This window comes from Bradyrhizobium sp. S3.12.5, assembly GCF_040548225.1.
Classification (GTDB): Bacteria; Pseudomonadota; Alphaproteobacteria; order Rhizobiales; family Xanthobacteraceae; genus Bradyrhizobium; species Bradyrhizobium cytisi.
Map to the genome: position 1 here is coordinate 115344 of NZ_JBEPRF010000002.1, position 230686 is coordinate 346029.

Annotated in this window: 209 protein-coding genes and 2 pseudogenes (2 of these 211 only partly in view); 104 read left to right on the top strand and 107 right to left on the bottom strand. The window is 64.2% G+C overall.

What is annotated here, in order from left to right:
• The 4 genes from ABIC09_RS02645 to ABIC09_RS02660 all read right to left on the bottom strand — a co-directional run.
• Window positions 1–629, bottom strand: the 5' portion of a protein-coding gene (locus ABIC09_RS02645; RefSeq protein WP_354108318.1) for a HEAT repeat domain-containing protein. The gene continues 349 nt to the left of window position 1, outside the view; the window shows 629 of its 978 coding nt (coding positions 1–629); its start codon is at window positions 627–629; its stop codon lies beyond the left edge, outside the window.
• Window positions 630–631: 2 nt separating this feature from the next.
• Window positions 632–865: a 4Fe-4S dicluster domain-containing protein gene (locus ABIC09_RS02650; RefSeq protein ID WP_008141081.1), complete on the bottom strand. Its 234-nt coding sequence runs from the start codon at window positions 863–865 to the stop codon at window positions 632–634.
• A 31-nt stretch (window positions 866–896) separates the two neighbouring features.
• On the bottom strand, window positions 897–2639 hold the full coding sequence (locus tag ABIC09_RS02655) for a fumarate reductase/succinate dehydrogenase flavoprotein subunit (RefSeq protein ID WP_148754689.1): 1743 nt from the start codon (window positions 2637–2639) through the stop codon (window positions 897–899).
• A 101-nt stretch (window positions 2640–2740) separates the two neighbouring features.
• Window positions 2741–3514, bottom strand: a complete 774-nt coding sequence (locus ABIC09_RS02660; RefSeq protein WP_354031965.1) for a ferredoxin--NADP reductase — start codon at window positions 3512–3514, stop codon at window positions 2741–2743.
• A 199-nt stretch (window positions 3515–3713) separates the two neighbouring features.
• On the opposite strand from ABIC09_RS02660, the gene ABIC09_RS02665 reads away from it, so the two are divergent.
• The 5 genes from ABIC09_RS02665 to ABIC09_RS02685 all read left to right on the top strand — a co-directional run bounded on the left by ABIC09_RS02665 (window position 3714) and on the right by ABIC09_RS02685 (window position 8344).
• The gene (locus ABIC09_RS02665) at window positions 3714–4016 is read left to right on the top strand and encodes a gamma-butyrobetaine hydroxylase-like domain-containing protein (protein WP_354084550.1); all 303 of its coding nucleotides are present in this window, start codon (window positions 3714–3716) and stop codon (window positions 4014–4016) included.
• 190 nt (window positions 4017–4206) lie between these two features.
• Window positions 4207–4980, top strand: a complete 774-nt coding sequence (locus ABIC09_RS02670) for a Crp/Fnr family transcriptional regulator (protein ID WP_354084549.1) — start codon at window positions 4207–4209, stop codon at window positions 4978–4980.
• A 165-nt stretch (window positions 4981–5145) separates the two neighbouring features.
• Window positions 5146–6567: an ABC transporter substrate-binding protein gene (locus ABIC09_RS02675; protein WP_354108319.1), complete on the top strand. Its 1422-nt coding sequence runs from the start codon at window positions 5146–5148 to the stop codon at window positions 6565–6567.
• The gene (locus ABIC09_RS02680; RefSeq protein ID WP_354108320.1) at window positions 6564–7475 is read left to right on the top strand and encodes an ABC transporter permease; all 912 of its coding nucleotides are present in this window, start codon (window positions 6564–6566) and stop codon (window positions 7473–7475) included. The genes ABIC09_RS02675 and ABIC09_RS02680 overlap by 4 nt, the downstream gene beginning before the upstream one ends.
• Window positions 7472–8344: an ABC transporter ATP-binding protein gene (locus ABIC09_RS02685; RefSeq protein ID WP_354108321.1), complete on the top strand. Its 873-nt coding sequence runs from the start codon at window positions 7472–7474 to the stop codon at window positions 8342–8344. Before ABIC09_RS02680 ends, ABIC09_RS02685 begins: the two co-directional genes overlap by 4 nt.
• 143 nt (window positions 8345–8487) lie before the next feature.
• On the opposite strand, the gene ABIC09_RS02690 is transcribed toward ABIC09_RS02685, so the two are convergent.
• The 3 genes from ABIC09_RS02690 to ald all read right to left on the bottom strand — a co-directional run bounded on the left by ABIC09_RS02690 (window position 8488) and on the right by ald (window position 11313).
• Entirely contained in the window at window positions 8488–9546 is a 1059-nt protein-coding gene (locus tag ABIC09_RS02690) for a YeiH family protein (protein WP_354031961.1), read from the bottom strand.
• 110 nt (window positions 9547–9656) lie between these two features.
• On the bottom strand, window positions 9657–9875 hold the full coding sequence (locus tag ABIC09_RS02695; RefSeq protein ID WP_148754682.1) for a hypothetical protein: 219 nt from the start codon (window positions 9873–9875) through the stop codon (window positions 9657–9659).
• 322 nt (window positions 9876–10197) lie between these two features.
• Window positions 10198–11313 (bottom strand): alanine dehydrogenase, encoded by a 1116-nt coding sequence (ald, locus tag ABIC09_RS02700; RefSeq protein ID WP_354108322.1) that lies wholly within the window; start codon window positions 11311–11313, stop codon window positions 10198–10200.
• A 133-nt stretch (window positions 11314–11446) separates the two neighbouring features.
• Here ald and ABIC09_RS02705 point away from each other — a divergent pair, with 133 nt between their 5' ends.
• From ABIC09_RS02705 to ABIC09_RS02715, 3 genes are all read left to right on the top strand, one after another.
• Window positions 11447–11926: an Lrp/AsnC family transcriptional regulator gene (locus ABIC09_RS02705; RefSeq protein ID WP_187435253.1), complete on the top strand. Its 480-nt coding sequence runs from the start codon at window positions 11447–11449 to the stop codon at window positions 11924–11926.
• A gap of 107 nt (window positions 11927–12033) precedes the next feature.
• The gene (locus ABIC09_RS02710; protein WP_354108323.1) at window positions 12034–14391 is read left to right on the top strand and encodes an Orn/Lys/Arg family decarboxylase; all 2358 of its coding nucleotides are present in this window, start codon (window positions 12034–12036) and stop codon (window positions 14389–14391) included.
• 6 nt (window positions 14392–14397) lie between these two features.
• A complete protein-coding gene (locus tag ABIC09_RS02715) occupies window positions 14398–14988 on the top strand; it encodes a GNAT family N-acetyltransferase (RefSeq protein ID WP_354108324.1) in 591 nt (196 codons plus the stop codon).
• Here the strand turns inward: ABIC09_RS02715 and ABIC09_RS02720 are convergent.
• The 3 genes from ABIC09_RS02720 to ABIC09_RS02730 form a co-directional block, all read right to left on the bottom strand.
• Window positions 14978–15190 carry a hypothetical protein gene (locus ABIC09_RS02720; RefSeq protein ID WP_187435252.1) on the bottom strand — a complete coding sequence of 71 codons (213 nt, stop codon included), beginning with the start codon at window positions 15188–15190 and terminating at the stop codon, window positions 14978–14980. The genes ABIC09_RS02715 and ABIC09_RS02720 overlap by 11 nt on opposite strands.
• 129 nt (window positions 15191–15319) lie before the next feature.
• Window positions 15320–15769 carry a flagellar basal body rod protein FlgC gene (locus ABIC09_RS02725; protein ID WP_354108469.1) on the bottom strand — a complete coding sequence of 150 codons (450 nt, stop codon included), beginning with the start codon at window positions 15767–15769 and terminating at the stop codon, window positions 15320–15322.
• 118 nt (window positions 15770–15887) lie between these two features.
• Window positions 15888–16937, bottom strand: coding sequence for a hydroxyacid dehydrogenase (locus tag ABIC09_RS02730; protein ID WP_354108325.1), 1050 nt, complete (start codon window positions 16935–16937; stop codon window positions 15888–15890).
• A gap of 243 nt (window positions 16938–17180) precedes the next feature.
• Here ABIC09_RS02730 and ABIC09_RS02735 point away from each other — a divergent pair, with 243 nt between their 5' ends.
• Window positions 17181–17738, top strand: a complete 558-nt coding sequence (locus tag ABIC09_RS02735; RefSeq protein ID WP_354108326.1) for a decarboxylase — start codon at window positions 17181–17183, stop codon at window positions 17736–17738.
• A 10-nt stretch (window positions 17739–17748) separates the two neighbouring features.
• Complete coding sequence (locus ABIC09_RS02740; RefSeq protein WP_354108327.1) at window positions 17749–18357, top strand: thiamine pyrophosphate-dependent enzyme; 609 nt, start codon at window positions 17749–17751, stop codon at window positions 18355–18357.
• Between the two features lie 74 nt (window positions 18358–18431).
• Here the strand turns inward: ABIC09_RS02740 and ABIC09_RS02745 are convergent, their stop codons facing one another.
• From ABIC09_RS02745 to ABIC09_RS02780, 8 genes are all read right to left on the bottom strand, one after another.
• A complete protein-coding gene (locus tag ABIC09_RS02745) occupies window positions 18432–18815 on the bottom strand; it encodes a DUF1236 domain-containing protein (protein WP_148754673.1) in 384 nt (127 codons plus the stop codon).
• A 114-nt stretch (window positions 18816–18929) separates the two neighbouring features.
• Window positions 18930–19817: a 2-hydroxy-3-oxopropionate reductase gene (locus ABIC09_RS02750; protein WP_354108328.1), complete on the bottom strand. Its 888-nt coding sequence runs from the start codon at window positions 19815–19817 to the stop codon at window positions 18930–18932.
• A gap of 12 nt (window positions 19818–19829) precedes the next feature.
• Window positions 19830–20615: a hydroxypyruvate isomerase gene (gene hyi / locus ABIC09_RS02755; RefSeq protein ID WP_354108329.1), complete on the bottom strand. Its 786-nt coding sequence runs from the start codon at window positions 20613–20615 to the stop codon at window positions 19830–19832.
• A gap of 11 nt (window positions 20616–20626) precedes the next feature.
• A complete protein-coding gene (gcl, locus tag ABIC09_RS02760; protein ID WP_148754670.1) occupies window positions 20627–22417 on the bottom strand; it encodes a glyoxylate carboligase in 1791 nt (596 codons plus the stop codon).
• Window positions 22418–22569: 152 nt separating this feature from the next.
• Entirely contained in the window at window positions 22570–24372 is a 1803-nt protein-coding gene (locus ABIC09_RS02765; RefSeq protein WP_354108330.1) for an adenine deaminase, read from the bottom strand.
• Between the two features lie 85 nt (window positions 24373–24457).
• Window positions 24458–25258: an NYN domain-containing protein gene (locus ABIC09_RS02770; RefSeq protein ID WP_354108470.1), complete on the bottom strand. Its 801-nt coding sequence runs from the start codon at window positions 25256–25258 to the stop codon at window positions 24458–24460.
• A gap of 105 nt (window positions 25259–25363) precedes the next feature.
• A complete protein-coding gene (locus ABIC09_RS02775; protein ID WP_354108331.1) occupies window positions 25364–26203 on the bottom strand; it encodes an IclR family transcriptional regulator in 840 nt (279 codons plus the stop codon).
• Window positions 26204–26400: 197 nt separating this feature from the next.
• A complete protein-coding gene (locus ABIC09_RS02780; RefSeq protein WP_354031949.1) occupies window positions 26401–28530 on the bottom strand; it encodes an acetate--CoA ligase family protein in 2130 nt (709 codons plus the stop codon).
• A 346-nt stretch (window positions 28531–28876) separates the two neighbouring features.
• Between ABIC09_RS02780 and ABIC09_RS02785 the strand changes: the two genes are divergently transcribed.
• The 4 genes from ABIC09_RS02785 to ABIC09_RS02800 all read left to right on the top strand — a co-directional run bounded on the left by ABIC09_RS02785 (window position 28877) and on the right by ABIC09_RS02800 (window position 33416).
• Complete coding sequence (locus ABIC09_RS02785; protein WP_354032183.1) at window positions 28877–29572, top strand: GntR family transcriptional regulator; 696 nt, start codon at window positions 28877–28879, stop codon at window positions 29570–29572.
• A gap of 74 nt (window positions 29573–29646) precedes the next feature.
• The gene (gene oxc / locus ABIC09_RS02790) at window positions 29647–31380 is read left to right on the top strand and encodes an oxalyl-CoA decarboxylase (RefSeq protein ID WP_354108332.1); all 1734 of its coding nucleotides are present in this window, start codon (window positions 29647–29649) and stop codon (window positions 31378–31380) included.
• A 154-nt stretch (window positions 31381–31534) separates the two neighbouring features.
• Complete coding sequence (frc, locus tag ABIC09_RS02795; protein ID WP_148754665.1) at window positions 31535–32812, top strand: formyl-CoA transferase; 1278 nt, start codon at window positions 31535–31537, stop codon at window positions 32810–32812.
• A 421-nt stretch (window positions 32813–33233) separates the two neighbouring features.
• On the top strand, window positions 33234–33416 hold the full coding sequence (locus tag ABIC09_RS02800; RefSeq protein ID WP_148754664.1) for a hypothetical protein: 183 nt from the start codon (window positions 33234–33236) through the stop codon (window positions 33414–33416).
• A gap of 167 nt (window positions 33417–33583) precedes the next feature.
• Here the strand turns inward: ABIC09_RS02800 and ABIC09_RS02805 are convergent, their stop codons facing one another.
• Complete coding sequence (locus tag ABIC09_RS02805; protein WP_354108333.1) at window positions 33584–34618, bottom strand: methyltransferase; 1035 nt, start codon at window positions 34616–34618, stop codon at window positions 33584–33586.
• Between the two features lie 177 nt (window positions 34619–34795).
• On the opposite strand from ABIC09_RS02805, the gene ABIC09_RS02810 reads away from it, so the two are divergent.
• The gene (locus ABIC09_RS02810) at window positions 34796–36376 is read left to right on the top strand and encodes a winged helix-turn-helix domain-containing tetratricopeptide repeat protein (protein ID WP_354108334.1); all 1581 of its coding nucleotides are present in this window, start codon (window positions 34796–34798) and stop codon (window positions 36374–36376) included.
• Between the two features lie 108 nt (window positions 36377–36484).
• On the opposite strand, the gene ABIC09_RS02815 is transcribed toward ABIC09_RS02810, so the two are convergent.
• From ABIC09_RS02815 to ABIC09_RS02830, 4 genes are all read right to left on the bottom strand, one after another.
• Entirely contained in the window at window positions 36485–36709 is a 225-nt protein-coding gene (locus tag ABIC09_RS02815; protein WP_354108335.1) for a hypothetical protein, read from the bottom strand.
• Between the two features lie 54 nt (window positions 36710–36763).
• Window positions 36764–37006 carry a transcriptional regulator gene (locus ABIC09_RS02820; protein WP_148754660.1) on the bottom strand — a complete coding sequence of 81 codons (243 nt, stop codon included), beginning with the start codon at window positions 37004–37006 and terminating at the stop codon, window positions 36764–36766.
• A 97-nt stretch (window positions 37007–37103) separates the two neighbouring features.
• Window positions 37104–37313, bottom strand: a complete 210-nt coding sequence (locus ABIC09_RS02825; RefSeq protein ID WP_148754659.1) for a cold-shock protein — start codon at window positions 37311–37313, stop codon at window positions 37104–37106.
• A gap of 279 nt (window positions 37314–37592) precedes the next feature.
• Window positions 37593–38723 (bottom strand): alpha/beta hydrolase family protein, encoded by a 1131-nt coding sequence (locus tag ABIC09_RS02830; protein ID WP_354108336.1) that lies wholly within the window; start codon window positions 38721–38723, stop codon window positions 37593–37595.
• Between the two features lie 341 nt (window positions 38724–39064).
• On the opposite strand from ABIC09_RS02830, the gene ABIC09_RS02835 reads away from it, so the two are divergent.
• Complete coding sequence (locus tag ABIC09_RS02835) at window positions 39065–39508, top strand: SRPBCC family protein (RefSeq protein WP_354108337.1); 444 nt, start codon at window positions 39065–39067, stop codon at window positions 39506–39508.
• 278 nt (window positions 39509–39786) lie between these two features.
• On the opposite strand, the gene ABIC09_RS02840 is transcribed toward ABIC09_RS02835, so the two are convergent.
• The gene (locus ABIC09_RS02840) at window positions 39787–41115 is read right to left on the bottom strand and encodes an Hsp70 family protein (RefSeq protein WP_354031943.1); all 1329 of its coding nucleotides are present in this window, start codon (window positions 41113–41115) and stop codon (window positions 39787–39789) included.
• A gap of 309 nt (window positions 41116–41424) precedes the next feature.
• On the opposite strand from ABIC09_RS02840, the gene ABIC09_RS02845 reads away from it, so the two are divergent.
• The 14 genes from ABIC09_RS02845 (at window position 41425) to ABIC09_RS02910 (ending at window position 57005) form a co-directional block, all read left to right on the top strand.
• Window positions 41425–41562 carry a hypothetical protein gene (locus ABIC09_RS02845; protein ID WP_187435250.1) on the top strand — a complete coding sequence of 46 codons (138 nt, stop codon included), beginning with the start codon at window positions 41425–41427 and terminating at the stop codon, window positions 41560–41562.
• A 247-nt stretch (window positions 41563–41809) separates the two neighbouring features.
• Window positions 41810–43099 carry an oxalate/formate MFS antiporter gene (gene oxlT, locus ABIC09_RS02850; protein ID WP_354084531.1) on the top strand — a complete coding sequence of 430 codons (1290 nt, stop codon included), beginning with the start codon at window positions 41810–41812 and terminating at the stop codon, window positions 43097–43099.
• Between the two features lie 260 nt (window positions 43100–43359).
• Complete coding sequence (gene oxlT / locus ABIC09_RS02855) at window positions 43360–44682, top strand: oxalate/formate MFS antiporter (protein WP_354084530.1); 1323 nt, start codon at window positions 43360–43362, stop codon at window positions 44680–44682.
• Window positions 44683–44879: 197 nt separating this feature from the next.
• Window positions 44880–45305, top strand: a complete 426-nt coding sequence (locus ABIC09_RS02860; RefSeq protein WP_148754653.1) for a CBS domain-containing protein — start codon at window positions 44880–44882, stop codon at window positions 45303–45305.
• 100 nt (window positions 45306–45405) lie between these two features.
• Window positions 45406–46425, top strand: a complete 1020-nt coding sequence (locus ABIC09_RS02865) for a 2-dehydropantoate 2-reductase (RefSeq protein ID WP_354108338.1) — start codon at window positions 45406–45408, stop codon at window positions 46423–46425.
• An 11-nt stretch (window positions 46426–46436) separates the two neighbouring features.
• Window positions 46437–47210: a fumarylacetoacetate hydrolase family protein gene (locus ABIC09_RS02870; protein ID WP_354108339.1), complete on the top strand. Its 774-nt coding sequence runs from the start codon at window positions 46437–46439 to the stop codon at window positions 47208–47210.
• A 141-nt stretch (window positions 47211–47351) separates the two neighbouring features.
• Window positions 47352–48758 carry a coiled-coil domain-containing protein gene (locus tag ABIC09_RS02875; protein ID WP_354108340.1) on the top strand — a complete coding sequence of 469 codons (1407 nt, stop codon included), beginning with the start codon at window positions 47352–47354 and terminating at the stop codon, window positions 48756–48758.
• 56 nt (window positions 48759–48814) lie between these two features.
• Complete coding sequence (locus tag ABIC09_RS02880; RefSeq protein WP_354031936.1) at window positions 48815–49531, top strand: hypothetical protein; 717 nt, start codon at window positions 48815–48817, stop codon at window positions 49529–49531.
• A 170-nt stretch (window positions 49532–49701) separates the two neighbouring features.
• Window positions 49702–49905 carry a hypothetical protein gene (locus tag ABIC09_RS02885; RefSeq protein ID WP_148754708.1) on the top strand — a complete coding sequence of 68 codons (204 nt, stop codon included), beginning with the start codon at window positions 49702–49704 and terminating at the stop codon, window positions 49903–49905.
• Window positions 49906–49949: 44 nt separating this feature from the next.
• Window positions 49950–50600, top strand: a complete 651-nt coding sequence (locus ABIC09_RS02890) for a hypothetical protein (RefSeq protein WP_354031935.1) — start codon at window positions 49950–49952, stop codon at window positions 50598–50600.
• A gap of 264 nt (window positions 50601–50864) precedes the next feature.
• Window positions 50865–51860, top strand: coding sequence for an NAD(P)H-dependent flavin oxidoreductase (locus ABIC09_RS02895; RefSeq protein WP_148754647.1), 996 nt, complete (start codon window positions 50865–50867; stop codon window positions 51858–51860).
• Between the two features lie 25 nt (window positions 51861–51885).
• Window positions 51886–52854 (top strand): zinc-binding dehydrogenase, encoded by a 969-nt coding sequence (locus tag ABIC09_RS02900; RefSeq protein ID WP_354108341.1) that lies wholly within the window; start codon window positions 51886–51888, stop codon window positions 52852–52854.
• A gap of 221 nt (window positions 52855–53075) precedes the next feature.
• A complete protein-coding gene (locus ABIC09_RS02905; protein WP_354108342.1) occupies window positions 53076–54449 on the top strand; it encodes a cation-efflux pump in 1374 nt (457 codons plus the stop codon).
• Between the two features lie 225 nt (window positions 54450–54674).
• The gene (locus tag ABIC09_RS02910) at window positions 54675–57005 is read left to right on the top strand and encodes a PAS domain-containing sensor histidine kinase (protein WP_148754644.1); all 2331 of its coding nucleotides are present in this window, start codon (window positions 54675–54677) and stop codon (window positions 57003–57005) included.
• Window positions 57006–57193: 188 nt separating this feature from the next.
• On the opposite strand, the gene ABIC09_RS02915 is transcribed toward ABIC09_RS02910, so the two are convergent.
• Window positions 57194–58087, bottom strand: a complete 894-nt coding sequence (locus ABIC09_RS02915; RefSeq protein ID WP_354084522.1) for a LysR family transcriptional regulator — start codon at window positions 58085–58087, stop codon at window positions 57194–57196.
• A 224-nt stretch (window positions 58088–58311) separates the two neighbouring features.
• On the opposite strand from ABIC09_RS02915, the gene ABIC09_RS02920 reads away from it, so the two are divergent.
• Genes ABIC09_RS02920 through ABIC09_RS02940 form a run of 5 tightly spaced genes read left to right on the top strand, consistent with a single transcriptional unit; the run spans window position 58312 to window position 64304 of the window.
• Window positions 58312–58812, top strand: a complete 501-nt coding sequence (locus ABIC09_RS02920; protein WP_354108343.1) for a formate dehydrogenase subunit gamma — start codon at window positions 58312–58314, stop codon at window positions 58810–58812.
• Window positions 58809–60365 carry a formate dehydrogenase beta subunit gene (locus tag ABIC09_RS02925; RefSeq protein WP_354108344.1) on the top strand — a complete coding sequence of 519 codons (1557 nt, stop codon included), beginning with the start codon at window positions 58809–58811 and terminating at the stop codon, window positions 60363–60365. Before ABIC09_RS02920 ends, ABIC09_RS02925 begins: the two co-directional genes overlap by 4 nt.
• A gap of 10 nt (window positions 60366–60375) precedes the next feature.
• Window positions 60376–63249: a formate dehydrogenase subunit alpha gene (fdhF, locus tag ABIC09_RS02930; RefSeq protein ID WP_354108345.1), complete on the top strand. Its 2874-nt coding sequence runs from the start codon at window positions 60376–60378 to the stop codon at window positions 63247–63249.
• Between the two features lie 4 nt (window positions 63250–63253).
• Window positions 63254–64084, top strand: a complete 831-nt coding sequence (gene fdhD, locus ABIC09_RS02935) for a formate dehydrogenase accessory sulfurtransferase FdhD (protein ID WP_354108346.1) — start codon at window positions 63254–63256, stop codon at window positions 64082–64084.
• Entirely contained in the window at window positions 64071–64304 is a 234-nt protein-coding gene (locus tag ABIC09_RS02940) for a formate dehydrogenase subunit delta (protein ID WP_354108347.1), read from the top strand. The genes fdhD and ABIC09_RS02940 overlap by 14 nt, the downstream gene beginning before the upstream one ends.
• Window positions 64305–64360: 56 nt before the next feature.
• Here ABIC09_RS02940 and ABIC09_RS02945 read toward each other — a convergent pair whose 3' ends face one another.
• Window positions 64361–64924, bottom strand: coding sequence for a TetR/AcrR family transcriptional regulator (locus ABIC09_RS02945; RefSeq protein WP_354108471.1), 564 nt, complete (start codon window positions 64922–64924; stop codon window positions 64361–64363).
• 107 nt (window positions 64925–65031) lie between these two features.
• On the opposite strand from ABIC09_RS02945, the gene ABIC09_RS02950 reads away from it, so the two are divergent.
• The 3 genes from ABIC09_RS02950 to ABIC09_RS02960 all read left to right on the top strand — a co-directional run bounded on the left by ABIC09_RS02950 (window position 65032) and on the right by ABIC09_RS02960 (window position 68077).
• Window positions 65032–65820, top strand: a complete 789-nt coding sequence (locus tag ABIC09_RS02950) for an SDR family NAD(P)-dependent oxidoreductase (RefSeq protein WP_354108348.1) — start codon at window positions 65032–65034, stop codon at window positions 65818–65820.
• A 58-nt stretch (window positions 65821–65878) separates the two neighbouring features.
• On the top strand, window positions 65879–66973 hold the full coding sequence (locus ABIC09_RS02955) for an alkene reductase (RefSeq protein WP_354108349.1): 1095 nt from the start codon (window positions 65879–65881) through the stop codon (window positions 66971–66973).
• 102 nt (window positions 66974–67075) lie between these two features.
• Window positions 67076–68077, top strand: coding sequence for an NADP-dependent oxidoreductase (locus ABIC09_RS02960; RefSeq protein WP_354108350.1), 1002 nt, complete (start codon window positions 67076–67078; stop codon window positions 68075–68077).
• A gap of 28 nt (window positions 68078–68105) precedes the next feature.
• Here the strand turns inward: ABIC09_RS02960 and ABIC09_RS02965 are convergent, their stop codons facing one another.
• The 15 genes from ABIC09_RS02965 to ABIC09_RS03035 form a co-directional block, all read right to left on the bottom strand.
• Window positions 68106–71081 (bottom strand): bifunctional [glutamine synthetase] adenylyltransferase/[glutamine synthetase]-adenylyl-L-tyrosine phosphorylase, encoded by a 2976-nt coding sequence (locus ABIC09_RS02965; RefSeq protein ID WP_354108351.1) that lies wholly within the window; start codon window positions 71079–71081, stop codon window positions 68106–68108.
• Window positions 71078–72538 carry a sensor histidine kinase gene (locus tag ABIC09_RS02970; protein ID WP_354108352.1) on the bottom strand — a complete coding sequence of 487 codons (1461 nt, stop codon included), beginning with the start codon at window positions 72536–72538 and terminating at the stop codon, window positions 71078–71080. Before ABIC09_RS02970 ends, ABIC09_RS02965 begins: the two co-directional genes overlap by 4 nt.
• A gap of 338 nt (window positions 72539–72876) precedes the next feature.
• The gene (locus ABIC09_RS02975; protein ID WP_354108353.1) at window positions 72877–75105 is read right to left on the bottom strand and encodes a carboxypeptidase-like regulatory domain-containing protein; all 2229 of its coding nucleotides are present in this window, start codon (window positions 75103–75105) and stop codon (window positions 72877–72879) included.
• Between the two features lie 8 nt (window positions 75106–75113).
• Complete coding sequence (locus ABIC09_RS02980; protein WP_354108354.1) at window positions 75114–75476, bottom strand: c-type cytochrome; 363 nt, start codon at window positions 75474–75476, stop codon at window positions 75114–75116.
• Window positions 75477–75833: 357 nt separating this feature from the next.
• On the bottom strand, window positions 75834–76514 hold the full coding sequence (locus tag ABIC09_RS02985; RefSeq protein ID WP_354031918.1) for a response regulator transcription factor: 681 nt from the start codon (window positions 76512–76514) through the stop codon (window positions 75834–75836).
• Between the two features lie 301 nt (window positions 76515–76815).
• Complete coding sequence (locus ABIC09_RS02990) at window positions 76816–78393, bottom strand: DegQ family serine endoprotease (RefSeq protein ID WP_354108355.1); 1578 nt, start codon at window positions 78391–78393, stop codon at window positions 76816–76818.
• Window positions 78394–78598: 205 nt separating this feature from the next.
• Window positions 78599–79078, bottom strand: a complete 480-nt coding sequence (locus ABIC09_RS02995) for a cytochrome c-type biogenesis protein (protein WP_354108356.1) — start codon at window positions 79076–79078, stop codon at window positions 78599–78601.
• A gap of 4 nt (window positions 79079–79082) precedes the next feature.
• Window positions 79083–81065 carry a heme lyase CcmF/NrfE family subunit gene (locus ABIC09_RS03000; protein WP_148751992.1) on the bottom strand — a complete coding sequence of 661 codons (1983 nt, stop codon included), beginning with the start codon at window positions 81063–81065 and terminating at the stop codon, window positions 79083–79085.
• Window positions 81062–81571 carry a cytochrome c maturation protein CcmE gene (ccmE, locus tag ABIC09_RS03005; protein ID WP_148751993.1) on the bottom strand — a complete coding sequence of 170 codons (510 nt, stop codon included), beginning with the start codon at window positions 81569–81571 and terminating at the stop codon, window positions 81062–81064. Before ccmE ends, ABIC09_RS03000 begins: the two co-directional genes overlap by 4 nt.
• Before the next feature lie 37 nt (window positions 81572–81608).
• Window positions 81609–82721 carry a c-type cytochrome biogenesis protein CcmI gene (gene ccmI, locus ABIC09_RS03010; RefSeq protein WP_148751994.1) on the bottom strand — a complete coding sequence of 371 codons (1113 nt, stop codon included), beginning with the start codon at window positions 82719–82721 and terminating at the stop codon, window positions 81609–81611.
• A 131-nt stretch (window positions 82722–82852) separates the two neighbouring features.
• Entirely contained in the window at window positions 82853–83122 is a 270-nt protein-coding gene (locus ABIC09_RS03015; RefSeq protein ID WP_148751995.1) for a hypothetical protein, read from the bottom strand.
• Window positions 83123–83222: 100 nt separating this feature from the next.
• Complete coding sequence (locus ABIC09_RS03020; protein WP_148751996.1) at window positions 83223–84626, bottom strand: hypothetical protein; 1404 nt, start codon at window positions 84624–84626, stop codon at window positions 83223–83225.
• Window positions 84627–84772: 146 nt separating this feature from the next.
• On the bottom strand, window positions 84773–86149 hold the full coding sequence (locus ABIC09_RS03025; RefSeq protein ID WP_148751997.1) for an ATP-binding protein: 1377 nt from the start codon (window positions 86147–86149) through the stop codon (window positions 84773–84775).
• Between the two features lie 106 nt (window positions 86150–86255).
• Window positions 86256–86930, bottom strand: a complete 675-nt coding sequence (locus ABIC09_RS03030) for a response regulator transcription factor (protein WP_011085905.1) — start codon at window positions 86928–86930, stop codon at window positions 86256–86258.
• A 241-nt stretch (window positions 86931–87171) separates the two neighbouring features.
• Window positions 87172–87327: a hypothetical protein gene (locus ABIC09_RS03035; protein WP_187434935.1), complete on the bottom strand. Its 156-nt coding sequence runs from the start codon at window positions 87325–87327 to the stop codon at window positions 87172–87174.
• A 235-nt stretch (window positions 87328–87562) separates the two neighbouring features.
• Between ABIC09_RS03035 and ku the strand changes: the two genes are divergently transcribed.
• From ku to ABIC09_RS03075, 8 genes and pseudogenes are all read left to right on the top strand, one after another.
• On the top strand, window positions 87563–88561 hold the full coding sequence (gene ku / locus ABIC09_RS03040; RefSeq protein WP_354108357.1) for a non-homologous end joining protein Ku: 999 nt from the start codon (window positions 87563–87565) through the stop codon (window positions 88559–88561).
• 58 nt (window positions 88562–88619) lie between these two features.
• Window positions 88620–88856 (top strand): hypothetical protein, encoded by a 237-nt coding sequence (locus ABIC09_RS03045; protein WP_354108358.1) that lies wholly within the window; start codon window positions 88620–88622, stop codon window positions 88854–88856.
• Window positions 88857–89044: 188 nt separating this feature from the next.
• On the top strand, window positions 89045–89227 hold the full coding sequence (locus tag ABIC09_RS03050) for a hypothetical protein (RefSeq protein WP_148752000.1): 183 nt from the start codon (window positions 89045–89047) through the stop codon (window positions 89225–89227).
• A gap of 202 nt (window positions 89228–89429) precedes the next feature.
• Complete coding sequence (locus tag ABIC09_RS03055; protein WP_148752128.1) at window positions 89430–89594, top strand: Flp family type IVb pilin; 165 nt, start codon at window positions 89430–89432, stop codon at window positions 89592–89594.
• Window positions 89595–89975: 381 nt separating this feature from the next.
• Window positions 89976–90386 carry a hypothetical protein gene (locus ABIC09_RS03060; RefSeq protein ID WP_354108359.1) on the top strand — a complete coding sequence of 137 codons (411 nt, stop codon included), beginning with the start codon at window positions 89976–89978 and terminating at the stop codon, window positions 90384–90386.
• Between the two features lie 514 nt (window positions 90387–90900).
• A pseudogene (locus ABIC09_RS03065) lies at window positions 90901–92538 on the top strand (thiamine pyrophosphate-requiring protein); the annotation flags it as partial.
• A 95-nt stretch (window positions 92539–92633) separates the two neighbouring features.
• On the top strand, window positions 92634–95120 hold the full coding sequence (locus ABIC09_RS03070) for a GAF domain-containing sensor histidine kinase (protein WP_354108360.1): 2487 nt from the start codon (window positions 92634–92636) through the stop codon (window positions 95118–95120).
• A 78-nt stretch (window positions 95121–95198) separates the two neighbouring features.
• Entirely contained in the window at window positions 95199–96842 is a 1644-nt protein-coding gene (locus tag ABIC09_RS03075; RefSeq protein WP_354108472.1) for an alpha/beta hydrolase, read from the top strand.
• A 6-nt stretch (window positions 96843–96848) separates the two neighbouring features.
• Here the strand turns inward: ABIC09_RS03075 and ABIC09_RS03080 are convergent, their stop codons facing one another.
• Window positions 96849–98438 carry an MDR family MFS transporter gene (locus ABIC09_RS03080; protein ID WP_148752004.1) on the bottom strand — a complete coding sequence of 530 codons (1590 nt, stop codon included), beginning with the start codon at window positions 98436–98438 and terminating at the stop codon, window positions 96849–96851.
• 172 nt (window positions 98439–98610) lie between these two features.
• A complete protein-coding gene (locus tag ABIC09_RS03085; protein WP_354108361.1) occupies window positions 98611–99126 on the bottom strand; it encodes a YcgN family cysteine cluster protein in 516 nt (171 codons plus the stop codon).
• A 291-nt stretch (window positions 99127–99417) separates the two neighbouring features.
• Here ABIC09_RS03085 and ABIC09_RS03090 point away from each other — a divergent pair, with 291 nt between their 5' ends.
• From ABIC09_RS03090 to ABIC09_RS03100, 3 genes are read left to right on the top strand one after another with little or no spacing between them, the layout of a single operon-like run.
• A complete protein-coding gene (locus ABIC09_RS03090; protein WP_148752006.1) occupies window positions 99418–101712 on the top strand; it encodes a transglycosylase domain-containing protein in 2295 nt (764 codons plus the stop codon).
• A 9-nt stretch (window positions 101713–101721) separates the two neighbouring features.
• Window positions 101722–102300 carry a DUF1214 domain-containing protein gene (locus ABIC09_RS03095; RefSeq protein ID WP_148752007.1) on the top strand — a complete coding sequence of 193 codons (579 nt, stop codon included), beginning with the start codon at window positions 101722–101724 and terminating at the stop codon, window positions 102298–102300.
• Window positions 102297–102881, top strand: coding sequence for a DUF1254 domain-containing protein (locus ABIC09_RS03100; RefSeq protein WP_148752008.1), 585 nt, complete (start codon window positions 102297–102299; stop codon window positions 102879–102881). Before ABIC09_RS03095 ends, ABIC09_RS03100 begins: the two co-directional genes overlap by 4 nt.
• Before the next feature lie 596 nt (window positions 102882–103477).
• Here the strand turns inward: ABIC09_RS03100 and ABIC09_RS03105 are convergent.
• Window positions 103478–103987: a GNAT family N-acetyltransferase gene (locus ABIC09_RS03105; RefSeq protein ID WP_354108362.1), complete on the bottom strand. Its 510-nt coding sequence runs from the start codon at window positions 103985–103987 to the stop codon at window positions 103478–103480.
• Between the two features lie 302 nt (window positions 103988–104289).
• On the opposite strand from ABIC09_RS03105, the gene ABIC09_RS03110 reads away from it, so the two are divergent.
• Window positions 104290–104931: a glutathione S-transferase family protein gene (locus ABIC09_RS03110; RefSeq protein WP_354108363.1), complete on the top strand. Its 642-nt coding sequence runs from the start codon at window positions 104290–104292 to the stop codon at window positions 104929–104931.
• Between the two features lie 336 nt (window positions 104932–105267).
• On the opposite strand, the gene ABIC09_RS03115 is transcribed toward ABIC09_RS03110, so the two are convergent.
• The 4 genes from ABIC09_RS03115 to ABIC09_RS03130 form a co-directional block, all read right to left on the bottom strand.
• Window positions 105268–108453, bottom strand: a complete 3186-nt coding sequence (locus ABIC09_RS03115; RefSeq protein WP_354108364.1) for an efflux RND transporter permease subunit — start codon at window positions 108451–108453, stop codon at window positions 105268–105270.
• A complete protein-coding gene (locus tag ABIC09_RS03120; RefSeq protein WP_354108365.1) occupies window positions 108450–109856 on the bottom strand; it encodes an efflux RND transporter periplasmic adaptor subunit in 1407 nt (468 codons plus the stop codon). The genes ABIC09_RS03115 and ABIC09_RS03120 overlap by 4 nt, the downstream gene beginning before the upstream one ends.
• Window positions 109853–110260 (bottom strand): FixH family protein, encoded by a 408-nt coding sequence (locus tag ABIC09_RS03125; RefSeq protein WP_354108366.1) that lies wholly within the window; start codon window positions 110258–110260, stop codon window positions 109853–109855. Before ABIC09_RS03125 ends, ABIC09_RS03120 begins: the two co-directional genes overlap by 4 nt.
• Window positions 110261–110354: 94 nt before the next feature.
• Complete coding sequence (locus tag ABIC09_RS03130; protein ID WP_354108367.1) at window positions 110355–110711, bottom strand: hypothetical protein; 357 nt, start codon at window positions 110709–110711, stop codon at window positions 110355–110357.
• Between the two features lie 222 nt (window positions 110712–110933).
• Between ABIC09_RS03130 and ABIC09_RS03135 the strand changes: the two genes are divergently transcribed.
• From ABIC09_RS03135 to arsC, 3 genes are read left to right on the top strand one after another with little or no spacing between them, the layout of a single operon-like run.
• Window positions 110934–111296 (top strand): ArsR/SmtB family transcription factor, encoded by a 363-nt coding sequence (locus ABIC09_RS03135; protein WP_148752014.1) that lies wholly within the window; start codon window positions 110934–110936, stop codon window positions 111294–111296.
• A 57-nt stretch (window positions 111297–111353) separates the two neighbouring features.
• Window positions 111354–112055, top strand: a complete 702-nt coding sequence (locus ABIC09_RS03140) for an aquaporin (protein WP_354108368.1) — start codon at window positions 111354–111356, stop codon at window positions 112053–112055.
• Window positions 112052–112453, top strand: a complete 402-nt coding sequence (gene arsC, locus ABIC09_RS03145) for an arsenate reductase (glutaredoxin) (protein WP_354108369.1) — start codon at window positions 112052–112054, stop codon at window positions 112451–112453. Before ABIC09_RS03140 ends, arsC begins: the two co-directional genes overlap by 4 nt.
• 88 nt (window positions 112454–112541) lie before the next feature.
• Here arsC and ABIC09_RS03150 read toward each other — a convergent pair whose 3' ends face one another.
• The gene (locus ABIC09_RS03150) at window positions 112542–113369 is read right to left on the bottom strand and encodes an MBL fold metallo-hydrolase (RefSeq protein WP_354108370.1); all 828 of its coding nucleotides are present in this window, start codon (window positions 113367–113369) and stop codon (window positions 112542–112544) included.
• A gap of 94 nt (window positions 113370–113463) precedes the next feature.
• On the opposite strand from ABIC09_RS03150, the gene ABIC09_RS03155 reads away from it, so the two are divergent.
• Window positions 113464–114339 carry a LysR family transcriptional regulator gene (locus tag ABIC09_RS03155; protein WP_354108371.1) on the top strand — a complete coding sequence of 292 codons (876 nt, stop codon included), beginning with the start codon at window positions 113464–113466 and terminating at the stop codon, window positions 114337–114339.
• A 37-nt stretch (window positions 114340–114376) separates the two neighbouring features.
• Here ABIC09_RS03155 and ABIC09_RS03160 read toward each other — a convergent pair whose 3' ends face one another.
• From ABIC09_RS03160 to ABIC09_RS03185, 6 genes are all read right to left on the bottom strand, one after another.
• Window positions 114377–115141, bottom strand: coding sequence for a hypothetical protein (locus tag ABIC09_RS03160; RefSeq protein ID WP_148752019.1), 765 nt, complete (start codon window positions 115139–115141; stop codon window positions 114377–114379).
• Window positions 115142–115143: 2 nt separating this feature from the next.
• Window positions 115144–115341, bottom strand: a complete 198-nt coding sequence (locus ABIC09_RS03165; protein ID WP_148752020.1) for a hypothetical protein — start codon at window positions 115339–115341, stop codon at window positions 115144–115146.
• Window positions 115342–115353: 12 nt separating this feature from the next.
• On the bottom strand, window positions 115354–115800 hold the full coding sequence (locus tag ABIC09_RS03170) for a hypothetical protein (protein WP_148752021.1): 447 nt from the start codon (window positions 115798–115800) through the stop codon (window positions 115354–115356).
• A gap of 27 nt (window positions 115801–115827) precedes the next feature.
• Complete coding sequence (locus ABIC09_RS03175) at window positions 115828–119241, bottom strand: CHAT domain-containing tetratricopeptide repeat protein (RefSeq protein ID WP_354108372.1); 3414 nt, start codon at window positions 119239–119241, stop codon at window positions 115828–115830.
• A 270-nt stretch (window positions 119242–119511) separates the two neighbouring features.
• Entirely contained in the window at window positions 119512–120273 is a 762-nt protein-coding gene (locus ABIC09_RS03180; protein WP_354108373.1) for a hypothetical protein, read from the bottom strand.
• A gap of 14 nt (window positions 120274–120287) precedes the next feature.
• Window positions 120288–120476 (bottom strand): hypothetical protein, encoded by a 189-nt coding sequence (locus tag ABIC09_RS03185; protein ID WP_148752024.1) that lies wholly within the window; start codon window positions 120474–120476, stop codon window positions 120288–120290.
• Between the two features lie 251 nt (window positions 120477–120727).
• Between ABIC09_RS03185 and ABIC09_RS03190 the strand changes: the two genes are divergently transcribed.
• Window positions 120728–121705, top strand: coding sequence for a DUF2336 domain-containing protein (locus ABIC09_RS03190; RefSeq protein WP_354031892.1), 978 nt, complete (start codon window positions 120728–120730; stop codon window positions 121703–121705).
• A gap of 107 nt (window positions 121706–121812) precedes the next feature.
• Here the strand turns inward: ABIC09_RS03190 and ABIC09_RS03195 are convergent, their stop codons facing one another.
• From ABIC09_RS03195 to ABIC09_RS03205, 3 genes are all read right to left on the bottom strand, one after another.
• Window positions 121813–122157: a DUF1491 family protein gene (locus ABIC09_RS03195; protein WP_148752026.1), complete on the bottom strand. Its 345-nt coding sequence runs from the start codon at window positions 122155–122157 to the stop codon at window positions 121813–121815.
• A 63-nt stretch (window positions 122158–122220) separates the two neighbouring features.
• Window positions 122221–122934, bottom strand: a complete 714-nt coding sequence (locus ABIC09_RS03200; protein ID WP_354108374.1) for a peptidoglycan-binding domain-containing protein — start codon at window positions 122932–122934, stop codon at window positions 122221–122223.
• Complete coding sequence (locus tag ABIC09_RS03205) at window positions 122927–124783, bottom strand: PAS domain-containing sensor histidine kinase (protein WP_354108375.1); 1857 nt, start codon at window positions 124781–124783, stop codon at window positions 122927–122929. The genes ABIC09_RS03200 and ABIC09_RS03205 overlap by 8 nt, the downstream gene beginning before the upstream one ends.
• 411 nt (window positions 124784–125194) lie before the next feature.
• Here ABIC09_RS03205 and ABIC09_RS03210 point away from each other — a divergent pair, with 411 nt between their 5' ends.
• Together ABIC09_RS03210 and ABIC09_RS03215 are read left to right on the top strand one after the other, a co-directional pair.
• On the top strand, window positions 125195–125629 hold the full coding sequence (locus tag ABIC09_RS03210) for a DUF5330 domain-containing protein (protein WP_148752029.1): 435 nt from the start codon (window positions 125195–125197) through the stop codon (window positions 125627–125629).
• Between the two features lie 70 nt (window positions 125630–125699).
• Window positions 125700–126128: a SufE family protein gene (locus ABIC09_RS03215; RefSeq protein ID WP_354084479.1), complete on the top strand. Its 429-nt coding sequence runs from the start codon at window positions 125700–125702 to the stop codon at window positions 126126–126128.
• A 22-nt stretch (window positions 126129–126150) separates the two neighbouring features.
• Here the strand turns inward: ABIC09_RS03215 and ABIC09_RS03220 are convergent, their stop codons facing one another.
• A complete protein-coding gene (locus tag ABIC09_RS03220) occupies window positions 126151–126567 on the bottom strand; it encodes a Ros/MucR family transcriptional regulator (RefSeq protein WP_148752031.1) in 417 nt (138 codons plus the stop codon).
• 162 nt (window positions 126568–126729) lie between these two features.
• Window positions 126730–127605 (bottom strand): DUF308 domain-containing protein, encoded by an 876-nt coding sequence (locus ABIC09_RS03225; RefSeq protein ID WP_354108376.1) that lies wholly within the window; start codon window positions 127603–127605, stop codon window positions 126730–126732.
• A 314-nt stretch (window positions 127606–127919) separates the two neighbouring features.
• Between ABIC09_RS03225 and ABIC09_RS03230 the strand changes: the two genes are divergently transcribed.
• Together ABIC09_RS03230 and ABIC09_RS03235 are read left to right on the top strand one after the other, a co-directional pair.
• On the top strand, window positions 127920–129569 hold the full coding sequence (locus ABIC09_RS03230) for a glycosyltransferase family 39 protein (RefSeq protein ID WP_354108377.1): 1650 nt from the start codon (window positions 127920–127922) through the stop codon (window positions 129567–129569).
• A gap of 133 nt (window positions 129570–129702) precedes the next feature.
• Window positions 129703–130482 carry a class II aldolase/adducin family protein gene (locus ABIC09_RS03235; protein WP_148752034.1) on the top strand — a complete coding sequence of 260 codons (780 nt, stop codon included), beginning with the start codon at window positions 129703–129705 and terminating at the stop codon, window positions 130480–130482.
• 202 nt (window positions 130483–130684) lie between these two features.
• Here ABIC09_RS03235 and ABIC09_RS03240 read toward each other — a convergent pair whose 3' ends face one another.
• From ABIC09_RS03240 to ABIC09_RS03250, 3 genes are all read right to left on the bottom strand, one after another.
• Window positions 130685–132091, bottom strand: coding sequence for a M20/M25/M40 family metallo-hydrolase (locus tag ABIC09_RS03240; protein ID WP_354108378.1), 1407 nt, complete (start codon window positions 132089–132091; stop codon window positions 130685–130687).
• Between the two features lie 25 nt (window positions 132092–132116).
• On the bottom strand, window positions 132117–133466 hold the full coding sequence (locus ABIC09_RS03245) for a glycosyltransferase family 87 protein (protein ID WP_502917635.1): 1350 nt from the start codon (window positions 133464–133466) through the stop codon (window positions 132117–132119).
• Between the two features lie 129 nt (window positions 133467–133595).
• Window positions 133596–135218, bottom strand: a complete 1623-nt coding sequence (locus ABIC09_RS03250; protein ID WP_354084474.1) for a helicase HerA-like domain-containing protein — start codon at window positions 135216–135218, stop codon at window positions 133596–133598.
• Between the two features lie 343 nt (window positions 135219–135561).
• Between ABIC09_RS03250 and ABIC09_RS03255 the strand changes: the two genes are divergently transcribed.
• From ABIC09_RS03255 to meaB, 13 genes are all read left to right on the top strand, one after another.
• The gene (locus ABIC09_RS03255) at window positions 135562–135927 is read left to right on the top strand and encodes a DUF2267 domain-containing protein (protein ID WP_148752038.1); all 366 of its coding nucleotides are present in this window, start codon (window positions 135562–135564) and stop codon (window positions 135925–135927) included.
• Between the two features lie 26 nt (window positions 135928–135953).
• On the top strand, window positions 135954–136361 hold the full coding sequence (locus tag ABIC09_RS03260; RefSeq protein WP_354031882.1) for a DUF4332 domain-containing protein: 408 nt from the start codon (window positions 135954–135956) through the stop codon (window positions 136359–136361).
• Window positions 136362–136572: 211 nt separating this feature from the next.
• Window positions 136573–137433: a dihydropteroate synthase gene (gene folP / locus ABIC09_RS03265; RefSeq protein WP_354108380.1), complete on the top strand. Its 861-nt coding sequence runs from the start codon at window positions 136573–136575 to the stop codon at window positions 137431–137433.
• Window positions 137430–137798: a dihydroneopterin aldolase gene (folB, locus tag ABIC09_RS03270; protein WP_027533885.1), complete on the top strand. Its 369-nt coding sequence runs from the start codon at window positions 137430–137432 to the stop codon at window positions 137796–137798. The genes folP and folB overlap by 4 nt, the downstream gene beginning before the upstream one ends.
• A 1-nt stretch (window position 137799) precedes the next feature.
• On the top strand, window positions 137800–138291 hold the full coding sequence (gene folK, locus ABIC09_RS03275) for a 2-amino-4-hydroxy-6-hydroxymethyldihydropteridine diphosphokinase (protein ID WP_354108381.1): 492 nt from the start codon (window positions 137800–137802) through the stop codon (window positions 138289–138291).
• A gap of 81 nt (window positions 138292–138372) precedes the next feature.
• The gene (locus tag ABIC09_RS03280; RefSeq protein ID WP_354108382.1) at window positions 138373–140244 is read left to right on the top strand and encodes a methylmalonyl-CoA mutase family protein; all 1872 of its coding nucleotides are present in this window, start codon (window positions 138373–138375) and stop codon (window positions 140242–140244) included.
• Window positions 140241–140705 carry a GFA family protein gene (locus tag ABIC09_RS03285; RefSeq protein WP_354084471.1) on the top strand — a complete coding sequence of 155 codons (465 nt, stop codon included), beginning with the start codon at window positions 140241–140243 and terminating at the stop codon, window positions 140703–140705. Before ABIC09_RS03280 ends, ABIC09_RS03285 begins: the two co-directional genes overlap by 4 nt.
• A 32-nt stretch (window positions 140706–140737) precedes the next feature.
• Window positions 140738–142894, top strand: coding sequence for a methylmalonyl-CoA mutase (gene scpA / locus ABIC09_RS03290; protein WP_354108383.1), 2157 nt, complete (start codon window positions 140738–140740; stop codon window positions 142892–142894).
• A gap of 157 nt (window positions 142895–143051) precedes the next feature.
• Window positions 143052–143855 carry an RsiV family protein gene (locus ABIC09_RS03295; RefSeq protein ID WP_502917636.1) on the top strand — a complete coding sequence of 268 codons (804 nt, stop codon included), beginning with the start codon at window positions 143052–143054 and terminating at the stop codon, window positions 143853–143855.
• 120 nt (window positions 143856–143975) lie between these two features.
• Window positions 143976–144965 carry a tripartite tricarboxylate transporter substrate binding protein gene (locus tag ABIC09_RS03300; protein ID WP_354084469.1) on the top strand — a complete coding sequence of 330 codons (990 nt, stop codon included), beginning with the start codon at window positions 143976–143978 and terminating at the stop codon, window positions 144963–144965.
• Window positions 144966–145089: 124 nt separating this feature from the next.
• Window positions 145090–145404, top strand: coding sequence for a nucleotidyltransferase family protein (locus ABIC09_RS03305; RefSeq protein ID WP_148752047.1), 315 nt, complete (start codon window positions 145090–145092; stop codon window positions 145402–145404).
• Window positions 145405–145749 carry a HepT-like ribonuclease domain-containing protein gene (locus ABIC09_RS03310; RefSeq protein ID WP_354108384.1) on the top strand — a complete coding sequence of 115 codons (345 nt, stop codon included), beginning with the start codon at window positions 145405–145407 and terminating at the stop codon, window positions 145747–145749.
• A 21-nt stretch (window positions 145750–145770) separates the two neighbouring features.
• On the top strand, window positions 145771–146757 hold the full coding sequence (gene meaB, locus ABIC09_RS03315) for a methylmalonyl Co-A mutase-associated GTPase MeaB (protein ID WP_354108474.1): 987 nt from the start codon (window positions 145771–145773) through the stop codon (window positions 146755–146757).
• Window positions 146758–146833: 76 nt separating this feature from the next.
• On the opposite strand, the gene ABIC09_RS03320 is transcribed toward meaB, so the two are convergent.
• Window positions 146834–147736 (bottom strand): haloalkane dehalogenase, encoded by a 903-nt coding sequence (locus tag ABIC09_RS03320; protein WP_354108385.1) that lies wholly within the window; start codon window positions 147734–147736, stop codon window positions 146834–146836.
• A gap of 88 nt (window positions 147737–147824) precedes the next feature.
• Here ABIC09_RS03320 and ABIC09_RS03325 point away from each other — a divergent pair, with 88 nt between their 5' ends.
• The 3 genes from ABIC09_RS03325 (at window position 147825) to ABIC09_RS03335 (ending at window position 150733) form a co-directional block, all read left to right on the top strand.
• Window positions 147825–148430, top strand: a complete 606-nt coding sequence (locus ABIC09_RS03325) for a CGNR zinc finger domain-containing protein (protein ID WP_148752050.1) — start codon at window positions 147825–147827, stop codon at window positions 148428–148430.
• An 82-nt stretch (window positions 148431–148512) separates the two neighbouring features.
• Window positions 148513–149160 carry a pyroglutamyl-peptidase I gene (locus ABIC09_RS03330; protein WP_148752051.1) on the top strand — a complete coding sequence of 216 codons (648 nt, stop codon included), beginning with the start codon at window positions 148513–148515 and terminating at the stop codon, window positions 149158–149160.
• 202 nt (window positions 149161–149362) lie between these two features.
• A complete protein-coding gene (locus ABIC09_RS03335; RefSeq protein WP_354108386.1) occupies window positions 149363–150733 on the top strand; it encodes a TIGR03808 family TAT-translocated repetitive protein in 1371 nt (456 codons plus the stop codon).
• Window positions 150734–150744: 11 nt separating this feature from the next.
• On the opposite strand, the gene ABIC09_RS03340 is transcribed toward ABIC09_RS03335, so the two are convergent.
• The 4 genes from ABIC09_RS03340 to ABIC09_RS03355 form a co-directional block, all read right to left on the bottom strand.
• On the bottom strand, window positions 150745–151407 hold the full coding sequence (locus tag ABIC09_RS03340) for a TIGR03809 family protein (RefSeq protein WP_354108387.1): 663 nt from the start codon (window positions 151405–151407) through the stop codon (window positions 150745–150747).
• Window positions 151408–151887: 480 nt separating this feature from the next.
• On the bottom strand, window positions 151888–153576 hold the full coding sequence (locus ABIC09_RS03345; RefSeq protein ID WP_354108388.1) for a S8 family serine peptidase: 1689 nt from the start codon (window positions 153574–153576) through the stop codon (window positions 151888–151890).
• A 16-nt stretch (window positions 153577–153592) separates the two neighbouring features.
• On the bottom strand, window positions 153593–154285 hold the full coding sequence (locus ABIC09_RS03350) for a hypothetical protein (RefSeq protein ID WP_148752055.1): 693 nt from the start codon (window positions 154283–154285) through the stop codon (window positions 153593–153595).
• A complete protein-coding gene (locus tag ABIC09_RS03355) occupies window positions 154282–154851 on the bottom strand; it encodes a sigma-70 family RNA polymerase sigma factor (RefSeq protein WP_354031869.1) in 570 nt (189 codons plus the stop codon). Before ABIC09_RS03355 ends, ABIC09_RS03350 begins: the two co-directional genes overlap by 4 nt.
• A gap of 437 nt (window positions 154852–155288) precedes the next feature.
• On the opposite strand from ABIC09_RS03355, the gene ABIC09_RS03360 reads away from it, so the two are divergent.
• Window positions 155289–156446: a GGDEF domain-containing protein gene (locus ABIC09_RS03360; RefSeq protein WP_148752056.1), complete on the top strand. Its 1158-nt coding sequence runs from the start codon at window positions 155289–155291 to the stop codon at window positions 156444–156446.
• A gap of 60 nt (window positions 156447–156506) precedes the next feature.
• Complete coding sequence (locus ABIC09_RS03365; RefSeq protein WP_354108389.1) at window positions 156507–157619, top strand: DUF2336 domain-containing protein; 1113 nt, start codon at window positions 156507–156509, stop codon at window positions 157617–157619.
• 178 nt (window positions 157620–157797) lie between these two features.
• On the opposite strand, the gene ABIC09_RS03370 is transcribed toward ABIC09_RS03365, so the two are convergent.
• The 3 genes from ABIC09_RS03370 to ABIC09_RS03380 all read right to left on the bottom strand — a co-directional run bounded on the left by ABIC09_RS03370 (window position 157798) and on the right by ABIC09_RS03380 (window position 159757).
• The gene (locus ABIC09_RS03370) at window positions 157798–158448 is read right to left on the bottom strand and encodes a response regulator (RefSeq protein WP_354108390.1); all 651 of its coding nucleotides are present in this window, start codon (window positions 158446–158448) and stop codon (window positions 157798–157800) included.
• A gap of 122 nt (window positions 158449–158570) precedes the next feature.
• Entirely contained in the window at window positions 158571–159209 is a 639-nt protein-coding gene (locus ABIC09_RS03375; protein WP_148752058.1) for an NrsF family protein, read from the bottom strand.
• Window positions 159210–159211: 2 nt separating this feature from the next.
• Window positions 159212–159757 (bottom strand): sigma-70 family RNA polymerase sigma factor, encoded by a 546-nt coding sequence (locus tag ABIC09_RS03380; RefSeq protein ID WP_187434940.1) that lies wholly within the window; start codon window positions 159755–159757, stop codon window positions 159212–159214.
• Window positions 159758–160047: 290 nt separating this feature from the next.
• On the opposite strand from ABIC09_RS03380, the gene ABIC09_RS03385 reads away from it, so the two are divergent.
• Both ABIC09_RS03385 and ABIC09_RS03390 read left to right on the top strand, forming a co-directional pair.
• Window positions 160048–160713: a hypothetical protein gene (locus tag ABIC09_RS03385; RefSeq protein WP_148752060.1), complete on the top strand. Its 666-nt coding sequence runs from the start codon at window positions 160048–160050 to the stop codon at window positions 160711–160713.
• A gap of 151 nt (window positions 160714–160864) precedes the next feature.
• A complete protein-coding gene (locus tag ABIC09_RS03390; RefSeq protein WP_354084456.1) occupies window positions 160865–161644 on the top strand; it encodes an enoyl-CoA hydratase in 780 nt (259 codons plus the stop codon).
• A gap of 3 nt (window positions 161645–161647) precedes the next feature.
• Here ABIC09_RS03390 and ABIC09_RS03395 read toward each other — a convergent pair whose 3' ends face one another.
• Entirely contained in the window at window positions 161648–163507 is a 1860-nt protein-coding gene (locus ABIC09_RS03395) for an acetyl-CoA hydrolase/transferase C-terminal domain-containing protein (protein WP_354108475.1), read from the bottom strand.
• A 259-nt stretch (window positions 163508–163766) separates the two neighbouring features.
• On the opposite strand from ABIC09_RS03395, the gene ABIC09_RS03400 reads away from it, so the two are divergent.
• The 4 genes from ABIC09_RS03400 to ABIC09_RS03415 all read left to right on the top strand — a co-directional run bounded on the left by ABIC09_RS03400 (window position 163767) and on the right by ABIC09_RS03415 (window position 167852).
• Complete coding sequence (locus ABIC09_RS03400) at window positions 163767–165164, top strand: TolC family outer membrane protein (protein ID WP_354108391.1); 1398 nt, start codon at window positions 163767–163769, stop codon at window positions 165162–165164.
• 346 nt (window positions 165165–165510) lie between these two features.
• Window positions 165511–166068, top strand: coding sequence for a P-loop NTPase family protein (locus ABIC09_RS03405; RefSeq protein ID WP_354108392.1), 558 nt, complete (start codon window positions 165511–165513; stop codon window positions 166066–166068).
• Between the two features lie 42 nt (window positions 166069–166110).
• Window positions 166111–167022 (top strand): amidohydrolase family protein, encoded by a 912-nt coding sequence (locus ABIC09_RS03410; protein WP_354108393.1) that lies wholly within the window; start codon window positions 166111–166113, stop codon window positions 167020–167022.
• A 200-nt stretch (window positions 167023–167222) separates the two neighbouring features.
• Window positions 167223–167852: a LysE family translocator gene (locus tag ABIC09_RS03415; protein ID WP_354031862.1), complete on the top strand. Its 630-nt coding sequence runs from the start codon at window positions 167223–167225 to the stop codon at window positions 167850–167852.
• An 8-nt stretch (window positions 167853–167860) separates the two neighbouring features.
• Here the strand turns inward: ABIC09_RS03415 and ABIC09_RS03420 are convergent, their stop codons facing one another.
• The 3 genes from ABIC09_RS03420 to ABIC09_RS03430 form a co-directional block, all read right to left on the bottom strand.
• Window positions 167861–170977 carry an efflux RND transporter permease subunit gene (locus ABIC09_RS03420; protein WP_148752066.1) on the bottom strand — a complete coding sequence of 1039 codons (3117 nt, stop codon included), beginning with the start codon at window positions 170975–170977 and terminating at the stop codon, window positions 167861–167863.
• A 33-nt stretch (window positions 170978–171010) separates the two neighbouring features.
• On the bottom strand, window positions 171011–172255 hold the full coding sequence (locus ABIC09_RS03425) for an efflux RND transporter periplasmic adaptor subunit (protein ID WP_354108394.1): 1245 nt from the start codon (window positions 172253–172255) through the stop codon (window positions 171011–171013).
• Window positions 172256–172400: 145 nt separating this feature from the next.
• A complete protein-coding gene (locus ABIC09_RS03430) occupies window positions 172401–173816 on the bottom strand; it encodes a CoA transferase (protein ID WP_354108395.1) in 1416 nt (471 codons plus the stop codon).
• A 53-nt stretch (window positions 173817–173869) separates the two neighbouring features.
• Here ABIC09_RS03430 and ABIC09_RS03435 point away from each other — a divergent pair, with 53 nt between their 5' ends.
• The gene (locus ABIC09_RS03435) at window positions 173870–174157 is read left to right on the top strand and encodes a hypothetical protein (protein ID WP_148752069.1); all 288 of its coding nucleotides are present in this window, start codon (window positions 173870–173872) and stop codon (window positions 174155–174157) included.
• Between the two features lie 155 nt (window positions 174158–174312).
• Here ABIC09_RS03435 and ABIC09_RS03440 read toward each other — a convergent pair whose 3' ends face one another.
• Genes ABIC09_RS03440 through ABIC09_RS03450 form a run of 3 tightly spaced genes read right to left on the bottom strand, consistent with a single transcriptional unit; the run spans window position 174313 to window position 179982 of the window.
• Window positions 174313–177693, bottom strand: a complete 3381-nt coding sequence (locus tag ABIC09_RS03440; protein ID WP_354108396.1) for an error-prone DNA polymerase — start codon at window positions 177691–177693, stop codon at window positions 174313–174315.
• The gene (locus ABIC09_RS03445) at window positions 177690–179279 is read right to left on the bottom strand and encodes a Y-family DNA polymerase (protein WP_354031858.1); all 1590 of its coding nucleotides are present in this window, start codon (window positions 179277–179279) and stop codon (window positions 177690–177692) included. Before ABIC09_RS03445 ends, ABIC09_RS03440 begins: the two co-directional genes overlap by 4 nt.
• The gene (locus ABIC09_RS03450) at window positions 179179–179982 is read right to left on the bottom strand and encodes an ImuA family protein (RefSeq protein ID WP_354031857.1); all 804 of its coding nucleotides are present in this window, start codon (window positions 179980–179982) and stop codon (window positions 179179–179181) included. The genes ABIC09_RS03445 and ABIC09_RS03450 overlap by 101 nt, the downstream gene beginning before the upstream one ends.
• 162 nt (window positions 179983–180144) lie before the next feature.
• Here ABIC09_RS03450 and ABIC09_RS03455 point away from each other — a divergent pair, with 162 nt between their 5' ends.
• From ABIC09_RS03455 to ABIC09_RS03465, 3 genes are all read left to right on the top strand, one after another.
• Window positions 180145–181380: a putative DNA modification/repair radical SAM protein gene (locus tag ABIC09_RS03455; protein ID WP_354108397.1), complete on the top strand. Its 1236-nt coding sequence runs from the start codon at window positions 180145–180147 to the stop codon at window positions 181378–181380.
• Complete coding sequence (locus tag ABIC09_RS03460) at window positions 181380–182822, top strand: UdgX family uracil-DNA binding protein (protein ID WP_354108398.1); 1443 nt, start codon at window positions 181380–181382, stop codon at window positions 182820–182822. The genes ABIC09_RS03455 and ABIC09_RS03460 overlap by 1 nt, the downstream gene beginning before the upstream one ends.
• A 99-nt stretch (window positions 182823–182921) precedes the next feature.
• On the top strand, window positions 182922–184544 hold the full coding sequence (locus ABIC09_RS03465) for an inorganic phosphate transporter (RefSeq protein WP_354108399.1): 1623 nt from the start codon (window positions 182922–182924) through the stop codon (window positions 184542–184544).
• 73 nt (window positions 184545–184617) lie between these two features.
• Here the strand turns inward: ABIC09_RS03465 and ABIC09_RS03470 are convergent, their stop codons facing one another.
• Window positions 184618–185790: a M20 aminoacylase family protein gene (locus tag ABIC09_RS03470; protein ID WP_354031854.1), complete on the bottom strand. Its 1173-nt coding sequence runs from the start codon at window positions 185788–185790 to the stop codon at window positions 184618–184620.
• A gap of 174 nt (window positions 185791–185964) precedes the next feature.
• Here ABIC09_RS03470 and ABIC09_RS03475 point away from each other — a divergent pair, with 174 nt between their 5' ends.
• From ABIC09_RS03475 to ABIC09_RS03495, 5 genes are all read left to right on the top strand, one after another.
• Window positions 185965–187584 (top strand): GMC family oxidoreductase, encoded by a 1620-nt coding sequence (locus ABIC09_RS03475; RefSeq protein ID WP_354108400.1) that lies wholly within the window; start codon window positions 185965–185967, stop codon window positions 187582–187584.
• 316 nt (window positions 187585–187900) lie between these two features.
• Window positions 187901–188845 (top strand): metallophosphoesterase family protein, encoded by a 945-nt coding sequence (locus ABIC09_RS03480; protein ID WP_354108401.1) that lies wholly within the window; start codon window positions 187901–187903, stop codon window positions 188843–188845.
• 24 nt (window positions 188846–188869) lie between these two features.
• Entirely contained in the window at window positions 188870–189208 is a 339-nt protein-coding gene (locus ABIC09_RS03485; RefSeq protein WP_148752078.1) for a cupredoxin domain-containing protein, read from the top strand.
• Between the two features lie 139 nt (window positions 189209–189347).
• Window positions 189348–189896: a sigma-70 family RNA polymerase sigma factor gene (locus tag ABIC09_RS03490; protein WP_187434942.1), complete on the top strand. Its 549-nt coding sequence runs from the start codon at window positions 189348–189350 to the stop codon at window positions 189894–189896.
• Window positions 189893–190657 (top strand): anti-sigma factor family protein, encoded by a 765-nt coding sequence (locus ABIC09_RS03495; RefSeq protein WP_148752080.1) that lies wholly within the window; start codon window positions 189893–189895, stop codon window positions 190655–190657. The genes ABIC09_RS03490 and ABIC09_RS03495 overlap by 4 nt, the downstream gene beginning before the upstream one ends.
• A gap of 93 nt (window positions 190658–190750) precedes the next feature.
• On the opposite strand, the gene hpnO is transcribed toward ABIC09_RS03495, so the two are convergent.
• The gene (gene hpnO, locus ABIC09_RS03500; protein WP_354108402.1) at window positions 190751–192142 is read right to left on the bottom strand and encodes an aminobacteriohopanetriol synthase HpnO; all 1392 of its coding nucleotides are present in this window, start codon (window positions 192140–192142) and stop codon (window positions 190751–190753) included.
• A gap of 142 nt (window positions 192143–192284) precedes the next feature.
• Here hpnO and ABIC09_RS03505 point away from each other — a divergent pair, with 142 nt between their 5' ends.
• Window positions 192285–192914 carry a DUF2147 domain-containing protein gene (locus ABIC09_RS03505; RefSeq protein WP_187434943.1) on the top strand — a complete coding sequence of 210 codons (630 nt, stop codon included), beginning with the start codon at window positions 192285–192287 and terminating at the stop codon, window positions 192912–192914.
• Here ABIC09_RS03505 and hpnN read toward each other — a convergent pair.
• Window positions 192882–195470, bottom strand: coding sequence for a hopanoid transporter HpnN (hpnN, locus tag ABIC09_RS03510; protein WP_354108403.1), 2589 nt, complete (start codon window positions 195468–195470; stop codon window positions 192882–192884). The two genes, ABIC09_RS03505 and hpnN, sit on opposite strands and share 33 nt — an antisense overlap.
• A gap of 460 nt (window positions 195471–195930) precedes the next feature.
• Here hpnN and ispH point away from each other — a divergent pair, with 460 nt between their 5' ends.
• From ispH to ABIC09_RS03530, 4 genes are all read left to right on the top strand, one after another.
• A complete protein-coding gene (gene ispH / locus ABIC09_RS03515; RefSeq protein WP_148752136.1) occupies window positions 195931–196857 on the top strand; it encodes a 4-hydroxy-3-methylbut-2-enyl diphosphate reductase in 927 nt (308 codons plus the stop codon).
• 35 nt (window positions 196858–196892) lie between these two features.
• The gene (gene hpnH / locus ABIC09_RS03520) at window positions 196893–198053 is read left to right on the top strand and encodes an adenosyl-hopene transferase HpnH (RefSeq protein ID WP_354031849.1); all 1161 of its coding nucleotides are present in this window, start codon (window positions 196893–196895) and stop codon (window positions 198051–198053) included.
• Window positions 198054–198412: 359 nt separating this feature from the next.
• Complete coding sequence (locus ABIC09_RS03525) at window positions 198413–199018, top strand: protoglobin domain-containing protein (RefSeq protein ID WP_354108404.1); 606 nt, start codon at window positions 198413–198415, stop codon at window positions 199016–199018.
• A 64-nt stretch (window positions 199019–199082) separates the two neighbouring features.
• Window positions 199083–199541 (top strand): nuclear transport factor 2 family protein, encoded by a 459-nt coding sequence (locus ABIC09_RS03530; RefSeq protein WP_354108405.1) that lies wholly within the window; start codon window positions 199083–199085, stop codon window positions 199539–199541.
• Window positions 199542–199643: 102 nt separating this feature from the next.
• On the opposite strand, the gene ABIC09_RS03535 is transcribed toward ABIC09_RS03530, so the two are convergent.
• The 8 genes from ABIC09_RS03535 to ABIC09_RS03570 form a co-directional block, all read right to left on the bottom strand.
• Window positions 199644–200045 carry a type II toxin-antitoxin system VapC family toxin gene (locus tag ABIC09_RS03535; protein ID WP_354031846.1) on the bottom strand — a complete coding sequence of 134 codons (402 nt, stop codon included), beginning with the start codon at window positions 200043–200045 and terminating at the stop codon, window positions 199644–199646.
• Window positions 200032–200307: an AbrB/MazE/SpoVT family DNA-binding domain-containing protein gene (locus ABIC09_RS03540; protein WP_148752088.1), complete on the bottom strand. Its 276-nt coding sequence runs from the start codon at window positions 200305–200307 to the stop codon at window positions 200032–200034. The genes ABIC09_RS03535 and ABIC09_RS03540 overlap by 14 nt, the downstream gene beginning before the upstream one ends.
• 198 nt (window positions 200308–200505) lie before the next feature.
• Window positions 200506–201255 (bottom strand): phosphorylase, encoded by a 750-nt coding sequence (locus ABIC09_RS03545; protein WP_354031845.1) that lies wholly within the window; start codon window positions 201253–201255, stop codon window positions 200506–200508.
• Window positions 201252–203219 carry a squalene--hopene cyclase gene (shc, locus tag ABIC09_RS03550; RefSeq protein ID WP_354108406.1) on the bottom strand — a complete coding sequence of 656 codons (1968 nt, stop codon included), beginning with the start codon at window positions 203217–203219 and terminating at the stop codon, window positions 201252–201254. The genes ABIC09_RS03545 and shc overlap by 4 nt, the downstream gene beginning before the upstream one ends.
• A 63-nt stretch (window positions 203220–203282) precedes the next feature.
• Complete coding sequence (gene hpnE, locus ABIC09_RS03555) at window positions 203283–204539, bottom strand: hydroxysqualene dehydroxylase HpnE (RefSeq protein ID WP_354108407.1); 1257 nt, start codon at window positions 204537–204539, stop codon at window positions 203283–203285.
• A complete protein-coding gene (hpnD, locus tag ABIC09_RS03560; protein WP_148752092.1) occupies window positions 204539–205378 on the bottom strand; it encodes a presqualene diphosphate synthase HpnD in 840 nt (279 codons plus the stop codon). The genes hpnE and hpnD overlap by 1 nt, the downstream gene beginning before the upstream one ends.
• Window positions 205368–206264 carry a squalene synthase HpnC gene (hpnC, locus tag ABIC09_RS03565; protein ID WP_354108408.1) on the bottom strand — a complete coding sequence of 299 codons (897 nt, stop codon included), beginning with the start codon at window positions 206262–206264 and terminating at the stop codon, window positions 205368–205370. The genes hpnD and hpnC overlap by 11 nt, the downstream gene beginning before the upstream one ends.
• A gap of 191 nt (window positions 206265–206455) precedes the next feature.
• Complete coding sequence (locus ABIC09_RS03570; RefSeq protein ID WP_027533949.1) at window positions 206456–206689, bottom strand: hypothetical protein; 234 nt, start codon at window positions 206687–206689, stop codon at window positions 206456–206458.
• A 457-nt stretch (window positions 206690–207146) separates the two neighbouring features.
• On the opposite strand from ABIC09_RS03570, the gene ABIC09_RS03575 reads away from it, so the two are divergent.
• On the top strand, window positions 207147–207644 hold the full coding sequence (locus ABIC09_RS03575) for a hypothetical protein (RefSeq protein WP_148752094.1): 498 nt from the start codon (window positions 207147–207149) through the stop codon (window positions 207642–207644).
• A gap of 65 nt (window positions 207645–207709) precedes the next feature.
• A complete protein-coding gene (locus tag ABIC09_RS03580; RefSeq protein ID WP_502916811.1) occupies window positions 207710–208567 on the top strand; it encodes a hypothetical protein in 858 nt (285 codons plus the stop codon).
• Between the two features lie 10 nt (window positions 208568–208577).
• Here the strand turns inward: ABIC09_RS03580 and ABIC09_RS03585 are convergent, their stop codons facing one another.
• The 5 genes from ABIC09_RS03585 to ABIC09_RS03605 all read right to left on the bottom strand — a co-directional run bounded on the left by ABIC09_RS03585 (window position 208578) and on the right by ABIC09_RS03605 (window position 215922).
• Window positions 208578–209369 carry a class I SAM-dependent methyltransferase gene (locus tag ABIC09_RS03585; protein ID WP_354084433.1) on the bottom strand — a complete coding sequence of 264 codons (792 nt, stop codon included), beginning with the start codon at window positions 209367–209369 and terminating at the stop codon, window positions 208578–208580.
• Between the two features lie 58 nt (window positions 209370–209427).
• Window positions 209428–211794 (bottom strand): efflux RND transporter permease subunit, encoded by a 2367-nt coding sequence (locus ABIC09_RS03590; RefSeq protein WP_354108409.1) that lies wholly within the window; start codon window positions 211792–211794, stop codon window positions 209428–209430.
• Window positions 211795–211999: 205 nt separating this feature from the next.
• On the bottom strand, window positions 212000–212785 hold the full coding sequence (eutC, locus tag ABIC09_RS03595) for an ethanolamine ammonia-lyase subunit EutC (RefSeq protein WP_354108410.1): 786 nt from the start codon (window positions 212783–212785) through the stop codon (window positions 212000–212002).
• Window positions 212782–214368 (bottom strand): B12-binding domain-containing radical SAM protein, encoded by a 1587-nt coding sequence (locus tag ABIC09_RS03600; protein ID WP_354108411.1) that lies wholly within the window; start codon window positions 214366–214368, stop codon window positions 212782–212784. Before ABIC09_RS03600 ends, eutC begins: the two co-directional genes overlap by 4 nt.
• Before the next feature lie 171 nt (window positions 214369–214539).
• Window positions 214540–215922, bottom strand: a complete 1383-nt coding sequence (locus ABIC09_RS03605; RefSeq protein ID WP_354108412.1) for an ethanolamine ammonia-lyase subunit EutB — start codon at window positions 215920–215922, stop codon at window positions 214540–214542.
• A 220-nt stretch (window positions 215923–216142) separates the two neighbouring features.
• Here ABIC09_RS03605 and ABIC09_RS03610 point away from each other — a divergent pair, with 220 nt between their 5' ends.
• The 3 genes from ABIC09_RS03610 (at window position 216143) to ABIC09_RS03620 (ending at window position 219310) form a co-directional block, all read left to right on the top strand.
• Window positions 216143–217873, top strand: a complete 1731-nt coding sequence (locus ABIC09_RS03610; protein ID WP_354108413.1) for a methyl-accepting chemotaxis protein — start codon at window positions 216143–216145, stop codon at window positions 217871–217873.
• A 378-nt stretch (window positions 217874–218251) separates the two neighbouring features.
• Window positions 218252–218749 carry a YkgB family protein gene (locus ABIC09_RS03615; protein WP_354108414.1) on the top strand — a complete coding sequence of 166 codons (498 nt, stop codon included), beginning with the start codon at window positions 218252–218254 and terminating at the stop codon, window positions 218747–218749.
• A 105-nt stretch (window positions 218750–218854) separates the two neighbouring features.
• On the top strand, window positions 218855–219310 hold the full coding sequence (locus ABIC09_RS03620) for an arsenate-mycothiol transferase ArsC (RefSeq protein WP_354032173.1): 456 nt from the start codon (window positions 218855–218857) through the stop codon (window positions 219308–219310).
• A 104-nt stretch (window positions 219311–219414) separates the two neighbouring features.
• Here ABIC09_RS03620 and ABIC09_RS03625 read toward each other — a convergent pair whose 3' ends face one another.
• From ABIC09_RS03625 to ABIC09_RS03655, 7 genes and pseudogenes are all read right to left on the bottom strand, one after another.
• A complete protein-coding gene (locus ABIC09_RS03625; protein ID WP_187434946.1) occupies window positions 219415–219591 on the bottom strand; it encodes a hypothetical protein in 177 nt (58 codons plus the stop codon).
• Window positions 219592–219877: 286 nt separating this feature from the next.
• Entirely contained in the window at window positions 219878–221197 is a 1320-nt protein-coding gene (locus ABIC09_RS03630) for a TAXI family TRAP transporter solute-binding subunit (protein ID WP_148752103.1), read from the bottom strand.
• 217 nt (window positions 221198–221414) lie between these two features.
• Window positions 221415–221687, bottom strand: a pseudogene (locus ABIC09_RS03635) (SUMF1/EgtB/PvdO family nonheme iron enzyme); the annotation flags it as partial.
• Between the two features lie 378 nt (window positions 221688–222065).
• Complete coding sequence (locus tag ABIC09_RS03640) at window positions 222066–222413, bottom strand: hypothetical protein (RefSeq protein WP_148752104.1); 348 nt, start codon at window positions 222411–222413, stop codon at window positions 222066–222068.
• 238 nt (window positions 222414–222651) lie between these two features.
• Window positions 222652–223668, bottom strand: a complete 1017-nt coding sequence (locus ABIC09_RS03645) for a zinc-dependent alcohol dehydrogenase family protein (RefSeq protein ID WP_354108415.1) — start codon at window positions 223666–223668, stop codon at window positions 222652–222654.
• Window positions 223665–224084 (bottom strand): (R)-mandelonitrile lyase, encoded by a 420-nt coding sequence (locus ABIC09_RS03650; RefSeq protein WP_354108416.1) that lies wholly within the window; start codon window positions 224082–224084, stop codon window positions 223665–223667. Before ABIC09_RS03650 ends, ABIC09_RS03645 begins: the two co-directional genes overlap by 4 nt.
• A gap of 50 nt (window positions 224085–224134) precedes the next feature.
• On the bottom strand, window positions 224135–225349 hold the full coding sequence (locus tag ABIC09_RS03655) for an MFS transporter (protein ID WP_354108417.1): 1215 nt from the start codon (window positions 225347–225349) through the stop codon (window positions 224135–224137).
• Window positions 225350–225480: 131 nt separating this feature from the next.
• On the opposite strand from ABIC09_RS03655, the gene ABIC09_RS03660 reads away from it, so the two are divergent.
• On the top strand, window positions 225481–226389 hold the full coding sequence (locus ABIC09_RS03660) for a LysR family transcriptional regulator (protein ID WP_354031831.1): 909 nt from the start codon (window positions 225481–225483) through the stop codon (window positions 226387–226389).
• 165 nt (window positions 226390–226554) lie between these two features.
• On the opposite strand, the gene ABIC09_RS03665 is transcribed toward ABIC09_RS03660, so the two are convergent.
• From ABIC09_RS03665 to ABIC09_RS03675, 3 genes are all read right to left on the bottom strand, one after another.
• Window positions 226555–227073: a P-loop nucleotide/nucleoside kinase family protein gene (locus tag ABIC09_RS03665; RefSeq protein ID WP_354108418.1), complete on the bottom strand. Its 519-nt coding sequence runs from the start codon at window positions 227071–227073 to the stop codon at window positions 226555–226557.
• A gap of 125 nt (window positions 227074–227198) precedes the next feature.
• Window positions 227199–227690: a septal ring lytic transglycosylase RlpA family protein gene (locus tag ABIC09_RS03670; RefSeq protein ID WP_354108419.1), complete on the bottom strand. Its 492-nt coding sequence runs from the start codon at window positions 227688–227690 to the stop codon at window positions 227199–227201.
• A gap of 408 nt (window positions 227691–228098) precedes the next feature.
• Window positions 228099–228539: a GNAT family N-acetyltransferase gene (locus ABIC09_RS03675; protein WP_354084423.1), complete on the bottom strand. Its 441-nt coding sequence runs from the start codon at window positions 228537–228539 to the stop codon at window positions 228099–228101.
• Between the two features lie 270 nt (window positions 228540–228809).
• Here ABIC09_RS03675 and ABIC09_RS03680 point away from each other — a divergent pair, with 270 nt between their 5' ends.
• Entirely contained in the window at window positions 228810–229574 is a 765-nt protein-coding gene (locus tag ABIC09_RS03680; RefSeq protein WP_354108420.1) for an outer membrane protein, read from the top strand.
• A 197-nt stretch (window positions 229575–229771) separates the two neighbouring features.
• Here ABIC09_RS03680 and ABIC09_RS03685 read toward each other — a convergent pair whose 3' ends face one another.
• The 3 genes from ABIC09_RS03685 to ABIC09_RS03695 all read right to left on the bottom strand — a co-directional run.
• Window positions 229772–229951, bottom strand: a complete 180-nt coding sequence (locus ABIC09_RS03685; RefSeq protein ID WP_502917637.1) for a hypothetical protein — start codon at window positions 229949–229951, stop codon at window positions 229772–229774.
• 28 nt (window positions 229952–229979) lie between these two features.
• The gene (locus tag ABIC09_RS03690; RefSeq protein ID WP_354108421.1) at window positions 229980–230555 is read right to left on the bottom strand and encodes an HdeD family acid-resistance protein; all 576 of its coding nucleotides are present in this window, start codon (window positions 230553–230555) and stop codon (window positions 229980–229982) included.
• 129 nt (window positions 230556–230684) lie between these two features.
• Window positions 230685–230686, bottom strand: partial view of an FAD-dependent oxidoreductase gene (locus ABIC09_RS03695; protein WP_354108422.1) — a 2-nt sliver only. 1522 nt of this gene lie beyond the right edge of the window; only 2 of the gene's 1524 nt are visible here; its start codon lies off the right edge, out of view; only part of the stop codon is in view: it crosses the right edge, with 2 bases visible at window positions 230685–230686.

Genomic DNA, 230686 nt, shown 5'->3' on the forward strand with positions numbered 1-230686 from the left:
ATCCAGTTGGCGTCCTTCAAGGCTCGCGTAATCGTCTCAGCCGCGGGCTTCATCTGCGAAAAGGCGAGCGCGCTCACGGCGGCGCGGCGGACATGCGCATCGGGATCGTTGATCAGCGCGGTCAGCGCGGGGATGGATTCCTCCAGCTTCAGGAAGCCGATCACGCCGATCGCCTGCACCCGCACGGCGGCATCGGAATCCTGCAGCGCTTCCAGCGCGGGCTTGAGCGTATCCTTGCACCGTAACTCCTTGAGCGCGCGCAGCGCGCCCATGCGGACGAAGGCGTGGGCGTGCTTGACCAGCGGCAGAATGATTTCAGCACAAGCCGGATCCTTGAACTCGGCCATGCTGTCGGCCGCGGCCGATGCCACGATCCTTTCCGGATCGACCAGCAGCTTCACAAGCGCGCGCGCGGCTTCCGGCCCGTCGAACTCGCCCAGCGCCATCGCGACCTGCTGGCGCACGCCGGCATCGGGATCGGTTACGATACTGGCGAGATGACCGACCGCGGCGGGGTCGCCGGAATGACCGAGCGCGATGATCGCGACGCGGCGCTCGGCGGGATCGGCGGCCTGAAGCCGCTCGTCGGCGTCTTCGAGATCGTCGTAGGATTCGAACGGGCTCGACATGCTCACCTCAACAGATAGGGAATGTTGACCGTGACGGCGCCGGTCGGGCAATCGGCCTCGCAGGGCATGCAGTACCAGCACTCGTCATAGGCCATGTAGGCCTTGCCGGTCATGTCGCTGATGCGCAGCACGTCGAGCGGGCAGACGTCGACGCATACGGTGCAGCCCTTATCGGCAATGCATTTGGCGTCGTCGACGACCACCGGAACCGATGTTTGATAGGACGCGAGAGGCATTTTATGTCTCCTGTTGCTAGGGTGCGGTGGATCAGGCAGTGGCGCGGATGCGCTGCTTGTCGTAGAGGTCCTTCTCGTCGTCGGCGATCGGCACGACATAGGGCTCTACCGCGCGCTTCTCGCTGGTCATCTTGCCGTTCTGCTTGGACAGCAGCGTGTGGCAGAACCAGTTCTCGTTGTCCTTCTCCGGAAAATCCGTGCGCCAGTGATAGAGGCCCCAGCGGCTTTCCTCGCGATACAGCGAGGCATGCACCGCCATGTCGGCGCAATCCATGATCGACTGCACTTCGAGGGCGCGGAGCAGCTCGTGCGCGTTGCGTGCGATCATATGCTCCTGCATGTCCTGCCGCGTCTCGGCGAGACGGCGCATGCCGAGCTCGTATTTGCGCGTGACCTTTGGCGGCTGGAGATAGTCGTTGACAAGGCGGCGGGTCTTGTACTCGACTTGGTTCGGCGGAATGCCGTCCTCGCGCCTGGTCGGCGCCAGCACACGGTCACGCTCCTTTGCGACGTCCTGCGCATCGAACTCCGCAAAGTCGTGATTGTCGGCAAACTCCATCGCATCGATGCCGGCGACCGAACCGTTGGTGAAGGCGCCGAGCATGTAATTGTGCGGCACGCTCGCCATGTCGCCGGCGGCGTAGAGGCCGGGCACGGTGGTGCGGGCATTGTCGTCGACGAACACGCCCGAGGCGCTGTGGCCGGAGCAGAAGCCGATCTCGGAGATATGCATCTCGATCGAGTCATTGCGGTAGTCGACCCCACGCCCTTGCTGGAACAGGCCGCGCGTCGGCCGCTCCACCTTGTGCAGCGTGGACTCGATCTCGGAGATCGTGTCAGGATGCAGATGCTTGAGCTGGAGGAACACCGGGCCCTTGCCGGACAACAGCTCGTTGTAGAACTCCAGCATCATCTGGCCGGACCAGTAGTCGCATTCAATGAAGCGCGAGCCCTCGTTATTGGCTGTAAATGCGCCGAACGGACCGGCGACATAGGCGCAGGCCGGGCCGTTATAATCCTTGATCAGCGGATTGATCTGGTAGCATTCGAGGTTCGCGAGCGCCGCACCCGCGTGATACGCCATCGCATAGCCGTCGCCGGAATTGGCGGCGTTCTCATAGGTGCCGAACATGTAGCCCGAGGTCGGCAGACCGAGCCGGCCGGCGGCGCCCATGCAGAGGATCACGGCCTTGGCCTTGATCACCAGGATCTCGGCCGTGCGGGTGTTGACGGAGATCGCACCGGCAATGCGACCGTCGGACGATTTGAGCAGCCGCGTCGCCATGTAGCGATTCGAGATCAGGATGCGGGCGCGGCGGAGCTGGCGGTAGAGCGCCTTCTTCACGGTCTCGCCGTTCGGCATCGGCAGAACATAGGTGCCGATATGGTGCACCTTCTTGACGGCGTAATCGCCGTTCTCGTTCTTCAGGAAGCGGATGCCGAAACTGTCGAGCTCTTCGATGATCTCAAAGCAGTTCTGGGCATATTTATAGACCGCCTTCTGATCGACGATGCCGTCATTGGCGATGGTGATTTCCTTGGTGTACTGCTCCGGCGTCGCATAGCCGGGGATGACGGCGTTGTTGAGCCCATCCATGCCCATCGAGATCGCGCCGGAGCGCTTGACGTTGGCCTTTTCGAGCAGGACGACATTGGCCTTCGGGTTCTTCAGCTTCGCCTTCAGCGCCGCCATCGGACCGGCTGTGCCGCCGCCGATCACGAGCACGTCGCAGGAAACCTCTGAAAGTCCGTCGACGATCTGATCTAGTGCCATCGCTTGCTCCTGGTCCGCCGATCCGGCGCCTTTTGCATCAGATTTGTTCAGGTGACGTGCCGGCGATAGCAATTAGTTGTCGCCGGGCTGCGATTTGCGCCTCAGCGCTCGACAAAAGCCTTCTCGATCACGAAATGGCCGGGCTGGCTGTGATTGCCCTCGACGAAGCCGCGCGCGGCAAACATCGCGGGGAGTTCCTCCAGCATTGCCGGGCTGCCGCAGAGCATGATGCGGTCGGTCTCGATATCAAGGCCGGACTGCCCGATGTCGTCGAACATCTGGTTGGAGGCGATCAGGTCGGTGATGCGGCCCCGATTCCGGAACGGCTCGCGGGTCACGGTCGGGTAGTAGACCAGCTTGTCGCGGATCAGAGGGCCGAAGAATTCGTGATCTCGCAGACCGCAGACAAGGTGCTCGCCATAGGCGAGCTCCGAGACCTGCCGGCAGCCATGGGCGAGCACGATGGTCTCGTAATTCTCATAGACGTCAGGATCCTTGATCAGGCTGGCGAACGGCGCGAGGCCGGTACCGGTCGAGAGCAGCAGGAGGCGCTTGCCGGGAATGAGATTCCCGGTGATCAGCGTGCCGGTCGCCTTGCGGCCGACCAGGATGATGTCGCCTTCCCTGATCTTCTGCAGACGCGAGGTCAGCGGACCGTCCTGCACCTTGATCGAGAAGAACTCGAGCTCTTCCTCATGATTGGCGCTCGCCATGCTGTAAGCGCGCATCAGCGGCTTGCCCTCGACTTCGAGCCCGATCATGGCGAACTGGCCATTCTGGAAACGGAAGCCGGGATCGCGCGTCGCGGTGAAGCTGAACAGGGAGTCGGTCCAGTGCCTGACCGACAAAATCGTTTCCTTCTGAAATGCGCTCATGGTCTCTCCTTGCCGTCGATGGCGCACAAAGTTTCGGAGAGACGGGATTCCGGCAACGCGGAATTGAAAATCCCGGTCGATTAGTTTCACAATTCGCGAGCGGTGATTGAAGAGATGGCACGTGGGCCACGTCCGCGCCGGCAATTAGTTGCTATTCGCGCTCGTCGGCATCGACGTAAAAGAGAGCCGGAGATACCTCATGACCATAGCCCTGGTGGCACCGACCGTGGCCGACTATGAAGCCAGCGCCGATCTCGCGACGCTCCTTGTCCACACCACCGAGGGCGATGCGCTGAGCGTCCCTGCCGAAAAACTCCGCCTCTCCTGCAAATGCGCCCACTGCACCCGCGCCCGCTTCGACGGCCGCTTCCCCGAAGCTTTTCCTGGGATTGCGATTACCGAGATCGGCGATCTCGGCTACGGTCTGAACATCTCGTTTTCAGACGGACACAATCGGGGGATTTACCCCAAGCCGTATTTGCTGAGCTTGGCGGGGCGTTAAGGGCTCGATCTCCCCCGCACTCCGCTGTCATTCCCCGCGAAGGCGGGGAATCCAGTACGCCGCGGCCTCTCCGTATCCCTTTAACGTCTCTGGAATACTGGATCGCCTGCCTTCGCGGGCGATGACAGCCGAGTGATTGGCACGGACATTGCTCCTCTTTAGAACGATTTGAACGTTCCGGAGGCAGACGATGTTGCAGGCAGCGAATGCGGTTCGCGGGACTGTTTCCCCGACAATCCGGCCTGCGGGCAGTTCCTCGCTGCTGCTGACCGAGAACCAGCAATGGATCGGCGGGCCGCCGCCGCTGATGGACAAGCTCAGCCAGCGCGAGCGGGAGCTCGTGCTGAAGCAGGGGCGCCGCAAGGTGCTCAACCGCGGTCAGACGCTGTTCAGCCAGGGCGGCAAGCACGACGGCATCTGGCTGATCGAGAGCGGCCGCATTCGCGTATTCTATACCTCTCCGCTCGGACGCGAGATTACCCTCGCCTACTGGCATGTCGGCAATTTCGTCGGCGGGCCCGAAGTGTTCGAAGGCACCGTGCATCAATGGTCCGGCGTCGCATCCAGCAATTGCAGCGTGGTGCACCTGCCCGGAAAGGAGCTGCGGTCGCTTGCCGTCGAGATCCCGAACCTCGCGATTGGTCTGATCGAGGGCCTCACTTTCAAGGGCAAATGCTATTCCGCGCTGGCCCAGATGCTCGGAACACGCTCGATCACGCAGCGCCTTGCGCATCTGTTGCTGCATCTGGTCGATCTCTACGGTGTCGAGGATGCCGACGGCCGGGTGATCGCCGCCGCCTTCACCCATGCCGACATCGCCCACATGGTCGGCGCCACCAGGCAATGGGTCACGATCAGCCTGAAACGCATGCAGGAGAAGGGAATCGTGGTGACGAAGCGATCGCAGATCGTGGTCTGCCGGCCCGACGTGCTGGAAGAGATGCGCGGCCAAGGCGCCGAATGACGCCGGTGCACAGGCAAGCGGCTTTATAGTGCAGGACTGCCCAAGGAGTATGCAATCAGCTTTTCCCGGCAACTAATCGACTGCGGCGTTCATTCCGGATTTGCCCTGTCCACGCCCTCACCCAATCATGGCAACCACAGCACATCCAACCGAATGAGGATGAGAATGGTCCGCCATCTTCCCACGCTCTCGATCGCGATGTCGGTGACGTCGCTGGCGTTACTCCTCGCGCAGCCGGCTTCGGCGGAAACCGTTACCCTCGGCATCGGAACACAGGACACCACGACCAACACCGTGACCGCGGGCGTCGTCATCCGCCAGCTGCATCTCGTCGAAAAATACCTGCCGAAGGACGGCAAATACGCCAACATCAAGTTCGAGCTGGAGTGGCAGAATTTCACTTCCGGGCCGCCCGTCACCAACGCGATGATGGCGAACAAGCTGCAGATCGGCATGATGGGCGACTACCCGCTGATCGTGAACGGCTTCACCTTCGACAGCAATCCCGAGAGCAAGAGCCGCCTGATCGGCATCGCCGCCTACAGTCTCTCCGGTTCCGGCAACGGCATCGTCGTTCACAAAGACTCGCCCTATTACGATCTGGCCGATCTCAAGGGCAAGCTTGTCAGCGTGCCCTTCGGCTCCGCCGCGCACGGCATGGTACTGAAGGCGATGCAGGACCGCGGCTATTCGTCCGATTTCTTCCAGCTCGTCAGCCAGAGTCCCGAGGTCGGCTCGACCAACCTGCAAGAGAAGAAGATCGACGCGCATGCCGACTTCGTCCCCTTTGCCGAGCTGTTGCCGTTCCGCGGTTTTGCACGAAAGATCTTTGACGGCGTCGAGACCAATCTGCCGACCTTCCACGGCATCGTGGTTCGCACGGACTTTGCCGAAAAATATCCGGAAGTCGTCATCGCCTACATGAAGGCGCTAATTGCCGCCAACCAGTGGCTGCACGACGATCCCAAGCTTGCCGCCGAGAAGATCCAGGAGTGGACCGGCATCAACAAGGAGGTCGTCTACATCTTCCTGGGTCCGAGCGGCAACATGACCACCGACCCCACGGTCAAGCCGGCGCTGGTCGATGCGGCCGCCACCGACGTCAAGGTGCTGCAGAATCTCGGTCGCATGAAAGAGTTCGATCCGAAAAAATGGGTCGACGACAGCTACATCCGCAAGGCCTATGCCGAGATGAAGCTCGACTACGACGCGCAGCTTGCGAGCACCAAGAACTACGAAATTTCCGGTGAGGACAGCTTCTGCAAGAAGCCGATCACCGATCCGCGCAAGGCCGGCGAGGTCTGGGTCGACGACGCCGGCATCCTGCCGTTCTCGTCGGCGAGCTGCACGTTAGGGGCCTATGCCGACTTCAAGGCCAAGGGCAAGAAGATCAACGTCGCCTACGTCTTCGACACCACGCGCGGCATCAAGCTGTTCGCCGACCAGGCCTTCTTCGCGGTCGGCAATGGCGATGTCGCGCCTTTCCTGCTGAAGAAGGATGCGGAAGCCTATGCCGCCAACATCAGCGGCAAGGTGCTCGGCTTCGAGGACGCGGTCAAGGCGGCGGTCAGCGGAGGCAAGACGTGAGCAGTCCCGCCATCCTCAGACATTCAGAGGACAGCAGCATGCCAACAGCCGTTGCCGAGGCGGCCCCAACGCCCGCCGTCACGCCCCCCGCAACACCGCCCTCCTTCGGTACACTGGCACTGCGCTGGTACCGGCTGAACCAGGGCCGTCTGCGCGCCACCGCGGTCGGCATCATCTCGCTGCTCGCTTTCCTGCTGGTCTGGCACCTGCTCACGACCTATCGCGTCGTGTTCTTCGTGCGCTTCACCAACGTGCCCTCGCCGCTCGCGGTCTATGCGAGCTTCACCAAGGCGATCCACGATCCCAAATTCCTGCTGCACATCGCGCTGAGCTGCCGGCGCATCTTCATCGGCTTTTCGCTGGCAGCGATCGCCGGCGTGCCGCTCGGCCTCGTCATGGGCCGCTTCAAGCTGGTGCATGAGATCATCTTCCCGGTCGCGGAGGTGCTGCGGCCGATCCCGGCGATCGCCTGGGTGCCGATGGCGATCATGCTGTGGCCGACCAACGAGCAGAGCATCGTCTTCATCACGTTCCTCGGCTCGTTCTTCCCGATCCTGGTCAACACGCTGCACGGGATGTCCTTGGTCGATCCCGTGCTGGTGCGCGCCGCGCAATGTCTCGGCGCGCGCGAGCGCTCGATCTTCCGCGAGGTGTACTTTCCGGCCTCGCTGCCACACATCTTCACCGGCCTCACCGTCGGCATGGGCGTCGCCTGGGTATCGTTGATCGCGGCCGAGATGATCTCGGGCCAGTACGGCATCGGCTATTTCACATGGGAGGCCTATTCGCTGGTCCAGTATCCCGACATCGCGCTCGGCATGATCGCGATCGGCGTGCTCGGGCTGGGATCGAGCCTGCTCATCAGAGGCGCGGGACACCTGGTAATGCCGTGGAGGTCAACGAGGTGAGCGAGATTCGGACGAGCGAACCGAAAGGTCATATCGAGGTCAGAAACTTCTCCCTCAGCTATGACAGCATCGAGGGGCCGGTTCAGGCCGTCACGGACACGCAGATTCATGTGAAGCCGGGCGAGTTTGTCTCCATCGTCGGCCCCTCCGGCTGCGGAAAGTCGACGCTGCTCAATGCGGTCGCGGGATTCCTTAAACCCACCACCGGCATCGTCACCGTCGATGGCGAACGCGTGAACGGCCCCGGTGCCGAGCGCGGCATGGTGTTTCAGCAATATTCGCTGTTTCCATGGAAGACTGTGCGGGAGAATGTCGAGTTCGGCCTGAAGATGCGCGGCATGGCGCGTTCGCAGCGCGAACGCGCCGCGCGCACCCTGCTCGGACTCGCCGGCCTCGAGGCCTTCGAGAAGCATTATCCGGAAAAGCTCTCGGGCGGCATGAAGCAGCGCGTCGGTATCGTCCGCGCACTCGCGACGGGACCGAAGGTGCTGCTGCTCGACGAACCCTTCGGCGCGCTGGACGCGCAGACCCGGGTCATCATGCAGCAGATCCTCACCAATATGTGGCAGCGGCTAAAGATCTCGGTGCTGTTCGTCACCCACGATATCGACGAGGCCATCTTCCTCTCCGACCGCGTCTACTGCATGACCGCACGTCCGGGCTCGATCAAGGCCGAGATCCCGATTCCCTTAGAGCGGCCGCGGCAGCAATCGATGATGATGTCGTCGGAGTTTTTGGCGCTACGCCGCGGGCTGATGTCGCTGATCCGCGAGGAAAGCCTGAAAGCCATGGGCGGCGAGATCAACGACATGGGCATGCAGGGGCTGAATATCGAGCTGCACGGCCATTCGCTGGCGGATGTGATCTGATTTAACCTCGCCCCGCTTGCGGGATGACAGGTTTCGTAGGGTAGGCAAAGCGAAGCGTGCCCACCATTTCTTTTCCGATCGCGGTGAGAACGGTGGGCACAGCGCTACGCGCTTTTGCCTACCCTACGGCAGCTTCGCTCGCCTCACTTAAACCAGTGCACCAGCACGATACTGATCCCTAGCAGCAACATCAGCGACAGCGTCACCGCGGCCGTCACCCTGCCGCCGACATTGGCGAGCACGCGCACGTCGACGCCGAGGCCGAGCGCAGCCATTGAGACCACCGTGAGGAAGCTCGTGATCTTCGTCACGGGCCCTACGACTGTCGCCGGCACGATCTCGAGCGAGCGCAGCGTCGCAAGCACAAGGAAGCCGAGGATGAACCACGGCACCAGACGGAAGAAGCCGACATTGGTCTTCTTGGCGCCGGTCTGCCAGCGCGAGGCGACCAATGAGAGACCGACGACCACGGGCCCCAGCATCAACACGCGCATCAGCTTGACCAGCGTGCCGATCTGCGTCGAGACGAGTCCGGCCGGCACCGTCGCCGCGAGCACCTGCGGCACTGCATAGACGGTCAAACCTGCGAGGATGCCGTATTGCGTGGCGGTGAGCTGCAATAGCGGGATCAGCAGCGGCAGGCCCAGCACCATCATCACGCCGAGGATGGCGGTGAAGGAGATCGAGGATGCGATCTCGTCGCTGGTGGCGCCGATGATCGGCGCCACCGCCGCGATGGCAGAATTGCCGCAGATGGAATTGCCGCAGGCAATCAGGATCGAGAGCCGCGTCGACAGACCAAGCAGGCGGCTGAGGCCGAAGGAGACGGAGAGCGCCACGACGACGACAGCGGCGATCGATGCCAAAAGGGCGATGCCCGAAGCTGCGATAGCGGCGAAGCTGATGGAGGCGCCCAGCAGCATGACGGCGACCTCGAGCAGCTGCTTGGCGCTGAAAGCGATGCCGGCCTGCCAGCGCGTCGCCGGCTTCCAGAAGCTGCGCAGCGCCATGCCGAGCAGGATCGCCATCACCAGCGCTTCGACATAGGGGTGCTCGAAGACGCCCAGTTCGGCCCGCTCAAGAGAGGCCGAAACGCCGGCCACGGCGATGCAGAGGAGAATGCCGGGAATCAGCGCCGCAATACGGCTCGCGACGGTCGCCGGCTTGGCATCGGCCGGGCTGGATGCTTGATTCTGCGGCACAAATCTCTCCCTAGGGAGAAGGATTTATACGCAGGGTCGCTGGACTGGGAAATAAGTTTTCGACATATCAGGGCCGAGAGAAGTTATATCCTCAGCCCGGAATAACCGGCTTAGAACAGCAGGTTCTTGGCGATCGAAGCCACGTGGCTGAAGCTGTCGTAGACGCCGGGCTCGAAGAAGGCCGCACGCGCCAGGACGATGGCGGCGACCAGCGACCAGAACAGGCCGGTGCCGGCCCGCAACACGAGCTTTGCGGCGCGCGACTTCGGCTGGGTGTCCGTCGCGGACACCAGCTGCTCGCCGAACGGCTCAAATCCAGTGCGTTCCATAATGGGCCAATCCATCAATCTGTGACCGAAATGTCGTCGTTTCGGCCTCAAACAGCAATGGAAGCGATTGGCGTTTTTGCCCCCCGGCGGGGAAACTCCTTCCGCCGGACTAGCTTGAGGCAATAGTTTTCTTCTTTTTCCGGGTTGGAGGGCCCATGGCGTCCACCCGGACCTGCTCGACGACTACCATGAGCACTTACTACCGCAACTCGAGCGGCCGCGCGTTTTCGGCGATGCCGTGGCGTTTGGCGGACTAATCGCGCATGACGCACGATCCGGACCTCGGGCCGCACAGGTCGACGAAGGCGTAGGTCTGGCGACTCTATGCCGCCAGCCCGCTTCCCAGCGGCGCAAAATCCATCCCGAGACTTTCCGCCACCGCTTTGTTGGTGATGCGGCCGCGATGGACGTTGAGCCCATTGCGCAGATGCTGATTCTCCAGCACGGCAGCAAAGCCCTTGTTGGCGAGCATCAGACCGAACGGCAGCGTCGCATTGTTCAGCGCCTGGCTCGACGTCACCGGCACCGCGCCCGGCATGTTCGCTACACAATAATGCACGACGCCGTCGACCTCGTAGGTCGGCTCCGCATGCGTCGTCGCGTGCGAGGTCTCGAAGCAGCCGCCCTGGTCGATCGCGACGTCGACCAGCACAGCACCCGGCCGCATCGATTTGAGCATCGCACGCGTCACGAGCTTTGGCGCGCTCGCGCCCGGCACCAGCACCGCACCGATCACGACGTCGGCGGCGAACACCTCCTCCTCGACGGCCTCGATGGTCGAAAAGCGGGTGCGCACCCGCCCGAGGAAGACATCATCTAGCTCGCGCAGACGAGGAATTGAGCGGTCGATCACGGTGACTTCAGCACCGAGGCCTGCGGCCATGCGCGCGGCCTGCGTTCCTACCACACCGCCGCCGAGCACGACGACGCGCGCCGGCTGCACGCCGGGCACGCCGCCGAGCAGCAGCCCGCGACCGCCGCCCGATCGCCTGAGCGCGGCGCCAGCGGCCTCGATGGCGAGGCGGCCGGCGACTTCGCTCATCGGCGCGAGCAGGGGGAGGTGACCGGCCGCGTCGGTGACGGTTTCATAGGCGATCGCTGTGCAGCCGGACGCGACCAAGCCCTTGGCCTGTTCGGGATCGGGCGCGAGATGGAGATAGGTAAACAGGATCTGGCCTTCGCGGAGCTGGGCCCATTCGCTTTTCTGCGGCTCCTTCACCTTCACGATCATGTCGGACTTGGCGAAGATGTCGCGCGCACCGGCGGCAATGGAGGCCCCCGCCCGCTGATAGACCTCGTCGGACGCACCGATGCCGCTGCCGGCTCCAGTCTCAACCGTGACCTGATGCCCAGCCGCGATATATTCACGGACAGCGCCCGGGGTGAGCCCGACGCGATATTCCTGCACCTTGATCTCCTTGGGCACACCGACACGCATCCTGGGCTCCTTTTGATTCACCCCATGATCGTAGCGGCGCAGGCAGTTTGGTTTCGTGCAAATATCCGGTAGTTTTGGCCGTCCCGCGCCGGTTTCGGTCGCGGAAGTGTCCTTTCACGCTGGAAACAAAACCTTGGCCCTCGACCGGAAAGATCTCGCGATTCTCGCGGAACTTACGACCAATGCGCGCGCCAGCCACACCGAGCTCGCCAACAAGGTCGGCCTCTCCAGCACCGCGCTGGCACGGCGGCAGAAGACGCTGGAGGATGACGGCTACATCCAGGCCTACCAGGCCGCGCTCGATCTGGCGCAGTTCGGCCTGACCACGACGGTGCTGGTGCGCATTGCGCTTGAGAGCCAGAGCGACGAGGCGCTGAAGGCGTTCGAGGCGGAGGTGGTAAAGTGCCCCTCCGTCGTGCGCTGCTTCCTGATGTCGGGGACCGACGACTACATCCTGATCGTGCTCGCCCGCGACATCCAGGATTTCGAGCGCATCCACCGCACCGAACTGTCGCGCCTGCCGCGCGTGGCGCGGGTACAATCGAGCTTTGCGCTGCGCGAGGTCGTCAATCGCGCGGTGCCGACGGTGGTGTTCGGCGAGGCGAAGCGGTAGCGTTTCCCTCGCCCCGCAAGCGCGGGCTGCGGCCATCCCGCGCACCGTCATAGAACTGTCATCGAATGTGCCGAGACCTGTCAGTCTCTGCACATTCGGGACACGTCATGGACTATTTCAAGCGCTTCAACTTCCTGTTCGCCGCACCTGTATTCGACGCCGACGACCTCGAAGGCGTCCGTTTCAACCAGATCATCGAGGAGATCCAGCGCTCCGGCTTCGAGGTGGTCCGGGCCCGCAAGCTGGAGGACGCCGAGATGGCGGTGCAGACCGACGCCGCGATCGGCTGCATGGTGGTGGATTGGGGCAAGAAAGGCCTGGAGGGCAAGACCTCGGCGCTGATCAATCTGATGCGGCGCCGCGGCCTCGACTTCCCGATCATCCTCCTGATCCGGCGCAAGCGGTTCGAGGATCTCCCGGTCGAGGTGCTCGACTTCATCGATGGCTATGTCTTCCTGTCGGAGGAGACGCCGACCTTCATCGCCAAGAACCTGATCAGCCGGCTCAAGCAATATGCCGAGACGCTGAAGACGCCGTTCTTCGGCGCGCTGGTCGATTATGCCGAGGAAGGCAACCAGCTCTGGACCTGTCCGGGCCACAATGGCGGCGTGTTCTACAACCGAAGCCCGATCGGCCGGGTCTTCGTCGAGCATCTCGGCGAGTCCGTCTTCCGCGACGACCTCGACAATTCCGTGCTCGATCTCGGCGACCTCCTCACCCATGAGGGTCCGGCGCTGAAGGCGCAGAAGGAGGCGGCGCAGATCTTCGGTGCGGAGAAGACCTATTTCGTGCTCAACGGCACCTCGACCTCGAACAAGGTCGCGCTCGGCGCGCTCGTCACAGACGGCGACCTCGTGCTGTTCGACCGCAACAACCACAAGGCCGCCCATCACGGCGCGTTGATGATCAATGGCGGAATTCCGGTCTATGTCCCGACCATCCGCAATGCCTGGGGCCTGATCGGTCCGATGCGCTGGGACGCGCTCGACGAACGGGCCCTGCGCGAGACGATCCGCAACCATCCGCTGGTCACGGACAAGGACGCCTGGCGCAAGGAACGGCCGTTCCGCGTCGCCGTGGTCGAGCAATGCACCTATGACGGCACGATTCACAATGCCGAAATGATCCTGAAGCGCATCGGCCACCTCTGCGAATACATCCTGTTCGACGAGGCCTGGGCCGGCTTCATGAAGTTCCACCCGCTCTACGTCGGCCGCTTCGCGATGGGGCTTGCCAATCTCCCGCCGGAGGCACCGGGCATCATCGCGACGCAGTCGACCCACAAGCAGCTTGCCAGCTTCTCGCAGGCCTCGCAGATCCATATCAAGGACCGCCACATCCGCGGCCAGAAGCGGCGCGTCGAGCACCGCCGCTTCAACGAAAGTTTCATGCAGCACGCCTCGACCTCGCCGTTTTATCCGCTGTTCGCCTCGCTCGACGTTGGCGCGCAGATGATGAAGGGCCGCTCCGGCGAAGTGCTATGGGACGACACCATCCGCCTCGGCATCGAGCTGCGCAAGAAGATCCGCGCCATGCGCCGGGAGTTCGAGGAGAAGGAACAGAACCCGGACCGGCGCTGGTTCTTCGAGCCGTTCGTACCCGATCGCGTTGCCATCCCCGACGTCAGCCGCCCCGGCGCCGCGCATAACGTTGCCTGGGAGACGCTGTCGACCGACGAGCTCGCGACCAATCCCGCGCTGTGGCAGCTCGGCCCTGACAGCAACTGGCACGGCTTCCCCGGCATGGCCGAGGGCTTTGCCATGACCGATCCGAACAAGCTGACGTTACTCACGCCCGGCTTCGACCGCACCACCGGCGCCTATGCCGAGCACGGCATCCCCGCCCCGGTCGTCGCGCAGTACTTGCGCGAAAACCGCATCGTGCCTGAAAAGAACGACCTCAACTCCCTGCTCTTTCTGCTCACCCCCGGCGTCGAGGCCAGCAAGGCCGGCACGCTGATCTCCGGCCTCGTTGCCTTCAAGAGACTGCACGACGACAATGCGCTGCTGGCCGACGCGATCCCGGAATTCCATCAGCGGCGGCAGGCGCGCTATGCTGGCGTGCGACTGCGCGACCTCTGCGGCGAGATGCACCGCTTCTTCCGTACCGCCGATGTCAGCGCGCTTCAGGCGCGACAGTTCATGCCGGAACACATGCCTGAGATTGCCATGTCGCCGCGCGATGCCGCGCGCTTCCTGTTCAAGAACGACGTCGACTATCTGCCGATCGAGGCGATCGCCGGCCGCATCGCGACCACGCCCTTTGTGGTCTATCCGCCCGGCATCGCCACCATCGTCCCCGGCGAGCGGCTGACGGAACGAGCCAAGCCCATGGTGGATTATCTCAGGATGTTCGAGACCTGCTTCAATACGTTTCCGGGCTTCGATGTGGAAATCCAGGGCGTCTACAAGGAGGTCGATGCGCGCGGCCGGATCGGGCTCTATACTTACGTCGTTGCCGAGTAGGGGCCGATGAACGAAACAGCGATTGCACGCGCCGATGACGAGCCGGTTCTGGTCCGGCCGTCACGCGAGAGCGATATCGAGGCGATGCTGCGGATCTACCGCCATCACGTCCGCAATGGCGTGCCGCGCGATGTCGAGGGAACCGGCGCGCCAGAACCGGACGACCTGCGCGACCGGCGCAAGAACCTGAAACAGACCCGCCTGCCGCATCTCGTCGCGACCTATCGCGGCGAAGTGGTCGGCTACGCCTATGCGGTGCTGTTCCGCAAGCGTCCGGCCTATCGCTACACGGCCAAGCACTCGATCTATGTCCACCACGGGCATCTCGGCCGCGGCGTCGGACGGCTGCTGCTCCAGGAGCTGATCGATGCCTGTGCGGCGGCCGGCTTCCGCCAGATGATCGGCTATATCGATGCCGACAACGCCCCTTCGCTGGCGCTGCACGAAAAATTCGCCTTCGCCCGCGTCGGCCTGTTGTGCGGCGTCGCTTACCGCCACGGCGGCTGGTCCGATACCGTCATGGTGCAGCGTTCGCTCGGCGCCGGCGTCACCGCGCCGCCGCCGATCGCGGCGCCCGGGCTGGGCCCTACGAGGTAAAGTCAGCCGGTCTGACCTGGATGCGATCGGCATGCAGCGACCAGTGACGCAACGCCTGGTCCTTGCAAAACCTCGCCTTCGCCCGCTCCTTGGCTTCGTCCTCGTCTGCGGCGTCGATCTCGAGTGCGCCCTGACAGACCTCGATCTGCCGGCCGTACTCGCCGAGCACGTCCTTCATGAACCTGACGACATAAGTTGACATGGGACCTCCCTGCTGCCCCGGCGGCAATCTAATCCCATTTACCGGGTTTCGGGGAGACAGATTTTGACGGAGATCAAGCCGGCGCCGGTTCCTGCCGCCAATTCAGGCATCGGTACGATCGGTCAGCCATCAAGTCTTGATATCGAGGAGTGATTCCGTCGTTTCGGAGTAGGCTTGAATGACCTTCGCATTGGCGATGAAGCTGTATTTTGCAGCCGCCATTTGAACGAGCTCATTAGCGAGATCGACATTCGGCGCGGCGACCAGGCCGTCCCGGTCGGCGAAGGGAGCGCTCGGGTCGGATTGTGCGGTATAACTCGGCGACACTGTCGACACCGTTGCGATAGTGCCGCCGGGCGTCGAGCCGCTCGACTGGTCGACCTGATCGACTCGCAACGGCACATAAGCCGCGGGATAAGTCGAGCTCGTGCTCACACTGCCGGCACCGGCCGATGTGCTCGATCCGCCCGACGCGGGTAGCGGGCCGGTGGTGCGGACATTGGCGATGTTGCTCGCGGCCACGCTCACACGCAAGCTCGCCGCAGAAAGTCCGGATGTCGCAATCGAAAGTATGCTCATGGAACCTGATCTACAGGACAAGTCATACGCGTTCATTCACGCCAACGATAAGATGCGCCGCATTGTATTTTTACCGTGGTAACCAATGATCAGCGCGCGCAACAGTCCCTCGCGCGCGCTACCCAGGCGCAACGCCAAAGGTCTGCTTGAAGCGCGCGGCATAAACAGGCCAGACATCGGGATTGATGATGCGCGGCGGCCGCTTGCCATCGAGCGTCTCCAGCACCTGCTCGGCCGCGATACGGCCCATGTTCTCGCGCGCCTCGATCGTGACGCCGGCCGTGTGCGGGCTCGCCAGCACATTGTCGAACTGCAGCAGCGGATGCTCCGGCGGCGGCGGCTCCTTGGACCAGACGTCGAGGCCGGCACCAGCGATACGCTTGTCGCGCAACGCCCCAAGCAAGGCGTCCTCGTCATGGATGAAGCCGCGCGCGGTGGTGATGAAATAGGCGTGCGGCTGCATCAGGCCGAACTCGCGTACGCTGATCATGTTGCGGCTGCCCTTGTTGAGCGGACAGGAGATCGAGACGAAATCGGCGCGGCGCAGCAACTCGTCGAGCTCGACCTTCTCGCCGCCCCGCTCGGCCATCACTTCGGGCGAAAGGTACGGGTCGTAAGCCAGCACCTTCATGCCGAGCAGGCCCTTGCACAATGCGGCGATGCGGCGGCCGACATTGCCGAGGCCAATGATGCCGACGGTCTTGTGTTCGACCTCATTGCCGACGAGCTCGTTGCGGTTGACATTGGGCTCACGGCGCAAGCGACGATCGGACTGAATGATGCGCTTGGACAAGGTCAGCATCATCGCCAGCGCGTGCTCGGCCACCGAATGCGCGTTGCCGCCGGACTGGTTGACGACCAGCACGCCTGCATTCGTGCACGCCTCGACGTCGACGGGATCAAAGCCCGCGCCATTGCTGGAGACCAGCAGCAGGTTCGGCGTGCGCTTGAGGAAGGTGGCATCGACATGGAAGTGCGGCGCCAGCTCGTCGCGGGCGGCGCCGATCTGGTAAACATGGGCCGCGCTCAGGATCGGAGCGTAAAAGTCCGCGGGGCTCTCGTTCTCGATGCGGTCGAGCCGGACGTCGGGCCGCGCCTTCAGGATGTCGATGTAGATCGGGTTGGCCAGGTATTTGACGTAGAAGACGCGCTTGCTGTTGACCGACATCAGGACCTTCCGGCTCTCTCGTGGAGACCCGCAGGGTCAGCGCAATACGCGTCCCGTCCATGCGTCCTCCCGTTTCTCGTTATCCCGCTTATGACATGGCGGTGCCGGCCATGGCAGTCCGTCTGGCGCAGATCACGGTGCCGGCCCGGGCATGTTGACAATCCCGCCCGCTCCGTCAAGTTCGGTAGAACGCCGCGACATTGGCCAAGACCAAGAAACATGCGCGGCTCAAGGGAGAACGCAATGGCGATTGCGGAGCAGCAGACTTCGACGCAGGCGTCCAGCGACAAGAGCTGGCACGGGATAGTCCTGCAAACCCTGAAGCGGAACGAGATCAGCCTCATCCCCTACGTGCCCGACCGCGTGCTGACCCCGCTGATCAAGAACCTCCACGCCGATCCATTCTTCACGTCCTTCGCCACCGCCCGCGAGGAAGAGGCCGTCGGCATCGTCTCCGGCGCCTGGATGGGCGGGCGGCGCGGCGCGGTGCTGATGCAGACCTCGGGCTTTGCCACGCTCGCCAACACGCTCGCCTCGCTCGCGGTGCCCTACCAGATCCCGCTGATCATGTTCGTCTCCGAGCGCGGCACGCTCGGCGAGTTCAATTACGGCCAGTCGCTGGTCTGCCGCACCATGCGCCCGGTGCTGGATTCGCTGGCGCTCGAGCACCACACCATCACCCGGCTCGACGAGCTCGAATTCATCGCCGACCGCTCGATCAAGCAGGCCGTCACGACGCAGGCGCCGGTAGCGCTGATCCTCAACCCGCTGCTCACCGGCGGCAAGGTCTTCGACAAGTGAGTGCCGCCAAATGAGTTCAAAAACGAACACGCGCAATACCAAGGTGATGAACCGGTTCGATCTGACCTCGCGCCTGATCGTAAAGCTCAAGCACGAGGAAGCGGTAATCGGCGGCATCGGCAACACCAATTTCGACCTCTGGGCCGCCGGCCACCGCCCACAGAATTTCTACATGCTCGGCAGCATGGGTCTCGCCTTCCCGATCGCGCTCGGCGTGGCGCTGGCGCAGCCCGACCGCCGCGTCTTCGCGCTCGAAGGTGACGGCTCGCTGCTGATGCAGCTCGGCGCGCTCTCGACCATCGCGGCCTTGAAGCCGAAGAACCTGATCATGATCGTGATGGATAACGGCATCTACCAGATCACCGGCGCGCAGCCGACGCCGGCCGCCGGTGTCGCCGATCTCGTCGCCATCGCCCTAGGCTCGGGGCTCACCAACAGCGCCTGGGCCGCGGACGAGGAGGATTTCGAACGCCTCGTCGACGAGGCCATGTCGGCTGACGAGCCGAGCCTGATCGCGCTGCGCATCGACGACAAGCCCGGTGTCGGCACCACCCGCAGGGATCCCGTGCAGATCCGAGAGCGCTTCATGCACGGCCTCGGCGTGCGCGACCCGCTTTAGGGTTTCGTCACTGACGATAGCGCCCCGCGGATCGTCGCTCCGCGGGGCGCTATGTTCCAACTCTTACGCGTCGATCAATCGATGATCTTGACGACGCGGCGCGTGCGCGGCTCGACGATCACGCGGCGATCGTTCACGACCGCATAGCGGTACTCGGTGTAGTTCGGCACGGGGCGCAGCACCACGGTCGGGGGCAGCGGCTCGCCGACCACGACGCGCTCGTGAACCACGACGGAATCATCGCGCGGGAGTCCGCCGAGGATCGCATTCGGAATTTCCAGTCCAGCGCCAACGGCCGCACCGACGGTGCCGCCGACCATCGCGCCGACCGGGCCGCCGACGTCTCCGCCCGCACGTGCGCCATTCCTGGCGCCCTCTTCGGTTGTCGACTGGGCGAAGGCTGCACTCGACGCCAGCAGCGACGCGGCAACCAACGAAATCGCAAGACGGGTTTTCATGTCCACACCCTCCAGTGCTTGTTGATGCGCCTTCAACCGCCGGGCCGGGACAATTGTTCCGGTTCCCCCGCGGCGAAAGACGCGCCAAATCTGGAGAGTGTCACTGCGTAACACTTACGCCGCGGCGATCTCGTGCCCGGCCATCAGTTCCAGCGCCCGCACCATCGCCGAATGATCCCAGCCCTTGCCGCCATGCGCGGTGCAGGACGAGAACAATTGCTGCGCCACCGCCGTGCTCGGCAGTGAAAGGCCCAGAGCCCGCGCGCCTTCGAGCGCAAGATTGAGATCCTTCTGGTGCAGCTCGATACGGAAGCCCGGATCGAAATTGCGCTTCACCATGCGTTCGCCATGCACTTCGAGAATCCGCGACGAGGCAAAGCCGCCCATCAGCGCCTTGCGCACCAGCGCGGGATCGGCACCGGCCTTGGAGGCGAACAGCAGCGCTTCGCTCACCGCCTCGATCGTCAGCGCGACGATGATCTGGTTGGCGACCTTCGTCGTCTGGCCGTCACCATTGGCCCCGACATGCGTGACGTTCTTGCCCATCTTGTCGAAGACCGGCTTCATGGTAGTGAAGGCGCGCTCGGGACCGCCGACCATGATGGTGAGGCTCGCCGCCTTGGCGCCGACCTCGCCACCCGACACCGGCGCGTCGAGATAGTCCGCGCCAAGCGCCTCGATCTTCTTTGCGAACTCCTTGGTTGCCAGCGGCGAGATCGAGCTCATATCGACCACGATCTTGCCCTTGGAGATGCCGCCCGCCACGCCGTCCTTGCCGAACAGCACGGCCTCTACATGCGGCGTATCCGGCACCATGATGATGACGGCATCCGCCTCCTCCGCCACTTCCTTGGCCGATTTGCAGGCGACGCCGCCTGCCGCGATCAGCTCCGGCGCGACCGGCACGACGTCATGCAGGAGAACGCGATGGCCCGCAGCCAGAAGGTGGCCGGCCATCGGCCGTCCCATGGTGCCAAGTCCGATGAAGCCGATGTCAATCATGTCTGCGTTTCCTCAGGTCTCGAATGTCCGCGCCGCGTGCCACGAGAGGCCTTCCAGCGTCGTGGTGCGCGGCTTGTATTCGCAGCCGATCCAGCCGCGATAGCCGATCGCGTCGAGATGGCGGAACAGGAAAGGATAGTTGATCTCGCCGGTGCCGGGCTCGTGACGGCCCGGATTGTCGGCGAGCTGGATGTGCGCGATCTGCGGCAGATATTCCTGCATGGTGCGGGCGAGATCGCCCTCCATGATCTGCATGTGATAGATGTCGTACTGGATGAACAGATTGCTCGACCGCACCTCGGCAATCAGCTGCACCGCCCGCTCGGTGCCGTTGAGAAAGAAGCCGGGAATGTCGAGCGTGTTGATCGGCTCGACCAGCAGCTTGATGTTCTCGCGCGCCAGCGTCGACGCCGCGAAGCGCAGGTTTCCGACCAGCGTCTCTTGCAGCTCGCGCGGATCGGCATCGACGGGCGCAATCCCGACGAGGCAGTTGAGTTGCTCGCAATCGAGCGCCTTGGCATAGTCGATGGCGCGGAACACGCCGTCGCGGAATTCGGCGGTGCGCTCAGGCAAAATTGCGATGCCGCGCTCGCCGGCAGCCCAGTTGCCAGCGGGCAGATTGTGCAGAACTTGCGTCAGCCCGTGGGCCTCGAGCTGCTCGCGCAGGAGCGCCTTATCGAGATCATAGGGGAAGAGATACTCGACCCCGGCAAAGCCTGCCGCCTTCGCCGCGGCGAAGCGGTCGATGAACGGCATCTCGTTGAAGAGCATGGTGAGGTTGGCGGCGAATTTCGGCATGGCGCTCTCCCCTATTCCGCCGGCTGAAGCACGCCGGGGCGCGTGGTCCCGACCTCGTCGAGGGCTAAGTCCAGCACCTCCTCGAACTCGACGATATTGTCGATCTCGGTCCCCATCGCGATATTGGTGACGCGCTCGAGGATGAATTCGACCACCACGGGCACGCGGTGCTTCTTCATCAATTCGCGCGCCGTGGCGAAGGCCGCTTGCGTGTCCCTGGGATCGGTGACGCGGATCGCCTTGCAGCCAAGGCCTTCGGCAACGGCAACATGGTCGACACCGTAGCCGCCCAGCTCAGGCGCGTTGATGTTCTCGAAGGAGAGCTGGACGTGATAGTCCATGTCAAATCCGCGCTGGGCCTGGCGGATCAGGCCGAGATAGGAATTGTTCACGACGACGTGGATGTAGGGCAGATTGAACTGCGCCCCGACCGCGAGCTCCTCGATCAGGAACTGAAAGTCGTAGTCACCGGACAGCGCCACGATGTCTCGATCCGGGCACGCCGCGCGCACGCCGAGCGCGGCGGGAAGCGTCCAGCCCAGCGGGCCCGCCTGCCCCGCATTGATCCAGTTGCGCGGCTTGTAGACGCCCAGGAACTGCGCGCCGGCGATCTGCGACAGGCCGATCACGGTGACATAGGTGGTGTCGCGGCCGAACGCCTTGTTCATCTCCTCATAGACGCGTTGCGGCTTGATCGGGACGTTGTCGAAATGGCTCTTGCGCAGCATGGTCTTCTTGCGATCGCGGCAGGAAGCGGGCCACGCCTGGCGCTCGCGGAGCCTGCCGGAACGTCGCCACTCCCTGGCGACGGTGACGAAGAGCTCGAGCGCGGCCTTCGCGTCCGAGACGATACCGAGATCGGGATTGAACACCCGCCCGATCTGGGTCGGCTCGATGTCGACATGCACGAAGGTGCGGCCCTTGGTGTAGGTCTCGACCGAGCCGGTGTGACGGTTGGCCCAGCGATTGCCGATACCGAGCACGAAATCGGATTCCAGCAGCGTGGCGTTGCCGTAGCGGTGGCTGGTCTGGAGGCCAACCATGCCGGCCATCAGGACGTGATCGTCGGGGATCGCGCCCCATCCCATCAGCGTCGGCACCACAGGCACGTTGGCGATTTCGGCGAATTCCACTAGCAGATCCGAGGCATCGGCATTGATGATGCCGCCGCCCGCCACGATCAGGGGACGTTCGGATGCATTGAGCATCTCCAGCGCCTTCTCGACCTGCTTTCGCGAGGCGGTCGGCTTGTAGACCGGCAGCGGCTCATAGGTCTCGTCGTCGAACTCGATTTCGGCGAGCTGCACGTCGAGTGGCATGTCGATCAGCACAGGCCCGGGCCGGCCCGAGCGCATCACATGAAACGCCTGGCTGAACACGCGCGGCACCAGCGCCGGCTCGCGCACGGTGACCGCCCATTTGGTCACCGGCTTTGCGATCGATTCGATGTCGACCGCCTGGAAATCCTCCTTGTAGAGTCGCGCGCGCGGCGCCTGTCCGGTGATGCAAAGGATCGGGATGGAATCGGCAATCGCCGAATAGAGCCCGGTGATCATGTCGGTGCCGGCCGGCCCCGAAGTGCCGATGCAAACGCCGATATTGCCGGCCGTGGCCCGGGTGTAGCCTTCGGCCATATGCGAAGCGCCCTCGACATGGCGCGCGAGGATATGGCGGATCGAGCCGCGCTTCTTCAGCGCCGAATAAAGCGGATTGATCGCAGCCCCGGGAACGCCGAAGGCGGTCGAGATGCCTTCCTTCTCCAGGATACGCACGGCTGCATCGACAGCTCGCATCTTCGCCATATCGGACCTCGCTTGGTTTAAGTCAGCGAGCGAGATCATCGGGTGCGCGAGATGCGATCTCAACGCAGCAGATTTTATTTTCCACGATGCGGCAGCCCGCGGAAAATCGCGGTCGTCTCAATTGGTTAGGGCAAGATATCCGTGGAAGCGTTTCACTCGAACAGCGGCGCCAGCTCCATCTGCGGCACGAGCACGAGGCCCTTGTCGGTGATGCGAATTTCCGGAATGACCGATAGCGGAATCAAATTGAAGCCCATGTAGGGGATGGTACAGCCGGCCTCCGCCCATTCCGTCTTCAGCACTTTGACTTCTTCAGCGACTTCGGTGACGCGCTTGTCAGAGAGCAGGCCAGCGATCGGCAGCGGCACCAGCGCCCTCACCTTGCCATCGGCGACGACGCAGACGCCGCCCTGCTGCGCCTTGATGGCTGCGATCGCGACCTGCATGTCCCCCTCGTTGGTGCCGGCGACAATGATGTTGTGGCTGTCGTGGCCGACGCTGGAGGCGACCGCGCCGCGCTTCAAACCAAAGTCCTTCAGCAAGCCGTATGCGACGTTGCCGGCCGATTTGCCGTGACGCTCGACCACGGTGACGAAGCACAGGCTGTAGCGCGCGAACAGCGACGGCCAGTCATTGGCCGGCTCGATCGCGACCTTTTCATGGATCAGCGTGATGCCGGGCAGCGCAGTCTTGATCGCGTTGACGGTGCAGGCCTTCGCCGGCAATTCCGGCGTCAGCTTCAGGTTCTCTGGTAGCTTCACGGTGACATAGGCCGCCTTCGGATATTGATAGCGCTGCGACAGCGCCTGATCGAGCCGCGGCGTGATCTTGCGGTTTTCGACGACCAGCTCGCCGCCATACCAGGTCGATTGCGGCTTGAGATTGTCGTCCATCAGCACGAGATCGGCGCGGCGGCCACCGCCGAGGCCGCCGATGTCGCCGTCCGTGCCGAAGCGAGTGGCGCCATGCAGCGAGCCCATCGACCAGGCCTGCTCCGGCGACATCCCCGCCTTGACGGCTTCGCGCACCACCCAGTCGAGACCGAACAGCAGGATATCATCGGCGTCGCGGTCGTCGGTGCACACCGCGGTCCGCTTGTGCGAAGCCCCTAACTCGGTGACGGTGCGGATCGCCTGCGGCAGCGAATGCCAGGGCGTGGTCGGCGGTCCGCCGCGAAGAAAAACCCAAACGCCGGCATCGAGCAGATCATCGGCGATGTCGCGGTCGATCGCTTCATGGGTGTCGGTCACGCCGCTTGCCGCATAGGCGGCGACGAATTCGCGGCCATAGACATGGCCGGAGACCGGCCGTCCGCGCTTCAAGGCCGCCGCGAGGATGGCGTGGCTTCGCTCGTCGCCCATCGTTACAGGCACGAAATCCATCTTTTCGCCGAGCGCCACCGCTTCGGGCCAGCGGTCGAACAGGCCGGCGATCTTGTCGGGCGTGAGGTCGCCGCCGGCCGTCTCCAGTGCAGCCGAGGTCGCCGGCACGGTCGACGGCACCGTCAAGAAGATCGAGAGCGGCGCTTCGCGGGCGTCCTCAAGCATCGCCTCGACGCCGGCGACATCCATGACATTGCCGATCTCGTGGCTGTCGCAGAAGATCGTTGTGGTACCGTTGAGGAGCGCGGCCTCGGCATAGGCGCAGGCCGTCACCATCGAGGATTCGATATGGATGTGCGGATCGACCAGCCCCGGCGCGATGATGCCGCCGGCGGCATCATACACCGCAACGTCGCTCCAAGCTTTCCTGGCCGTGCCGGCGGCCTTCACCGCGGCGATGCGGCCGCCGGTGATCCACAGTTCCCGACCGGGATGGATCCGCTCGGAATAGGTCGAGAGCACCCGCGCGCCCGTGATGACGAGATCGGGCGCGAGGCGCGCCGAAGCGACGTCGGCAAGGCGCCGGGTCATTGCATGCAGCGGAGCGACTGCGAAGCGGGTAAGTTTGGTCATCTGGACCCTCGCGTGGCGTTACGGCCGCACGATGGTTACGCCCTGCTCCAAACCGGGCAAGCTCAAATATAACGGCACACCCTGCTTACGCCTTAGGCGCCGACCCGCCTGCCGCCCCCGAGCTTGCTGGTCTGCGCGGGTTCCGCCTTCTCGGCGGTCGTGCAGCAGTGGGCTTGATCCGAATCCGCATCGACCGGCCCTTTGGCTCATCAATTTCGAACGAATTCGTCTTTCGCACAAGATCGCTCAGCTTGCGGGAGCCGTAGGTTCTCGAATCGAAATCGGGGGCAAGGTTGGTAAGCCCTTTTCCGACTTCCCCGAGAGAAACCCATCCGTCTTCGCTTTCCATCTGGGCGATGACTTTCTTGATCATGGGGACGGCCGCGTCAGGCGGCTGAAGCGAGGCCGACCTCGAGGCGGCATCCTGGGTGTTCGCCGGGGCGGCAAGCAGGTTCTCGGTGTAGACGAACTTTCGGCAGGCCTGCCGAAAACTTTCCGGCGTCTTCTGCTCGCCGAACCCGAAGACATCGACGCCCTGCTCCCGGATGCGGGCGGCGAGACGGGTAAAGTCGCTGTCGGACGAGACCAGGCAAAAGCCGTCGAACCGGCCGCTGTGAAGCAGGTCCATGGCGTCGATGACCAGCGTGATGTCGGAGGCATTCTTTCCCGTCGTATAGGCGAACTGCTGCTGCGGGATGATGGCGTGCTTCGACAGGATGTCGGCCCAGGCCCTGGACCGGGCGTTGGAGAAGTCGCCATAGATGCGGCGAACGCTCGCTTCGCCGATCTTGGCAATCTCCTCGAACAGTCCATCCGCGATCTTTGCGGAAGCGTTGTCAGCGTCGATCAGGACGGCGAGACGGGGCGAACGAAGCTCGGAAGGCATGATATTCCCCACGAATGACGCGACAACGGTGGACGGATATACCGATGTCGGGGCTCTTAGCGCCAGGGCTGATTTCGCAGGGGGCACGGCCGACCGAATCTGGACTCAGGCTGTTTTCGGCTCCGGCACGACGCCGCCGAGCGCAGCCGTGAGCTCTGCGGCCACTTCGCGCACCATCCGGCCGACCTCAGGCAATCGATCGTCCGTGATTCGGCTGGTCATGCCGGACACCGAGATCGCGGCGAGCGGCTCGGCGAGCGCGTTGTAGACCACGGCGGCGACGCAGCGCAGGCCCATCTGCGCCTCCTCGTCATCGATCGCAAACCCCTGCTTGCGGACCGCCGCCAGCTCCTTGAACAGGTCGCTTGGCCGCACGATGGATTTTTCCGTCAACCTGGGCATGCCGTGATGGCGGATGACAGCGCCGACATCCTCGTCGGAATAGGTCGCAAGCACGGCCTTGCCGACGCCTGAGGTGACCATCGGGACGCGGCCGCCGACCTTGGTCAGCGAGCGCATGATCTCGCGGCTCTCCATGCGGGTCAGCACGATGATGAATTCGTCGTCAACCACGGCGAGATTTGCGGTCTCGCGGGTGAGATCGCGCAGCTTGCGCAAATAGGGAATCGCCTGCGCGGTGAAATTGCGCCGCCGCGCGAAGCTCGCGCCCACGGTAAAGCTGCGCACGCCGACATGCCATTTGGATTCGGCGCGGTCGAACTGTACGAAGCGGCGGCTCTCCAGCGTCGCCAGTAGGCGGTGCACGGTCGAGGCCGACAGCCCGGTGCGAACGGCGAGATCGCTGAGGCGATAGCCTTCGTCGTCCTCGGCCAAAGTCTCGAGGATCGACAGCGCCCGGTCGACGGACTGCACGCCGCCGTCGCGATCGGCCTCCGATGCCGATCGTGTTTCGAGCGATTTGCGCTGGATCACGTTCCTGCTCATCGCGACCTGCACGTTCTCCCTCGCCCCGTTCTTACGGGGAGAGGGTTGGGGTGAGGGGCTGCTTCCACGATCACGGTGACAAAGAGACTCGCGGAGAGTCCCCCTCACCCGGATTTCTTCGCAATCCGACCTCTCCCCGCACGCGGGGAGAGGTGAACAACCACCCGCTTCGGATCATGCCGAAGCGGCGTCTCTTCTCAGAGCAGGCCCGCGCCGCGCGCCCACTTGTACTTGGCGCCGAGCACCTCGACCGGCAGTTCGGTCGAATAGGCATAGGCCGGGATGCCGTTCTGGTAGAGGTATTCGGCGGCTTCCTCGACCTCGACGTCGCCGGCGAGCGAGGCCACGATCGGCTTCACAAAGCCCTTGGCCTCCATCTCCTTCTTCACCTCGACCATGTTACGGGCGAACACCATCGGCGGCGTGACGATGGTGTGCCAGTAGCCGAGGATCAGCGAGTGGATGCGCTCGTCCGACAGGCCGAGCTTCACCGTGTTGACGTAGGTGATCGGCGGCTCGCCACCGGTGATATCCACAGGATTTCCGGCCGCGCCGAACGGCGGGATGAACTTGCGGAAGGCCGCATCGAGATCCGGCGGCATCGACATCAGCGACAGGCCGTTGTCGACGCAGGAGTCCGACAGCAGCACGCCCGAGCCGCCAGCACCGGTGATGATCAGCACGTTCTCGCCCTTCGGCGTCGGCAGCACCGGCACGCCGCGGGCGAATTCGAGCAGCTGCCGCAAGCTGCGGGCGCGGATCACGCCGGACTGCGCCAGCACGTCCTCATAGATCTTGTCGTTACCGGCGAGCGCGCCGGTGTGCGACGAGGCCGCCTTCGCGCCGGCCGAGGTGCGGCCGGCCTTGAGCACGACGACCGGCTTCTTCTTGGAGACGCGCTTGGCGGCTTCCGCGAAGGCGCGGCCGTCCTTGAGGTCTTCGCAGTGCTGGGCAATGATCGAGGTGTTCGGATCCTGCTCGAAGAAGGCGAGCAAATCGTCCTCGTCGATATCAGACTTGTTGCCGAGGCCGACGATCGCGGAGACGCCCATCTTGGCCGAGCGCGAGAAGCCGATAATCGCCATGCCGATGCCGCCCGACTGCGACGACAGCGCCGCGTGGCCCTTCACGTCGTAAGCCGTGCAGAAGGTGGCGCAGAGGTTCGCCGGCGTATAATAAAAGCCGTAGATATTCGGCCCCATCAGGCGAATGTCGTACTTCTTGCCGACCTCGACGATCTCGGCCTGCAGCTCCGGCGCGCCGGCTTCAGCGAAGCCCGACGGGATCAGCACCGCGCCCGGGATCTTCTTCTCACCGCATTCGATCAGCGCCGCAGCCACGAACTTCGCGGGGATCGCGAACACGGCGGTGTCGATCACACCCGGTACGTCCTTGACGCTCTTGTAGGCCTTGTAGCCGAGGATCTCGGCGGCCTTGGGATGGATCGGATAGATGTCGCCCTTGTAGCCGCCGTTGATGAGGTTCTTCATCACGGAGTTGCCGATCTTGCCGTCTTCGGCTGAGGCGCCGACCACGGCGACCGCCTTCGGCTGCATGATGCGGCTCATGGCCGCGACGATCTCTTCGGTCGGGCGCGGCTTCGGCTTCGGCTTGTAGGCGAAGTCGACGACGATGCGCACGTCGGCCGCGATCGCGTCCTTCGCCGTCGCAAACACCGGATTGAGGTCGAGCTCGACGATCTCAGGGAAATCGGTGACGAGCTGCGAGACCTTGACGATGACGTCGGCCAGCGCCGTGCGGTTAACGGGCTCGCCGCCGCGCACACCCTTCAGAATCTCATGCGCCTGGATGCCGTCGAGCATCGAAAGCGCGTCTTCCTTGGTCGCGGGCGCGAGGCGGAAGGTGATGTCCTTCAAGACTTCGACCAGCACGCCGCCGAGGCCGAAGGCGACCAGCTTGCCGAACGAACCGTCGGTGATCGAGCCGACGATCACTTCGGTGCCGCCGGCCAGCATCTGCTGGACCTGGATGCCCTCGATCTTGGCATCGGCCTTGTACTTCCTGGCGTTCCCGAGAATGGTCTCGTAGGCCTTCTCGGCATCCTGCGCCGTCTTGACACCGACGATGACGCCGCCGGCCTCGGTCTTGTGGAGAATGTCCGGCGAGACGATCTTCATCACCACCGGGAAGCCCATCGAGGACGCCATCTTGCCGGCCTCGCCCGCCGACTTCGCCACGCCCTCCTTCGGCACCGGAATGCCGTAGGCGTCGCAGACCAGCTTGCCTTCCGGGGCGGTCAGGCTGGCGCGGTTGTCGGCCTTGACCTGGTCAAGGACCTTGCGGACGACGTCTTTCGAATTGGACATATGGCTTCTCCCTTGACCTTCAGTTCTTGCTTTGCAAGGCGCGCGTGATGCGGCTGCCCGTGATACTCGCCATCGCCGCGCTCTGTTCCGCGCGGCGGAATGCAGCGGCAGAAATGCCTGGACTACACTGCCGGTTTGGATCAAAAATGGCTAGCGATGGCATTTGGTATGCCAGAAGCCAACTTGTCAAGTCAGAGACCACCTTAGAACGCCGCAAAAAATAGGCAGCTTGACATTCTGGCATATGGTATGCCAAAAACTTTCCGGTAATATTCCTGTAAAAGACGACTCCCACTGGAGGAGAATCGTCGTGTCACTGCGGAAACCAACCAAGGCGTTGCCGAACATGGCCGAGGCAGACATCGCAATCGTTCGTATTGCCCCGGAGAGCAGCTTCAAGAACAAGGCGTATGATGCCTTGAAGGAAGCCATCCTCAAGATGGACATCTACTCGACACCCGAGCCGGTGATGCTGGACGAGCGCGCATTGTCCGAACGCCTGGGTGTCAGCCGCACGCCGATCCGCGAAGCCATCGCGATGCTCGAGCAGGACGGTTTCGTGAAGACCGTTCCGCGCCGCGGCATCATGGTGGTGCGCCGGACCAAGAGCGAGATCGTCGACATGATCCGCGCCTGGGCGGCGCTGGAGAGCATGGCCGCGCGCCTCATCACCACGACCGCGCGCAAGAAGGACATCACTGCGCTGCGCGACTACTTCAAGGACTTTGGCAAAGACCGCCTGCCCCAGGATCACGTCGAGGAATATTCGCGCGCCAACATCGCCTTCCACCAGGCGCTGATCTCGTTGTCGGAATCTCCGGTGCTGGTCGATCTCACCAACGATCTTCTGTTGCACGTGCGCGGCTATCGCCAGCTCACGATCGGCCGCAAGGACCGCACCGCGACGTCGCTGCCCGAGCATCTCGGCATGATCGAAGCGCTCGAGGCACGTGACACCGAGCTCGCCGAGAAGCGCGCCCGCGATCACACCCTTGGTCTAGCCGCTTACGTCGAAGCGCACGGCCAGGAACTATTCACGTAGCTCTTCACCTGACAACATTCACCAGAAGGGCGAAAAATTCGCCCCGTTATCTTGAGACCAGGGAGACAAGGCCCATGCTGAACACCGCGACCAAGTCCGAAGCACCGGGCACCGAGCAGGAACTGACGGATGGCTTCCATCTCGTCATCGACGCGCTCAAGCTGAACGGCATCAACACCATCTATAATGTGCCGGGCATCCCGATCACGGATTTGGGCCGCATGGCGCAGGCCGCCGGCCTTCGCGTGATCTCCTTCCGCCACGAGCAGAACGCCGGCTACGCCGCAGGCATCGCCGGCTACCTCACCAAGAAGCCCGGCGTCTGCCTGACGGTGTCCGCGCCCGGCTTCCTCAACGGCCTCACCGCGCTCGCGCACGCCACCACCAACTGCTACCCGATGATCCTGGTCTCGGGCTCCTCCGAGCGCGAGATCGTCGACCTCCAGCAGGGCGACTACGAAGAGATGGACCAGCTCGCGATCGCAAAACCGCTGTGCAAGGCGGCCTATCGCGTGCTGCACGCTCAGGATATCGGCATCGGTTTTGCCCGCGCCATCCGCGCGGCGGTCTCGGGCCGTCCGGGCGGCGTCTATCTCGACCTGCCGGCAAAGCTGTTCGGCCAGGTGATGAACGCCGAGGCCGGTCAGAAGTCGCTGGTCAAGGTGATCGACGCTGCGCCCGCGCAGATCCCCTCGCCTGCTTCGGTCAAGCGCGCGCTCGACGTGCTGAAGGCCGCAAAGCGTCCCCTCATCATCCTCGGCAAGGGCGCGGCCTACGCGCAGGCCGATGAGGAGATCAAGAACTTCGTCGAGAAGAGCGGCGTGCCGTTCCTGCCGATGAGCATGGCCAAGGGCCTGCTCCCCGACACGCATCCGCAATGCGCCGGTGCCGCGCGTTCGACGGTGCTGAAGGACTCCGACGTCGTCATGCTGATCGGCGCGCGGCTGAACTGGCTGCTGTCGCACGGCAAGGGCAAGAGCTGGGGCGAATCCCCGAAGAAGTTCATCCAGGTCGACATCGAGCCGAGGGAAATGGATTCCAACGTCGAGATCGTCGCGCCCGTCGTCGGCGACATCGGCTCGGTCGTGTCCGCCTTCAACCAGGCGCTTGCGTCGGGCTGGACCGCTCCTCCGGCCGAATGGACCAAGGCCATCGCATCCAAGCGCGACGAGAACGTCGCCAAGATGGCGCCGAAGCTGATGAACAACAAGTCGCCGATGGACTATCACGGCGCGCTCAGCGTGCTGAAGAACGTCATCAAGGATCACCCCGAGGCGATCCTGGTCAACGAAGGCGCGAACACGCTCGACCTCGCCCGCGGCGTCATCGACATGTACCGCCCACGCAAGCGTCTCGACGTCGGCACCTGGGGCGTGATGGGCATCGGCATGGGCCAGGCGATCGCGGCTGCGCTGGAGACCGGCCACCCCGTGCTGGCGGTTGAAGGCGACAGCGCCTTCGGCTTCTCCGGCATGGAGGTCGAGACCATCTGCCGCTACGACCTTCCGATCTGCGTCGTCATCTTCAACAATGACGGCATCTATCGCGGCACCGACGTCAACAGCGTCAACGCCGATCCGGCGACAACCGTGTTCGTCAAGGGCGCGCGCTACGACAAGATGATGGAAGCCTTCGGCGGCGTCGGCGTGAATGCGACCTCGCCCGACGAGCTCAAGCGCGCCGTCAACGAGGCGATGGCTTCACGCAAGCCGACGCTCATCAACGCGGTGATCGATCCGGCCGCGGGCTCGGAGAGCGGCCGCATCGGCAACCTCAATCCGCAGAGCGTTCTGCAGAAGAAGAAGTAATGGACCGCCGGGTCATTCCCCGCGCAGGCGGGGAATCCAGTAATCGCCGAACCATCCTTCAGGCGAGCACTGAGGCCCAATTGAACCTTCAGCGAATACTGGATGCCCGCCTTCGCGGGCATGACGGAAACAGAATGGTAACAGGAGCAACACGATGACCAAAGCGCTCGAGGGCGTTCGCATTCTCGACTTCACCCACGTCCAGTCCGGACCGACCTGCACGCAGCTGCTCGCATGGTTTGGCGCCGACGTGATCAAGGTGGAGCGCCCGGGCGTGGGTGACATCACCCGCGGCCAGCTGCAGGACATCCCGAACGTGGACAGTCTGTATTTCACCATGCTCAACCACAACAAGCGCTCGATCACGCTCGACACCAAGAACCCCAAGGGCAAGGAAGTCCTCACCGAGCTGATCAAGAAATGCGACGTGCTGGTCGAGAACTTCGGCCCCGGCGTGCTCGACCGCATGGGCTTCCCCTGGGAGAAGATCCAGGCGATCAACCCGAAGATGATCGTCGCCTCGATCAAGGGTTTTGGTCCCGGGCCGTACGAGGACTGCAAGGTCTATGAGAACGTCGCGCAGTGCACCGGCGGCGCCGCCTCCACCACCGGCTTCCGCGACGGCCTGCCGCTCGTCACCGGCGCGCAGATCGGCGACAGCGGCACCGGCCTGCATCTGGCGCTCGGCATCGTCACCGCGCTCTATCAGCGCACGCATTCGGGCAAGGGCCAGAAGGTCACTGCCGCGATGCAGGACGGCGTGTTGAACCTCGCGCGCGTAAAACTGCGCGACCAGCAGCGCCTCGAGCGCGGCCCGCTCAGGGAATACAGCCAGTTCGGCGAAGGCATTCCGTTCGGCGATGCCGTGCCGCGCGCCGGCAACGATTCCGGCGGCGGCCAGCCCGGCCGCATCCTGAAGTGCAAGGGCTTTGAGACCGATCCCAACGCCTACATCTACTTCATCACCCAGGCGCCGGTCTGGGAGAAGATCTGCGACGTGATCGGCGAGCCGACCTGGAAGACCGATCCGAACTACGCCAAGCCGGCTGCCCGCCTGCCGCGCCTGAACGAGATCTTCGGCCGCATCGAGCAGTGGACGATGACCAAGACCAAGTTCGAGGCGATGGAGATCCTCAACAAGGATGACATCCCCTGCGGCCCGATCCTGTCGATGAAGGAGATCGCGGAAGACCAGTCGCTGCGCGCGACCGGCACCGTGGTCGAGGTCGACCACCCGACCCGCGGCAAGTACATCTCGGTCGGCAACCCGATCAAGCTGTCGGACTCCCCGAGCGACGTGCAGCGCTCGCCGCTGCTCGGCGAGCACACCGACGAGATCCTGCGCAGCGTGCTCGGCTTCAGCGATCACCAGGTCGCCGATATCCACAAGTCCGGCGCGCTCGATCCGCCGCAGAAGCAGGCCGCCGAGTAAGCGGCACCACAACGCTTCAGACGAAAGGGCCGCCCTTCTAGGCGGCCTTTTTGCGTCAGACGCGCCGTACGGCCGCAAGCCCAAAGTAAAAACAAAAAACAACCCCATGCACAGTAGCGAACCCCTTGGCGGGTATAGGGAACTTCGTATTTTACGAATTTCCTTTGACGCGTCGGGCAAAACAGGCGTAGGATGTCATCATGCGAAAAGTGAGGGTCGGCCCATCGAAGGGCGTCTCGACGCAGAGGCTCGCCACTGCGGCGCGCCGACTTTTCGAGGAACCAACGCGGTGGCCGTCAGTTGCTTATCCAGACCCGACTTCTCCGCTCCAAGGACAACGCACCGTTCACCAGCCCGCGAACGCGGACAGGACGTCGGCGCGTTCGCGGATCATACACGTCCAGACAAAATCGAGATCGACATGCTGAAAGATCAAACCTCCGATCGCGCCAAGCGTGAGGCCAACAAGGCGTTCAAGCCTGCCACAACGCAGAAGCCGATGAATGACTACGCGAAGGACCAGCACTCCCTGCACGAGAACCGTGAGCGGCTGAAAGCGGAACGATTGGCCCGTGAGGCTCAGCCGAAAACACGCGAAGACTAGGACGCGGACAGGAGTTTTCCGGCAAATCGGATGTCCTGTGCCTCACCGGGCCTTAGCGCCAACCGTACCGGCAGACTCTTCCATCGACCACCGCATGAATTTTGGGCCTGAGCGGATATCAACCTGCGCCGCGCCCTCCCGGTGAGTCCCAGCGGACCTTGCGGCACTTAGGCCAGAACGGCTTCTACGACGCTGACCGGTGATTGTGTTGCCACGACGCGACTGAGGTGGAAACCAGCCTTGTCCAGTAGACTGGCGTACTCGGTTTCCGTGCGCTCCTGCCCACCGATCAACGCCAGCATCACCATATCCAGTATCTTCCCCGGATGTGGAGCGTCACCGGGAGGCAGGACCATCTCGACAATGAGCAGTCGTCCATCCGGCTTCACGGCTCTGCGACAATGACCCAGAATTGTCAGGCACTGGTCATCGGTCCAATCGTGCAAGATATGCGACAAGATGTAAGCGTCGCCGCCCGAAGGCACGGACAGAAAAAAATCTCCAGCCTCGACGGTCACACGACCCGTAACGCCGTTCGCTTTGAGCGTTTTTTCAACATCGATCACAACGTGCGGCTGATCGAACAACAAGCCTCGAGGCTCTGGGTATCGTCCAAGTATAGCACCGAGCATATTGCCAGATGCCCCTCCAACATCGACGACGGTCTGGAACATAGAGAAATCGTAGGCCGCCGCGACCGCTGGCGGTTCTCCTCCATGAAGCCCAACCATTGCTTCACTAAACACTGAAGCGTCTTCGGGATGTTGAGCAAGATAGTCGAAGAACGGCACCCCGTGTGCTTTTTCGAAGCCTGTACGGCCTGTTTCCAAGGAATGAAGTAGATTGGCGAAGCCACTTCCGACCCAACTACTTCCCGTCATGAGCAACGTCGATCTTGCCGAGCCCGGAGCATCCGACCTTAATGCCTCGCCGAGCTTCGTTAACGAAAATCGCAGTCGTTCACCTTCAGTGAGAAGCCCCAGACTGGCCATCGTTCTCATCAATCTGTGCAAGGAGGGGGCATGCAGAGCTGACGGGCCGGCCAGCTCCACAGCACTCTTCGGTCCATCAGCAAGTTTATCAGCCAACCCAAGCTTCGCCGCGATGTGCACGACATTAGCGACCGCGCCGCCTGTCCCCATCTGTATCAGCTGAGCATGCGGCGGGAGGCACGGAGTAGCCGCCTGAATCGATTCCGACATAACCTGCTCCAAGTTCGAGCGTCTCTTCCGGGGGTATTTTCACTCAGACGAGAGTGCCAAGGCATGCGCGGGTACGCCTGACCTACGGCTTACTTTTTCCTTACCACCGGCTTATTCTTGCGGGTGCGATCGGTGCTGGTGTCTCGACGATCGGCGGCCACCTGGGGGAACGGCAAGTTGCGCTATTTGTTCGAGAATTACGTATTCGACACGGACCGCCGCGAGTTGCATCGCGACGCGGGAGTCGTCGCCATCGCGCCCAAGGTTTTCGACCTGCTCGATTATCTGATCCGCAACCGGGAGCGCGTCGTCAGCAAGGACGATCTCATCAATGCCGTTTGGAACGGGCGCAGCGTGTCCGACGAAGCGCTGACAACTCGCCTTAATGCCGCGCGAAATGCGATCGGCGATTCCGGTCAGGAACAGCGCCTGATCAAGACACTGCCGCGAAAGGGCTTCCGTTTCGTCGGACCCATTCTGCAAGCGCAAGGACCCGCCGGCGCGCCGATCTCCAACGACCGTCCGATGGAACACCCAAGACCCGTCCTTGCGCTTCCCGACAAACCTTCCATCGCGGTGCTTCCGTTCCAGAATCTAAGCGACGATCCGGAGCAGGAATATTTCGCCGACGGCATGGTCGAGGATATCATCACGGGACTGTCGCGATCGAAATTGCTGTTCGTCATCTCGCGCAATTCGAGTTTCACCTACAAGGGCGAAGCCGTCGACATCAAGCGGATCAGTCGTGAGCTTGGTGTTCGCTACGTCCTGGAAGGCAGCGTGCGCAAGGCCGGACGACGGGTTCGGGTGACCGGGCAATTGATCGATGCGTCCACGGACACGCACATCTGGGCGGACAGGTTCGATGGCGAGCTCGAAGACATCTTCGATCTGCAGGACCGCCTGACGAGCGGCGTGATAGGCGCGATGTCTCCGCAGCTTGAGCGGGCCGAGATAGAGCGCGCACGGCGCAAACCGACCGAAAGCCTCCAGGCCTATGACTATTATCTGCGCTCTAAATTCAGCATCTACCAGTGGACGCGGGAGGGCAGCGTTGAAGCTCTCAGGATGACTAAACTTGCCATTTCGCTCGATCCTGCATTTGCCGTCGCCTACGCCTCCGGAGCAAACATTTTCGGTCAGAAGAAAGGGTTCGGATGGATCGAGGACGCGGCAAAGGAGCGGGCCCAAAGCCGACAACTGGTCGAACGAGCGGTGCAGCTCGACCAGGACGATCCTCTGGTGCTTGCGCACGCAGCACATGTCTATTCCTACATGCTCGGAGAGCCGGAGACCGGCTCGGCTCTTGCAGCAAGAGCCATTGCACTCGACCCCAATCTGGCTATGGCGCGTCTTTGGGCAGGCTGGGCTCAGGTTTTTCTCGGCAATCACGATGCAGCGATCGAGCAATTCTCGGCAGCAATTCGCTTGAGTCCGGTCGATCCCCACCTGTTCATTCCGCAAACCGGGATGGCCTTCGCTCATTTCTTTGCCGAGCGATATGAGGAAGCTCTGTCCTGCGCCACGAGCGCCATCCAGCGCCAGCCGAATTTTCTGGGCGCGCAGCGAATACTGATGTCGAGCCTTGCGATGGCCGGGCGCACCGCCGAAGCCCGTCGCGCCTGCGACGCAGTCCTGCAAAGCGACCCCGCTCTGCGGATTTCCGGCATCAAAAGTTCGCCGTTTCGCCGGCTCGAAGATGTCGAGAAATTGGGACAAGCCTGGCGAATAGCTGGCGTGCCGGATGACTGCTTTTGACGCATACTGCGCTGCGCACGAATTTGGTCGCTATAGCGGCAAAGCCGGCGCAGGCATCTTCGCATCACGCCGTCGGGTTTATGGGTAAACGGCCTAGGGTAGAGTCACCTAGAGCATCGACAGCACAACGACGCCGTCTTCGAGCTCTCCCGAATCCAGCCGCGTCCGTGCGATGCGCTCGAACTCCGTGCGGTATTTTTGAAGGTAGCTGAAAGCCTGCTTCTGGGTCGCAAAGGTGGTCGCAAGCTGGCAGAGCTGCCGCCCGGCGCCGTGCGCGAGAAAGAAGGTGATGGTGCCACCGCCGTCCGGCTTGATCCTAGGCACGATCCGCACTCCCTGGCATGTGACCGGCCCTGTCGCATCGTTCGGCAGCGATATTGACGTCGGCTATTGCGGCGGCTTTCTCTTGCGCTTCGTCGGGGTCGGGGCCGGCAACGATGCCTGAAGGGTGGCATCGGCTGCTTCCCTGGCCTCACGCAACTGGCGAAGCCGCGCCATGTTCTTGCGCAGGTCGACAGCCTGCTTTTCGGCGTCCAGCATCGCTTGCGCGCCTTCTTGAGCAGCCAAGCGTTGGCGGTTGGAGCGCGCGATGCTTTCGGGTGACGGTTCGGCCGATTTCCTGGCGCTCATCTTTCACCCTTTCGGCAACAGACAAAACCCGCTCAATCCAGGGATCGAGCGGGTCGCATGGCCGTTTCAGTACATCCGTGAAACGGCACTGATGGACTTAAGCCAGCGAGAGATTCTCAGCGCTGACCTTGCCTCGCATCTTGTCGGTCTTGGCCTCGAAGTTGACCTTTTGGCCCTCGGCGAGACCACCAAGACCAGCCCGCTCGACCGCGCTGATGTGAACGAACACATCGTTGCCGCCGTCGTCGGGCTGAATGAATCCAAAACCCTTCTGGCCGTTAAACCACTTCACAGTACCTGTTGCCATTTTTCTTCTCCAAAGAGCACAAATGTGCGTTCCGCGTGATACTCACGCAGAACCGTTTCAATTCGTCGATGTCGATGGAAAAGGAGCCCGCGGGCGCATTCAACAAGGCACAGCGGCTGAACGAACAACCCTAAGGTATACCTTGCCGTCGAAATTAGCAAGGCTTTGGCCGGATTTAATCGCGCCCCCCGGTATGGGGGCGCGTAATATCGCCAACGCTCCCAACCGAGTAACGCGGAACTGCACCAGACAGCGTTGGGATATGGTGACGCCAAGACTCTAACCGGGCGCCAGCGCCTGCCCAACCGCATAGAGCGAGCATTCCTTCCAGGCGGCCGCGCATTGGTGCATCGCCTCGCTCTTCGCATCTTCGATCGTCCGCTGCGTGGAGGTCACTGATGAACAATGGCCTTCGCGATTCCAGGCATAGGCTTTGAGGTCGGTCCACGCCTTTACATAAGAATCGAAATAGCCCGCGCACGCCGCGTTGAGCGGCATCGGCGCCGGGATAGCCGCAGGCGGCGGCAATTCGACCAGTACTGACGTCGGCAGGCGCAGTTGATTCAGGAAACTCTCGACAGCCGGCCACCAAAAGTCGGCGGGCCCCATCGGCACCATGGCATGCCCGTCGACACCGAAGGGCGGCAGCACTCGCAATTGCGCAGGCGCGCCGGAAGCGACGTAAGCATCGAACATGCGACGGCCCAATGCCGGCGGCGCACTGCGATCGTTCTCCGAATAAGCCCACAGCGCTGGAATTCGCGCCGTGCGGCCAAAGATGCCGGCGTCCGCCACAAGATGATCCGGACTGCACGTGCGTCCCGGGACAGAACCGTGAGCCCCCTCGAAGTTGAGAATACCGATGACGCCCGCAGGATTGTCCGCCGCCGCGGCGATCACCGCAATGCCTCCGGTCGAATGCCCCATCAGCACGACCTGACCGGGCTCGACCCAGGGCTCGCTGCGGAGCGCGGCAAGTGCGCCGGTCACATCCTCAGCTGCGATCCGCGCAACAGCGAGATAGTCCCTGTTATCGCATGGTCCGGACAGCGTCTCGGCAAACGGTCCGTCTGAATGACCAAAGCCCCGCCGCATGATCGATGCAACGGCATAACCGCGCCGAGCAAACGCGACGGCCGGATTGAGCAGACTGGCCGGCGTATCGCGCGCCAGTGCGGCGCGAAGGGCTTCCCCGGTCCCTGGAATTGTCCCGTGAACCAGCAGAACCAGCGGAAAGCGCCCGGGGCGGTCCGGCCGGAGGATCATGGTCTCGAGCCTGACCTGGCTGCCATCGGCAAGCGTGATCGGCAGCATCCGATCCTGCCGAACAAGGCCCGGCAGCGCGGGATCGGCCGCGGCTGGCGACAGCAGAAGCACAAGCAAGCCGATCACGCAGCCCAGTCGCCTCATCCTCGCCTCCTCTCGAACGCGATGCTCACTGATCGCCGCCAGCGAGCTGCTCGCGAAAAAACTTCACCACCGCCGCGTCGAACTCGCGGTGAAAGCCGCGCAAGGATACCAGATCGCGCCCGACAGTGCCGGATCGGATTGGAGAAGTTGAATGCCTGCGGCCTCGGCAAATGAGCCAAGGCAGCAGAGTGCGACACGTGCCGCTCGCAGAAGAATGGGCGAAGCGGCGAGCGAAAAAATCTGACGCCGTCATGTCGGATCGGCGCAACTGCGTTCGTCCTCAGGCCATGATTGGGCAATAGACCTCACCGTCGAGCCCAGCATTCAAAGGGAACAACACCATGCCCAGCACCGTACGCCTGCACCGCGTTCTCACGACCAGCCCGGACAAAGTCTATCGCGCCTTCCTGGAGGCCGATGCGCTGGCAAAATGGCTTCCGCCCAACGGATTTGCCTGCACCGTGCATCATCTGGAGCCGAAGGCCGGAGGCACCTTCAGAATGTCGTTCCGGAATTTCACGACGGGCAACGGCCACGCCTTCGGCGGCGAATTCCTGGAGCTCGTCCCCGGCGAACGTCTGCGCTACACCGACAAGTTCGAGGATCCGAACCTGCCCGGCGAGATCGAGGTGACGGTGACGCTGAAGAAAGTCCTTGTCGGCACCGAGCTCGATATCACGCAGGCCGGCATTCCCGACGCGATCCCGCCGGAGGCCTGCTATCTCGGCTGGCAGGAATCGCTGCGCAACCTCGCGCGTCTCGTCGAGCCCGAGATCAAGCAGTAGCTTAAAGCCGGATCGCACCCGCAGAGGCGATCCGGATGAAAGCGGTTATCCGCGGGTCAATCCGTTCGATCGGATGCGCGGATCCACCCACGTCATTGCGAGCGTAGCGAAGCAATCCAGAGTCCCTCCGCAGAACGATTCTGGATTGCTTCGCTGCGCTCGCAATGACGGAGAATGAGGGACTTTCCGAGTGAACAACTCACATCGAGTCTGTGGAATTCTGCAGAGCCCATTGAACTGCTGCCAGCGAAGCAGGTCCGGCTGATTGCGAAGGATTGTTACGTGCCCTTCGGCTTGAGCCCGCCGTCCGCGGTCCAGCGATCCGGCTCGGGGCTGTGTCCGATCAGCGCGAGGCCGTAGGCGATCGACTCGAACTGATCGCCCGACATCAGCCGCTCGTTGCCGAACCGGTCGGCGAACAGTTTTCGCACCGCCGGCACGAACGAGGTGCCGCCGGTCAGGAACACCTTCTCGACCTCGCGCGCGGTGATGCCGGCTTCGCCCAGCACCTTGTCGACCGTGGCACCCAGCCGGGCGATGTCGTCGGCAATCCAGGCATCGAAGTTTTTCCGCGTGATGGTCGAGCCGATCTCGACACCGCCGCCCCTGAAGCGAAAGTCGACCTCGTCCTTGGCCGAGAGCGCGATCTTGGCGTCCGACACCGCCCGGTACAGCGAGAAGCCGAGATCGAGATCGACGATGGTGATGAAATCCTCGAGCAGCGCCGGCTTCAGCGCGGTGCGCGACAATTCCCTGAGCTCGCGCAGATCGCCGTTGCTCTTCATCAGCGCGAGCTGATGCCAGCGCGCGAGGTTGGTGTAGTGGCCGCTCGGGATCGGCAGCACCTTGTCGAACGAGCGAAAGCTCGAGCCTTTGCCGAGCCGCGGCGAGACGACGTGATCGACGATGCGATAATCGAACGTGTCGCCCGCAATGCCGATACCGGCATGGCCAAGCGGCTCGGCGCGCAAGACGCCGCCCGCGCGCGAGAAGCGCATCACCGAAAAATCGCTGGTGCCGCCGCCGAAATCCGCAACCAGCACGGTGGCATCGCGCTCCAGCCGGCGGGCGAAGGAGAACGCCGCGCCCACGGGCTCGTAGACATAGCGCGCGTGGCCGGCGCCGAGGCGTTCGAACGCGGCGCGATAGCGCTGCATGGCCAGATCGTCGTCGGGATTGCCGCCGGCAAAGCGCACGGGCCGGCCGACCGTGATGTTGGCCACCTCGAAGCCGAACCTGTCGCCGCCATGGCGCGCCAGCGTCCGCAGGAACGCCGCCAAAATATCCTCGAACTTGAAGCGCTGCCGGAACACCTGCGTGGTGTTGAAGCTGGAGCTCGCCGCAAAGGTCTTGAACGACTGCAGGAAGCGGTGGACGTGGCGGCCTTCGAGAAACTGCTCGATCGCCCACGGACCGCCTTCGGCCTGGGCACCGGCGCCCGGCCGGTCCTCCCAGAAGCACAGCGCCGAGACGTAGGTGCTGTGCCGTTGTCCGCCGTGATCGAAGCGGATGGCCTCGACCCGGCGATCGTCCACCGCGAGCGCTACGACCGTGTTGCTGGTTCCAAAATCGATGCCGATCGAGACGGCGGGCGAGGCGCTCGACATGAACCACTCTGCGGGATGATTGGAAAAGGGGGCGAACCACTAACCGTTTTGCACTGCGGTGCCAAGAGTCGAGCAAGGGCCGGGTTCAAGGACCGATTCGCAGTGACCCGGAGCCGCTTTCCTAGTCGTTTTGAGCCCCAAATCGCGCGTTTTGAGCCCAGACCGGCCCGCTTGACGAAGCATTATGCTGCAATGCGGCAGTTCGAATGCTGCTATGCAATGGCATGCATAGACAGTGGCATCTGGTATACATAGATTGCCTCCGAAAATGAGACAGTGATACTGACCGTCTCGAGAAAGGAAATTCAGATGTCCAAGACCGCTTCCGTCGCCCTCGCCCCGACCTCCTCGCTGTTCGCTCGCTTCATGGCCGCCGTCGACCGCTTCCTGATGGCGAGCGCCGAGATCTCCAACCACAACGGCGATCTGCCCCGCTTCGGCCTGTAAGGCCAAGACGAGGCCCGGCGCGTCGAATTGTCGCGGCGGTTGTAAAACCGGCAAACTCCTACTTTTGAAGAATGGCCCTGCTCTGCGGGGCCATTTCTATTTGGGAATCGGCACATTGCGCAGCCTCGCAAACGGGGTTGCGTCATAAGCGCACAATGGGCCGTGGCGCGCTTGAAGGCTTGGCATAATGAATACAAGAATGGCGCCAACGCTCGTTCAGAAAAACAGAAGCGCTATTGGAGGATTCATGACGGACATGGTGCAGACAACAACGGCTCCTACCGCCGCACGCGTCAGTGACACATATCGCTGGGCGCAATTGGCGATCGGCGTAGCGGCCATGGTGATGATCGCCAATTACCAATATGGCTGGACCTTCTTCGTCCCCGACATCCAGAAGAAATTCGGCTGGGATCGCGCCTCGATCCAGTGGGCCTTTACTTTGTTTGTTTTGTTCGAGACCTGGCTGGTGCCGGTCGAAGGATGGTTTGTCGATAAATACGGTCCGCGCCTCGTCGTGCTCATCGGCGGCGTCCTCTGCGCGATCGGCTGGGCGATCAACGCGGAGGCCACCACACTCAACGGCTACTATCTCGGCATGATCATCGCGGGCATCGGCGCCGGCGGCGTCTACGGCACCTGCGTCGGCAATGCGCTGAAATGGTTTCCCGACAAGCGCGGTCTCGCCGCAGGCATCACGGCTGCCGGCTTCGGTGCAGGCTCCGCGCTCACCGTCGCGCCGATCCAGGCCATGATCAAGGATTCCGGCTTCCAGACCACGTTCCTCTATTTCGGCCTCGGACAAGGCATCATCATCTGCATTCTCGCCTTTTTCCTGCTGGCGCCGAAGCCGGGCCAGGTGCCAAACGTGGTGGCGAATGCCGCGCTGGTTCAAACGCGTCGCAACTACCAGCCGACCGAAGTTTTGCGTCAGCCGATCTTCTGGCTGATGTACTTCATGTTCGTGATCGTCGGCGCCGGCGGCCTGATGGTGACGGCAAACTTGAAGCCGATCGCGGTCGACTGGAAGGTCGACGCCGTGCCGGTCACGCTGATCGGCATGACCATGACCGCGGTGACGTTCGCAGCGACCATCGACCGCGTGCTCAACGGCCTGACGCGCCCATTCTTCGGCTGGATCTCCGACATGATCGGCCGCGAGAACACGATGTTCATCGCCTTCGGCATGGAAGGCGTCGGGATCTGGATGCTCTATCTCTGGGGTCAGGATCCGATCTGGTTCGTGATCCTGTCGGGCTTCGTGTTCTTCGCCTGGGGCGAGATCTACTCGCTGTTCCCCTCGACCTGCACCGACACGTTCGGCGCGAAGTTCGCGACCACCAATGCCGGCCTGCTCTACACCGCCAAGGGCACCGCCGCGCTGCTGGTGCCGCTCGCAAACTATGTGCAGCAGACCTCCGGCCATTGGGACAACGTGTTCATGCTCGCGGCCGGCGCCAACATCCTGGCCTCGCTGCTGGCGATCCTGGTGCTCAAACCCTGGCGCAAGGTCGTGGTCGCGCAATCGACCGTCTGAGCTCGTTCGCACAACAGCGTCTCGCGGACCACGCCCGGCCTCACGGCCGGGCGTTTTCGCTTTGACCGAATATATCCAAATACCGGAAACCCGAAGGGAACCCGGCGCTTTCTTGAGCGCAATCGCACAATAGGACTTGCATTCTGGAATATGGTATACCAAGCTGCCGCCCGCGCTTGCGACGATAAGCCACAATATTTGCGACACTCCGTCATATAGGCGGCAGTGTCGCGACCAGACAGGCGCTTGGGAGGTTGTTGATGATGTCCAGCATGGACGGCGCCGTGACCGCTGCGCCCCTACGAACCGGTTTCCGTTGGCTCCAGCTCGCCATGGGCATCGTCTGCATGGCGATGATCGCGAACCTGCAATACGGCTGGACGCTGTTCGTCGATCCGATCGATCACGAACACCATTGGGGTCGCGCCGCGATCCAGCTCGCCTTCACCATCTTCGTCGTCACCGAAACATGGCTGGTGCCGATCGAGGCGTGGTTCGTCGACAAATACGGCCCGCGTATCGTCATCATGTTCGGCGGCGTGATGATCGCGCTGTCCTGGGTGCTCAACTCCTACGCCGATAGCCTTCCCCTGCTCTATACCGCAGCCGTCATCGGCGGCATGGGCGCGGGCGCGGTGTACGGCACCTGCGTCGGCAATGCGCTGAAATGGTTTCCCGATCGCCGCGGCCTCGCCGCCGGCGCGACGGCGGCCGGCTTCGGCGCGGGCGCAGCGCTCACCGTGGTGCCGATCGCGAGCATGATCGTCACGAGCGGCTATCAGCACGCGTTCCTCACCTTCGGCATCGGCCAGGGCGTGATCGTGTTCGTGCTCGCCTTCTTCATCCAGCCGCCGCGGATCTCGATCCCGCCGAAGAAGAAGCAGCTCAATCTGCCGCAGACCAAGATCGACTTCACCCCGCCGCAGGTGCTGCGTGCCCCTATTTTCTGGGTGATGTATCTCGTCTTCGTCATGGTCGCTTCCGGCGGCCTGATGACCGCGGCGCAGATCGCGCCGATCGCGCACGACTTCAAGATCGCCGACACGCCGGTCTCGCTCGCCGGCTTCCAGATGGCGGCGTTGACCTTCGCGATCTCGCTCGACCGCATCTTCGACGGCTTCGGCCGCCCGTTCTTCGGCTTTGTGTCCGACACGATCGGCCGCGAGCACACCATGTTCATCGCCTTCGGCACGGCGGCGCTCATGCTGTTGACTCTGTCGGCCTACGGTCACGTTCCGATCGTGTTCGTGCTCGCCACTGCAGTTTATTTCGGCGTGTTCGGCGAGATCTACTCGCTGTTCCCCGCCACCTGCGGCGACACCTTCGGCTCGAAATATGCGACCACCAACAACGGCATGCTCTACACCGCGAAGGGCACCGCCTCCCTGCTGGTCCCGCTCGCAAGCGTGATCTCGACCGCCTATGGCTGGAAGGCCGTGTTCGTGGTGGCGGTGGCGCTGAACGCGACGGCCGCGCTGATGGCGCTGTTCGTGATCAAGCCGCTGCGTCGCTCCTTCATCCTGGGCAAGGAAGCCGAGAGCGCCAACACCGCAACGGCAAGCGCAAAGACCGAGACGGCGTAGCCGACCACACGCCTGTCAGATCGGCAGAAGGGGCGCAGCGATGCGCCCCTTTTTCTTTGGCCCTCCCCTATCTTCTTTGGCGACGACAAACGTCAACAATGCTGCCGCAAGAATTTTCGGATGAGCCAAATCCAGTGCTTGACGATTGGCATTATGTATACCACACTTCGCTCATCATTTCACCCGAGGAGGTCGCAATGCTGGTCGGAGACATTCTGCGCAAGAAGACACCGCGCGTCGTCACGGTGCGAATGAACGAAACGGTGGGTATCGCTGCCAAGCTGATGCGAGCCAACAACATCAGCGCGCTGGTGGTGAAGGACGTGGTCCGCTCGGAAGGAAACACCGCGGTCGGCATGTTCACCGAGCGCGACGTGGTGCGCGCGGTCGCCGAGCACGGCGCCAATGCCGTCAACGTCAAGGTCTCGCAGCTGGTCTCGGTGCAGCAGCTGGTCTCCTGCACCTCCTTGGACACAATCGAGCACGTCAGGCATCTGATGAACCGGAATCACATCCGGCACCTGCCCGTGATCGACGACTACAGCCTCGTCTCCGTCATCAGCATGCGCGACATCGCGGCTGCCGTTGACGAGGCGACCAACAGCACATCGCAAGCAGCCTAAAGCGCGACCACTCCCCCCGCGACGACCGGCCCCGGCTCGGACAACTCCGAGCCGGACCGGATCTTTCGTCCCAAAATTCCGCTACCCCCGCGAGGATTTCATGAAGATCTGCATCTACGGCGCCGGCGCGATCGGCGGATATCTCGGCGTGCAGCTGGCGCGCGCAGGCGCCGATGTCAGCCTGGTCGCGCGCGGCGCGCACCTCGCCGCGATGCGCGAGCACGGCCTGACGCTGCTCGCCGGCGAGGAGAAGCACACCGTCCATCCCCGCTGCACCGACAACGCGGCCGAGCTCGGCGTGCAGGACTATGTCATCGTCACGCTGAAGGCGCATTCGATCACCGGCGTGATCGAGAAGATGCAGCCGCTGCTCGGGCCCCACACCCGCATCGTCACCGCTGTCAACGGCATCCCCTATTGGTACTTCCACAAGCACGGCGGCGAGCACGAGAATTCGACGCTGGAGAGCATCGATCCCGGCGGGCGGCAATGGCGCGAGCTTGGGGCCGAACGCGCGATCGGCTGCATCGTCTATCCCGCCACCGAGATCGAGGAGCCCGGCGTGATCCGCCACGTCTACGGCAACAATTTTCCGCTCGGCGAGCCTTCCGGCGAGGTCACGTCAGACGTGCAGCGCCTCGCCGACCTCTTCGTTGCCGCCGGCCTGAAGGCGCCGGTGCTCGACCGCATCCGCGACGAGATCTGGCTCAAGCTTTGGGGCAATGTCTGCTTCAACCCGATCAGCGCGCTGACCCATGCCACGCTCGACGTGATCTGCACCGATCCGTCGACGCGGGCGCTGTCGCGCGCGATCATGGTGGAGACGCAAGCGATCGCCGAAACCTTCGGCGTCAAATTCCGCGTCGATGTCGAGCGCCGCATCGAGGGCGCCCGCAAGGTCGGCGCGCACAAGACCTCGATGCTGCAGGATCTCGAGCGCGGCCGCCCGATGGAGATCGACCCGCTCGTCACCGTGGTACAGGAGATGGGCCGCCTGACCAGGATCCCGACGCCGGCACTCGACTCGGTGCTGGCGATGGTGACCCAGCGCGCCCGCGTCGCCGGCCTCTATGACAGCGTCTCCGCGCCATCGGATCCGCGCGCACTGGCGGTGGCGTGATGGCTGGCGAGATGAAGCAGTGGCTCCGCTTCCGCCACGCCGGCACCACCGGCTTCGGCACGCTGACCGCATCTGATATCAACGTGCATGACGGGGAGATGTTCGGCCGCAACACGGCTACCTGCAAGATGCTGGCGCTGTCGGAGGTCGAGTTGCTCGCGCCCTGCGCGCCCAGCAAGATCGTCGCGCTCTGGAACAACTTTCACGCGCTCGCGGCCAAGCTCAATCAGCCCGAGCCGCCGGAGCCGCTCTATCTGCTCAAGGCCACCACCACGATCACGGCGCCGGGCGCCGTGATCCGGCGTCCCTCTTATTACGACGGCAAGACCACCTATGAAGGCGAACTCGGCATCGTCATCGGCAAGACCTGCGCCCGCGTCTCGCCCAATGAGGCGGATGGTTTCATCTTCGGCTACACCTGCGTCAACGACATCACCGCCAATGACATCCTGACCAGCGATCCCACATTTCCCCAGTGGGCCCGCGCCAAGGGCATCGACGATTACGGCCCGTTCGGCCCTGTGATCGCGACCGGCCTCGATCCGGCAAAGCTCACGGTGCGCACCATCCTCAACGGCGCGGAGCGGCAGAACTATCCGATCGCGGACATGATCTTCAGTGCGCAAGCCCTCGTCAGCAAGATCTCCCACGACATGACCCTGCTCCCCGGCGACCTCATCGCCGTCGGCACCTCGGTCGGCGTCGGCGTCATGAAGGAGCAGGTCAATACGGTGACGGTGGCGATCGACGGCATCGGCGAGCTGACCAACGAGTTTCGGCTGTAGCCCCGCTTCCCCCGAGCGGCAGACGCAACCAGCCGTGGATTGCGCCCCTCGAAAAGGTCCGACAGCCCGCCCGGCCCTTGATCTCGGTTCCGCTCTCCAATAGCAATCATGGCGAGATTGTGCCGGCGTGGGGACGTCGCGATGTGGCTGTTTTTCCTGATTGCCTGGTCTGTCCTGCTCGCCGCCATCGCGTTCCTCGCTCCGCAGGCGTTCGGCTACGACGTCACCCATCTGCCCGCCGCGTTTGCCGCCCTGCCGATGCCGCAGCGGATCGCAGCCGGTGCGATCCTTGTGGTTGGGCTGGCGCTGATTGGCGCCTCGGCCTGGCGGCTGTCACGCCAGGACCGGCGCCTCGACAAGCTCCGCGACCGCCTCAAGAACACCCGGGAAGACGTCGTCGTCGCCCACGCCCTGCAAAATCATCTCGATACCACCGTCCAGCACCTGATCGAGAGCGATCCCAGGGAAGCCGTCTCCGCCCTTCACGACAAGCTCGGCGAGACCGAGCAGCGCGCGCTGCTCCAGCAGGGCCGCAACCAGTCCACCGACATGCACGATCAGCTCGCCGAGATCCGCCGCCGCCAGCAGGGGCTGCGCGAGATGGTCGGCAGGGTCGCCGACCAGCGCCGCGCGGTCGAGCCCGTCTTCACGGAGATCCGCGACCGCCAGAACCAGCTCGAACGCTCGCTGCTCGACCTCGAGACCGACGACCGCAAGAACAATCTTGCCGACCGGCTGAAGGACATCGCCCGCGACGTATCGACGCTGCTCGGCCGGGTCAACGGGGTGCAGGACACGTTTGCGACGCTCAACCAGTACAACGAAGATCTGGCGAAATCCCATGCCGAGCTGGTGCCGCTGCGATCGTCCGACGCCGGCATCAACGCCCTGATCGGCGAGCTCAGCCTCAGCCATGACCGCCTCGCCAAGAGCGTCGACGAGATCGAGACCGGCGGCGAGGCGCCGCTCAGCGCACGCGTCGAGACGCTGTCGAAGAACAAGATCGAGATCGAGCAGCGCCTGGCCCGCATCGACGACAGCGCCAACATCCTGAAAGCGATCCGGCTCGATTTCGAGGAGCTCGGCCAGCGCCGGGGCCAGCTCGAACGCTCGCTCGCCGAGGTCGAGACCGATCCCGACGGCAAGACGCTCGTCGACCGCCAGAACGCGCTGAACGATTTTGTCCTCCAGTCGCGCCAGCGCCTCGGCGCCTTGCAGGAGACGCTGGCCACGCTCAACGCCTTCAAGGCGGAGCTGTCGAAGTCGCAGGCCGATCTCGTTCCGCTGAAAGCGCCGGTGTTCGGCATCGAGGCCATGATCGCCGATGTCGGCACCACCCGCGATCTCCTCGCCAAAACCGTCAGCGAGATCGAGGCCAGCGGCAATGTCAGCCTCACCTCGCGCGTCGATGCGCTGACGAAGAGCAAGCGCGAGGTCGAAGACCGTCTCGCCCGCATCTTCGAGAATTTCAACGCGCTCGATGCGCTGCGCAAGGATATCGGCGGCATCTTCTCGACCATCCGCAACAGCCTGAACCGGATCGGGTGAAGGCCGAACGACGGACCGGTTCGAACCGCGATTGATCTTCGCGCGACCAATCGGACATGCGCTTCATCCTCGGTCTCCTGTCTGCCCTGCTCGGCGCGCTCGCCGGCTGGTCCGGCCTTGCCGCGCTGGTCGTCATGCTGGCAGGGCCGGACCGCGATGGCGGCATCGCCATGGGCGCCTTCTTCGACATCGGCCCGATCGGCGGCGTGGTCGGCCTGATCGCCGGCATCTGGCTGTTCGTGCGTTTCGGCCTGGTCCGGGACGCAACGCCACAGCCGTCTGCAGACACCTCCGATGCCACGCCTCCCCGCACCACGCGGCTCTCCTTCCCCTTTGCCGTCACCGTTCTGCTCATCGCAGCCATCCTTGGCTATTGGGGATGGTACGAATTCATTCGCTCGCCCAATCTCAGCCACGGCTTCATGACGCTGCAGGTCGAGTTTCGGCTTCCCTCCGGCATGACCTTGCCGGACAAGGAGGAGGACGTGCACATCGAGGTCGAGGAAGCGACGGGCTATGCCAATGCCATGTTGCCGGCGAACTGGCGCGCGCATGACGGTGACCGCAAGGCGATCATTTCCTCCGCATCCCTGATGTACAAGACACGCCACCGCGCCGTCAGCCTGACCCTTCCGGGCGTGCCTGCGCAGCACTGGCCGATCGATCTTCCCTCGGACCCGGATCCCACGCCGGGCTTTTCGCCCTGGCGCGTTGCAAGCGAACCATCGCCAGCAAAGATCGAGATGCATTTCCGTCTCACCGCCGACCGCTGAAAAGCGCGCGGCGCGCCGAAACATTCCGACACACATCACATCTCGGCGCGCCCGATAGATGCCGCCAACAAGTCGCGGGGGTGCCGCACTGTGGACGCATTCCGCCGCCCTTCTGTAAGGCGTGTCTGGGGGCACGGCTCAGCCGTGTTTGGACCAAACCTGCTAGGGGTATCACTGTGAAGAAGATTGTTTTTGTTCTGGGCGCGACGCTTGCTCTGGTGACGGCTGCGAACGCTGCGGATCTGCCGCGCCGCCAGCCCGTACCGGTCTATCCGGCCGAGCAGGCCCCGATCGGCAAGATGCCGATTGGCAAGAGCCCGATTGGCAAGGCCCCGATCGGCAAGGCCCCCGGCCCGGTCGCCGCGCGCTACTGAGGCGCAGAAATCTGCGTAGGCGGCCGACAGTCGAGGGGCACAGCGTGACGAACAAACCTGATCGATCGGGATTCTGCATCATTGCAGGTCTCGCGCTTGCGGCCATGGTCGCATGCATGGTGCCATCGGCCTTGGCCCACGAAGCGAACAAGCGCGTTGCCGATGCAGATGCGCTTGCGACGACCGACTCCACATCGCGACAGGCGCCGCAATCGACGCGGCGCCCCGTCGCGCGTGCGGAGAAAGGTCCGTACTACGTCGACTTCCGCGCGCGGACGGCAGCGAGCTGGGGCCACGCCTTCGTCTGGTACGGCAAGACCAGTGAGCGCGCCGTCGAGGTCGCGGGCCTGACGCCTTCGGGCGATACCTGGGCTTACGTGCTCGGCCACCTCACCTGGGTGCCATCCGAGACCGGGGCGAGTTACGGCGATCTCGATCCCGAATATCTGACCGCGAGCTATCGCGTCTATCTGAACGAGGCCGACGCCAAGCGCGTCTTCGCCTACATCAAGAAGCTGCAGGCGAGCTCGCCGGTCTGGAATGCCGAGACCACCAACTGCACCGGCTTCATCGGCGACATCGCCGAGTACATGGGACTGAAGGTCCCCTATCGCTGGCAGCGCCCGGAAAACTTCGTCAACAACCTGAAAGACATCAACGGCGGCCGCCAGATGGTGCGGCTGTCGGCGGAGTAGCCCACTGCCGTCATTGCGAGCGCAGCGAAGCAATCCAGACTGTTCCCGCGGAGGGATTCTGGATTGCTTCGCTGCGCTCGCAATGACGAGTTTGGTGAAGCAGCGGCGCGCCCCCAATTATCCGCCTCACGGAATCACCCTCACGCCCTGCATGACGCCCCGCCCTCACCGCACGGCGGCGCAATAGACTTTTGCCGACCCCGGCGGCATCCTCCCGCCATCAACTGATAACAGAGCCTGCCACGCGGGCGGGGGAAACAGGTCATGCTGCAGACACGGTTCACCAGGCTCGTCGGCGTCGAGCACCCGATCGTGCAGGGCGGCATGCAATGGGTCGGGCGGGCCGAGCTGGTCGCAGCGGTCGCCAACGCCGGGGCGCTCGGCTTCATCACGGCGCTGACGCAGCCGACGCCGGAGGACCTGACCAGGGAGATCGCGCGCTGCCGCGACCTCACCGACAAGCCGTTTGGCGTCAACCTCACCATCCTGCCCGCGATCAAGCCGCCGCCCTACGCCGAATACCGCGCCGCCATCATCGAAGCCGGCATCACCGTGGTCGAGACCGCCGGCAACAAGCCGCAGGAGCATGTCGACGAGTTCAGGAAGCACGGCGTCAAGATCGTGCACAAATGCACCAGCGTCCGCCATGCGCTGTCGGCCGAACGGATGGGCGTCGACGCCATCTCGATCGACGGGTTCGAATGCGCCGGCCATCCCGGCGAGGACGACACCCCCGGCCTGATCCTGATCCCGGCCGCCGCCAACAAGGTCAAGATCCCGATGATCGCCTCCGGCGGCTTTGCCGACGCCCGCGGCCTCGTCGCCGCGCTGGCGCTGGGCGCCGAGGGCATCAACATGGGCACCCGCTTCATGGCGACCAAGGAGAGCCCGATCCATCAGCTCATCAAGGAGAAGATCGTCGCCAATGACGAGCGCGAGACCGAGCTGATCTTCCGCACCATGCGCAACACCTCGCGCGTCGCCAGGAACGAGATCTCGACCAAGGTCGTCGCCATGGAAAAGGAAGGCGCCAGGTTCGAGGACATCCGCGAGCTCGTCGCCGGCGCCCGCGGCAAGATGGTGTATGCGACAGGCAATTCGGACGAAGGCATCTGGTCGGCGGGCCAGGTGCAGGGCCTGATCCAGGACATCCCAAGCTGCGGCGAGCTGATCTCGCGCATCGTGCGCGAGGCCGAGGCGATCATTCGCAGCCGGCTCGAAGGCATGATCGCTCGTCCTAGCGCGCAAGCCGCTGAATAATCACTGCAACAAGCGAGAGTCATTCATGAAGGCTTATGTCTATGGTCCTGATGGCGCTCGGATTTCCGACGTCGCTCAACCAAAGCCTGAAGGCACGCAGGTGCTGGTGCGCGTGCGCGCCTGTGGCCTCAATCGTGCCGACACCGGCATGCGCAGGGGTCACGTCCATGGCGCGGCCGGCGGCGCCGGTACCGTGCTCGGGATGGAATGGGCAGGTGAAGTCGCCGAGCTCGGACCGGATGCGAAGGGCGTGAAGGTCGGCGATCGCGTCATGGGCTCGGGCGGCGCGGCCTTCGCCGAGTACACGCTCGCCGACCACGGCCGGCTGTTCCGCGCGCCCTCGAACATGAACTTCGAGGAGGCCGCCACCCTCCCCGTCGCGCTCGCGACCATGCACAACGCCGTCGTCACCGTCGGCGGCGTGCAGCCGGGGCAGGCCGTCCTGATCCAGGGCGCGAGCTCCGGCGTCGGCCTGATGGCGATGCAGATCGCCAGGCTCAAGGGCGCCAGGATGGTGATCGGCTCCTCGACTGATGCCTATCGCCGCGGCCGGCTGACCGAATACGGCGCCGACCTCGCGGTCGATTCCTCCGATCCCAAATGGGTCGACGAGGTGCTGAAGGCGACGAACGGCGAAGGCGTCGACCTCATCGTCGACCAGGTCTCCGGCAAGGTCGCCAACCAGAACCTTGCCGCGACGAAGATCCTGGGCCGCATCGTCAATGTCGGCCGGCTCGGCGGCACCCACGCCGACTTCAACTTCGACCTGCATGCCGCCCGCCGCATCAGCTATATCGGCGTCACCTTCCGCACCCGCACCATCGAGGAGGTCCGCGCGATCTTCGACGAGGTCCGGAAGGACATCTGGGGCGCGGTGGAGTCGCGCAAGCTGCAATTGCCGATCGATAAGGTCTATGGGTTCGACGACATCGACAAGGCGTTCGAGCACATGGAGGCGAACAAGCACCTCGGGAAGATCGTGGTGACGGTGTGAGCGGCTGCGGCGGCGGAAGAAGGGTGACACGCCCTCTCCACTCGTCATGGCCGGGCTTGACCCGGCCATCCACGTCTTTGCCGCTCGGCACGAAGAACGTGGATGCCCGGGACAAGCCCGGGCATGACGGAGCTAGTGATAAAACCGCTCCTGCAACTCACTAGCGACTACAGTTGTGGATCGTCGCTTGATGTTCGCGGCCGCCCTGCTAAATCCCGGCGATGAGCGGACAACACGACAAGACATCGGTCGCGGCAATCTCGATCCTGGCCAGCGGCGGCATGGCGGCGGCCAAATTCGTGGTCGGGATCGCGATCGGCTCGCTGGCGCTGGTGTCCGAAGCGCTGCACTCCTCGATCGACCTGGTTGCGACCATCATCACCTGGGCGGTGGTGCGGGTCTCGGACAAGCCGGCCGACGACGAGCACCATTACGGCCACGGCAAGCTCGAGAGCATCTCCGCGCTCGGCGTCACCGCGCTGCTCTACGTGCTCGCCGGCGGCATCCTGGTCCAATCCTATAGCCACCTTCGCGAGGGAACCCCGCCACCGACGATTTCGGCTGTGCCGTTCGTCGTGCTGGTGATCGATATCGCCGTCAATCTCTGGCGCGCCCGCGCGCTGCACCGCGCCGCCCGCGAAACCCGGAGCGAGGCGCTCGCCGCCGACGCGCTGCACTTTGCATCGGATGTCATGGGCTCGTGCGCCGTGATCGCGGGCCTTGGTCTCGCGGCCTTCGGCTTCTGGTGGGGTGACGCTGCGGCCGCCGCGGCCGTGGCCGTGATGATCGCCCTGCTCGGCCTGCGGATGGCAAGCTCCACGGTGCAGACGCTGGTCGACCGCGCCCCGGAAGGCGCTCAGGAGAAGGCCACCACGGCGATCCGCAGCGTGCCCGGCGTGATCGACGTCGAGCGCCTGCGGGTGCGCATGGTCGGGGCGACCACGTTCATCGACAGCATCGTCAAGGTGCCCAGGACCTACCCGATCGACCGCGTCGAGGAGATCAAGCGCAACGCGCAAGCCGCCGTCACCAAGGCGTTCGGCGATGCCGACCTCACCTTCACCGCCGTGCCGGTCGCCCGCGACAACGAGACCGTGCGCGACCGCATCATGGTGATCGCGCGCAATTCGGGCCTCGCCATCCACCACGTCACGGTATACGACCTCGGCGCCAAGCTGATCGTCGGCATCGATCTCGAGGTCGACGCCGAGATGCCGCTCGAGGCCGCCCACGACGTCGCCAACACGCTGGAGCGGAACATCCAGGAGGAGTTCGGCGCGGACGTCGAGGTCGACGTCCATATCGAGCCGCTGGAACCGGAGCTGCCGTTTGGCATGGACGCCGCGCCGGATAGGGTACAGACCATCGCGGCCGCGCTCGCCGAATATGCCGCCGGCGGCGAGATCCACGACATCCATAATGTGCGTGTCCGCAACACCGATGCCGGCGAGATCGTCAACTTCCATTGCCGCGCCACGCCGTCGATGAGCGTGATCAAGGTGCACGAGCAAGTCGACGCGATCGAGCGCCGCTTGCGTCGCGCGTTCCCGAGCGTGAAGCGCGTCATCAGCCACGCCGAACCGCCGCGCGCGTGATGAGCAACGTGCGACGAGTCACACGTTCTCGTTTCGGACTCATCACGCACGTGAGTTTGCGGACTCGAAACGCGCAAACTCTCCATTGGATAAGAATTATTTCGCGTTAACGTTTCGTTGACTCTCGACAGCCTGCGCAAACTGGATTCAAATCGCTGTGATTCGAAAGCGACGTGGGGCTGCTTTCGAAATTCGTCGTAAGCAGGTTTTCAGGGGGCCGAAGGCATGGCGCGTGCAGACGCCGCGAACGCGTGCGTCCAATCCGATTCGATCAAAGGATTGGCGCAATCGATCGCGAAACCTGCCTATCATCGGCTGTTGATCGCCGAGCCGGCGCTGCGACGCGCCGTGCCGACGCTGATCATCGCCTTTCTTGTCACGATCTGCCTCGGCGCATTCGTTCAGGTCGTCGACCAGACGCGCCAGAAGCGCATGGTGATCCGCCGCGACATCTCGGCGCTTGCCGACCTGCTCGCCGAGCGCATCGACCGCGTCACCTCCATGCGCGCCGAGCGACTGAAGAATATCGAGAACCTGCCGACGCTGCTGCCCGACATGATCCCGTCCTGGGGCACGGCTTCGGGCCGCCACGTCATCGTCACCTCGGCCGGAATCGACCGCCGCATCCTCGCCCGCATTCCCATCGACAGCGACCCCTCAGGCAACGACCGCCTGCTCGATGCCATCACCACCGCGCAGCTGCTCGCAGCACCACCGCGCGACAATGACGTCTCCAGCATGACGCTGCCGAACGGCAACGCCGCGATGACGACCTCGCGGCCGATCAAGTCGCTGCCGGGACTCGTCACCGTGATCCAGGAGCGCAACGAGCCGATCTGGGGCTCGGATGCGGCCCTTTCGGTGACGCTGTCGGCCACCACCGGCTTCGTCGTGCTGATCCTCGGCTTCGCCTTCCACTGGCAGTCGACCCGCGCCCGCGAAGGCGACCTCATCAACGACGCCGTGCGCGGCCGGATCGACACCGCGCTCAACCGCGGCCGCTGCGGCCTGTGGGACTGGGACCTGTCGCGCGGCCGGATCTTCTGGTCGCAGTCGATGTTTTCGATGCTGGGTCTCGACGGCCGCAACGAGCTCCTCACCTTCGGCGAGGTCAACGCGCTGGTGAAGTCGGACGACATCGACCTGTTCGCGATCGCAGACCAGCTCATCTCCGAGAAGATCGACCACATCGACCAGACCTTCCGCATGCAGCATGTCGATGGCCACTGGATCTGGCTCCGCGTCCGCTGCGAGCGGACCCGAGGGTCCGGCGATTCCGGCATGCACCTGATCGGGATCGCGGTCGACATCACCGAGCAGAAGAGCCTCGCCGAACGCTCCGTGGAAGCCGACCTTCGCCTGCGCGACGCGATCGAGACCATTCCGGAAGCCTTCGTGCTGTGGGACGCCAGCGACCGCCTGGTGCTCTGCAATTCGCACTTCCAGCGGCTGCACAAGCTGCCCGACACGGCCGTGATCCCCGGCACGTCCTACGAGACCGTGCTGGAGGTCGGCCGCATGCCGGAAGTCCGCACCCGCCACAACGAGACCGTCAGCCAGGGCCCGGGGGCGCGCACCTTCGAAGCCCAGCTCGACGACGGCAGCTGGCTGCACATCAGCGAGCGCCGCACCAAGGACGGCGGCTACGTCTCGGTCGGCACCGACATTACGCGCATCAAGGAGCACGAGCAGAAGCTCGTCGACAACGATCTGCGCCTGCGCGCCACCGTCATCGACCTCAAGCGCTCGCAAGCGGCGCTGGAGCGCCAGACCATCGAGCTCGCCGATCTCGCCGAGAAATATCAACGCGAGAAGACCCGGGCCGAGGAAGCCAACCAGACCAAGTCGAAATTCCTCGCCAACATGAGCCACGAGCTGCGCACGCCGCTGAACGCGATCATCGGCTTCTCCGAGATCATGGGCTCGGGCATGTTCGGTGAGCTGGGCAGCGAGAAATACCAGGAGTACTGCCACGACATCCTGACCAGCGGCCATTATCTGCTCGAGGTCATCAACGACATCCTCGACATGTCCAAGATCGAGGCCGGCCGGATGAAGCTCGACATGGAAGAGCTCGATTTGGCGCAGACGCTCGCGGAATCGCTGCGCGTCGTCTCCGGCCGGGCCCAGGACAAGCATCTGACGCTCGATGCCGACATCGAGACATCGATTTCGGTCGTCGCCGACCGCCGCGCGACCAAGCAGATCATCGTCAATCTCTTGTCCAACGCGGTGAAGTTCACGCCCGACGGCGGCCGGATCGTGGTGCGCAGCCGGCAGCTCGAGGACAGGATCGTGCTGATGATCGCCGACACCGGCATCGGCATCGCGCAGCACTCGCTGGCGCGGCTGGGACGGCCGTTCGAGCAGGTCGAGAGCCAGCTCACCAAGACCTATCACGGCTCCGGCCTCGGCCTTGCGATTGCCCGCTCGCTGGCGCAGCTCCATGGCGGCTCGATGCGGCTGCGCTCCCGGCTCGAAGTCGGCACTGTCGTCCGCGTGACGCTGCCGCGCGACGCCATCAAGGCGGCAGCCGGAATTTCCGCCGCGGCCTAGAGCATGGCGGGAAGCTCGCCTGCGGCTATCCTTCGAGACGCCCGCCTTTGGCGGGCCCTCAGGATGAGGGCAGAGTACGCGGCAGCAGCTTGAACGAATACCGATACAACGGAGCCTCATCCTGAGGAGACCGCGAAGCGGTCGTCTCGAAGGACGAGGCGCTTGCTCAGCCCCGTCCGCTTTTGTCCCTACAATTGCAGCGTCGGCGCCACCTCGCGCGCGACATTGACCAGCGCCGCGATCAGCGGCGTCATCGGATCGCGCTGCGGGATCACGAGACCGATGCTGTAATTGACCTCGGGATCGGTGATCGGGATCGAGCGGACCTTGTCGGAGAGGCCGAGCGTCTCGGCGAGCTTGGCCGGCATCACGCTCGCCCAGCGCCCGGTCTTGACGTGCGTGTACAGCACCAGCAGCGAGTTCGATGTCAGTGTCGGCGTCGCCTCCGCGCCGACCGAGCGCAGCGCGCGGTCGATGATGCGGCGGTTCTGCATGTCGGGCGTCAGCAGGCACAGCGGCACCTGGCCGACCTCGGTCCAGGTCACCGACTCCCGGTCGCCGAACATCGCATCCGGCGCGGTCAGGAGCCGATAGCTCTCGTTAAACAGCGGAATGGTGCGCACCTTTCCGATCGGCTCGTTCTCGATATAGGTCAGCCCCGCATCGACCTCGAGATTTTCGAGCAATCCCAGCACCTCGGACGAGGTGGTGGACTGAATGCGGAAGCGCACCTCGGGATGCTTGGCGCGGAACGGCGTGGTCAGCGCGGCGACCATGCCAAGCACGGTCGGGATCGCCGCGATGCGGATCTCACCGGAGAGCTTGTCCTTCAGCGAGTTGATCTCCTGGCGCATCGCACGGGCATCGCCCACGATCCGCCGCGCCCAGTCCAGCGCCCGCTCGCCTTCGGGAGTGAAGCCCTGGAACCGGGAGCCGCGCTGGACCAGCATGACGCCGAGAATCTCCTCCAGCTGCTTCAGCCCGGTCGACATGGTCGGCTGGGTCACGCCGCAGGCCTCCGCGGCGCGTCCGAAATGCCGCTCCTTCGCCAGCGCCAGCAGCAGTTCAAGCTTGTCGAGCAACCGGTCGCCCCCTCGGATTCTGTCGTGGCATACAAGCTAGCACGCCCCACCCTTGCCAACACGTAAAAACCGGCCGGCGGAGCAGCCGCAATCGCATTTTCATATCGGTCGATTGGGCTCGTCAATCGATCTGAATTCGCAATCGCAGCATGAGACAGCTTTATTGATCTTCGAACGATTCCAAATAGTTTGCGACCCAGGGACGCTCTGGTTGAGAACGAAAAATGACAGCGGTTTTTGAGCCTTCTTACGAGCCTTCTTACGAGCCTTGGGACGAGACGCGCGGCGCCGAGATCATCGCCGAACACGCCGGGCAGGAAGGCGCGACGCTCGTGATTCTGCATGCGCTTCAGGGGGCGTTCGGCTATGTGCCGGAGGCGGCGATTCCCATGGTGGCGCAGGCGCTGAACCTCTCGCGCGCCGAAGTGCATGGCGTCTTCACCTTCTACCATGACTTCCGCCACAAGCCGGCCGGCCGCCATGTGCTGAAGCTGTGCCGCGCCGAGGCCTGCCAGGCCGCCGGCGGCGATGCGCTGGCTGCGCACGCCGAAGCAAAGCTTGGCGTCTCGCTCGGCAGCACGACTGCGGATGATCGCGTCACGCTGGAGCCGATCTATTGCCTCGGATTGTGCGCGACCGCGCCGTCCGCGATGCTCGATGGCCGCCTCGTCGGCCGGCTCGACGAGAAACGCATCGACGCGCTGGTCGCGGAGGCGCAGCGATGAACATGCGGATCTTCATTCCTCGCGATGCCGCCGCGGTTGCCGTCGGCGCCGATGAAATTGCGGTCGCCTTCGAGCAGGTCGCGGCCAAGCACGGCCTGCCGGTCGAGATCACCAGGACCGGCTCCCGCGGGCTCTGCTGGCTGGAGCCGCTGGTCGAGGTGGCAACTCCCAAAGGCAGGGTCGCATATGGCCCGGTCAACGCGGAGGACGTCGCCTCCGTGCTCGAGTCGATGGCGAGCAACGGACCGCACGCGCTGCGGCTCGGCGTCGCCGACGAAATTCCCTGGCTGAAGCGCCAGACCCGCCTCACCTTCGCCCGCTGCGGCGTGATCGATCCGCGCTCGCTCGAAGACTATCGCGCCCATGGCGGTTACAAGGGGCTGGAGCGCGCGCTCTCGCTCGGCTCGGATGCGATCCTGGCCGAAGTCACCGCATCCGGCCTGCGCGGCCGCGGCGGCGCCGGCTTCCCCACCGGCATCAAGTGGAAGACGGTCGCGCAAGCCAGCGCGAACCGCAAATTCATCGTCTGCAACGCCGACGAAGGCGACAGCGGCACTTTCGCCGACCGCATGATCATGGAAGGCGATCCTTTCCTCGTCATCGAGGGCATGACTACCGCCGGCATCACCGTCGGCGCGACCAAGGGCTACATCTACATCCGCAGCGAATATCCGCACGCGGTCGAGGCAATGAATGCTGCCATCGTCGCGGCGAGGCGCGGCGGCTATCTCGGCGAAAGGATTGGCGGCTCGACCCACAGCTTCGATATGGAAGTGCGCGTCGGCGCTGGCGCTTACGTGTGCGGCGAGGAAACCTCGCTGCTTGAGAGCCTCGAAGGCCGCCGCGGCCTGGTGCGCGCAAAACCGCCGCTGCCGGCGCATCACGGCCTGTTCGGCAAGCCGACCGTCATCAACAACGTGCTGTCGTTCGCGGCCATCCCCTTCATCCTCGCCGAGGGCGCCAAAGCTTACGCCGATTTCGGCATGGGGCGCTCGCGCGGCACGATGCCGATACAGCTTGCCGGCAACATCCGCCAGGGCGGGCTGTTCGAGACGGCGTTCGGCGTGACGCTTGGCGAGCTCGTCGACGACATCGGCGGCGGCACGTTCACCGGCCGCCCAGTTCGCGCCGTGCAGGTCGGCGGTCCACTCGGCGCCTATTTCCCCCGCGCCCTGTTCGACACCCCGTTCGACTACGAAGCCTTCGCCGCGCGCGACGGCCTGATCGGCCATGGCGGCATCGTCGTGTTCGACGACAGCGTCGACATGCGCAAGCAGGCCCGTTTCGCCATGGAGTTCTGCGCCATTGAATCCTGTGGCAAGTGCACACCATGCCGGATCGGCTCGACCCGCGGCGTCGAGACCATCGAGAAGATCATCAACGGCGAGCGGGTCACCGAAAACCTCGCGCTCGTCGAAGACCTCTGCAACACCATGAAATTCGGCTCGCTCTGCGCACTCGGCGGGTTCACGCCCTACCCCGTGCTCAGTGCATTGAAGCATTTCCGGGAGGATTTCATCCCGGCCCCGACCACGCTTCAGGCCGCGGAATAGGAGAACGACGATGTCTCTGATCGAAGAAATCGACTACGGCACACCGCGCTCCAAATCGGAAACGATGGTCACGCTGACCATCGACGGCAACCAGGTCACGGTGCCCGAGGGCACCTCGATCATGCGGGCCGCGATGGATGCCGGCCACCAGATCCCAAAACTTTGCGCGACCGACATGGTCGACGCCTTCGGCTCCTGCCGTCTCTGCGTCGTCGAGATCGAGGGCCGCGCCGGCACGCCGGCGTCCTGCACCACGCCTGTCATGAACGGCCTGGTCGTCCACACCCAAAGCGAGCGGCTGAAGAAGCTGCGCAAGGGCGTGATGGAGCTGTACATCTCCGACCATCCGCTCGACTGTCTCACCTGCGGCGCTAATGGCGATTGCGAATTGCAGGACATGGCCGGCGCCGTCGGCTTGCGCGACGTCCGCTACGGCTATGAGGGCGAGAACCACGTCTTCGCCAAATCCCATGGTGAGATCAACGCCGCCTGGATGCCGAAGGACGAGTCCAACCCCTACTTCACCTACGATCCCTCCAAGTGCATCGTCTGCTCGCGCTGCGTCCGCGCCTGCGAGGAAGTGCAAGGCACCTTCGCGCTCACGATCTCCGGCCGCGGCTTCGACAGCCGCGTCTCGCCCGGCATGAGCGAGAGTTTTCTCGGCTCCGAATGCGTCTCCTGCGGCGCCTGCGTGCAGGCCTGCCCGACCGCGACGCTCACCGAAAAGTCCGTGATCGAGATCGGCCAGCCCGAGCACTCCGTCGTCACCACCTGCGCCTATTGCGGCGTCGGCTGCACCTTCAAGGCCGAGATGCGCGGCGAGGAAGTCGTGCGCATGGTGCCCTACAAGGACGGCAAGGCCAATCGTGGCCATTCCTGCGTCAAGGGCCGCTTCGCCTGGGGCTATACCAATCACAAGGAGCGCATCCTCAATCCGATGATCCGCGAGCGGATCGAGGATCCCTGGCGCGAAGTGTCCTGGGATGAAGCGTTCTCGTTCGCCGCAGCCAGGATGCGCGGCATCCAGAAGAAATACGGCCGTGACGCCATCGGCGGCATCACCTCGTCCCGCTGCACCAACGAAGAAACCTATCTGGTGCAGAAGCTGATCCGCGCCGGCTTCGGCAACAACAATGTCGACACCTGCGCGCGCGTCTGTCACTCCCCGACCGGCTATGGTCTGTCGGTCACGTTCGGCACCTCCGCCGGCACGCAGGATTTCGACTCGGTCGAGAATACCGACGTCGCCATGATCATCGGCGCCAACCCGGCCTCGGCTCACCCCGTCTTCGCCTCCCGCCTGAAGAAGCGGCTGCGCCAGGGCGCGAAGCTGATCGTGATCGATCCGCGCCGCACCGAGATGGTGGAATCGCCGCATGTGAAGGCGCTGCATCTGCCGCTGATGCCCGGCACCAACGTCGCCGTCGTGACGGCGCTGGCGCATGTCATCGTCACCGAGGGCCTCGCCAACGAAGCCTTCGTGCGCGAGCGCTGCGACTGGACCGAGTTCGAGGAATGGGCCGCCTTCGTCGCCCAGCCCAAGCACAGCCCGGAAGCGACCGCCATTCTCACCGGCGTCGATCCGAAGACCTTGCGCGAAGCAGCTCGCATCTACGCCACCGGCGGCAATGGCGCGATCTATTACGGGCTCGGCGTCACCGAGCACAGCCAGGGTTCGACCACGGTGATCGCGATCGCCAATCTGGCGATGGCAACCGGCAATATCGGCCGTCCCGGTGTCGGGGTGAACCCGTTGCGCGGCCAGAACAACGTGCAGGGCTCCTGCGACATGGGCTCGTTCCCGCACGAGCTGCCCGGCTACCGTCACATCTCCGGTGATGCCGTGCGCGACCAGTTCGAGGCGCTCTGGAACGTCAAGCTCAATCCGGAGCCGGGCCTGCGCATCCCGAACATGTTCGACGCCGCCATCGAAGGCACGTTCATGGGGCTCTACGTGCAGGGCGAAGACATCCTGCAATCCGATCCCAACACCAAGCATGTGGTGGCGGCGCTGTCCGCGATGGAATGCGTCATCGTCCACGACCTCTTCCTCAACGAGACCGCGAACTACGCCCACGTCTTCCTCCCCGGCTCGAGCTTCCTCGAGAAGGACGGCACCTTCACCAATGCCGAACGCCGCATCCAGCGCGTTCGCAAGGTGATGTCGCCGAAGAACGGCATGGCCGACTGGGAGGTCACCATCGCGCTCGCCAAGGCGATGGGATTCGAGATGAACTATAGCCATCCCTCGGAGATCATGGATGAGATCGCCGCGCTGACACCGACCTTTGCCGGCGTCTCCTACGCCAAGCTGGACGAGCTCGGCTCGGTGCAGTGGCCCTGCAACGAGAAGGCGCCGGAGGGCACGCCGGTGATGCATATCGGCGGCTTCGTCCGCGGCAAGGGCAAGTTCGTCGTGACCGAGTATGTCGCGACCGACGAGCGCACCGGTCCGCGGTTCCCGCTGCTGCTCACGACGGGCCGCATCCTCAGCCAGTACAATGTCGGCGCGCAGACAAGGCGCACCGAGAACGTGGTCTGGCATGCCGAAGACCGGCTGGAGATCCATCCGCACGACGCCGAGCAGCGCGGCGTGCGCGACGGCGACTGGGTGCGGTTGCAGAGCCGCGCCGGCGAGACCACGCTGCGCGCGGAGCTCACCGACCGCGTCGCGCCCGGCGTCGTCTACACCACGTTCCACCACCCGGACACGCAGGCCAACGTGATCACGACCGAGTATTCGGACTGGGCCACCAACTGCCCCGAATACAAGGTCACGGCGGTGCAGATCTCGCCGTCGAACGGCCCGTCCGACTGGCAGAAGTCCTACGACGAGCAGGCGCGGCATTCCCGCCGCATCGCGCCGGCCGAGGCCGCGGAGTAACCGCGTGCACGTGCCGGTCCAGGCCATTGACCGCGAGATCTGGCGCGATGGCACCGCGTCCGAAGGGGCGCGGCTGATCCCCGAGGAGACGCCGCTGGCGCTGAGCTATAATGGCGGCACCTATGCCGTCATGATGGGGACGCCGCAGAACCTCGAGGATTTTGCCGTCGGCTTCAGCCTGGACGAAGGCATCATCAAATCGGTCGACGACATCAAGTCGCTCGATGTAGTCCGCCTCGACGACGGTATCGAGCTGCGCATGTGGCTCGAGCAGGACAACGCCGCGCGCATCAGCGAGCGCCGGCGACACATCGCAGGTCCGACCGGCTGCGGCATCTGCGGCATCGATTCGATCGCCGAGGCCGTGCGCCCGGCCGCTGTGGTGCCGCAGGGACAGACCTTTACGCCGCAGCAGATCATGACGGCGATGCAGGCGATCGCCCCCCTTCAATCGATCAACATGCAGACCCGGGCGGTCCACGCCGCGGCCTTCTGGTCGCCATCGAACGGCATCGTGGCGCTGCGCGAAGACGTCGGCCGGCACAACGCCCTCGACAAGCTCGCCGGTTCGCTGGCGCGCAGCCGCACGGGCGCAAGCGCCGGCATGGTGCTGCTGACGAGCCGCGTATCGGTCGAGATGGTGCAGAAGACAGCCGCCATCGGCGCGCCGGTGATGGTCGCGGTCTCCGCACCGACCGCGCTTGCGGTGCGCACCGCCGCAGCCGCCGGCATCACGCTGATTGCAATTGCCCGCAACGACGGGTTTGAAGTGTTTACGCACCAGTGCCGCGTCACGGCTCATCGTGCTCCGGAGATTATCGATGTCGTCGCCTGATCGTCTCGTCTACATGGCCAACCAGATCGGCACGTTCTTCCGCAGCCAGGGCCACGACAAGGCCGTGCCGGGAATCGCCGACCACATCAGGAAGTTCTGGGATCCCCGGATGAAGCGCGCGATCTTCGCGCATCTCGACGCCGGCGGCACAGGCCTCGAGCCGAACGTGCTCGAGGCCCTGACCTCGCTGAAGCAGGCCAGGCCGACCGAGATCGGGTGAACAGCGGCCGGCCCGGTTTGCGATCGGAAGGGACGAGTCGCTCGGCGCCATAGCAATCATGTAGCGGACGCCTGGTCGATCCCGGCATCAACCCAGGCACGTGTCTGCTCCAGCACCTCATCCGAAAGCGCGGGATCGTCGATCGCCCGAGCGAGGATCACCGCGCCCACCATCGCCGCCCAGCTTCCGATCGCCACGCGGCGTCTGTCTGCCGTATCCACCTTCGGGAGCGCCTCGCCGATACGGTCGACCTGTGACCGAAGGGCTTGCGTCATGGCCGCGCGTGCAGCCGGACTCTGATGGCGAATGGCGGCAGCAAGGCCCGCGGTCGGGCAACCACCGGCGGCGTTGTCGCGATGACTGGGCGCAAGATAATCGTCCACATAAGCGCGAAAATCGCCCCCTCCGTCCGCGTCGAGAGCGAGGACATGGGCAAGAGTCTGCGCGATCAGGTCGTCCTTTGAGGCGAAATGGCCGTAGAAGCCGCCGTGGGTGAGCCCGGCGGCCTTCATCACCTCCGCCACGCTGACCGCGTCGAAGCCCTTATCGCGAAATAGTCGGCTGGCAACCTCCAGAATCCGGCGACGATTCTCCGACATCTGTTCTCGACTGACCTTCATTTCAAAATTCTCCGACGCCCCGTTGACATTTACATGATGATTATCATATTTAGCTGTAATCATGACGGTCGTCATGAATATATTCCATTCGAGAAAAGAGCAATGCCATGACCGTCGTTCCGTCCGTTCTCGTCACCGGCGCCTCCACCGGCATCGGAGCTGCCTATGCCGAACGCTTCGCGCGCCGCGGGCACGACCTCGTGCTGGTTGCCCGTGACAGGGCACGAATGGAGGCTCTGGCGGCCCGTCTGCGTCAGGAAAATGGCGTGGCGATCGACATCATCCAGGCCGATCTGACACAGCCTGCCGAGCTCGCCACGGTCGAGGCGAGGCTGCGCAATGACGCCCGCATCGGGATCCTCATCAACAATGCCGGAACGGCGATCGGCGGAAGCTTTATCGAGCAGAGCACGGATGACGTGGCGCGGCTCGTTGCGCTCAACACGACCGCACTTCTGCGGCTTGCCAGCGCCATGGCCCCGCGTCTTGCGAAGGCCGGCGAAGGAGCGATCGTCAACATCGGCTCTGTGGTCGGCCTGGCACCGGAGTTCGGCATGACGGTCTACGGCGCAACCAAAGCCTTCGTGCTGTTTCTCTCGCAGGGGCTGAGCCTCGAGCTCGCGCCGAAGGGTGTGTACGTCCAAGCCGTGCTTCCCGCCACGACGCGGACCGAGATCTGGGGCCACGTCGGCGCCGACGTCAACACGCTTTCCAACGTAATGGAGGTGAACGATCTGGTTGATGCGGCGCTGGTCGGGTTCGACCGCCGCGAACCGGTGACGATCCCGCCGCTTCCGGATGCCGGGCAGTGGGACGCGCTTCAGGCCGCGCGCCAGGCAATGCTCCCGAACTATCGGAGCGAACGTCCCGCCGAGCGGTACCGCGCGCTCGCCTGAGCACAGCGAAACATTTCGATAACAACCCCGCCGCGGCGGCGACAAACGAAAGTGATCGATGACGAGCAAAACGCTATTTGAGCCTTATCTTCTCGGCTCGCTGACCCTTTCCAATCGGATCGTCATGGCGCCGCTGACGCGCAATCGCGCTGGGCCGGGCTTCGTTCCGGGCAATCTCGCCGCCGAGTATTACGGCCAGCGCGCGTCGGCGGGCCTGCTGATTTCCGAGGCCACGCAGGTCTCGCAGCAGGGACAGGGCTACCAGGACACGCCCGGCATCTACTCCCAGGCTCAGATCGACGGCTGGCGCAAGGTCACGACCGCCGTTCACGCCAAGGGAGGGCGGATTTTCCTCCAGCTCTGGCATGTCGGCCGCGTATCGCACGTCGACCTGCAAGACAACGGTGCCGCGCCCGTGGCCCCCTCGCCGATCCGCGCGCGCACCAAGACGTTCGTCCACAACGCCTTCGTTGACGTCTCAGAGCCTCGTGCGCTGACGCTCGATGAGCTTCCGGGGATCGTGAGCGATTTCCGGCAAGCGGCAGCGAACGCCATTGCGGCCGGCTTCGACGGCGTCGAAATTCACGGCGCCAATGGCTATTTGCTCGACCAGTTCGCCAAGGACGGTGCCAATGTCCGCACCGATGCCTATGGCGGATCGGTTGAGAACCGCGCCCGGCTGACGCTGGAGGTTACGGCTGCGGTCGTCGAGGAGATCGGCGCCGGACGCACCGGAATCCGGATCTCGCCCGTATCGCCCGCCAATGGCGTTTCGAGCAGTGATCCTCAGGCCCAGTTCGACTACATCGTCGATCAACTCAACGCCTTGGGCATCGTCTACATCCATGTCGTCGAGGGCGCCACAGGCGGATCGCGCGATGTCGCACCGTTCGACTTCGGATCGCTGCGTCGGCGGTTCAAGAATACATATGTTGCAAACAACGGTTACAACCTCGAACTCGCAGCTTCGCGCCTCTCCGAGAGCAAGGCGGACCTGTTCGCCTTCGGCCGACCCTTCATAGCCAATCCCGACCTCGTGGACAGACTGAAGACCAGCGCGACGCTGGCGGAGTTCAATCCGGCGACGCTCTATGGCGGTGGCTCGGCCGGCTATACCGACTATCCCACCATCGCAGCCGCAAGCCGCCCCTGACCCCTGAGGGGCCGCGCGCGGCAGCGGCCCGATCCTGTTATGTGCGACAATGGTTCTCCCGCCAACGCATGGCGGTCGTGAGAGCTCGGAGAACGGACCATCATGAAGGCCTTCATCCTCGATAAATACAAGAAGCGCGGTGCCCTGCGCTTCGGCGACATGCCAGAGCCGACGTTGCAGGACGACGACGTTCTGATCGAGATCCACGCGGCCGGGCTCAACGTTCTGGACTCCAAGATCCGGGATGGGGAATTCAAGCTCATCCTGCCCTATCGCCCGCCCTTCGCCCTGGGACACGACGTGGCCGGAACCGTGGTTCGGGTCGGATCGAAAGTTCGGCGCTTCAAGCCAGGCGACGAGGTCTACGCCCGGCCGCGTGATGGCCGGATCGGGACCTTCGCGGAGTACATCGCCGTCAATGAAATCGATGCGGCTCTGAAACCGAAAAACCTCAGCATGGAGGAAGCGGCTTCCATCCCCCTTGTAGGTCTGACCGCCTGGCAGGCGCTGGTCGAGCGGGCCGCACTGAAGAAGGGGCACAAGGTTCTGATCCATGCCGGCTCGGGCGGCGTGGGCACCCTCGCCATCCAGCTGGCGAAGCATCTCGGCGCAACCGTCGCGACGACGACGAGCACGGCGAACCTCGAACTGGTCAGGAGCCTCGGCGCCGACGTCGCCATCGATTACACGAAGCAGGAGTTCGAGAAGGTCCTGTCCGGCTACGACGTGGCACTGAACAGCCTGGGCGGCGACACGCTGCAAAAGTCGCTGAGCGTGTTGGGGCCGGGCGGCAAATTGATTTCCATCTCCGGCCCCCCGGACCCCGATTTCGCCAGGGAACAAGGACTGAACTGGTTCCTGCAACAGGTCACGCGCCTTCTGAGCTTCGGCATCCGAAGCAAGGCCAAGCGCCGTGGCGTCAGCTATTCGTTCCTGTTCATGCGCGCGAGCGGCGATCAGCTGGGCCAGATCGCTTCGCTGATCGAAGCCGGGATCATTCGCCCGGTCGTTGACCGGATCTTCCCGTTCGAAGCGACCAGCGAGGCCTTGGCTTACGTCGAGACGGGACGCTCCAAAGGCAAGGTCGTCGTCAAGATCCGGTAGGCGAGGAGCGTGACCATGCCCTACGAGTCTACGGCCTGGTTGCTTCCAACAGCGCGCTGAACACCCGCCGCACCTCGCCCTGCGTCTCCTTGACGCGCGCCTCCAGCGACGAGAAATCCGGCGCATCGCCGGCGCGCGCCATTACGCGCTGCAGGTCGGTGCCCGCCGTTTCCGGCCTGAAGCGGTCGCTGACGCAGAGCCGAAGGATCTGCGTCAGATCGTGATAGAGCCGCGCCGCGGCGCGCAGGATCTCAGCTTCCGATTGCGGCAGCACGCCGAGCCTGGCGGCGTTCTCCAGCACCTGTACCGTGCTGACGTCGAGAATGTCCGGCTTGTCGTGGGCATGAACGAGCTGGAGATATTGCGCGATGAAGTCGATATCGACCATGCCGCCGGCGGCATATTTCAGGTCCCAATAATCGGTCTCGCCCTTTTCTTGCGCGATCGCGCGGCGCATGTCGGCGACGTCGTTGGCGATGATTGCGGAATCGCGGCGGCGGGTCAGGACGTCGCGAATGATGCTCTCGATCCGCACGGTGAATTCGGGCGATGCCGAGACCACGCGCGCACGCGTCAACGCCATGTGCTCCCAGGTCCAGGCCTCGTTGGCCTGATAGTCCGCGAAGGAGACGAGACTTGATGCGACCGGGCCGGCGCGTCCCGAGGGCCGCAGCCGCATGTCGATCTCGTAGAGCACGCCGTAATTGGTGCGGGTGGTGAAGGCGCTGATCAGGCGCTGGGTGAAGCGGGCGAAGTAATGCGCGCCCTGCAGCGACTTCCGGCCGTCGGAGTCCGGATTGTCGCTGTCGAAATCGTAGAGCAGGATCAGGTCGAGATCCGAGGACGCCGTCATCTCGCGGCTGCCGAGCCGGCCCATTGCGATGATCGCGGTCTCCTGCCCTTCGATCCGCCCATGCTGGTCGGCGAAGCGCTCGGCGACAAGGCCATGCACGGTGTCGACGATGCCCTCGGCAACGTCGGCGAAGGCAGTGCTCGCCTGCTGTGCCGAGACGGTCCCGGAGAGGATGCGCGTGCCGATCAGGAACAGGCTCTCCTGCCCGAACAGGCGCAGGCGGTCCAGAAACTCCTCGTAGGAGCCCGCGTCCTGCACCGTGGTCGCAAGCCGCGCCGATAATTCCTGCTTGTCCGGCATCGCGCCGAAGAAACGCGGATCGATCAGGCCGTCCATCAGCTGCGGCTGCCGCGCCAGCATCTCGCCAAGCCGGGGCGCCGCGCCAAGCACGAGTGCCACGAGCGCAACGAGATCGCGGTTCTGGCCGAGCAGCGTGATCAGACGGCCGCCGCGCTGGAGCGCCTGGAGGAACTGGTCGAACGCGACGACGGCGCGATCCGGCCCCTCGGCATGCGCGAGGCCATCGATCAGAGCCGGCACGAACTCGACGAAGGCGTTTCGCGTCTGCTCGTTACGGAAGACGCGGTAGTCGCCGGTGAGCCAGTCGCAGACGGTCTGCGCCACGGCAGCGGGCTTCTTGAATCCGAGCGTCGTCAGGTGCTGAAGCAGGCGCGGATCGTCGGGACCGGCGCGATAATCGATCGCGGGCAGGCTTGCCGTGCCGGTCGGGTCGTCGCCCTCGAACAGTTTTTCGTAATGTCCCTGGACGATCTCGAGCTGGCGCAGCAGGTCGCGCGCGAAGGTCTCGCGGCTGTCATAGCCGAAGAACCAGGCGAAGCGTTGCATTGCCTCCTTTTCCTCGGGCAGTGCATGGGTCTGCTCGTCCGCGATCATCTGGAGACGATGCTCGACCCGGCGCAGGAATTCGTAGGCCGTGGTCAGCTCGTCGCGTGCATCGAAGGTGATCCAATTTCTATCAGCGAGCACATTGAGCGCGGCGAGCGTCGGCCGCACCCGCAATTCCGGATGGCGGCCGCCTGCGATCAGCTGCTGGGTCTGCGCGAAGAATTCGATCTCGCGGATGCCGCCACGGCCCACCTTGACGTTGTGCCCCTCGACCGCGATCTCGCTCTGGCCGCGATAGGTCTGCATCTGCCGCTTCATGTCGTGCACGTCGGCAAGTGCTGCGAAATCGAGATGCTTGCGCCACACAAAGGGGGAGATCTCGGCGAGCAGCGCTTCGCCCGCCCTCGCATCGCCGGCGCAGGCATGCGCCTTGATCATTGCGGCGCGCTCCCAGGTGCGCCCTTCCCGCTCATAGTAGTGCAACGCGGCGTCGCGTGAGATCGCCACCTGCGTCGAGGACGGATCGGGCCGCAGCCGCAGATCGACACGGAAGACGTAGCCGTCATAGGTGCGCTGCTGGAGAATGCGCGCCATGCCCTGCGTCACCCGGACGAAGAACGGCTGTGGCTCGATATCCGGCGCAAGTGTCGTCGCATCCGGATCGAAGAACACGATGAGATCGATGTCGCTGGAATAGTTCAGTTCGCCCGCGCCCATCTTGCCCATCGCGAGCACGATCAGGCCGCAGCCGACCTCCGGCGCCTCGGGATCGGACGGCACGAGCTTGCCGCGTGCGGCTTCCTGTCGCAGCAAATACTGCAGCGCCGCCTGCACCGAGTACACCGCGACTTCGGTCAGCGCGGCCGTCACCCGCATCACCGGCCAGACTCCGCCGATGTCGCACAACGCGATCAGGAGCGCTGCCTCCGCCTTCATGCGACGAAGCAGCCGCATCACCTCGGCTTCGTCCGGGGCGGCGAGCACCGCGCCTCTCGCCTCGGCGATCAGCGCAGCGAAATGCGCATCCGGTTCGCATTCGAGCAGCCGGATCAGGCGGAGCGGATCGGCGCGGACCAGATCGAACAGATAAGGCGAGAATTCCGCGACACCGGCGAGGATAGTCCGGGCAAAGGGATGGACCAGCAGCGCTTCAACACGGGTCGATTGCGCCGGCTCGAGCGCGGCCAGCCAATCTTCAAAACGACGTTCGTCGGTTGTGGAAGCGGCAATATGGGGAGCCTCCGCGAAGCGCGCGGCCAGGCTCTCACCATGCTTGTCCGCGTTTCCCGGCGCGGAGTGGTTCATGCCACCTTCTGTGGCACATCCGGTATTGGAGGGGCAACCCTGTCGCTGGCGCCCGCACGCGCCGGAAGCACCAGCGTGGCAATGAGGCCAGGCTGGGCATCGCCCAGCCGCAATTCGCCGCCATGCAATGTGGCAACGGCGGACGCGAGGCTGAGGCCGAGGCCGGAGCCCGGCATGGTGCGGCTCGCCTCCAGCCGCACGAATCGCTCGACGACGTGCTTGCGGTCGGCCTCGGGAATTCCCGGGCCGCGGTCGGTGACGCTGAGCAGCACCTGGTCGCCCTCGCGCTTCGCCTCGATCGTGATCTGACGGGCGTCCATGCTGACCACGGGTCCGGCCGCCTGCGCCGCCGGCTTGCCGTATTTGATCGCGTTCTCGACGAGATTGGCGAGCGCCTGGCTGATCAATTCGCGATTGCCGTGAATGGTCGCGGCCTGCGCCTTGACCTTCAAGGTCATGCCGTCGTCCTCGGCCAGCGGCTCGTACAGCTCGTGGATACCGTTAGCCACATCGGCGGCGTCGAAATCATCCATATTGCCGCGTGCCTGACCGGACTCGGCGCGCGCGATCATCAGCAGCGCGTTGAAGGTGCGGATCAGGCCGTCGGATTCCTCGATGGTCCGTTCGAGCGCGGCACGATAGTCGGCCTCGCTCCCCGATTTCGCCAGCGCCTCCTCGGCGCGGTTGCGCAGGCGCGTCAGTGGCGTCTTGAGGTCATGGGCGATGTTGTCGGAGACTTCCTTCAGTCCCGCCATCAGCGCCTCGATCCGCTCCAGCATGGCGTTGAGGTTTTCGGCAAGGCGGTCGAGCTCATCGCCACTGCGCCCGACGGGCAGGCGCTCGCTGAGATCGCCGATCATGATGCGATGGGCCGTGCCGGACATCGCGTCGATGCGCGTCAGCACCCTGCGCGCGACGAATACGCCGCCGCCGAGGCCAAGCACCACGACGATCAGCACCGACCATTGCGCCGCCTTGGCAACGATGCTGAACAAGCGCCGCCGCTCGGCGAGGTCGCGGCCGATCAGGAGGCGGAAACCGTTCTCCAACTCAGTAACACGCACCAGCGCGCGATGGTCGCGGTCGTTGGCGTCCTCGATCCGCCGGTAGGCCGTCTCCGACCAGCCGCGCGTGGCCATCACGCCCGGTGCCAGCGAGCCGACATTGCCGGCAACCGCCTGCCCGGTCGGCGTGGTCACGAGGTAGAGATTGGCGCCAGGCCGCAGCGCGCGATATTCGATCGCGCGCACGAGGCCGAACAGGCCGCGGCGCCCGTAGATCTCGTTGATCTCCGAGGTCTCGGCATTCACCGTCTGCGTGATTTCTTCAGTGATCAAACGCCGCGTGTTCCAGGCAAAATAGCCGAGCAGCGAGGCCGCAAAAACTGCAAACAGGAACAGGTAGACCAGCGTCAGCCGGAATGCCGTGGTGCGGATAAGTTTACCGAATGCCGTCACGGATCATGTACCGATTTCGAGGTGGGTGTGGGATGTCACGGCCTATCGTCCGCTATCGAGACCATCGAGCACACCCAATGCCTTCTCTCCATTCTGCATCGTCCTTTATCACCGCCTATCGTCGCGGCGCGAGCTCACATTCTGGACAATCGCCCGGGCTGGCAGATGGGTACGCTGACATGAAAGCCTAAGGCTTTGTTAAATCCCGCAAAACTTAAATCTTGGCCATGTGTCGGGCACGGCGGCACCCGTCCAGCGGCGGCCGCGCCACAACCTCGCGGTCGAGCGCCTACGCACCACAGCTACCGCTATCAAGGTGGGTTTCGCCGGGGCCGATCCTAGTGAGCTACGGGATCCGGACGCAGCTGAAACTGGACGACCAACGGACTGGATCGCGTGGCCTCCGTCGCGCCTGGCGCGCCGGGATGGGGTGCGTCAGTCCCCTCAATATGAACTGGGGTGCGGTTGCCGGACGTCACCCACAACCCACGGCCTTTCCAGCCCGCGGTAGGATCATCGATCCGCCCGTCGATCTGCTTGGCGAAGAACCCCATCGGATAGGGAACGCGCAGCTCGACGAAGCGGCCATTCACCAGCGCATGCAGTGAATCGGACTGGTTGCCCGTTGCGATCGGGGTGTTAGCACCTAGCCCGAGGATGTCATGCTGATCGACCCAAAGATAATACGGGTTCTCTGCCGCAGCCGTATCGCCCTGTAGCGGCGGTCCCGGTAACGGATAGAAGCTCCAGCCTTCGGGGCATCTGTCGCCCTGCTCCGCTCCGGGACCGTTCAGCGGGCCTTTGCATTTGCGGCGATCGAAGCTGCCGATATGGCCGCTGTCGAGCGGGACCCACACGACGCCGTCACGATCAACATCCATGCCGCGGATGCCATAGCCGGGTAGTGGCACTCTGTAGACCTCGGATAATGCGGTGTCGGGCGGATTTGACCCAGGATCGACGCGAATGATGTAGCCAGGATGCGGGAGGCTCGAGCCCCAGATCGAACCGTCCAGCGGGCTTGCCGAGATGCCGTACAGACCGAGCGGAATGCGCGTATCCTTGCTTGCATCGACCGGCTGGCCGGGCTCGTTGTAGCCTTCGTCGCGCCTCCCATTGCCGTTGGTGTCGACCACGAGCGCCGTCCAGCCCTGCGCGGCCGCCGCGTCGCCATCCGACCAAAACCTCCTGGTATTCACCCATCCGACGACTGCGTTCGTTCCTTGCGTGTTGTTGCTGAACCAAAGCGTATTCGCTTCATCCTCGGCAAAATTCAGATGCTGGGTGCCGAAACAGGTATCGATGAATGTGAACTTCCCGGTGCGAGGATCGTAGACCGTCACTTGCCGCGAGTTCTGGCTGAATCCCTCCGGCCTCGCCGTGAGCGGATAGAGCTGGGCTGAACGAAGCGGCGAGTCTTTGCCGCAATAGACGGGCACTTCCGCCGGCGATCGCGTTTGGGCCGTGAAATAGATCCGGCCATCCCGGTCCATCGCTGGCGAATGGGCATTGACCTGGCTGTCCCACACTTGCTCGCGCCCGAAGTAGGGCGAAGATGCAAATACCGGGTTGGCCAATGCCGAGCTCGGAGTGCTCTCGGGCTCGCGGACCGGCACGTCGACGACGCTCTTGACGTCGTGCACGGGATCGAGCACCGGCATCGTATTGCTGCTGAGCTCGGTCGCACCATAAAGCGGGCCGTTCGCATTCACGGTCGGCTGCCGCTTGTCCGTTGCCGCGAGGTCATGCAGGTAGTGCTTCGGATCGAGCCAGTCGCGTATCGTGACGACGAGATTGCGCTCGATGCCCATCGGCCGCGACGGTGCAGTTCTTGGAAGCTCGCCGGCCTTGATGCGATCGGTCCAGTCCGCAAGCGCGGCGAGGTGACCGCCATCCGGCGTCAACAGGCGGCCCATCGTGCGCACCATGGTTGTCCCGCCGGGCCCCGATTGCAGTCGTCGCGCCCACGCCGCAACACTCGACTGAAGATGATCGAACTCGGGCGGGACGGTGCGTGTGGCATAATTCCCGATCTGATGACAATTGCCGCAACCGTTGGTCTTGATGACGTCGAGCCATTGATCGCGAGTCTTGAATTCACTGGGAATGCCGTTGCCATTGGCGCCGGTGCCGGGAAATTTGTCCGGGCCGGGCGGCTTGAGCAGCGAGAACCAATAGATCGCGGGATAGTATTGTGCCGCCGCTGCACGATCCGGCGCAATCACCGCATCCAGCTTCAACCGTTGGCCTCGCTCGCCGCCGACCTTCGGCGAGTCGACAAGACCATAGCCGCGGCTCCAGACCTGGTAGTGCGCGGCCGGAAGATCGGGAATGACGAAGCGTCCCGCATCATCTGTCACAACGACCTTCGCGAAACGCGTGCCGAGATCCTGGGTCTCGGCGATCACCCAGACCCCGCCTTCCGGTCCGTCCGCGCTTCGGACAGTGCCGCCGATGTCGTGAGCACCGATATCGACCGACAACGTCTGCTGCGCAGATGCAATTGGCAGGCGCGCAAACGCAAATACCAGCGCCAATGCCGCGATCGGGCCAATCCGTGGTGCCATGGACGCCTCTATTTCTGACTCGCCACGTAGGCAATGAGATCGTCCAGCTGCGAGTCCGCGATCCCCTGAAACACCGACATCCTGTTGCCGGGAATCATGAGGTTCGGCGCAACGACGAAGGAGGCAATCTCATCGGCCCCCCAGGTCCAGCTCGCCGCAGCGAGAAATTCCGGCGAATATTTGTATCCTGGTGCGGTCCCGGCCTTGCGCCCCGCGATCCCAAACAGATTCGGTCCAAAACGATTTGGCTCGCCTTTGCCGATGGTGTGACACAGCGCGCATTCGCGACTGAAGATCACGGCGCCTTTCACCGGGTCGCCGGCCGCGCAAGCAGGATCGATAGCAATGCCGACCGCCGCCGCTGCCAGCACAAGACGGCGCGCAACCGCGAGCAACTGCACGGAGCGGCTCCCTGTTCGAATTCCGGCGACAACACGCCTCGATAGCCTCGGTTCCTACTGACCACATCAGCCTCGAAACCTTCAACATCCGGTGATGCGAGACGTGGTGGATGAAACCGGCCGGCCCGGCCAGCCGTTTCTGGGCAGCGGCGAGGTCGGCCAGGGACCAGCAGCGGCCTCGATCGCGAATGCGATTGCAAATGCCACCGGCAAGCGCCTGCGGGATCTGCCGCTGACGCGAGAACGGGTCAGAAGGGCAATCCGGCCTAGCCGGAGTCCGGTCCTGCTCCGTCTGGAGCCGGCACAAATGAATTCCTTACGGAAACTTCAGCGTATCCCGTCGCGGATCATGTACCCGGCGCCGCGGATCGTGTGCAGCAGCGGCCGGTCGAAGCCCTTATCGATCTTGGAGCGCAGCCGCGAAATGTGCACGTCGATCACATTGGTCTGGGGATCGAAATGATAGTCCCAGACGTTCTCCAGCAGCATGGTGCGCGTCACCACCTGGCCGGCATGCTTCATCAAATACTCGAGCAGGCGGAATTCGCGCGGCTGCAGCGTCAGCTCGTCCTTGCCGCGGGCGACGCGGTGAGAGAGCCGGTCGAGCTCGAGGTCGCCGACACGGTAGAGCGTGTCCTCGGCGGGACCGCCGCGGCGGCGCGACAGCACCTCGACGCGGGCCAGCAGCTCGGCAAAGGAATACGGCTTTGGCAGATAGTCGTCGCCGCCGGCGCGCAGGCCCTTGATGCGATCGTCGACCTGCCCGAGCGCAGAGAGAATCAGCACCGGCGTCGTATCGCCCTTGTCACGCAGCGAGCCGATCAGCGACAGCCCGTCGCGCTTGGGCAGCATGCGGTCGATCACCAGCACGTCGTAATCGCCGTTCTCGGCCATGACCAGGCCCTCCTCGCCGTCACCGGCGTGGTCGGCAATGTGTCCGACCTCGCGGAACGCCTTCACGAGATAGTCGGCGGATTCGCGGTCGTCTTCGATGATGAGGAGGCGCATTGTGCGTTCGGCGGCGGTCAAGGAGATCAACCTTCTCTGAACATGGCGCGAGCGGCAATCGCATGCAAGCCAAGCGAACGGGACTTCTTAGGCAAACAGGACTTGGGTAGGCAAAAAGGCGGGCGGTGAAGCTGGGGGGACCTCACCGCCCTATGCCTTCCGACGGAGGGGGGCGTAATTCCACCGGAAGGTAGGCATGGGGAGCAGGCGTTGCGCTGCTCCCCGGAAGAGTGCCGGCGGCGGGGGCGACTGATGCCGGCGACACTCTTCATCTCGCAAGCCTCCTGAGGCTCAGCCCTTGTCAGCCCTTGGCAATGGGCACCGCGACGAAGCGCGACTGGCCGCCGCTCTTCACGCGCATCAGGACGCTGTTCTTGTTGTCGGTCCGCGCCGTGTTGATGGCGTCGCGGACCTCGCCGGCGGTGCTCACGCTCTTGCCGCCGACTTCGAGAATCACGTCGCCTTCCTTGAAGCCGCGCTCGGCGGCCGCACTCTTCGGATCGACTTCGGTAACCACGACGCCGTCCTTGCCGGCGCCAGCCACGGAGTTGGCGGGTGCAACCGTCATGCCGAGCTTCGGCACGTCAGTGCCCTTGCTCGCGCCCTTGCCGCTGTCGTTGTCGATGTCGGCCTTGGCCTCGACCGTGTTCGGCAGCTGGCCGAGGGTGAGGTTCACGACCTTGTCCTGGCCCTTGTGCAGCACGTTGAGCTTCACGGACGCGCCGGGCGCCATGCCGCCGATGGTGCGGGCGAGCTCGCGGGCGTCCTTGACGGGTTCGCCGTTGACCGTCGTGATCACGTCGCCGGACTCGATGCCGGCCTTGGCCGCCGGGCCATCCTTCTGGGGCTCCGCCACCAACGCGCCTTCGGCCTTCTTCATGCCGAGGCTGTCGGCGATGTCCGAGGTGACAGGCTGGATCTGCACGCCGATCCAGCCGCGGCTGACCGAGCCCTTGTCCTTGAGCTGGGCGACCACGCTCTTCACGGTGTTGGCGGGGATCGAGAACGCGATACCGACGCTGCCGCCGGAGGGCGAATAGATCGCGGTGTTGACGCCCATCACTTCGCCCTCAGTGTTGAAGGCCGGACCGCCGGAATTGCCCTTGTTCACGGGCGCATCGATCTGGATGAAATCGTCATACGGGCCGTTGCCGATGTCGCGGCCGCTGGCCGAGACGATGCCCGCGGTCACGGTGCCGCCGAGACCGAAGGGGTTGCCGACCGCCAGCACCCAGTCGCCGATCCGCGGCTTGCCGTCGGCAAGCTTGGCGAACGGGAAGTTAGAGCTACCCTCGACCTTGATCAGGGCGATGTCGGTGCGCTGGTCGGTGCCGATCACCTTGGCGCTGAAGGTCTTGCCGTCGTCGGTGGTGACCTCGACCTTGTCGGCGCCGTCGACCACGTGGTTGTTGGTCACGGCGTAGCCGTCAGCCGAGATGAAGAAGCCGGAGCCCTGGCCCTGCACGACGCGGCCACGGCCACCCTTCTGGCCCGGGAAACCATCGGGACCGCCGAAGCGGCGGAAGAAGCGCTCCATCGGCGAGCCCGGCTGGAACGGCGAGGCGGAATCATCGCCGTCGTCGTTGCTCGCGGTCTTCTCCTTGATGTTGACCTTCACCGAGATCACCGAGGGCTTCACGCGCTCGACGATGTCGGCGAAGCCGATCGGACGCTCGACCTTCTTGACCTCGTTGTTGACCTGCGCGTGCGCCGGGCTGGAGAACAGGTCGGCGGGCGACGTCGTCGGGCTGAAGCCGTGGACGGCGACACCGAGACCGGCGACGACCGAGGCCATCAGGGCGATCCTGCGGGCGGAAAACACGGAACGGCGACGCTGCCGGTAGGACGGAAGGTTGGTGAGGTCGGGACGATCGGTCATGCAGGTCTCCAGGGCCTTGAAATCCATCTGGTGCCCGGTAGCGGCACCTTACGGACCTGAACATGGGGATTTGCGCCTTACCGCGCGCTGGCTGCCGGGTTAAACTTTTGTAATGAAGACCGTGCTGGCGTGCGGCAGTTTAGCACAGACCAAAAGTCGCGATCTTGCAGGAACTTAACGGGTTCCGGCGACGGCGCCGCGCGACCTAGCGCGATGTCGCATCGTCCGACATCAGGGCGGCAAGCCGCGCCTCTTCCTCGGGCGTCAGCGGCGCCATGACGTCTGTGCCGTTCCGCGAGCGACGCCTAATTTGCTGCCACAATGCAAAACCACCGCCGGCCAGCAGCAGCGGCGCGAGCAGCCACAACAGCAGGGTCTGCCGTTCGAAGCGCGGCTTGAGCAGCACGAACTCGCCATAGCGGGCGACCAGGAAGTCGAGCACCTGAGGGTTACTGTCGCCGGCCGCGATGCGCTCGCGCACGAGAAGACGCAGATCGCGCGCGAGCGGCGCATCGGAATCGTCGATCGACTGGTTCTGGCAGACCATGCAGCGCAGCTCGCGCGACAAGTCGCGCGCCCGGGCCTCCTTGACGGGATCAGACATGATCTCGTCGGGCTGCACCGCATGCACCGCCGGCATAGCCAGCAGCATGAGCGCGACGATCGCGGACATCATCCGGCGCATCGCGTCACTCCGCGGGTTGCAGGCGCTGCTTGGCCCGCGCCGGCTTCGGCGCGCCGACCCGCAGGCGTCGGTCGGATAGCGACAGCACGCCGCCGAACGCCATCAGCACCGGCCCCCACCAGATCATGAGCACCAGCGGCTTGTGATAGATGCGCACCGCGATTGCGCCCTCGGCGGTGACGTCGCCGAGCGAGATGTAGAGCTGGCTCGCGCCACGAGTCAAAAGCGCAGCTTCCGTGGTGGAGGAGCCACGCGTGGTGAAGCTGCGCTTCGACGGCGTCATGACGCTGAGCGCTTCGCCATCCCGACTGACGTTGAACTGGGCAATCATCTCGCGGTAGTTCGGCCCTTGGCGCTCGAGCAGACCGTCGAGCTTCAGGTCATATCCGGCGACCTGCGCGACGTCGTTCGGCTTCATGGTCGCGATATATTCTGTGTTCCAGGTGGTCTCGCAGACGATCCCGATCAGCGCGACGCCGAGACCGGCATGCGCGAACACAGTTCCCCAGGCCGAGCGCGGCAGGCCGCGAGCCCGGCGCAACGTCGTCGCGAACGGCAGACGAAACAGGCCGGTTCGTTCAGCCAGATCCGTCGCGGCCCCGGCGATGACGAAAACCCCGAGCCCGATGGCCAATGGCGCCAGTGCGCTGCCGCCACGCGTCCAGGCCCAGACGATCGCGATCACCACAAGACCCGCCACGCCGGCCGCAAGCAGCCGCTGGGTGACGCCGAGCAGATCGCCGCGCTTCCACGCCAGCATGGGCCCGAACGGCACGGCCAGCAGCAACAGAACGAACAGCGGCACGAAGCTGAGATTGTAGAACGGTGCGCCCACGGACATCTTGAAGTCGGCGAGCACTTCCATCGCCAAGGGATAGAGCGTGCCGAACAGCACGACCGCGCAGGCCACCGTCAGCAGCAGATTGTTCAGCACCAGCGCGCCCTCGCGCGAGATCGGCGCGAACAGGCCGCCCTGCTTCAACGAGGTCGCGCGTCCCGCGAACAGCGACAGGCTGCCGCCGATGAACAGGCAGAGGATCAGCAGGATGAACACGCCGCGGGTCGGATCATTGGCGAAGGCGTGGACGGAGGTGATGACGCCCGAGCGCACCAGGAAGGTGCCGAGCAGCGACAGCGAGAAGGTCAGGATCGAAAGCAGGATGGTCCAGACCTTCAGCGCGTTGCGCTTCTCCATCACCAGCGCCGAGTGCAGCAGCGCCGTGCCGGCGAGCCAAGGCATCAGCGAGGCGTTCTCGACCGGGTCCCAGAACCACCAGCCACCCCAGCCGAGCTCGTAATAGGCCCAGTAGGAGCCCATCGCGATACCGAGCGTCAGGAAGATCCAGGCGACCAGCGTCCACGGCCGCACCCAGCGCGCCCAGGCCGCATCGATTCGCCCCTCGATCAGCGCCGCGATCGCAAACGAGAACGAGATCGAGAAGCCGACATAGCCGAGATAGAGCATCGGCGGATGCACGGCGAGACCGATGTCCTGAAGCACCGGATTGAGATCGCGCCCCTCGATCGGCGGATTGACGATGCGCAGGAACGGATTCGAGGTGATCAGGATAAAGAGATAGAAGGCGCTCGCGATCCAGGCCTGGACCGCCAGCACATGGGCGCGCAGCGACAGCGGCAGATTGTTGCCGAACGCCGCGACCAGCCCGCCGAACAGCGCCAGGATCGACACCCACAACAGCATCGAGCCTTCATGGTTTCCCCACACGCCGGTGATCTTGTAGATCAGCGGCTTCATGGAGTGGGAATTCTCGTAGACGTTGGCGACGGAGAAATCCGAATTCACGTGCAACGTCACGAGCGCGATGAACGAGGCGCCGACGAACACGAGCTGCGCCAGCGCGGTGGAACGCGCCACGTTCATCAGCGCGGAATCGCGCAAGCGGGCGCCGATCATCGGCACGAAGGACTGGATCAGCGCCAGCGCGAGCGCCAGCACCAGCGCGTAATGCCCGGCTTCCGCGATCACCGCACCGCTCCTTGCGAATTGCCCTGCGCCGTCGTGGCGGCAGGCTTGGCACCACCAGCAGCCTGGGCGCCGTAATCGTCCTTCCAGTGCCCTTGCTTCTTCAGGGCATCGGCCACGTCCTTGGGCATGTAGGTCTCGTCGTGCTTGGCCAGCACGGTGTCGGCCTTGAACACGCCGTTGGCATCAAGCGCGCCTTCGGCAACGACGCCCTGCCCTTCGCGGAACAGATCGGGCAGGATGCCCTTGTAGGCGACGGGCAGCTTGGCACCGCCGTCGGCCACTTCAAACGTCACCGCGAGATTGTCGCCACGCTGCAGCGAGCCCGGCTGCACCAGGCCGCCGAGGCGAAAACGCTTGCCGGGCTGGACGTGGTTTTCGGCCACCATAGTCGGGGTCGAGAAGAACACGATGGAGTCGCGAAGTGCGTTGAGCACCAGCGCGGCTGCGAGCGCGAGCACGGCGAGGGAGCCGCCGATGATGGTCATACGTCGCTGCTTGCGCGTCATGGCGTATCCGTTCTCCGCTCGTCTGGTGCTGCGCCTGTCATCCGTCGAGCCCGAGAGTCTTGAGGCCTTCGTTGAGCCGGCGCAACCGCTCGGAATCTTTGGCGATCGCCTGGCGGGCGTCGGTCGAGGCGGCCTGCGCCTTGTCGCGATCGCCCATCACCAGATAGGCGCGCACCAGACGCAGCCAACCCTCGACATCGTCGCCGTTCTGCTTGAGGCGCGTGGCGAGACGCTCGACCATGCCGCGGACCATCGCGTTGCGATCGCCGTCGTTCATCTCCTTGGACGCTGCGATCGTCTCGTCGGACAGCGCCGGCATCGTCACGCCGCCGCCGACCCGCGCGAGCGAAGTCTGAACCAGCGGCCGCCACGGCGCATCCGCAGGCGCTTTCGCCAGCAGCGCGCGCCAGATATTGGCCGCGTCATCCTTGCGGCCGTCCTGCTCGGCTGCGAGCCCGAGGAAGTAATTCGCCTTGGGATCGTCGGCGTTGAGCGCATGCGCACGCTCGAACTCGGTCTTGGCCTCCGCCGTCACCACGCCGCTGGCAGCGGCCGTAATCGCCTCGCCGAGATCGGAGCGGCGCTCCGCGCTCTCGCCGTTATAGGTGATCGAGCTGCGATAGGCGCGCACGGCCTCGTCGAAGCGGCCAAGCCGCTCCAGCACCGGCGCGAGCACGTTCCAGCCGCGGCCATCGGTCGGATTTTTTTCCAGATGTTGCTGGACCTGCACGACGAGGTTCTCGAGCGACTGCGCCATGCCGGACCCCGCCCCACGCTCCCGCTGCGCTAGCGGGAAGTCGCGAAGCGCGGGCGAGCCGAGCGGAACGTAAATTGCGGCCGCCACCAGAGGCAGGCCGACCAGCGCCAGCACGGCGGCCGCGCGGCGCCATTTCAGACTGGATGTCAGCACGAGCCCAGACTCGCTGCCGGCGGCGGCGAGCAGCCTGCGGCTGATCTCGACGCGCGCTGCCTCGGCTTCAGGTAGCGCGATCAGTCCTGCCGCGAGATCACGCTCGATCTCGGCCAGCTGATCCTTGTAGACCGCGACCTCGCTGCCTTGATTGTCAGGACGCGCGCCGCGGCCGAGCGGCCAGAGCACGGCGAATATCGCCGCGACCGTCATCAGCGCGAACACGAACCATAGCGTCATCTGGCAAGCTTCCGGCAGCGCGCGAGCCGCGCCTGTAGGTGGCTTTACACCACGGCCGGACGATGCGGCAATTGACAATTGTCAATTTGGTGCGAGCGCACATAGTCCCGAAATGGTGAAAATCCAACGGCTTAGCTGATCTCGAAGTCCACGCTTCGAGCGGCGTCCTCGCCATGCCCGTTGAAGGCCCTCAGGAAATATGTTCCCGGCTCGATTGCCTCAGGCAATCTGATGCGCAACGCCCCGACCGGAACGGGCGATGCAACCCTGGTGACGGTTTCTGACAGTTGCCGACCGCTTGTCTTCTCGACCAGCACCACCTTCGCGCCGACCATCAGCCTTTGATATTTGGCAACAATGACGCGGTTTTCGATTTCGATGGAGCTGATAACGGGTTTCATGCGCCCACAGATAGAAATTCCAGAAGCTTGCACGGGGACCGTAGGGCCCGCGACTGGCACCGTCAACTACAAATTGTGATTACGGAAAAATGCGCTTGGATCAGCTTGCGCGGGTCGATTTGCGCTCGCCCGTCGCCGCGTTCTCTGCCGCGCGGCTCATCAGCGAGGCGTAATCGTTGCCAAACAGCACCTGGCAGAAGCGGATCGCGGCCTGCACCTGCTGCTGCCGGTAGGTACGGACCTTGTGATCGGCAGCGCGCAGCGACTGCACCAGCTGCTCGGTCGACCGTTCCACATATTGCTGCAGGTCGGAATAGGTGCGCAGCGTCACCTCGTTGATCGCGAGCTCACTGGCATAATTGCGGCAGGTTGCGACGAAATCGATCAGCGCCACGGTTTCCTCGACCTCGGTGCTGTCGATCCGCGCGCCCGGCGGAATGTCCTTCTCGGGGCGCTGGCGCAGGATGCGGCGGACGCGGCCGGGAACGTTGTCGATCTCCGACTGCAGCGCGTTGGAGATGTCGGCCCGAATCGAGGTCAGCTGCTTGCCCCAGGCGGAATCGTTGCGCAGGTCGAGCTCGGTGCGCAGGCCGCGGACGCCGTCGTGCAGCGCTTTCAGATTGTCGGCCACCGTCTCGAAATGGCCGCGCTTGATGTCCATGCGCAAATTGGCGGCGACCCGGGCCAGATCGTGCAGGGCTATCGTGACGGCCACGCCGTACGGCGTCGCCGCGACGCGGATCTCGTCGTCGGACGCGGCGATCTTGATGGCGAGGCGAATGATCTGCCACGGCGCGGTCATGCGCTGGACCACCACCGACAGCGCAAATGGCAGCATCTGCGGGGTCTGGAGCACGGGAACGTTGAGCGCAGCGGTCACCGAGGCGATCTGTGGATCGCCGAATGTCCGCAGGAAGCGCGGCAGCTTTTCATTGAGCGTGCCAATGGCCTCGCGAACGGCGAGCACCGCGCCGATCGAATAGAGGTCCTCGATCACGCTGGGCGGACCGACACGGGCGAGCGCGCGCGACTTGTCGCCGCCGCCGGGCCCCGTCAGCTCGAAGATGGCGTGCGCAGCCACGGCCTGGAGCTTGAGCGCCAGCGCCTCGACCTGCCCCGCACTGTCCGACGCCGGCATGCGCGCCAGCGCCGCCTCGAATTCGTTGATCTTGTCCGGGGCGCCGTCGCGGCCGAGCCATTGCCAGATCGGATGGAGTGCGGAGCGGCGGATCTGTCCGACCCGGGTCGGGGCGCCAGCCTCGACCAGGAACGGTTCCAGGATCTGGAACAGCAGCCGCGACAGATCGTCGGCGCGCGGCGGCGCAACTTCGTCGGCCTCGGTCTTGCGCACGATCTTGCGCAGCTGCTCGAGCACGAGGGTTGCGACCGCGGTGTCCTGGCCGCGCTCAAGCGCGCGCTCGAACTCCCGCATCAGCAGCGCCTGCGCTTGCGGCGGGAGCTGCGCGAGATATTCCCTCAGCCGCTCGATCGATGTCTGGCTCATGCGCCCGGGTAATGCACGGTAAGTGGCGGACGCGGATGCGTCCTCTCCGATCATAGCCGGGTGCGCCTTAAGAAGCCGTTGAGGAAGTCGCTCCGAATACCTCCGGTTTCGTTCGGAAGCCAAAATAATCGTTTGAGATCAGAGGATTATACTCCCGGCAGCACCAGCTCGGCCCGTAGACCCCCGATCGGGGCGCTGCCGAGCGACAGGCTGCCGCCATAGAGCGCGGCAAGATCGGTCACGATCGACAGCCCCAGCCCGGAGCCCGGCTTGGACTCGTCGAGCCGCTGGCCGCGCCGGGAGACCTGGGCACGCTCGGCCTCCGAGAGGCCACGCCCGTCGTCATCGACAATGAGCCGCAGCCTGGGGCCTGCGCCGGCCTGCTGCGAGGCCTCCACCAGCACCTCGATGAAGACCCGCGAGGCCGCCCATTTGCAGGCATTGTCGACGAGATTGCCGACCATCTCCTCCAGATCCTGCCGCTCGCCGCGGAATTTCGCCGATGGATCGGCCTCGGCCTCGATGGCAATGCCGCGGCCGCGGTGGATCTTCTCCATGGTCCGCCGCAACGCCTCGATAGCGGGGGCAACCTCGGTCACGGTGCCGACGATCGAGACGCGGGCCGCGATGCGGGCGCGCTCCAGATGATGGGCGAGCTGGTTGCGCATCACATCCGCCTGCTCCATCACCTTGGCCGCGAACGGATCGGCCGCATGCGTTCCGGCCTCGTTGACGATCACCGACAGCGGCGTCTTGATCGCATGGGCGAGATTACCGACATGGGTTCGCGCTCGCTCCACGATCTCGCGATTGGCGTCGATCAGCGCGTTGGTCTCGCGCGCGAGCGGCGCGATCTCGACCGGGAATTCGCCCTCGAGCCGCTCCGCCCGTCCGGAGCGGATGTCGGCAATGGATTCCGAGATGCGCTTGAGCGGGGCAAGGCCGAAGCGAACCTGGAACACGGTGGTCAGCAGCAGCACGATGCCGAGCGCCGTGAAGGTGCCGCCGAGATAGTAGTCGAAGCTGCGCGTCTCGTCGAAGATCTCGGTATCGTCGCCGGCGACGCTGACCAGGTATTTGCCGTCGGCGCCGAGATCGACGGGACGCTCGACCATGCGCAGATTCTGCCCTTCCGGCCCGTCGACATAAGCGAGGCGAATGCCGGCCGCGGTGAGCTCGGTGCCCTGCTCTTCCAGCTTCGGCAGCTTCTTGTCCCAGAGCGAGCGCGAGGACCGCACCTCCGGCTTCTCGGTGTCGGTGCGCGTGATCTGCCAGTACCAGCCGGACAGCGGCAGCTCGAACAGGGGCTCGCCAAGCGATTGGAACTGGCGATCCGGCGGCTCGTCCGGCGTCGCGACCTCGGCGATCAGGGTACGGAGATAGAGGTTGAGCCGGCGGTCGAAGGCGCGCTCGGTCGCGTTCTTGTAGACCGACGACAGCACAACACCCGTGATGGCCAGGATCACCACGAGCCAGGCGGTCGCCGAGAGGAACAGGCGGTTCGCAAGCGAGCTGGCGGGCATCGGAATGATCCCGGAGGCGCGAGGTGGCGGCATGGCGTCGGCGGTCATGACCGGACCAAGGCCCGTGTCGGCGCGGCCGTCAAGCCAAGATCCTTCGAAAGCCCCCTTAAGCGCCCGGCGCCGGCGGCGGGGTCAGGAGATAGCCGAGGCCGCGGACCGTCTGGATGATGTCGACGTCGAGCTTCTTGCGGATGCGGCCGACGAAGACTTCAATCGTGTTGGAGTCGCGGTCAAAATCCTGGTCGTAGAGATGCTCGACCAGCTCGGTGCGCGACACCACCCGCCCCGAATGGTGCATCAGGTAGGCCAGAAGCCGATATTCGTGCGAGGTCATCTTGACGGGATTTCCGGAGACGCTGACCCGGCCGGTGCGGGTGTCGAGCGTGACCGGGCCGCAGCTGAGCTCGCTCTGGGCATGGCCGGTGGAACGGCGCAGCAGCGCGCGGATCCGCGCCAGCACCTCCTCCAGGTGGAACGGTTTTGCGACGTAGTCGTCGGCGCCGGCATCAAAACCCTGGACCTTGTCGCTCCAGCGGTCGCGCGCGGTGAGGATCAGGACCGGCATGGTGCGGCCGTTGCGGCGCCAGGCTTCCAGCACCGAGATGCCGTCCTTCTTCGGCAGGCCGATATCGAGCACCACGGCGTCATACGGCTCGTTGTCGCCGAGATAATGCCCCTCCTCTCCGTCAAAGGCGCGGTCGACGACGTAGCCGGCGTCCGTCAGCGCCTTGGTGAGCTGACGATTGAGATCGGGGTCGTCCTCAACAACGAGCAGGCGCACGCTTCTCTCCGAAATGACTGCATCAACTACGCCACAGATGATCAATCCCGGCGTGAACTGAATATGAACGCGGGGAACCGGCCGCGTTATTTTTTGGTCATATACTTGGTCATATACGATGTGATCGCACCAGACGCGACTGCGCCCGCCAGGCCACCGGGCGAGACCTGTGGCATGGCGGGCGCAGTGTGCCGCGTTAGCGGCTGAGTCGGAAGGTCCGCCCTTCCCGCTGAATTGTCCGTCAGGTCCGGAAGAACACGAACCAGATGACGGCGAGGATCAGGATCGCAAGCCCGGTTGAGATGGCGAGCAGCGCCGCCACCGACGGCCCCGGCTCGCCCTGGCGCGCCTCGGTTGCAGTTTCAACGATCTGACGGTCCTCGCGCGTGCGTGCCATGGTGGCCTCAATCTCTGAACGTCGCCTCCGCTGACCGCGAACTCATCACGGCCCTGTGTCCGGGGCCAACGCCCGATCCGATACGATGTTCCGGTCTTTTGCCAGTCGATCGGACCGAACCGCACGGTCAGCGGCTGGTTAACGCAGTTGCAAGATTCCGCACTGACCCATGTAGGATTCGGTGTTCCCCGATGGTATCGTCTTAAGGCTGTCCCTGTTGCGTTTGGAGTAACCCATGGCCCCCCGTGCCAACTGGAAGGGTTTTTTGCGCCTCTCGCTCGTGACCTGCCCGGTCGCGCTGTATCCGGCCACGTCGGATACCGAGAAGGTCTCGTTCAACCAGATCAACCGCAAGACCGGCCACCGGATCAAATATCTCAAGGTCGACGCCGAGACCGGTGACGAGGTGACCTCCGAGGACATCGTCAAGGGCTACAAGGTCGACACCGACACCTACATCGAGGTCACCAAGGACGAGCTCGACGACATCGCACTGGACTCGACACACACGATCGACATCGACGAGTTCGTGCCGAAGACCGATATCGACAACCGCTATCTGATCCGCCCCTATTATCTCGTGCCGGACGGCAAGGTCGGCCACGATGCCTATGCGGTGATCCGCGAGACCATCCGCAGCATGGACAAGGTCGCGATCGGCCGCGTGGTGCTGACCAACCGCGAGCACATCATCGCGCTCGAGCCGCTCGAGGCCGGCCTGATGGGCACGCTGCTGCGCTATCCCTACGAGGTGCGCAGCGAGAGCGAATATTTCGACGACATCCAGGACGTGAAGCTGACGAAGGACATGCTCGACCTCGCCAAGCACATCGTCGAGAAGAAGTCCGGCGCGTTCGAACCCGAGCTGTTCGAAGACCACTACGAGAGCGCGCTGATCGATCTCATCAACAAGAAGCGCGCGGGCGCGCCGATCGCGGCCAAGTCCACACCGAAGAGCGGCGGCAACGTCATCAACCTGATGGACGCGCTGAAGAAGAGTCTCGCCAGCGAGAAGGATGTAGCCCCCGCAGCGAAAGTCGCCAGGGAGACGGTCAAGGAAACCGCCAAGGATACCGCCAAGGCCAGGAAGCCGAAGAAGCGCGTCGAAGGCCAGCGCGAGATGCTGCTGCCGATCTCGGGCAAGGGCGGCAAGGAGGCCGCGGCCAAGGAAGCTATATCGAAGAAGGCCGACAAGCCGGTGCGCGCGACCACACGGACGAAGAAGGCCGGCTGACGACCTCGCATCACCGATCGCGCCGTGACGTCTCCCCTCACCGACCGGGCTGCCTGACATGCCCTGGTCGACGCCGTTCGACGATCCGATCAACTTGCGCGGCGGACGCCGGCTCCGCACGCTGCAAGAGGCCGCCGACTTCATCATGCAGCTGCCCGCAGCCGAGCAGCAGGAGCCGCGCTGGCAGACTGCGGTCGAGATGCTGATCAACGCGGCGGAAACCGGCGGCGGCTGGCTGATGTTCGCGCGCGTTGGGATGCTGCGGGCGTTGAACACGGACGGCCGCCGTGGATAAGCCGCGACCGGCATGCTTGACGATCGGTTGACGAACAGCCTCAACAATCCGTTAAGCGGCGCGCTTCCCTTTCGCACGATCATGTCATCGTGTCGCACCGAGTATTCCTACGGGAACCAAAATTAACCTCCGATTCCCCTTGCTCGCCCCATGGTCCGACCTTCGATTGAGCCAGGGTTCGCACCTTCGTGCCGCAGCAGGACGCCAGAAAGAACTACATCGGCATCGTGAGTGACACGACCGAGGAAGAGCGCATCGCCGACACTGCCGCGCGCTTGCAGCCGCATGTGGTGGGCTATCTGGTCGGTCGTCTCGCGGCTGCGCTGGGACGCGCTCGCAAGGGCGCGCTGGAACGCACCACCACGAGTTGAGGCGGGCCGGCTTCCCCTCATTTGAATTGGATAATGAAACCTTCGTTTAACGGCTGTTACGTTAAGACACAGCAGGCAAGGTTCGGCCGAGCCTTGCCTATTTCGAGCCCGGCCTATTTGACGCGCGCAAATGCCCGCCGACCACTTTACCGGTTTGATAACGCCGCGCGCCTACATTGGATCGGATCAAGAGGAGTTGGCGATGGTTTTGCTTAGGTCTTTTCTTGCCGATGAAAATGGCGCCACCGCGATCGAGTATGGCCTGATCGCCGCCGGCGTCGCGCTTGCGATCGTGACCATCGTCACCAACACGGGCAGCGTCCTCCTCAGCAACAAGTTCAACTCGATCAGCGCAGCCACGAAGTAGTTTCGTGATTGCGAGCGCAGCGTGGAGTGGGGACGGCGTAATCGCCGTTGACAGCCACCTGCGTGGAGCGACATGTCTCTCCACCGCCATTGCGAGAAGCTCGCGACAAAATTGCGCAGCAATTTTGCGCTGATGCGACGAAGCAATCCAGAATCTTTCCGCGGAAAGATACTGGATTGCTTCGCTCCGCTCGCAATGACGGCGTGCGGAGAGGCGGCGCAGCTCTGACAACCCGACACACCTCCGCATCCTCGCGTCGACTTTTAAGGGCGCAGGGAAGGTTTCGCTTCCGCTCTACCCGTCCTACGGGCATATTTTCAACACGGCGTGGCTCCGAGTCATGCTATCAATCGCTGCACCAAAGCCACTTGAAGGATACGGATGAAAAGCGCGACGCTGCTGGTTCTCGGCTTCGTGTTTGTTGGCGTCTGGTCGCAGGACAGCGCGACAGGGCAGACGTCAGTCGCGCCGCCGGTTTCGCTTGCTCCGCCCAAAGCATCGCCGCCGCGGGCAAGCGCCGGGATTTCGCCGGCAGCGTCTGACAATCGGTCCTCGACACCGGCGACGAACGGACCTTCATTGTCGCCAAATCCAGCCGTCGACTATGACGGCTTCAGCGCCGGCACCGACGACAATGACACCCCGCATCAGGCGACGCGCCCCACGAAGCCACGCGCAGCAAGGGACTCCAAGACCAATCCGGATACAAAAGGCGTCGCGGGACAGGACCCGATCGACCGGGAAGATGCGGCGTTGAAACGCAAGCTGATGATCTGCCAAAGCTGCAAATAGGCGGTTCCCTCGGAATTTTCCGCTCGCGAAACCGTGAAGAGACTTCGTCAGCCGCGCGGAACGAAATAATCCACCTCCGGATTGAAGTCGCTTTCGAGCGATCACGAAGTCACGGCAAAACGTCGCCGAGCTACTCTCTCAACTGTTCTAGTCGGGAGAGACAGCAATGCGGTCACATCAGGCTTTCGTCGCTCCGGCAATCATCCTCTGTTGCTCGCTGTTGAGCATCGCCACTCTGGTGATGGTCGGAGCGTGGTGAAGTCAGGTTAAAAGTCCATGCGCGAAGAATTCACATCGCTCGCTTTTCTGGCCGTAACCGTGGCCGGGGTCGCGTTACTGGGATCAGGTCTGCTCGCACTGGCCTTGGTAGGATAGGCCACTCGCGCCCTGTCCGGCCGCACGTTTGCGCTGCATAGCAGCCTTCTGCGTGCGAAGCGCCGCTTTACCCTCCCGGCATTTCCTGATCCTCTCTCCCTAATCGGCCGGACCAACCGGCCTCGCCAGGGAGAGAGACGCCATGAAGCTCGGCACCGCCATTGCGGAAATCATGCGGCGCGAGGGGATCGAGATCCTCTGCGGTTATCCCGTCAATCATCTGATCGAGCATGCGGCGAAGGCCGAGATCCGCCCCGTGATGGTGCGGCAGGAACGTGTCGGCATCCACATGGCGGATGCGATCTCGCGGGTGACGTCGGGACGCACGATCGGCGCGTTCTGCATGCAGCACGGGCCCGGCGCGGAGAATGCGATGGGCGGCGTCGCGCAGTGTTTTGGCGAATCCGTTCCGGTGCTGGTGCTGCCGATGGGCTATCAGCGCAGGCTTGCGCATATCGAGCCGAACTTCAATTCCAGCGAGGCGATGAAGCCGTTCTCGAAATCATCCGAGCCGATCATCCTCGCCGCCGAGGTCGCCAATATTTTCCGGCGTGCCTTCACCAGACTGAAGAACGGGCGCGGCGGGCCTGTCATCGTCGAGATCCCCGCCGACATGTGGAACGAGGATGTGCCGGAGCCCCTGAACTACATGCCGGTGCTGCGCACCCGCTATGGCGCCGACCCCGTGCATGTCAGGGAAGCGGCCGGCCTGCTCGTCAACGCCAGGCGGCCGGTGATCTATGCCGGCCAGGGCGTGCATTACGCGCAGGCCTGGCCGCAACTGAAACGCCTTGCCGAGCGGCTCGCCATTCCCGTCACCACCAGTCTCGGCGGCAAATCCTCATTCCCGGAGACCCATCCGCTGTCGCTCGGCTCGGGCGGCCTCGCGGTGCCGCGCGCGGTGCCAAAATTCCTCGCTGAAGCCGACGTCGTCTTCGGCATCGGCTGCTCCTTCACCGAGACCAGTTTTGGCATCGCGATGCCGAAGGGCAAGACCATCATCCATTCGACGCTCGATCCGAACCATCTCAACAAGGATGTGGAGGCGAAGATCGGCCTCGTCGGCGACGCGGGTCTCGTGCTCGATGCGCTGCTGGAGGAGATCGGTAAGTCCGTCACGTCGAATCGCGATGCCTCGGCAGTCGCCGCAGAGATCGCGGCTTCGCACAAGGAGTGGCTCGCAAAATGGATGCCGAAACTCACCAGCAACGATGCGCCGCTCAACCCCTATCGCGTGCTGTGGGACCTGCAACACACCGTCGACGTCAAGAACACCATCATCACCCATGACGCCGGCAGCCCGCGCGACCAGCTCTCGCCGTTCTGGAAGGCGGTCACGCCCCTGTCCTATCTCGGCTGGGGCAAGACGACGCAGCTCGGCTACGGCCTTGGCCTGGCAATGGGTACCAAGCTCGCGAAGCCCGACAAGCTCTGCATCAATGTCTGGGGCGATGCGGCCATTGGCTTCACGGGCATGGATTTCGAGACCGCGGTGCGCGAGCGGATCCCGATCATGTCGATCCTGCTCAACAACTTCTCGATGGCGATCGAACTGAAGGTGATGCCGATCTCGACCGAGAAATATCGCTCGACCGACATTTCCGGCGACTATGCCGCGATGGCGCGCGCCTTTGGCGGCTATGGCGAACGGGTGACGAGGCCGGAGGATATCATCCCCGCGATCAGGCGCGGCATCCAGAAGACGCAGGAAGGCATCCCTGTGCTGCTGGAGTTCATCACCAGCAAGGAGACCGAGGTGTCGCGACCGGGCACGTAAGGCAACCGCAGCGCCGCGGGCGCTGGCTCCGGCCGCAGAAGATGTGATAATCCGGCCTGGTGCCGCGCATGTCGCGGCATTCAGCCGGAATGCGAATGACCAGCCTTTCCAACGATGCTGCCGGGATCGACGAGCTCAAGCGGCAATTGCAGTCCGCCGCGGCCGAGACCACGCGGCTGCGCGATCGGCAAAACGCCAGCGCCGAGATCTTGCGCACCATCGCCGCCTCTCCCTCCGATGCCCGCCCCGTCTTTGCGGCGATCGCGTCCAGCTCAAAGCGCCTGCTCGGCGGCTTCTCCGCCACCGTGCTCCAGTTCATCGGCGATGAGCTGCACCTCGTGGCGTTTACGCCGACCAGCCCAGAAGGCGACGAAGGGCTGAAGGCGTCGTTCCCGCGGCGGATCGAGGATTTTCCGACCTTTGCGCTGGTTCGCGGCGGAGAGACGATCCAGTTTCCCGACAGCGAAGCCGACGAGGTCCCGGAGCTCAACCGCGATCTCGCGCGGCTGCGTGGCTTCCGCAGCGTGCTGTTCATGCCGCTGATGAACCGCGGCGAAGCCGTCGGCATGATCAGCGTCACGCGGACCGAGACCGGTGCATTCGCGCCCGATCTCGTGGAGCTGCTCCAGACCTTCGCCGACCAGGCGGTGATCGCGATCGAGAATGCGCGGCTGTTCAACGCCACGCGCGAGACGCTGGAACGCCAGACCGCCACGGCCGACATCTTGAGGGTGATGGCGGCTTCGCCCTCCGACGTGCAGCCGGTGTTCGACGCCATCGCCACCAACGCCAACCGGCTGATCGGCGGCTTCTCCACCGCCGTGCTGCGCTACATCGACGGCGCCGCGCACCTTGCCGCCTTCACGCCGGGCGATCCGGCCGGCGATCGCGTGCTGCAGGAATCGTTCCCGGTGCCGTTGGCGCAGTTTCCGGCCCACCAGCTCACGGCCAGTGGCGAATCGACTCAGCTGCCCGACACCGAGCTCGAGCCGGCCGCACGCGACATCGCCCGCGCCCGCGGCTTTCGCAGCATGCTGTTCACGCCTTTGATGAGCGAGGGTGAAGCCAAAGGCGTCATCATCGCGACGCGGCGGACGACCGGCGCGTTCGCCGAGCATCATGTGCGGCTGTTGCAAACCTTCGCCGACCAGGCCGTGATCGCGGTCAAGAATGTCAGCCTGTTCAACGCCACCAGGGAAGCGCTGGAACGGCAGACTGCAACAGCCGATATCCTCAAGGTGATCGCGGCCTCGCCCGCCGACGTCACGCCGGTGTTCCAGGCGATCTCCGACAGCGCCAAGGCGCTGGTCGGCGGGCATTCCTCCACCGTCACCCGTGTCATCGACGGCATGCTGCATCTGGCGGCCTTCACCACCGACAACGAGGCCGGCAACGCCGAGCTGCTCAGCACGTTCCCGGCGCCGCTGTCGTCGTCAGGCATTCACAGCCGGGTGGCGACCAACGGTGCGTACGCATTCCGCAGCGACATGCAGAACGAGGCGGACCTGACGGAGGCGATGCGGGAGCTGGCGCGGACGCGCGGCTATCGCAGCATCCTCGTGATCCCGATGCTGCGCGACGGCGTTGCGATCGGCACCATCGGCGTGACGCGCCCCGAAGCCGGCCCCTTCCCCGACAAGGCCATCAGCCTGCTCAAGACCTTCGCCGACCAGGCCGTGATTGCAATCGAGAACACGCGGCTGTTCAACGAGGTGCAGGACCGCACGCGCGACCTTGCGAAATCGCTCGACGATTTGCGCGCCGCGCAGGACCGGCTGATCCAGACCGAGAAGCTCGCCTCGCTCGGCCAGCTCACCGCCGGCATCGCGCACGAGATCAAGAACCCGCTCAACTTCGTCAACAATTTCGCCGCGCTCTCGGCCGAACTGACGGACGAGCTGAACGAGGTGCTCGCGCCCGCGCCGCTCGGCGACGATGTCCGCAACGACGTCGACGAGCTGACCGGGATGCTGAAGGACAATCTGCAAAAGGTCGTGCAGCACGGCAAGCGCGCCGATTCCATCGTCAAGAACATGCTGCTGCATTCGCGCGAAGGCGGCGGCGAGTACGGCTTGAGCGACATCAATGCGCTGGTCGAGGAGAGCCTCAACCTTGCCTATCATGGCGCGCGTGCCGAGAAGCCGCAGTTCGACGTGACGCTGAAGCGCGAGCTCGATCCGGCCGCAGGCTCCGCAAATTTGTTTCCGCAGGAGATCTCGCGGGTGCTGCTGAACCTGATCTCGAACGGGTTTTATGCGGTGATAAAGCGTCAGGCGGAGAGCGGCGCCGGCACTTTCGAGCCGGTCGTGACCGCCACCACCCGCGACCGCGGCGACAGCATCGAGATCCGCATCCGCGACAACGGCACCGGCATTCCCGACGACGTGAAGGCGAAAATGTTCAATCCGTTCTTCACGACCAAGCCGGCCGGCGAAGGCACCGGCCTCGGATTGTCGATGAGCCACGACATCGTGGTCAAGCAGCACGGCGGCACGATCGACGTCGCGACGGAGCCGGGTCGGTTCACGGAGTTCACGATTGTGCTGCCGCGGAAGGGCGGTTTTGCGGACAACAAGGGATAGCGTCACCAGGGGGATGGCTTGACTGGTCTCGCGCGGTTCTTTCGGCGGCAATTGCTCTCGCTGTCCGGCGTCGGCCTGATGCTGGGCGCGCTGTTCTTCGCAGCCGCGCTGACGCCGACGCTGATCCCGCGCACCTATCTCACGCAAGGGGCGCTGGCCGGCGGCTGCTTTGCGATCGGCTACCTCAGTGGCGTCCTGTGGCGCCGGCTGTGGCACTATCTCGAACTGCCCGAGCCGTCAGCGCGCGCGAGATCTGTTGCGAATGCGCTGGTCGCAATCGGCTGCCTGCTCGTCGTCATCGCCGCTCTGTGGCGCACAACCGCGTGGCAGAACGCGATCCGCAGTGTCATGAAGATGGCGCCGGTCGAGACCACGCATCCGGTGAAGGTCTGCATCATCGCCCTGATCACGTTCGTGGTGCTGCTGGTGCTGGGGCGCCTATTCGCGCTTGTCGCCCGCTTCCTCGCTGCACGGACCCGGCGCGTCATTCCGCGAAAAGTTGCGAACGTCATTGGTGCGCTGGTGGCAGCACTGCTGTTCTGGTCAATCGCCAGCAATGTCCTGATCCGCACGGCGTTCAACGCGCTCGATTCTTCGTTCCGCGAGCTCGATGTCCTGTTCGAGCCCGAACGCCCGCAGCCGACCGCCTCGAATCGGACCGGAAGCCCGGCATCCCTCGTGAAGTGGAAGGAGCTCGGGCGCATGGGGCGCCGCTTCATTGCCTCGGGCCCGACCGCAGGCGGGATCAGTGCCGTGACGGAACGGCCCGCGCAGGAACCTGTGCGCGTCTATGTGGGGCTCGCTGCCGGCGACACGGCGCAGGCGCGGGCCAGGCTCGCGCTTGACGAGCTCAAACGCCAGCACGGTTTCGAGCGAAAGGTTCTGATCGTCATCACGCCGACCGGCACCGGCTGGATCGATCCGTCCGCGATGGATACGGTCGAATATCTCCACCACGGCGACGTCGCCAGCGTCGCGATGCAGTATTCCTATCTCAACAGCCCGCTGTCGCTGCTGTTTCAGCCCGAATACGGCGCGGAAGCCGCGCGGGCGCTGTTCGCGGAGATCTACGGCTACTGGACGACGCTGCCGAAGGACAAGCGGCCGAAGCTGTATCTGCACGGGCTCAGCCTCGGTGCCCTCAACTCGGAAAAGTCGGCCGAGCTGTTCGAGACGATCGGCGATCCCATTGCTGGCGCGCTGTGGAGCGGTGCGCCGTTCGAAAGCCGCATCTGGCGCTCGATCACCGACAACCGCAATCCGGGCTCGCCGGCGTGGCTGCCTGAATTCCGCGACGGCCGCGTCGTGCGCTTCATGAACCAGAACGGACCGACGGTGCCCGCAGATGCGCCATGGGGCCCGATGCGCGTCGTCTATCTGCAATATGCCAGCGACGCGATCACGTTCTTCGCCTACCGCGACGCCTACCACCCCCCGGCCTGGATGAATGCGCCGCGCGGCCCCGACGTGTCACCGGAGCTTAGGTGGTATCCGATCGTCACCATGCTTCAGCTCGCCCTCGACATGGCGGTCGCAACCAACACGCCGATGGGCTTTGGCCATGTCTACGCGCCCGAGCATTATGTCGATGCCTGGGTCGCGGTCACCGATGTCAATGATTGGTCGGCTGATGCGCTGGCGAAGCTCAAGGAGCAGCTTGCGGCAAAAGCGCGGAAGACGAGCGTCGGCAATCTCGACGACGATCCTGATCGCGGCGGATAGAGATCGCTACTCCGCCATCTCGACGGGCTGCGTGGTGGTGGGACCAGCCAGCGGCCGCTCCTCCATCATGATCAGGCAGAGCGAGGCGGTGGTCATCAGCGCGGTCGCGGCCGCAAAGACGTAGCGGAAGGCGTGCCGCATGTCCTCGGTGGGGATCGCCGGGATGGAGCCTGCGGCGTGATGCTCGCCGGCCAGCGGAATGTCGGCGCCGAGCGCGATCAGCAGGATGGCGGCGAACGCAGCGACCGTGAACGAGGACATCAGCGAGCGGAAGAAGTTCATCGCGCCGGTGATGGTGCCGACCTGCGGGCGGGCGACCGAATTCTGCAGCGAGACCACGCAGACCGGGAAGGTCGTGCCGAGGCCGAGCGCGAACGCGGCCATCAGCGTCAGCAGGCCCCATAGCGGCAGTGTGGTAACCGTGAGGCCGAGCGCGCAGATCGCAGCCCAGGACGTGCCAATGATGGCGACGCGCTTGTAATGCTTGGCGCGCGCCATGGTGCGGCCCGCGATCGCCGCACCACAGGTCGAGACCGCCGCAAGCGGAATCAGTGCAAGGCCCGCCTCGCTGGCACTGAGGTGGTAGACCGACTCGTAATAGAGCGGCAGCTGCACGGTGAGGCCGGTGATGGCCCCTAAGCCGCAGCCGCCGGCGGTCAGCGCGAACGGCGCGACCGATCCCGAGAGCAACGGCAACGGCAGGAACGGCTCGTCGGCGCGACGCGCGTGCCATACGAAGGTGACCGCAAGCGCGACGGCGCCGCCCACCATCGACAGCACGGTCGGCGAGAGCCAGGGATAGCGCGTGCCGCCCCAGGTCAGCACCAGCATGAAGACGACGGCAGAGGCCATCAGCAGCACGCCGCCGAGCCAGTCGACCTTGCGCTTGCGGTGGAACACCGGGATCTTCTTCATCTTCGGCAGCAGCAGCGCGAGCGCTGCGGCTGCGAGCGGCAGGTTGATCCAGAAGATCATCGACCAGTGCAGATGCTCGGCGAACACGCCGCCGATGACGGGGCCGAGAATGCCGCCGACCATCCAGACGCTGGAGAAATAAGCCTGGTACTGGCCGCGCTCGCGCGGGGACACCACGTCGGAGATCACGGTCTGCACGACAGGCATGATGCCGCCGCCGCCCAGCCCCTGCAGGCCGCGCGCCAAAATCAGCATCGGCATGTTCGGCGCGATCGCGCACAACACCGATCCCGCGATGAACAGGCTCAGCGACACGATGATCATGGCCTTGCGGCCGTAGATGTCGCTCAGCGTCCCGAACACCGGCGCGACCGCGGTCGAGGCGAGCAGATAGGCGGTGATGACCCAGGAGAGATTCGAGACATCCTGGAACTGACGGCCGATGGTCGGCAGCGCAGTGGCGACGATGGTCTGGTCGAGGGCAGCCAGGAACATCGTCAGCATCAGGCTGAGTACGATGGTCCGGACCTCGTCCTGCGACAGCGGGACCGGCGGCGCGAGGGAAGGAGCGTCACTCACGCTGATGACCTCGCCCGGAAGGCGGGTCAGTTCCTCGGCGATCTCGTCGGGCAATGTCTGGATGTCGGCAGATTGGCTGCTCTGCCGTGCGAACTTGTTCATTCGGGCGTATCAGATCGAGCGTGTTGCGGTGCAAAGCCGCGAAGGATTCGTTCTATGAACCCAATCTAGACAGCAAAGTTCTTCTCAGGCAGGCACCGCGGCGCATGGGTGCATCCCGCACCACGGTCATCCCGAACAATTGACTGAGATGGCAGACCGGACCGGTCCGTGATCAGGCCTTGGGGCGTCGCTTCAGGCGTGCTCGTTTCGGGATCTGCCCCGGCCATTGCACGATATAGTTTTCGAGCTTGTCGTCCGGGACCCCTTCCTCGGTGCCCGAGACCCGGCCGCGCACGGAGACGCCGGCCTCGTGCACCGTATTGGGATCCCCTGATATCAGCGGGTGCCACCAATAGAGATCGCGACCCTGGGCGACGAGCCTGTAGCCGCAGGTCGGCGGCAGCCAAGGCAGCGTGCGGACCTTCTCGGGGGTCATGACAACGCAGTCCGGGACGAAGTCGAAGCGATTCGCGTAGTCCTTGCAGCCGCTGGTGCAGGAATCGAGCATCTTGCAACTAACGTCGGTGAAATAGATCTCGCCGGTATCCTCATCTTCGAGCTTGCTCAGGCAGCAGCGGCCGCAGCCGTCGCACAGGCTCTCCCATTCGGCCGACGACATGTCCTCCATCTTCTTGGTTTTCCAGAAGAATCCATCCTGGTCTGAAGGTCGTTTGCGAGCTGCGGTCATGCGTCTGATACGATTCCAAAAAGCTGCGGCCAGCGTCATCTAGGGCGTGCGGCCCCAAAGCCGCAAGCAACGCCCCCGCAAGGCCCGTAATGAACCGGGGTCCAATTAGGCCTGTTGTTCAAAATTGCGAGCCTGACCATTGGTTTATAAGCCCCGCTCGGCTAGAAGAACAGCAAGTCCCCTCGGACGCAAACGGGCGCCTTGGGTTTGCCGCAACAATCCCGCAAGACGTCTCGATGCCGCCCCGGCCGGGTGCTTGAACGCTTTCGAAGCGAGCCTCAAGGGTTCTAGGTGGTCCAGAACACACCATCCAACTGGAAGAGCCGTATCAGGAACTTCTTCCTGGACCTCGATGCGCGCATCGACTCCTCGCTGTTCTCCTCGGCCAAGGGCATCCGCGAGCTCTACGAGCGCTACTCCACCTTCATGGACCGCTTCTATGTCGGGCGGTGGAAGCGCTGGGTGTTCGTCGAGCCGCTATCGGAGGCCGCAACGCTCGGCCTCGGCGGCATGGTGCTGATGCTGATCCTCGCCATCCCCGCCTTCCGCGAGACCGCGGATGAGGACTGGCTGAAGAAGTCCGATCTGGCGGTGACGTTCCTCGACCGCTACGGCAATCCGATCGGCAGCCGCGGCATCAAGCACAACGACTCGATTCCGCTGGAAGATTTTCCTGACGTCCTGATCAAGGCGACGCTGGCGACCGAAGACCGCCGCTTCTACGAGCATTTCGGCATCGACATCGCCGGCACCGCGCGCGCGCTGGTCACCAACGCCCAGGCCGGCGGCGTCCGCCAGGGCGGCTCCTCGATCACGCAGCAGCTCGCCAAGAACCTGTTCCTGAGCAACGAGCGCACCATCGAGCGCAAGATCAACGAGGCCTTCCTCGCGGTCTGGCTGGAATGGCGCCTGAGCAAGAACGAGATCCTCAAGCTCTATCTCGATCGCGCCTATATGGGCGGCGGCACCTTTGGCGTCGACGGTGCGGCGCATTTCTACTTCAACAAGTCGGCGCGCGACGTGACGCTGGCGGAAGCTGCGATGCTCGCCGGCCTGTTCAAGGCGCCGACGAAATACGCGCCGCACATCAACCTGCCCGCAGCGCGTGCCCGCGCCAACGTCGTGCTCGACAATCTCGTCGATGCCGGCTTCATGACCGAGGGCCAGGTGTTCGGCGCCCGCCGCAATCCGGCCTTCGCGGTCGACCGCCGCGACGAGGCGTCGCCGAACTACTATCTCGACTACGCCTTCGACGAGATGCGCAAGCTGGTCGACACCTTCCCGAAGTCCTACACCGAGCGCGTATTCGTCGTTCGCCTCGCGATCGACGCCAACGTGCAGAAGGCCGCCGAGGACGCGATCGAGAACCAGCTGCGCCAGTTCGGCCGCGACTATCACGCGACGCAAGCCGCGACCGTGGTGTCCGATCTCGACGGCGGCATCCGCGCCATGGTCGGCGGCCGCGATTACGGCGCGAGCCAGTTCAACCGCGCCGTCGATGCCTATCGCCAGCCCGGCTCCTCGTTCAAGCCTTACGTCTACACCACGGCGCTCTTGAACGGCTTCACGCCGAACTCGATCGTGGTCGACGGCCCGGTCTGCATCGGTAATTGGTGTCCGCAGAACTATGGCCATTCCTATTCCGGCGCGGTGACGCTGACGCAGGCGATCACGCGCTCGATCAACGTCGTGCCCGTAAAACTGTCGATCGCGATCGGCCAGAAGGAGCAGCCGAAGGCGCCGAACCCGGCCAAGATCGGCCGCGCCAAGATCGTCGAGGTCGCGCGCCGGTTCGGCCTCAAGGCGCCGCTGCCCGACACGCCGTCGCTGCCGATCGGCTCGGACGAGGTCACCGTGCTCGAGCATGCCGTGGCCTATGCGACCTTCCCGAACCGCGGCAAGTCGGTGACGCCGCATTCGGTGCTCGAAGTGCGCACCGGCGCTGGCGATCTGGTCTGGCGCTGGGACCGCGACGGCCCGAAGCCGAAGCAGGCCATTCCGCCGAACATCGCCGCCGACATGGCCGGCATGATGAGCCACGTCGTCAGTGAAGGCACCGCACGCCGCGCAGCGCTCGACGGCATTCCAACCGCCGGCAAGACCGGCACCACGAACGCTTATCGCGACGCCTGGTTCGTCGGCTATACCGGTAATTTCACCTGCGCGGTCTGGTACGGCAATGACGACTATTCACCGACCAACCGCATGACCGGCGGCTCGCTGCCGGCGCAAACCTGGCACGACATCATGGTCGCAGCGCATCAGGGCGTCGAGGTCCGGGAAATTCCCGGCATCGGCATGGGCCAGAAGCTGCCGCCGGAACGAGTTGCCAATGCGCAGGCCAATGCGGCGCCAAAGGTGCTGGAGACCAAGCCCGGTCCGCCGCCGGTGCTGACCAAGCGCGGCGCCGACGTCCTGGTGCGCGTCGAGAAGCTGCTCGACGACGCCGCCAGGACCGCGACCAAATCGACGGCCAACGACAGCCAGCAGGCCAAGCCGGCATCGTCGAACAGCGCGCTCGCCTTCCCGCAGAACTATGCGGCGGAGGAGAACGCGAACGCATCCACCACCCCGCGCAAGAACTGATCTGATCCCGTGCGGCTGATCCTGAGCACATTGACGGCCCTCCTGCTCGCGACCGTGGTCGGCCTGGGCGCGACCTGGATGACGACGACGCGCGGCACCGAGATCGGCGCGCTGACGATCGGCCCCTGGACCGCCCGCCCCCGCACCGGCACCGCCGACGTCGATCCCTATTCGCGCGCCACGATCGTGCGCAACGGCGAGCTGCCGATCGGCACCGGTGACGGCGTCGCCTTTACCGCGACCGCCGACGACAAGAAGAAGGCGCTCGACGGCCGCTGCGACGTCGTCGTCTCCGGCGTAACACCGCCGGCGCGGTTCTGGACGCTGACGCTGTACGACCGCAAGGGCCATCTCGTCGCCAACTCGCTGCAGCGCTACGGCTTCACCAGCCAGGAGATCGTGCGCCAGTCCGACGGCTCGTTCGAGATCCACATCGCCTCGCGTTCGCGCGCCGGCAACTGGCTGCCGACCGGCGGCATCGAGCGCTACGCGCTGATGTTCCGCCTCTACGACACCCCTGTCGGGGTTGCGACGCGCACCCAGCGCGATGCGCCGATGCCGACGATCTCGACGGTGGGCTGCTCATGATCCGGCTGCTGTTCACCATCGTTGCCGGCGTGGTGCTGGGCCTCGTGGTCCATCTCGTCAGCGTGCTGGCCCTGCCGCGCATTGCGACCCAGGACGCCTATTCGCGGCTGACGCCGATGACCAGGCTCAACAGCGTCACGCAGCTTCCGCTCGCGGATCCCAACACCTCGCCGATGCCGTTCATGGACCCGGCCTTCGCGCTGGCGATCTGCCGCTATGATCTCTCGGGCGGGCCGCTCAAGCTCACCGTGCCAGTGAGCCAGTCCTACACGTCGGTGTCGTTCTACACCCGCAACGAGATCGCCTATTACGCCATCAACGACCGCTCGGCCGGCAAGAAGGTGATCGAGCTCGACCTGATGACGGAGGCGCAGCACGACGCCCTGCCCGAGGACGAGGAGATCACCGCGGCCGACCGCCTGATCATCGATTCCCCTGCGACCACCGGCCTGATCGTGATGAAGGCGCTGGCCGCCGAGCCCGGCCTGATGCCGCAGGCGCAGGCGACGCTTAACGCCGCCACCTGCGCACCGCAGACCGAAGCGCCCGCCAAGGCCGAGGCGCCGCGCGGCCGGCGCTGACGCGCGGGCGTTGAGACGCCTTCCAAGCCAAACGCGCGAAAACAACCCCATGCACAGTAGCGGGGGCATTGGAATCATTGGGCCTTGTTGTTTGGAGCATGATCTTTCTGGAAGACCGCTTCGCACTTTTCCGGATCATGCCTTAGCGCTCATCAGTGGATGGGCCGAACGTGTCAGCTAAAACTTCGCTTTGACACGTCGGGCAAAACACTGGCAGAATGGCATCATCGAAAATTCGTAGAAACCCGCGCGGAGAAATCCACCGCGGGTTTTTTCATGCGGGAACGGAGACTGCCATGATGAGAGGATGCCTACCGTTGCCCAGCAGGCTATCGCATATGGTTTTCACGGAATAGTCCGCGAGCTTGCTCCGCCTCCCCCGCTTGTGGGAGAGGCCGACGCGCCCTGGGCGATGCGAAGCATCGTCCCGAGCGCGGCGGGTGAGGGTTCTCACCACGCTGGGACGTTCACCGCAATCCTCACCAATCCCGACGCGGAGACACCCCCACCCCGCCCTCCCCCGCAAGCGGGAGAGGGAGCCCACTGCCGATGCCGCCGCATCGTGCACACCATATGCGATTGCCCCACAAAATAACTCAGGGCCGCGAGAGATCCTTCGCCATAAGAACTGATTCGTAGTAGCGGCCAGCTTGCTTCAACGCGTTCTCCTCCACGCCGTACTCGAGGAAGCCCAATCTCGCGTAAAGACTCCGCGCATGTTGATTGTCCACCACAACGCTGAGCTGGATCAGCTCAACCTGCTGACGGGCAAGATTGCATATCGCCTCGACCAAACGTCGACCGACTTTGGCATTCCTTGCGGATGGTCGAACGTACATTCCCCAAAGCGTGCCTTTGTGAGCTTCCTTCTGGCCCTGTTGGACAGCAAAGCCGACAATGCCGAGGAGTTCTGCATCGCGGAACGCGCCGAGCACTATAGAGCTGCCGAGCCGGTCCGAGAACAAGCTCAGCGGCTGGGCATCTTCAACCTCGAAGGTGCTACCGAACGCTTCCGGGTTGGCTTGGAGAGCCTCCAGTCGAATGTCTCGATAGAGGACAGCATCCTCCCGGGCGAGGCGACGTATCTCAATGTCGTCGTCGGTCATCCTTCGTCTTCACCGCCAGGCAGGGAACTTGTGAGTTGCACAGCATAACTTCTGCGACCTCGCAAATCCATAGAAGCTCTTTTGATTTTGGCGCATCGCTTCCGTAGATGCGGTGCAGCTACATGTCAGTTGATGGGGCACCGCGGGCCGCGTCCCGCGGTCGCGTCGGTTGATCGTCTCAGAGTGAAATGGCGGATTACGCTGACGCTAATCCGCCCTACGCACTGTCCGAGCGATAGCAGCATGTAGTAATCTCGCTCCTGCGAATGAAAGCGTTTGAGCCAACGTAAGGACACTCAATTATGCTCACTGTCTATGGTGAAGGTCGTGGGTTCCGTGTCGTTTGGCTGCTCGAGGAAATGGGATTGGCTTATCGGCTGCGCCCGGTCGATCTGCTCGCCGTCGAGAACGATCCCGATTTTCTTGCGATCAATCCCGCCGGCTTTATCCCGGCGCTAAAGGACGGCGAGACGATCATGGTCGAATCGATCGCGATCCTCGAATACCTGCTCGCCCGCAACGGGCCGAGCCCGCTCGCCGTCGCCCCGGATGATCCGGCTTTCGCCGCCTATCTGCAATTCCTCCATTTGGGAGAGGCTGGGCTCGCCGGGCCAATGAACGCCGTCTTCGTCGGTCGCGCACTCGCGCCGGAAGCAGAGCGAAACGCCCGGGTTACAGGCTGGGCACTTGAGACCTTTCAGAGCCGGCTGGGATTGGTCATCCAGCGTCTCTCCAATCGTCCATTTCTCGCCGGAGACCGGTTCACTGCTGCCGACATTTCAGTGAGCTACGCTCTCCTGCTTGGTCTGCGAACCGGCAACTATACCCCGGGCCCGGTCGAGCGGGCCTATCTCGCCCGCACGACGACACGGCCCGCCTACGCACGAGCGATGGAAATCTGCCAAGCCACCAAGGCCTGGGCGGAGAGATCGCCGACGTTGTAGAGCCAAGTCGTGAATCAATAGAAGGAATTCCCACAAGCGAACGATTTCGGTGACAGTGCATTCTATTCATCCATGCAATTAGTGCACTGTCACCGCAATCGGCGGGCTGAGACCAAAACGCCGGCATATCCGAGCGTCGAGATCGGGCCAGCCCGCACCGGCGACGCGCGCGTCCGAAAGCTAACCCGCGTGCCGTTGCGTCACACCGGCACGTTCAGGAACGGAGATACTTGATCAGCGCAGCGGCTGCGAGGACCAGGACGACGATCGCAAGCAGCCACAGAAGTCCCATTGCCCACATCATCCCCGGCATCATGTCTTGCATCATGGTTCACCTCATTCAGCTGGCTCCGGAACAGGTTTGAGACGTTTGATCGGGTTGCGGACCGGCGGTGGAGCCCGGCCGTCGTCGCGCGGCAGTCCGAAGCCCTTCACCAGGCCGAAGATCGCCGGAATCACGATCAATGTCAGCAGCGTGGAGGAGATCATGCCGCCGATCATCGGCACCGCGATGCGCTGCATGATCTCCGAGCCTGTCCCGGTGCTCCACATGATCGGCAGCAGCCCCGCCATGATCGCGACCACCGTCATCATCTTGGGACGTACGCGCTCCACCGCGCCTTCCATGACGGCATCGTAGAGGTCGCCGCGGGTGAGCGCACGGCCTTCCATGCCGCGCTTGAACCTGATCTCCGCCAGCGCCTGATTGAGATAGATCAGCATGACCACGCCGGTCTCGGCGGCGACGCCGGCGAGTGCGATGAAGCCTACGGCAACCGCCACTGACAAGTTGAATCCCAGCCACCACATCAGCCACAGCCCGCCGACCAGCGCGAACGGGAGCGAGAGCATGACGATCATCGTCTCGGTCATAGATCGGAAGTTCAGGTACAGCAGCAGGAAGATGATGAGCAGCGTGACTGGAACAACGATCTTCAGCCGCGCGGTGGCCCGCTCCAGATATTCGTACTGGCCGCTCCACATGACGTAGTATCCGGCTGGGAAGCGGATGCTGGCTTGCACGGCAGCTTTCGCATCGGCGACGTAGCCGCCGAGGTCGCGGTCACGGATGTCGACGTAGATGTAGGTCGCGAGCTGGCCGTTCTCGGTCCGGATCGAGGTCGGCCCGCGCGCCGGCGCGACCTTCGCGACCTCGCCTAGCGGCACAGCACCGCCGGCGGGCATCGGCACCAGCACGTCGTTGGCGATGGCCTGTGGGTTGTCGCGCAGATCGCGCGGATAGCGCATGTTGACCGTGAAGCGCTGCCGGCCTTCGACCGTCGTCGTCACTGTCTGTCCGCCGAGCGCGGTGGCGATCGTATCCTGCACGTCTTGAATCATGATGCCGTAGCGAGCCATCGCGGTCCGGTCCGGCGTGACCTCCAGATAGTAGCCACCGATGCCGCGCTCGGCATACGCCGAAGAGGTGCCCGGCACCGCCTTGAGGACCTGCTCGATCTGCTTTGCGAGCTTGTCGATCTCGACCAGGTCGGTGCCGATGACCTTGACGCCGATCGGAGTCCTGATGCCGGTCGACAACATGTCGATGCGCGCCTTGATAGGCATGGTCCAGGCGTTCGAGACACCAGGAAACTGCAGCGCCTTGTCCATCTCGGCGATGAGACCGTCGACGGTCATGCCGGGGCGCCACTCTTGCTTCGGCTTGAGGTTGACGATTGTCTCGAACATCTCGGACGGGGCCGGATCGGTGGCGGTCGCGGCGCGTCCCGCCTTGCCGTAGACCGAGGCGACTTCCGGAAACGACCGGATGATCCGGTCCTGGGCCTGCATCAGCTCGCCCGCCTTCGTCACGGAGATGCCCGGCAGCGTGGTCGGCATGTAGAGCAGCGTGCCTTCGTTGAGGTTCGGCATGAACTCCGTGCCGAGTTGGCGCGCGGGCCAGATGCTCGCCGCGAGGGCGGCCAGCGCGAGCACGATCACCAGAATCTTTGCCCGCATCACGCCCTTGATGATTGGTCGGTAGATCCAGATCAGGAACCGGTTGATCGGGTTGCTGTGCTCCGGAACGATCCGCCCGCGCACGAAGATCACCATCAGCGCCGGCACCAGCGTCACTGACAGCAGCGCGGCGGCCGCCATCGAGAACGTCTTGGTGAACGCCAGCGGGCTGAACAGCCGGCCTTCCTGCGATTCCAGCGTGAAGATCGGCATGAACGAGACGGTGATGATCAGCAGGCTGAAGAACAGCGCCGGGCCGACCTCTGAAGCAGCAGCAATCAGGATGTCGATCCGGGATTTGCCCGGTTCGGCGCGTTCGAGATGCTTGTGCGCGTTCTCGATCATGACGATGGCCGCGTCCACCATGGCGCCGATCGCGATCGCGATCCCTCCGAGGCTCATGATGTTGGAGCCGAGGCCCAGCAGCTTCATGGCGCCGAACGCCATCAAGACGCCGACCGGCAGCATCAGGATGGCGACCAACGCGCTGCGGACGTGCAGCAGAAATACGATGCAGACCAGCGCGACCACGACGCTTTCCTCGAACAGCGTGTGCTTGAGGGTATCGATGGCCGCGTAGATCAGGTTGGAGCGGTCGTAGACCGGCACGATCTCGACGGACTTCGGGAGGCTCGAGGCGATCTCCTGGAAGCGCTTCTTGACGTTCTGGATGACCTCCAGCGCGTTGAGACCGAAGCGCTGCAGCACGATGCCGCTGGCGACCTCGCCCTCGCCGTTCAGCTCGGCGATGCCTCGCCGTTCGTCGGGGCCGAGCTCGACCCGTGCGACGTCGCGCAGCAGCACGGGCGTGCCGTTGCTCGTCTTCAGCACGATGTCGCCGAGGTCGTTGATCGACTTGATGTAGCCCTTGCCGCGGATGACGTACTCGAACTCCGACAGTTCGACCGTCCGGCCGCCCACGTCGGCGTTGCTGGCGCGGATGGCATCGCGCATCTTCTGCATGGTGATGCCGCGGTCGCGCATCCGCTGCGGATCGAGGATCACGTTGTACTGCTTGACGAAGCCGCCGACGCTGGCGACTTCCGCGACGCCCTCGGCCTTGGCGAGGGCGAACTTCAGATTCCAGTCCTGGATCGTGCGCGTGTCGGCGAGGTTCAGCTCCTTGGACATGACGGCGTACTGGTAGACCCAGCCGACGCCGGTCGCGTCGGGACCGATCGTGGGTGTCACGCCGGCCGGCAGGCGTGCGCTCGCGCCGTTGAGGAATTCCAGCACGCGCGAGCGCGCCCAGTAGATGTCGGTGCCGTCCTCGAAGATGGCGTAGACAAAGGAGACGCCGAAGAACGAGAAGCCGCGGACAACTTTCGATTTCGGCACGGTCAGCATGGCCGTCGTCAGCGGATAGGTGACCTGGTCCTCGATCACCTGCGGCGCCTGGCCGGGGTACTCCGTGTACACGATGACCTGGGTGTCCGAGAGATCCGGGATCGCATCGAGCGGCAGATGCAGAAGCGCATAGAGCCCTGCAGCGGCGGCGAAGCCGGTCCCGAACAGCACCAGCAGCAGGTTGCGGGCGGACCAGCCGATGAGGCGGGCGATCATTGCTGCGCTCCCTCCGCGAAGCCCTTCAGTGCGGCCTTCAGGTTGCTTTCGGCATCGATCAGAAAGTTCGCCGAGACCACCACGGCGTCGCCCTCCGCAAGGCCGTCCCGGACCTCCACGAAGCCGCCGCCACGATTGCCGAGCTTGACCTCGCGCGGCTCCAGCCGACCCTGCCCCCTATCGACGAAAACGGCCTGCCGGCTGCCCGTGTCCATCACGGCGCTCTCGGGCACCGTGAGAGCGGCCTCACCGCTGCCGGTGTCGATCCTGGCGTCGACGTACATGTCGTGCAGCAGGATCAGGTCCGGATTTTGCAGCTCGATCCGCACGCGCGCGGTCCGGGTCTCCTTGTTGATCTCGGGATAGATCACCTGGACCTTTCCAGCGAACTCGCGGCCCGGAAAGCTCCGCGCCTTCACCGTGACGGGCTGACCCTTGGCGATCATGCCGAGGTCGCGTTCGGCGACGTCGATCAGGGCCCATACCATCGAATGGTCGGCGATCCGGAACAGGACCCCTCCAGGCTGCACGCGCATGCCCTCGATCGCATTGCGCTCCAGCACGATGCCGTCGCGCGGCGAAGTCCACGCGATCGAGGTCGGCACAGTTCGGCTGTTCTCGATGGCGGCAATGGCGCTCTCCGGCACGTCCAGGTTCATCAGCCGCTGCCGGGAGCCGCGTCCGTACTGGACGTCGCCCGCCGTCGTCTTCGAGGTGATCGTCGCGAGGTACTCGGCCGCCGCCGAGGAAACCGACGGGCTGTAGACCTCCATCAAAGGCTGGCCCTTGACCACATGCGATCCGGTCGTCACGTCTGCGACCTTGAGGATGAAGCTCTCCGAGCGCATGGCGATCACGGAAATCCGCCGCTCGTCGAGGGCGATGGTGCCCGGAGCCTTCACGATGGTCCGGATCACCCGTCTCGCTGCGGGCTCCGACTTGACTCCGGTCCGCTGGATCTTGCCGGGCGACAGCTTGACGAAGCCGTCCTCGCTGTCCTCGCCTTCATAGACGGGGATGTAATCCATCCCCATGGAATCCTTCTTCGGCGTCGGCGAGGTGTCCGGCAGGCCCATGGGATTGCGGTAGTACTTGATCTTGCGCTCGCCGCCGGCGGTTGCCGCCGGCGGCGGGGCTGCCGCCTGCTCATCGTCGAAGCTGATGTCGGCGCCAGCCGGCACAGGCCGGTAGTCCCGGCCGTCCGGCGTCTTTCTCGGCACAAGCGAATACGATGCCTTGCCGTCCGGATCCTGGTAATAGATCGGCGCGCCGCTCTCTTCGGCCGCAGCCGGGCCGATCACGGCGACCGCTCGCGCCGCCGGCCGCTGCGGGCCGACGACGAATGCGATGCCCGCCGCCGCGATCAACGCGGCGGCCAGGCTTGCAGTGAGGGCGCGGGTCATTTCTGCGCCGTGATGACGAGCTTGTTCTCGACGCTGCCGGTCTCGCCCTGGATCTTGGCGCCCAGAGAAAGCTGCCAGCGTCCCGCCATGCCCAACGTCGCCTTGAAGCGGTAGGTGCCGGGCTCCGTCCCCGGCATGGTCGTGACCTTGGTCGCCATCTCCTGCATGCCGTCCGGAGCCATGTCCAAGCGGCTGGCGAAGATCACGGCATCCGGTACCGGCTTGCCGGTCTTGGTGTTCACAAGCCTGACGGTGATGACCTTGTCGGGCCCGGCCTGAACCGACTGATCGACGAGCTCGAACTTGTAGTCCTTGATGTCGGCCAATGCGGCTGTGCTGGTGCCGCCGATGGCGGCAGCGATCAACGCCGCCCGGACGGCGCGCGCGAAGCTAAACGTCTTCATTTTGTCTGTGTCCTCGATGTCCTGGAATCCGCCGCCGAGGCGGCGTGCGTCATCCGCGCGCGCAAGCGCACAGATGTCGGCGCCAAGGCGCCGCTCAGGCCAGGGTTCGAGGTGGCTGCTCGGGAGGCGGACGGTCGAGGCCGTCACCAAGCACGTCATCCGTGACGAGATGGGCGGTACGGACGGCGTACCGCAGCGGGAGGGCGGCGGCCATGGACGGTCCAGCCTGCGCTGTCTTCAGAATGCACATTGCCACGAGCGGGCAGTCCTGACAGTCCGTGCTCTTCTGCTGGTCGGGGCAGCAGGGCATGTCGGTCGACATCGCCTGCATGTTGTCGGAAGCAGCTGCCGCCTGCGGTGCAGCGACGGCGGGCAATGACAAGGGCGCGACCATAAGTCCCGCCGCCACCGAAAGCGCGATCAGCCACTTGAATGTCTTCAGGGGACCCATGTTCCCTTTTCGCACGTCAGCAGCAGCCGTGCAAATCGTCGATTCATCACGATTGCGCCAGATTTGCCGTGGTTTGCGTGGTGCCGAGCCCGGTAGCGACAGCAAGCGAACCGGTCGCCTGGCCCGGAGGAACCTGCTTCATGAACAACCGCAACCCGCCTCGACACGACCAAAGAGATTTCCGGATTGACGCTTCGCCAATAATTCCATAAGTCTGGATATATGGAATCAGAAGAAGCCGTCCTCGCGCTCGCCGCGCTGGCGCAATCGACCCGCCTGGAGGCGTTCCGGGCGCTGGTCGGGCACGAGCCCGATGGCCTTGCGGCCGGCGACCTCGCACGCCTGCTCGAAGTGCCGCCGAACACGTTGTCGGCCCATCTCTCGATCCTGACGCGCGCCGGCCTCGTGACATCAGAGCGGCACAGCCGGTCGATCGTCTACCGCGCCAACCTCGCCGAATTCCGCGATGTCGCGGTTTTCCTGCTGCGCGATTGCTGCGGCGGTCGGCCGGAGGTTTGCGAGCCGGTCGTCGAAAGCCTGCAAGCCTGCTGCTCTCCAAAGCGAAAGGGGAAAGTCCGTGCCTGACCAGAGGTTGATCGATGCCTTCGAAGGCGTGCTCCACCCAACGCCGAAGGCCAGCTGATGGACAATTTCGATCGCTCGCGGCGCCTTGCGGCCGAAGCGCTCGGCACCGGCATTCTCGTCGCCACAGTGGTCGGCTCCGGCATCATGGCGGAGACGCTGACCAAGGACGTCGCGCTTGCGCTTCTCTGCAACACCTTGCCGACCGGTGCCATTCTGGTCGTCCTGATCACGGTGCTCGGTCCGATCTCCGGCGCGCATTTAAATCCGGCGGTTACGCTCGTGTTTGCCGGCAAGCGCGAGCTGCCGGTGAATGAGGCCGCTCTTTACGTGATTGCGCAGATCGCCGGCGGCATCGCAGGGACGATGGCGGCGCATCTGATGTTCGGACTGCCCCTGCTCGATCTCTCGACCAAGGTTCGAACCGGAGGGCCGCAATGGTTTGCCGAAGCCGTCGCCGCGTTCGGGCTGGTCGCGACGATCCTCGCCGGCATCCGCTTTCAGCGGACGGCGGTCCCCTGGCTGGTCGGCCTTTACATCACCGCCGCCTATTGGTTCACGGCCTCCACGTCGTTTGCCAATCCTGCGGTAGCCATCGCGCGGTCGCTGACCAACACATTCTCGGGCATTCGTCCCGCTGACCTGCCCGGATTCATCCTCGCGGAACTCTGCGGAGCGTTCGCCGGCCTGCTGTTGATGAACTGGCTGCTCGGACATTCGCGCGCGCCGGCCCCTCTCCCGATCACGGAACCCCTGCAATGAGCGTCACGATCTATCACAACCCCGATTGCGGCACCTCGCGCAACACGCTGGCGATGATCCGGCAGAGCGGCGTGGAGCCCGTCGTCATCGAATATCTGAAGACGCCGCCGGCACGCGAAACGCTCAAGCAACTGATCGCCGCGATGGGAATATCCGTCCGCGCATTGCTGCGCGAAAAGGGCACTCCTTATAAGGAGCTCGGCCTCACCGATCCCAAATGGTCCGATGACGAGCTGATCGATCAGATGCTCGCGCATCCCATCCTGATCAACCGTCCGATCGTGGTGACGCCAAAGGGTACGCGCTTGTGCCGGCCTTCGGAGGCCGTTGTCGATCTTCTGAGCAATCCTGTCGGCCGCTTCGTGAAAGAGGACGGCGAGGTGGTCGAAGCGCGATAGCTGCGGCCCGGCGGTCCGAAGTCCGATCTGCGTTTCAAAACCTTGGCGCCGCTGCACTGCAAGGTTCGCCTCTGGAAGACTACGCTGGTCAATGCGCGCCGCACCGGCAGGTCTCGTAATCCACGGGATCATGGCTGTTGAAAATCGTCACGCGGCTGCCGTGGCTGAGCTTCAGCTCGCGCAGCCGGGCCTGATTGGCAATGCGGGCGTTGCGGTCCATGTCGACGCGGCGCTGGAAATAGCGGAGCACCAGCGGCGCGCGCGGCGAGGCGTCGAGCTGGGCGTGATGGAAATAGCTGTCGCCGGCATGCAGCAGCCATTTGTCACCGCTGCGAACCGCGATGCCGCAATGGCCGAGCGTGTGGCCGGCGAGCGGAATCATCAGGATGTCCGCTTCCCGGTCGCCGAGCGCACGCACGCCCTTGAAGCCGAACCAGTCCTCGCCGGCCTCGCCGTAGAAAGACCAGCTCGGCCCGTGGCTCCATTGCCCGGTGACATAGCGCCCCTCGGGCGGCGCGGGCTTTCGCAGCACCGCCATGTCGTATTCGGCGCGATGAACGTGGATCGCGGCATGGGGAAAGTCGGGCACGCCGCCGGCGTGGTCGCGGTCGAGATGCGTCAGCAGCACGTGGCGCACGTCGGCAGGCGAATAGCCGAGCGCTTTCACCTGCTGCACGGCCGTCTCCGCCGGATCGAGCTTTGGCGCGGTCTGCCGCAGCCAGCGTTTCCCGAGCCTTTCGGGCGTGGCGATATCGCCGAGCCCGATGCCGGTATCGACCAGAGCGAGGCCGTCACGGGTCTCGATCAGCAGGCAATGGCAGACCATGCGGGCGCGCTGGAACAGGCCGCCGGTGCCGTTCACCAGCCGCCGGCCCATGGGACACATCGTGCCGGTGTTGAGATGATGGATTTTCATGGATGACGCTCGCCTGTTGTAAACAGGGCGTTCTTGTCATTATCCTATCCATAGGTAAAATATCGAATATTGATATTATATATAGGCTTGGACTATGGACATTCGCGAGCTCCGCTACTTCGCCGCCGTCTACCGTGAACGCAACCTGACGGCCGCCGCGCGCACCTGCTTCGTGTCGCAGCCGTCGATCTCGACCGCGATCACCAATCTGGAGGCCGAGCTCGGCACCACGCTCTTCATCCGGCACAAGAAGGGGGTGGCGCCGACCGCCTCGGCCGAGCAGTTTCATGCGCTGGCCCGCCGCATCATCGACGAGGCCGAGGCCGCGCGCAGCCTGTTCCGCAAACCCAGCACCAGGACCAATCTGACGCTCGGCCTGATGCGCACGCTCGACGTGCCCCGGACCATCGCGCTGCTGAAGCCGCTGACGTCACGCAGCGACATCGCGCTCCGACTCGTCGGCCACGACGAGCGCGCGGATGCAAGGATTATCGCGAAGATCATGCTTGGAGATGACGAGCATTTCGTCCCGCTCTGGAGCGAGCGCTATGTCGCGGCGCTGCCGCCGTCGCATCCGCTGACGCTGAAGGAGCGGCTCCGCGCCGCCGACCTCGCCGAATTCCCCATGATCGACCGCTGCCATTGCGAGCGGAGCGCGTTCTTCGGTCGCACCGCGCAACGGCGCCCTTCCGCGGCGATCGCGCAATCGGAGGATTGGGCGATGGCGCTGGTCGCGGCCGGCATCGGCATCGCCATCGTCCCGGAGGGCGTCGCCAAGGGCCATCCTGACGTCGCCATCCGGGAGATCGAGGTGAAGGTCAGGCGCGAGGTCGGGCTCGCCTATCGCGCGTCAGTGCCGCTGGCGGATGCGTTGAAGGATTTCGTCGGGAAGCTTCGGAAGCAGCGGGTCAAGCCCAATCGGAGCGAGCCTCGCCCCGCTGCGCGCAAGACTGCCGGCCGCGGACGTTGATCGCGCGAGGATCCCGCCCTCGGCGACTGACAACAAGCTATCCAAGCAAGCCCTTCAGACCGGCATAGATCGAGCCGACGGCCGTTGCGGCGACGCCTGCGAGCGGGCCGACGGTCTGCATCAGGTCCTGAATCAGGCGGGCGCGGCGGCGGAGCTGCTCCTCACCGACATGCTGCCCGAGCAGACGCGCCATCCTGAAGGCAAATGCGTTCGGTTTGCCTCCCTGGCTGAGCACGCGCGGCAAGACCTGGAAGATCACGACCCCCAGGATGTTTCCGGAAACGAAAGCGAGAAGGATGCTCGCACCGTATTCGAACACTTCGCGCCATTCGACCCACACCGCCGGCAGGATCGGAACGCCGTCGTGGATGCCGGTGACCGTCAGCATCGCGAGGATGCTGATGGTCGCAGCCAGGAACGCCAGCACGAACGCGCCGAGTGCGGAAACCCTGTGCAGGGGATATGCGAGGAGCCCGAACAGAAGCGGGACGATGATCGACGCTATCCGGAGCGGGATCGGCGAGAGATTGAACGTGATCGTCACGAGAAAATGCGTGACCGTCAGCAGCATCGACGGAATAACGACGTAGAGAACCGCGTGCGTTCCGAAATATCGCAGCGGATTTCTCTGTCGTTCAAGCCGGATGTTGACCCGATCGAGATCGCGCCTGAGCTTGTCGAGCTCGGCAACGATCTCCTCGATCTCGACAAGCGTCGGCCGCACGACGCGCAGGTCGCGCGAACAGTGCTTGCACGCGATGGCCTCGTCCTTGATCGTCTCGGCGCAGAATGGACATTCCATGGCTAGCGCGACTTCCTGCGCTGCATGATCGCTTCCATCTCCTCTCTGGCCTGCCTCAATTCGGCACGCAGGGCGTCCCGCTTGCGCAAGAGATCGTCGCGCTCGGCGATCAGCGTCGCGGGAACGGCGACGTCACGCCCGCACGACGCGCAGATCAGGGCGCCCTCCAGATTTCCGGATTGGCAATAGGGACATTTCACCTCAACGACACCTCATTTGGGCGCTACCTTCAAGGTGAAGATGCTCGTGCCGGGCCGTCCATCGCTGTCCTTGATGTCGACGCGAACCATGTATTCGCCCGCCGGCAATTCGGCATCCTGTATGTTGATGCCGCTGGCCTCGACAAACGGTTTGACGCGCGCCGTCAGATCGACGTTCGGCGTCCGCAGAAACATCACCTTGACCGAATCCGGATCGATCCTGGCTCCGCCAAAGGACTCGAACTTCAAGACCAGGTGCACGGGCGAGCTGACCGAATCGCTCGGCGAAACAAATTCGACCTTCGGCCCGCGCAAGATGCCGCGCCGGTCGGTCGCGACTGCACCCTTTGGGGGCGGCAGCTTCGCTTCCTCTTCGGTGATCAATTGTGTTGCCGCTCTCGCCGCTCCCGAAAACAGGAGACCTGCGGCGATCAGCGCCGGCAAGATATTCCGTTTCATCTCAGTTCCAACCCTCTTCACTTGCCGTCAGCGCACGCCGCCATCGCCAATGATCGTGTAAGGTGCCCAGAACAGCGGATGCGCATAGGCGAACTCGCCTTCGCCGTTGAGATAGCCGGGTCCATCGACGAGAGCCATCATCGCTTCACGCAACGCCTCGCTCCGCGACAATTTGGGATCGTCGGCCTGCCGCTTGAACAGATCGGTCACGAGTTGCCGCGCGGATTGCGAATGCACCGACCAGTTCGTCACCAGCAGCGCGCGCGTACCCGCGTAGAAGAACGCGCGACCAAGTCCGGATGCGGCCTCCGCGCCGGCGCCGGCACCGGCACCGGTGTTGCAGGCCGACAGGATGACCCAGTCGGCGTCGAGCTTGAGGCCGAGAATCTCCTCCATGGTCAGGAGGCCGTCTCCGCTTTCGCCCGTCACCGTTGGCGATGACAATGCGAGCGCCGGCTGCGTCAAGCCGTTGAGCTCGCCCGGAACAAGACCGTGCGTGGCAAATGCGAGAATCCTGAAGCCGGAGAGGTCCATCGTCTTCACGGCGCTCTCGGTCGCATTCTTGCCGAGGAACAGCACCTTCGAGGGGTCTGCCTGCAGGGCCAGCGCGATCGATTTCAGCTCGTCGGCAGTATCTGGCAGCCGGGGCAGCAATCCGAGCTCGGCACTATCGACACCGTCGAGCTTCGGGCTGTTACGACGCTTCAGCGGCATGCCGCGCGTGACGTTGCCACCCGCGTCGGCGAGCTGAACTTTGGTTTGATCGCTCTCCGCCTCGGCCTGCTGATCCTTGTTGAAATAGGGATCGCCAAACGCCACGAGATCCCCGCGGCCGGGCTTGCCGGGCGGCAACTGCCGCAGCGTGCGCAACGCCGCGGCTGACGGTACCGTCGACACAGCGTGGGTACGAGCCAACCATGGCACGTTGCGGTAGCCGACGAACAACGGGTCTTCGTCTTGCGTCACCTCGGCGGGTGCCGTCGGCAGCAGCGAGAGCGGCAACAAGCCGAGGGCGCCATTGGTGACGACGATCAGGTTCTTCGCGGGCTTCCATCCACTCTCAACGGGCTTAAGCAGCAGCTCATAGAGCTCGTAACCGAGCTTGAGGTCGAACGGCGGAATATCCGAGATCATCGCGGCTTGCGGCTCGAGCGCCTCGCGCAGCTTGCGAATCTTGGTCTCGACGTCGCCGATGCCGGCCTTGACGGCCGCGAACGCCACCGGCCCCGCCTTCGGCACGGCCCAGACGAAGCTGCCGTTCTGACCGAAATAGAACGACAGCATGGCCTCGTTGTCGGCCAGCGTCGCACGGATTTCGGCGACGGCCGGCGGCTTCGGCGAGACCAGATCGGCATAGGTCGGAAACTTCTGCTTGATCTCCTGGCGCGCCTTGTCGCGTGCACCGCGCAAGGCGACGATCGAGGCCTGGATCTGCTGCGCGCCCTTCTCGTCGCGTTCCGCCGAAGGAATGGCGAGGATGTTGGTGAGCGTGCCGAGCTGGGCGTTGACCTGCTTGGTGAGGTCCTGCTCCTTGCGCACGAGCTCGGCCAGCGCCGGATCCTTCGCCGCCGCACGCGCGCTGGAGGCGGCCAGCGCCTGCTGCACGGAGCGGCCGCGGATCGCATCGGCCAGACCGAACGTCTCCTCGCCGACGCCGCTGCCGGTGCCTTCGGCCCGCGCGAGCAGCAGGAGGTAGCTCTCGACGATGGTCTGGAGCCGCTGGCCGCGCGCGGCCACGACGGTCGTGTTCTCGTCGTCGGCGTTCTCGTTTGCGTTCGCCATCATGATCGGAATGGCGGCCTTGAACTCCCGAATCGCGTCGGCATCGCGCCGCGCGCGCATCAATCCGATCGCCAGCGTGCCGCGCGCCGACGCCGCATCGAAATGGTTCTCGCCGACCCGCCCGATCTGCTTCTTGACCAGTTGCTCGGCGGCGGCGATGCCGGCGTCGAGCTGGCCGGAATTGTAGAGCGCGAGAATGCGCGCCGGATTGAGCTCGATGACCTGGCGGCGCTGCGGATCCCAATTGGCGACCGCCTTGTCGATCCGCGCAAACATGTCGTTGGCCTCGGCATTCTTGCGCTGCAGATTCAGGATGCCGGCGACCTGCAACAGCAGCTGCACGGTCGACTGCGAGTCGTCCGGCACGCCCACCGCCTTGTTGATCTCAAGCGAGACGCGGCCGAGCTGCTCGGCTTCGTCGTAACGTCCCTGGTCGACCAGGATTCCGGCCAATCCCATCACGAAGCGCGGCGTCACCGGATTGTACTTGCCGGTGTCCTTCAGGCGCGACAACAGCGCCCGGCGCGCATCGACCTCGGCTTCGGCGAGCCTGCCCTGCCGCGCCTTCATGCGCGCCTGATTCAGGATGGTAGTGTCGACCGCCTGCAACAGAATGGTCTCGGCAGGTGGATTGTCCGAGTCCAGAACCCCCTTGTGGCCGGCACGCTTGCGCACCTCTGCGGTGCGATAAGCGGCCTCGGCTTCGGCAAACTGGCCGCGCGCCTCGAAGATCTGGCCGCGCGAAATCTCGATCTCGCCCTCCCAGTTCTGGCCGAACTTGGCATAGGAGGCGCGCCAGCCCGGCAATCCACTGGTGCGCGCTTCCTGGATCCCGGTCAGGCTGCGGCGCAAATAGGCTTCGGCCTGCGGGATGTCGCCCATCTGGATCAGGATGGCTGCAATCGAGCGGTTGGCGTTGAACTGAAATCCCTTGGCGCCGGGCACGCCGGCCGACTCGCGCAGCAGCCGCTGGATGATTTCGAGCGCGCGCTTGGGATCGCCGGCCAGGGCATATTGTAGCGACTGAAGCTGCATCATCCGCCCCAGCATGTTCGCGCTGACGGCGCCGCGTCCCGTCTCCACCGCCTTGTTGGCATCGGCAGTGGCCTCGGCGAGGCGGCCGAGCTGCGAGCGGGCATTGGCGCGATCGAAGTAGAATTGCGCGAGGTCTTCGCGGGACTCCTTGCCCGTCGGCGCGGCATTGGCATCCGACTTTAGTTCGGCAATCATCTTCTCGTCTGGCTTCTCGCCGTCGAGAATCGCCGTGATGTCGGAAATGTTGCGCGGCGGCGCGACAAAGTCCCTCGGCAAGGCCGTTCCCGGCGCAAGCTTCGGCGCGACCTCCGTCGGAAGCGCGACGGCGACATTGGCGCGTCCGTTCGCGGCGTTAAGGGCGGCGAGCACGCAGGCGTGGACCTGCGGTTTAGCCTTGGCGCGGCACCCCTCGACATCGGCACCGGCCTTGCGACCTCCCTGGGCCTGCATGCAAGCATGCACGATCGGCGTGCCGACGGTCATCCGGCAGTTCTCGAGCGCCGCCTCCTTGGTCAGGGCAGCGGCGGAGCCGGTCGATCCGAGCAGGATGGCAAGGGCCAGCAACTTTCGCAGAGGGCTGGAATTTCGACGGGCGTCAGACGGCATCCTGGAATTGGTGCTCATCCCAAAAGACCTTCGTGTAAAATGACTTGGTATAACGGCGCAATCCTATCGATCTGGCTTGGGAGAACAAGCGCCAATCGGGGCGGTCCGACTATGTGCTGAACGGCGTAGGCGGCGGCCAACACAAGGTCCCGGGGCTCCGTCCTGGTGGCATCTGGACGTGATCCTCGCCGTGGTTGCATGATTTGGCCGCCGTCGCGGCGGCCCGGGATCGCGGCTCGTGCTGATGGGAACGCAACCGGATGCGTCCGTAGGCGCGGCGATCCGCCGTCAGCCCTTCGAGACGACCGCGCGGCCGTAAGCCGGCTGTGCCGCAACCGGCGGATTGGTGGTCTGGGCGGCGAGCTCGCCGATCAGGCGATCGGCATCCGCAGCCATGCCGTCGGGGGCCTGGATCACCAGCCGCTCCAGCGCAAAGCGATAGGACGAGACGCGCTGCTCGAGCGATAGCTGCACCCACTGGATGATCAGCGAGTTCTCCTGCATGCGTTCGACGGCGTCGGCCTTTTCCTGCGGCGAAAGCGCCGAGACCCGCGCCATGGTGGCCTCACGCTTCTTGTCGAGATCGATGACGCGGATGGCACAGCCGAAGAACGGCTCGAAGCGGGTAATGTCGTTGCGCACGTCTTCCATCAACTGCGCATAGCGTGAGGAATGCGAGCGGTGCGGCTCGTCGATCAGCGTGCGGCCATACATGGTGCGGTCGAACACGATCTTCTGCCGCCACGGCGACGGCAGCGCCTTGTAGTCGCCGAACACGCTTTTCCAGGCCGGCCGCGAGAGCGGCGGCTCGATCATGGGATAGGCGAGATCGCGAAGCTGGCGCTCCTCGTCGGTGAGCTGGAATTGCGACGGTTTCAGGCCGAGGCTGGAGGTGACCTCGGTGCCGAGCCAGCGATGCATGTCGTCGCTGCGCATGTCGGCACGGGTGCGGCCGAAATCGCCGCCGCTGCAGGCGGCGAGCGTCGCGCCCACAGATAAGAGCAGGATGGCCGTTACAATGGTGCGGATCTGGCGGATGGATGCCGGCATGGCAAAGGCCGGCCTTAGCGGCGACGACGACGGCGCCCCGGCGCTGTGCCCGCTTCCGGCCCGCGATCGCCGTTGGTTGCGTCCGCATCGCGCTCGATACGGACGACGGGAAGGATCAGAATCGTCCCCATGTCCGCGCGCGGTGTGACGTCCCCCGACGAGCCCACCCGGCGACCGGCCGGAAATTCGATGATGGTCCCCATGTCAGCTCTCTCGATTGCCGCGCGACAGAACGCGACCATGCAACATGGGGGCATTAGGATCAGTTTATGGTTAACGGGATGTAAACATGGCCTCTGGACCGTAACCGCACGGACCGGCCCAGATCGTCCCGCTGCGAGACGAGAACCATTGAAACGGGCGGGTTTGCTTCACGCCTCGTTTTCCTTAACGAGCCTTTAAAGGACCCCCTGATAGGCTGAGGCAACGGTTTTTTCCAAGTTGCGTACCCTCCATGACCAAGTCGCTGTTTCCCGGATTCGACGGGCTGATGACACTCTCCCGCCGCGAGGGCGTCGATGTTCGTCCAACGTTGCTGCGGGTGCTGACCGACCTCTATGTCCAGGCGCCCACCCACAGCGAGGACGAGCAGCGGCAATTCATCGAGCTCGCCACGCGGCTGATCGATCAGGTCGACGACGCGACGCGCGCCGCCGTCAAGGCGCGGCTTGCGATCTATCCGCAGACGCCGGTCCCGGTGCTGCAGAAGCTCGGGCTGGTCGCAGCGCAGGAAGGCCGCCGGGTGCCGCTCGCGCGCGAAATCCCGCGTGCTGCGCCCGTCCCCTCGCCTGCCCGCACGCCGACCGACGCCGAGCAGCGCATGGCCGCCAGCATGGCGATGCAGCCGAAGGAAGCCGCCGAGATCCACGACATGTTCTTCGGCGCCGATGCGAGCCAGCGTGCGCTGATCCTGCACAATCTGGCGCAGACCCCGCTGAAGGCCGCGCCGCGAATTCCAACAGTGCGCGCCAAGCGCGCAATCCAGATCCTGGAGATGGCGGCGATCGCGCGCGACGTCGAGAACTTCACCTTGGAGCTCGGCGACAGCCTGATCCTGCCCTCGCGCGTCGCAGCAGAGATCGTCGACGATGCCGGCGGCGAGGCGCTCGCAATCGCCGCGCGCGCGCTCGACATGCCGAGCCCGAACTTCCAGCGCATCCTCTTGTTCTTCAAGCCGGAGATCGGCAACTCGGTGGATGCGGTCTACCGGCTGTCCCGGCTCTACGACCGCCTCAGCGATCGCGCCGCACTGGTGATGCTCGCCGCGTGGCGCGGCTCGACACTCGCCGTCACGCGCGCCAAATATCAGCCGTCGCTGCACGACAGCGAACGCCAGCGCGCGCGTGGCACGTCCGGCCAGTCGCGGCCGGGCGTGCAGCCCGGCTCGAGCCCGGCGGTGCGCACGGGCAATGGCGGGTCGTCGGAGCGCTGATCACGCCCCACGCTCGTCATTGCGAGCGCCGCAGCGAAGCAATCCAGACTGCCTCCGCCGAAAGATTCTGGATTGCTTCGCTGCGCTCGCAATGACGGTGGCCGAGGTCAGGTCTTCGCCAGCTCCAGGAAATGCCGCCCCGCGCGGTCTTCGGTCTCGACGATCCAGGCATCCGGGTCGAAGCGGAGTTCCTTGGTCAGGCGTTCTTCGACCGACTGCTCCGGCATCGGCTGCGGCGCGGCGGGCACGAAGAAGCGATCGACCGGTCGACCGTCGTCATAAGAGGTCTGCGGCGCCGGCACGTAGAGCATCGCATTGCCGTCGAGCAGCGACACCTTGACGAACACTGCCCCCGCTTCCTCCGCACCACGATGGCGCACGGCGCCGAACACGCCCTCGGTCTGGCACCGGCGCAAGTAGGCTGAGACCCAGATATTCGATTTCAAACGCATGAGCGCACGATAGGCCAGTGCTGCAATCAGCACCAGTCTTCAGGCTTCGCGATACAACGACGACTATTCGACGGGGTGGCCGATTGCGGCGGCAAGCTCGCGCAGCAGGCGGTCCGACACCTGGCCGGTGACGGGCATCTTGTGCTGGCGCTCGAAGGTCTGGATCGCCGACTGGGTCTCGCCGCTCATCGTGCCCGTGATCTTCAAATTCCCGTAGCCGTATTCGGACAGCGCGCGCTGCACGCCGGCGATGCGACGCGACGCCGGGCTTTGCTGCATCGGGACCGGCGCCGGTGGCCGCGCGACGGCCACCGCAGACGGTGCCGGCGTGGGTGTCGTGGCCTTGATGACCAGATTGGTCATGGGATCGCTCGCGCGCGGCGTCGAGGCCGTCGTTTCGGCGGGCTTCTCGGGCGCCTTCTCGGCCGGTTTCGGCTCGACGCGAAACTCGGTCGCTTTGGGCTCGAGCGGCGACGTATCCGCACCGACGGGACGCGGACGCGGCATGGGATTGGACAGCGACATGGACGACGGCGCGGGAAGATTGATCACGGTGCCGAACATCGGCGCCGGATGCCGGCCGGTCTGCAGGAACAGCGCGTTCGCAACGATGGCGCTGATGGTGGCGACGGCGACGAGGCCGGCCAGCGTGTCCTTGGGGCTGTGCAAGAGCACGCGCATCACGAGATTGCGCTCGGTCTCGACATCCACGACAGCCGCCTTGGCGCCACGGCGGCGCGGAGCGGCTTCGTCCTTTGCAGCAGATTTTCTAGGCACTTTTCTTCACCCGAGCAGGTTGGTCCTGAGGTCGGTCTTGGGTCTCCTGGCGCAGCACCGGCGTCAGCGTCGCGATCTTGCTCTCCGCGGGTCTTTTATCAGAAGCCTTTGCTTGCGGCGGCGTATAGACCAGCGGCAGCTTGACCGTGACGGCGGTGCCCTCGCCGAGCCTGCTTTGTACCGTCAATTCGCCGAGATGCAACGCCACGAGGCTCTTCACGATGGAAAGGCCGAGACCGGTGCCCTCGTGACGGCGCTGATAGGTCTTGCCGCATTGGAAGAACGGCGCGCCGACGCGCTTGAGATCGTCGGGCGCGATGCCGACCCCCGTGTCGCTGATGCACAGCGTGAGCTGCGAGGCGGATGCCGCCGCAGACACCGCGACCTGGCCGCCGCGCTCCGTGAACTTGACGGCATTGGCGACGAGATTGAGCACGATCTGCTTGAAGGCGCGCGGATCGCCGGTCATGACGGGCAGATCCTGCGGCGCATCGGTGATGAGATCGACGCCGTTCTCCCGCGCCTTCAGCGCGAGCAGGTTGCAGCAATGCATCAGCGCCGCGCGCGGCGCGAACGGCTCCGACGCAATCTCGAAATTGCCCGATTCCATCTTCGACATGTCGAGGATGCCGTTGACGACCGACAGCAGGTGCTTGCCGGAAGCGTTTATCAGCTCTGCGTATTCCTTGCGCTGGGGGGCGCCCAGCATCAGGGTCTGCTCCTGCGCGATCATCTCGGAGAAGCCGATGATGGCGTTGAGGGGCGTGCGCAGCTCGTGGCTCATGGTGGCGAGGAAGCGCGTCTTGGCGGCGTCGGCGGCTTCCGCCGCGTCGCGGGCCTGATCGAGCGCTTGCTCGGACAGCTTGCGATCGGTGACATCGCGCATCACGCCGACGACTTCAGCCTCGCGCGTGAGATCACGGCCCGGATCCCGATCGAGCGGCCGGCAGCGCATCTCGACCCAGATGAAATCGATCTGGCTGCGCTCCGAACCGGTGGGCTCCCGCCGCAGCCGGAATTCGACGCTGCGCACGTCGCCGCGCGCGGCATCCGAGAGTGCGGTGAGATAGGCCGGGCGATCGGCGACATGGACGCGGTCGAACAGGCCATGGCCGAGCAGTTGCGCGACCGGCATGCCGAGCATGGCCTCCGCGGCCTGTGAGATGAACTGCACCGCGCCGTTGCGCTGATGCCGCGAGATCACGTCGCTCATGTTGCGCGCGAGCAGGCGATAGCGCTCCTCCTCACGCGACAGCAAGGCGACGCTGGTGCGCGCGAGCGATTCGGCGCCGAAGGCGAGGCCGGCGGCATAGAGCGTTGCGGAGGCGACGCCAAACGCCATCATCACGCCGCGCTCGGTAGCACCGGCATGTTCGAGCGGCAGCCAGCCGAGCTGGCCGAGCAGGATCAACAGGCCCGCGCAGGACAGCGCGAGCAACGAGGCAAAGGCCGCGACGCGGCGCGAGGCCGACAGCGCGGCTTCGAGCGGAACCACGACCAGCCAGACCGCGGCGAACGATTCGATGCCGCCGGTCGTGGCGGCGATCGCCATGATCAGGCCGGCGAGCGCAAGCGACGACAGCACGTGGGCGCCTTCATAGCGGCCGGTGCGCGACAGGAACCAGGACAGCAGGATCGGCGCGATCAGCCACGCGAAAGCCGCGACCTCGATCGCGCTCGGCGCGCCACGCAGGACGAGATAGACCGGAAATGCCGCGAAGGCGGCCAGGCTTCCGAGAAGCCGCGGCGCCATGAAGGCCCGATGGCGCGCACGCGTCAGCGCATCGTAACGCGCGGAGGGATGCAGCAGCGCATCGAGACAATCGCGGATGATACTCAAAACTGTCACGGGTCTCGCGCTTCGGCTCAATCGTCCTTGAAGACGTGCCGGAACGCCTCCTTATCGTTGAGCCAACGTGTCAGAGCGACCTTAAACGAGTGCTAAGGCGATCCGGCCTGCGGCCTGACACCGCGTCATCGCGGACATTTTTAAGCGATTTGGCGATGTCATCATCGGGGATGGTGAACACAGGGTTTCGCCGTCCGTTTCATGGTTTCGAATTGGTGGATGCGCCGGTCCGGAACACCACGGGCGCAGGCATCAATCGAAAATTTACGAGACCTGCAACCGCGAAGATTTTTGCGTAAATTTTCTGCGAATTAAGCGGAAGGCAATCACTTGCGATTTATCGAGAGTTGCTAGGTCCGGTGCGTTCTGCGGGAATCGCCGCGGCGGGGATCTAACGTACAGGTTCGCAAGATGCGCTTTCTGCTCCGCATCACATTCTGGCTCGGGCTGGTGCTGGTGCTCCTGCCGCGGGACAAGACGCCCGGATCGGACAAGCTGCCGCAGATCGGCGCTGCCGACGCGGTGCAGGCTGCGACCGCGGCCGTCTCCGACATGACCCAGTTCTGCAAACGCCAGCCAGCGGCCTGCGAGGTCGGCGGACAGGCCGCGACCATCATCGGTCAGCGGGCGCAGGACGGCGCGAAGAAGATCTATCAGATCATCAACGACAAGAAGGAGCAGATCACCAACGAGAAGAATGAGAAAGCCGACAAGAAGGCGGCCGACCACACCGGCTCGATCACGGTCGCCGGTGAAGGCGATGCCGCCGCCACCGAAGCGCCGCGCGACACGCTGACCCAGGACGATCTCGCGCTGGACTGGCGCGGTCCGGAGACGGCGAATTAGGGCCCAAATCCTATCGATTTCGGCAGCGCCCGTCCCTATATTGTCGGGAGGCGGGAACCACGGGCCATCAATGACTGCGATTGACGAGATCAGGGACAATTTCGAGCTCCTCGAAGACTGGGATGACCGTTACCGGTACGTCATCGAGCTCGGCCGCACCCTGGAACCGATGCCCGAGGCGGAACACTCGGCCGAGAACAAGGTGAATGGCTGCGTCAGCCAGGTCTGGCTCCAGAAGCTGGTCGATCGCGGCAATGGCGCGCCGATCCTGAAGTACCGCGGCGACAGCGACGCGCATATCGTGCGCGGGCTGGTGGCGATCGTGCTCGCGCTCTATTCCGGCCGCACGCCGCAGGAGATCCTCGAGACCGATGCGATTTCCGTGTTCAACGAGTTCGGCTTCCGCGACCACCTGACGCCGCAGCGCTCCAACGGCCTGCGCTCGATGGTCGAGCGGATCAAGACCGACGCGAAAGAGGCGCTCGCGGACGCGTCGTGAGTCCTGCGAAATCCGGGCGCCGCTACTTTCCCTTTTTCCGCTGTTGCTGTCCCAGACCCATCTTCTTCGCCAGTTGCGAACGCGCAACCGCGTAGTTCGGCGCGACCATGGGATAATCGGCCGGCAGGCTCCATTTCTCGCGATATTGCTCGGGCGTCAGGTTGTACTGGGTGCGCAGATGGCGCTTCAGCGACTTGAAGCGCTTGCCGTCTTCCAGACACACCAGATAGTCCGGGGCGATCGACTTCTTCAACGAGACGGCAGGCTTTGCCGGCTCGAGCGGCGCTTCGACGCGGCCCGACGACACCCGCGTCAACGCGCCATGCACCTGGCTGATCAGGCTCGGAATCTCGGCGGCCGGCGTCGGGTTGTTGCTGACATAGGCCGAGACGATGTTCGCCGTCAGCTCGATGAAATTTTTAGCCCCAACATCCGACATGGGCTCGACCTCTCCAATCCGATTCCGTCGCGGCTTCATTGGCGGCGGTGAAGTATTCTCTGTCAACAATACCTTTGGCCGAAATACGACGACTGGAGAATGTGAACCGATTACTGATCTCGCGACAGCAGTTGCGAGACTTTACTTGAACCCGGCGAAGCTTCAGCCGCGCTGGTCGAGATGGGCGCGCAGCTCGTCGATCGAGGCGAAGCGCATCATGCCCTCCGGCATCTGCGCTTCGATCGAGCCGTCCGAATAAAGCGAATAGGCCATGCCGTCGACGATACCGGATTTGAGCACCGTGACCGGCGCCTGTTCGGCCGGCGGCGGCTCGGGTGCGGGCGGAGGTGCGGCGGGCTGAGGAGCAGCAGGCTCGAAGGTCGACGCCGGGCGCGGCGGCGATGGGCGACGCGGCGCGGGCGGTTCAGGCGGCCGCGCACGGTCGGCCTTCGGCCAGGCATCGTCGAAGCTCGCGGGCGGGGCCTCAGGCACGGCCGGCTCCGCGGGCTCGGCGTGTGGTTGCGGCGGCGACTCCTCCGTGGCCTTTGCCTCGGCACGCTCGCGCTCCTTGCGCGAGCTCGAGGCGAACATCAGGTTGCGCCGACGCGGCGCCTCCTGAGCTGCGGGCGGGGGCGTAGGCGGCGCTTCCGGCTCGGCCGGAGCCTCGGCCCGCGGTCGCTCGCGCGCCGGTGCTTCGGCCTGCCAAGGCGGCGCAGCGGGCGATGGCTGCGGCTCGACTCGCATCGCCGGAGCCAGCTCGGACGCAGCCGCGCCTGGTGCAGCGAGGCCCGGCGGCAGCACCGGCCGCACGCGAACGTCCGACGGCGCGGCCGTCGCGGCCAGCCGTCGGGCGATGCCTCGCAGCTCCAGCAGCACGATGTAGAGACCGACCAGTAACATTCCGGAGCAGACGCCAATCGTTCCGCTCGTTATGAGCGTGCTGCCGAGGCTGAAATCCCTGATCGAATAGCCAAAAGCGACCGCAAGGAGGCCCGCCGCCACGGCGAAAATCCCTGCGATCAACAAAGCCAAGCTCATCGAACACACCCCCGGCCGCGCATCCACGCGCGGCACCCGTTACGCCACGATACCGTCATACTGCGTTCCTCGCCAACGACCAATTGCCGGCGCCGTTCCTAAAGGGAAGGATATCAGGGACTTATTCACATTCCCTTCAGCAACGGTCCGCTAGCTCTCATGTGCTTCCCGCGTTTCTGGAAATTGCTGCGTCGCATCAGGAATTTAGCCATAATGCCCAATTACTTGGTAATGGAACTGCGCTATAGGGATTCCGGGGAACAGGCCCGCGCGCGCCAGCAGGGCCAAGAGGGGATTCCGGGTCACCAATAGCCATGACATCCATCACGACTTCGGCGATCGACACGCCTCTCGGGCGCTCGGTTGAACGGACTTGCGACGACCTCGCCATGCTGGTGCTGGCTGCCGTCGCCGTCATCGCAGGCCTGACTTTCCGCGATTACGGGCTCGGCTGGGACGACTACACCCATGCCGAATATGCCGACCTGCTGCTGCGCATGTACGGCTCCGGCTTCAGGGACACGTCTGCCCTCTCCTTCGCCAACCTCTATATGTATGGCGGCGGCTTCGACATGGTCGCAGCCCTGCTGCACAAGATTCTCCCGCTCGAGCTGTTCGAGACGCGACGCCTGGTCGGCGCGATCGTCGGCGTGATCGGGCTTGCGGTGACGTGGCGGCTCGGCCGCCGCGTCGCCGGACCGCTTGCCGGTCTTGCCGCACTCTTGCTGCTGGCGCTCTGCCCGATCTTCTACGGCCACATGTTCATGAACCCGAAGGATGCGCCCTTCGCGGTGGCGATGATCATCCTGATGCTCGGCCTGGTCCGGCTTGCCGAGGAATATCCAAAACCCTCGCCGCGCACGATCCTGATCGTCGGCCTCGGTGCCGGCTTGTCGATCGGCTGCCGCATCCTTGGCGGGCTCGCGCTGGTCTATGCGATGGTCGGCTTCATGCCGCTGTTCCTGGAAGAGCTGCGCACCGAGGGCGCGCGCGAGGCGGTCCGCCGTTTCGCCCATGTCGTCTACGTGCTGCTGCCCGGCCTCGCGTTCGGCTACCTCGTGATGGGCCTGATCTGGCCGTGGTCGATCATGGAGCCCGGCAATCCCTTCGAGGCCCTGACCTATTTCTCGCACTTCTTCGAGAAGCCCTGGAAGGAGATGTTCGACGGCGCGATCGTGTCGGTGCCCGACATGCCCTGGTCCTATCTGCCGACGCTGTTCGCGCTGCAGCTTCCCGAAGTGATGCTGGTGCTGACGGCCGGTGCCGTGTTCAGCACCTTCGCGATGCTGCCGCGTCGCGAGGTTCCGGCGCGTCGCAAGACCATCCTGCTGATGCTGACGCTGGCGGCCACCCTGCCGCTCGCGATCGCGATGGTGAAGCGTCCTGCGCTCTACAACGGCATCCGCCATTTCGTCTTCGTGATCCCGCCGATGGCGGTGCTCGGCGGCATTGCCTTCGCCCGGACCATGGAACGCCTGCGCGCCAGCCACCGCGCCTGGCAGCCGGCTATGCTCGCCGTGTTCTGCTTCGGCCTGGCGCTGCCGCTCGCCGAGATGATCCGGCTGCATCCCTATCAATACACCCACTTCAACCACATCGCCGGCACGGTGCGCGCCGCCGACGACCGCTTCATGCTGGACTATTGGGGCCTCGCGCTGAAGCAGGCCTCCGACGAACTGCGCGAGCAGCTGGTCGAGCGCCAGGAGGTGCCGCCGCGCAATCGCAAATGGAAGGTCGCGGTGTGCGGTCCGCAACGCCCCGCCCAGGTCGCGCTCGGCCCCGACTTCACCATCGGCTGGGATTCCAACGCGGCCGATTTCGCCATGACGCTCGGCGAATTCTACTGCAAGGGCCTCACCGCGCCCGTGCTGGTCGAGATCAAGCGCGACGACGTGGTGTTCGCCCGCGTCTACGACATCCGCGGCCGCAGCATTTCCGGCCTGCTGTCGATCCCGGCGCCGTAATAATTTTCTTCGGAAGCCGTAGCCCGCTCCATGCGGACTACGCTGAACTGCCGCGCTTGGCGCGCACCTTGCTGCCAGCCGTTTGCGAGACTAGGCTCCCTCCCCGCAACAACGAGGTTCGGAGAGATTTGCCATGTCACCAGCGGAAGCGCGCCTGAAGGAAGTGCCGTCGAACATGACGGAGGCCGAGTGGCAGCAACGGGTCAATCTCGCCGCCTGCTATCGTCTGGTCTCGCTGTACGGCTGGGACGACCTGGTCGACACCCACATCTCCGCGCGCGTGCCCGGCCCCGACCATCACTTCCTGATCAACCCCTACGGGCTGATGTTCGACGAGATCACGGCCTCGAGCCTGGTCAAGGTCGATCTGCACGGCAACCAGCTCAGCGAGAGCGAATACAGCATCAACCCGGCCGGCTTCACCATCCATTCGGCGATCCACGAGGTGCGAGAAGATGCGATCTGCGTGCTGCATCTCCACACGCTGGACGGCACCGCGGTGTCGAGCAGCGCCGAAGGCCTGCTGCCGCTGAACCAGACCGCGCAGCTCGTCACCCACGACCTCGCCTATCACGACTATGAAGGCATCGCGCTCGATCACGACGAGCGGCCGCGGCTGCAGCAGGACCTCGGCGACCACAACCACATGCTTCTGCGCAACCACGGCACGCTGACCGTCGGCCGCTCGGTCGCTTCCGCCTTCGAGCGCATGTACCACCTCGAGCGCGCCTGCTCGATGCAGGTGCGCACCCGCGCGCTGGGCACGCCGGTCTATCCGGTCGAGGACATCGCGATCGAGAAGAACACCGAGCTGCTCGCCAACCGCGACCGCGCCGAGCTGCGCGCGACGAACCTGGTATGGCCGCCGCTGCTGCGCAAGCTCGACCGCGAGCTCCCGGGCTACCGCTCTTGAGATTTACGGAGTTTGGTGTAGACTAGGCGTCAACACCCTCTACACATTTCGGAATGAAACGCCGCCCAATTCCGGGCGGCGTTTTTATTTGGGCCCGCTGTCATTGCGAGGAGCTCTTGCGACGAAGCAATCCAGACTGTTTCAGCGGAAGGATTCTGGATTGCTTCGCTTCGCTCGCAATGACGAGGAGAGCCTTCGCGCCCTACTTCACCTCCGCGAGCGCCGCGAGGATCCGTGCCCAGGAGCGGATGCCCTTCTGGAAGCTGCGCAGATCGTACTTCTCGTTCGGCGAGTGAATGTTGTCGTCGTCCAGGCCAAAGCCGACGAGCAGCGAATCCAGCCCAAGCGCGCGCTTGAAATCGGCGACGATCGGGATCGAGGCGCCGGAGCCCATCAGCACAGTCTCCTTGCCCCATTCCTCGGTCAGCGCTTGCCTCGCGGCGGCAAGCGGCTTCATGTTCCAGTCGAGCGCCACGGCGGGCGCGGCGGAATGGTCGCCGAACGCAACCTTGCAGTCGCCCGGAATCCGGGCGGTCACGTAGTCGCGGAAGGCCTTGCGGATGGTCTGGGGGTCCTGCCCCTGGACCAGCCGGAACGAGACTTTTGCCGAGGCGTGCGACGGGATCACCGTCTTGGAGCCCTCGCCGATATAGCCGCCCCAGATGCCGTTGACGTCGCAGGTCGGACGCGTGGAGGCCTGCTCGACCATCAGCCGCCCCTTCTCGCCGGCCGGGATCGACAGGCCGATCGGCTTGAGGAACGACTCCGGCGTGAAGTTGAGCTTCTTCCACTGCTCCAGGATCTCCGGCGGCGTGTCCTTCACGCCGTCATAGAAGCCCGGAATGGTGATGCGGTTGTCGCCGTCGAACAAGCCGCCGAGAATTTTGGTCAGCACCCGGATCGGGTTCATCGCCGTGCCGCCGAACACGCCGGAATGCAAGTCGCGGCTGGCGGCGGTGATCTTCACCTCTTCATACAGCAGGCCGCGCAGCGCCGTCGTAATCGCCGGCGTTTCCGGGTCCCACATGCCGGTGTCGCAAACCAGCACGTAATCGGCTTTGAACTCGTCCTTGTTGGCCTCGACGAACGGCACGAAGTTCTTGGAGCCGACCTCCTCCTCGCCTTCGATCAGGAAGGTGATGTCGATCGGCAGCGAGCCCGTGACTTTCTTCCAGGCGCGGCAGGCCTCGACGAACGTCATCACTTGACCCTTGTCGTCCTCGGCGCCGCGCGCGACGATGATCTTGCGGCCGTCGGCATGATCGGCGACGGCGGGCTCGAACGGAGGACGGTGCCAGAGCTCGAGCGGATCGACCGGCTGCACGTCGTAATGGCCGTAGAAGATCACATGCGGCCGTCCGCCCGCCTTGTCGTCCGCCTTGGCCTTGCCGACGACGGCAGGATGGCCGGCGGTCGGCCTCACTTCGGTCGCGACGCCGAGGCTCGCGAGGTCCTTGGCCAGATGCTCGGCCGCCGCCTTGCAATCCCCGGCATAGGCCGGATCTGCGGAAATCGACTTGATCCGCAACAGCGAGAACAGGCGCTCGAGACTGTTATCAAAGTCCTTGTCGATGTGGTCGAGCACGGATTGAAGCTGCGCATTGGCCATGGTCGGATGTCCCACTTTTCTAACCTCAAGATGATTGTGGTTTTAACCCTGCCGCGGCGTCGGAGCTAGCCGCAACCGGCGGATGCCGGATGTGCCAGGCAAGGTTAACTGCGAAAATCGCCGTCGCGATGAGGTTGTTACCCCAGGCCTGGATGACGTTGGGAAACGGCGGCAGCGACAGCAGCATGAGGATGCCGGCAGCGCCAAGCGCGAGCACGGTTCCCAGCCGCACATTCGGCCGCAGGTCGAAGGCGGCCCGATGTATCAGCACCGTCAGCGGCAGGAACAGCCACATGAAGTAATATTGTCGCGCCAGCGGCGAGGCGATCGTCATCAGGCAGAACAGGATGCCGAGCTCCTCGGCGTCCGATCGCGCCGTTCGCCGCGCTTGCCGCGGAATGACCGCGATGAAGCCGAGCCCGAGCAACGCCGATACCGCAAGCACGATCCAGTTCGCCGTCTTGTAGTCGACGTCGATGACATTCATCGTGCGCGCCGGCTTGCCGGGATCGTCCAGATTGTAGTTGATCGGCCTGACCAGCCGGTGCGTCACCGCGATGACGGACTGGTTGACCCACGACCAGTTCTGCTCGTCGCGCTGACCAAAGCCCTTTTCCGAACTCGAGCCGACCATGCCCCGGTACCAGGTGTTGAGCTCGGCGGCGTTGCGCTCGAAGCCGCGGATCGGCGCCGGCACGAGATAGAGCAGGATGCCGATGAAGGCGAGCATGCTGACGACCGCCGCCCATTGCCGGCGCCAGACCAGATAAGGCAGCACGGCGATCGGAAACACCTTGATGGCGGCGGCGAGCGCGAACATGAAGCCCGCGAGCCAGGACCGTCGATGCTGGAGGCTCCAGAAGCCGTAGAGCATCATCACCAGCAGAACGAGGTTCGGCTGACCGAGATCGAACATGTCGAACGCGAAGGAGACGGTGACGACCACCGGCAGTGCTTCGAGCCACGGGCCCGGCTCGCGATCCGAGCCGGTCATGGCATTGGAGAGAATGCTCGTGTACCACCACGCCACCCCATTCAGGATCGACAGCACGATGTAGAGCGGGATCTTGCCGAACCAGCTCGGGATCGCCAGCAGGATCGCCGGCAGCGGCGGATAGATGAACTCGAACGGGTGATCCATTTCGCTGGGATAGAGCGCGCCGCCATGCAGCACCTGCTGCCCGGCCCAGTACCACAGCGCATAGTCCTTGGTTTTGCCATGACCGAAGATCTCCGGACCGAGGACATCCGCAGTCAGGATCAAGCAGCAAAACAAGAAGAGCAGGTCGAGCGGCCTGCGCAGCGAGAGAGTTCGAAGCGCGCCCGGTTTGTCTGATGAATTCGGTGATGTCACATGATGTCCCGTCGGAAACATATAGCACGTAGCAGACCGACGGACGCTTGGAGAGTCCCCCTCACCCGAATTTGTACCTGGCAAAGATGCTCTTTCCCCCGCCACCTGAGTGGCGTTACGGACCACTGGCCTGCAACCGGGGCGTTATGCCTACCTTCGCAGCAATCCACCGAGCGCGCCGCGGACGAGCGCGCGGCCGACCGAGCCGCCCAGCTGGCCGCCGACCGATTTGCCGAGATCGGCCACGACGCCGCCGACCACCTTGCCGGTGACCGTGCGCGTGACATCGCGCGCGATGCGTTGTCCCGTCGTCAGCCGGTTACGTCCGGTGTTGGTGCCGAAGATGGTGCCGACGATCGAGCCGATCTGGCCGAGGATGCCGCCACCGCCTCCGCCCGCCTGGCCATCGGCCGGCGCCGCGGTGCCGGCGATGCGCTTCTGAAGGATCTCATAGGCGGACTCGGAATCGATCGCGGTGTCGTATTTGCCCTTCACCGGGCTCGCATCCATGATCGCCTTGCGCTCCTCCGGGCTGATCGGCCCAATGCGGGCCGATGGGGGACGGATCATCACCCGCTCGACCATCGCCGGCGTGCCGTTGCCTTCGAGGAACGACACCAGCGCCTCGCCCTTGCCGAGCTCCATGATCACCTTGGTGGTGTCGAGCTTCGGGTTGGGCCGGAAGGTCTGGGCCGCGGCGGCGACCGCCTTCTGGTCGCGCGGGGTGAAGGCGCGCAACGCATGCTGCACCCGGTTGCCCATTTGCCCGAGCACGCGGTCGGGCACGTCGATGGGGTTTTGCGTAACGAAATAGACGCCGACCCCCTTGGAGCGGATCAGGCGGACCACCTGCTCGATCTTGTCCATCAGCGCCTTCGGGGCGTCGTTGAACAACAGATGCGCCTCGTCGAAGAAGAACACCAGCTTGGGCTTGGGAAGGTCGCCGGCCTCGGGCAATTCCTCGAACAGCTCCGACAGCATCCACAGCAGGAATGTCGCGTAAAGCCGCGGGCTCTGCATCAGCTTGTCGGCGACGAGGATGTTGACCGTGCCGCGGCCGTCGCGGTCGGTCTTCATGAAGTCCTTCAAGGTCAGCGCCGGCTCGCCGAAGAATTTTGTGGCGCCCTGGTTCTCCAACACCAGGAGCTGGCGCTGGATAGTGCCGATTGTGGCCTTGGTGACGTTGCCAAAACCCTGGGCCGCCTTCCGGATCGGCGCGAGCGGATCATCGTCCGCGTCCGGCTCCTTCTTGCCGCCGTCGGGCACGATGGCGTCCAGCAAAGCCCGCAGATCCTTCATGTCGATCAGAGCAAGACCGTTGTCGTCGGCGACGCGGAAGGCAACGTTGAGCACGCCCTCCTGCACGTCGTTGAGATCGAGCATGCGCGCCAGCAACAGCGGCCCCATCTCGGTGATGGTGGCTCGCACCGGATGGCCCTGCTCACCGAACACATCCCAGAACACCGTCGAGAACTGGTCGGGCTGGAACGTCAACCCCATCTCGGTCGCACGCTTGACGATGAAATCTTTTGCCTCCCCGACCTCGGAGATGCCGGAGAGGTCGCCCTTGATGTCGGCGGCGAACACCGGAACACCGGCCCGCGCAAATCCTTCCGCCATTACCTGCAGCGTGACCGTCTTGCCCGTTCCGGTCGCGCCGGTGACGAGGCCGTGGCGATTGGCGAGCGCCAGCGTCAACCAGGCCTGCTCGTCTCCCTTGCCGACAAATATCTTGCCGTCGGTATCGCCGAGCTTGTTGTCCTGCGCCGTCATTACTCTCTCTATCGTTGGTTTCGCATATTGAAACTCGAACTCACCAGTTCCGTAGTTTAACTCATGTCGCAAGCCGATTGAAACCGTTCAAGGCGGCGCGGACATGCGACATCGTCGGAGACTACGCGCGCGGCATGCGCCAAAAGTCGGAGTGATACATTCGCATCGCGGCAATTTTTCACGGATTCGTTCCCCGGTCTTGCAACGCTGCAACACTTTACGCGCGTTCGAAGATGAATCGCATGTTCGCCTCCGTTCATAGCTTGTATTTCACATCACACCGGCTCAAGATCAGTTTTCGAAATAAATCTCCGGCATGTGAACCGGCTGAGGGGCGGCCCATATGGACGAGCTGATCGGACGGCTGGCGACAAACGCCAGCATAGATAGTGCTGTCGCTGAAAAGACCGTCGGCATTATCCTGGGATTCCTCCGCAGCGAGGGTCCTTCCGACAGCGTGCAGGCCCTGATCGACCAGATCCCTGGCGCAGAAGGCGCGATCGAAGCGTCCACGAGCGGCGGCGGACTGTCGCGGCTGATGGGCGGCGGCCTGATGGCCGTCGGCACGCGCCTGATGGGCCTTGGGCTTGGCATGTCCGACATCCAGACCATTGCCCGTGAACTTTTCCGCTACGGCCGAGACAAAATCGGAGCGGATCAGATGGGCAAGATCATTGCGGGGACGCCGGGCCTCAGCCAGTTCGCCTGAGAGCCACGCTTTTTATATCGAGTATCATGACATATCCGATTTCCGAGATTGAGGGCCTGCCAGCCTTTGCCGCCAACAAGTTGAAGGCGCAGGGAATCCGCACCACCGACGCGCTGCTGGAAGCCGCGAGCACCGCCAAGGGGCGCAAGGCGCTCTCGGCCAAGACCGGCATCAGCGAGCAGCTGCTGCTGGAGTGGGCCAACGTCTCCGACTACATGCGCATTCCCGGCATGGGCCGGGCCAAGGTCGGCCTGGTCCGCGCCGCCGGCGTCACCACGGTGCGCGAGCTCGCCTATCGGAATCCGGTGAGATTGGCGCAGAGCATGCGCGAAGCCAACGATCGGAGGAAGCTCGTCCGCATCCTTCCTTCCGAGAAGTCGGTCGGCGACATCATCGCCAAGGCCAAGAAGCTGTCGCCGAAGATTACGTATTAGCGCGTCTCTCCCGGGCGATGACCTGCAGCGTTAGCTCTCGATGTCATGCCCCGCCTTGTGCGCACTTGCGCACTGGGGCGGGGGATCCAGTACGCCGCGGCTCCTCCGTATCACCGCACCGCCTCGGAATACTGGATTGCCCGCCTTCGCGGGCAATGACAGCTAGGGTGTTGGTCTTGACTCCCCCTCCCCGACCGCTAAAGCGGGCGGCATGAATGCCTCGCCCTCCCCATCCGTCCCGCCGGCCGGCTCGGCCGGGCCTGACGCGCTGCGGACGCTGCTGGAACGGCCTCTGCCAGCGGTGATGGGCGTGCTCAACGTCACCCCGGACTCCTTCTCCGACGGCGGCGACTTCATCGCACCGGACCAGGCGCTGGCACGGGCGCGGGCGATGATCGAGGCCGGCGTCGATATCATCGATATCGGCGCCGAATCCACCCGACCCTACAAGGGCGCCCAGCCGGTGACAGTGGCGGACGAGCTTGCCCGGCTGAGGCCGGTGCTATCGGCAATCGTCGCGCTCGGCGTCCCCGTATCGATCGACAGCATGAAGGCGGAGGTCGTGGCCTTCGCGCTCGACCAGGGCGTGGCCATCGCCAACGACGTCTGGGGATTGCAGCGCGACGCCGGCATGGCGCCGCTGGTCGCCGCAAGAGGCGTCCCCGTCATCGTCATGCACAACCGTGACAGCGTCGATTCCGCCATCGACATCGTCACGGACATGAAGGCGTTCTTCCTGCGCTCGCTCGACATCGCCGCCAAGGCCGGCATCGCACGCGAAAAGATCGTGCTGGATCCCGGCATCGGCTTCGGCAAGACCGCCGAGCAGAGCATGATCGCGCTGGCGCGGCTGCGCGAACTCGACATGTTCGGCCTGCCAGTACTGGTCGGCGCCTCGCGAAAACGCTTCATCGCCTCGGTGTCGCCGTCGGAGCCGAAAGAGCGGCTCGCCGGATCGATCGCCGCGCATCTGATCGCCGCGCAGAAGGGCGCGAAAATCATCCGGACCCATGACGTCGCCGAAACCTTGCAGGCCCTGCGGGTCGCAAACGCAATCGAGAGCAAGCAATGACCGATACGATCTTCGTGACCGGCCTGTCGATCCATGCACGCCATGGCGTGATGGATCACGAAACCGAAGTCGGCCAGCGCTTTGTCATCGACCTCGAGCTCTACACCGACCTGTCGGAGCCCTCGCGCAGTGATCGCCTCGCCGACACCGTCTCCTATGCCGATGTGGTGGCGACCACGACGGCAGCGTTCAAGAACACCAATTACAAGCTGCTGGAGCGTGCGGCGGGTGCAGTCGCCGACGCCATCCTGTCGCACTTCCCGCGCATCCGTGCCGTCAAGATCACCGTGCACAAGCCGCATGCGCCGATCGCCGCGATCTTCGACGACGTCGGCATCATGCTGACCCGCTCGCGGCACCCCTGACATGGCGAGCGTGCTGATCGCACTCGGCGGCAATGTCGGCGACGTCCGCGCGACATTCCGCAAGGCGATCGCCCATATCTGCGGCATGGCGCAAGCCACGGTGATCGCGCGTTCGTCGGACTACACCACGCCGCCCTGGGGCGACGAGGACCAGGATCCTTTCATCAATGCCTGCGTCGAGATCGAGACCGACCTCGATCCGCACGCGCTATTGTTCGTCATGCAGAAAGTCGAGCAGAAGTTCGGCCGCACGCGCGACAAGGATCGGCGCTGGGGTCCGCGCACGCTCGATCTCGACATGATCGCCTATGACGATGTGTCGTTTCAGAAGCCCGACCTGACCCTGCCGCATCCGCGGCTGTTCGAGCGCGCCTTCGTGCTGGTGCCGCTGGCCGAAATCGCGCCCGACCGCGTGATCTCGGGCATCCACGTGCGTGACGGCCTCGCCAGCGTCTCTACGCAAGGTATTGAGCGGCTTCCGGATACCGGTTAACCAAAAACAACCGTTTGCAGGGACGGCCGGCCGTGGCAATTTCGCCTGCGAATAACGAGACGTTTGGGAGCCCTTGGCCGTATGACCTCCGTGACTGACAATCTGCCGCTGGCGGCCGATTTTCCCAAGGCGACGGACGCGGACTGGCGCAAGCTGGTCGACGGCGTGCTCAAGGGCGCGCCGTTCGAGAAGCTGGTCGGCAAGACCTATGACGGCGTGAGGATCGAGCCGCTGTATCCGCGCGCCAAGGACGCTGCGCTGGTGGCAGGACGGCCGGCGGCAGCGCCGTGGCAGATCATGCAGCGGGTTGATCATCCCGACGCGGTGGCCGCGAACGCGCAGGCACTGACCGATCTGGAGAACGGGGCGACAGGGATTTCGCTGGTGTTCGCCGGCAGCAATGGCAGCCACGGTTTCGGCCTGGAACCAACGGCCGATGCGGTCGCGAAAGCACTGAAGGACATTCATCTCGATGCCGGCATCGGCATCGAGCTTCAGGTCGGCCCGCAATCGCGGATGGCGGCGATCCATGTCGCGGAATATGTGAAGAGCAACGGCATCGATCCTGCAGCCTGCGACATCCGCTTCGGGCTCGATCCGCTCGCGGCGTGCGCGGTGTGGGGCCACAGCCCCTACACATGGGAAGAGATCGTTCCCGCCGTCACCAGCGGCATCAAGGGCCTTGCCGCGCTTGGCTTCAAGGGACCGTTTGCTTCCGCCGATGGTCGCGTGATCCATGATGCCGGCGGATCGGAGGTGCAGGAGCTCGCCTTCGTGCTCGCCTGCGGCGCCGCCTATTTGCGCGCGATCGAAGGCGCCGGCGTCCCGCTGGAGCAGGCGCAAGACATGGTCTATGCGCGGCTCTCAGCCGACGCCGACCAGTTCCTGACCATGGCAAAGTTCCGTGCGCTGCGGCTGCTCTGGGCGCGCATCGAGGCCGCGTGCGGGCTTGCGCCAAAGCCGCTGTTCATTGCCGCCGATACGGCGTGGCGCATGCTGACGCAGCGCGACCCCTATGTGAACATGCTGCGCGCGACCATCGCAACGTTTGCCGCAGGGCTCGCCGGCGCCAATGCGATCACGGTGCTGCCACATACGCTCGCGCTTGGACTGCCCGATCCGTTCGCGCGGCGCGTGGCGCGCAATACGCAGCTTCTGCTGCTGGAAGAAAGCAACCTCGCCAAGGTCAGCGATCCCGCAGCAGGTGCAGGCGGCATCGAGACGCTGACGGCGCAGCTCTGCGAGGCCGCCTGGGCGCTGTTCCAGGAGAGCGAGAAAGCGGGTGGCGCCTTTGCCGCGCTTCAGCAGGGCGTGTTCCAGAACAAAGTCGCAGCCGCACGAAAGGCGCGCGATGCCAACATCGCAAAGCGCCGCGAGGTGCTGACCGGCGCCAGCGAGTTTCCGAACTTGCATGAGAGCGAGACGGCGGTGCTGAAGGCGACGCCGGTCGCGCTCGCACCCTATGGCGAACAGAAATACAAGTTCGACGCGCTGCCGCCGATCCGGCTGGCGGAACCGTTCGAGGCGCTGCGCGACAAATCCGACGCGGCGCTGAAGGCACGCGGCGCGCGGCCAAAGGTGTTTTTGGCCAATCTCGGCACGGCCGCCGATTTCACCGCGCGCGCGACCTTTGCCAAAAGCTTCTTCGAAACTGGCGGCATTTTGGCCGTCGACAGCGAGGGCTTCGCCGATCCGGCCAAGCTGGCGGCCGCCTTCAAGGCGTCGGGTGCCGAGCTTGCCTGCCTGTGTTCCCATGACAAGATCTATGCGGACCATGCCGAAGCCGCCGCCAAGGCCCTGCAAACCGCGGGCGCCAAACATATCTATCTGGCAGGCCGACCGGCAGAGGCCGAGGCGGCCCTGCGCAAGGCGGGCGTTACGGGCTTCATCTTTGCCGGCGCCGACGCGCAAGCCATGCTGGGCGACGCCTATCGACGGATGGAACAGGCATGACCGACGCAACCAAGACAGTTCTGAGTGGCGGGTGCCAATGCGGTGCCATCCGCTTCGCGGTCTCGGCGGCACCCGCCAAGATTAGCATTTGTCATTGCCGGATGTGCCAGAAGGCGACGGGCGCGCCATTCGCCTCCTATGCCGACATCGAGAAAACCGACTTTGCCTGGACCAAGGGCACGCCGTCGGCGTTTCAATCCTCCTCGATCGCGATGCGCGATTTCTGCGCTGCCTGCGGCACGCCGCTCAGCTTCCGCCGCATCGATGGCCCGCGCATCGAGATCATGACTGGAACCTTCGACCGCCCGGATCACGTCGTACCGACACGGCAATATGGAACCGAATCCCGGCTCGGCTGGGTCGTCGGTATCGCCAACCTGCCGAGCCAGACCACGCAGCAGAATTACGGACCGGAGAAGATGGCGACCATCGTCGGCCATCAGCATCCGGACCATGATTGAGCGCCCGAAGCGCCCAACTGTGAGTTGAAACCATGAGCCGCATTCCAAACTTTGCAGACATTGCCTTCGAGCGGACCGCAACCGCCGCCCCGACCGGCAGCGCCGAGCCGTGGCTGACGCCCGAGGGCATTCTGGTGAAGCCGGCCTATGGCGAGGCCGATCTGGCCGGGCTCGATTTCCTCGATACCTATCCGGGCATCGCGCCGTTCCTGCGTGGCCCCTACCCGACCATGTATGTCAACCAGCCCTGGACTATCAGGCAGTATGCCGGCTTCTCCACGGCGGAGGACTCCAACGCGTTCTACCGCCGCAACCTGGCGGCCGGACAGAAGGGCCTCTCTGTCGCCTTCGATCTCGCCACCCATCGCGGCTATGACAGCGATCATCCGCGCGTCGGCGGCGACGTCGGCATGGCCGGCGTGGCGATCGATTCCATCTACGACATGCGCACGCTGTTTGCGGGCATTCCGCTCGACCAGATGAGCGTCTCCATGACCATGAACGGCGCGGTGCTGCCGATTCTCGCGCTCTACGTTGCCGCCGCCGAGGAACAAGGCGTTCCGCCGGAGAAACTCTCAGGGACTATTCAGAACGACATTTTGAAAGAGTTCATGGTGCGCAACACCTATATCTATCCACCCGCGCCCTCGATGCGGATCATCTCGGACATCTTCGCCTACACCTCGCAGAAGATGCCGAAATACAACTCCATTTCCATTTCCGGCTATCACATGCAGGAGGCCGGTGCGACGCAGGATCTCGAGCTCGCCTATACGCTCGCCGACGGCGTCGAATATCTGCGCGCCGGCCTTGCCGCAGGCCTGGATGTCGACCGCTTCGCGCCGCGCCTGTCGTTCTTCTGGGCGATCGGCATGAACTTCTTCATGGAAGTCGCCAAGCTGCGCGCCGCGCGGCTGCTCTGGGCGAAACTGCTCAAGCCGTTCAATCCCAGGGATCCGCGCTCGCTGTCGCTGCGCACGCATTGCCAGACTTCCGGCTGGTCGCTGACCGCGCAGGATGTCTTCAACAACGTAATGCGCACGACGGTGGAGGCAATGGCGGCCACCCAAGGTCATACCCAGTCGCTGCACACCAATGCGCTCGATGAAGCCTTGGCGCTGCCGACCGATTTCTCGGCGCGCATCGCCCGCAACACCCAGCTGTTCCTGCAGCAGGAGAGCGGCACCACCCGTATCATCGATCCCTGGGGCGGCTCCTATTATGTCGAGCGGCTCACGCGCGACCTCGCCGCAAAAGCTTGGAGCCACATCCAGGAGGTCGAGGAGCTCGGCGGCATGGCGAAGGCGATCGAGGCCGGCGTGCCGAAGCTGCGCATCGAGGAGGCCTCGGCCAAGACCCAGGCGCGCATCGATGCCGGCAAGCAGGCGGTGATCGGCGTCAACAAGTACAAGCCGACTGACGAGGCGCCGATCGACGTCCTCAAGGTCGACAACACCAACGTTCGCCGGCTCCAGATCGACAAGCTGGCGCGGCTGAAATCCGAGCGCAGCCAGAAGGACGTCGAGGCCGCGCTCGCCGCGTTGACGCGCTCGGCCGGCGAAGGCAACGGCAATCTGCTCGCGCTCGCGATCGACGCGGCACGGGCCAAGGCGACCGTCGGCGAAATCTCTGACGCAATGGAGAAAGTGTTCGGCCGGCACCGCGCCGAGATCAAATCCATCACCGGCGTCTACAAGCGGGAGGCGTCCAGCATGGGCAATCAGGTCGAGAAGGTTCAGGCGCTGATCGATGCGTTCGAGGAGGCCGAAGGCCGCCGCCCGCGTATCCTGGTCGCCAAGATCGGCCAGGACGGCCACGACCGCGGCCAGAAGGTGATTGCCTCGGCTTTCGCCGACATCGGCTTCGATGTCGATATCGGGCCGCTGTTCGCCACCGCGGACGAAGCCGCAAGACAGGCGGTCGAGAACGACGTCCACATCCTCGGCGTCTCCTCGCTCGCCGCCGCCCACCTCACCGCCGTGCCGGAGCTCAAGGCCGCGCTGAAGAAGCAGGGCCGCGAGGACATCATGATCATCGTCGGCGGCGTGGTGCCTCCACAGGATTACGACGCACTCTATGCCGCCGGCGCGGAAGCGATCTTCCCGCCCGGCACGGTGATCGCGGACGCAGCCGAGGAGCTGATCCGCAAGCTGAACGCCCGGCTCGGCCATAGCGAGGCGGCGGAGTAATTCCGCCGCCGTGGGGGCCTCCTATCAAACCCGCGGGCGCGCTGCCGCGACCAATCTTCACGTCCTAGCGTTCGCGCCGCGCGTTCTGCGCCGGTTCATGTTGCGATCGCTACGCTCACGCCGATGTCCGAACGTCGCAGAATTGATGGATATTGAAGTGACATATCATCGTGCAAATGTGCGGGCAGGATTGCTCGCGAGCCTTTTTGCCGTCGCGACGATCGGCCTTGCCTCGCCCTCCCTCGCCGCCGACCCCAAGCCCGACGCCGTCGTTAAAAACAGAAACATCGAGGCGCGTGTGTTCCTTGATGACAGGATCAAGGCCGACACGCCACTCGCGGCCGATTGCCTCGCTGACGGCAAGAAATGGCTCGACAAGAACGCGGCTGACGCTGCGACCTCGCGAAAGCAGGATCCGCAATTCTTCAAGGACGGCGGTTGGGATTTCGAGCGCAAATATTCGATCCGCTCCGTCGTCGCCGACCGCTATGTGAGCATCCTGCGTGACGACTACATGGACACCCATGGCGCCCATCCCAATTCGGATGTGAACACGGTCCTGTGGGACAAGTCCGAGAGCAAGCGCATCTCGATCCGCCCGTTCTTCACCGAGACGGCCGATGGCAGCCCCGCCATGAAGACGATCGCGAAGGCCGTGATCGCCTCGCTCAGAATCGAGAAAAAGAAGCGCGACTCCAGCGAGACCGCGACCAATGAATGGTTCAAGGGCGTCGAGCCGAGCCTGCTCAAGATCGGCGCCGCGACGCTCGCGCCGTCGACCGAAACAGGCAAGAGCTCCGGCCTCACCTTCCATTATCCGCCCTATGCGGTCGGCCCCTACGCCGAGGGCCAATATGTCGCATTCGTTCCGTGGGAGACATTTAAGCCCTATCTCACGCCGGAGGGCACGCGCATCTTCGGCGGTGCGCGGCCAAAAGGCGACGCTGACGAGCAGCAATAAGTTCCGACGGAACACTTGCTCAGGGCGCCGTTGGGCGGCCGCTTGCGACATCCATGCAAAGCCGCGTAGCATATTGCATTGACGCGAGCCCGATTCCCGAGGGCGCCGCCGGGACCATTTATGCCAGGAATCACGCGCCGCATTTTCGCGGCTTCTTCTGTGGCTGCCGCCACGTCCGCCCTCCTCTCACCTGCGCGCGCGCAAGCCTATCCGGCGCGGCCGGTAACCTTGATCGTGCCGTGGGGTGCGGGCGGCGGCACGGATGCGACCGCGCGCATCGTCGCGACGCTGCTGGAGAAGGAGCTCGGCCAGCCGTTCAACGTCGTCAACCGCATCGGCGGATCCGGCGCCGTCGGCCATGCCGAGATCGCAGCCGCAGCGCCGGACGGCTACACGATCGGCACGCTGACCGTGGAAATCGCGATGTTGCATTGGCAAGCCCTGACGCAGCTGACGCCACGGAATTTTACGCCGCTGGCGCTGGTGAACGAAGATCCGCCTGGCGTCCAGGTATCGACGTCCTCGCCATACAAGACGGTGAAGGAGCTCATGGACGCCATCAAGCTGGCGCCTCCGGGACGGTTCAAGGCTTCAGGCACCGGACAAGGCGGCATCTGGCATCTCGCCCTTGTCGGCTGGATGCAGGCGATGGGATTGCCGGCCAATCAGGTCGCCTGGTCAGCGTCGAATGGCGCAGCACCGGCCATGCAGGATCTGGTCGCGGGCAGCCTCGATCTCACCACCTGCTCGGTGCCCGAAGCGCGCGCCACCATCGAGGCCGGCCAGGCCCGGAGCCTTGCGATCATGGCGCACGCGCGCAATCCGATCTTCCCCGACGTCCCGACGCTGAAGGAGACGCTCGGCGTCGATTATTCCACCAGCTCATGGCGCGGGATCGGCGGCCCCAAGGGCTTGCCTCCAAATATCGCCACCACGCTGACCGCGGCCTTGAAGAAGGTGTACGATTCCCCCGCCTTCAAGGACTTCATGACCGGACGCGGTTTTGGCACCGTCTGGTGCGATGCCGGTCAGTTCGAGACCTTCATGGACCAGGCGAATAGCCAGATGGGCCAGGCGATGAAAGCGGCCGGTTTTGCGAAAGCGCCATGAGATTTCGTGCCGAACGCAGAAATCGCGGCACCATTCTTTAAGCCGAGCCTTGCCTGCCCGCCGGAGCGCCTAACGGGCTCCGACGGCGCTGGGCTGGTTGACGACCCTGTGCTAATATTTGGCCATGACTGATGTCGTAGACATTTCAACCCAGACGCTCATTGAGAAGCTGAAGGAGCTTGCACCCGCCTTGAGGGCTTCCGGCATTACGCGCCTGTACCTGTTTGGATCCCGTGCGCGCGGCGACGCACGGCCCGATAGCGATCTGGATATTTTGATCGAGACGACGTCGCGCGAGGAATCGCCGCGGTTTGACCATTTCAAAGCCCTCCACTTGATTGAGGAACATCTGGGACTTCAGGTGCAAATATCGATGCGAGATTTGCTGAAACCGCGTATGGCAGAGCGGATCGCGGATGACCTGATCGAGGTATTCTGAATGCCGCCGACCGTGGAAGACCGGCTGCGGGATATTCTGGAAGCCATCACTGACATCGAAAATGCCGTGAGGGGCTTTACCTTCGATCAATTTGTCGCCGAGAAAACGACCCGGCTGGCGATCGAACGTCTTCTCGAAATCATCTGCGAAGCGTCGAGATTCATCCCCGACGATCTTAAGCGGGCCGAGCCACATATCGACTGGCGCAAGATGATCGACTTCGGAAATCTGCTTCGTCATGCCTATCACATGACGAAGGCCGAGATCGTTTGGGACATCGTTCAAATCCACCTTCCATCAATGAAATCTTGCGCTGAAAGACACATTCGCATGTCGGGCCGTTAGCGGCTGGATGCGAAGACCATGATGACCAATAGCAAGACCATCAACATCACCGCCCTCGCCCGCGAGCTCCGTACCGGCCATCGCGCGGCGCTGGCGCGGGCCATCACGCTGGTGGAGAGCCGGCGTGGCGATCATCAGGCGCAGGCGCGCGAGCTGGTGCAGATGCTCCTGCCCGATACCGGCAAGGCGGTTCGCGTCGGCATTACCGGCTCGCCCGGCGTCGGCAAATCCACCACCATCGACGTGCTCGGGACCTATCTGATCGAGCAGGGCAACAAGGTCGCGGTGCTCGCGGTCGATCCGTCCTCGGCGCGCAGCGGCGGCTCGATCCTCGGCGACAAGACGCGGATGGCACGGCTCGCGGCCTCCGACGATGCCTTCATCCGCCCCTCGCCGTCGTCAGGCACATTCGGCGGCGTCGCGGCCAAGACGCGCGAGGCGATGCTGCTGTGCGAGGCGGCCGGTTTCGACGTCGTGCTGGTCGAGACCGTCGGCATCGGACAGTCCGAGACCGCGGTCTGCGACATGACCGATTTCTTCCTCGCGCTGATGCTGCCGGGCGGCGGTGACGAGCTGCAAGGCATCAAGAAGGGCCTCGTCGAGCTCGCCGACATGATCGCGATCAACAAGGCCGACGGCGACAATCTCAAGCGCGCCAATATCACCGCGGCCGACTATCGCAGCGCGCTGCACATCCTGGCGCCGAGGTCCGCGCATTGGCATCCGCCGGTCGTCACCTATTCGGCGCTGGCCGGCACCGGCATCGCCGATCTCTGGCAGAAGGTTTTGGATCACCGCAAGGCGATGAACACGTCCGGCGAGTTCGACGCACGCCGGCGCGAGCAGCAGGTGAAATGGATGTGGTCGATGCTCGAGCAGCGCATGCTGGCACGATTGCGCAGCGAGGCGGCCGTCCGCGCCAAGGTGAAGAAGATCGAGACGGAGGTCGCCGACGGCCGTCTCACGCCGGCGCTTGCCGCCGAGGAGATCATGAAGCTCCTGCATTGAGGCCGCTTCACCGCTCCCGGCGGGGGAGGGGTGAAGCGAAGTCCGCGCTCGCGACCCAACGCAATCTCGCGATTGCCTAACTGATCTGGCCGGCTAGCACCTTCGAGACGAAGCGCGCGGTCGCCTCGCCGACCTCCTGAGGCGCCTCCTCCTGCAGGAAGTGCGATCCCTTCACCAGGACGGTCTCTTGGTTGGGCCAGGCTCTGCAGAACTCGCGCTGTGCGCCGATCAGGAAGCCCGCCGGCTCGGCATCGATGAACAGTTTCGGGATCCGGTTCTTCGACATCCAATCCGCATAGGCCTCGACGATCGCGACCACATCGGCAGGCTCGCCCTCAATCGGCAATTCGCGCGTCCAGGTCAGCATCGGCTGGCGGCTCGGACCGGGATTGCGGAAATAGCGGCGATAGACCTCCAGCGCCTCCGGCGCGATGTGGCGCAGCGGCAGCAGATATTCGATGAACAGGTTCTTCTGCAGGATCAGGTCCTCCCCTTGCGGACTCCGTTGGCCCTGGAAGAAGGCGCGCGTCGCGTCAGGCCATTCGTCCCAGGAGCGGAACGGCCGGACGATGCCTTCCATGTAAACGATCGCCTTGACCCTCTCCGGGTGGCGATGGGCCCAGTGAAAGCCGAGCGCGGCGCCCCAGTCGTGCACGACGAGGATGACATTCTCGGTCAGGCCCAGCGCATCGAACCAGGCGTCGAGATAGCGTTGGTGATCGACGAAGCGATAGGAGCCGTTCGGCGCCGCGCCCGAATTGCCCATGCCGACGAGGTCGGGCGCAAGGCAGCGGCCATAGGGCAAGAGATGGGGAATGATGTTCCGCCAGAGATAGGACGGCGTCGGAACGCCGTGCAGGAACACGATGGGATCGCCCGCGCCGACATCGACGTAGGCCATCTGGGTATCCAGCACCTCGACGTATTTCCGGTAGGAGGCTTCCTCGGTCGAGATCGGGGGATGGTTGACGTGCAACATGATGAAACTCCGTTCTCTCGTTGGACACCAGTAAAATAGAAATACTGGCGTCTTGAGTCAACCAGCAAAAGCGATTAAATGGTGTTCGATGTCGAAAGAATCGCGCAAGTTCCAAGTCCCCGACGCATTGGCGAATCTCTACGATTTCGCCAACACGCTGGATCTGCGGCACTTCACCCATCACGGTGTTCAGCATCGGCAGGCGGACGAGCTGCAAAATCTCACCGCCCTCGGCGAGTGGATGCGCGAGCACGGGCTGATGGAACGTACCGCTGCGCCATCGCAGAAGACCTTCGAGGCGGCCTTGCGGCTGCGCGCCGCGATCCGCGACTACCTCAAATGCGAGCCGGTGGAGCGCGATCGCAAGCCAGCCGTCACCGCCCCCCTCAACGCCGCGATGGAGCCGTTTGCACTGCGTGTCGCCGTCATCGGCAAGGATGGTTTTGCACTCAGGCCGGCGATGAGCGATGCGCAAGCGGGCCTGTCGGCGATCGTCGCCGAATTGTACGACGCGGCCTCGGCCGGCACGCTCGATCGGCTGAAGATGTGCGCCGCCGACGAGTGCCAGCGGGTGTTTTTCGATCGCTCGAAGCCCGGCACGCGGCGCTGGTGCCAATCCAACTTGTGTGGCAACCGGGAAAAGACGCGGACCTACCGCGAGCGCCACAGGCACGATGCCGCATCGGAGATCTGACGACCCGCGAGCTTGGAAGACGGCTGGTCCCGGTGTTTACTGGATGCCAGCGTCCCCGACAGGATCGAGAGGATCATATCCATTGTCCGATAAGCTCCGCGTTCTCGTCACCGGCTTCGGGCCCTTTCCCGGTGCGCCGCATAATCCGACCCAGCCGCTGGTGGCGCGGCTGGCGCAACTGCGCCGTCCCGCGTTCGATGATGTCGAGCTATCGCGCCACATCTTTCCGGTGACCTATGCTGCGGTCGACCGGCAATTGCCCGAGGTGCTCGCGAAAGTGAAGCCGGATGCGCTGCTGATGTTCGGCCTCGCTGCCCGCACGCCGTATCTGCGGATCGAGAGCCGCGCGCGCAACGCCGTCACCATGCTGTGGCCCGATGCCGCCAACACCCGCTCGAGCAAGCGCGGCATCGCCGGTGATGCGGACGCCATGACGTTCGGCCCGCACACGGCAAGGCTCTTGCGCGCCGCACGCCTCACCGGCATCGATGCGCGGCCCTCGCGCGACGCGGGGGCCTATCTCTGCAATTATCTGAGCTGGCGCGCGATCGAGAACGTCAGGGGCGGCGGGCCGGGGCTCGCGGCGTTCATCCACATTCCCCTGCTTGCGCGCAGCGGCGCGATGCGGCGCAAGGGCGCGCCGCGGATTACGCTGGACGAATTGGTGGATGCCGGGGAAGCGATGCTGATGGAGATGGTGCAGCTCGCAAGGAAGGCACGCGTTTCGTAGGGTGGACAAAGGCGCCCTTGCGCTGTGCCCACCATGCAACGATATGCGCGGCGACAATGGTGGGCACGCTACGCTTTGCCCGCCCTACCGCACCGCCCGTTGCGTAAACATTTAACCCTACCGCAAACAATCCTCACCGCCCCGCCCGCCCTGCGCTACCTAATCTCCGCGGACACCTCCCGCGTCCGCCGAAGGACGCGTCATGGACCTCAATCGCCGTCATCTCATTGGAGCATCGACCGCCGGCATCGCCGGTGCGCTCGCCATGCCTGTTGACGCCGCGCGCGCGGCGCCGCTGACGTCCACGCTCGGCCGCGATGCGACCCAATACGGCGTGCGGCCCGGCAGCAGCGAGGATCAGACCCGCGCGCTCCAGCGCGCGATCGACGAAGCCTCGCGCGCACAGATGCCGCTGGCGCTGCCGCCCGGAATTTACCGAACCGGACTGCTGCGGCTGCCGAATGGCGCGCAACTGATCGGCGTGCGCGGCGCGACAAAGCTTATCTTCACCGGCGGGGCCTCAGCGATCCAGAGCGACGGATCGGACTCGATCGGGCTGACCGGCCTCACCTTCGACGGCAGCGGCATTCCGCTGCCGACGCGGCGCGGCCTGATCCACGTCCTCGGTGGCCGCGACGTCCGCATCGCCGATTGCGAGATCACCGGTTCCGGCGGCAGCGGCATCTGGCTCGAGCAGGTGTCCGGCGACATCTCCGGCAATATCTTCACCAACATCGCCGTGACGGCAGTGGTCTCGTTCGACGCCAGGGGCCTCAGCGTGTCCCGCAACACCATTGTCGGTGCCAACGACAACGGCATCGAGATCCTGCGCACCGCCATCGGTGACGACGGCACGCTGGTCGCGGACAACCGCATCGAGGACATCAAGGCCGGCCCCGGCGGCTCCGGTCAGTACGGCAACGCCATCAACGCCTTCCGCGCCGGCAACGTGATCGTGCGCGGCAATCGCATCAGGAACTGCGACTACTCCGCCGTGCGCGGCAACTCGGCCTCCAACATCCACATATCAGGCAACAGCGTCAGCGAGGTGCGCGAGGTCGCGCTTTATTCCGAGTTCGCGTTCGAGGCCGCGGTGATCGCCAACAACATTGTGGATGGCGCCGCCATCGGCGTCTCCGTCTGCAATTTCAACGAAGGCGGCCGCATCGCGGTGGTTCAGGGCAACATCATCCGCAACCTGATCCCGAAGCGGCCGATCGGCACCGCGCCCGACGACGATGCCGGCGTCGGCATCTACGTCGAGGCCGACGCCTCGGTGACAGGCAATGTGATCGAGAACGCGCCGTCCTACGGCATCGTCGCCGGCTGGGGCAAATATCTGCGCGACGTCGTGATCGCGGGCAACGTGATCCGCAAGGCGCTGGCCGGCGTCGGCGTCTCCGTGGTGCCGGGCGCGGGCACCGCGCTCGTCAACAACAACATGATCTCGGAAACCCCGCGCGGCGCCGTGGTCGGCCTCGATCATGCGCGGGCCGTGACGGCGGACCTGTCGGCGGACGGCGCCCAACGCTTTGCGCAGGTGGTGGTCGGCGGCAATGCGGTGCGGCAGTAGACGGGACGCCCCTAGAACGTATTCCGCAGCAGCGGGTACTTCGCCTGGATGCCGTCGAGGCTGAAGGTGAATTCGACCACGCGCTCGGGGGCCGCGACGATTTCGGCGGCGGGTGGCGAGAAGGTCTGCAGAAACGAGGCGATCGACGGCACCGGCGCAGGCGGAGCGGTTGGCGTCATCCGAACGGCCGGCGCCGTCGGGGCGACCGGTGCAGTTGGGGCGGCCGGTGCCTCGACGATTTCGGCGAGCACGTCCAGCTCGGGCTCGAGCCTGACCGGAACGGCGGTCTCGGGCGCGATGTGCAAGGCCTTGGGCTGCACGGCCTTGGGCTGCAAGGCCTTGGGCTGCAAGGCCTGGAGCTGCAAGCTCTGGGGCTGCAAGGTCTGGGCCTGCTCGCGCGGAAACACGCGCGGCATGGTCGCGGGTGACCAGCCGAATGCGGAGGTTACGCTCGCGGCCGCCGCGGCGACGTCCCCGCCATTCGCAAGGGCGCGCCAGGTCTGGACCGCGCGCTTGGCTTCCTGGATGTTTTCGAGGAATGCGAGTTCGGAGTGATAGCGGCGCCAGCGTCCGGTCTCGAACATTTCAGAGAGATGTTCCAGCCGCTGTTCGGCGAGAGCGCACCAGCGTGCAGCAAGCTCGCGGCTTCCGGCCGCGCTGTGGCGATGAGTCATAAATCAGCCCGTCAGGAGAAATACGGACGCGACGCAACGCACACGAATCAATTTATAAGCGACATGAATATTTTGTGGAAAAGTTTTGACTTGTCCAGCAACGACAGGGCTGCCGTCACGAAATTCCGTAGTCGTGCGGAGTTTTCAGGGCTTTTCGAGTCAAGCTCCGCGCAAGCATAGCGGACTTGCCACGTTCCGCTACGGAGTCGTCACGACGATCGTGCCCGCGGGCTCAATCGCAAGCTGATTTCGCATCACGCTTCAAGAAATCGGACGCCCCAAAAAGAGAAGACCCGTCCGGGGGGACAACCGGACGGGTCAAGCCATATGGGCGCTTGGGGTGGATGGGCGCTCGCGCCTGATATGACTGATGGGGAGGGATGACCGCTCCCACATAAATTGGTCGTGGCAGCCGGCTGAACGTTCAAAGCGGGGTTCGATCTTTTAACCTTTGGCCGACGCGCAATGTCGTCGCAGGCGCTATCGCGCCGCCGGCCTATCCACCTGAGAAACCGTGGATTTATCGTCCGCGCTCGACAGCGAGGGCTGCTCGATCGCGCGTATGCCGGGGTCGTCACGACGCTTCTCGGCATCTTCACGTTTAGTTGTACCGGACGCAGCCGCGACCGGCGTCGTGCTGTCAACCGGAACGGCCATGACCGCGGCAAACGCATCGGGCTCGCCGTCGCCGAAGAGATCATCACGCCCGGGTGAACCGAGGTCACGCGCGGTCTTCGCCAGCGTCATGCGCAACGCTTCCGGCTTCAGGGCATAGTTGCGCTCGAGCAGCAACGCCGCGACGCCGGAGACATAGGCTGCCGAGAACGAGGTGCCCGACGTCATCTGGTATTTGCCATCCGGCGCCGGCAGGAAGATGTCGACGCCCGGCGCCGCCAGCGCGATGTAATTGCCGCGGTTGGACGCGGTGAACAGCTTGTCCTGCTGGTCGGTCGCACTGACCGCGATCACGTTGGGATTGGCCGCGGGATAAAGCGGCGGCGATTTGGCGCCGGCATTGCCGGCGGCCGCGATCAGCACCAGGCCACGCGCGGCAGTTGCCGCGATCGCACGCTCGATCACGGCGTCCTTCGGACCGGCAAAGCTCATATTGACGATCTGGGCGCCGTGCTCGGCTGCGTAATTGAGCGAGCGCAGGACGATGTAGGACGAGCTCTCGGCGCTGCCGTTGGTGCCGCCGAAGGCGCGAATGGCGATGATGCGCGCTTCCGGCGCGCTGCCCATCAGCTTCGCATGGGCCACGATGGCCCCCGCAATGCCGGTGCCGTGGATATGGGGGCCCTCGCTGCTGCCGAGCGCGTCGAAATTGTCGGCGATGGAGTTGGCGAGTTCGGGGTGCCTGGCATCGATGCCGGAATCGATCACGGCGACCGTGACATTGGCACCGTGCGCCAGCGTATGGGCTTGCGGCAGGCGCAGCTTCGACAGCGCATATTGCGCCGGATCGCCCTCGGTCGGCACCGCCGACTTCTGGTCCTGGAGCACGTAACGGAAGTTCGGCTGGAGCGAACGCACGCTGCCGTCGGCGGCAAATTCGCGCCGCACCGTCTCATACGGCCGGCCGTCGGCGATGCGGAACAGGCCGACCGTGGCCCCGATCAGCGGAAAGCTTTCCGAAGAGACGCGCGTCAAGCCGTGGCGCCGCGCGAGCTCATCGGCCTCGGTCAGCGACAACGCACTGTCGATCTCGGCCACGAACTCGTTGGCGAAGCTGCGCAGATTTACGGCGACCGACGTATTATTGCCCCGCCCCTTGCCGGCACTCTTCCTGGCCGATTTGCCGGAGCCGTCGCCGCCTCCGCTCGGCTGTGCCAGGCACTCGCCGTCGGCGTCGCGATAGGCTGCCGTGCAGGCCGGGTAGAGGTTCGGCGAGTAGCGCGCATAGGGCAGCACCGGCGTCAAGCCGATCCGTGCCGTGGAGATATGCGGGATGGCGGGGGTGACCCGAGGACCGCGGTCGACGCTCATCACCCTGGCCGCGACACCCGGAGAGATCGTCGGCGTCCGCGAGGGAACACTGATGGCCGGCGTGCGCATGATCGCCTGGGCGTGCGTCCCCTCGATGCCGAGGCAGGCGGCGAGCAGGAGTGCGGCTCCGGCAGACGAAGCGTAGGCCCCGGCTTGCAACTGACTCTCGGACTTGCGCGTCATTGGTGCAGCGGCGCGGTTAAGGCGCCGCCACGGCGAGGTTGACGAACTTCTCGCGCTGCATCCTGCCGAGCAGCGCAGTGAGCTCGTCCTGGCTCATCGCCTTGTCGAACTGCAGACGGAACATGCCGCCCCTGGCATCGCCGATGATCGAGGCCTGGTAGCTGTCGAGCAGCGCGGTGATGTCGGCGACGCGCGCCTCGGGCGTGAAGCGCACCAGCGCCCGCGAAGGTGCTGCCGCCCCGAGCTCGCGCGTGATCGGTGCGCCGGTCGAGAGCGATGCGGTCTGGAAGGTCGAGGTCTGGGTCTTCATCAGCACGGCTCCGATGATGCCGGCCTGGAGCAGCAGCGCAATGGCGCCAAGGCTCGCCGACCAGGCCAGCGCGCGCGGCGACAGGCTGGCGAAGAAGGTGGCAATGCGCGCCGACAACGGCAACGAACGGGTCGCTCGCGCCGGCTCGGCGTCAATCGCGGCGAACAGCTTCTGCATCGCGCGCGCCGACGGAGCGCCAAGGCTCTCGTTCAAATGAATCGTCTCTTCGTATTCGCCACGGATCGCCGCATACTGCCTGGCGAGCGCAGGATCGCTGGCGAGCGCTTCCTCGACGCGGCGGGCATCGCGGGCGTTCAGCGTGCCAGCAGCGTGCCACGGCAGCAGCAATTCAATTTCACTGGGCTCTTGCTCCAGCATCTTCTTGCTCAACGCCATCATGGCCAGCCTCGCTCAATGCCGGCTGCCTTCAGCAGTTCGGCCAGTTTCTTGCGCGCATAGAACAAGCGCGTCTTCACAGTGTTCTCCGGGATCCCGACGATCTCAGCCACCTCTTCCACGGACTTCTCGTGGTAGTAGACGAGATCGACGATTTCCCGATGGTCCGGCGAGAGGCCCGTCAGGCACTCCCGCAACGCTTCACTGGTGTTCTTCTTCTGAACCGCCGTCTCTGGATTGTCGGCCGAATCCTCGATTGCATTGGCGGCCTCGTCGTCCAACTCAAAATCCTTTCGCCGCCGAAGCGCAGACAGGGCCTTGAATCGGGTGATTGCCAGCAGCCAGGTGGAAACGGCGGATCGGCCCTCGAACTTGCCGGCTTGACGCCAGACGTCGAGAAATACCTCGCTGATGAGGTCTTCCGCCGTCTGCTCGTCCCGCACGAGCCTGAGCCCGAACCTGTAAACCCTGACATGGTGCCGCCCGTACAGCACCTGCATGGCGAGCCGGTCACCTTGGGCGATCCTGGCGATGAGGACCTCGTCCGTAGCCGCCTGTGTCACGCTCAAAGGCCGTCTCGCAAGGTTTGTCGGGTCGATGCAGGGGACGGTTCGACGAGAGGGGTAAAATTCTTCAGGCTACCGCACTGATACGGGGATCTGTGTGATCTACCCCACATAAGCGCAATTTCCTTGCCCCACCCGTGGCGGTCGGCCGCCTCTCTCCAGAACGGTAACATAATACGGAAACACTCTCTTGCGGACTTGCCGTGAGCCGGCCATGCGGCCCGGTCGAGCCCCGTCCATAACACGGCCCTGTGCACCTTATGTCGCACGGGGCCGGCTTTGGTCCGGGATATCGCCTGCGATGCCTAACCGGCTGCAAAATTCCGCGCGGCACGAACCCTTCACCCGCGCCGCGTTCCCCGGATTCGGTGCAAAAGGATACCAAACCTAAAGGCTTGCCACGTAGATTTTTTCGGCTGACATCCACCATTGGCGGGACCATGAGCACGGCCGCGACGTCCTTTCCGGAGAGGAATGCCGCAGAGGTCGCGGATCTCGTCCTCGCACCCGAAGCAGCCGCACCGGAGATGTTGGCGCGGCGGATCCGGCAGCGCCGGCAGATGTATATCGGCCAGGTCGCGAGCTATTCGCTCGGCGGCCTTGTCCTGCTGCTCTACGCCTATGACGGCACCGTCCACATGAACGTTCCGTCGCTGTTCTGGGTCGGCGGCCTCTTGATCATCGGCATCTTCGTCGTGATGTCGGAGGCCGGCGTCGGCGACAAGCACGCCGACCATTATCTCACGGTGTTCCAGATCTCGGCGCATATGGCGCTGCAATTCATATTCCTGGTGTCGGCGCCGACGATCGGGATCGCCTTCATCAGCGTGCTGTTCCTGATCTTCGCATTCGGCACGCTGCGCATGACCTCGGCCCAGGCGATGCTGACCTGGGCCCTCGCCTCCGCGGCGCTTGCGGCCGTGTTCCTCGGCTCGGACCTGCCGATCGGCATGCCGGTGGCGACGCGGTTGCAGCGGACCGCCTCGATGCTGTGCTTCATGCTGGTGATCGGCCAGTGCGCCTTCCTCGGCCTGTTCGGCGCAACGCTGCGCAAGATCCTGTACCGGCGCAGCATCGAGCTGAAAGCTGCTTATCGGCGCATCGAGGAGCTCGCCGAGCTCGACGAGCTGACCGGCTCCTACAACCGCCGCTGCATCATGCGACTTCTCGACGCCGAGATGGAAAAGTCGCGGCAGGCGGCCGCACCTTGCGCCATCGCACTGATCGACCTCGATTGGTTCAAGCGCATCAACGACGCCTACGGCCATCCCGTCGGCGACGAGGTGCTGCGCACCTTCGCCATCACCATCTTCGCCAACATCCGGCCCGACGACCGTTTCGGCCGCTATGGCGGCGAGGAATTCCTGCTGCTGCTGCCCGGCACCGCAAACGAGGCCGCATCGCGCATGCTCGAGCGGCTGCGCGGCATCATCGCCGATCTCGACTGGAGCGCATTCTCGCCCGGCATGAGCGTGACCATTTCCGCCGGCGTCGTGACGCTACGCAACAACGATACTGCCGACACGTTTCTCGCGCGCGCCGACAGCGCGCTCTATTCCGCCAAGGCACAAGGCCGCAACCGCATTGCAACGAGCTGACCAATCCATTTGCCGGAGCGTGAGAAGACGCCGCCGGACCAATCGCTCCAGGACAGGGCCATGAGAACCAAAACCGCCAAATCATCCGAAAACCTGCTCGACGAATTGCAGTCCGCACTCTCGCACGGCACCGTCGCGCGCCGGGTCGAGACGCTGCGCCGGGTCACCGACCTCTTCATCAACAACGCGGTGGATTATTCCGACGACCATGTCCGCGTCTTCGACGACGTCTTCCAGTGCCTGATCGAACAGATCGAGACCTCGGCGAAAGCGCTGCTCGCCGACCGCCTCGCGACGATCCCGGCCGCACCGCCCAAAATCATACGTACGCTCGCACTCGATGAGGTGATCGAGGTCGCCGGTCCCGTACTGACGAAGTCGGAGCGGCTCGACGAGACCACCCTGATCGAGATCGCGCGCAGCAAGGGCCAGGCCCATCTCAAGGCGATCTCGCTGCGGCGGGTGCTGTCGGAGGCGCTGACCGATGTGCTGGTGGCACGCGGCAACGAAGACGTGGTGCAGTCGACCGTCAGCAATCCGGGCGCGCAGCTCTCCGAGGGCAGCCTCACCGACCTCGTCACCCGCGCCGCGCGCGACGATGACCTCGCCGCCTGCATCGGCCTGCGGCCCGACCTGCCGCGCCATCACTATCTGAAGCTGATCGCCAAGGCCTCCCTGAGCGTGCGCAGGAAGCTGGAGGCGGCCCATCCGGAGCTCGCCGACGAAGTGTCGAGCGTGGTCCAGGAAGCCGCGCAGCGGATCCGCGCCGCCGCCATGAGCCGGCAGACCGAGATGGCACGCGCGCTGGTGAAGTCACTCCACGACGACGGCCGTCTCAACGAATTCCAGGTCACGACCTTCGCCGAACAGGGCAAGTTCGATGAGACCAATGCGGGGCTCGCAGCGCTCGCCGGCGTTGCAGTGGAGACCGTCGAGAACATGATGATCGAGAGCCGGACCGAGGGCGTGATGATCCTCGCCAAGGTCGCCGGAATGCAATGGTCGAGCGTGCGCGCGATCATCGCCATGCGCGAAAAGCTGTCCGGCGGCTCGCAGACCGACATACTGACGCTACGCGATACCTACGAGGCCCTGCGCAGCTCGACGGCGCAGCAGGTGCTGCGCTTCCACCGCATGCAGCGGGGTGCGACGAGCCCAACGCCGGCCGCTTAGCCGGCGAGCTCCTCAGGACATATGCTGCCGCCAGGGAGATCAGGATGTTGGCGACCACCACGCCATAGGAATTGCGATACAAGAGCTCGACGAGCGCCCCGCGTATCTTGTCCTCTTGCATCGAAACCTCTCCGCGCGCCGGCAGGTGCGGCAGCTTCGTTTGCGAGTTGCCGTTGCGCTAACCCGCTGGAAGGCCGAGACGAACCGCGTAGGCTGTCAATTCGGCACCACTGTGCAGATCGAGCTTCCGCATAAGATTCTCGCGATGTTTCCTGGCAGTCAGCGGGCTGATGCCGAGACGGCTGGCGATGTCGCGATTGGTGACGCCATGAGGGATCATTCCGAGGATTTGCCGCTCACGCCTCGTCAACGTAACCGGAGATATGATCGCTGCCGTGGGCTCCGGGGGTTCGTTCGGGCCGTCATGCTGGTTCACCGCAAAGCGAACCTCCTCCGCCACATAGGCGTTGCCTGTTCTGATGGCTGCGATCGCAGCGATGAGTTCGGATGGATCGCCGCTCTTGGTCAAATAGCCATTGGCGCCCGCGGAAAAGGCTGCCCGAACGGAACGTGGCTCGACATTGGCGGTGAGGACCAGAACCCGCAGCTCCGGCCATGCCGTTCTCAGTTGGGCTATGAACTGAAATCCGCTCACACCCGGCATGCCGAGATCGAGGATGAGAAGATCGGCGGAGTTTTCATTCAGCAGCCGATGAACCGTTTCAGCGTCCGCCGCTTCACCACTGACAGTAAGCTCGTCCACGGTCGACAGAAGCTGTTTCAGGCCTTCCCGCATGATGGCGTGATCGTCGGCAATGATCGTCCTCACCAGTCTGCACCTGTGTCGCGCCCGCCCGTAACGGTACTAGGATATCAGTCAACCCCAATCAAGGATGCAGCGGTCGAGATGAACGGTCACAGGCCGAAGACAATTTAGAGTAACCACGCTGCCTAGTAGCGCAGCACTTTGGAGCCAACCGCCGCGCCGATCGCGGTCACGACCGCCGTCGCGATCGTGTACCAGGTCGCGACGAACAGCGGCGAGTCGTCGGTGCAGTGCGAGGCGTAGAGCGTGGCGGCGAGCCCGGCCGACAGCAGGCCAGCAAGCGCACCGGCCAACGCCGGCCGCGACGGCGCGCCGTGGCGCAGACCAAACAGGGCGCCCGCGAGCAGCGGCAGCGACATCGCGGGAATCGCCAGCATGCACCACCGCGAGTTCTTGCCGACGAGCCGCATCGTCATCGGCATGGCCGGCGCCATCATCGCCTCGCTGCCGATCGCGACTGCAAGCAGCCCGACGGGGAGCAGCAGGAGCCAGCCCCAGCCGCGCATCAAGGCTTCGGGCCGCGACAGATGCAGGCTGATGATGATCGCGGGAATCGCGAGCGACAGCGTGACTGCGAACTTCATGTCGAAGAACGGGTTGTGCATGGCGCTCATCACGTCCGGCCGCACGCCGAGAAACGTCGCGAAGATCAGGATGGACAAAGGCGCCGCCACGAGAAGTGCCATGGTCAGCATCGCGCCAACACGCGGGGCGCGATGGGTGTTATCGGCCGCAAGGCTACGAATGAGTTGATCGGTATCCATGACTAGTGGTCCCGTAGTTTGGCAGTCAGGGCCGAAAGCCCCCGATGCAGTGCGACCCGCACGGCACCTTCGCTCATCGAGAATTTCGCCGCCGTATCCTTGATCGAGGTGCTGTCGACCGCGATCGACTGCAACACGTCGCGTTGGCGCTGCGGCAGGGTGTTGAGCTGCGCCGTCACCTCGCCTGCCGAGGCCGTCTCCTGCGGCGTCTCGCCGGGCAGCGTCTCGGCGAAATCGTCGATGTTGACGAAGACGCGGCGGCCGCGGCGCCTGAGCGCATCGATCAGCTTGTTGCGGCCGATCGCGAACAGCCAGGGAGCGAAAGGCGCTTCGCTGTCCCAGGTGTGCCGCTTCAGATGCACCGCCAACAAAATCTCCTGCACGATATCCTCGGCCTGATCGGGAGGCTGCCCGGCCCTTGCCAGGCCGCGCCTCGCGGCAGCGCGCAGCACCGGGGTGACCGCCCTCAACAGGCGATGATATGCCGCATCATCCCCTGCCATGGCCGACCGCATCAGGCCGGTCCACTCGTCCTCACGTCCGCGCACGCGCGCCCTCACCATTGCAATTCGGCCGCTCTTTCAATTTGTTACGTCGGGACCTGCGTGATCACGAAGTCGTGATCAACGCTGGGCCCTGACCGCAAGGCAGCCGCAGAAACTCTGTCAGGGGCTCATAACACCGATCGGTCTCTGCCGCACCCGGCCGCGTCTGTACCCCACCGGTTTGCCCCGGTTTTGCCCGGTCTGGCCCGAAGATTCCCATTTTTTGCCCCGCTGTCGTCATGGGCCGGGGTCTCTGTTCGCCCCGGGACGGGCGAATTGGGGAGATCGTCAACATGATGAAAGCCAGCGGACGCGCGGCATTGGTCGTTCTGGCCGGACTATTGCTGCTGTTTGGAGCTTCGGTGCAGGCCGCGCCGAGCTCTGCGAGCACGAAGCCGGACGGCGCAAGCAAACAGGCCGAAGCGGACAAGCCGGGTAAGCAGCGACGCCATTCGTCGCGCCACACCGACAGCAAGACGGCGCAGAAATCCGACGACAAGACTGACAAGGCGGATGCCACGCCGCAGGCCGACGAGGCCAAGGCTGGCAAAGAGGCCAGCACCGACGTTCCGGCGTCGAGCCAGATGCCCCCGGAAGTCGCCAATGCGAACGCGCAGCTCGCCGCCGACACGCCGCCCGCGGCCGCAGCCTCGGCGATGACGGGCCGCGCCAATGACAATGTGCAGGCCGCGGCCGACAGTCCCGCCGCTCCGGGCGCCGAAAACCAGGTGGTCGCGCCCGACCAGCTCAACGACCTCGATCGCGCCCTGCAACAGGACAATCCGCCCGTGCAGAAGGCCGTGGTCGCCGCAACCGACGCGCAGCCGCGCCCGGCGCCGGTGATGGCAAGCAGCCAGCCGAGCTCGGCCTGGGACCAGAGCTCCCTGATCGGGAAGATCTTCATCGGCGTCGGCACGCTGCTGACGCTGGCCTCCGCCGCGCGCATGTTCATGGCCTAGGTCTTGGCCCAAGTCTTGGCCTAGCTAGGTCTTGGCCTAACGGCTCATTTCGGGGCGCGCGCTACCCGCGCGTCCCGGCGGCTTTTGGCCCCCTTGAAGGCATCCGCGACAGCAGGCACATTGCCCGCCCAATCAAAAGCGTGGGTGGAGCATGAGCACGTTCGAACACATCATCGTCGAAAGCAAAGGCGCGGTCGGCATCATCAAGCTGAACCGGCCGAAGTTGCTCAACGCGCTCTCCTTCGGCGTCTTTCGCGAGATTGCCGCCGCCGTCGACGATCTCGAAGCCGATGACGCCATCGGCTGCATCGTCGTGACCGGCAGCGAGAAGGCCTTCGCCGCCGGCGCCGACATCAAGGAGATGCAGCCGAAGGGCTTCATCGACATGTTCTCCGAAGATTTCGCCGCGATCGGCGGCGACCGCATCGCGCGCTGCCGCAAGCCGACCATTGCAGCGGTCGCCGGCTATGCGCTCGGCGGCGGCTGCGAGCTCGCCATGATGTGCGACTTCATCATCGCCGCCGACACTGCCAAATTCGGCCAGCCCGAGATCACGCTCGGCACCATCCCCGGCATCGGCGGCACCCAGCGCCTCACCCGCGCGATCGGCAAGTCCAAGGCAATGGATCTCTGCCTCACCGGCCGCATGATGGATGCGGCGGAAGCCGAACGCAGCGGCCTCGTCAGCCGCATCGTGCCGGCCGACAAGCTGATGGACGAGACGATGGCGGCCGCGGAGAAGATTGCCGCGATGTCACGCCCTGCCGTCGCAATGGCCAAGGAAGCAGTCAATCGCGCCTTCGAGACCACGCTCGCCGAAGGCATGAGCGTCGAGCGGAATCTGTTCCACTCGACCTTCGCGCTCGAAGACCGCTCCGAGGGCATGGCGGCGTTCATCGAGAAGCGCAAGCCGGTGAACAAGAACCGGTAGGATCTACGGGGCGCGGCTCTGTGCGAGGGCCGCGCTGACGAGCGCGCGATAGAAGCGCTCGGCCCACGTTTTTGGTTGATCGAGGCCGAGGCGTGCGAGACACGCCTCGTCGGCCGTATCCGGCTTTCGCATCAATCCCTGCCACAGCAGGCCTGCCAGCGCGCGCGATGAATGTTGCGCGCCCTGGAGAATCTCCAGCGCTGGAATGAGGCGCTGCTCCACCTCGGTGAAATCGCAGCCGAACGGGAACGACGGCAAGAGCCCGGCGTCTCGCGCAGGCTTGAGCGCCGTTGCGATCCGCTCGGGATGATTTTCGCGGTGAACCGCCGGAATCTCGTAGCCCCGCGGCAGTTTGCCGGCGTCCTTTGCAACCCGCGCCAGCTCGTCCTGGAAGCGCGAGTCAGCGATATCGAGCACAGCCGCGATCACGTCGGCGTCCGGCTTTCCCTTGAGATCGGCAACGCCGTATTCGGTGACGAAAACATCGCGCAGGTGGCGCGGAATCGTCTCGTGTCCGTAGCGCCAGAGGATGTTGGATTTCAGCGTACGGCCCGCTTGCCGCGTGGCTTCAAGCGTCAGCACCGATCGCGCACCGTGAAGCGCGAAGGCCTGCGCCACGAAGTTGTATTGCCCGCCGACGCCGCTCACGACCTGGCCGTCGTCGAGGCCGTCGGATACGGCCGCGCCCAGCAGCGTCGCCATCATCGTGTTGTTGATGAAGCGTGCATCGACGCGTTCACGGCGCTTCCGATCCTCCTCGTCATAGAGCTCGTTCGTGAACGACACCGGCATCATCTGGATGCTCGCGATCTGGTCCGGCGGCATTTCGCGCAATGCGCGATAGAAGGATTTCGGACCGAGAAAGAAAGCGCCGTGCAGCACCACGCCTTCGACGGCGCGCTTGAGAATGCCGGCGTCGATCAGGCCGATGAACGCCTCGGTCACCATCTCGCTGACACCGTAGAGGCCCGCCTCGAAGGCGCCGGCTTCCCGCGCAACGACTGGTCGCGCCGGAGACAGCCGCGCGACGACCTCATGAAACGCTACGCTATTGCGATGGCGCAGGATCAGGCCTTGCGCGAGCGCATCGCCGATCTGCCCGATGCCGATCTGAAGCGTACCGCCGTCGCGCACGAGGGATGCCGTGTTCAGTCCGATGGCGTATTTGGTATCGGAGATCGGCTCCGACGGCGGCGCAAACAGGGGAAAATCCGTCGCCGTGCTGTCCAGCACGGCGCTGAACTCGTCGGCTGGAAGATCGCCAGGGCCCGGCATGAACGGCAGCTCGGAATTCACCTGCGCGATCAGCTTGAACGACGCACGTCCGGCGCGGCGCTCACGCAGCACATCCAGCGTCGTATCGGTGTTACAGGACAGGCTGTAGCGCGGCACGCCGTCGACGACGCGCTTGGCCACCAGCTGTGTCACCACGTTCATCCCGCGCGCCAGCAGGTAGCTCGCGGCGTGGGTGTAGTTGGCCGAGATGTAATTCTGCTGCGCCGCCGGCACATGCAGCCAGCGTCCGGCAAGAAAGAAGAATTCGACAATTTTGATGTTGGGCGGCAGCCGATTTTCGCGCAGCGCCTCGGCATAGGCCAGATCGGGATACAATCCGAACAGGCGGTCGATCACGGGCGTGATGAACCGGCGTTCGATCAGGGCCTGCGGCTTCGGCTTTTCCAGTGTCAGCGCCGAGAGCAATGTCAGCTTGATGTAAGGATCGGCACTGGCCCGCGCGTAGAGTGCGTTGACGACGTGATTGGCCTTGCCGAGGCCGAGCGGCAGACCGACCACCAGATCGATTCCGACGTCGCGAATGATCTCCTCCGCAAGCGCATCGGGATCGGAGAAGAATTTCGGCATCATCCGTGGGTCCGGACCACATTGCAAAGGCGCCCGACGGAATTGGCAGGCGCCGCCAGTCCCCTATAGCGCATTCGAGCCGGAATCGCTGTGTGACGCACCTGCAACAAGCACGGATTTCATGGGGGTTTCCTCCGCGGCAGTTTGCCTGCGAGACCGGCGCTGGGTAAACAGTTAAGAGAGCCGCCGTCGGCGGGGGCGGACAGCCAGGATTTTGCGGGATTACATGATTGGGCGTACCGCCAGAGCTGGTCGCGTGATGACGCGGCGTCGATCGGGCGTGGGTCCTGTCCTCGCGACGTGGACCACGGTGGCGCTCTGTTGCGCCATGCCCGCCGCGGCCTGCGCGGAGGCCCTGCCGGAGGCGCTGGTCAAGGCCTACCAGACCAATCCGCAACTCAACGCCGAGCGCGCACGGCAGCGCGCCACCGACGAAAACGTGCCGCAGGCGCTGGCAGGCTATCGGCCGCAGATCGTGGCGAGCCTCAGCGCCGGCCTGCAGGCCGTACGCAACCTGCTTCCGGACAACACCATCCAGACCGCGACGCTAAAACCCTGGACCATCGGGGTCACGGTGTCGCAGACCCTGTTCAACGGCTTCCGCACCGCCAACAGCGTGCGGGTCGCGGAACTTCAGGTGCAGTCCGGCCGCGAGGCGCTGCGCAATGTCGGCCAGGGCGTGCTGCTCGACGCCGTCACAGCCTACACCAACGTGTTGGCGAACCAGTCGCTGGTCGAGGCGCAACGCTCCAACGTCGCCTTCCTGCGCGAGACGCTCTCCATCACCCAGCGCCGCCTCAATGCCGGCGACGTCACCCCGACCGACAGCGCCCAGGCCGAGGCGCGCCTCAATCGCGGCCTTGCCGATCTCAATGCCGCCGAGGTCGCACTCGCGGTGAGCCAGGCGACCTATTCCCAGGTGATCGGCAATGCGCCTTCGGCGCTTCGCCCCGCCGAGGTGGTCGATCGCTATCTGCCGAAGAGCCGCGAGGATTCGATCGCGATGGCGATCCGCGAGCATCCGGCGGTGATGGCCGCGGGCTTCGACGTCGACGTCGCCTCGACCAATATCCGCGTCGCCGAAGGCGCGCTGCTGCCGAGCGCCAGCCTGCAGGGCAGCGTCAGCCGCAGCCGCGACAGCGACCCGACGCTCGGCACCTTCGCCACCGACCAGGCCTCGATCGTCGCCAATGTCACCGCGCCGATCTATGACGGCGGCCAGGCGGCGTCGCAGACCCGGCAGGCCAAGGAAGTGACGGCACAGAGCCGGCTCGTGCTCGACCAGATGCGCAACCAGGCGCGCACGGCGGCCGTCAGCGCCTGGGTCACCAATGAAGGCGCCAAGATCGCGGTCTCGGCCTCGGAGTCCGAGGTGAAGGCCGCAACCGTCGCCCTCCAGGGCGTGCAGCGCGAGGCCGCCGGCGGACAGCGCACCACGGTCGATGTGCTGAACTCGCAGGCCGATCTGATCCAGGCCAGAGCCCGCCTGATCGGTGCACTGCGCGACCGGGTCATTGCCTCCTATACCCTGCTCAGCGCCGTCGGCCATCTCGACGTCAAGACGCTGAGCCTGAATACCCCGGACTATCTGCCGGAGGTGCACTACCACCAGGTCCGCGACGCCTGGCAAGGACTGCGCACGCCGTCGGGGCAGTAATCCATTATCCGGGTGAGCGCCGCGCTGGGCATTCTGGCGGTGGCCGGCTTCGGCCTGCCGCTTTGGCGGCCACCTTTAAAAATGGCGAAAACAACCCCATGCACAGTAGCCGATGAAGTCGCGCGCGAGGATTGCGGATTTTACGAATTTTATTTGACGCGTCGGGCAAAACAGGGGCACAATGTCATCCTCGCAATGCCTGGATTTGTAGCGCCGTTGCGAAACCCGTCGACGTAGGCGTAGCCTAATCACTTCCTGTCGAGAGAGGTGATAGCATCGGACGTCGTTGGACTCGCAGCCATGACCTCAAAACCGCCCATCGGGCTGGCTTTCCTGGAATGTGAACATGAAGAGCCGCCGCATCCATCTGATGGGAGCCTCAGGCTCCGGCGTGACGACGCTCGGCCGCGCGCTTGCGGGACGGCTGGCGCTGCCGCATCACGACAGCGACGATTATTTCTGGCTGCCGACGGCGCCGCCGTACCAGACGACGCGTCCTGCCGCCGAGCGTCTGCGCCTGATGTGCGAGATGTTCCTGCCGCGTCTCGATTGGGTGCTGAGCGGAACCGTCACCGGCTGGGGCGATGAGCTCATCCCGCTGTTCGATCTCGTTATCTTCGTGACCACGTCGCGCGAGCTTCGTATGCAGCGCCTGCGTGCCCGCGAGGCTGCGCATTTCGGTGCTGATGCCGTCGCACAGGGCGGCTGGCGCTACGAGGAGACGGAGTCGTTCGTCGACTGGGCCTCGCACTACGAAGCCGGCGATCGTGACGGCCGCAACCTCGCAAAAGATGAGGCGTGGCTCGCGCGTCTAACCTCCCCTGTGGTCCGCGTCGACGGTGCGCGGCCGATTGCGGAGCTGGTCGAGCAGCTATGCGCCGAAATGGCTCGACTGCCCGGCTGATGTGATATCGTTCCGAGCGCCTTCCTCGCCGCCGGAGCAGCCATGACCGACAAAAAGTACGCGCGCGCAGCGCAACCCGCGACGCCGATCAACTTCGACGTGCCGGCGCATGCGTGCGATTGTCACACCCATATCCACGGCGATGTCGAAAAGTTTCCTTTCTTTGCCGGGCGCGTCTATACGCCAGGGCCAGCAAGCCCGGAAGAAATGGCAGCGCTGCACAAGGCGCTCCATATCGAGCGCGTCGTGATCGTCACGCCGAGCGTCTACGGCACCGACAATTCCTCCAGCCTGTTCGGAATCAAGGCGCGCGGCGCGACCGCACGCGGAGTGGCCGTGATCGACGACAAGACCACGGAAGCTCAGCTCGACACGATGCATGCGGACGGCTTTCGCGGCATCCGCATCAATCTTGCCACCGACGGCGTCAACAATCCCGATGTCGGCCGCACCCGCCTCACCGCCGCCATCGAGCGCATGAAAGCGCGCGGCTGGCACGTGCAGCTCTACACCACGCTGGCGATGATCTCGGCGATCAGGGATCTCGTGCTGGCCTCACCGGTGCCCGCGGTGTTCGACCACTTTGGCGGCCTCGAGGCCTCGCTCGGACTGGAGCAGCCCGGATTTGCGGACCTCGTCGCACTCGTCACATCGGGCAAGGCGTACGTGAAGATTTCGGGCGCCTATCGCTCGTCGAACCTCGCGCCCGACTATCAGGACATGATGCCCTATGCGCACGCACTGATCGCCGCAAACCCGGACCGCATCGTCTGGGGCACCGACTGGCCACATCCGGATTCGGCCCAAGTCGAGGGCCGCAAGACTTGCGACCTCGCACCGTTCCACCAGATCGACGACGGCCGCCTGCTCAACCAGCTTCCGGTATGGGCACCGGATGCGGATGTGCGCAGGAAGATCCTGGTCGACAATCCGGCGCGGCTGTACGGTTTCTGAGTCGCGACACGCGCAATTAGGTTCAATGAAGTGCGACGCAGCTCCATGTCGAGTGGCGGAACTCTGTCGCACGAGTGCAACGAGATTGGATTCACACGAACGTGTTCGTGGTTCCTTTCGCTTTTCACCCTTTCGGTTGAGGCACGGGCCCTCGCATCCGGGTACGCACACGCACTGATTTCATTTGTTCGTGCGGGTGCATGCTTTTATCGCATTATCTTGCCGCGCTTTTGTCCGGCATCGGAATTGGTTTCACCGTCGCCGCCCCCATCGGGCCAATGGGCATGCTGTGCATTCAGCGCACATTGGAGTCGGGCATCGCCACAGGCCTCGCCACCGGCTTCGGCGCGGCGACTGTGCATCTCACCTACAGCGCCTTCGCAGTTTTGGGATTAGGCGCGCTTGCACAGCCCTGGGTCGAGGCGAATGCTGTTGTCTTCGGCATCGTCTCGGCACTCACGCTGCTGTGGTTCGCGCTCCGCACGCACCGGTGCTCCATCGTGCTCCAGGACGCCGGTGAGATCGACAGAGTGCATCTCGCTCGCGCCTATCTCAGCGCCATCGCGCTCGGGCTGACCAATCCATTGACGGTCATCCTGTTTCTCGCAGCGTTGCACGCATTCTCCACGCAGGCCGCAGCCGCACCGCTGATCGCGGGTGTCTTCGTCGGCTCGGCGGTCTGGTGGATGATCCTCAGCACGATCGTCGCAACCGCGCGCTCGCGGCTGACGCCACGGATGCTGTCATTGAGCAGCCGGTTCGCCAGCCTGATGCTGCTCGGGCTCGGGACCTTGATGCTGCTGCGGATCGCGCAGCGCGCGTTGGGCTAGCTCGCGCGTCAGCGCGCGCGACGGGAGAAGAAGGAGATCAGCACCGGCAGCGTCACCAGGATCACGACCGGTGCCAGCATCATGCCGGTGACGACCACGACCGCGAGCGGCTTCTGCACCTGCGAGCCGATGCCCGCCGACAGCGCAGCCGGTAGCAGGCCGACGCCGGCGACCACGCAGGTCATCAACACCGGGCGGAGCTGGAGCTCGCCGGTGCGGATCACTGCGCTGACGCGGTCCATGCCTTCATCGATCAATTGGTTGAACTGCGAGAGGATAATGATGCCATCCATCACCGCGATGCCGAACAGGGCGATGAACCCGATCGCCGCCGAGACGCTGAAGGCGGTGCCGGTGATCAGCAGACCGAGCACGCCGCCGAAGATCGCCATCGGGATCACGCTCATGGCGAGCAAGGTATCGGTCATCGAGCCGAAATTGAACCAGAGCAGGATGCCGATCAGCGCCAGCGAGATCGGCACCACGATCGACAGCCGCCGGATCGCGTCCTGGAGATTGCCGAACTCGCCGACCCATTCCATGTGCGAGGCAGGCGGCAGCTGAACCTGGTCAGCGATCTTCTGCTGCGCCTCGCGGATGGCGCTGCCGAGGTCGCGCTCGCGCACCGAGAACTTGATCGGCAGATAGCGCTCCTGCTGCTCGCGATAGATGTAGGCGGCGCCGGAGACGAGGCTGATATTGGCGACCTCGCTCAAAGGGATTTGTGTCACGGAGCCGTTCGGCCCGGGCGCGCCGATCCGTATGTTCTGGATCGCCTCGGCGCTGCGGCGGTACTCCGGCGCAAGGCGAACGATGATCGGGAAGTGACGGTCGGAGCCCGGCTCGTAGATATCGCCCGCGGTGTCGCCGCCGATCGCGACCTTGATGGTAGCGTTGATGTCGCCGGGGGCAAGCCCGTAGCGCGCGGCCTTGGCGCGGTCGATGTCGATCTGCACGGTCGGCTGTCCGAGCGAGGTGAAGACCGCGAGGTCGGTGACGCCCTGCACGGTCGCCAGCACCGACTTGATCTTGTTGGCGGTGTCGGTCAGCGCCTGGAGATCGCTGCCGAACAGCTTGATCGAGTTCTCGCCCTTCACGCCGGAAACGGCTTCCGAGACGTTGTCCTGGAGATATTGCGAGAAGTTGAACTCGACGCCGGGGAAGCGGTCGTCGAGCTGCTTGAGCAGCTGCGCGGTCAGCTCTTCCTTGTCATGCGTGCCGGGCCACTGGTCTACAGGCTTCAGCGGCGCGAAGAACTCGGCGTTGAAGAAGCCCGCGGCGTCGGTGCCGTCGTCGGGACGGCCGTGCTGCGACACCACGGATTCGACCTCGGGCCGGGCGCGGATCAGCTTGCGCATCTCGTTGACGTAGGAGTTGCCTTCCTGCAGCGAGATGGTCGGCGGCAGCGTGGCGCGGATCCAGAGGTTGCCCTCTTCGAGCTTGGGCAGGAATTCGAGGCCGAGCAACCGGCCGAGCGCAACCGTCATCAGCACGAGGCCGACCGAGGCGCCGAGCATGATGCTGCGGTTGGCGACGGCCCAATTCAAAACCGGCATGTAGATCCGGTGCAGGATCTGCATCACCCTGGTCTCGGTCTCCTCGACATGCGCCGGCAGGATGATCGCGGACAGCGCAGGCGTCACGGTGAAGGTCGCCAGCAGGCCGCCGGCGAGCGCGTAGGCATAGGTGCGCGCCATCGGCCCGAAAATATTGCCCTCGACGCCTGACAGCGTGAACAGCGGCAGGAAGGCCGCGATGATGATCGCAGCGGCAAAGAAGATCGAGCGCGAGACGTCGGCCGCGGCGCTGAGGATGGCGTGGCTCTTCATGCCGAACAGCGTGTCGGGCGACATCTGCTCGGATTCCGCCGGCGGCGTGGTCTGCGTCAGGCGGCGGAAGATCGCCTCCACCATGATGACGGTGGCATCCACGATCAGGCCGAAATCGATGGCACCGACCGACAGCAGGTTGGCCGATTCCCCGCGCAGCACCAGGATGATCACGGCGAAGAACAAGGCGAACGGAATCGTGGCGCCGACGATCAGCGCACTTCGCAGATCGCCGAGGAAGATCCACTGCAACAGCACGATCAGGAGGATGCCGACCACCATGTTGTGCAGCACGGTGTGGGTGGTGAGCTCGATCAGGTCGCCGCGGTCATAGATGCGCTCGATGCGGACGCCGGGCGGCAGGATACTGGACTCGTTGATGGTTTGAACGAGCTGGTGGACCCGCTTGATGGTTGGCGAGCTCTGCTCGCCGCGGCGCATCAGCACGATGCCCTGCACGATATCGTCGGAATCGTCGATGCCGGCGATGCCGAGACGCGGCTTCTGGCCGACGGTGACGGTGGCGACGTCCTTCACCAGCACCGGATTGCCGTTGGTCTGGGCGATCATGGTGTTGGCGAGGTCGTCGATGGAGCGGATCAGGCCGACGCCGCGGACCACGGCCGATTGCTGGCCGATATTGACGGTGTTGCCGCCGACATTGACGTTCGAATTGCTGACCGCCTGGAGCAGCTGCGGCAGCGTCAGGCCGTTGGCGACCAGCTTGTTGTTGTCGACCTGGAGCTCATAGGTCTTGCTCTTGCCGCCCCACCCGGTGACGTCGATCACGCCGGGCACGGCGCGGAAGCGACGCTGGAGGATCCAGTCCTGAATGGTCTTGAGGTCGAGCACGCTGTAGTTCGGCGGGCCGACCAGCCGATAGCGGAAGATTTCGCCGATCGGGCTCAGCGGCGAGATCTGCGGCTGCACGTTGCCCGGCAGCGGCGCGAGCTGCGCCAGGCGGTTCAAGACCTGCTGCAACGCCTCGTCATAGGTGTAGGCGAAGGAGAACTGCAGCTTGACGTCGGAAAGGCCGTAGAGCGAGATGGTGCGGATGGTCGTGAGGTTCTTCAGGCCCGCGACCTGGGTCTCGATCGGGATCGTGATGTAGCGCTCGATCTCTTCCGCCGACAGGCCCGGGCTCTGCGTGACGATGTCGACCATCGGCGGGGTCGGATCGGGATAGGCCTCGATGTTGAGCTGATTGAACGCAATCAGGCCGCCGATGAGCACGGCGACAAACATGCCGACCATCAGGAAGCGCCGGTTGACGGCTAGGGCGACGAGACGGTCCATTCAGGTTTTTCGCAGTTTCTTGGGGCTCGTCGATCAGCTACCGGACGCCGCGCGGTCGATGAACAGGCTGCCTTTGACGACGACATGTTCGCCGGGCTTCAGGTTGCTGGTCACCTCGACGAGGTTGCCGTTGATGAGGCCGGTCTTGATCTGGCGGAGCTCGACCGACTTGTCCTCGCGCGCGACCCAGATACGGACCTGGTCGCCTTCGTAGATCAGCGCCTGCTTCGGCACCGCAGGCGCCCCGCGGTCGCCGGCCGAATAGATCGTGACGTTGGCGAACATTTCCGGCTTGAGCAGACCATCCTTGTTGTCGATGGTGGCGCGGACCAGTAGGCGGCGGGTACTGGGATCGATCGCGGCGGCGACGTAGTTGATCTTGGCGGTCAGCGGACGGCCCGGCAGCGCCATCACGTTGACGCTGATGTCCTGCCCGACGCTGACGGAGGCGGCGTCGCTTTCACGCACGAAGGCGGTGAGCCAGACCGTCGAGAGATCGCCGATCACGAAGACCGGATCGCTGGCACCGGAATTGACATATTGCCCAGGACCGATCTTGCGCTGCACGACCGTGCCCGAGATCGGCGCATAGATCGTGATTTCCGGATTGATGGTGCTCTTGGTCTGGAACGCCTTGATCGTCTCGTCGGTGAAACCGAGGATCCGCAGCTTGTTGTTTGCAGCCTCCAGCGCCGTCACCGAGGAGCGCATATCGTTCTGCGCCTGGACCTGGGTCGCTTCCGCCTGCTGATAATCCTTGAGTGGAATGGCGCGGCCTTCGTAGAGATCCTTGGCGCGCCGGTACTGGATGTCGGCAAGCTCGAGCGCCGACTTCGCCTTGTTCTGCGACGTCATCGCCGCGATGAAATCGTTCTGGGCCTGCACGGTGTCGGCGGCCTCGATTGTGAACAGCGGTTGACCTTGGGTCACGCTCTCGCCGGGCTTGGCGAGCAGCTTGGTCACCCGGCCCGCATAAGGCGAGAACACCGGCGTCGAACGGTCTTCGTCGACCGCGACCTTGCCTTCGGTGACATACTCGGCGCGGAAGCTTTTGGCATTGACCGGCTCGATCGTCAGCGTCGCCCATTCCGACGGTGTCGGCGTGAAGTTCTGCGCATTCCGGCGCGACTGGCTGGAGACTTCGGAATGGCTCTTGTCCTTGGCGCCCGCATGGAGAAAGCTGTAGGCCCCGGCACCGGCAAGCGCCAGTAAAACTACGGATGTAATCACCCGTCGTTTTGTAAGCACCTGCAATCGCTTGGTATTTTCAACTACCATGGGGCCCGGTCAAGTCTGCGACGATCTCGGCAAACGACTGCCTCATCGGTCGCGCTAATAGTGCCGAATTGAGATTTCAAACAACCTAAAAAACGCTGGGCGTCCTGCGGTTTGCGTTAAAATTTTGCGGCGCGTCAGCTTCACGTCAGCTTCGCGCCGGCCATTGCGGCGGATGGCTGCCGAGCGGCATGGCCGGACGGCTCCATCGCGCCGGTGTCCGCGACAGCACCGCCGAATGGCGCACCGCCGTCAACGTGCCGAAGCCAGATGACACTGTCTCCATGAACGTTGCATGTACAGCCTCACCCGTAATATCCGGGGTGTTAAGACCACCTTCGAGACGGCCGAGATTCCAAAGCCAGCGTCCGGTCTGCGCCAGCGACACACGCACGTGCCAGCTGCCGCCTTCACGCGCCTGGCGCGCCCTCGCCATCATCGCGCCGAATGCCATCAGATAGCCGGTGGCGTGGTCGAGCATCTGCGCCGGCAATTCCTTGGGACCGTTGATGCCGGCGGCCTTGCCTTCCGCGTCGTTGAAGCCGGTCGTGGTCTGCACCAGCGAATCGAAGCCGCGCCGCTCGGCCCATGGGCCGGCATGGCCGTAAGCCGACAGCGTGACGTAGACGATGCCGGGATTGATCTCCGCGGCCTGCTCCGGCGAAAAGCCGAGGGCTGCGAGCGCGCGCGGGCGATAGCCTTGCGAGAAGATGTCGGCCTCCTTCAACAGCGCGCGCAGCTGCGCCTGGCCCGCCTCGCTCTTCAGCTCGATGAAGGTGGTGAGCTTGCCGCGGCCGGTGTCGATGGTGAGCCAGGGAATGGCAGGCAGCTCCGGCCCCGAGACGAGCAACACGTCCGCACCGTGCGCGGCAAGCGTGCGGCCGGCGACGGGACCGGCGATGACGCGGGAGAGATCGAGCACGCGAAGACCCGAGAGCGGGCGATCGCCTTTGGGCCACGGCTTTTTAGACCAAGATTTTGGAGAGGCGTCGCCGATCTTCTCGATCGAGATCAGCGGCAGTTCCGCGAGCGCACGTGCTTGCGGCAGCGCCGACCATTCATCGTAAGAGCGCATCAGAGCGACGACCCCGCCGGCGGCATAGGCCGCGGCTTCAAAATCCTCGCCCTTCCATTGCATCAGCGCGGCTTGCACCTTCTCGCGCTCGGGCACACAGCCAAGCACCTTGCAGACGGCGTCGCGGTGATGCCTGAAATTGGTGTGGCAGCGAACGAAACGGCTATCGCCGGTCTTGTAGACGCCGGCGATGGCATCCCAGGCCGGTGGCGGCGGCTTGTCGTCGAGGCGCAGATAACGCTCGGAACGGCATTCGACGACGGCGTGACGCATGTCGACGGCGACATCCTGCGCCTCGCCGCCGCGCATCCGCCAGATTTCAGCAGCGGCAAGGCCGGCAGCGGCAATCGTCGTTTGTCCGGCAACGGCAACGCGAAACGAGGATGGGATCTGCGGCTCTTCGCCGGTCAGCCGTACGCGCGCGAGCGCAGCCTTGTCGCCGTCGGCGGAGGCCCAGATGTCGCTGAGAATGTCGGCAGGGCTTTGCATGACCGCTTCTCTCCCTTAGCTTTGCGACTTCCATTAGCACACAAAGGAATGCAATGGCTGCCATCGATCCCCTCACCGCGGGCGCCGTGTTCATCGCAACGGCGGCCACCGACGCAGTCTATGTGATGTTCACCTCGGCCGTGATCGCGCGCAAGCGCGTCCCGGCGGCGAACTGGAGCGCGGTCTGGTACCTGCTCTCCTCCTACGCCGTGATCAGCTACACCGAGAACGCCTTCTATGTCGCTTTCGCGGCGATGGGTTCCTGGGCCGGCGCCTACGCCTCGCTGACCTTCCTGCACCGCCCGCCCGGCGGCCCGCCGGTGGGAGCGGCGCCGGAGTGAGGGCACGCTGTTTCCGCCGTCATTGCGAGCGAAGCGAAGCAATCCTCTATCCTCGTCATTGCGAGCGCAGCGAAGCAATCCAGAATCCCTCCGCGGAAAGACTGGATTGCTTCGCTACGCTCGCAATGACGGGTGTGGCGGCCCCCCACCACTCCTCAATGGAAATCCCGCGACGGCGGCAGGATGCGGACGTTGCGGGGGTGGCGGATTTTTTGCGCCGGCATGTCCGCGTGGTCGCGGCGGTCGTCATTGAGCGGCTCGATCAGGTCGGCGCCTGCCGGGACCGGATGCTTGCGGCTCAGGGCATCGTTGGCAAGACCGACCAGATCGTGCGAGCGGTCGATCATGCGCTGCGCGATCAGATGCGTCACCTTCTCGGGGCTGCTCTGGATATAGCCTTCGACCTGGATGAGGCGCGCGCCCATCACCTCCTTCCGGTACTGCTCCATGATCTTGGGCCACACCACGACATTGGCGATACCGGTTTCGTCCTCCAGCGTCATGAACACGACGCCACTGGCGCTGCCGGGCCGCTGCCGCACCAGCACCACGCCGGCGCAGCGGACGCGGCGCCGTTCGTTCTCATGGCTGATCTCCTTGCAGGAGACGATCCGCTCGCGCGAAAACGTCTCGCGCAGGAATTCCATCGGGTGGCCCTTGAGTGACAGCCGGATGGTCTGGTAGTCGGCGACGACCTGTTCGGGACGCGGCATCACCGGCAACGGCTTGGCCTGCTCGTCCGGCTGCTCGCGCGCGGTGGCTGCCTCGAACAGCGGCAGCGCCACATCGTCGGGCAGCCGTCGCACCTGCCACAGTGCCTCGCGGCGGTCGAGCCCGAGCGAGCGGAATGCATCAGCATCCGCCAGCAGGATCAGCGCGCGCTTGGGCAGGCCGGTGTCGCGGGCAAAATCTTCGAGCGAGGTGAACTGTTGGCGGTCGCGAGCCTTGATGATGCGGTCGGCCCAGTCTTCCTGAGTGACATAGACCTTGCCCTGCCGCTTCGCTTGCTCCGCTTTGAGGAATTCCTCATCCGGATCGAGCCAGTGAAAGCCGTCGATCTGGCGGAAGCCGAGGCGAACGGCACAATATCTGTCGTCCGTGCTCTCCAGCGTGTTCTGCGCAAAGCTGTAGGACACGTCGATCTCGCGCACCTCGATGCCGTTCTTGCGGGCGTCGCCGACGATCTGCGCCGGCGCGTAAAAGCCCATCGGTTGCGAGTTCAGAAGCCCGCAGCAGAAGGCGTCGGGGTGATGATACTTCAGCCATGACGAGATATAGACGAGCTGGGCAAAGCTCGCGGCATGGCTCTCCGGGAAACCGTAGGAGCCGAAGCCCTTGATCTGGTCAAAACAGCTTCTGGCGAAGTTTGCATCATAGCCGCGCGCGACCATGTTGCCGATCAGCTTCTCCTCGTATTGGCCGATGGTGCCGACATTGCGAAAGGTCGCCATCGAGCGGCGCAGGCCGTTGGCTTCCTCGGGGGTGAATTTCGCCGCCTCGATCGCGATGCGCATCGCCTGTTCCTGGAACAGGGGCACGCCCTTCGTCTTGTGCAGCACCTTGTAGAGCTCGTCCGCGGGACCATGCTCGGGCGATGGCGAGGGATAGATCACCTTCTCCAGCCCGTTCCGCCGGCGCAGATACGGATGCACCATGTCGCCCTGGATCGGACCCGGGCGCACGATCGCGACCTCGATGACGAGATCGTAGAAGGTCCGCGGCTTCAGGCGCGGCAACATGTTCATCTGCGCGCGGCTCTCGACCTGGAACACGCCGAGCGATTCGCCGTCACACAGCATGTCGTAAACCTTGGGATCGTCCTGCGGAACGGTCGCCAGAACCCAGCGCTCGCCCTTATGCCGATCGATCAGATCAAAACACTTCCGGATGCAGGTCAGCATGCCCAGCGCGAGCACGTCGACCTTCATCATGTTGAGCGCGTCGACGTCGTCCTTGTCCCATTCGATGAAAGTACGGTCGTCCATCGCGGCGTTGCCGATCGGCACATAGGTGTCGAGCCGGTCCTGCGTCAGCACATAGCCGCCGACATGCTGGGAGAGATGACGCGGGAATTCGATCAGCTCGGTCGCAAGCTCGACCGCGAGATTGATCATGGGATTTTGCGGATCGAGCCCGGCCTGCCTCACCTGCATGTCGTTGAGACCCTTGCCCCAGCTGCCCCAGACGGTGTCGGCGAGCGCGGCGGTGACGTCCTCGGTCAGCCCCAGCGCCTTGCCGACGTCGCGGATGGCGCTGCGCGGACGATAATGGATAACGGTGGCGATGATCGCAGCGCGGTGGCGGCCGTAGCGGCGATAGACATATTGCATCACCTCCTCGCGCCGCGAATGCTCGAAATCGACGTCGATATCCGGCGGCTCCAGCCGCTCCTTGGAGATGAAGCGCTCGAACAGCAGATCGACCTTGGTCGGATCGACCGAGGTGATGCCGAGCACGTAGCACACCGCCGAATTGGCCGCCGATCCCCGCCCCTGGCACAGGATGTTCTGGCTGCGCGCGTAATGAACGATGTCATGCACGGTGAGGAAGTAATGCGCGTATTTCAGCTCGGCGATCAGCGCGAGTTCCTTGTGCAAGGTCGCGCGCAGCTTTGCGTCGACATTGTCGATCCCGCCAAAGTATTTATCGACGCCTGCCCAGGTCAGATCCTCCAGATGCCCCTGCGCGGTCTTGCCCGGCGGCACCGGCTCGTCCGGATATTGATATTTGAGCTGGTCGAGCGAGAAGTCGATCTTGTCGGCAAAGCGCATGGTCTCCGCAATCGCCTCGGGGAAATCGCGGAACAGCCGCGCCATTTCGCGCGGCGTCTTCAGAAAGCGCTCGGCGTTGGCTTCCAGCTTGCGTCCGACCGCCTCGATCGTGGTCTTTTCCCGGATGCAGGTCAGCACGTCCTGAAGCGGCCGGCGGCCGGGATCATGATAGAGCACCTCGTTGGTCGCGAGCAGCGGCACCCTTGCTTTGGCTGCGAGATCGTCGAGCCGCGCCAGACGGCGACGGTCGTCGCCGCGATAGACCAGGCTCGCGGCCAGCCACACGCCTTCGGCGCGGCTGGCCTCGAGCCTTGAAAGCACATCCAGCACTTTCGCATCATCAAACCGATGCGGCAGCGTCAGGACCAGGAGCTGGCCTTCAGAAAACTCCAGAAGATCGGCAAAGCTGAGATGGCATTCGCCCTTCTCGATTCGCGTGATGTCGTCGCCACGCTTGCCTCTGGTGAGGAGTTGGCACAACCGGCCATAGGCGGCGCGGTCGCGCGGATAAACAAAAATGTCGGGCGTACCGTCGATGAAGACGATGCGCGCGCCGATCAGGAGCTTTGGCTTGTGCAGCACCGTGTCATTGTCGAGCTCATTCCAGGCCCGTACCACGCCGGCCAGCGTGTTGTGATCGGCAATGCCGATCACGGGAATGCCGAGCTTGCTGGCCTGATGCACATAGGCGCGCGGATCCGAGCCGCCGCGCAGGAAGGAGAAGTTTGTGGTGATGCCGATCTCGGCATAAGTGGGAGTAGTCATGCGAAGAGACCGTGCACATACCAGCCGGGAGAAGCGGGCTTGCCGTCGGCGTCGAACACCTCCCCCTCGTAAAGGCCGTCGCGAAAAATCCAGAAGCGCAGGCCTTCGGCATCCTCGATGCGGAAATAATCCCGCGTCAGCTGCTTGCCGTCCTGCCGCCACCATTCCATGGCGATGCGCTCGGGTCCTTCCACCCGCACCACCGCATGTTTTGCGCGCCGCCAGGTGAATTGATGCGGCGGGCCATCAGGCACGGTCGCGAACGGCACTGTGACCGGCTCCGGCTTGTCGAACAGGCGCAAGGGGCGCAGCGGCGGCTCGCTCGCGGCACGCGCCGGCCATTCGGCCTGCATGGCGGCGGCGAGATGATGCTGCGCGGGCGCGGCCAGCACCGCACTTTCAGGGATATGGGTGTCCTGCGGCAGGTGCACGACGACGCGTTTTCCGCCGATACGCGCGGCGATGCGGTCGATCAGCGCGGCGAGCTCGTCATTGTCATGGACATTGGCATCGAGATCGCGCTGCTCCTGCACCACGATCTCGGTGCGGCTCGCCGACAGGCGCACCATGTCGAAGCCGAAGCCGGGATCGAGGGGATCGGCAAGCGCATCGAGCCGCTCGCGGAACAGCCGGTCTATGACGGCACTTCGCGTCACGGGACGCCCGGTCTCGACCATGATCGCGCGCACCACGCCGTCGGTGCGGAAGAACGCGGCCTCTAATCGGCGCGCGCCCTTGCCCTGCTTTTCCATGGAAGCGATCAGCGTATCGGCCAGCCGCGACAGCGTCATCGCGATCATGGTGTCGGTCGCGATCGGCTCGGCAAAGCGTTTTTCCACGATGTAGTCGGGCAGCGGTTTTCGCGGGCTGATCGGCGCATCGCCCTGCCCCAGCGCATGCGCGAGCAGCGTGGAGAACCGCGCGCCGAACCGCGCCGTGATTTCGCTCGGCGTGCGCAAGGCGACATCGCCGATCGTCTTCAGCCCGGCCCGGCGCAGGCCGGTGGTGATGGCCTCGTCCGCACCGAGCGCGGACACCGGAAACCGGTCGATCGCCGCCGCCTCCCCGCCATTGGCAACAATAACGCCAGGCGTCTGCCGCGTCAGCGTACGCGCGCAGACCGAGGTGCTGGCGATCGCGGCGCCGACGGCAAAGCCCTGGCGGGCCAGCGCACGGACCAGCGTCTGCAACAATGCAGCCTCGCCACCGAACAGATGCGCACAGCCGGTGATATCGAGGAACAGCCCGTGCGGCGGATCGAGCGCCACCAGCGGCGTGAAGCGGTCGCACCAGTCGGCGATATCGCTCAACGCCTTTGCATCGGCCACGACATCGGCGTCGAACACTTTCAGGTCCGGACACATCGCTCGCGCATTCGCCAGCGGCTGGCCGATGTACAGACCGAGCCGCTCGGCCGCCTCGTCCAGCGCATGGATCACCAGCGCATTGTTATCCTTGATGACGACAATGCTGGGCTCAGGATTATTACCCAACCCGCCGTTGAAGAACCGCTGGATCCGGTCGATGGGCAGGCGCGGCAGCCACAGGCTGAGAATACGCCGACGGTTCACTGAACTGGCACTCATCACACTTCCATTCCATGATCCACCGGCCACACGGGCCATGACGATTGCGCAACAGCTCGACATCGAAGCGCGGCGCGCCCCAGGCACTCCAAAGCGCCGCAGGCATTGAAGCCGCGCCCGGCGGCGAATGCGCCGCGCGCAGCATCCATCGTGTTTCCGCCGTCGAGGGCAGCGGCTGTGCCGCCATCCGCAACAAGAGGCCGGTGACGCCAGAGGATTGTGCGGCCAGCGTCAGCTTGCGGCTCGCCACGAGATCGAACTGCCTGGTCTCGCCCCAGAGCTCGAGCACGACGGCGCCGAGCGCATCGCAGGCGAGCGCATCGGCCGAGGTGCGCAGCGCGCTCTCCACGTCAGCCGCGCGCACCATCACCACGCGGCGCGGATCGAGGCCGAGCTCGGCGAGCCCGCACATCGACAACGCGCCGGTTTCAAGTTCCGAGAAATCCTGCCGCACCCACAGCAGCGGCCGACGCACCGTGACGCGGCCCGCAAGCCCGGTGATAAAGCCCGTCGCGGCCGCGCCCTGACGCCCCTCGCAAAACACCTCGTGGATCGCCGCGCGTGCGAGCCCGCCTTTCAAGGCGTGGTCGACCTCGCCGTGGCCGAGCGCGACGCGGTCGTGATGATGCACGACCTCCGCCGTCTCGATCCGTTCGATCTGGCTGCGCAAGGTCGCAAGCGCGCTCATGCGTGCGCCGCTCATGCTCGCCGCTCCTTCAGAGGTGATTGCCGATGACTCTCAAAAAGAGAACCAGCGGCTGGCTCATTTGTTCATGGTATGTTCTAATATAAAGCTAACGGCGCGCGAAGAGTCAATCGAATTGCGCTCGATCAGATTCATGAGCTGAATCAAAGGGATTCCGGGATGGACGTACAACGCAAGCTGGAGATCCTGGCGGATGCAGCCAAGTACGACGCCTCCTGTGCCTCCAGCGGCACCGAAAAGCGGGATTCCAGCGACGGCAAGGGCATGGGCTCGACCGCGCCGGGCATGGGCATCTGCCATTCCTACGCGCCGGACGGACGTTGCATCTCGCTGCTCAAGGTGCTGCTCACCAACGCCTGCAATTACGACTGTCTCTATTGCGTCAACCGCGCTTCCTCCAACGTGCCGCGCGCTCGCTTCACCATCGACGAGGTGGTCAAGCTGACGCTGGACTTCTACCGGCGCAATTACATCGAAGGACTGTTTCTCTCCTCCGGCATCATTCGCAGTCCCGACTACACCATGGAGCAGGTGGTCAGCGTCGCGCGAAAACTGCGCGAGGAGCATCACTTCCGCGGCTACATCCATCTCAAGACCATTCCGGAGGCCGACGACGCGCTGATCGCGGAAGCCGGCAGATATGCCGATCGTCTCTCCATCAATATCGAGATGCCTGAGGAGACCAGCCTGCAACAATTCGCGCCCGAGAAGGACGTGCGTGCGATCCGCCGCACCATGGGCCGGCTGCGGCTGAAACTGGACGAAGCCGAGGACAACCGCAGCACCAAGACGAAGGCCAAGCCGCAGCGCTTCGCGCCGGCAGGACAAAGCACGCAGATGATCGTCGGCGCCGATGGCGCGAACGATCACACCATTCTCCACACCAGCGCCAATCTCTACGGCTCATACCGGCTGCGGCGCGTCTATTACTCCGCCTTCAGCCCGATCCCCGACGCCAGCCGCGCGTTGCCTCTGGTACAGCCGCCGTTGTTGCGCGAGCACCGGCTCTACCAGGCCGACTGGCTGATGCGCTTCTACGGTTTTGACGTCGGCGAGATCGTCGACGACAGCGCGATGCTGCTGCTCGATATCGATCCCAAGCTCGCCTGGGCGCTGCGCCACCGCGACCGCTTTCCGCTCGACATCAATCGCGCCAGCCGCGAGGAGCTGTTGCGCGTACCGGGCTTCGGCACCAAGGCGGTCGAGCGCATCATCGCCACACGGCGCACCACCACGATCCGTCTCTCCGATCTCGCGCGGCTGCACGTGCCCCGCAACAAGGCGCTGCCGTTCATCGTGCTCAGCGATCACCGGCCCGCGCCGCACCGCCTCGACGAGGCGCGGCTGATCGAACGGTTCAAGCCGAAAGCAACGCAACTGGGGTTTGGCTTCTGATGCAGTACATCATCCTCGACACCGAAACCGATTTCGAAAGCTGGCGCAAAGCCGCCCGCACGCTCGTGCTTCATCATGTGAAGCCCACCGAAGTCACATGGGCCGTGCAAGGCGGCGAAGCCGAGTTGTTCGCACCGCCCGCACCATCTCCGATCCTCGAGGTGAACGACGGCACCTTCAGCGTGTCGGCAAAATTCGTCGAGCTCGCCCAGACCGCCATCCTGCATCGCGATCCGCAGCGCTTTGCGATCCTCTATCGCCTGCTCTGGCGACTGAAGGACAATCACGATCTCATCGAGGTCGCGACCGATCCTGACATCGCGTTAGCTACGGCGATGGCAAGAGCGGTCCATCGCGACGAGCACAAGATGCACGCCTTCGTGCGCTTCCGCGAGATCGGCCGTGAACGTGCCGCGCATTACGTCGCCTGGTTCGAGCCGGAGCATTATATCGTCGAGCTCGCCGCGCCGTTCTTCGCCAGACGCTTTGCCGATATGCCCTGGTCAATCCTGACGCCCGATCTCTGCGCGCATTGGGACGGCCACGCGCTTTCGTTCACGCCGGGCGTGAGCAAGAGCGAGGCGCCGGGCGAAGACCGGCTGGAGGAAACCTGGCGGCGCTACTACGCCAGCATCTTTAACCCGGCGCGGTTGAAGGTGAAGGCGATGCAGACGGAGATGCCGAGGAAATACTGGAGGAACCTGCCCGAGGCCTCGATCATTAAGCCTCTGATCGAGGACGCCGAACGCATGACCGGCGCCATGATCACCAACGCTGCAACCGATCCGCACAAGCCTCAGAAACGGCCGGAGGCTCCGATGACACGTAAGACTGTCACCAACGATCTCGAGGCGCTTCGCGAGGAAGCCGCCCATTGCCGCGCCTGCCAGCTCTACAAGGACGCGACGCAGACCGTGTTCGGCGAGGGACCGCAGAACGCCACCATCATGCTGGTCGGCGAGCAGCCCGGCGACAAGGAAGACCTCGCAGGCCACCCCTTCGTCGGCCCGGCCGGCCAGATGCTCGACCGCGCGCTCGCGGAAGCCGGCGTCGATCGCAAGAAGGTCTATGTCACCAACGCGGTGAAGCACTTCAAATTTGTGCCGCGCGGAAAGATCCGCCTGCACCAGAAGCCTGCGACGCCGGAGATCAAAGCTTGCCGCCAATGGTATGAGCGGGAAGTTTCGGCAATCCAGCCCAATCTCATCGTGGCGATGGGCGCCACCGCCGCACAAAGCGTGTTCGGCAAGATCACGCCCATCGGCAAGAACCGCGGCCGGCTCATAGACCTCCCCGACGGACGCAAGGCTCTGGTGACGGTGCATCCGTCCTATCTGCTGCGGCTACCCGATCCGGAAGCGAAGGTGCTGGAATATCAGCGCTTTGTCGAAGACCTCACGATTGCTGCCAGCTTGCAGAAGAAGTCCGCGCACGCCGCCTGAGCGTGGATAAATTCCATCATTTCAACTGCCTGTCCGCCATTTCAACCGCCTGTCACATGCCGCGCGCAAAATCGGGGCCTTGGGACAGGAGATTTTCCAATGAGTGACGTTGCTTTGCCAGGCTCCATCGAGCCGGCCTTGAGTAAGGGGCCAGACCTTAATCGCGGATTCCATCCGCTCACCGGCGTAATCTATATGGGAGTGATCGCCGCCGCACTGCTCTTCGTCGCCTACAGCATCTGGGTCGACGTCGACGCTGCCGGCGCGCAGGTCAAGACCTTTGCTCCCTTCCTCCTGCTGTTCGTCGCGCTTCTGATCGCACTCGGCTTCGAGTTCGTGAACGGATTCCACGACACTGCCAACGCGGTCGCGACCGTGATCTACACCCGCTCGCTGCCCGCCCACGTCGCCGTGGTGTGGTCCGGCATGTTCAACCTGTTCGGCGTGCTGCTGTCCTCGGGCGCAGTCGCGTTCGGCATCGTCTCGCTGCTGCCGGTCGAACTGATCCTCCAGGTCGGCTCCAGCGCCGGCTTTGCGATGGTGTTCGCGCTGTTGATCTCCGCCATCATCTGGAATGTCGGCACCTGGTATTTCGGCCTGCCCGCCTCGAGCTCGCACACCCTGATCGGCTCGATCATGGGCGTCGGCATCATGAACGCGCTCCTGCATGGCCGCAGCGGCACCTCGGGCGTCGACTGGTCCCAGGCCACCAATATCGGCAAGGCGCTGCTGCTGTCGCCGCTGTTCGGCTTCGCGCTGGCCGCGGGCCTGCTGCTGATCCTGCGCTCCGCGCTGCTGCGCGCCACGCCCGCTCTGTTCGGCGAGCCGAAGGGCGACCAGCCGCCGCCGCTGTGGATCCGCGGAATCCTGATCCTCACCTGCACACTGGTGAGCTTCTTCCACGGCTCCAATGACGGTCAGAAGGGCATGGGCCTGATCATGCTGATCCTGATCGGCACCGTGCCAACCGCCTACGCGCTCAACCGCGCGCTGCCGGAGAGCCAGATCGCCGCGTTCAGCCAGAACTCGGACGCCGCCAGCAAGATCATCGAAGGCAAGGCCGCCGGCTACAGCGTGATCGGCAATCCGCGGCCCGCCGTGACCAACTATGTTGCGCAGCATGAGGTCAACGGCGGCACGTTCCCGTCGCTCGCCGTGCTCGTGCGCGACATTGCCAAGCAGGTGACCACCTACGGCTCGCTCGCCAAGGTGCCGGCCGACCTCGTCGGCAACACCCGCAACGACATGTACCTCGTCTCGGAAGCACTGCGATTCCTGATGAAGGACAAGGAAGCCGAGCTCAGCACCGGCGACGTCGCCGTGCTCAACGCCTACAAGGGCTCGCTCGACAGCGCCACGAAGTTCATCCCCGGCTGGGTGAAGATCGCGGTCGCCATCGCGCTTGGCCTCGGCACCATGGTCGGCTGGAAGCGCATCGTCGTGACCGTCGGCGAGAAGATCGGCAAGACGCATCTGACCTACGCGCAAGGTGCCTGCGCCGAGATCACGGCGGCCGCCACCATCGCCGCGGCCGACATCTACGGCCTGCCGGTGTCGACCACGCACGTGCTGTCGTCTGGTATCGCCGGCACCATGGCCGCCAACGGCTCCGGCCTGCAATGGTCCACGATCCGCAACATCGCCATGGCCTGGGTTTTGACCCTGCCGGCCGCGATGATCATCTCGGGCACGTTGTACTATCTGTTCTCTCACCTCTTCTGAGAGACCATCGCTTACTAACGTCAAAGGGCCCGTGCGATGCACGGGCCCTTTTCATTTCTGCCGGCGTCTTGGCTTACGACGCCGCGAGCTGTTCCTCGACCAGCTTGACCCAGTAGGAGGTACCGAACACGATCGCCTCGTCGTTGAAATTGTAGGCAGGGTGATGCAGGCCCGCGCTGTCGCCGTTGCCGCAGAAGATGAACGCGCCGGGGCGCGCTTCCAGCATGTAGGCAAAGTCCTCGCCGCCCATCAGCGGCGACATCTCGAGCACATTGGCATCGCCCGCGACCTGCTTGGCAATGCGCGACGCCACCTCGGTCTCCGCGACGTGATTGTTCACCACGGGATAATTGCGCTTGTAGTGCAGATCGATCTTGGCGCCGGTGATCTGGGCGACGCCCGCCACGACTTCGCGCACGCGCTTCTCGACCAGCTTGCGCACGTCCGGCGTCAGCGTGCGGATGGTGCCCCGCAGAATAGCGGTTTGCGGGATGACGTTGCGGGCATTGCCGGCGTGGAATTCGCAGATCGAGATCACGGCCGATTCCAAGGGATCGACGCTGCGCGCGACGATCGACTGCAACGCCGTGATCAGCTGTGCACCGACCAGAACGGAATCCACGCATTTGTGCGGACGTGCGGCATGGCCGCCGAGACCCTCGATCATGAGGTCGACCTCGTCGGTCGCCGCCATGATCGGGCCCGGCCGGATCGCGAACGAGCCGATCGGAATGCCGGGGCCGTTGTGCATGCCGTAGACCTGCTCGATGCCGAAGCGCTCCATCATGCCGTCCTTCACCATGGCCGCGCCACCGGCGCCGCCTTCCTCGGCCGGCTGGAAGATCACGACGGCATCGCCGGCGAAGTTGCGGGTCTCGGCGAGATAGCGTGCGGCGCCGAGCAGCATCGCGGTGTGGCCGTCATGGCCGCAGGCGTGCATCTTGCCCGGAATCTTGGAGGCGTAAGGCAGGTTGGTCTGCTCATCGACAGGCAGCGCGTCCATGTCGGCCCGCATGCCGATCACCTTGAGCCCCTCGCCGGCCGGCTTGTTGCCCTTGATCACGCCCACCACGCCGGTCTGGCCGATGCCGGTCACGACCTCGTCGCAACCGAACTCGCGCAGGCGATCCGCGACGAATGCTGCGGTGCGGTGGACGTCATACAGCAGCTCGGGGTGCTGGTGGATGTCCCGCCGCCAGGCCTGGATATCGGATTGAAGGTCAGCGACGCGGTTCACGATGGGCATGGAGGATCTCGAGCTTTGTTGAAATGCAGGCCTGTCTACCATGCAAGCACCAGTCCACCCAACCGTCAGGGATCGGGGCCTGGCCCTGCCCACCCGGCATGGCCGGACTTGTCCCGGTCGTCTCCGTCTGCCTATTAGGATGGAACGTTTAGAGACCATCCGGGTGGAAGCAGAATGCCAAGGCGGCTCGAAGGTGAGTTTGACTACATTGTCGTGGGCGCCGGCACGGCCGGCTGCATCCTGGCCAACCGGCTGTCGGCCGAGCTCAAGAACCGCGTCCTCATTCTCGAGGCCGGCGGCGACGACAACTGGATCTGGTTCCACATTCCGGTCGGCTATCTCTTCGCGATCGGCAATCCGCGCTCGGACTGGATGTTCAAGACCGAGGCCGAGCCGGGCCTGAACGGCCGCGCGCTCGCCTATCCCCGCGGCAAGGTGATCGGCGGCTCCTCGGCGATCAATGCCATGATCTCGATGCGCGGACAGGCCGCCGATTACGATCACTGGCGCCAGCTCGGCATGACCGGCTGGGGCTATGACGACGTGCTGCCGCTGTTCAGACGGCTCGAGGATCATTTCCTGGGCGCAAGCGAGCATCACGGCACCGGCGGGGGCTGGCGCATCGAGGCGCCGCGGCTGTCCTGGGACGTTCTCGATGCGGTTGGTGATGCCGCCGAGGAAATGGGCATCAAGCGCATCCCGGATTTCAACACCGGCGACAACGAAGGCACGAGCTATTTCCACGTCAACCAGAAGCGCGGCCGGCGCTGGTCGTCGGCGCGCGGCTTCCTCAAGCCGGCGCTGAACCGGCCGAACCTGCGGCTCGAGAAGAATGTGCTGGTCGACCGTCTCATCATCGAGCAGGGCCGCGCCGTCGGCGTGCGCTTCATCCAGAACGGCGAGACCATCGAGGCGCGCGCAAAGCGCGAGGTGGTCCTGTCGGCCGGCGCGATCGGCTCGGTGCAGGTGCTGCATCGCTCCGGTATCGGGCCCTCCGACTGGCTGTCGCCGCTCGGCATCGACATCGTGATGGACAAGCCCGGCGTGGGCCGCAATCTACAGGACCATCTGCAGCAGCGTGCGATCTACAAGGTCGAGGGCGTGCGGACGCTGAACGAGACCTATTACAATCTGATCCGCCGCGGCCTGATGGGCCTCGACTATGCCTTCCGCCGCCGCGGTCCGCTGACCATGGCGCCGTCGCAGCTCGGCATCTTCACGCGTTCCGATGCGACACGCGCGCGCGCCAACATCCAGTTCCACGTGCAGCCGCTGTCGCTCGACAAGTTCGGCGATCCCCTGCACCGCTTCCCGGCGATCACGGTGAGCGCCTGCAATCTCCAGCCGACCTCGCGCGGCACTGTGCGTCTGCGCTCGGCGACGCCGGACGAAAAGCCGATCATCGCGCCGAACTATCTGTCGACCGATGACGACCGCCAGGTCGGCGCCGACGCCATCCGCACCACGCGCCGCCTGATGCAGCAGAAGGCGCTGGCAAAATATCGCCCGCGCGAATATCTGCCCGGCCCCACCGTCGGCGACGACGATGCCTCGCTGGCAAAAGCCGCCGGCGATATCGGCACCACCATCTTCCATCCCGTCGGCACGGCGAAAATGGGCGCGGCGAGCGATCCCATGGCCGTGGTCGACGAGCGCCTGCGGTTCTATGGCCTCAGCGGTCTTCGCGTCGTCGACGCCTCGATCATGCCGACGATCACCTCGGGCAATACCAACACGCCGACCGCGATGATCGCCGAGAAGGGCGCGGCGATGATTATGGAGGATGCGAAGTAGCATCCAATCACCATGATCAGTCAGCGCTTTTCCCTCGGTCCCACCGGCTCGGAGATCGCCACGTTGCAATCGGGCGAGATCGGCAATCCGCCTGCCCTCGTGCTGCGGGCGGTCCGGGAATTTTCGGCGTAGATCCCCGTTCATGTTCCCTGGCGCAGCGTAGCAAATTGCGCGCTGTCGAGCCGCCAACAGGCGCTGCGCTGCATCCGGCCTACGTGATCCCACCTCACGAAATCGTCATCGCCCCCCGCGAATAAACCGCCCCCTCCCCCAATCACCTCCACGAAGCCCAATTCCGGGCCAAGGGAGACGTGCGATGAGCGGACACGATCACGGCGAAGACGGCGTCAGCCGCCGCAAGGTGCTGGAGTGCATGACGTGGGCAGGCACCGGGGTGCTCTGGACCATCACGGGCGGCGTCCCGCGGTCGCTTGGCATTATCGATTCAGCCGAGGCCGCAACCGCCGCCGCGCCCGGCATGACCTTCCTCCAGATCAGCGACAGCCATGTCGGCTTCGACAAGCCGGCCAACCCCAATGCGCTGGGCACGCTGGAGGAAGCCGTCAACAAGATCAATGCGATGCCGGTCAAGCCGTCGTTCATGATCCACACCGGCGACATCACTCATCTGTCGAAAGCCTCCGAGTTCGACAACGCCGATCGCATCATCTCGCAGTCCAAGCTGGACGTGCACTACGTGCCGGGCGAGCATGACTTCCTCGACGAAGAGGTGAAGTTCTATCGCGAGCGCTACGGCCGCGGCACCAAGGGCCAGGGCTGGTACTCCTTCGACGCCGGCGGCGTGCACTTCGTCGGCCTCGTCAACGTCGTCGACCTCAAGGGCGGCGGCCTCGGCAATCTCGGCGCCGAGCAGCTTGCCTGGCTCGAGGACGACCTCCGCGGCAAGTCGAAATCCACGCCGGTCGTTTTGTTCGCGCATATTCCGCTCTGGACCGTCTATCCGGAATGGGGCTGGGGCACCGAGGACGGCGGCCGCGCACTCGAACACGTCAAGGGCTTCGGCTCGGTCACCGTGCTGAACGGGCACATCCACCAGGTGATGCAGAAGGTCGAGGGTAACGTCACCTTCCACACGGCGCGTTCGACCGCGTTCCCGCAGCCGGCGCCGGGTACCGCCGCCTCGCCCGGACCGATGAAGGTCGAGGACGCCAAGCTCCGTTCGATGCTCGGGGTCGCCAGCATCAACTTCAAGCAGAACGAGCAGCGGCTCGCGATCATCGATACGCCGCTGCAGGGTTGATCCAGGGCTGAACGGAAGCTGACAATGAAGACACTCAACCGCCGCGACTTCGGGGTCGACCTCGGTCTCACTTTGGCCGCGGCCATCCTGCTACCCGCCACAATCGCCCGCGCCGACGACAACCTGGAGGTACATATCGACAATTTCGTCTTCCAGCCGCCGGAGCTCAAGATCAAGGTCGGCACGACCGTGACCTGGACCAACCGGGACGACATCCCCCACACCGTGGTGTCGGCCGGCAAGTTCAGGTCCAAGACCCTGGACACCGACGACAAGTTCGCGTTCACCTTCACCAATGCGGGCGACTACAAGTATTTTTGTTCGTTGCACCCGCACATGACCGGGATGATCAAGGTTGAGTAACGTCTCCAACCAAGGCATCTCTGTCTTGCCCGGCCGGTGGTCCCACGCCGGCCGGGCTCGCGTGCCTTCGGTCAGGCCCAACAACGGCGCGAAGCTCGCAACGACATACGAAACGCAGCAAGAGGCAAAGCGAGAGGCGATGCCCGTCAGCGACGATTTCCAGAAGGCGCAGCGCTTCCGCGAGGCGGCGCTCCCTTATCTCGACGACGTCTACACGCTCGCACGCTACCTGCTGCGCGACGCCTCCGACGCGGAGGACGCGGTGCAGGAATGCTATTTGCGCGCGCTGAAGCACTTCGACAGCTATCGCGGCCCGGCGATGAAGCCGTGGCTGTTCGCGATCCTGCGCAACGTCTGCAACGCCGAATATGCCAGACGCGCGCACTCGCACGCCGCGATTGAGGACACGCCCGGCGCCGCCGACCAGACGCCGATGTGGCAGGAGAGCGAGGCGAGCCCGGAGACCGAGGTGCTGCGCAGCCGCGACGCCGGCGCCATCCGCAAGATGATCGACGCGCTCGCCGAGCCATTCAAGGAAACCTTCGTGCTGCGGGAGATCAGCAACCTGTCCTATCGTGAAATTGCCGAAGCCGTCGGTGCCCCGGTCGGCACCGTGATGTCCCGCCTCGCCCGCGCCCGCGCCATGCTGCGCGCGGCCTGGACGGCGGAAGAGGAGCACTCGAAATGACCTGCGACGAAGCACAAATCCTGCTTCACGCGCTGCTCGACAACGAGCTCGATGCCGGCCATGCGCGCGAGGTCGAAGCCCATATCGCAAGCTGCCCGGCCTGCACGGCTGAGCTTGCGGCACAGCGCGAGATGAAGCGCGTGCTGGCCGACACCAAGCTGCGCTATACCGCGCCCGCTGGCTTGCGTGCCCGTATCGAGGCGTCGATGCCGCAAGCGCGGCCGCAGCCGAGCCGGCGTTCCGTGCTGCGCGGTTTTGCGATGGGTTCGGCAGTCTCGGCGCTCGCCGCCTCCGGCGTCGTCGCCGTGGTGCTGCGCCAGGACGACCAGCAGCGCATTCTCTCGGAGGTCGTCTCCGCACATCTGCGCTCGCTCCAGGCCGGCCACCTCATCGACGTGGTCTCGACCGATCAGCACACGGTCAAGCCCTGGTTCAACGGCAAGCTCGATGTCGCCCCGCCCGTGATCGACCTCACCGCGCAAGGCTTTACGCTGGTCGGCGGCCGGCTCGACTATGTCGATGCGCGCGCGATCGGTGCCGTGGTCTACCGGCGCCGGCAGCACATCATCAATTTGTTCGTGTCGCAGACCGCGAGCACCGAGCACCGGCCGCCGAAGACGCAGACCATGCAGGGCTTCAACTGCCGCCGCTGGGGCGAGCGCGGCCTGAACTTCTGGGCCGTCAGCGATATCGGCGGCGACGAGCTCACCGAATTCGTCGACAAGTTCGAGGCGGCGATGAAGGCGAATGTGGAGGGGTAGACGTCTCCACCGTCATTGCGAGCGGAGCGAAGCAATCCAGATCGTCTCCGCGGAGGGACTCTGGATTGCTTCGCTTCGCTCGCAATGACGAGATCAGGCCGACCTTCGCACCGCGTTGTCGACCAGCGTCTTGCCGAGCGACCAGATCGCGCCGGGGACCTTGTGGCTGCCGGCGATGACCTCGTCGAAGGCGCGCTCGATCCAGCTGCAGTCTTCTTCGGTGATGGTGAGCGGCGGCAGCAGCTTGATGGTGTGGCTGCCGTGACCGGCGACCTGCGTCAGGACCTTGTGATCCTTGAACAGCGGCACGGTGATGAGCTGGCAGAACAGGCCCTTGTTGGCGGCCTCCAGCACGTTCCAGGACGCCCGCAGCCGCAGCGATTTCGGCGGCCCGAACTCGATGCCGATCATCAGGCCCTTGCCGCGCACTTCCTTCAAGAGCTCGTAGCCGGGCACCATCCGGGTGAGCGCGAGGCGAAGCTCGGCGCCGCGCTTGGCGGCGGACTCGATCAGCTTCTCCGATTCCATCACGTCGAGCGTGGCAATGCCGGCGGCCATCGCGAGATCGTTCTTGGAGAAAGTCGAACCGTGCACCACCGCGCGGTCCATCTGGTTGAAGATCTTGTCGAAGATGCTCTTGCGCGTCAGCACGGCGCCGACCGGCACGTGGCCGCCCGAGAGCGACTTCGACAGCAGCACCATGTCGGGCTCGACGTTCCAGTGCTCGACCGCGAGGAAGCGGCCGGTGCGGCCCATGCCGGTCTGAATCTCGTCGGCAACGAACAGCGTGCCGTACTTCTTGCAGAGCGCGGCCGCGCCCGGCAGGAACTCGTCGGAGGGCATGTTGACGCCCTTGCCCTGGATCGGCTCGACCACGAAGGCCGCGACCTCGCGCGAGGCTAGCGCCTTTTCGAGCGCGGCAAGATCGTTGAACGGAACTGAGGTGCAGCCCGGTAGCAGCGGCTCGAAGCCGGTGCGGAAGTTCGAATCACCGGTCAGCGACAGTGCGCCATAAGTCAGGCCGTGATAGCCGTGGGCGCAGTAGACGATGCCGGGGCGGCCGGTGGCGCCACGCGCGAACTTGATCGCCGCCTCGACGCATTCGGCGCCGGAATTGGCGAAGAACACCTTGTCGAGATACGGAACGTATTTCAAAAGCCGCTCGGCGAGCACGCCGGCGAGCACCGAGACGTCGAACTGGACGAGATTGGGCAGATCGGCGTCGAGCACGCTTTTCAGCGCATCGCGCATCACCGGATGATTGCGCCCGATTGCGAACACGCCAAAGCCGGACAAGAGGTCGAGATAACGCGCCCCCTCGCGATCGAAGAGGTATTGCCCCTGCCCCTTCTGGAAGCCGACGTCGTAGCCGATGGTCTTGAGAACCCGGACGAACTGCTCGTTCAGGTACCGATTATGCAGGGTGCTGCGCTGGGCCTGACGGTCCGCGAACAACTGGGACATGTCTGGATTTGGACTGTTCATCCGCTACATACTTCGGTTGAGGGCCGCTTCGTCAACTGAAAACGGTCAGCAAACGGAAAAGGGTCTGTGCGGCCTTTTGCCCTTTTTCGGACCATCTTCGCAAGCACAGCTTTAGACCATGTTGCACTGCCAAGGAACACTCATGCGTTTGGCCCTTTACACCGGAATAATACTGGCAGGCGGTTACGCCGGCCTGACACCGGCGCTCGCCGCCGATCCCACCGGCGACTGGCGGGTCGCCGATGGCGTTGCCAATATCCGCGTCGCCCAATGCAATGGCAGCATGTGGGGCGCGGTTTCCTGGGAAAAGCAGCCCGGAGGCCGCGACGAGAACAACCCGGATGTCTCAAAAAAGAACAGGCCGACGCTGGGCATGGCGACCCTGATCGACATGAAGAAGACGGCCGGTGCCGAGCAGTGGGAAGGTCAGGTCTACAACGCCAAGGATGGTCAGATGTATAGTGCGACCATCACGCCTGTCGGCACCGATCAGCTCGAGATCAAGGGCTGCGTGCTCGGCTTCCTGTGCGGCGGCGAGACCTGGACCCGCGTCGGTCCGCCGATTCCCTTGAGCACCGCCAGCGCCACGGCGAAGGGTGCGCCCAAGACGACAGGTGCGGCGCCCAAGGCAGCAGCGCCGGGTGCCGCGGCACCTGCGCCGACGGCGGCGGCTCCGAAGAGCGTCACCGCGGCCAAGCCCGGTCAGAAAGGTGCCGCCGATCCAGTCGGCGACATCTGCCTACTCCCGGAGATTGCGGGGTTTGCCCATTAGGGCCGGCTGAAACAGCAGCACTGCGGCAAGCGTCGTCACCAGAGAAAGTGCGAGCAGCTTGCCCATGCTGGACGTGCCCGGATGGCTCGACAGCCACAGGCTGCCGAACGCGGTCGCCGTCGTCAGTGCGCTGAAAAAGATCGCACGCGTCAGGCTCGTCTGAAGCAGGTTTGTTCTGCCGGACCGCCACGCCACGACATAATAGATCTTGAACGCGACGCCCACGCCGAGCAGCAGCGGGAACGCGACGATGTTGGCGAAGTTGAGCGGCAGGCCGATCAGCACGCAGATCTCAAGCGTCACCGCGCCGGCGACCAGAAGCGGCACCAGCGTCATCAGCACGTCGACGATGCGGCGCAACGTGATCCACAGCAACAGGCCGATCACAAGCAACGCATAGATGCCGGCATGGATGAATGCATTCACCACGGTGTCGCCGGACTTCAGGATCGAAACCGGTCCGCCGATTGCGGTCGGCTCGGCCTCGAGCACCGCTGCCGCAAACTTGCGCAGCGTATCGTTGTCGTTGGGATCGCCCTTCGGCTGAGCTTCGACCCGGATGATTCCGTCCTTGCTCTTCCAGGCGTTCACGAGATCGGGCGGCAGTGATTTCAGGGTGACCGGTTCGGCCTGCATCGCGTTCCTGAGCTGGTCGAACACGATCTTCATCGGCGTGACGAACACGTCCTGCGCCTTGTTGCGGGTCGCCTCGTCCGAATTGGCGAGCTTCTCGAGGGCGTCCGCGAGCCGACGCGAGGCGACTGCGCCCGGGCCCTTGGTGTCACCGGCGGTGCGGCGCAGATTGTCGACCGAGGATTTCAACGAATCGACGTTCTCCTGATCCGACGGCGCCGGGTCGATCTGGTCGGGGTTGAGCGCGGGGTTCAGCACCTTGGCGCCCTGCGCGATCAGCTTCAGCTTCGGCTGCTGGTCCTCCGGCACGAAGCTGTCGAGCGACATCACGCGCAACACCTCCGGCACCTTCTCCAGCTTCGCTTCAACCTGCCTGGCCTGCTCCTCCGACCTGGTCATCACGTTGATGGCATTGGCGCCGGTGTTGGGATCCTTGCGAAGGTCGAGGAAGGTCGCGATCGACTCGGCCTTCGGGTTGCGCAGGTTCATCGGGTTGAAGTCGAACTTCAGGAAATAGAGCAGCGGCAGGCCGGCCACCGCGAGCAGCAGCGTGCCACCCACGACCAGCACCCGGTGCTTCTCGAGGAAGTAATCGAGCGGCGCCAGGAAGGCATAGCCGACCGGCTCCCTCTCGCCCGGCGGGTTCAGCAGCTTCAGCATCGCGGGCAGTATCGTGATGCTGGAGAGGAACGCCACCAGCATGCCGACGCCGGCGATCTGGCCGAGCTCGGAAATGCCCTTGTAGTCGGTCGGCAGGAAACAGAGGAAGCCGGCGGCCGTCGCCATCGCCGCCAGCGATAGCGGCACCGCGGAGCGCTTGGCGGCAAGCACCAGGGCATTGGAGAGATCGTCGTGCTTATAGCGCTCCGAGCGGTAGCGGACGCTGTACTGGATACCGAAGTCGACGCCCAGTCCCACGAACAGCACGGCGAACGCGATCGATAGCAGGTTGAACGAGCCGACCATCATCAGGCCGCCAGCGGTCGTCAGCGCAAGGCCGACGAACAGATTGACGAACACAGCGAAGATGATCTTCGAGGAATGCAGCGCGAGCCAGAGGATCAGGAGCACGACGACGACGGTGCCGACGCCGTTGACGACAGCACCTTCCTGGACGGTGGCGTATTCCTCGTTGGCGATCGGGACCGGACCGGTCAGCCGCACCCGCGCCTGATATTTGGTCGCAAAATCGAGATCGACCGCGGCCTTGCGGATCGCGTCGGTCGCGCCCTTGCCGGGCTCCAGCGCATTGTAGTCGAGGACCGGCTTGAACTCGATGAAGGCACGCTTGTCCGAATCCGACAGCGGCTGATCGCTGACGAGCTCGCGCCAGGAGAAGCTCGCATTGCCCTTGTTGAGCACGGTCTCGACCGTCTGCGCGATCTGGTTGAACGGCCGCTCGGTGCTGTCGAGCTTGACCTGGCCGCGCTTGACGCCGGCGAGCCCGGTCTCCAGCGCGCCGGTCAGGCCGCGAATCGACGGATCGCCGGCCATGATCTCGATCAGGGGCGCCGCGGATTCGAACTGGCCGGTGATCTTGCCGACTTCCTCGGTCGGCAGGAACAACAGGCCGTTCTTCTCGAAGAACTCACCGGTACCGAGCTGCTGGATCGACTGGAATTCGGTCTTGTTGTCCTTCAGCTTGGCAAACAGCGCGTCCGCGGCTGCGGTCGCCATCTCCGGCGTCCTGGCCTCGACGACTGCGAGAATCGTCGCGTCGCGGTCGAAAGCGCGGTCGAACTGCTGGTCGCGCTGGCGCCAGTCCAGATTCTGGGCAATCAGCGAATTGATGTCGGTGTTGATGGCGAAGTGCCGGGACGCGTAATAGCCCGCCCCTACTGCCAGCAGGAGCCCGACAACGACGACGAGGGAGGCAAACCGGGTACAGGCCCTGACGATGGCAACGACTACGCTCTGCAGCACTTCTTTTCTTTCTAGTGTTAACAGCCTGCCGGAAACGCCCGCTGTTTATCGGAGTTCCCACGCGAAACCTATTGCTGTTTGAGTGGCTCTCGCGGGAACCAGGTTCGAAGTAAACCGCGGGAGACCATGGCAAAACCATGCGGAGCGGCCGGTATAGCCGTCGAGTTGAGGCGGTAAAGTGACGAAGGGGTGAGCACAAATCTCGCCGTCTTGCTGACGCGAAATGAAGTATTATAGTACCTCGAATTGGCCTAACGGGGAACCCTTAGACTCGTTCCGTCTTTCCTTAATGCCGATTTTTTGACACAAAGCGCTGTGCCTGCATGCGCCTGGGCAGAGATGGGGTGGGCTGTTACCGCGGTCGCGACACCAATGGTGCGGATATTGCAGCATTGGCCCGTATCGGGGTGCCGCCTGGGACAATTGAGCGGATTGGTGCAACTTGCGTGATGGGCGTCCAATGGAAGTTTATCTAGCGCAGCCGCGCGGCTTTTGTGCGGGCGTGGTGCGCGCGATCGAGATCGTGGAGCGGGCCCTGGAGAAATACGGTCCGCCTGTCTACGTGCGCCATGAGATCGTGCACAACAAATACGTCGTCGAGAGCCTGAAGAACAAAGGCGCGATCTTCGTCGAGGAATTGTCCGAAGTTCCACCGAAGGCTGTTACCGTCTTCAGTGCCCATGGCGTCGCCCGCAGCGTCGAGGAAGAGGCCGCCGCGCGCGACCTTCCGGTGTTGAACGCCACCTGCCCCCTGGTCACGAAAGTTCACAATCAGGGGAAGCGCTACATCACCAGGGGCCGAACCCTGATCCTGATCGGCCATTCCGGCCACCCCGAGGTCGAGGGCACGATGGGCCAGGTTGCCGGCCCCGTTCTGCTGGTCCAGAGCGTTGAAGAGGCCAGGGCCCTGGCGCTGCCGGCGGATACGCCAGTGGCCTACATCACCCAGACCACGCTATCGGTCGACGACACCAAGGACATTATCGGGGCCCTTCAGGCCCGATTTACAGATATTCAAGGCCCCGACATCCGGGATATCTGCTATGCGACACAGAACCGCCAATCTGCGGTAAGGGAATTGGGCAAACTGGTTGACGTGATTTTGGTGGTGGGCGCTGCCAATAGCTCGAACTCGAACAGGCTCCGCGAAATCGGCACCGAAGCCGGCGTCGCGAGTTATCTGATCGCCGATGGCCGCGAGCTCAATCCGGAGTGGTTGAAGGGTGCCAGAACCGTCGGCCTCACGGCCGGCGCCTCGGCGCCCGAGGTGCTGGTGGATGACGTGATCGAAGCGCTGCGGCGGATCGGACCGGTGACGGTCTCGGTGCTCCCGGGCCGCGAGGAAAACATCGAATTCAGGCTTCCGGCCCAACTGGCTGCAAGCTGACCTATCCGAATTTCAAGCCCAGAAAGAAACGTGTAATGGCAATCCCCTTCTTCAAGGAAATGCGTATCGGCGGCTATTTGCTCAAGCAGAAACTGCTTGGCCGCAAACGCTATCCGCTCGTGCTGATGCTGGAGCCGCTGTTCCGCTGCAACCTCGCCTGCGTCGGCTGCGGCAAGATCGACTATCCGGATGCGATCCTCAACCGCCGCATGACCGCACAGGAGTGCTGGGACGCGGCCGACGAGTGCGGCGCGCCGATGGTGGCGATCCCCGGCGGCGAGCCGCTGATCCACAAGGAGATCGGCGAGATCGTGCGCGGCCTGGTCGCCCGCAAGAAGTTCGTCTCGCTCTGCACCAACGCGCTGCTGCTCGAGAAGAAGCTCGACCTGTTCGAGCCCTCGCCCTATTTGTTCTTCTCCGTGCATCTCGACGGCCTGAAGGAGCACCACGACAAGGCCGTGTCGCAGCAGGGCGTGTTCGACCGCGCCGTCTCCGCGATCAAGGCGGCGAAGGCGCGCGGCTTCACCGTCAACGTCAACGCCACCATCTTCGACGGCCATCCGGCCGAGGAGATCGCGAAGTTCCTCGACCTCACCGTCGAGCTCGGCGTCGGCGTCTCGATGTCGCCGGGCTACGCCTATGAGCGCGCGCCGGACCAGGCGCACTTCCTCAACCGCACCAAGACCAAGAAGCTGTTCCGCGACGTCTTTGCGATGGGCAAGGGCAAGAAGTGGAACTTCATGCATTCCGGCCTGTTCCTCGACTTCCTCGCCGGCAACCAGGAATACGAGTGCACGCCGTGGGGCATGCCCGCGCGCAACATTTTTGGTTGGCAGAAGCCCTGCTACCTGCTCGGCGAAGGCTACGCAAAAACCTTCAAGGAGCTGATGGACACCACCGACTGGGAGACCTACGGCACCGGCAAGTACGAGAAGTGCGCCGACTGTATGGCCCATTGCGGCTACGAGCCGACGGCAGCGACCGCCGCTCTCAACAACCCGATCAAGGCGATGTGGGTGTCGCTGCGCGGCATCAGGACCACGGGCCCGATGGCGCCGGAGATCGACATGTCGAACCAGCGCCCGGCGCAGTACATTTTCTCGGAGCAGGTCCAGAAGAAGCTCTCCGAGATCCGCAAGGACGAGGCCGCCGCGGCGCAGGAGAAGGCCGCACGGAAGGCTTCGACTGCGGCGTAAGCGCGCTGGGCTGCACCGAACAGAAAAGGCCCGATCGCCAATGGCGATCGGGCCTTTTGCTTTGTTCAGCTCAAGCACTTGGCACGACCAGAAAGCCGCGCCGCCTCTGCAACTATGTCTTTGGGCGTGCGTTTCGCTCTGCAATGGAGCGGCGATGCTTCAGAAAGGTGCTCTTCGGGACCCTCGCCCGTCAACCGCGACATTAAGCTCGGCCGCGGCACCTACCTGATGCATCTCGAGGAGACGCGTTACGCGCTCTACAGCCAAAGTATCGCGTTCCTCGCCTCCGAAACTCCGGCGTACCCGGCTGGCACAATCGCTCACCCATCAAAGCAGGAGCAAGCAAGGAGTTACACACAATGGATGAGGTGAAAGAGAAACAGAAGATCCCTGGATACGACTACGGAACCGACAAGGTCGCTAAATCGCCGATCACATTGGAGGAATGGGAGGAGTTAAAGAAATCGGCGCTCTTTTCCGAGGAAGATGTCGTCTACCTCCGAATGTCGGAGGAGATACTTGCCAATCAGGTTGATGATTTGCTGAAGGTTTGGCGGGGTGTCATTTTTGATCACCCTCATCTGCGCGCCTACGACGAAGATCCCAAGACGCATAAGGTCGATACCGAATATGCAGGCGCCGTCGCAAAGCGATTCGGGCGGTGGGTGACCGATACGGCCCGTGCCAAGTACGATCAGGCCTGGCTCGATTACCAATTCGAGATCGGGCTGCGGCACCATCGGACAAAGAAGAACAAGACGGACCACGGGCACACGCTTGGCCACATTCGTGCACGTGATCTACTGGCATTTTGTTCCACCATCGTCGTGCCGATGCGGCCGTTTCTCGCCAAGCGCGGCCATCCACCGGACATTGTCAACCGAATGTACGATGCGTGGTGGAAGTCGGTGATCCTTCAGGCGACGCTTTGGGTGCAGCCATATATCCGGGAAGGCGACTTCTGATCGGCAAGCAGATCGAAATCCACTCGACAATGCGGGGGCGTGGTCAGCTAGACGGAGTGACGCAATGGACGAGAAGACACTGCCGAGGAACCTCGTTACCGCCGGGTCGACGCCGGTCGAACGGATGTACTTTGCCTGGAACGATGCGCTGTCGCATAACGATGCGGACGGATTGCTCGCGCTCTATGCCGATGACGCCTGGTTCGAAAGCCCGCTCGTGCCGCACCTTCTGGGCATCGACCGGGGTTATCTTCACGGGCACAAGGAAATCCGGCCGCTGTTCGACATTCTCGCGATCCGCAAGCCGCCTGTACGCCAATATTTTCGGACTGGCTATCTCACCGATGGCAAGCGCCTGATTTGGGAATACCCGCGCGATGCCGGCAAGGGCGAGCAAATGGACTTCGTCGAGGCGATGGATCTCAACGACGATGGTCTCATTCAGCGCCATTGTGTGTACTGGGGTTGGTTCGGCTTCCGCGTCCTCCAGCGCAATGAATATCACAGCGGCCCCGGTGCATGAGAGTTGTACGGGACAAAGGCGAGAGCGGTAATCAAGAGATGGGTTTCGCAAGGGCTCAATCCATCCTACGGGCTGAGACCGTTTCAGTGCCGTCGCGTAGTTTCACCGCGATGACCGTGCTTCGCGCACTCCCTCATGGCCGGCCGCTTTCGCGGCCCTGACGAGCTTGCGATCGAAGGTGACGAAGCTCTCGCAATGTCCGGATCTTGTCAGATGCAGAGCATCCGCGAAATCCATTCCCTTCCCAGCAAGGTCGAGCGCCGCCGCAACCATTGGACCGTCCTCGACCGTGACAGTCGGAAGTCCCGAGAAGAGGCGAAGCGCGCGCACGACGTCCGCGGCCTGATACTCGTACGCGCTTCGAAGCACCCATTCGACTTCGAGGAGCACCGTGATAGCGGCGAAGACTTTCTCGCCGTCGATCAAGGCGCGGGCAAGTGCGGATTGCGTGGCGTGGTCCCCGGTCAGGTAGCGGACGATCAGGTTGGTATCAATCGCGATCATGCCGCCGCCTGGCTTCGGCAAGCACGCTTTCGTCCATCTCTTCCAGTGTTTTCGGCTTGCCGCGGTGGGCCAAGACGCCGAATACGTCCTCCGGCCGTGTCTCGGCAAAGGCCGGGGCCGGCTTCAACAGCACGCCCTCCGGGGTGTCCTCGACCGTGAGCCGCGTTCCCGCCTTCCATTCCCGCCGCTGGCGAATGGCGCTGGGCAGGATGACCTGTCCCTTGGTGGAAACGGTGGTGGTGAGCTTTTCCGCGCCGGCCATTGGCCTGACCTTCTTGATGTAAGACGAACGTAAGATAGGCGTAGGCGGGCTCACATTCAAGTCGTTCGGTGGCGGCGGTGCCGAGACCTCATTGAGTGATTGCGACCTCACCTGTGATGACGATTGCGGCAGCTCAAATAAAAAGCCCGATCGCCAATCGCGACCGGGCTCTTTCTCTTGTCAGCTCGAAGCACCCGCTCAGACCGTCTCTGCCACCAACGCCTCGCTGTCGACGAGCTCCGTGCCGATCAGGAAGTCGCGGCAGCCGCGCAACGAGCGCAGCGCGCGGTTGAAGTCGATGCCGGTCGAGACCAGCGCATGCAGCGTTGCCGGATTGCGCACGATGCCACGCAGGACCGCGGCGAGGTCGATCTGGCCGTTCGGCTTGATCGCGGCACGCGCGAGCGCCGGCAGCGCGCGGTGGGCGGGGTCGCTGATGACGCGGACCGCGGCGAACGGCAGGCCGGCCTCGGCGGCGTAGGCGGCCGCGATGTGGCTTTCCATGTCGACGGCGGAGGCGCCGGTCACGGAATGCAGCGCCGCCTTGCACGAGCTGCCCGTGACCACTTCCTCGGCGCCGGCAAGGGAACCGCGCACGACGCGGCGGCGGCCGGAGGTCAGCTTGTCGATGAGGTCGTCGCTGAGCGAAAGGCCCGCGGCCCAGCGGGTATCGCCCGAGAGCACCTCGGTCGCCACCACGACGTCGCCGGAGCGCAGCGTCGGGTCGAGCCCGCCGGCCACGCCGAACGAGATCACGCCACGAATCGTTTCGGGATCCACCACCGTCAGAAGCGCCCGCAATTGCGTCGGGCTGCTGGACGAGCAAATGACCGCCATTCCGGGCCCGGCAGCAATGCGGGCCTCCTGAACCAGACCGGTCACGATCAGTATCGGTCGCGGGTCAACGGCTTGACCCGCGGTAACATAGTCCCCCGTCCCCAAAGTCACATTCCGACCCCTACCACCCTGCTGTTGGTGTTCCGCAAGTTCCGATACCGCGCGAGCGCCCACAGCGGGAAGAACTTAGGGTAACCATGGTACCGCAGATAGAACACGCGGGGGAAGCCTGTGGCGGTGTAACGGCTCTCGTCCCACAGTCCTTTTTCGTTCTGTGTTGCAATCAGGTACTCCACCCCGCGGGCGACGGCCGGGTGATCAACCTCGCCAGCCGCCATCAGGGCAAGCAAGGCCCATGCCGTTTGCGAGGCGGTCGACGGGGCGGGTTCCCAGCCCTTGTAGTCCAACCGGTAGCTGACGGCGTCCTCGCCCCAGCCGCCGTCCTCGTTCTGGATCGAGGCCAGCCAGCCGGCCGCCTTGCGCATCATGGGATCGGTGTGGGGAACTCCGGCCATATTGAGGGCACATAGCACCGACCAGGTTCCGTAGATGAAGTTCATGCCCCAGCGGCCGTACCAAGACCCTTCCGGGTGCTGGCTCCTCCTGAGGTAGGCCACGCCGTCGGCGACGTGCTTGCTGGTCTTCGCGGTCTCGCCAAGCTGGGCCAGCATCGAGATGCAGCGCGCGGTGACGTCCTCGGTCGGCGGATCGAGCAGCGCGCCGTGGTCCGAGAACGGGATGTTGTTCAGGTAATATTCGAGGTTGTCGACGTCGAAGGCCGCCCAGCCGCCGTCGTCGCTCTGCATGCCCTCGATCCACTCCCGGCCGCGGTCGATCGCCGCGTCATAGCCGGTCGCACCGTGTTCCCGGCGCATGCGATCCATCGACATCACCACCACGGCGGTGTCGTCGAGATCGGGGTAATGGGCATTGTTGTACTGGAACGCCCAGCCGCCCGGACGCACGCCGGGCCGTTTCACCGCCCAGTCGCCCTTCACCTCGAGCTCCTGCTTCGGGATCAGCCAGTCGAGGCCCTGCTTCGCAGCAGGCACCGCCTTGTCACCGCCGGCCTCAAGCAGCGCATGCGCGGTCAGGGTCGTGTCCCACACCGGCGAGACGCAGGGCTGGCAGTAGGCCTCCTCGCCCTTGATCACGAGCAGCTTGTCGATGCCCCGGCGCGTGATCGCACGCGGCGGAAAATTCTCGTCCTTGCCGAGCGCGTCATACATCATGACGATGTTGGCCATTGGCGGATAGATCGCGCCCATGCCGTCCTCGCCGTTGAGCCGCTCCTCGGTGAAAGCGAGCGCGGCATCGATCGCGCGCTGGCGCAGGCGCTTCGGAAACATCGGTTCGACGACACGCAGGATCGCGTCGAGCGCGCGGAACAGCAGGAACCAGGCCATGCTCTGATGCGGCGCCTTGGCGGTCATGCCGATCGAGCGCGGATCCTGCAAGAACAGCTCGTCGATGCCGACGCCCTTCGGATTCTTCGCGCGCGGCTTCAGCGCGGCGATGACCATCAGCGGCACCATGGTGGTGCGCGCCCAGTAGGAGATCTTGTTGAGGTGGAACGGCGACCAGAACGGCAGCAGCACGATCTCGATCGGCAGCACCGGCACCGCGCGCCAGCTCACCACGCCGAACGTCGCGAGCAGGAAGCGGGTGAAGACGTTGCTGTTGATCGCGCCACCGCGTGCGTGGATCGCCTCGCGCGCACGCACCATGTGCGGGCTGTCTGTGGAATCGCCGATCATCTTGAGCGCGAAGTAGGCCTTCACGCTGGCGCTCATGTCGAACTCGCCGTCATGCACCAGCGGCCAGCCGCCATGGGCGCCCTGGACGCGGCGCAGATAGTTGCCGATCTTGGCCTCGAGCACGGTGTCGACGGGCTCTGCGAGGTAATGGCGCAGCAGGATGTATTCGGCCGGGATCGTGCAGTCGGCCTCGAGCTCGAACACCCAATGGCCGTCGGATTGCTGCAAGCCGAGAACGCCTTGCGTGGCTGACGCAATGCTCGATTCCAGGGTGCTCGATTCCAAAGCTTCGCGGCTGGTCGCGTTCACCGAATCCATGTCGCTCGATTGCTCCGATAGTCGATTGAAAGTGACGGGGACATTGCCCGTCAGGGCCGCTTTTCAGGATCCTTTGGCGGCCAAAACCAGATCGGCGGCGCGATCGCCGGACCTGACCGATCCCTCGATCGTTGCTGGCAATCCCGTAGCAGTCCAGTCGCCGGCAAGGAACAGGTTTTTCAGTGCGGTGACCGGCCCCGGACGCAGGGCATTCTGCGCCGGCGTGGCCGCAAATGTGGCACGACGCTCGCGTACGATCTGCCAAGGAGGCAGTTCGCCGGAGACGCCGCCGGCCTCGCAGACGTCGTTCCAGATCACCTGCGCGAGTTCCTCGCGCGGCATGTCGACGAGACGGTCGCCGTTGCTGATGGTCACCGAGAGCCGGTTCGGGAACGCGAACAGCCATTCCACAACGCCGCCGATCACACCCAGGATTGGCGCCGAACCCGGAGGCGGCTCAATGCGGAAATGCGCGTTGACGATGGCGCGGAATTCGGTCGGCGTCTTCAGGCCGGGCAGCAGGCTCGCAGCGGAGCGCGGCGGCACCGCCATCACGATGACATCGCCGACGCCAAGCTGGATCACGTCCTCGCCGCCAAAATTGAGCGCGGTCACCTTGCCGTCATTGCTGACGAAGGACCGCAACTCATGGCCGAGCTGAACGGAGTGACCGCGCTCGATCAAAAACGTCACGGCAGGCTCGATCAGCACAGCGCTGAGGCCGTCGCGCGCGATCAGCGGACGACAGGCCTGCCCGCCCGCGAGCAGCGTCTCGCGCACGATTGCGCCGGCAAGCCCCGCCGAACCCTCGGGGGGATCGACATTGAGCGCCGCGAGCAGCAGCGGCTGCACCAGGCGCTGATAGAGAATGCCTTCGCAAGGAATGGATTTACCGACCAGCGTCGCTTCCGACGCCCAGATCAGCGGCGCCAGCTTGAGGTAGTCGGTCAGACCGGTGTCGGGAACGCGGCGGCCCTCGTCGAGCACCCAGGTCGGCAGCCGGCCGGAACCGAGATCGATCTGCCAGCGCTGCCCGGTCTTGATGTCGACGAAGGGAAACTGCGCGGTTTCAGGGCCGACCAGGCCTGCCTCGGTGCCGATCGAGCGCGCATAGGCGCGCGCGTGGCTGTTGCCCGACAGCAGCAGATGATTGCCGTTGTCGATGGTGAGATTGGTGGCGCCGTCGAAATAGGAGCGGCAGCGGCCGCCGGCCTGCTGCGTCGCCTCGTGCACGGCGACCTTGAAGCCGGCATTGGCGAGCCGCACGGCGGCGGAGAGGCCGGAAATTCCGGCGCCGATGATGTGAGCTGTGTTTTGCATCAGATGAAAGCGTAGCGGAACAGGATCGCGAAGCGTGTGACCTTCGACACACGCACCGGCTCGCGCGGTGCGTCGAAGCCGCGCGCGATCAGGAGGTCCAGAATGGCGTGATAGTACTTCGACATGATCCGCGGCGCGCGCACCGCGCGGCGCTTGTTGCGGCTCATGATCTCGTCCGACTTCTCGAAATGCATCTTCGCGCGCTGCGTCAGCGGCAGGCAGACTTTCGGCAGCGCGCGCTCGGCGATCACACGGTCCGGATCGTTGGACGTGATGCCGGCATGCAGCAGCGCCTCGCGCGGCAGATAGAGCCGGCCGAGGCCTGCGTCCTCGTCGATGTCGCGCAGGATGTTGGTGAGCTGCAGCGCGCGGCCGAGGTGATGGGCGAGCAGGATGCCGTCCTCTTCCGGCAGGCCGAACACCCGCACCGACAGCCGCCCGACGGCGCTGGCAACACGATCGCAGTAGAGATCGAGCGTCGCCATGTCGGGGGCACGGATGTCCTGCGGCACGTCCATCTCCATGCCGTCGACAATTGCGAGGAAATCCTCACGCTTCAGCCCGAAGGTCTTCACCGAGGCGGCGTAGTCCTTCAGCCGGGGCGGCGGATTGCCCTGGTAGAGCGCGTCGATGTCGTTGCGCCATTCCTGGAGCGCGGCGAGCCGCTCGTCGCGCGGGCCGTCGGAATCGGCGATGTCGTCGACCTGGCGACAAAAGCTGTAGATCTGGAACATCGCCTCGCGCTGGTCGCGCGGCAGGATGCGCATCGCGGCATAGAAGGAGCTGCCGGATGCGGTCGAGCCATAATTGGCGCCGGGCGTGGTCGCCTCAAGCGTCATGGGCAGTCCCAGGTCTGGAGATGGCCTTGCGGCCGATCGCGCGGCGGCCGATTTCGCCGATCATGCCGGCGAGGCTGAAGGTGAGCAGCTCAAGCTTGTTCAGATGCACGCGCTCGCGCAGGGGATCGCGCACCTTCAAGAGGCGCACGATGCGGTCCGCATAGGCCTGGATCACCGCGACGTCGACGCCGAGGCGGACATCCCTGATCTCCGCGCTCAGCGACCTGCCCTCGTTGAGCAGCGCTTCGTTGCGCACGGCGAGCCCCTGGAGGCAGGCCAGCATCGCCGGCGGCGACTGCGCAAGTCCAAGCTGCTCGACCGCGGCGCCGCTTGCGGCCAGTACATCGCGCGGCAGATAGACGCGATTGAGCTCGCGGAAATCCTTGCCGCAATCCTGGAGGTGGTTGTTGATCTGAAGGCCCGCGCAGAGCGCATCCGACGCGGCCCAGGTCGAGGTGCTCTCGCCATGGACGTCGAGCATGAAGCGGCCGACCGGCATCGCCGAATAGCGGCAATAGTGGATGACCTCGTCCCAGCTCTCGTAGCGCAGTTTTGTCACGTCCATGCGGAACGCGATGAGCACGTCCAGCGCGTGGCGCGGTGCCATGCCCCGCTCGGCCAGCGCGTGCCGCAGCGCGACGGCTTCAGCCTGGGTGTCGCCCTTGGTCTCGTCCTTGCCGAGCAGTTCCGCCTCGAGCAGGTCGAGATAGCGAAGCTTTTCGTCCGCCGGCAGGGTCGCGTGGTCGGCGATGTCGTCGGCCGTGCGGACGAAATTGTAATACGCCAGGATCAGCGCGCGATGACGCGGATGAATGATCCAGGACGCGACGGGAAAATTCTCGTCGCGGTCACCCTTACCGGATCGCAATTCGCTCGCAGAGGTCATCGAGGGCTGATCAACAATCGTTTGGACAGGAAAGGCTTTTGCGCTCGCGCAGGCTCATGCCGGCGACGCCGCCGCGGCCCCCATATAGGGGAATACGGCCGCAAAACCAATCCTGTCTCTCGATGGCAGCCCTGCGGATCCGGCGTGAAAAAGGCGGCCCCACGGCCGCCTTTGTGGGCCAGCGGCCGAGCTTACTGATTGTGGTTCTTCAGGACCTGGTCGCAGGCCTGCGAGATCTTGGCCCGGTTCTCCTTGAGGCAGGCCAGAACGGTGAAATCGCCCTGGTCGATGACCGGACGGCAGAACTTCTGCACGTCGCGCGTGCAGGCCTTCTGCTCGGCGTCCGTGCCACGCCCCTGCTGGGCGAACGCAGCCGTGGACAGGGTTGCCGACAGCACGGTGAGAGCGACGAGAAGCTTACGCATTGTATTCCTTCATTCTGACGGCAGAATCGCACCAGTCCCGGACAGCACAGGGCGGACGACGGGAACGGATTGTTCTGATGGCAAGTTGCCGCGGAAAGGGCGGCACCGGAGAAGGCACAAGCGCTGGCAAATGCGGCCAAATTGGCGCCACCCCTACCAAATCAGGTCTTCCCTAGGCCTTCATTGGCAGATGTAAGAGGTTGATACTACGTCATAATTCGGGCAGGTCGCGTTTTGGACGGCACCTGTTGCAGAGCTGCATCTGTCCGATCCGCTTTTTCGGCCGGAAACACATGGAAACAGAGGGAATCCGGGCTCGGACCAACGCGGGAGCGCTTTGCGCACCTGACATCGTGGGCGGCCAGGCTTGAACCTGACACGGGTTCGGAACACTAAACTTTCGATGTGGCGAGACGTCCTGCCATGAGCGGCGTCGTTCCAAAACGGGATATTTGAGATGAAGTTCTTTGGACGATCTGGACAGGCGATCAAGGCAGCCGGCATTGGCGCGGCGCTGCTCTTCTCGGTTTCGGCAAGCCACGCTCAGTCGTCCGGACCGTTCGCCGGTTTCGATGGCGCCTGGACCGGTACCGGCACTGTGGCGCTGTCCGACGGTTCCACCGAGCACATCCGCTGCAAGGCGGACTACAAAGTTGGCGGCACCGGCCTCAACCTGAAGCAAGCCCTGCACTGCGCCTCCGACAGCTACAAATTCGACCTCACCAGCGACGTGACCAGCCAGGGCGACCGCATCTCCGGCAATTGGAGCGAGTCCAGTCGCAACATCTTCGGCAATCTCCAGGGCACCGCCGGCGGCGGCCAGATCGACGTGTTCGTCGAGGCCAACGGCTTTGCCGCCAATTTGACGCTGCGCACCAACGGCACCAAGCAGACGGTGCAGATCTCGTCCAAGGGCGAGATCCGCGGCGTCAATATCACGATGACGAAGAGCTGATCGCTCTTCCCGCCTCCAAGAGGAACACGCCCCCGGTTTTTCGCGAGCCGGGGGCTTTTTACTGAATGAACCGATTTCGCAGACAGCTGCTTTGGGGACTAGGTTGGGGATTTGGGCTCCTCGCAACTCACCGGGCCTGGGCTAGCGATCAATCGCCAGCCCAAGGAGGACCGCAGATGCCGTCTTCGGCAATCAAGCCACGCCACGTGCTCTGTTTCCTCGGTAAGAATGAGAGCCTGTTGCATCCGCCGAAAGCGGCCGCAAACACGATCGCCGATTTCGGTTTCGAGATCGACCGCACCTATTCGCAAGCGCAGCCCGATCCGCATATGGCACGATCGTTCGCCGTGTGTTGGGACCGGGTCTTTCCCAATGCGTGGTCCACCGCCGATGAGGCCGCCGTCGCCAACCACAAATCCGTGCTCTACGTGCTGAGCCCGCCGATGGAGCAGCAGAAGGCGGTCGCCTATTCGGCCGCAGCCTTGCGCATCGTGGAGGAGATGATCGACGCCGGCGCGACCGCCGTGAAAGGCGAAAGCGCGGGCGTCGCCCACGGCCTCGAGCGGTGGATGCAACTCGCGGCCGAATGCAAGACGGCGGCGAAGACGAATCGGGGCCTCGCCGTCACGGCAGCCATGAGCCGGGCCTGCCGCCTCGCCCTTGCCAAGCGTCCGCTCGACGGCACGACTTACAATGAAAGCGTCGGCTTTCATCTGGTCGGGCTGCCGGAGATTTATGTCGCAAAATCCCGCGGCAGCGACCGCGATGCGGCGCGTCTCATCGACGAGATCGCCGACGCCATGACCGAACGCGGCATCGATGCGGCGCTGGCTGATCGCGGGCTTAGCCTTTCGCGACAATCGGACTACCCGGAGGACGATTTCAAGTTCAACCCTTACGGGATCGTCCGCATCGGTGCGTGAGACAGCCGGATCAATCCCTGCGCGCGACGCATTCGCATCGGCATCTGAAGTAGACCGCATCGGGATCGCGCCCCCAGGCGTCCCATCCGGCAAGGGCCGCCCCGATCTCGTCGTCGGTGGCCAGCCGCCTGCCCAGGAGCTGCGGCCCGAGGCCGAGAAGGCTCCGCCTGGCATCCGCGACTGCCTCGGCGCGGCTTGCCGCATCGGCGCTGTGGTTGACATAGCTTGCGCCGGCCCAGAGCGGCGTGAACCCGTGCGCGCGCAGGATCGAGCTCTGCCTGCGGCCGAAGCGAAGTGTCTTGGAATCGTCGTGACCGTACCAGCGTTGCCAGAGGTCGAGCGCGAGGCGCACGCCGTCGAGTTCGGGATGGAGAATATTGCCGCCGACATCGGCGTCACGTGTGCCCAGCACCCCGCCCGGCTTCAGCACCCGTTGCGCCTCCGCCAGCGTTCGCATCAACATCGCCTCGCTCTGATGGTAGAGCACGGCGTGAAAGAACACCGCGTCGAACGCGGCATCCTCGAACGGAAGCGCCGTCATGTCGGCTTCGACAAAGGCCAGATTGGTCAGGCCGGCACGCGCGGCCAGCTGATGCGCGGCCGCGATCGCGTTCGGCTCGATGTCGACGCCGATCGCCTTGGCAACGATCCCGGCAAGCGCAGCCGTGATGGTCCCCGGGCCGCAGCCCACGTCAAGCAGGGTCATCTTCGGCTTGAGAAACGGGACAAGGAAGGCGGCCGAATCGCCGCCCCGCTTCTGTTGAAACGTCGTGATGGAGCTGTCGTGTCGCACGTCACGCATGGCGCCTCCGAATAGCAGCCAGAGTGCTTGCGATTCGGTGGCAGCGTGATGACCCCGCTCAGATCGCCGGCTTGTCGGGCCCCTGAAGCCTGGCGTGCAGGTTGATCAACCACATCGCCGTCGGCCGGAGGATGAAGAGGTCGGCCACCAGCGCCGCCACCATCGAGAAGGCGCTGAGCCAGCCGAACAGCCGCAGCGAGGGCAGGTCCGAGAACACGGTGACGACGAGGCCGCAGGCCAGCACCAGCGTGGTCAGGATCAGCGCGGGGCCGACCAGCACGGTCGCCCGCTCCACCGCGATCGCCGAACCGACGCCGGGCTTACTCTCCAATCGCAGGCGATTGAGGAAGTGGATGGTGGCGCTCAAGCCCAGGCCGAACGAGACGGTGAGCGCGACGACGCTGGCGAATTGCAGCCCCTCGCCCATCGCCCACAGCACCGTTCCCGACATCACCACCGGGAAAATGCCCGGCAGGATGCAGGCGAACATCACCACCCAGGAGCGGAAGGCCAGCCCAATGAAGATCGCGACCATCGCGAATTCGACGGTGAGCCCGCGGTTCAGCTTCTCGATCATGCCGGCCGAATTGCGCGCGGCGATGGCGGCAAGCCCGGTGACGGCGACCTCGTAGCCGGGGTGTTTCTTGCGGACGGCGTCGAGCTCGGTGTCGAGCTTGTCGACGATCGGCAGGAGCTGGCTGGAGTCCTTGTCCGGCACGCGGCCGGCCACGACCACCGCATCCTGCTCGGCATCGATGAACCTTCGCACCAGATGCTCGGGGATGACGTTGACATATTCCTTGAGCGTCGCGACATCGTCGCTGCCGGCCTTTTCGGCCAGCCAGCGGCGCAGCGTCTCCAGCGACCAGACATTGCCGACGCCGGCCGCCTTCTCCACGGTCGCGTGCACGTCCGCAATGGTTTGCAGCGTCTCCGGCGAGTAGAGCGTTTCGCCCTTGGGGAACTGGATCAGCACGTTGACCGGATTTGCGCCGGTCAGCTTGGCGTCGAGCCGGTTGCTGGCGGCCACCGCCTGGCGCTTGTCCGGCACCTGGTCGGCGAGCCGGTAGCGCGGCTGCAGATTGGCGTAGACGACGCCGAGGCTGGCGACGAACAGCAGTGCGATCAGGCTGAACAGGCCGGGTCGGCCGACCATGCGCACCGCGATCCAGTAGCAGAAATTACGCAGCGCCTGCACGCCGGCATCCGCGGTCTGGAACTTGACGGCAAAGAGCTTCTCGTTGCGCACGAACAGCACGCCGAACACCGGCACCAGCGATAGCACCGTGACCAGCGCGATGATGGTCGCGGCAAGGCCCGCCTCGCCGAATTTGCGGATCAGGTCGGAGTCCGAGAACTGAAGTGCGATGAAGGAAATGCCAGCGGTGCCGTGCGTCAGCACGCAGGCCGGGCCCACCACCAGCACCGCATTCCTGAACGCGGTGAACTTGTCCTGGCCCGCGATCAGCCGGTCGCGTGCGGCGAAGGTGAGCTGCATCGAGTCCGAGAACGAGATCACCATGATGAGCGGGGTCATCACGTTCAGGAACATGTTCAGGTTGAAATTGGCCCAGCCGAGCGCGCCGAGTGCGATCAAAATCGCGATCATCGGCGGGAACGCCGCCACCACCATGAACGAGATCTTGCGGAAGAAGATGATGGCGATGACGCAGCCGGCGAGAATGCCGAGGACGTTGTAGGTGAGGCCGTCGCGCTCGACCGCGTTGCGGATCTCGAGCTGCATCACCGGCACGCCGGAGAGCTGTACGCTGAGGCCGGTCTCGCCGAGATCCTCCTTCATCAGCGCGCGGATGTCGCCGACGGTCTTCGTGAGCTTGCTGGAGGCGACCACCTCGGGATCGAGCGACAGCACGATCAGCGCGAGCGTGCCGTCCTCAGACAAGAGCTTGCCGCGGATGATCTCGTTGTTTTTGACGGTCTCGATGAACTGGTCATAGGCCGCGCCTTCGGGCAGCTCGGCCGGGAACAGCGCGGCCGGCAGCTTGCCCGGCGCCGGCGCCTGGCGCGCGGAGAACAGCGAGACCAAACCGCGGGTGCCCTCGACCAGCTGCATGTCAGTGATGAAGTCGCGCAGCTTCTCAAGATTGTTTCGCGCCAGGAGGTTCTTGCCCTCGACCACGACGAGAACGTCGAATTCCTCGGCCGGGAATTTCTTCGTCACCGCCTCATACTGGCGGAATTCCGGCGTGTTGGAGCGGAACAGCTGGGACAGCGAATCGTCGATCTTGATCCGGTAGATGCCGAACACCGCGCCGACGATCAGCACGACCAGGATGATGCAGGAGACGATCGGCGCCCGGACGGCGATCAGCCCGATGCGCTCCAGCCCGAAGGCGATGGAGGACGCAGGCCCTTGCTCGACCTTGTCGACATGAACCTCATTCTCACGGTGCTTTTCGAGCATGCCTTGTCCAGTTCCTAAATCGGCTCGGTCAGTGAGCTTATTGCGCCCCGCGAACGGCTTGAAAATGCCATACGAATGGGAGGCTTGCCCTTTGAAAATGCGCGTAAAATCGCCGGCAGCGGTTTAGCAGGTCATGAGCCCGCCTCGCAAGCACGCCAAGGGTCTCCAAATCGATCAAGATGCGGCGATTTTACCGGAATGCCCGTCATTCGGGCAAAGCCGAGCCAATTCGACGCGGCGCCCGGTCGGCGCTCTCGTCCTTGAGCGCCACGCCCGTGACCTCCCGCGCCAGTCCCTCGCGGACCAGCCAGACGAGCTTGAGGGCGGCCTCACGATAGCTCAACCCGGCCTTGTGGATATTCGACACGCAGTTGCGCGCGGCATCGGTCAGCCCGGGCTTCGGCGCGAAGGTCAGATAGGCGCCGAGGCTGTCGGGCGCGGACAGGCCCGGCCGTTCGCCGATCAGCATCAAAACCATGCGGGCGCCGAGAATGGCCCCGATCTCGTCGCCCAGCGCAACCCGCGCGCCTGAGGCGACGACGACATGGCCGATCGCGACAGCGTCGCCTTCGCGGAGCAGCGGCAGCAGGCTTTGCAGCAGCGCGACTGCGTGGGCATGGACCGCCGCCGCCGACAATCCATCACCGATGACGATCGCAAGCTGGCACGGCGCAGTGGCACCGTCCGCCAGCGCCGCGGCAGAACCGGCATCGAGTTGCCGTCCAAGATCCGGCCGGCGCAGATAATCGCTGCGATCGGCGGCGCGGCTCGTCACCTCGGTGGCGTCAAGACCGAGCGCCCTCACCCCGGCAACCAGACCCGGCGCGTCGAAGGCGGCGTGCACGGCATCGCGGGCGCGGGCATGCGCCAGCGTGAAATCGAGCAGCGGTTTTGTCGGCAGGCTCGCGCCGCTGCGCCCGAGCGCGACGCGCGCAGGCGTGAACGATCTCAGGTCGACGGTCGGGCGTGCCGGAACGGGCTTGTCGCTCATTCGGCGGGAACGGACGCTTCGCGCAGCCGGATCGAATAGTTCGACGCGTTCTGCTTGCCGCTCGATGCCGCGCGCGCAAAGGTGATGAGATGATGCGCGATCATGGTGCAGCCGATCAGGCCTTCGATGTCACCACGGCGGATCCGCTCCAGCGCAAACTTCCAGAACACGCGCCTGTAGTCGCCGAGCACGCCGACCTTCCAGAAGATGTTGCGCAGCATGACGAGGCCGCGCCGGATATTGGTCCAGGTCCTCATCTCGTCCGGCACCGGCATCTTGAGGCGATGGGGATAAACCTCGTCGCATTGATACTGGAAGCGCGCGTAGACCTTCTCGGGCTCGTAGGCGACGCTCATGGCGTGCTTCCAGGATGCGACGACGTCGTCATAGGGCAACAGGAAGTTGACATTGGAATCGCGCCCCTCGTCATCGACCAGGCGCCCTTCCTTCTCCAGCCGGTCCCACAGCGGCGTCTTCGGCAGCGCCTGAAGCAGGTTGATGGTCAGCAGCGGAATGTGCGACTCCTCGACGAAGGCGAGCAGCGCCTCCGAGGTGTTCGGCTTGTCGGTGTCGAGCCCCATGATGATTCCCGACACCACCTCCATCCCGTAGGAGTTGATGGTGCGTACGCCCTCGAGGATCGGAACCATCATGTTGTGGTCCTTGTGCATCGCCTTCAGCGCGTCGGGGTCCGGCGTCTCGATGCCGCAGAAGATGGTGATGAAATAGGCCTCGCGCATCTTCTCGAGGATTTCGGGGCGCTTTGCGATGTTGAGCGTCGCTTCGCAGGCGAGCCGCACCACATAGCCGGTCTTCTTCTGCCACTCGATCAGATGCGGCAGCAGATCCAGCGCCGCTTTGCGGTTACCGATGAAATTGTCGTCGACGAAATAGACCGTGTCGGTCATGCCGCATTCGCGCAGGCGGTCGAGCTCGGCGATGATCTGCTCGGGCGATTTGATGCGCGGATTGCGGCCGTAGAGGCCGGGGATGTCGCAGAACTCGCACTGATAGGGACAGCCGCTGGAATACTGGATGCTGCCGAGGAAATACCGCTTCACATCGGCGAGCTCATAGGCCGGGATCGGAAACTCCGTCATCGGCACGCGGTCTTTGGTCGTCAGCACGACCTGTTGCTCGGGGCGAGACGTATCGCGCGACAGGATTTCGAGCAGCTGATTGGTGGCGTCGCCGAGCTCGCCGACATGGAGATAGTCGAATGACGGGTAATAGTCCGGGCAAGCGCTGACCGAGGGACCGCCGAGCGCAACCGGCAGGTCGAACTCATGGGCGCGGCGGCAGATGTCGTTCATCTGCTGGCGCTGGATGTGCATGCCGCTGACGAAGACCGCCTCCGCCCATTCGAACTCTTCCTTTGTCGCGCGGCGAAGATTCTCGTCGACGAATTTGACCTGCCACTCCTTCGGCAGATAGGCCGCGAGCAACAGCAGGCCCTGCGGCGGCATGAAGGCGCGGACGCCGTCGGTCAGGGGATAGGCATACTCGAAGGTGCCGAAAGACGACGTGTAACGCGGGAAGACACAGAGAATATGCCGGCTCGTTCCGTTGCTTTCAGCGCGCATCGAACTTCCCCCAACCACGTTCTACGAACGGTACTGACGAGGTCTCCAGAAACATAGCGTAACGCTGCGACCGGAATTCCTCAATATTGTGGCACCGAACTAATTCATGAGACGCACCAATGGTTTCCCTGGTTCACGCCGTCGGATGATGTTTTTTGCGGGACTTTCGCGTCACGCGATCAACCGGGAGGCGAAATCGGGCAACAGGCCTGCATCACCGGCAAGCCGGAAGTCGGCGCCCGCAATTCCGGTCTGGACCAGCCAGTCGTCGAACTCCGGCGCTCGGGCCGCGCCGAAGACGTCGCGCACATAGAGCGCATCGTGGAAGGAGGTGGACTGGTAGTTCAGCATGACGTCGTCGGCGCCGGGCACCCCCATGATGAAGGTGACGCCGGCGGCGGCAAGCAACGTCAGCAGATTGTCCATGTCGTCCTGGTCCGCCTCGGCATGGTTGGTGTAGCAGATGTCGGTGCCGAGCGGCAGGCCGAGCAGCTTGCCGCAGAAATGATCCTCCAGCCCCGCCCGGATGATCTCCTTGCCGTCATAGAGATATTCCGGACCGATGAAGCCGACCACGCTGTTGACCAGCAATGGCGCATAGGCACGGGCCACCGCATAGGCACGCGCCTCGCAGGTCTGCTGGTCGACGCCGTGATGGGCGTTGGCCGACAGCGCGGAGCCCTGGCCGGTCTCGAAATACATCACGTTCTCGCCCACCGTGCCGCGCTTCTGCGACAGCCCCGCCTCGTACGCTTCCTTCAGCAGCGCGAGGTCGATGCCAAAGCTGCGATTGGCGGCCTCGGTGCCGGCGACCGACTGGAAGGCGAGGTCGACCGGCACTCCCTGTCCGATCAGCGCCAGCGTCGTGGTGACATGGGTCAGCACGCAGCCTTGGGTCGGAATCTTCAGCCGCGCGATGATCTCGTCCAATAGCCGCAGCAATTGCGCGATGACGGCCGGATCGTCGCTTGCCGGATTGATGCCGATGCAGGCATCGCCGGCTCCTAGCAGCAGGCCGTCGAGGATCGAGGCGGTGATGCCCCTGGCATCGTCGAAGGGATGGTTGGGCTGCAGCCGCGTGCTCATCCGGCCCTTCAGGCCGATGGTGTTGCGGAAGGCGGTGATGACCTCGCATTTCCGCGCCGCCAGGATCAGGTCCTGGTTGCGCATCAGCTTCGACACCGCGGCCGCCATCTCCGGCGTGATGCCGGGCGCGAGCTTGCGCAAGACCTCCGCCGTGGCCGCGTCCGACAGCAGCCAGTCGCGGAAGGCTCCGACCGTCAGCGAGGCCACGGGGGCAAACGCCTTGGCGTCATGGCTGTCGATGACGAGCCGGGTCACCTCGTCGGCCTCATAGGGGACGACGGCCTCGTTAAGGAATTGACCGAGTGGGACGTCCGCCAGCGCCATCCGCGCGGCGATCATCTGCTCGGCGCTCTCTGCGGCAATGCCGGCCAGCCGGTCGCCGGAGCGCGGCGGCGTCGCCTTGGCGAGGAGGTCGCGCAGGTCGGGAAAGGTGTAGGTCGTGGCGTCGATGGCGTGGCGGTAGACCAAAGGCCCCTCCGGGGTTCGTCGGCCAGTGACCGACTCCAAAGCGATCTTGAAACTATACCTTTGGATCAAGGCGCTGAAATATCTTACCTTTCTTTCGACCTGGGGCGAAGGGGGCCAACGGCCGCGTTAACGCTGCGTCCATCTTCATTCTGCATAGTTTTGCATCAATTTTAGAAGACCGCGCAGTCCGGCCACTCCTGGCCATTCGGGCCCCCGCACCATGACATCAGACCGATCTGGGAATACCGCCGGCCTGGCAGGCCGTTTCTCGCTGGCCACCAAGCTCTATGCGATCTTCGCGCTGTTCGCCCTGCTCATCGCGGCGATCGCGATGCTGTCGGACTACAACAGCCGCCGCGGCGCCGAGTTGACCAGCGCGATCGAGACGGCGAATGCGGCGGCGCTGAACGTCGAGCGCGTCAACTCGCTGGTCTATGCGGTCGTGATGGAATCGCGCGGCGTCTACATGTCGACCGAACCGGCGGTCGTGAAGAAATACGGCGATGGCCTGCTCAAGTTCAACGGGCAAATCCTGAATGTCGTGAAGGGATGGGAGAGCATCGTCAAGTCTGACGATGCCGAGCAGTTCGCCACCTTCAAGAAGCGCATCGAGCAGTTCGTCGACTTCCGCAAGGAGCTGGTCCGCCGCGGCGTCGAGATCAATGCGGCCGCGGGCCGCGAATGGGGCGACAACGACGCCAACCGCGCCGTGCGCTCGGCGCTGAACAAGGATCTCGAGGCGCTCTCCAAGGTCTATGCCGAGCGCGCCAGGCAGATCGCGCGCGAGACCGAGACCAACCGTACGCTCTCATTCGTGCTGACGTGTCTCGCCGGCGTCGCGCTGGCGCTGGTCGTGATCGGCATCATCATCATCGCCCGCTCGATCGCGCGGCCACTCGCCGCGATCACCGCGACCATCAAGCAGGTCGCCGACGGCGCTGAGAATGTCGTGGTGCCGCACGCCGGCCGCGCCGACGAGATCGGCGCGCTCGCGCGCGCCATCGAAGTGTTCCAGGACGCGATGGGGCGCAACCGCAACCTCGCCTCGCAGGTCTCGCAGGATTCTGCGGCACGCGAGCAGCGCGCGCACCACATCGAGCAGTCGGTCGAAGCGTTCCGCGAGGCGATCGGCGCGATCATGCGCGGCCTCAGCGACAACGCCACCGTCATGCGCGAGACCGCGCAGACCATCACCCGCGTCACCGCGGATGCGAGCAGCCGCGCCGGCACGGCGGCGAACGCCACCGAGCAGGCCTCGCACAACGTCAGTGCGGTGGCAGGTGCCGCCGAGGAGCTGTCGGCATCGGTCGAGGAGATCGGCCGCCAGGTGCGGCAATCCGCGGGCGCGGTGGAGCAGACCGGCCAGCGCACCGAGAAATCGATCGCCGAGATCGAGAGCCTCGCCGCTGCCACGCAGCGCATCGACGGCGTGCTGACCCTCATTCAGACGATCGCCGAGCAGACCAATTTGCTCGCGCTCAACGCCACCATCGAGGCTGCGCGCGCCGGTGACGCCGGCCGCGGCTTTGCCGTCGTCGCGCACGAAGTGAAGGCGCTGGCGGGACAGACCGCGAAGGCGACCGCCGACATCGGCGAGAACGTCGCGATGATCCAGTCCTCCACCCGCAGCGCGGTCGATGCCGTCCGCGAGATCGGCGGCGCGGTGCGCGAGATCAACGAGGTCACCTCCGCGATTGCCGGCGCCGTCGGCCAGCAGGACCAGGCCACGCGCGAGATCTCCTCCAACGCGCAGAGCGCAGCCCAGGGCAACGAGACGCTGGTCGCCAGCATCACCTCGCTCCGCGACGCCATCGGCGAGACCGACACGGCGGCCTCCTCGGTGCTGACGGCCGCGAGCAGCGTGAGCGCGACGGCGGACACGCTGTCGCGCGAGGTGGAAAAGTTCTTCCAGAACCTGCGCTCGGACAGCCGCGTCGCGAAGGCGGGATGATCGCGCGCGTCTGCCGCTGTCCGCAGGGCAGGCCCGCTTCAACCAAAAACGCGAAAACAACCCCATGCACAGTAGGCGCGGTGAGCCTTATCAATGGCTTGACCGCTGGCGTCACACGACTGCTGATTTTACGAAATTTCCTTGACGCGTCGGGCAAAACACCGGCATGATGTCATCATGGCGATGCTCCCGAACCGAACCCCAGGGGCGGGGCCAGAGACGATCGCGACACACGTACAGCGGACGTGTCCAACGACTATTTTCGTGATCCGAGCCCGGCCGCGCCGCACACAATCGTGAACGGAAACACGCCCTCCGCACGTAACGAGCCGGCAATGCGGCCGTACCGCCAATAATGCATCATCGAGGGCCGGTGAAATGAACGAGCTAGCGAGAGCAACCTTCCACATTGCAGAGGACGGGGCCGGGTCCTATCGACCGCTGGCGATCCTGCGCTGGGTCATGGTCGTGATCTTCGTGTCGTTCGGCATGCAGAAGTTCACGCTGCAGTCAGCCCAGGGCATCGCGCAATTCATCAGCAACAGCCCGTTTGTCTCGTGGCTGTCGATCTTCGGATTGAGGGGCGAAGCCTATGTCCTCGGTGTCACCGAATTCGTGATTGCGGCCCTGTTGGTTGCCGGTGCATTCAGCCCGATCCTCTCGGCGCTGGGATCATTGATGGGAGTGGTCACTTTCGCCGTCACCTGGTCGTTCTTTTTCACCACGCCTGGCGTCGTGACATGGAGCATCTCAACCGACCCGATGGCCTGGAATCTGGCAGGCGAGTTCCTGTTCAAGGACATTGTGCTGTTTTGCGTCTGCGTCGTGCTGCTGCTGGCGTCACTGCCACAGGTCATTACGCGGCTGCGCTGTTGAGAAGCCACGTGTCTTTCGGCACGAACACGTGTTAGCTTCTTCGAATTGCGGGACCACATGACATCCCCATGGCATGTGGCAGATCGTTGATGGACATACGACTTGATGAACAAGACCAATCGCGTGCTGTTTCTCTGCACGGGCAACTACTATCGAAGCCGCTATGCCGAGGAGATTTTCAACCATCAGGCCGGGCTCGAAGGGCTGGGTTGGCAGGCCTTCTCGCGCGGCGTCGCCGAAGATCTTCTCTTTCCTGAAAACGTGGGGCCGATGTCGCCCTACACGGTGAATGCCTTGCAAGCCAAAGGCATTGTGCCTGAAGGCGCTGCGCGCGATCCGGTGCTCTGCACGGACGACGACTTTGCGCAAGCAGCCCTTGTGGTCGCACTGAAGGATGCCGAGCATCGCCCCATGATCGAGCGCCGCTTTGCCGGTGTCGCCCATCGCGTCGAATACTGGAACGTGGACGATATCGAGTTCCTCGATCCGCCAACGGCGCTGGGCAAAATCGATGAGCTGGTTGGGCGGCTGATCGGGAGCCTGCAGAGCCGCCAGCGATAGTGCGAATATCCGCGTTCATGCGCGCTTCAAAATGAAGAGCCCCGATGCATCATCTTCGGATAGAGGTCGCCGAAGCCAGTGACGGAATCGCCGATGCTGTCGGTTCACACCAAGCCGAAGGGCGGCAGCGAAACGGATAGTGTCCCGTTGACGGTGGCGCCGTTGCGCCCGACGATCGCTGCCATCTGTACCGCCAACTGACCACCTAAAACCGGAGTTGCGAACGTGTAGCTCGGGACGAGCAATGCGAGGTCAGCATCGGCTTTCAGGGTCGCATTCAAATTGACGTTCAGGTTCGGATTCAGGCTGCCGATCTGAAGTCCGCGGGAACGCGCGACATCGGCACCAGCACTGACCGATGTATGATAATAAACCGTCGCGAACGCCCATCCCGGCTGCCCCGGCGCGGTCGCGAGACTGCCAAATATGCCCGGAAGCTAAAAACTGGTGCCGCTTTCATCGGCCCTCGAAACCGTCGCGGTGGTCGAAAGAAAGCCGGCGCATAAAAGGGCGATGGCTGCGGGAGTTCGCAGCGGCAACTAATTCATAACGACTCCTCTGTGTCGCTCAGGCTACACAGGCCACTGCAGGTTTCTTCGCAAGCATCGCTCGTCGATCGTGGACCAAGCTCTCGAGCCTATGGGCGGCGACATTCAGCGTCGCGTCGTCCACCGCACTCTCGTCTCCGCGCGCTGCTTTGGCGCGTTGCGCGCTGAGGATACCGTCGATCTCTTCCTCGATGTCGGAGAGTTCGGCTTCGGTGCCGGCCTTTCGGATACGGCGCCCCAGCGCATAAAGGGAATCCAGCGGACCCTCGCTTTTCGGGCTCCCAAGTCCCAGGAATTTCCAGGCCGCGGCGAGGACGGTCGCAGCGCCTCCCAGGATCATCGGCGTGAGGTAAATCCAGTTGCCGTACTCATCCATGAAACTCTGTTGGGTGGCGTTGTAGACGGCCGCCGCCCCGGGGTGCAGCGGAAGGTAGGCATCCTGGTCGGTGCTGGGCGCTGTGATCTGCGCGAAAATCGGATCCTCGGCCAAAAGGTCCCTGCGGACGCTCATGATCGTCTGGGTGAGCGTGGCGACCAGATCGGAACCAAGCTTCTTGTTCGCAACCAGATAGAGTGAAGTCCTCAAGGTTGTCAGGTCATCGTCCGGGACTGGCGGCGCTCCTCGCAGGGTGCCCTTTGGGACGTCGAAGCTCTCATAGGCACGCTCGGTTTCCGCGATTGCCGCGGCGGAATCGATCGCGATCAGGATCGGCAACGCTTTTGGCCCTTGCTGGGAGAAGCCTCGCACCAGTGACAAATATTTCTGGGCCAAAGGGATCACGACGAGCACTGCCGCAACCTCCTTGGACTGGATGGCTCGCCGGGCATCCGTCAAAGGGATATCCTTGAACACCTTCTGTCGATCCAGTCCGTATTCCTTGCTCAGCACATCGGCGATTTTGGCATTGGTGTCTCCGCCGATCACCCCGATGCGCCGGCCTTTCAATTTGTCGATGCTGTCGATGGTCGATCCCGGCGGAGCAACGATGAGGACGACCATGTGGCTCACGACCACCACGGCTTTCGCTTGTGACAGGTCACCGACATCGCCGCGAACCACGGCAAGGTCCACCTTGCCGGCCGAAAACGCATTGGCCGCCTCGAGCGCCGTGCCGCTGTCGACAACCTTCAGCCGGACCGGCGCGTTGGTCGCGACGAGTCGGCTTGCCATGGCGGACATCATCTTGGCCGCTTCGCCATCAATGGAGCCGACCGCCACGCTCAGGGTCACCGGGCGCGTGTAGTATCGATAAGCGAACAGGCTCGCGCCTGCCGCAAGACCAACTGCTCCGACCAGCAGGACAAAACGAAGCCAGAGCGGCAAATTCGGCGAAGTCATGCCTGTCATCCCAAACACGTCGATCGATTGCCGCCGCTACGCGGCTGACTTTCGTTGTGTCCTTTTTCACGGCCAGACGGTTTTCAGGCCATTGGGCGTCTCATTTTCCTTCAAACGCGAATACGCGCTTCCAGTCATTCTTCATGTCGACAATGGTCCAGCCCTCCGCCTGAGCGACATCGAGCGCCTTGTCGAGCTTGCCCACGGAAGAGTTGCGGTCGCGAAGATCGACGGGATGATCGGGTGGATTGAAAACGAGCGAACCCGCTTTCAGCATGTGGGGCAATGCACCCGGATAATCGTTCGGATCGGGAGCGATCTCGGCAAAGGTGACGTATCCCGTCACTTCAATGAATGCACGAAACTGCTGGTTCGTCACTGGCGTTCGATCGATCCGGAAGCTGTCGACCGCGACGCGATGGGCCGGCTTCTCCTCGGGATAATGCTTGTCCGATCCCATCCGGAACATGCCGCCGGGAACGAGCAGCATGTCGGCGTGTCGCTCAGCAACTGCCCACGTGCCTGCTTCGGAGAGACTCATGATACGCACAATCCTGCCAAGGCACACAAAACTACGCTCGTCCTGACGGCGCGCCAGGAAGCGGCCGTCGATCAATCACATGGCCGGCGCCTCAATGCGCGCCAGACGTCAATTGAACATCGAAGAATGCTAGAGCGATTTGAATCATCGTCCGATAGACATCAATGGTCCGGACGATTGTCTGCTACCGCACATTGCGCCTAACACGCTGTGGAAGCAAGCATGTTTGTCCTCGCACTCACGCGTGCGGCGGTCAGTGGAAATTCCGCGTGTTGATTTAAATCAAACCGGACGGCCGAAGTTCGGAGCAGTCGCGATGCAGTACGATCAGTTCTTGGGAAGCTTTCGCGCAAATTGTTGATCCTGAAGACAGGTCAACAATTCGACGTAACTGGGCGGCATCGCATTGTCGTCTGCCTTCTCGCCAACGGCCACCGACATACACATAGCGCGGTCAGACGCCAAAAAACCCGGCCATTGGGTCTGAAGCTGATCCTTCGCCCGCTGCTCGTCGTCCACACACCGCTTGATTGTTGCGGCCATACCGGCATTGGGATCGGAAGCCGACGCGCTGTCGACTTTGCAGCCCCGTTGAATGTTGAAGTTCGGCACGGTGTCGGCGACGTTGAAAATCAGCGGCAACGTAAGCAATACTGTCGGGATGTGCGCGAACATTTTGGTCCTCCTCGCAAGAGTTAAGAGTCAGAGACCTCAATTTCACGTCGTCGTACGAGCTGGCAGCGTGATCGACAGGACCCTACGCTTATGCGATCGCGAAACAATCGGATTCGTAAAATCAGTCCGGAGGAATTCCTCGATCCGCCAACGGCGCTGGGCGAAATCGATGAGCTGGTTGGGCGGCTGATCGGGAGCCTGCAGAGTCGCTCCCGATAGACAGCGCCCTGCCCCGCCGTCACACCGTCAGCATCGTCTTGATCGCGCGGCGCTGGTCCATCGCCTTGTAGCCTTCGGCAACCTGGTCGATCGGCAGCGTGAGATCGAACACCTTGCCCGGCTGAATCCGTCCATTGAGCACCCGATCCATGAGATCGGGCAGGAACCGCCGCACCGGAGCGGGACCGCCCAGCATGCGCCGCTGCCCGAAGAACAACGCCTGGCCATCGAAGGTCACGCCATGGGGAACGCCGACATAGCCGATCGTGCCGCCCGGACGCGTGCATTCGAGCGCTTGTGACATGGCTTCCTGCGTGCCGACGCATTCGAGCACCGAGTCGGCACCGACGCCCCGGGTCAGCTCCTTGACGCGCGCGATGCCCTCGAGGCCGCGCTCGACGACGATATCGGTGGCGCCGAACTCCCGGGCCAGATCCTGCCGCGTCTTGTGGCGGCTCATGGCGATGATGCGCTCCGCGCCCATCTCTTTCGCTGCAAGCACACCCATGAGGCCGACCGCACCGTCGCCGACCACCGCGACCACGGAGCCTTGCTTCACATTCGCGGCGTCCGCGGCGTACCAGCCGGTCCCGAGCACGTCGGAGGTCGCAAGCAGATGCGGGATGAGATCGCGTCCCGGCATCTCGCTGGTCGCGACCAGCGTGCCATCAGCGAGCGCGACGCGCGCGTAAGGCGCCTGCGCGCCCGACATGAACTCACGCTGCTCGCACGACGACTGGAAACCGAATTTGCAATGCGGGCAGGTATTGTCCGAAAGGCAGAACGAGCCGACGACGAACTGGCCGGGCTTGATCGTCCGCACCGCGCCGCCGATCTCGACGACCACGCCGCAATATTCATGCCCCATATGCGCAGGGCCCTCACTGGGCTGTAGTCCACGATAGGGCCAGAGATCGGAACCGCAGATGCAGGTGGCCGACAGCTTGATGATGGCATCGGCCGGGCGAATGATCCTGGGGTCGTCGACGCTTTCGTAGCGGACATCGCCGGGTCCGTAGAGGACGGTTGCCTTCATGGTTGGTCTCCGTTGGCGGCGGCCGCGCCATACTGTTCGTCTGTTACCTTTTCCATCCACGCGACCGGGCTGCCGTCGAGCGCTTCCTGAATGGCGATATGGCTCATGGCCGTGTTCGCTGATGCGCCATGCCAGTGCTTCTCGCCGGGTTCGAACGAGACCACGTCGCCCGGACGGATGTCCTCGATCGGTCCGCCCCAACGCTGCACGCGGCCGAGGCCCGAGGTCACGATGAGCGTCTGGCCAAACGGATGCGTGTGCCACGCGGTGCGCGCGCCGGGCTCAAAGGTGACGTGATTGCCGGCGACGCGAGATGGATCGATGGCCGGAAACAAGGGATCGATACGGACCGTGCCGGTGAAATACTCTGCCGGAGCCCGGGTCGACGCTTGCGAGCCTGCTTGCCGAATTTGCATGTCAGGCCTCCGTTACTGCCGGTGTTTCAAACATTACGCGCGAAACCGCGTCACAAGGCACAAGCCGCGCATTGCGAGTTGGTTCTTGCCCTGCGACGAAAGATTCCAAACAAGATGACCGAGGACGAGAGCGCGAGTATGACGGCGCTGAACAGAAAGGTGGCCCGATAACCGCCACCGTCGAACAGCACGCCACCGCCGGCGGCTCCGATCGTGATGGCAAACTGAACCACCGCGACCATCAAGCCTCCGCCTGCTTCCGCGTCGTCAGGCAATGCCCTGCTCAGCCACGTCCACCAGCCGACGGGCGCCGCCGTACCGACGAAGCCCCACAGGAACATCAGTGCAGCCGTTGCGCCGAGTGAGGAACCATAACGCGTCAATGCGACCGCCACGACGGCCATTGCGAACGGCATCAAGACGAGAGACGAATAGAGGCGCTGGCGGATGACGAACCCAATCAGTGACGTGCCGACAAGACCGGCCACGCCCATGATGAGCAGCAGAACCGAAATGGTCGTGGCTTCGACGCGCGTCACCATTTCGAAGAACGGCCGCAGATAGGTGAAGAGTGAGAACTGCCCGAGGAAGAACAGCGCCGCTGCAAGCATGCCGTAGGGAACTTCAGGGCGGCGCAGAACCCTGAACGCCGCCGCCGCGCTTGCCCGCCCCTGACTCGGCATGCGCGGCAACGTGAAGAATTGCCAAAGCAGGGTCAGCGCTGCAATCGGCACGACGCAAAAGAACGCGCCGCGCCAACCGATGTACTGGCCGAGGAAGCTGCCGAGGGGCGCGGCAATCGTCGTCGCGAGGGCATTACCGCCATTAAGAAGCGCAAGTGCACGCGGCACATCCTTGTCCGGCACCAGGCGGATCATCGTCGCGGCGGACATCGACCAGAAGCCACCGACGGCCATGCCGACCAGCGCGCGTCCGACCATGAAGACCGCATAACTGGGCGCGAAAGCAACGAGGACGCCGGAGACGAGGGTGATGCCGGTCAGCCACAGCAAGACGGACCGACGATCGACACCGCGCGTCGCGGCCGAGATGAAGAGACTGGTGAGGATCGCGAACAGGCCGGATACGGAAATGGCTTGCCCCGCCTGGCCTTCGGTCAAATGCAGACTGTCCGCGATCGGCGTCAGCAGACTGACGGGCATCCATTCGGCTGCGACCAGCGTCGAGGCGCAGAGCGACAGTGCAAAAACTGCACTCCACGCGGCCACTGGCTGCATCGTCTTCTGATTTGTCGTGACGTCCATCGGGGATCCATATGTCGCGAAGCGCCCACACCGGCGCTGGTCACGGCAACACATAGCGCCGCCGACGGCATTCGATTAGCCGATATAATTTGCTTGCATTAATCGATGTGAGCCATGAATAGTGGCGGCCCATGGCGGCTCAGGATTTCAACGATCTGCTGGCTTTCGTGGCTGTCGCCCGCGAGCGCAGCTTCACGAAGGCCGCCGCGAAACTGGGCGTCGTGCAGTCGACGCTGAGCCACACGATCAAGCGCCTGGAATCGCAGATGGGCCTGCGGCTGTTGACGCGCACGACCCGAAGCGTCGGCCTGACCGAGGCCGGCGAGCGGCTCCAGCAATCGGTTGCGCCGCGCATCGAGGAGATCGAACGCGATATCGCCGCACTGATGTCCCTGCGCGACAAGCCGTCGGGCACTATCCGGATTACGCTCTCGGACCATGCCCTGGAAAAAGCCGTCTGGCCGAAGCTGGTGCCAGTCCTGACGAAATATCCCGACATCAAAGTCGAGTTCAGCCTCGACACGGCCTTCCGCAACATCGTCGAGGACGGCTTCGATGCCGGCATCCGCCTCGGCGAGAGCGTCGAGAAGGACATGATCGCGGTGCGCATCGGTCCGGACTGGCGGCTCGTCGCGGTCGCCTCGCCCGCCTATCTGAAGGAGCATCCGAAGCCGAAGCATCCGCAGGACCTCCTGAAGCATGTCTGCATCAAGCGGCGCGCGGCGGCCGGCGGTCATTATGTATGGGAGTTCGCCAAGAACGGTCCCGACCTCCGGGTACGGGTCGAGGGGCAACTGACCTTCAACGACTCCCGCGCCATGATCGAAGCCGCCGTCAAAGGCTTCGGCATCGCCTATCTTCCCGAAGATATGGTGACGCGGCACGTCCGGTCCGGCGAGCTCGTCATCGTGCTCGACGACTGGTCGCCGAAATTCGACGGCTATTACATCTATTATCCGACCTCACGGCAGAACTCGGCTGCATTCAAGGTGATCGTCGACGCGCTCCGCTACAACGAAGCGCGAAGAAAGCGCGGCTAGTCGCGCTGATGTGCGTCCAAACGAAAAGCCCCGGCACGAGGGCCGAGGCTTGCGATGCAGTCCGCGTACATCCGGCGAACCAATCGTCACGTGGGAGACTAGCAACGGATTTTGAACAGATGATGACGGGGTTGGCGCGGACAAAATGTCGCGCGCGGAACCAGATCACCCGATTCCATCGCGAACATAGGTCTCCGCCCGCTCGAGCAGATGATCGATCGAATCATTTGCGGTATCGAGCACCAGATGGTCGCGATCCCACGGTTCATAATGCCGGCCGACGATGTCCTGCCAGCTCGGCTGTTTGAGGCCGGCGATGTCGGACGTGCGCGCTTCGGCGCGCTGCCGGTGCAGAGCCACATCGCTGCAGATCACTTCGATCTCGGCGATGCGCGCTGATGCTTGCATGGCCGTTTGCCGCCAACCATCACGGCTCGCCGGCACCGGATTGACGCAATCCGCGACAACCACGCGGCCGAGCCGCAGGTTCTCGGCCGCCAGTGCATTGGCGATGACGTAGCCCATCGGGCCGACATCATGGCCCGCCGCGCGCAGCGTCTGCTCGATCGCATCGACGCGGATGTAGCTCGCTGCAAACCGTCTCGTCAGCTCGCGTGAGAGCGTGGTCTTCCCGGTGCCGGGAAGGCCGCCGAAAACGATGAGGGTGGGTTGCCGGCTTGCCATGCCTCATCATCCATCGGCATGCTGCGGCCTGCAATGGGCGACGCAGAGCAACGGTCTCAAAGAAAGCAAAGCCCACGGCGGCATGATTCCAACCCGTTGTGCTGCGTCTCCTTCGGCTACAACGTTCAGCCGACCGGCCCAGGAGTCCAATCGTCGCCGGACAGCGGCCTGACTGTGACGTGAGGAAGGACTCCAAGCTCCATGCTCGGGTCGAAATGGCGCATCGTCCGCTCGTTGAGATCGATGATGCGGCCGGGCCTGAGCGGCCCCACGTCATTGATCTTGACGATGACCTTCTTGCCGACGGCCTCGACGAGTGCAAATTTCGGTCTTGCGCCGAACTGAACCCCGCCAAATTTCTGACGCAAGCCCGTCTTGATGGCGGCTGTCCAGACTGAGGGATCATAACGCTCGCCGGAGGCCGTTCTCGGGCCACCCTCCTCCTTGCCAGGCTTGAACGGATTATATGTCGATGCTGCGCCAACGATCACATTTCCACGGGCGGCATCGACGACGGTGCTTGAATGAACCCCACTTGTTTCACTGCGGGCAACGGTCACAGAAACGGCAAGCGCAACCAGGGCGCCGCAAATTGCGGCGCTCGAGCGGAACACCATTATATCTCCTTTGATTTTTCGTGCGGTTCCCGATGCCGCGGAACATGGCCAAGCGAACGCGTCAGCGTTTTTCGACTTGCGCCAGTCTCTTGCGGATTCGTGCCACCCCTGGCTTGCGGAACCGTTGCGAGAACCTGAGCGGTTCCGCATCGACTTTCGTTATCGCTGTCTAAGACAGGGAATGAGTCAGCAACATGACACCTGGAGCGATGAGTCTTGATCCCCGGAGTCTTACGTGCTCAGCGGTGAGGGCTCATCGCGCAACGCCCGTGAGAACGGCAATGGCGCGGAACTTCGGGACATCTGCATATCACCCCGCCGCGCTTTGATCAGCTCCTTGCCGATTGCGGCGAGGTGGTCCGGACCGTCGCCGATGCGGATGAAGCGGCTGCGGACTCGTACGGAATTCTACAAGCTGCGCGTTAGAACCCGCTCTCCGTTTGCGAGCATCGCATCAGTCTCAACGAATCCGATCGAACGATAGAAGTCTAGCGGACCGCCATCGCCGAGCACGACGCTCGTCTGCATTCGTCGGTAGCTGGCATCGCGGAGAAGATTGATCAGCTGCGTAATCGCCTGTTTTGCGTAGCCCATCTTTTGGTGGTTATGGTCGATCATCAACCGCCAAAGATAGGCAACTTCCGTCTCATCGGCTGGCTTCCACATCACGAAGCCAACCGGCACTTCGTCTGCGTAGACTGCCCTGAAGATGGCTCGCGGCTCGAAATATGCTTGCGCTATTGAGAGTGCGTTGGGGGCGACAAAGCGCTTCTGCTCCTCGCTCGTTTCCAAGGCGCAAATCACCCGCACGGTTGCAGCGGTTATCTCGCGGAGGGTTATCATGGACATCACGATGCGGATTTCCGGTTTGTTGCGATTAGCCGACAGGACAACGCACCATGGGCCGTTAGGCTTGGGGCCAAGCGCAGCCCATATGTCGTCGGCTCGACAGATGTCCGAAAAGTCCGCTGAGTGACGCCCCGGGCCGTGTAACAACGCAGCAACAGAGTTTCAAATACGTCTCCTGATGGGAAGATGAAAAGACGCGCGCTCGGTGGGCGCTGGTATATCCAATAGCTGGATTTTTACTTCGAGCCGTTTTTGATGAATGGAGGCTGCATGTCTATTCGGAATTTCAGCGGTATTGCGCTGGTTGCACTCGCGGTATCCGCCACGGCGGCCCAGAGCGCCGATCTTGGCACGCGGGCTTACACCAAGGCACCGATGGCGCCGGCTCCAATTTCCGTTTGGAGTGGCTGCTACATCGGCGGAAATGTCGGCGGAGGCTGGGACCGCCAAGACTATACCAACGTCAATCCCCATCGGCTGCCAAACTTCGACTTAGGGTCAGAGCGCAATTCCGGCGTGCTCGGCGGCGGTCAGGTGGGTTGCGATTACCAGGTTGGATCATGGGTGATCGGCGCCCAAGGCATGTTTGAAGCTGCTGACCTTCGCGGCAGCAACCATGTGGTGCCTGGAGCCGCCGATCCCCAATTCCCGAACGTTTTCGACCTCAGCGCAAAGACGTCCTGGATTACGACTGCGACCTTGCGCGTCGGCTATGCCGTGCTCCCGCAGGCCCTCATCTATGTCAAGGGCGGCGCTGCTTGGACCCATGCAAAACTTGACTACACGATCACCGGAATGGGTGTCTCAAATAACTCGGGTGCGGAGACACGGTCAGGTTGGGACATCGGAGGCGGTCTCGAATATCTCTTTGCGCCGAACTGGTCGGTATTCGTGGAATACAATCACATGGATTTCGGTACGCAGACGCTGAACACGCAAGATGCGTTTGGTTTCATCGAGCCTATTCGCGTTAGCCGCCGGATCGATACCGTCATGGCGGGCGTGAATTTTAGGTTCGGGCCGTGGGGTAGGTAAGCAGCACGGCGCGAAGAGCGCGCGCCTTTGCCCACCCTACGATTCCGAGCGAGAGGAGAGAGTCCTTCACCCACGCCGCCCCTCACCTCCCGCGAAGTATCGTAGGGTGGGCAAAGCGAAGCGTGCCCACCATGCCAGCACGGCGCGCGGATAGAATGGTGGGCACGGCGCGCGAAGAGCGCGCGCCTTTGCCCACCCTACGATTCCACCCCTGATGTCCCGCGCAGCAGCTCGCTCGCCACGATCCAGTCGTTGCGGTCGAACTGGAGCATATAGCCGTCCTTGATCGGGCGGAAATCCTGCGGCGTGGTGTTGAGCGTGATGCCGCGCAAGAGCAGCGACAGCGCCGCGCTCTTCAGGCTGGAGGCCTGCGCCATGGTGTTCTCGCGTCGAGTTGCTGACGAGCTAGTGACGCCGCCGCAGGCTGAGGCCCAGACTGATCCAGCCGGCACCGGCCATGATCAGATCGATGCCGAGGAACAGGCCGAGGATATAGACGCTGTTGACCGGCCAGCGTGCCAGGATCAACAGCCCGAGCAGCAGCGTGATGATGGCCGACAGCGCCACCCAGACCCACGGGCTTTCGCGCTTCATGCTGAAGGCGAGAAACAGCCGCACCGCGCCCGAGGCCAATAGCGAGGCGCCGAGGAACAGGGTCAGCAGCGCTGCTGCAAACAACGGGTTCTCGAAAGTCAGGAAGCCCGCGATGATATAGAGCGCGCCGAGCAAGGCCCAGAGCACGAACTTGCCCCAGCTCTTCATCTGGAAGGCGCCGATCACCTCGGTGAACCCTGCGACGACCATCATGGCGCCGACCACGATCACGCTTGCGACCGTCGCCATCACCATGCTGCCGAGCGCGACGAAGCCTGTGACGAGATAGACGACACCGAGGGCGACGATCCAGCCCCATTTGGCGTGCAGCGCGGCAATGCCCGAGCCCAGGCCGAGGTTGGGAGAGGTATCCGAAGCGCTTGTCATGACGGCCACTCCTGCATGTGAAGCCCCAGCGCACAGCGCAGGATAGCACCGATCGCGCCGGGACGACAGCCAGCCGAGCGGCCCCTGCGGGAGCCAACATTGAGGTAAATCAACCTCAAATGCGGCGCCTC

Coding starts and splice junctions, on each gene's coding strand:
- ABIC09_RS03245 (WP_502917635.1), bottom strand. CDS start 133,466: ATGTTTCCGACGGGACATCATGTGACATCACCGAATTCATCAGACAAA.
- ABIC09_RS03455 (WP_354108397.1), top strand. CDS start 180,145: ATGGACGTACAACGCAAGCTGGAGATCCTGGCGGATGCAGCCAAGTAC.
- arsC (WP_354108369.1), top strand. CDS start 112,052: ATGAGCGTCACGATCTATCACAACCCCGATTGCGGCACCTCGCGCAAC.
- ABIC09_RS03475 (WP_354108400.1), top strand. CDS start 185,965: ATGCCAAGGCGGCTCGAAGGTGAGTTTGACTACATTGTCGTGGGCGCC.
- meaB (WP_354108474.1), top strand. CDS start 145,771: ATGACCAATAGCAAGACCATCAACATCACCGCCCTCGCCCGCGAGCTC.
- ABIC09_RS03220 (WP_148752031.1), bottom strand. CDS start 126,567: ATGTCGGATGTTGGGGCTAAAAATTTCATCGAGCTGACGGCGAACATC.
- hpnC (WP_354108408.1), bottom strand. CDS start 206,264: ATGACCTCTGCGAGCGAATTGCGATCCGGTAAGGGTGACCGCGACGAG.
- ABIC09_RS03015 (WP_148751995.1), bottom strand. CDS start 83,122: ATGAAACCCGTTATCAGCTCCATCGAAATCGAAAACCGCGTCATTGTT.
- ABIC09_RS02840 (WP_354031943.1), bottom strand. CDS start 41,115: ATGTCGAGCGCCTCGCCCGCCGTCTCGATCGGCATCGATTTTGGAACC.
- ABIC09_RS03115 (WP_354108364.1), bottom strand. CDS start 108,453: ATGATCGCCCGCCTCATCGGCTGGTCCGCCCGCAACCTGCTGCTGGTG.
- ABIC09_RS02770 (WP_354108470.1), bottom strand. CDS start 25,258: ATGCCTTCCGAGCTTCGTTCGCCCCGTCTCGCCGTCCTGATCGACGCT.
- ABIC09_RS03160 (WP_148752019.1), bottom strand. CDS start 115,141: ATGGAATGTCCATTCTGCGCCGAGACGATCAAGGACGAGGCCATCGCG.
- ABIC09_RS03335 (WP_354108386.1), top strand. CDS start 149,363: ATGGACCTCAATCGCCGTCATCTCATTGGAGCATCGACCGCCGGCATC.
- ABIC09_RS03075 (WP_354108472.1), top strand. CDS start 95,199: ATGCTGGGCGCGCTGTTCTTCGCAGCCGCGCTGACGCCGACGCTGATC.
- ABIC09_RS02675 (WP_354108319.1), top strand. CDS start 5,146: ATGGTCCGCCATCTTCCCACGCTCTCGATCGCGATGTCGGTGACGTCG.
- ABIC09_RS03465 (WP_354108399.1), top strand. CDS start 182,922: ATGAGTGACGTTGCTTTGCCAGGCTCCATCGAGCCGGCCTTGAGTAAG.
- ABIC09_RS03055 (WP_148752128.1), top strand. CDS start 89,430: ATGGTTTTGCTTAGGTCTTTTCTTGCCGATGAAAATGGCGCCACCGCG.
- ABIC09_RS03235 (WP_148752034.1), top strand. CDS start 129,703: ATGTCACCAGCGGAAGCGCGCCTGAAGGAAGTGCCGTCGAACATGACG.
- ABIC09_RS03070 (WP_354108360.1), top strand. CDS start 92,634: ATGACCAGCCTTTCCAACGATGCTGCCGGGATCGACGAGCTCAAGCGG.
- ABIC09_RS02995 (WP_354108356.1), bottom strand. CDS start 79,078: ATGCGCCGGATGATGTCCGCGATCGTCGCGCTCATGCTGCTGGCTATG.
- folK (WP_354108381.1), top strand. CDS start 137,800: ATGGCGAGCGTGCTGATCGCACTCGGCGGCAATGTCGGCGACGTCCGC.
- ku (WP_354108357.1), top strand. CDS start 87,563: ATGGCCCCCCGTGCCAACTGGAAGGGTTTTTTGCGCCTCTCGCTCGTG.
- ABIC09_RS03365 (WP_354108389.1), top strand. CDS start 156,507: ATGAGAACCAAAACCGCCAAATCATCCGAAAACCTGCTCGACGAATTG.
- ABIC09_RS02925 (WP_354108344.1), top strand. CDS start 58,809: ATGAACATGCGGATCTTCATTCCTCGCGATGCCGCCGCGGTTGCCGTC.
- ABIC09_RS02835 (WP_354108337.1), top strand. CDS start 39,065: ATGCCCAGCACCGTACGCCTGCACCGCGTTCTCACGACCAGCCCGGAC.
- ABIC09_RS02785 (WP_354032183.1), top strand. CDS start 28,877: ATGGCCGAGGCAGACATCGCAATCGTTCGTATTGCCCCGGAGAGCAGC.
- ABIC09_RS03400 (WP_354108391.1), top strand. CDS start 163,767: ATGACGCGGCGTCGATCGGGCGTGGGTCCTGTCCTCGCGACGTGGACC.
- ABIC09_RS02985 (WP_354031918.1), bottom strand. CDS start 76,514: ATGCGCCTCCTCATCATCGAAGACGACCGCGAATCCGCCGACTATCTC.
- ABIC09_RS02650 (WP_008141081.1), bottom strand. CDS start 865: ATGCCTCTCGCGTCCTATCAAACATCGGTTCCGGTGGTCGTCGACGAC.
- hyi (WP_354108329.1), bottom strand. CDS start 20,615: ATGCCGAAATTCGCCGCCAACCTCACCATGCTCTTCAACGAGATGCCG.
- ABIC09_RS03215 (WP_354084479.1), top strand. CDS start 125,700: ATGACTGCGATTGACGAGATCAGGGACAATTTCGAGCTCCTCGAAGAC.
- ABIC09_RS03445 (WP_354031858.1), bottom strand. CDS start 179,279: ATGAGTGCCAGTTCAGTGAACCGTCGGCGTATTCTCAGCCTGTGGCTG.
- ABIC09_RS03340 (WP_354108387.1), bottom strand. CDS start 151,407: ATGACTCATCGCCACAGCGCGGCCGGAAGCCGCGAGCTTGCTGCACGC.
- ABIC09_RS03630 (WP_148752103.1), bottom strand. CDS start 221,197: ATGACTTCGCCGAATTTGCCGCTCTGGCTTCGTTTTGTCCTGCTGGTC.
- ABIC09_RS03665 (WP_354108418.1), bottom strand. CDS start 227,073: ATGGCAAGCCGGCAACCCACCCTCATCGTTTTCGGCGGCCTTCCCGGC.
- ABIC09_RS03525 (WP_354108404.1), top strand. CDS start 198,413: ATGGATGAGGTGAAAGAGAAACAGAAGATCCCTGGATACGACTACGGA.
- ABIC09_RS03405 (WP_354108392.1), top strand. CDS start 165,511: ATGAAGAGCCGCCGCATCCATCTGATGGGAGCCTCAGGCTCCGGCGTG.
- ABIC09_RS03345 (WP_354108388.1), bottom strand. CDS start 153,576: ATGACGCGCAAGTCCGAGAGTCAGTTGCAAGCCGGGGCCTACGCTTCG.
- ABIC09_RS02955 (WP_354108349.1), top strand. CDS start 65,879: ATGACGAGCAAAACGCTATTTGAGCCTTATCTTCTCGGCTCGCTGACC.
- ABIC09_RS03430 (WP_354108395.1), bottom strand. CDS start 173,816: ATGCAAAGCCCTGCCGACATTCTCAGCGACATCTGGGCCTCCGCCGAC.
- ABIC09_RS02920 (WP_354108343.1), top strand. CDS start 58,312: ATGACAGCGGTTTTTGAGCCTTCTTACGAGCCTTCTTACGAGCCTTGG.
- ABIC09_RS02750 (WP_354108328.1), bottom strand. CDS start 19,817: ATGATTGACATCGGCTTCATCGGACTTGGCACCATGGGACGGCCGATG.
- ABIC09_RS03150 (WP_354108370.1), bottom strand. CDS start 113,369: ATGAAAATCCATCATCTCAACACCGGCACGATGTGTCCCATGGGCCGG.
- ABIC09_RS02830 (WP_354108336.1), bottom strand. CDS start 38,723: ATGAGGCGACTGGGCTGCGTGATCGGCTTGCTTGTGCTTCTGCTGTCG.
- hpnO (WP_354108402.1), bottom strand. CDS start 192,142: ATGAACAGTCCAAATCCAGACATGTCCCAGTTGTTCGCGGACCGTCAG.
- ABIC09_RS03435 (WP_148752069.1), top strand. CDS start 173,870: ATGGCTGCCATCGATCCCCTCACCGCGGGCGCCGTGTTCATCGCAACG.
- ABIC09_RS03585 (WP_354084433.1), bottom strand. CDS start 209,369: ATGCGTGACGTGCGACACGACAGCTCCATCACGACGTTTCAACAGAAG.
- ABIC09_RS03080 (WP_148752004.1), bottom strand. CDS start 98,438: ATGAACAAGTTCGCACGGCAGAGCAGCCAATCTGCCGACATCCAGACA.
- ABIC09_RS03440 (WP_354108396.1), bottom strand. CDS start 177,693: ATGACTACTCCCACTTATGCCGAGATCGGCATCACCACAAACTTCTCC.
- ABIC09_RS03540 (WP_148752088.1), bottom strand. CDS start 200,307: ATGGCCGGCGCGGAAAAGCTCACCACCACCGTTTCCACCAAGGGACAG.
- ABIC09_RS03170 (WP_148752021.1), bottom strand. CDS start 115,800: ATGAAACGGAATATCTTGCCGGCGCTGATCGCCGCAGGTCTCCTGTTT.
- ABIC09_RS02900 (WP_354108341.1), top strand. CDS start 51,886: ATGAAGGCTTATGTCTATGGTCCTGATGGCGCTCGGATTTCCGACGTC.
- ABIC09_RS02740 (WP_354108327.1), top strand. CDS start 17,749: ATGAGTTCAAAAACGAACACGCGCAATACCAAGGTGATGAACCGGTTC.
- ABIC09_RS03190 (WP_354031892.1), top strand. CDS start 120,728: ATGACCAAGTCGCTGTTTCCCGGATTCGACGGGCTGATGACACTCTCC.
- ABIC09_RS02715 (WP_354108324.1), top strand. CDS start 14,398: ATGAACGAAACAGCGATTGCACGCGCCGATGACGAGCCGGTTCTGGTC.
- hpnE (WP_354108407.1), bottom strand. CDS start 204,539: ATGCAAAACACAGCTCACATCATCGGCGCCGGAATTTCCGGCCTCTCC.
- ispH (WP_148752136.1), top strand. CDS start 195,931: ATGGAAGTTTATCTAGCGCAGCCGCGCGGCTTTTGTGCGGGCGTGGTG.
- ABIC09_RS03260 (WP_354031882.1), top strand. CDS start 135,954: ATGACATATCCGATTTCCGAGATTGAGGGCCTGCCAGCCTTTGCCGCC.
- fdhF (WP_354108345.1), top strand. CDS start 60,376: ATGTCTCTGATCGAAGAAATCGACTACGGCACACCGCGCTCCAAATCG.
- ABIC09_RS03280 (WP_354108382.1), top strand. CDS start 138,373: ATGACCTCCGTGACTGACAATCTGCCGCTGGCGGCCGATTTTCCCAAG.
- ABIC09_RS03135 (WP_148752014.1), top strand. CDS start 110,934: ATGGAATCAGAAGAAGCCGTCCTCGCGCTCGCCGCGCTGGCGCAATCG.
- ABIC09_RS03020 (WP_148751996.1), bottom strand. CDS start 84,626: ATGAGCCAGACATCGATCGAGCGGCTGAGGGAATATCTCGCGCAGCTC.
- ABIC09_RS03485 (WP_148752078.1), top strand. CDS start 188,870: ATGAAGACACTCAACCGCCGCGACTTCGGGGTCGACCTCGGTCTCACT.
- ABIC09_RS03690 (WP_354108421.1), bottom strand. CDS start 230,555: ATGACAAGCGCTTCGGATACCTCTCCCAACCTCGGCCTGGGCTCGGGC.
- ABIC09_RS03035 (WP_187434935.1), bottom strand. CDS start 87,327: ATGGCACGCACGCGCGAGGACCGTCAGATCGTTGAAACTGCAACCGAG.
- folB (WP_027533885.1), top strand. CDS start 137,430: ATGACCGATACGATCTTCGTGACCGGCCTGTCGATCCATGCACGCCAT.
- ABIC09_RS02960 (WP_354108350.1), top strand. CDS start 67,076: ATGAAGGCCTTCATCCTCGATAAATACAAGAAGCGCGGTGCCCTGCGC.
- ABIC09_RS03300 (WP_354084469.1), top strand. CDS start 143,976: ATGCCAGGAATCACGCGCCGCATTTTCGCGGCTTCTTCTGTGGCTGCC.
- ABIC09_RS03155 (WP_354108371.1), top strand. CDS start 113,464: ATGGACATTCGCGAGCTCCGCTACTTCGCCGCCGTCTACCGTGAACGC.
- ABIC09_RS02735 (WP_354108326.1), top strand. CDS start 17,181: ATGGCGATTGCGGAGCAGCAGACTTCGACGCAGGCGTCCAGCGACAAG.
- ABIC09_RS03100 (WP_148752008.1), top strand. CDS start 102,297: ATGATCCGGCTGCTGTTCACCATCGTTGCCGGCGTGGTGCTGGGCCTC.
- ABIC09_RS02775 (WP_354108331.1), bottom strand. CDS start 26,203: ATGAGCAGGAACGTGATCCAGCGCAAATCGCTCGAAACACGATCGGCA.
- hpnH (WP_354031849.1), top strand. CDS start 196,893: ATGGCAATCCCCTTCTTCAAGGAAATGCGTATCGGCGGCTATTTGCTC.
- ABIC09_RS03210 (WP_148752029.1), top strand. CDS start 125,195: ATGCGCTTTCTGCTCCGCATCACATTCTGGCTCGGGCTGGTGCTGGTG.
- ABIC09_RS03410 (WP_354108393.1), top strand. CDS start 166,111: ATGACCGACAAAAAGTACGCGCGCGCAGCGCAACCCGCGACGCCGATC.
- ABIC09_RS03640 (WP_148752104.1), bottom strand. CDS start 222,413: ATGTTCGCGCACATCCCGACAGTATTGCTTACGTTGCCGCTGATTTTC.
- ABIC09_RS02965 (WP_354108351.1), bottom strand. CDS start 71,081: ATGAACCACTCCGCGCCGGGAAACGCGGACAAGCATGGTGAGAGCCTG.
- ABIC09_RS03225 (WP_354108376.1), bottom strand. CDS start 127,605: ATGAGCTTGGCTTTGTTGATCGCAGGGATTTTCGCCGTGGCGGCGGGC.
- ABIC09_RS03645 (WP_354108415.1), bottom strand. CDS start 223,668: ATGAAGGCAACCGTCCTCTACGGACCCGGCGATGTCCGCTACGAAAGC.
- folP (WP_354108380.1), top strand. CDS start 136,573: ATGAATGCCTCGCCCTCCCCATCCGTCCCGCCGGCCGGCTCGGCCGGG.
- ABIC09_RS02820 (WP_148754660.1), bottom strand. CDS start 37,006: ATGAGCGCCAGGAAATCGGCCGAACCGTCACCCGAAAGCATCGCGCGC.
- ccmI (WP_148751994.1), bottom strand. CDS start 82,721: ATGACGCTATGGTTCGTGTTCGCGCTGATGACGGTCGCGGCGATATTC.
- ABIC09_RS03420 (WP_148752066.1), bottom strand. CDS start 170,977: ATGGACCGTCTCGTCGCCCTAGCCGTCAACCGGCGCTTCCTGATGGTC.
- shc (WP_354108406.1), bottom strand. CDS start 203,219: ATGGATTCGGTGAACGCGACCAGCCGCGAAGCTTTGGAATCGAGCACC.
- ABIC09_RS02800 (WP_148754664.1), top strand. CDS start 33,234: ATGCTGAAAGATCAAACCTCCGATCGCGCCAAGCGTGAGGCCAACAAG.
- ABIC09_RS02905 (WP_354108342.1), top strand. CDS start 53,076: ATGAGCGGACAACACGACAAGACATCGGTCGCGGCAATCTCGATCCTG.
- ABIC09_RS03505 (WP_187434943.1), top strand. CDS start 192,285: ATGCGTTTGGCCCTTTACACCGGAATAATACTGGCAGGCGGTTACGCC.
- ABIC09_RS02945 (WP_354108471.1), bottom strand. CDS start 64,924: ATGAAGGTCAGTCGAGAACAGATGTCGGAGAATCGTCGCCGGATTCTG.
- ABIC09_RS03305 (WP_148752047.1), top strand. CDS start 145,090: ATGACTGATGTCGTAGACATTTCAACCCAGACGCTCATTGAGAAGCTG.
- ABIC09_RS03240 (WP_354108378.1), bottom strand. CDS start 132,091: ATGGCCAATGCGCAGCTTCAATCCGTGCTCGACCACATCGACAAGGAC.
- ABIC09_RS03570 (WP_027533949.1), bottom strand. CDS start 206,689: ATGCGTAAGCTTCTCGTCGCTCTCACCGTGCTGTCGGCAACCCTGTCC.
- ABIC09_RS03530 (WP_354108405.1), top strand. CDS start 199,083: ATGGACGAGAAGACACTGCCGAGGAACCTCGTTACCGCCGGGTCGACG.
- ABIC09_RS03675 (WP_354084423.1), bottom strand. CDS start 228,539: ATGTCCATGATAACCCTCCGCGAGATAACCGCTGCAACCGTGCGGGTG.
- ABIC09_RS02870 (WP_354108339.1), top strand. CDS start 46,437: ATGAAGCAGTGGCTCCGCTTCCGCCACGCCGGCACCACCGGCTTCGGC.
- ABIC09_RS03085 (WP_354108361.1), bottom strand. CDS start 99,126: ATGACCGCAGCTCGCAAACGACCTTCAGACCAGGATGGATTCTTCTGG.
- ABIC09_RS02725 (WP_354108469.1), bottom strand. CDS start 15,769: ATGAGCATACTTTCGATTGCGACATCCGGACTTTCTGCGGCGAGCTTG.
- ABIC09_RS03390 (WP_354084456.1), top strand. CDS start 160,865: ATGAGCACGTTCGAACACATCATCGTCGAAAGCAAAGGCGCGGTCGGC.
- eutC (WP_354108410.1), bottom strand. CDS start 212,785: ATGAGCGACAAGCCCGTTCCGGCACGCCCGACCGTCGACCTGAGATCG.
- scpA (WP_354108383.1), top strand. CDS start 140,738: ATGAGCCGCATTCCAAACTTTGCAGACATTGCCTTCGAGCGGACCGCA.
- ABIC09_RS03490 (WP_187434942.1), top strand. CDS start 189,348: ATGCCCGTCAGCGACGATTTCCAGAAGGCGCAGCGCTTCCGCGAGGCG.
- oxlT (WP_354084530.1), top strand. CDS start 43,360: ATGATGTCCAGCATGGACGGCGCCGTGACCGCTGCGCCCCTACGAACC.
- ABIC09_RS03590 (WP_354108409.1), bottom strand. CDS start 211,794: ATGCTCGAAAAGCACCGTGAGAATGAGGTTCATGTCGACAAGGTCGAG.
- ABIC09_RS02860 (WP_148754653.1), top strand. CDS start 44,880: ATGCTGGTCGGAGACATTCTGCGCAAGAAGACACCGCGCGTCGTCACG.
- ABIC09_RS03450 (WP_354031857.1), bottom strand. CDS start 179,982: ATGAGCGGCGCACGCATGAGCGCGCTTGCGACCTTGCGCAGCCAGATC.
- ABIC09_RS03110 (WP_354108363.1), top strand. CDS start 104,290: ATGCTCACTGTCTATGGTGAAGGTCGTGGGTTCCGTGTCGTTTGGCTG.
- ABIC09_RS03385 (WP_148752060.1), top strand. CDS start 160,048: ATGATGAAAGCCAGCGGACGCGCGGCATTGGTCGTTCTGGCCGGACTA.
- ABIC09_RS03685 (WP_502917637.1), bottom strand. CDS start 229,951: ATGGCGCAGGCCTCCAGCCTGAAGAGCGCGGCGCTGTCGCTGCTCTTG.
- ABIC09_RS03060 (WP_354108359.1), top strand. CDS start 89,976: ATGAAAAGCGCGACGCTGCTGGTTCTCGGCTTCGTGTTTGTTGGCGTC.
- ABIC09_RS03615 (WP_354108414.1), top strand. CDS start 218,252: ATGAACGAGCTAGCGAGAGCAACCTTCCACATTGCAGAGGACGGGGCC.
- ABIC09_RS03610 (WP_354108413.1), top strand. CDS start 216,143: ATGACATCAGACCGATCTGGGAATACCGCCGGCCTGGCAGGCCGTTTC.
- gcl (WP_148754670.1), bottom strand. CDS start 22,417: ATGGCGAAGATGCGAGCTGTCGATGCAGCCGTGCGTATCCTGGAGAAG.
- ABIC09_RS03535 (WP_354031846.1), bottom strand. CDS start 200,045: ATGATCGCGATTGATACCAACCTGATCGTCCGCTACCTGACCGGGGAC.
- ABIC09_RS03655 (WP_354108417.1), bottom strand. CDS start 225,349: ATGGACGTCACGACAAATCAGAAGACGATGCAGCCAGTGGCCGCGTGG.
- ABIC09_RS03230 (WP_354108377.1), top strand. CDS start 127,920: ATGACATCCATCACGACTTCGGCGATCGACACGCCTCTCGGGCGCTCG.
- ABIC09_RS02865 (WP_354108338.1), top strand. CDS start 45,406: ATGAAGATCTGCATCTACGGCGCCGGCGCGATCGGCGGATATCTCGGC.
- ABIC09_RS03360 (WP_148752056.1), top strand. CDS start 155,289: ATGAGCACGGCCGCGACGTCCTTTCCGGAGAGGAATGCCGCAGAGGTC.
- ABIC09_RS02710 (WP_354108323.1), top strand. CDS start 12,034: ATGGACTATTTCAAGCGCTTCAACTTCCTGTTCGCCGCACCTGTATTC.
- ABIC09_RS03125 (WP_354108366.1), bottom strand. CDS start 110,260: ATGAAGACGTTTAGCTTCGCGCGCGCCGTCCGGGCGGCGTTGATCGCT.
- ABIC09_RS03310 (WP_354108384.1), top strand. CDS start 145,405: ATGCCGCCGACCGTGGAAGACCGGCTGCGGGATATTCTGGAAGCCATC.
- ABIC09_RS03255 (WP_148752038.1), top strand. CDS start 135,562: ATGGACGAGCTGATCGGACGGCTGGCGACAAACGCCAGCATAGATAGT.
- ABIC09_RS03025 (WP_148751997.1), bottom strand. CDS start 86,149: ATGCCCGCCAGCTCGCTTGCGAACCGCCTGTTCCTCTCGGCGACCGCC.
- ABIC09_RS03620 (WP_354032173.1), top strand. CDS start 218,855: ATGAACAAGACCAATCGCGTGCTGTTTCTCTGCACGGGCAACTACTAT.
- ABIC09_RS03105 (WP_354108362.1), bottom strand. CDS start 103,987: ATGACCGACGACGACATTGAGATACGTCGCCTCGCCCGGGAGGATGCT.
- ABIC09_RS02655 (WP_148754689.1), bottom strand. CDS start 2,639: ATGGCACTAGATCAGATCGTCGACGGACTTTCAGAGGTTTCCTGCGAC.
- ABIC09_RS03320 (WP_354108385.1), bottom strand. CDS start 147,736: ATGTTGCACGTCAACCATCCCCCGATCTCGACCGAGGAAGCCTCCTAC.
- ABIC09_RS02880 (WP_354031936.1), top strand. CDS start 48,815: ATGCGCTTCATCCTCGGTCTCCTGTCTGCCCTGCTCGGCGCGCTCGCC.
- ABIC09_RS02940 (WP_354108347.1), top strand. CDS start 64,071: ATGTCGTCGCCTGATCGTCTCGTCTACATGGCCAACCAGATCGGCACG.
- ABIC09_RS03660 (WP_354031831.1), top strand. CDS start 225,481: ATGGCGGCTCAGGATTTCAACGATCTGCTGGCTTTCGTGGCTGTCGCC.
- ABIC09_RS03250 (WP_354084474.1), bottom strand. CDS start 135,218: ATGACGGCGCAGGACAACAAGCTCGGCGATACCGACGGCAAGATATTT.
- ABIC09_RS03395 (WP_354108475.1), bottom strand. CDS start 163,507: ATGCCGAAATTCTTCTCCGATCCCGATGCGCTTGCGGAGGAGATCATT.
- ABIC09_RS02825 (WP_148754659.1), bottom strand. CDS start 37,313: ATGGCAACAGGTACTGTGAAGTGGTTTAACGGCCAGAAGGGTTTTGGA.
- ABIC09_RS03175 (WP_354108372.1), bottom strand. CDS start 119,241: ATGAGCACCAATTCCAGGATGCCGTCTGACGCCCGTCGAAATTCCAGC.
- hpnD (WP_148752092.1), bottom strand. CDS start 205,378: ATGACGCTTGAGGCGACCACGCCCGGCGCCAATTATGGCTCGACCGCA.
- ABIC09_RS02975 (WP_354108353.1), bottom strand. CDS start 75,105: ATGGCACCACGGATTGGCCCGATCGCGGCATTGGCGCTGGTATTTGCG.
- oxlT (WP_354084531.1), top strand. CDS start 41,810: ATGACGGACATGGTGCAGACAACAACGGCTCCTACCGCCGCACGCGTC.
- oxc (WP_354108332.1), top strand. CDS start 29,647: ATGCTGAACACCGCGACCAAGTCCGAAGCACCGGGCACCGAGCAGGAA.
- ABIC09_RS02665 (WP_354084550.1), top strand. CDS start 3,714: ATGACCATAGCCCTGGTGGCACCGACCGTGGCCGACTATGAAGCCAGC.
- ABIC09_RS03325 (WP_148752050.1), top strand. CDS start 147,825: ATGTCGAAAGAATCGCGCAAGTTCCAAGTCCCCGACGCATTGGCGAAT.
- ABIC09_RS03120 (WP_354108365.1), bottom strand. CDS start 109,856: ATGACCCGCGCCCTCACTGCAAGCCTGGCCGCCGCGTTGATCGCGGCG.
- ABIC09_RS03470 (WP_354031854.1), bottom strand. CDS start 185,790: ATGCCCATCGTGAACCGCGTCGCTGACCTTCAATCCGATATCCAGGCC.
- ABIC09_RS02845 (WP_187435250.1), top strand. CDS start 41,425: ATGTCCAAGACCGCTTCCGTCGCCCTCGCCCCGACCTCCTCGCTGTTC.
- ABIC09_RS02765 (WP_354108330.1), bottom strand. CDS start 24,372: ATGACCAAACTTACCCGCTTCGCAGTCGCTCCGCTGCATGCAATGACC.
- ABIC09_RS02720 (WP_187435252.1), bottom strand. CDS start 15,190: ATGTCAACTTATGTCGTCAGGTTCATGAAGGACGTGCTCGGCGAGTAC.
- ABIC09_RS02950 (WP_354108348.1), top strand. CDS start 65,032: ATGACCGTCGTTCCGTCCGTTCTCGTCACCGGCGCCTCCACCGGCATC.
- ABIC09_RS03045 (WP_354108358.1), top strand. CDS start 88,620: ATGCCCTGGTCGACGCCGTTCGACGATCCGATCAACTTGCGCGGCGGA.
- ABIC09_RS02745 (WP_148754673.1), bottom strand. CDS start 18,815: ATGAAAACCCGTCTTGCGATTTCGTTGGTTGCCGCGTCGCTGCTGGCG.
- ABIC09_RS03580 (WP_502916811.1), top strand. CDS start 207,710: ATGAACCGATTTCGCAGACAGCTGCTTTGGGGACTAGGTTGGGGATTT.
- ABIC09_RS03575 (WP_148752094.1), top strand. CDS start 207,147: ATGAAGTTCTTTGGACGATCTGGACAGGCGATCAAGGCAGCCGGCATT.
- ald (WP_354108322.1), bottom strand. CDS start 11,313: ATGCGTGTCGGTGTGCCCAAGGAGATCAAGGTGCAGGAATATCGCGTC.
- ABIC09_RS03460 (WP_354108398.1), top strand. CDS start 181,380: ATGCAGTACATCATCCTCGACACCGAAACCGATTTCGAAAGCTGGCGC.
- ABIC09_RS02875 (WP_354108340.1), top strand. CDS start 47,352: ATGTGGCTGTTTTTCCTGATTGCCTGGTCTGTCCTGCTCGCCGCCATC.
- ABIC09_RS02660 (WP_354031965.1), bottom strand. CDS start 3,514: ATGAGCGCATTTCAGAAGGAAACGATTTTGTCGGTCAGGCACTGGACC.
- ABIC09_RS03185 (WP_148752024.1), bottom strand. CDS start 120,476: ATGGGGACCATCATCGAATTTCCGGCCGGTCGCCGGGTGGGCTCGTCG.
- ABIC09_RS02990 (WP_354108355.1), bottom strand. CDS start 78,393: ATGACCGATCGTCCCGACCTCACCAACCTTCCGTCCTACCGGCAGCGT.
- ABIC09_RS03140 (WP_354108368.1), top strand. CDS start 111,354: ATGGACAATTTCGATCGCTCGCGGCGCCTTGCGGCCGAAGCGCTCGGC.
- ABIC09_RS02895 (WP_148754647.1), top strand. CDS start 50,865: ATGCTGCAGACACGGTTCACCAGGCTCGTCGGCGTCGAGCACCCGATC.
- ABIC09_RS03350 (WP_148752055.1), bottom strand. CDS start 154,285: ATGATGGCGTTGAGCAAGAAGATGCTGGAGCAAGAGCCCAGTGAAATT.
- frc (WP_148754665.1), top strand. CDS start 31,535: ATGACCAAAGCGCTCGAGGGCGTTCGCATTCTCGACTTCACCCACGTC.
- ABIC09_RS02910 (WP_148754644.1), top strand. CDS start 54,675: ATGGCGCGTGCAGACGCCGCGAACGCGTGCGTCCAATCCGATTCGATC.
- ABIC09_RS03415 (WP_354031862.1), top strand. CDS start 167,223: ATGCTTTTATCGCATTATCTTGCCGCGCTTTTGTCCGGCATCGGAATT.
- ABIC09_RS03375 (WP_148752058.1), bottom strand. CDS start 159,209: ATGGATACCGATCAACTCATTCGTAGCCTTGCGGCCGATAACACCCAT.
- ABIC09_RS02805 (WP_354108333.1), bottom strand. CDS start 34,618: ATGTCGGAATCGATTCAGGCGGCTACTCCGTGCCTCCCGCCGCATGCT.
- ABIC09_RS02695 (WP_148754682.1), bottom strand. CDS start 9,875: ATGGAACGCACTGGATTTGAGCCGTTCGGCGAGCAGCTGGTGTCCGCG.
- ABIC09_RS03650 (WP_354108416.1), bottom strand. CDS start 224,084: ATGCAAATTCGGCAAGCAGGCTCGCAAGCGTCGACCCGGGCTCCGGCA.
- ABIC09_RS02670 (WP_354084549.1), top strand. CDS start 4,207: ATGTTGCAGGCAGCGAATGCGGTTCGCGGGACTGTTTCCCCGACAATC.
- ccmE (WP_148751993.1), bottom strand. CDS start 81,571: ATGACGCGCAAGCAGCGACGTATGACCATCATCGGCGGCTCCCTCGCC.
- ABIC09_RS03130 (WP_354108367.1), bottom strand. CDS start 110,711: ATGGGTCCCCTGAAGACATTCAAGTGGCTGATCGCGCTTTCGGTGGCG.
- ABIC09_RS03425 (WP_354108394.1), bottom strand. CDS start 172,255: ATGGTAGTTGAAAATACCAAGCGATTGCAGGTGCTTACAAAACGACGG.
- ABIC09_RS03600 (WP_354108411.1), bottom strand. CDS start 214,368: ATGCGCGCTGAAAGCAACGGAACGAGCCGGCATATTCTCTGTGTCTTC.
- ABIC09_RS03495 (WP_148752080.1), top strand. CDS start 189,893: ATGACCTGCGACGAAGCACAAATCCTGCTTCACGCGCTGCTCGACAAC.
- ABIC09_RS03680 (WP_354108420.1), top strand. CDS start 228,810: ATGTCTATTCGGAATTTCAGCGGTATTGCGCTGGTTGCACTCGCGGTA.
- ABIC09_RS03195 (WP_148752026.1), bottom strand. CDS start 122,157: ATGCGTTTGAAATCGAATATCTGGGTCTCAGCCTACTTGCGCCGGTGC.
- ABIC09_RS03285 (WP_354084471.1), top strand. CDS start 140,241: ATGACCGACGCAACCAAGACAGTTCTGAGTGGCGGGTGCCAATGCGGT.
- ABIC09_RS02780 (WP_354031949.1), bottom strand. CDS start 28,530: ATGTCCAATTCGAAAGACGTCGTCCGCAAGGTCCTTGACCAGGTCAAG.
- ABIC09_RS03480 (WP_354108401.1), top strand. CDS start 187,901: ATGAGCGGACACGATCACGGCGAAGACGGCGTCAGCCGCCGCAAGGTG.
- ABIC09_RS03180 (WP_354108373.1), bottom strand. CDS start 120,273: ATGCCGGCATCCATCCGCCAGATCCGCACCATTGTAACGGCCATCCTG.
- ABIC09_RS03670 (WP_354108419.1), bottom strand. CDS start 227,690: ATGGTGTTCCGCTCGAGCGCCGCAATTTGCGGCGCCCTGGTTGCGCTT.
- ABIC09_RS02730 (WP_354108325.1), bottom strand. CDS start 16,937: ATGTCGGTCAACAGCAAGCGCGTCTTCTACGTCAAATACCTGGCCAAC.